Raw genomic sequence first — 228324 nt, forward strand, 5'->3', positions numbered from 1 at the left:
ACTCAGCAGTGAAACGATGCATCGCCGATGGTAGTGTGGGGTTTCCCCATGTGAGAGTAGGTCATCGTCAAGATTCATTTCGCAAAACCCCTATCTGCGCATGCAGGTAGGGGTTTTGTCTTTGTGGTGCAAAAATTCCCGGGCATACGCAGTTCCTGTGGGAGCGGCCTTGTGTCGCGAAAGGGCCGCAACGCGGCCCCAGGATTGATGCGCAACAGTTGAAATTGCTGGGGCTGCTTTGCAGCCCTTTCGCGACACAAGGCCGCTCCCACAGGGGATCGCGCCAACTTTTAGAATTTGAGCAAGGCAGTTGCTCCCACAGGGCCCCGCGTAGCTCTGAAAAGCAATCATGAAATGTGCGTCATTTATGCCTGACGAGTTACAGGTCAATGCTACGCTCGCGGAAATACTCAGCACGGATACCCATCATGGAAATGAACTGGCACCAGGCCCTGCAAGAGAGCCTGAGCTGGCTGGCAATCGCCTCGTTCATCACCCTTGTCTGCTTCACGGCAGCCGCCACACTGGCCGTACGTTGTACGCGCTGGGGCAGCCAGTTCTGGCAGCTTGCCGGGCCCTATTTCAGTTTCAGGCGCAGTTGGCGGCCGTTACTGGTGTTCGCCCTGCTGCTGGTATTGACGCTATTCTCGGTGCGCCTGAACGTGCTGTTCTCGTTCTGGTACAACGGCTTCTACAGCGCCTTGCAAGGCCTTGACCAAGCCGCCTTCTGGTACCTGCTCGGCGTCTTCGCGGTATTGGCCACCATCCATGTGCTGCGTTCGCTGTTCACCTTCTATGTAAGCCAGGCGTTCAGCATCCAGTGGCGGGTCTGGCTGACCGAGCGCCTGACCCACGACTGGATGCACGGCGATGCCTACTACCGTGGCCAGTTCCTTGCCGAGCCGGTGGACAACCCTGACCAGCGTATCGAACTGGACGTCAACGCCTTTGTCAGCAACTCGGTGACCCTCGCCCTGGGCGCGGTCAGCGCGCTGGTTTCACTGGTGGCGTTCACCGGCATCCTCTGGGGGCTGTCGGCGCCGCTGGCCGTCGCTGGTGTGGAGATTCCCCGGGCGATGGTGTTTGCCGTGTACCTGTACGTCATCGTCGCCACCTGGATCGCCTTCCGCCTCGGGCGGCCGCTGATCCGCCTGAACTTCCTCAACGAAAAGCTCACCGCCAACTTCCGTTACGCGCTGATGCGTCTGCGCGAGAACGCCGAGAACATCGCTTTCTACCAGGGTGCGCAGGTCGAGCGGGGCACCTTGCTGGGCCGCTTTGGTGCCTTGATCGTGAATGCCTGGGCGCTGGTGTTCCGGAACCTGAAATTCAGTGGTTTCAACCTGGGCGTGAGCCAGGTAGCAGTGGTGTTCCCGTTCATTCTGCAGGCACCGCGCTTCTTCAGCGGGGCGATCAAGCTGGGCGACGTCATGCAGACCTCCCAGGCCTTTGGCCAGGTGCAGGATTCGCTGTCGTTCTTCCGCGAGTCGTATGATGCGTTTGCCCAGTACCGGGCTACTCTCGATCGTCTGACCGGCTTCCTCGATGCCAACGAGCAGGCAAGCGCTTTGCCGCGCGTCATCACCGAGGACCAGGAGCATGCCTTGGCGATCAGCCGCCTGCAGGTGCTGCGCCCGGACGGGCATGCCCTTATCGCCGACCTGGACCTTGACCTGCACGCCGGCCAGGCGCTGTTGATCAAGGGGCCGTCGGGCAGCGGCAAAACCACGCTGCTGCGTGCGCTGGCAGGCCTCTGGCCGTATGCCGAGGGTGAGGTCAGGCGCCCGCTGGGCCACCAGGCGCTGTTCCTGTCGCAGCGGCCGTACCTGCCGCTGGGCGATCTGCGCGCCGTCATTGCCTACCCGGCGGCCAGCAGGCCTGAGGATGAAACGCGGATGCAGCAGGCCTTGCGCCAGGTCAACCTGGCCCACCTGGCCGAGCGACTGGACGTCAGCTGTGACTGGTCACACATTCTCTCGGTCGGTGAGCAGCAGCGCCTGGCATTTGCCCGGGTGCTGTTCAACCGGCCGCAGGTGGTGTTCCTTGACGAGTCCACTTCGGCCATGGACGAAGGGCTCGAGCATGCCCTGTATTCACTGTTGCGCACGGAAATGCCGGCGGCGTTGCTGGTCAGTGTCGGGCACCGCAGCACGCTGGCAGGTTTCCATACCCATCGGTTGGAGGTGGATGGGCATGGCGGCTGGTCGCTACTGGAGCAGCAGCCAGCGCTGGCCTAGTTCGGATTGTCGGTGATCGGGGCCGGCCTGAGCAATGCGACCCCGACCAGGGTGCTGCCGGCACACGCTGCGCCAAGCAAGAATGTCGCCTTGAAGCCGACCCCGTCCCACAGCAGCCCGGCCACCACGCTGGCCACCAACAGCGCCACGCCGGTCAGCAGGTTGAACAGGCCGAAGGCTGTACCGCGCAGTTCGGCGGGGGCGCTGTCGGCGATCATGGCGGCAAAGATGCCTTGGCTGAAACCCAGGTGCAGGCCCCAGGCAGCCACCCCCATGGCCAGCCCGGTCCAGCCCGGCAGCAGGGCCAGCAGCAGGTCGGCGGCGACCAGCAGCCCCAGCCCGGTCATCAGCACGCCGCGGCGGCCCACGCGGTCCGACAGCACCCCCGCGGGGTAGGCCGACAGCGAGTAGGCCAGGGCCATGAGCACCAGCACTGCCGGCGCCCACAGCGGCGCCAGGCCCATGTCCTGTGCGCGCAGCAGCAGAAACGCCTCGCTGAAGCGGGCGAGGGTGAACAGCGTGGCCAGGCCGATCAGCCGCCAGTAGGCCGGGCCCAGGCGGGCCAGCTCGTGCAGGGCCAGCGGTGAGCGCACCGGCCGGGTGGTGGCCGGCGTTTCAGGTTCGCGCACGAAGGCGATGAGGATGTACACGGCCACGAACGCCGGGAGCACCGCCACCCAGAACACCGTCTGGAAATGGCTCGCGGTCAGCCACATCAGCACGATCGCCAGCAACGGCCCAAGGAAGGCGCCCACGGTATCCAGCGCCTGGCGCAGGCCGAAGGCTGCACCACGCAGTTCTGCGGGCGTGACGTCGGCCACCAGCGCATCGCGCGGCGCCCCACGAATGCCTTTGCCTACCCGGTCGACGAAGCGTGCCGCGGTCAACCACTCCAGCCCGGAGGCCATGGGGAACACCGGCTTGGTCAACGCACCCAGGCCATAGCCCAGCACCGTGAGCAGCTTGCGCTTGCCCAGCCGGTCGCTGAGGGCACCGGAAAACACCTTGGTGATCGAGGCGGTCGCCTCGGCGATACCTTCGATAAAGCCCACCGCCACTACCGAGGTACCAAGCACGGTGACCATATACAGCGGCAGCAGTGCGTGAATCATTTCCGAGGAAATGTCCATGAACATCGACACGAACCCCAGCGCCCAGACACTGCGAGGGATCTTCGACAGGGACCTAGTGGCGTTCGTGGCGTGGCTTTCTTCGTGGCTGCGCATCAGGAGGCTCGGCAGAGGGCTACGTTCGAAACTGTAGGAGCCGTCACGCAGGATGCAAATCGGACAGGTGTATGCAAGCAAGAGCGCGAATAGCCGGGCTGCGCCGGCAACGCTGTCGTGTCAGCAAAGTTCCGTTACAAACATGTAAACTTCGTAAATAAGATTTAAACTCATTTGCGAATCTCTATATTTACCATCCCTGTTGGCCACCAAACTGTGTTTGCGAGGCCGGTGGGCGAGGGCTCCCGGTTTCCGACAGGGATGTGCCGTTTCGCTCATGAATCGCAGGAGATGTACCCATGCAGTGCAAGACTTCACCCAACAGCCTGGCCCTGGCGTTCGTCGCGCTGGCGTCACCGGCCATGGTGGCCACCGTGGCCCAGGCCGAAGAACAGCGCACGGGTGAGGTGCTGGAGATGCCGGTTGCCGACAGCGCCCTGGTTATCCAGGACACCCTGGTTACCGCCGAGCGCGAGGCACGCCAGGCCCTGGGTACGTCGATCATCACCGCCGAAGACATCAAGCGCCATCCGCCGGCCAATGACCTGTCCGACATCATCCGCCGCGAGCCCGGGGTCAACCTGACCGGCAACAGCGCCAGCGGCGCGCGTGGCAACAACCGGCAGATCGACCTGCGCGGCATGGGCCCGGAAAATACCCTGATCCTCATCGACGGCAAGCCATCCAGCGCACGCAATGCCGTGCGCTATGGCTGGAACGGCGACCGCGATACCCGCGGTGAAACCAACTGGGTACCGGCAGAAGCGGTCGAGCGCATCGAGATCCTGCGTGGCCCGGCGGCCGCACGTTACGGTTCCGGCGCCATGGGCGGGGTGGTCAACATCATCACCAAGCGGCCCACCAACGAACTCAAGGGCAGCGTCAGCCTGTACACCCAGCTGCCGGAAGACAGCGCCGAGGGCGCCAGCCGTAGGGCCAACTTCAACCTGGGCGGCGGCCTGACCGACAACCTCGGCTTCCGCCTGTACGGCGGCCTGGCCAAGACCGATGCCGACGACCTGGACATCAATGCCGGGCATGCCACCAGTGCGCTGGTGGCGGGCCGCGAAGGCGTACGCAACAAGGACATCAATGGCCTGCTGAGCTGGAAGCTGAACGACGAGCACCGCCTCGAGGCCAGTGCCGGCTACAGCCGCCAGGGTAATATCTTTGCCGGCGACACCATGAACAGCAACGGCGGTGGTGACGTCGAGTTCGTGTCCAGCCTGTACGGCCACGAAACCAATGTGATGCAGCGCAGTACCTACGACCTGACCCACCTGGGCGATTTCACCTGGGGTACCAGCAAGACCGTGCTGGCCTACGAGTACGTGCGCAACTGGCGCCTCAACGAGGGCCTGGCAGGCCGTACCGAAGGTGCCCCCAATGCCGAAGGCGCCGCCATGTCGCGCCTGCGCAACACGCGCCTGAGCAGCGAAGTGAACCTGCCATTCGCCATGAGCAGCACCGAACATGTGCTGACCCTGGGCGGCGAGTACCTGTACGAAGCGCTCAATGACCAGGGCTCGCTGCGCCCGCAAAGCTCGGACCCTACCGGTAACGACGGGTTGGTCGGTTTCGACCGCAGCAGCTCGAAGATGACCGCCCGCAGCTATGCGCTGTTCGTCGAGGACAACATCATTGTCGGCGACACCACCATTACCCCGGGCCTGCGTTTCGACCACCACGAAACCTTCGGCGACAACTTCAGCCCCAGCCTGAACCTGTCGCACAAACTGACCGAAGCACTGTCGGTCAAAGGCGGTATCGCGCGCGCCTACAAGACCCCGAACCTGTACCAGTCCAACCCCAACTACTTGCTGTACAGCCGCGGCAATGGTTGCAGCGTGCAGCAGACCAACAACGGTGGCTGCTACCTGCAGGGCAACGCCGACCTCAAGCCCGAGATCAGCGTCAACAAGGAAATCGGCCTGATGTACGACCGTGGTACCTGGCGCACCAGTGCCACGTACTTTCGCAACGACTACAAGAACAAGATCGTCGGTGATACCGATGTGTTGTACACCATCGGCACCGGCAGCCGCGTGACCCAGTGGGACAACGCCGGCAAGGCGCGGGTGGAAGGTATCGAAGGCAACCTGTTCATCGAGCTGACCCCGGCCCTGGACTGGAACACCAACCTGACCTGGATGCTCGACAACGACAACCGCGAGACCGGCGAGCCGCTGTCGGTGATCCCGGAATACACCGTCAACACCACCCTCGACTGGCGCGCCACCGAGAAGCTGTCGTTCCAGGTGGCGGGTACCTACTTCGGCAAGCAGAAGTCGCCGACCTTCAACGAACGCACCCAGCAAGGCTACGACAAGACCGCGCAACAGGACGTGGAAGCCTACGGCCTGGTGGACGTGAGCGCTGGTTACAAGTTCAACGCCAACTACGACGTGCGGGTGGGGGTGAACAACGTGTTCGACAAGCAGATCCTGCGTGGCGGCAACGCCAGTACTTCGGGCGCCAATACCTATAACCAGCCGGGCAGGGCGGTGTTCGCTGCGCTGAACATCAACTTCTGATCCAAGGGGCCGCTGCGCGGCCCATTCGCCGGCAAGCTAGTTCCCACAGGGATCGCGCCAACGTTTGGAATTTGAGCAAGACAGTTGCTCCCACAGGTACCACATAGTATTCAAACCCTGTGCAATCCCTGTGGGAGCTGGCTTGCCGGCGAATGGGCTGCAAAGCAGCCCCGGATGCCCCGATCAACGCCAAGGAGCCCCCGATGATCAAAGCCCCCGCCTGGCTGCAGATCCTCTCCCGCAGCTGTGCCGCACTGCTCGGCGGCTATGCCCTCAGCTACGCCGCCAGCGCCTGCCTGGCCCGTATCCTGCCGCTGGCTGCCGCCGATGCGGTCATCGTCGCGACCCTGCCGGCCTTCATCTTCTACACCGCCGCCATCCTCTGGGCCTTCGCCTGCAGCGATGCCCTGCGCGCCTGGGCCCCGCTGGCTGTGGCCGTACCGCTTGCCCTGATCGGCTTCTGGCCGCAGGCACTGGAGTGGCTGGCATGAAGAACACCTTCACCCAATCGATGGCCTGGCTGCACACCTGGGCCGGGCTGATTTTCGGCTGGCTGCTGTTCGCCATCTTCGTCACCGGCACCCTGGCGGTATTCGACAAGGAACTCGACCACTGGATGCAACCGGAAATCCCGGCCACCGAGGTACCCCAGGCCGACGCCGCGCGGCGCGCCATTGCCTACCTGCAGGCCCACGAGCCGCAGGCTGGGAACTGGGGCATCAGCCTGCCGAGCGAGCGCTCTCCCGGGTTGCGCGTGTCCACCGGCGAGCGTCGCCATGGCCCCACCGTGCAGCTCGACCCGCGTACTGGCGAGGCCATCGAGGTGCGGGACAGTGTTGGTGGCAACTTCTTCTTCCGCTTCCATTTCACCCTCGACCTGCCACGCAACTGGGGCATCTTCGTGGTCGGCGCGCTGGCGCTGGTGATGCTCGCGGCGCTGGTCACCGGTATCGTCATCCACAAGAAGATCTTCAAGGAGTTCTTTACCTTCCGGCCGAACAAGGGCCAGCGCTCGTGGCTGGATTTCCACAACGCCAGCGCGGTGCTGTTGCTGCCGTTCCACCTGATGATCACCTACACCGGCCTGGTGATCTTCATGCTCATCTACATCCCGGCCGGGGTCGATGCGCTGTTCGCCGGCGACAACCGTGCCTACTTCCAGGCCCAGGGCAATGCCCGCCTGGAGCAGCCTCGTGGCCTGGCCAGGCAACCGGCCGCGCTGGTCGATGTCGCGCCATTGCTGGCCCAGGCCGAGGCGCGCCTGGGGCCGATTGGTGGCCTGAATATCCGCAACCCCAACACGGCGGCGGCGCGTATCGAAATACGCCCCGGACTGGGCAACCGCATTGCCTTGGCCAAGGGCCAGGCCATGGTCTTCGATGGTGTCAGCGGGCAGTTGCTCGGCGACGTCGCCGAATGGCGCGCGGCGCCATTGACCCAGCGGGTCATGGCCGGCCTGCATTTCGCCCAGTTTGGCGGCTACCCGATGCGCTGGCTGTATTTTGTCTGCGGGCTGGTCAGTTGCCTGATGATCGCCAGCGGGCTGGTGCTGTTCTGCGTGAAGCGTGGGCGCAAGTACGCCAGCGCCGAGGCTTCGGTGCGGCGTTGGTACCGAGTGGCGGAGGTGTGCAACGTGGGCTTCGTCAGTGGCCTGTTGTTGGCGTGCGTGGCGTTGCTGTGGGCCAGCCGCGTGCTGCCGGTAGAACTGGCGCAGCGGGAGAGCTGGGAGGTTCGTGCGTTCTTTGGTGTATGGCTGCTGGCGCTGTTGCATGCCGGTATCAGGCCAGTACGCCGGGCCTGGGTCGAGCAACTGCTGCTGACCGCGTTGCTGTGCATTGGCCTGGGTGCGTTGGGTGGCTTGGGCGACGCCATGCGCCTGGGGGTGGTGGCCTGTGCCCTGGTGTTGGGTGTATTGCTCGGGCTGCTGGCCTGGCGCGTATGGCAGGCGCAGTGGGTGCCGCAGAAGGCCAGGGCAGGGCGGCGGATGGAGGCCGGGGCATGATGATGTGGATCATGGGCAGCGTGTTGTTCGCCTACGCTGGCATGCTGGGGCTGTGCCAGGGGCTGGAGCGGCATTACAAGCAGGTATGGAACCGCACCTGCCCGTCGGTGCTGCGTGTCGGCTTGCGCGCGGCCGGCTGGCTGGCGTTGCTGGCCAGTCTGGTGCTGTGTGCCCAGGCCTGGGGCTGGGCCATGGGGCCGGTGGCCTGGTTTGCCGTGATGTCGCTGGCGGGGATGGTGCTGGTATTGCTGCTGCCATACTGGCCGCGGCTGGCGGTGGGGTTGGTGGCAGCGGTGCCGGTTTGGGGACTGATGCTGCTGATGATCTGACCAGGCCCCCATCGTCGGCGCAGCCGGTGCCAGGTTGTTGCGGTAAAAAGTGCCAAGGCATGTTAAACCTTGCGCCCCAACCCGCTGCGAGAGAAACCCGGTGAAAGCCGTCCGCCTGACCCTGATCTGCCACGCCCTTACCCAGGCCCAGAAGACCGGGCGCCTGCACCGTGCCGACGACGGCATCCTGCCGTTGGGCCAGCAGCCTTTCGCCGACCTTTCTGGTGTGCCGGTGCTGACTGCACCAGAGCGGCGAGCCTGCGAGACGGCGGCGTGGTTTTTGGGACCGGTGCAGGTCGAGCCGGCCTTGGCCGATTGCGACTTGGGGCGTTGGCAAGGGCTGACGCTGAAGCAATTGCAGGCCGAGCAACCGCAGGCGATGGCCGAATGGCTGCAGGCCCCGGCCAGTGATGTGCACGGCGGCGAGTCGTTCGCCGTGCTTTGCCAGCGCATCGCCGCCTGGTTGGCGGCCTTCGACAGGCCGGGTGAATGGGTGGCGGTTACCCACCCGATGGTCATGCGCGCTGCGCTGGTGCACGTACTTGGCTGCCCGATGAGCGCCAGTCAGCGGGTCGATGTGTTGCCGCTGTCGCGCCTGGAGCTGAGCTTTACCGGGCAGTGGCGCCTGCGCCTGGGCTGAAGGTCAGAACGCCAGCTTGTAGCCGATCAGCAGCAGCATCGCCGCCAGGCACGGACGCAGCACGCGGTCGGAAATCCGCCCGGTGAGGTGGCTGCCCAGGTAGATGCCTGGCAGCGAGCCCAGCAGCAGGTAGCCCAGCAGCGACCAGTCCATGTTGCCCATGCCGGCATGGCCCAGGCCCGCCACCAGGGTAAGTGGCACGGCGTGGGCGATTTCGGTACCGACCAGGCGGCGGGTGACCAGGAACGGGTACAGCAGGAACAGCGCCACGGTACCCAGTGCGCCAGCACCGATGGAAGTGAGGGTAACCATCACCCCCAGCACCACGCCGGTGAGCACGGTAAGGATGTTCAGGCTGCGGTCGCTGAGGTGGTAATGGTCACCGGCATGGCGGCTGGCGAAGGCCTGCAGGCGCGATTTGAACAGGATGGCCAGCGCGGTCAGGATCAGCACCACCGCCAGGCCTTGCTTGATGACGGCGTTGAGCGCCGAGGTGTCGGTGTGCAGGGTGCTGAGGAACCACAGGGTCAGCGCCGCAGCGGGCACGCTGCCCAGGCTGAGCAGGCCGGTGATCTTCCAGTCGACGTTCTTGTTGCGCGCATGCACCCAGACGCCACTGGCCTTGGTGATGGCGGCGTAGAGCAGGTCGGTGCCGACGGCTGTTGCCGGGCTGATGCCAAACCACAACAGGATCGGGGTCATCAGCGAGCCGCCACCGACGCCGGTCATTCCGACGATGAAACCCACGACCAGGCCCGCAATGGTGAAACCGAAAGAACCTACATCCATACGCTACTCGACTGCCCAACTTGCCCGTTATCGGATGCAGCCCAGCATATAGATTTTTTTATAGCCAAATAGACTTGTTCGTTATTAGGTTATAACCGAGACGGCGACGTACGCGATCTTTGTAGGAGCGGCCTTGTGTCGCGAAAGGGCCGCAAGGCGGCCCCGACAATATGTGTTGTGCTGCTGATATCCCGGGGCTGCTGCGCAGCCCTGTCGCGACACAAGGCCGCTCCTACAAAAAGGCGCATCGTTCAACACAGTCAGCGATCAGTCATCACCACCATCACATGCGCATCTGCGCCATCGTCACTTTCCGACAGGTAGATATGCCCCACCTGGCTGTCGAAATACGCCGTCTCCTGCGGCCCGATGCTCACCGCTTCGCCGGTTTCGAACTCGATACGAACACGCCCGCTCAGCACCAACGCGAACTCTTGCCCGGGGTGGCGGATAAAATCGTCGAACTGGCCGCGTTCACGGGCAATGATGCGGGCATAGGCGGGTGTCATGCGCCGTTCGGGGAAGTCGCCGGCGATCGGGTGGTAGTCATAGGTGCCGGTCGAGTAGCCCGCCGCCGCCGGCAGTGAATCGACCACCACGGTCACCGGTGCCGGTGCCGTGACCGTGCCGCTGGCGCGCAACAGCTGGGCAATGTCGACATTCAGCGCCCGGGCGGCGGCGGCCAGTTTTTCGTAGCTGACCGAGACCTGCGCCAGTTCCATCTTCGACAAGGTGGACAGCGGTACGCCGCTGGCTTCGGACAATTGCTTGAGGGTCATCTGGCGCGCCTTGCGCACCTGGCGCAGGCGCTGGCCGACTACGGCACGGTCCAGCAGGGGTAGGGCAGCGGGCATTCGGGGTCTCGGCATGCGGCGTTGGTCGGGCATCTTACCTTGGACCCTTGCGTATTCGTAAATTCTCATATATTAGAATTCTCATAAATGATAATTAGCCTGGCAGGAGCGTGCATGACCCCGATCTACGACACCCTGATCATCGGCGCCGGCATTGCCGGTGCATCTCTGGGCTATCGCCTGGCCGGCCAGCAGAAGGTGCTGCTGCTCGAGCGCGAGGCACAGCCTGGCTACCATTCCACCGGGCGTTCGGCAGCCATGTTCATGGAGGCCTACGGCACCCCGCAGATCCAGGCGTTGACCCGCGCCAGCCGGGCCTTCTACGAAGCACCACCACAGGGTTTCTGCGAGCACCCGCTGCTGGAACCGCGTGGCTGCCTGTACGTCGCCAGCCTGGAACAGCGCACGCTGCTCGAGCAGACCCATGCGCAGAACCTGGCCAACGGCACCGAGGTCAGCCTGCTCGACCGCGACGCCGCCCTGGCCCTGGTGCCGAGCCTGCGTGGCGAGAACCTGGCCGGCGCGGTGCTCGAGGCGGGGGCCATGGACCTGGACGTACATGCCCTGCACCAGGGCTTCTTGCGTGGCTATCGCGCCGCTGGCGGCGAACTGCGCTGCAACGCCGAGCTTGTCCAGGCCTGGTACCTGGATGACCTGTGGCAGGTGCAGCTGGGCGATGGCAGCCGCGTGCAGGCGCGCCAGCTGGTCAATGCCGCTGGCGCCTGGGCCGACCGTGTGGCCGAGCAGTGCGGCGTGGCGCGTATCGGCCTGCAACCCTGCCGGCGCAGTGCCTTTACCTTCCCCGGCCCGGCAGACCAGGACTTCGCCCGCTGGCCGGCGGTAATCGGCGTAGACGAAAGCTTCTACTTCAAGCCCGACGCCGGCCAGCTGCTGGGTTCGCCGGCCAATGCCGACCCGGTCGAACCCCAGGACGCCGCGCCCGAGGAGCTCGACGTGGCTTTGGGCATCTACAACATCGAGGCCATGACCACCCTGGCGATCCGCCGGCCGAGCCACACCTGGGCCGGGCTGCGCTCGTTCGTCGCCGACGGCGACCTGGTGATCGGTTTCGATGTGCACGCGCCAGCGTTCTTCTGGCTGGCGGCACAAGGTGGCTATGGCATCCAGTCGGCTGCGGGCGCCTCGCGCCTGGCTGCCGACCTGCTGCTGGGCCAGCCCCTGTGTCCTGGCCTTGTCAGCCAGGGGGTGGCGCCCGAGCGCCTGTCCCCGGCCCGTTTCCAGCAATCCTGAAAGGAGCATCCCATGAGCAATGATATCCAGCGTTTCCCCAGCAGCCTGCCGTTCCCGTTCTCCCGTGCGGTGAAAGCCGGCGGCTTCCTGTTCCTCTCCGGCCAGGTGCCGATGAGTGCCGGCGGCGAAGTTGTGCGCGGTGACATCCAGACCCAGACCCGCGCCGCCTGCGAGCGCATCGGCGAAAGCCTGGCGGCCTGCGGCGCGCGTTTCGACCAGGTGGTCAAGGCCACGGTGTGGCTGTCGGACATGAGCCACTTCGCCGGTTTCAACGAGGTGTACAAGGAGTTCTTCGGCGCAGCGCTGCCGGTGCGCTCGACCGTGGCCTCGGCATTGGCGCTGGGGGTGGATGTGGAGATTGAAGTGCAGGCGTTTGTCGGAGATTTTTGACCGAACAAATCGCCCATGTGGGAGCGGCCTTGTGTCGCGAAAGGGGCGCGGAGCGGCCCCAGGATTTCTGCATTGCTGCACAGATCGCCGGGGGCCGCTCTGCGGCCCTTTCGCGACACAAGGCCGCTCCCACAAAAGCGATGTGGTGGCAGTGAGACAACAACAATAAATCCAGAGGTTCACATGCAAGAGCAGCTGAAGATTGCCGGCGCGTTTGTCGGCGTGATCGTGGGGGCGGGGTTCGCTTCGGGGCGGGAACTGTTGTTGTTCTTTGTCGATTTCGGTGTGTGGGGGCTGGTTGGTGCGCTGGTCAGCGCAGCCTTGTTCACCTTCCTCGGCATGGCCCTGGCGGGGCTGGGCAATCGCCAGCAGGCCACTTCGCACAAGGATGTGATCCAGGCCATCTGCGGCCGTCACCTGGGCCTGTTCGTCGACTGGCTGATCACCTTTTTCATGTTTGCCGTCACCGTGGTCATGCTGGCCGGTGGTGGTGCCTTGCTGGAGCAGCAGTTCGGCATCCCGGCGCTGGCCGGCAGCGTGATGGTGACGCTGGTGGTGGTGGGCATCGTGTGCCTGGATGTGCGCAAGGTGATCCTCGCCATTGGTGCCATCACGCCGTTGCTGATCCTGGTGGCCTCGGCGATTGCGTTGTACGCCGTGTTCAGCCGGGAGCAGAGCTTCGCCCAGCTCGACCAGCTGGCCAGCCAGCAACAGGCGGGCACCCGTCACTGGCTGCTGGGGGCGTTCCTGTACGTGTCGTACAACATCGTTGCCGGCGCGCCGATCCTGGCCATCCTGGGCGGCTCGGCCAAGGGCGAGAGAACGGCGGTATGGGGTGGGTTGCTCGGTGGTGCAGCACTGGGCGGACTGATGCTGGTGATGAGTGCCGGGCTGTTGTCGCGCCTGGACAGCGTGGCTGACCTGCCGATGCCGATGCTGTCGATCGCCAACGAAGTATCGCCACTGCTGGGGCTGGTGATGTGCCTGATCATCTTCGGCATGATCGTCAACACCGCGGTGGGTACGTTGTTCTCGTTTCTCTCGCGGCTGATGCCGGCGGGGACGGCGAAGTTTCGCTGGGGCTCGGTGGTGACCGGGGTGGTGGCATTCGGCTGCAGCCTGGTGGGGTTCATCAGCCTGGTGGGTGAGGTGTACCCGCTGTTCGGCTACCTGGGCTTCGTGTTGATGGCGGCGGTGCTGCTGGCCTGGGTCCGGCGGAGCAAAGTGGTTAAAGCGGCAGTGGCGTAGGGGGCTGCTGCGCAGCCCGATCGCGACACAAGGCCGCTCCCACAAGGATCGCATGGCACCTGTGGGAGCGGCCTTGCGTCGCGATTGGGGCGCAGAGCGCCCCCCTGGGCCATCAGATCCTGAAGCTGCCTACCAGCTGCTTCAGGCGCCCGGCCTGCTGGGCCAGTTGGTCGCAATGGCGCAGGGTCTCGTTGAGGTTCTCCACCCCTTGCTGGTTCAGGGCGTTGATCTGGGTGATGTCCAGGTTGAGGCTCTCGACCACGGCGGTCTGCTCTTCGGTAGCAGTAGCCACCGATTGGTTCATGCCATCGATCTCGCCAATGCGCTGGGTCACGCTGGCCAGGCGCTCGCCGGCCTGGTTGGCCACCTGCACGGTCTGCTCGCTGGAAACCTGGCTGGTGTTCATGGTGTGCACCGCTTCGCGCGAGCCTACCTGCAGGCTGGTGATCATGCGGTGGATTTCTTCCGCCGATTCCTGGGTGCGGTGCGCCAGGTTGCGTACCTCGTCGGCCACCACGGCAAAGCCACGGCCGGCCTCACCGGCACGGGCCGCTTCGATGGCGGCGTTCAGCGCCAGCAGGTTGGTCTGCTGCGAGATGCCCTTGATCACGTCGAGGATCTTGCCGATTTCGTCAGTGCTGGCGTTGAGCGTTTCGATTTGCGCGCAGGACTCGCTGATGCGCTGCGACAGGGCGGTCATGGCGCTGATCGCTTCTTCGACCACTTCACGGCCACCGTGGGCCTGTTCGCTGGCACCGCTGGCATGCTGCGAGGCATCGGCGGCGTTGCGGGCGATTTCCTGGGTGGCGGCACCCAGTTCGTTGATCGCTGCGGCCACGCTGTTGGTGCGCATGCTTTGCTCTTCGGAACCGGTGATCGACGCATTGGAGGCATTGACCACCTTTTCCGACAGGTCGTGCACCAGGCGGGTTGCCGAGGACACTTCGCTGATCGAGGCATGGATGCGCTCGACGAAGCGGTTGAACGAAGTGGCCAGTTCGCCGAACTCGTCCTTGTTCTGCACGGTCAGGCGGCGGGTAAGGTCACCTTCGCCCTCGGCGATGTCGCGCATGGCGCGGCCCATGGTGGTCAGCGGGCTCATCAGCACCGGGATCAGCAGGCCGAGCAGGCCGGCGATGGCCGCCACGGCGATCAGCATGGCGATGATCGCCGAGGTGCGGAACTGACTGAGCGCGGCGTAGGCCTTGTCCTTGTCGATCGACAGGCCGATGTACCACTGTGCCGACGGCAGGCCGGCCACCGGGGCGAAGGAGATGATGCGGTCCTGGCCATTGAGGGTGACATCCTGCATGCCGGCGGCGACCTGCAGGTTGCTGCCGGGGTAGATGTCCTTGAGGTTCTTCATCACCTGGTCTTTGTCGGGGCTGACGATCACCTGGCCATTGCTGTCGGCCAGGAAGGCGTGGCCGATGCCGCCGAAATCGACCGAGTTGATGATCTCGACCAGGGTGTCGAGGGTGACGTCACCGCCGACCACACCGATCAGCTCGCCATTGCCCTTGCTTTTCACCGGCGTGGCGATGGTGACCATCAGGCCGCCGACAGCACCCTGGTACGGAGCAGTCAGCACGGTCTGCCCGGCGCTGGCCGCGGCGCCGTACCAAGGGCGCTGACGTGGGTCGTAACCGGCCGGCATCTGTGTATCGGGGCGCTGGGTGAACACACCGTTGGCCTGGCCCAGGTAGGTGAACAGGAAATTGCGCGTGTAGGACGGCTGCTCGATCAGCCCGGCCAGGGTGTCGCCGGCACCTTGCTGGGCGATGTCCTGGGCCAGGTTTTCCAGGACCAGGATGCGCCCGCTCATCCAGTTCTGCACGCTGCTGGCGGTCAGTGCGCCGGACTGCTGCACCGAAGCTTCGATGTTCTGGCGAATGGTGTTGCGTTGCAGGTAGTCGTTGTAGAGCGTGAACAGGGCAAATGCCAGGACCACGACGCCGCAGGCGCTGAGCAGGATCTTGTGGCGAAATTTCAGGTTCATGTTTCGAGACCTTGGGCCAATGAGGGGAGGGCGCATCGCGCTCATGACGCATTGCGCAACCTATCGTTCGGGATATCGGCTCAAGGGGTAAAAGATTGAAGTGCTTACAGAAATTTCTTACGGTCATTTCGACGGACGGCATTCACTGGCTACACAACTGCTCGATCAACAGGCGTGCAGCCTGCTGCAACGGTTGTTGCTTGCGCCAGAAGATGTGTACCGGCAACTGCAGCTCGTTGCGGGTGTTGCGAAAATCCAGGCGCACCAGTCGCCCGCTGGCCAGCAGTGGCGCGACCCGCGACAGCGGCAGGTCGCCCCAGCCCAGGCCGGCCTCCACCATCTGCAGGGCGAGGTCGAAGCTGTCGGTTGACCAGTGCGTGGCGCCTATCAACGGGCGTGGGTCGGCCAGCGGCAGGTCACGGCTGCGCACCAGGATCTGGCGCACCCGGGTCAGGTCTTCGAGGTAGTGGATACGCCCCTCGCGCAGGGCCGGATGGGCGGGCGACAGGATGGCCACCAGCGACTCCATGCCGATGTGCTGGAAGCCGCGCCGGGCATCGACCTGCAGCCCGGCAAAGGCCACGCAGAGGTCGGCGCGGCCGCTGTCCAGCAGGTGCACGGCCTCTTCCTGCGGGGCGCTGAGCAAGGCGATGTCCAGCAGCGGGTGCCGCTCACCCAGGCGAGCGATGGCCGCCAGCAGCGGGCGGTGGTCGATGTCCGGCACCACCGCCAGGGTCAGGCTGCTCTCCAGCCCCTGGGACAGCTCCAGGGCATGCACCTGCAGCAGCCCCAACTGCTCGGCGATCAGCCGGGCATGGGGTTCCAGCGCCATGGCCTGTGCGGTCGGGCGGACTTCCCGCGGGCCGCGCTCGAACAGGGTGTAGCCCAGTTCGGCCTCGAGGTTGCCGATAGCCATGCTGACGGCCGAGGGCACCCGCTGCAGGGCGCGCGCGGCGGCGGAAAACGAACCGCGGTCGAGCACGGCGAGAAACAGCTGGATATTGTCGCTGGAAAAGTTCATGGCAGCCTCCTGTCAGTAGATCTGACAGCTGCTGACTTTTGCTGTCAAGCATGATGAAGCATGATCGCGCCCCATCGCTTTTGTCATTGGAGGTAACCCCGGGTGCAGGGACTCAAACGCAAACTGGTCTACGTGACTTTCTATGAACTGATCGGGCTGTGCATGTCGACCCTCGGGCTGGCCTACCTGTCGGACACCCAGGCATCGCATACCGGGCCTCTGGCGGTGATGATCACCACCATCGCCATGCTCTGGAACCTGATCTACAACACCCTGTTCGAGTGGTGGGAGAGTCGCCAGGCCACGCGCGGGCGCAGTGTGGCACGGCGGGTGGCGCATGCCATCGGCTTCCAGCTGACCCTGGTGGTGTACCTGATCCCGCTGATTGCCTGGTGGCTGGACATGACATTGCTGGAGGCGTTGCTGGTGGATATGGCGTTCATCGTGCTGGTGCCGTGCTACACCTTTGCCTACAACTGGGCGTTCGACCGGATCTTTGGCTTGCCCAGTTCTGCGTTGGTTACGGCCTGACACGTTACCTGTGGCGGCCTCTTCGCGGGTAAACCCGCTCCCACAGGGATATCACAGGCCTTGAAGGCAGTGGGCGACCCTGTGGGAGCGGGTTTACCCGCGAAGAGGCCGGAACAGTCAACCACTAAGGCGGCAGGCGTATGATCAAAGGCTCCTGTTGCTGCTTCACCTGCTGCTCGACCGGTTGTTCCGCCGGCCGCGGCGCACTGGCCAGCAAGCTGTCCTCGACCTGCCCCGACAGGTAGTACACCCCCGACATGGCCCCGCTCTGGCGGTTCTCCATCAGCTCCTGCCATTCCTGGTTCAGCGCCACGTTGAGGATCACCCGCAACTGCTCGACCATCTGCGGGTGTTCGCGGTCATGGGTCATCATCCCGTAACCGGCCGCCGCAATCGAAATCATCGCCCCCGCCACCTTGCCCACCGCCGACGCCACGGCACTGGCGATGCCGCGCGGGGCCAGGGTGGCGCCGAGCTTTTCGCTGGCCTGGTTGGCCACCGAGTTCAGCCCGACATCGGTCTTCCCGGGGCCTTTGCTGGCCTGCTGGTGCAGGTACTGGCGCATGGCTTGCCAGGCCGGTTGCTGGGCCAGCGACTTGGCCCGTAGCAGTTGGTACAGGCTGGCATTGCGCGCATCCGGCGGCCCCAGGGCGATGGCAGGAATGCGGTTGAGGCGCTGGCTGAACTGTTCGGGGGGCGCGTTGTAGCGGCTGATGATGGCCGGCAGCTGCTGGCCGAGCAGTTGCAGGTACAGCTCGCTGGCACGGTCGCGGATGCCTTCGGGGTTGATCTGCTCGGCCACCGGTTCGATCACCCGCTTGTGGTACTGCTCCTGCAGGTACAGCGCCAGGCGCTTTTCCGCCGGCTCCCGGCCTTCACCGCTGTCGATCTTGTACCAGGCCACCTTGAGGGTCAGCCACTGCTGGGTCCAGTAGCCGGTGAACCAGGGGATGAAGTCGCTTTCGGTGCGCTGCTGCACCTGTTCCTTCCACACTCGCATGGAGCGCCGGGCATAGTCGTTGGCCGAGCTGGCGGCGCCGACCGAGGCTTCGATCAGTTCCTGGTCGATGCGTTGCCAGGCGGCGGGGGTGAGCACCACCGGTGGTGGCGGGACAGGTGGGGGCTTGCCTGCGCAGCCGGCCAGGGCCAGCAGCAGGCACAGCAGCAGGAGGACTCGAGTGCTCACGCAACCGCCTCCCTGATAGAGGCTGGGGTGGTTCTCGGAGTATAGGGTGGGGAGTGAAGGGCTGCCGTGCAGCCCATCGGCCATCGCCCGGCCAACGCGATCCATGTAGGAGCGGCCTTGTGTCGCGAAAGGGCCGCAAAGCGGCCCCGGCAATTTCTGCAGCACAAATCCTGGGGCCGCTTCGCGCCCCATCGCGACACAAGGCCGCTCCTACAAGGGGGGCGTCAGCTTGAATCGGTCATTCCAGGTCGAGCTTTTCTTCCAGGCGGTCGAGATGCTTGTGCATCAGCCCCAGCGCCGCCTCGGCATCGCCGTGCTCCACGGCATCGATGATCGCCGCATGTTCCTGCCACGCGCAGTGGTCGCAGCATGGCGACTCGTAGCGGGCGATGATCAGCGAGGTCATCGGCACCAGGCCGTTGAGGAACCGTGCCAGTGGCGCATTGGCGGCCACCTGCGCCAGTTTCAGGTGAAACTCGCCGCCCAGGCGGATCGCCGCACAACGCTCGCCGTTCTCATGGTGCTGGCGCTCGCGCTCCACCAGTTGTCGTAACTGGCGAATCTGTACCGGCCGGGCGCGTTGCGCGGCCAGGGTGATCAGCGTGGTTTCGGCCAGGCGCCGGGCGCTGAGCACCTGGCGTGCCTGCTCCGGGTCGGGCGCGGCCAGATGCGCAGTGTGGCTGGGGCGCTGCACCACCACCTGCTGGTCGGACAGGCGCCCGAGCACGCGGCGGATCACTGTACGGCTGACGCCAAAGGCATGGCCCAGCGCCTGTTCGGGCAACAGGCTGCCAGGTGGCAGGCGCTGTTCGAGAATGGCATCGAACAGCCGCGGGTAGATCTGCTCGGCCGACAGGCGGGTTTCGCCGGCCGCGAGCAGGGCCGGCAAGTGAGGGGCGGCGTTCATGGTCGCTCTCCTGGGGTCATGGATGCGGGTGTTCGTCCGGGATGTTCAACGGGATGCCCATGCGCAACCCTTCGGCCAGGATGTGCTGGCGCATCTGGGCACTGGCCTGGGCGCTGCTGCGCTCACGTATGGCGCGCACCACCGCTTCGTTTTCCTTCAGCCGCGCGGCCAGGTGCTCTGGCGAATTGCGCAGCATGTCGGCGCTCTGCTTTAGGGCATTGCCGGTCTGTTGCACCACGCTCTGGAAGATCGGGTTGGTGGTCAGGGCGAACAGCGCTTCATGGAAGGCGATGTAGGCCCTGACGCCGGCTTCGCTGTCATCGGCCTCCAGCGCTTCACGCATGTCCATCAGGGTCAGGCGCAGCTGGCCGATGTCCTGGCTGTTGGCCGACTGCGCCACCAGGCCGACGATGAAGGGCTCGAGGGTGTAGCGCAGCTCCAGCACGTCGGCCAGGCTGGCTGCGGCGCTGGTGTCCACGCCCGGTTCCTGGGCGGCGGCATCGGCATCCAGCACCAGCACGCCCTTGCCCGGCAGCGAACGCACCAGGCCCAGGGTTTCCAGCACGGTTACCGCTTCGCGCAGGCTGGGGCGGCTGATACCCAGTTGTTCGGCCAGCTCGCGCTGGCCTGGCAGCATGTCGCCTGTACGCCATTGGCCTCGGGCGAGGGCCTGGCGCAGTTTTTCCACCACTGAGTTGACGACGGTAGATGAGCTGATCACGGTTCGCTCCTGGAAGGGCCGGCATCAGTGCCGGCCACGTTCGCTCAGAATTCCTGTTGATGGGGGTTGGGCTGCTTGCGTGGCGTGGGGGCGAAGCCGGGTTTGCCGTCGAGCACGTTGTGCGCGCGTTCCAGGTCGATGTCCTTCTCCCAGCGGGCGATGGCCACGGTGGCCACGCAGTTGCCGATCAGGTTGGTCAGCGCCCGGCCGATGCCCATGAACCAGTCCACCGCCAGTACCAGTACCAGGCCGACCACCGGGATCGCCGGCACGGCGGTCAGGGTAGCGGCAAGGATCACCAGCGCCGAGCCTGGGATGCCGTGAGCGCCCTTGGAAGTCACCAGCGATACCAGCAGGATGGTCAGCAGGTCGGTCATTGCCAGTGGCGTGCCGGTGGCGTTGGCAATGAACACGATGGCCAGGGTCAGGTAGATGGAGAAACCATCGAGGTTGAACGAATAGCCGGTGGGGATCACCAGGCCGACGGTGGAGCTGCCGATGCCCAGGTGCTCAAGCTTGCGCATGATCTGTGGCAGTACGGCATCGGACGAGGCGGTGCCCAGCACGATGGTCAGCTCTTCACGCAGGTACTTGATCAGTGGCAGCAGCTTCAGGCCCGACAGGCGCATGACCGTGCCCAGCACGATCAGTACGAAGCCGGCACAGGTCAGGTAGAACAGCGCCACCAGCCCGCCCAGGTGTTGCAGCGATTCCAGGCCGTACTTGCTGGTGGTGAAGGCGATGGCACCGAACACGCCGATCGGTGCCAGGCGCACGATCATGCCCATGATGCGGAAGATCACGTGGCTCAGTTCGTTGATCAGCCGCGAGATGCCGGCTGCCGAGTCACCTACCAGGTTCAGCGCGCTACCGAACAGTACCGAGAACAGCAGCACCTGGAGGATGTTGTTGTCGGCGAAGGCGCCGATCACCGAGGTGGGGATCAGGTCCATGAAGAACGCCGTGGCACCGTGGATGTGCTGGCCGCGCTCGGCCAGGCTGCTGGCGTCGGCGCTGGACAGTTGGTCCAGGTGGATGTTGGCGCCGCTGCCGATGCCGCTGGTGAAGGCGAACACCAGGCCGATCACCAGCGCCAGGGTGGTCAGCACTTCGAAGTAGATCACCGACTTCAGGCCGATGCGCCCGACCTTTTTCAGGTCGCCGGCGCCCGAGATACCGCTGACCACCACGCAGAACACGATCAGGCCGATGAGCATCTTGATCAGCTTGATGAAGCCGTCGCCAAGGGGTTTGAGTTGCAGGGAAAGGTCGGGGAAGCTGAGACCGCAGGCGATGCCGAGGGCAAGGCCGAGCACGACTTGAAGGAAGATCGAACGCGAGCACCATTTGAGCATGGGAGGGATCTCTGATCGGTGTCCTTGCTTCGGTAGCCGCACGGGGCGAAAGAGCGCAGGACTTAATTATTGTGGTCTTACCGGTTTGTTCAGCGCGAAGCCATGAAAGCGCGAAAAATCCGACTTTGCAAGGTTTTTTGGCCTTACCGGTCTGACCAGTTGTGGGGCAATCCAGCCTGCCTCGCTCTAATTCGGTGCGTCTGGTTGATCGGGCCGCAGTGCGGCCGTTCGCAGGTGAATCGCAGCGGCGAACCGCGTGCGCACATGAATCAGATCAGGCTTTGGCCAGTGCCTCGGGCACCGTAGCAATCAGCTTGCCAAGCGCCATGCCGACTTCAATATTTTCGATAACACCATGATTCATAAGGGTTAGCATTATGCGGATGACCTCGTAGAATCCGCGCCCGGCGTAATGGCGCGACTCTTGATAGCGCGTCAGCGAGCCATTGGCTTGACCTCGGCCAGTACCGGGTGCGCGACCAGCTTGTCGATGTGCAGGGTGTCGTCGTTCATCCAGCTTTCGCTGAGCAGCCGGTAGTGTTCCATGTCGCGGCAGCGCAGGCGCAGGCTGTAGTCGAAGTGGCCGCTGATCAGTTGGCACTCGTGCACTTCCGGGCAGTTGCGCAGGGTGGCTTCGAAGGCCTTCTGCGCGGCCCGCCCGCTTTGGTTGGACAGGGCGACCAGCACCAGCAGCGACACCCCGGGCGCCACCTTCTGCAGGTCGATGATCGCCCCGTAGCCGCGGATCACGCCACGGCGCTCCAGCTTGCGTACACGCTCCAGGCAGGGGCGCGGGGTGAGGTGGACGAGGCTGGAGAGCTTCTCGAAGGTGATGCGGCCGTCATGGCGCAGGATGTCGATGATCGCTTCGTCGATGCGGTCGAGGGGGTGGGCGTTGGCGTCCTTGGTGTCCATGCGCTTGGGCTTCGTTCGGAAGAGGGCATGGGACAGGTTAGGCGGTAAAGGGGGCCGCTGCGCGGCCCATCGCGACACAAGGCCGCTCCTACAAGGGATACGCGGTCCTTGTGTAGGAGCGGCCTTGTGTCGCGATGGGCTGCGCAGCAGCCCCAGGATCCATCAGGCGCAGACAGAACCAGCCTTGGCCACCGCCCGCAACTCCACCACCCGCGGCTGCAACAACCCATACAAATCCTTCGGATCTTCCAGCACCGGCACCAGCCCGATATCCGTGCCGATACCCAGCGCCTGCGCCGTATCCAGCACATAGCGCAAGGCCGAATAATCCTCCAAGGCAAACCCCACCGAGTCGAACAGCGTCACCTGTTCGGCGCGCTCACGCCCCTTGGCTTCCCCGGCAACCACGCGCCAGAATTCGGTCACTGGCGAGCCCGCCGGCATCTGCTGGATCTCGCCTTCCACCCGGCTCTGCGGCTCGTACTCGACGATCACCCGGGCCCGCTCGACAATCGCCCGGTGCAGCTCGGTCTTGCCTGGGCAGTCACCGCCCACGGCGTTCAGGTGCATGCCCGGCTCGATCATCTCCGGGGTGAGAATGGTGGCGCAGGCCTTGTCGGCGGTCACCGTGGTGACGATATCGGCCCCGCGTACCGCTTCGGCCACGGAGCTGGCGATGCTCAGCTTGAGGCCGGGTCGGTTGGCCAGGTTGGCGACCAATTTGGCCGAGGCGGCCGGGTCGATGTCGTACAGGCGGATTTCATCGATGCCCAGCAGGGCATTGAAGGCGATGGCCTGGAACTCGCTTTGCGAGCCATTGCCGATCAACGCCATGCTGCGGCTGTCTTCGCGCGCCAGGTAGCGGGCGGCCAGGGCCGAGGTGGCCGCAGTGCGGATGGCGGTGGTCAGGGTCATTTCGCTAAGCAGCAACGGTGCACCGGTATCGACGCTCGCCAGGGCGCCGAAGGCCATCACTGTGGGCAGGCCATGGCGAGTGTTCTTCGGATGGCCGTTGACGTACTTGAAGGCGTAGCGGCTGGCGTCCGAGATTGGCATCAGCTCGATCACGCCGTCCGCTGAATGGTTGGCCACCCGGGCGCATTTTTCGAAGGCGGGCCAGCGCAGGTAGTCCTGACGGATGTACTCGGCCATTTCCAGCAGGCACGTGGGCAGGCCTTTGCGGTTGACCAGGCGGGCCAAGTCTTGCACATCGATATAGCGGGTCATGAGGGGTCTCCCTGCGGTCGACGCTTCCAGAGTGGGCTCTGGTTTCATTGTGCGGCGGGTGGGGAGGTAAAGCTGGCTGTAATGGGCTGTGGCGGCAGCGGCTTTGGCTGATTTCGCTGCGCTGGCAGCCGAATCGGCTGTGGCTGCCTGGCCCGGCCCTATCGCCGGCAAGCCGGCTCCCACAGGGATATCACAGGCCTTGAGAGCGGCGCTGTAGGAGATAGCCCAGCCCTTTGGGCCGTGCTGTCGCACAGATAACTGAATTCGCGAGCGATCCTCGTACCCTGTGGGAGCGGCTTTAGCCGCGAAGAATCCAACGCGGTGCATGGCACCGGCTGCGCCGGTGTTCGCGGCTAAAGCCGCTCCCACAGGGTCCCTGCTAACTCAATGACTTATGTGCAGTTCTATGAGAGCTGGCTTGCCGGCGATGAGGCCCGCACAGGCAAAGGCAATCATCGCTCACGCAGCCGCTTGTACAGCGTGGTGCGGCTGATCCCAAGCCCGCGCGCCACCGCCGACAGGTTGCCGTTGGCTTGCTCCACCAGCGCGTGCAGGTCCGCTTCCTCAGTGGCAAGCAGCACGGGGGCCTGCAACTCGGCCAGAAATCCTGCAGGCAGGTGCTCGACGCCAACCGGCCCATTACCCGCCAAGGCCAGCGCCACCTGCAGCACACTCACCAGTTCACGCATATTCCCCGGCCAGGGGTGCTGATCGAGCAGTTCGATAATGGCCGCAGGCAGCCGCGCAGGCTGCCCGGGGTCGCGGTAGCGCGCATGCACCTGCTCGATCAGCTGCCGGCGATCACTGCGCTCGCGCAGCGGCGGCAACACCACCGCCAGCCCGGCGATGCGGTAATACAGGTCCTGGCGAAAGCGCCCGGCGCGCACTTCTTCGGCCAGGTCGCGGTTGCTCGCCGACACCACGCGGATATCCACCGCCACCGGTTCGCCGCTGCCCAATGGCTGGATGCTGCGCGTCTGCAGCACGCGCAGCAGTCGGGCCTGGGTGGGCAGCGGCATGTCGCCGATTTCGTCGAGGAACAGGATGCCGTGGTGGGCCTTGCGGATCAGGCCCGGGTTGCCCTTCTGGTGGGCGCCGGTGAACGCGCCCTTGTCGTAGCCGAACAGTTCCGACTCCACCAGCTCTGCCGGGATCGCCGCACAGTTGACGGCAATCAGCGGCTGGCTGGCGCGGCTGCTGGCCCGGTGCAGGGTATCGACGAATACCTCCTTGCCTACGCCGGTTTCCCCCTGCACCAGCACCGGGATGTCCTTTTCCAGCAGCAGGCCGGCCTGCGCCAGGGCCTTCTCCAGGCGTGGTTCGGCGCTACTGGCGGCGGGGCGGCCGGGGGCCTCACGCGGTGGCTGCCACTGGCAATGAAAGCGGTTGCGCCCGGTGGCTTGCAGGGCGAAGGGCTGTTGCCGGGGATGGCTGAGCAGCTGTTGCAGGGGCAACTGGAACAGTTGCGCGATGTTCTGCTGCAGCGGGTTGCCCCCGAGCAGGGTGTTGGCCCGGTGATTGGCGGCCAGCACCTGCCCGTGCTCATCGAACACCAGCAGCCCGGCCCAGGGGCTGTCGAGGTTGTCGGAGGCGCTGTTGAAGATCAGTTGCGCGTGCTGGTCGGCGTGCTTGGCGAGGATCAGGCGGTTCTCCAGGCTCTGGCCCATCATGCGTACCAGGCCCAGGGTCTGGCTGGCGGGCAGGTAGCCGTCGCTGGCCACATCGAGCACCCCGACCAGCTGCCGCTCGGCGTCGAACAGCGGCGCGGCGGCGCTGGACATGTAGCGGTTCTGGCGCAGGAAGTGTTCGTCCTGGCCAACGTGAATCGCCTCGGCGCAGACCAGTGCGGTGCCCAGCGCATTGGTGCCGACACCGCGCTCGTGCCAGTGGGCACCGGCGCTGAAACCATGCTGCTGGCGCGGCTCGATGAACCGTCGCGAGCCCCAGCTGTCGAGCAGGCAGCCGCTGGCATCGGCCAGCATCACCAGGTAGCTGGCATTGCCCAGCAGGTGCGCATATTGCGGCAGCACCGCTTCGCGGGTCAGGTGCAGCAAGGCCTGGCGCTGCTCCAGCAGGGCGTTCAGCTCGGCGCGGGTCAGGCAGTCGAAGTCCGGGGCGTGCTGGGGTTGCAGGCCGTGGTCGCGGCAGCGGGCCCAGGAGGCCTGGATCAGTTGGGCATGGGTCGAAGCGGATGCGGCCATGGGCCTGTCCTGTGTGATTGTTGTCATGGGGCCGACCGCTGTTCAGTGTCGTGCACGGTTGTTCAATGTCAAACCGGCAAGTGTTCAGTTGTTCAGTGCTTGTGTTCACTTGTGAACCTGCGATTGGCCGGTGTTGCCAGCAAGGCCCCGGGCCAGACGGTCGCGGCGCAACTGGCACGAAACTGGCTGTGCCCGGCAGACAAAAACCACAAGAAGGCCACGCCATGTCCCTGGTGCTGGAACAGGTCAGCCGCAGCGTCGACAACCAGGCCTGGATCGTCGATGCCTCACTGCGTTTCGAACCCGGCTCGTTCAACGTGCTGCTGGGCCGCACCCTGGCCGGCAAGACCAGCCTGATGCGCCTGATGGCCGGGCTCGATCGCCCGGACCGGGGGCGGGTGCTGATGGATGGCCAGGACGTGACTGGCGTGCCGGTGCGCCAGCGCAATGTGTCGATGGTGTATCAGCAGTTCATCAATTACCCGACCCTCAGCGTGTACGAGAACATTGCGTCACCGCTGCGCCAGGCACGCATGGCCGAGCCCCAGATTCGCCGACGGGTGCAGGAAACCGCCGAGATGCTGCGCATCGAAGCCTACCTGCAGCGCCTGCCGCTGGAGCTGTCCGGTGGCCAGCAGCAACGCACGGCAATGGCCCGGGCGCTGGTCAAGGATGCCTCGCTGATCCTGTTCGACGAGCCTCTGGTCAACCTCGACTACAAACTGCGCGAGGGCCTGCGCCAGGAACTGCGCGAACTGTTCGCGGCACGCCACTGCATTGCCGTGTATGCCACCACCGAGCCCAACGAGGCGCTGGCTCTGGGCGGCACCACCACCCTGGTGCATGAGGGCCGTATCGTCCAGAGCGGGCCTACCGCCGAGGTCTACCAGCGCCCGGGCAGCGTGCTGGCTGCCGAACTGTTTTCCGAGCCGCCGATCAACCTGGTGCCTGGCCGTATCAGCGGCAACGACGTGAGCCTGGCCCAGGCCGTGCACTTTGCCCGCAATGCCGACTTGCAGCCGCTTGCCGAGGGTGACTACCGCTTTGGCGTGCGGCCCAGCCACATCAGCCTGGTGCCGGCCCACGACGACGACCTGGAACTGTCGGTGCTGGTGGAACTGGCCGAGATCAGTGGTTCAGAGACCTTCCTGCATGTGCGCAACGAACACTGGCGCATGATCCTGCACCTGCCAGGGGTGCACGAATACCAGGTGGACACGCCGATCCGCGTGTTCATCCCCACCCACAAGCTGTTCGTGTTCGACAGCGCCGGGGCGCTGGTGCAGGCCCCTGGGCTGCGCCAGGCAAGGAGAGGGTGATGGCCGAGATCCGCCTGCGCCAACTGGCGCACAGCTACAGCCGCCAGCCCGCCAGCGAGGCAGACTATGCCCTGCACGCGCTGGAGCATGTGTGGGAGCAGGGCGGCGCCTACGCCTTGCTCGGGCCGTCGGGCTGCGGCAAGTCGACCTTGCTCAACATCATTTCCGGGCTGCTGACACCGTCCCACGGCGAGGTGCTGTTCGACGGCAAGCCGGTCAACCAGCTGTCACCACAGGCGCGCAACATCGCCCAGGTGTTTCAGTTCCCGGTGGTGTACGACACCATGACGGTGTTCGACAACCTGGCGTTTCCCTTGCGCAACCAGGGGCTGGACGAAGCCCGGGTGCAGGCCCGGGTGGAGGAGATTGCCGAGGTACTCGACCTCTCGGCCGTGCTGCGCAAGAAGGCGCGCAACCTCAGTGCCGACGAAAAGCAGAAGGTCTCCATGGGCCGTGGCCTGGTGCGCGATGACGTGTCGGCGATCCTGTTCGACGAGCCGCTGACGGTGATCGACCCGCACCTGAAGTGGAAGCTGCGGCGCAAGCTCAAGCAGATCCACGAGCAGTTCAACATCACCATGATCTACGTCACCCACGACCAGTTGGAAGCCTCGACGTTCGCCGACAAGATCGCGGTGATGCACGGCGGGCGCATCGTTCAGTTCGGCACCCCGCGCGAACTGTTCGAGCGGCCGCGGCATACCTTCGTCGGTTACTTCATCGGCAGCCCGGGAATGAACCTGATCGAGGTACGCGCCGAAGCGGGCGGGGTGGCGTTCGGCGATATTCACCTGGTGCTGCCCGGGCAACTGCGGGAGCACCTGCGAGAGCGCCTGGCGGCCACAGGCGGTGGACGCCTGCAGGTAGGCATCCGCCCGGAATTCGTGCAGCTGTGGGACAGCCCGTTCGATGACGCCTACCCGGCACGGGTGCTGGACGTCGAGGACCTGGGCACCTACCGCATCGTCACCCTCGAACTGGGCGGTGTCGCGCTCAAGGCGCGCCTGGGCGAGGACCGCCCACTGCCGGTGGCCCAGGCCTGGGTCAGCCTGCCGGCGCAGTGGCTGATGCTGTACGTCGACGATGTGCTGCTGGAGGCCGGGCCATGAACAAGGTGCCGAACAACAAGGCCTGGTGGCTGGTGCTGCCGGTGTTCCTGCTGGTGGCATTCAGTGCGGTGGTGCCGATGATGACGGTGGTCAACTACTCGGTGCAGGACATCTTCGACCAGTCCAACCGCTACTTCGTCGGCGCCGACTGGTACCGCCAGGTGCTGCGCGACCCGGCGCTGCACGATGCGCTGCTGCGCCAGTTCATCTATTCCGCCTGCGTGCTGCTGATCGAGATCCCGCTGGGCATCGCCATTGCCCTGACCATGCCGACCAAGGGGCGCATGGCCTCGGTGTGCCTGATCGTCATGGCCATCCCGTTGCTGATCCCGTGGAACGTGGTCGGCACCATCTGGCAGATTTTCGGCCGGGCCGACATCGGCCTGCTCGGCGCCACACTGGCCAAGCTCGGGGTCAGCTACAACTACGCTGGCGACCCGTTCGACGCTTGGCTGACCGTGCTGGTGATGGACGTGTGGCACTGGACATCGCTGGTGGCGTTGCTCTGTTATTCGGGGCTGCGCGCCATCCCCGACGTGTACTACCAGGCTGCGCGCATCGACCGCGCCTCGGGCTGGGCGGTGTTCCGCCATATCCAGTTACCCAAGCTGAAGAACGTGCTGCTGATCGCGGTGATGCTGCGCTTCATGGACAGCTTCATGATCTATACCGAGCCCTTCGTGCTGACCGGTGGCGGGCCCGGCAACGCCACCACCTTCCTCAGCCAGACCCTCACGCGCATGGCCGTGGGGCAGTTCGACCTGGGCCCGGCGGCGGCATTCTCGCTGGTGTACTTCCTGATCATCCTGCTGGTTTCGTGGCTGTTCTACACAGCCATGACCCATGCCGACAAGGACTAGGCCATGAGCACGCGCAAATCGCTGGCCCTGTTGCTGTACTTCTTCTTCCTGCTGGTGCCGATCTACTGGCTGCTGAACATGTCGTTCAAGAGCAACACCGAGATCCTCGGCGGCCTGACCCTGTGGCCACAGGCGTTCACCCTCGACAACTACCGGGTGATCTTCACCGATGCCAGTTGGTACAGCGGCTACATCAATTCGCTGTACTACGTGTGCCTGAACACGCTGATTTCGCTGCTGGTGGCGCTGCCAGCAGCATATGCCTTCTCGCGTTACCGCTTCCTCGGTGACCGGCACCTGTTCTTCTGGCTGCTGACCAACCGCATGGCGCCACCGGCGGTGTTCCTGCTGCCGTTCTTCCAGCTGTATTCGTCGATCGGCCTGTTCGATACCCATATCGCCGTGGCCCTGGCCCACTGCCTGTTCAACGTGCCGCTGGCGGTGTGGATCCTCGAGGGGTTCATGTCTGGTGTGCCGAAGGAAATCGACGAAACAGCCTACATCGACGGCTACAGCTTCCCGCGCTTCTTCGTGAAGATCTTCATCCCGCTGATTGGCTCCGGCATCGGCGTGACGGCGTTTTTCTGTTTCATGTTCTCCTGGGTCGAGCTGCTGCTGGCGCGCACCCTGACCTCGGTGAATGCCAAACCGATCGCCGCTGTGATGACCCGTACCGTGTCGGCCTCGGGCATCGATTGGGGCGTGTTGGCGGCGGCGGGGGTACTGACCATCTTGCCGGGCATGCTGGTGATCTGGTTCGTGCGCAACCATGTGGCCAAGGGCTTCGCCCTGGGCCGGGTGTGAGGAGGGCAAGGCATGGAGTGGATGGCCTGGACCTTGCCGACGGCGCTGTTCTTCGCCGCCGTTGGCGTGCTGCTGCTGGGCATGACCCTGCTCGAACTGCGTCGCCCCTGCGTGGAGCGACGCGGCTTCCTGCCGCTGGTCACCAGCCGTGGCGACCGCTTGTTCATCGGCCTGCTGGCCAGCGCCTACCTGCATTTGCTGGTGGTTGGCGTCAGCGAGTGGCCATTGTGGGTGGCCTCGCTGCTGTCGCTGGCGTGGCTGGTGGTGGTGCTGCGCTGGGGCTGAGCGAGCGGCCCTGTGGGATAACTGAAACGGGAGATCACAATGTTCGACAACAAGTACAACAGGCGACATTTGACCCTGGCCGCGTTGCTGGTACTGGCCAGCGTGCAGGGCACAGCCTGGGCCGACCAGTACGAGGATGCGGCAAGGAAGTGGCTCGGCAGTGAGTTCAAGCCTTCGACCCTTACCCCTGAGCAGCAGCTGGCCGAGTTGAAGTGGTTCATCAAGGCTGCCGAGCCGTTCCGCGGCATGAAGATCAACGTGGTGTCGGAAACCATCACCACCCATGAATACGAGTCCAAGGTGCTGGCCAAGGCCTTCAGCGAGATCACCGGTATACAGCTGACCCACGACCTGTTGCAGGAAGGCGACGTGGTGGAAAAGCTGCAGACACAGATGCAGTCGGACAAGAACATCTATGACGGCTGGGTCAACGACTCCGACCTGATCGGTACGCACTTTCGCTACGGCAAGGTGGAATCGATCACCGACCTGATGGCCAACGAAGGCAAGGACTACACTTCGCCGACCCTGGACCTGAAGGACTTCATCGGCATTTCCTTCACCACCGCGCCGGATGGCAAGGTCTACCAACTGCCCGACCAGCAGTTCGCCAACCTCTACTGGTTCCGTGCCGACTGGTTCGAGCGGCCCGAGCTGAAGGCCAGGTTCAAGGAAAAATACGGCTACGAGCTGGGCGTACCGGTGAACTGGTCGGCCTACGAGGACATTGCCAGGTTCTTCAGCGAAGACGTCAAGGAGATCGACGGCAAACGCGTCTATGGCCACATGGACTACGGCAAGAAAGACCCGTCGCTGGGCTGGCGCTTCACCGATGCCTGGTTCTCCATGGCGGGTGGCGGCGACAAAGGCCTGCCCAATGGTTTGCCGGTGGACGAATGGGGCATTCGCGTGGAGGACTGCCACCCGGTGGGGTCCAGCGTGACCCGTGGCGGCGACACCAACGGCCCGGCCGCCGTGTATGCCACGCAGAAGTACGTGGACTGGATGCGTGCCTATGCGCCCAAGGAAGCCCAGGGCATGACCTTCTCCGAAGCCGGCCCGGTGCCGGCACAGGGCAACATCGCCCAGCAGATCTTCTGGTACACCGCGTTTACCGCCGACATGACCAAGCCCGGTTTGCCGGTGGTGAACGCCGACGGCACGCCGAAGTGGCGTATGGCGCCTTCGCCGAAGGGGCCGTACTGGGAGGAGGGGATGAAGCTGGGCTACCAGGACACCGGTTCGTGGACCTTCTTCAAGTCCACCCCCGAGAAGCAACGCCTGGCTGCGTGGCTGTACGCCCAGTTCGTCACCTCCAAGACCGTGTCGCTGAAAAAGACCATCGTCGGCCTCACGCCGATTCGCGAGTCGGACATCAATTCCCAGGCCATGACCGAACTGGCGCCCAAGTTGGGCGGGCTGGTGGAGTTCTACCGCAGCCCGGCGCGGGTACAGTGGACACCGACCGGCACCAACGTGCCGGATTACCCGCGGTTGGCGCAGTTGTGGTGGAGCCACATCGCCGAAGTGGCCAGTGGCGAGAAGACCCCGCAGGAAGCGCTGGACGGCCTGGCCCGCGACCAGGACCGGATGATGGAGCGCTTGCAGCGGTCCAACGCCCAGGCCACCTGCGCACCGAAGCTGAACCCGGAGAAGGACGCCCAGTACTGGTTCGACCAGCCCGGGGCGCCGAAACCGAAACTGGCCAACGAAAAGCCCAAGGGCGAGACGGTCAGCTACAACGAACTGCTGAAGTCGTGGGAGGCGGCGAGGAAGTGACCGGCTGAATACCGCGCCGGCCTCTTCGCGGGTAAACCCGCTCCCACAGAGATATCGCCATCTTCTGGGACGGCGCGCAACCTGTGGGAGCGGGTTCACCCGCGAAGAGGCCGGTGAAGCCAATGCATTGATCACGGGCAAAAAAAACGGCACCTGCCAGAGGTGCCGTTTTCATATCACGCGGTATTACTTGTGCAGCTCTTCCGCCGCATACAGCGTGTTCTCCAGCAGGCATGCGCGGGTCATCGGCCCGACGCCGCCCGGCACCGGCGTGATCCAGCCGGCGCGCGGCAGGGCGGTCTCGTAGACCACGTCGCCGACCAGCTTGCCGTCTTCCTGGCGGTTGATGCCCACGTCGATAACGATGGCACCTTCCTTGATCCACTCACCCTTGACCAGGCCCGGCTTGCCTGCGGCCACTACCACCAGGTCGGCGCGGCCGACATGGCCGGGGAGGTCCTTGGTGAAGCGGTGGCAGACGGTCACGGTGCAGCCGGCCAGCAGCAGCTCCATGGCCATCGGGCGGCCAACGATGTTGGAGGCGCCGACGATGACCGCGTTCATGCCGTACAGGTCCTGGCCGGTGCTTTTCAGCAGGGTCATGATGCCCTTCGGCGTGCACGGGCGCAGCAGCGGGATGCGCTGGGCCAGGCGGCCGATGTTGTACGGGTGGAAGCCGTCCACGTCCTTGTCCGGGCGGATGCGCTCGAGCAGCAGCGAGGCGTCCAGGTGCGCCGGCAGCGGCAACTGCAGCAGGATACCGTCGACGGCCGGGTCGTCATTGAGGCGGTCGATCAGCTCGGTCAGGGCCTGCTGCGTGGTTTCGCTGGGCAGGTCGAACGCCTGCGAAATGAAGCCGACCTCTTCGCAGTCCTTGCGCTTGTGCGAGACATAGACTTGGGAGGCGGGGTCGGTGCCGACCAGGATCACCGCCAGGCCCGGCGTACGCAGGCCTTGCTGGCGACGCTCCACGACACGTTGAGCGATCTGCTGGCGCAGGCTGGCGGCGATCGCCTTGCCATCGATTAGGTGTGCAGTCATAGACGCGTGATTAACCATCGAGAAGGAAACAATTAAAGAGGGCGCATTCTCGCACGACATGGGCCAAGGGCAAAGGCGGGTGGTCGGGCAAATCCCCTAAGCCCTTAAATAATTTAAATTTTTTTGAGAAAGGTGTTGACGACTATCAGGCCCGCCTATAAGATTCGCCGCACTTGTCGGGCACAGCCTAGCACTGGTTGGCTAAGTCGGGCAGAATGAGTGGTTTAGCAGTTACCTGTTAAGGTCTCGTTCGGTTAGGCTTCAAGCTTAAGCGCCCGTAGCTCAGCTGGATAGAGCATCCGCCTTCTAAGCGGATGGTCGCAGGTTCGAGTCCTGCCGGGTGCGCCATTAGGCAGCTTTGGCAAGCAAGTAGGCTGTAATGCAATATGGTGGGCGTAGCTCAGTTGGTAGAGCGCTGGATTGTGATTCCAGTTGTCGTGGGTTCGATTCCCATCGTCCACCCCATATTCTTCAAAGGCGCCTCGATAGCATCTGGCGCCTTTGTTTTAAGCGTTACGCGGACGTGGTGAAATTGGTAGACACACTGGATTTAGGTTCCAGCGGCGCAAGCTGTAAGAGTTCGAGTCTCTTCGTCCGCACCATGCTTCTGTAAGGCTGTACCGCAAAATCGCAAGACTGCAATATGGTGGGCGTAGCTCAGTTGGTAGAGCGCTGGATTGTGATTCCAGTTGTCGTGGGTTCGATTCCCATCGTCCACCCCATATTCTTCGAAGGCGCCTTGATCGTGAGATCGGGCGCCTTTTTGTTTCTGCGCTCGGTGTATGGCTTGAGGGTTCTGGCACTTGTGAGATCGAGCGCCGCCCGCGCGGCGCTTCGCGGGACAAGTCGGATCGCCGCGCGGGCGGCGCTCGGTCTCCCGGGCGCTGAAAATGCCCTGGCGAACGCCCTCCCGGCCAAATCGCATCCCGGCCCTTGCAATCCTCTGGTGACACCCCAATAAAAGCTGTTAGATTTCAGCCGGTTGAAACACCGGCCCATTTGGCCGGCAGAGGAACAGCCCGATGATCGCAAAAGAAGCCCGTCAGGCCCTGGCGCTACAGCGCTTTGCCGAGGCCAACCCGCAGCTGCTCGAAGAGATCCGTGAGCTGGATGCGCGCGAGCAGGCCCAGCAGATCGAGTGGGCGTTCGAGGATGCGGCCGAGGAGCAGGGTATCCAGCCTTGGGAGCTGGCCCTGCAACTGATCGCCGAAACCCCCGAGCAACTGCAGGCCATGCGCCTGGAGACGCACCGCGAGGTAGCTGAGGCGCTGGGGATGGAGTGGGAGGAGTACTGCCAGTTCAACGAAATCGACCCTGAATAAAGGCAGCGAATTCGTTCCTGGTAGTTGTTTGACAAGGTATTTCGGCTGCAGGGCGCCCCGGGCGTCGTGCGGCCCCCATTGAAGCAGGCCCGGCGTTATGTCGTGCGGGCCTTGAAAGTTAATCGACCGGCGTGGTTTCCCGTCGTCCCGAGTGGGGTGACTTCTGCTGCGCGACTCACTAGAATGCTTGCCCTTGATTCTGGAGTCGGGCTAACGCCGGCTAACGTCTGTGCAACGAGGAATATCCATGCAAGTTTCTGTTGAAAACACTTCCGCTCTCGAGCGCCGCATGACCATCGCCGTTCCGGCCGAGCGCGTCGAGAACGAAGTCAACAAGCGTCTGCAACAGACTGCCAAGCGCGCCAAGGTTGCCGGCTTCCGCCCAGGCAAAGTGCCGATGAGCGTGATTCGTCAGCGTTTCGAAGCTGATGCCCGTCAAGAGGCTTTCGGTGACCTGGTCCAGGCTTCCTTCTACGAAGCCATCGTCGAGCAGAAGCTGAACCCGGCTGGCGCCCCTGCGGTAGAGCCGAAGTCCTTCGAAAAGGGCAAGGACCTGGAATTCGTCGCCATCTTCGAAGTGTTCCCGGAGTTCACCGTTGGCGGCCTCGAGTCGATCAACGTCGAGCGCCTGAGCGCCGAAGTGGCTGACGCCGACCTGGACAACATGCTGGAAGTGCTGCGCAAGCAGAACACCCGCTTCGAGGCCGTCGAGCGCGCCGCGCAGAACGACGACCAGGTCAACATCGACTTCGTCGGCAAGGTCGACGGTGAAGTGTTCGCTGGTGGTTCGGCCAAGGGCACCCAGCTGGTACTGGGCTCCGGCCGCATGATCCCAGGCTTCGAAGATGGCCTGGTTGGCGCCAAGGCTGGCGAAGAGCGCGTTGTCAACGTGACCTTCCCTGAGGACTACCAGAACCTGGACCTGGCTGGCAAAGCCGCCGAGTTCACCATCACCGTCAACAGCGTTGCCGCTCCTGTGCTGCCAGAGCTGAACGAAGAGTTCTTCGCCCAGTTCGGCATCAAGGAATCGACCCTGGAAGGCTTCCGCACCGAAGTTCGCAAGAACATGGAGCGTGAACTGCGCCAGGCCATCAAGGCCAAGGTGAAGAACCAGGTCATGGACGGTCTGCTGGCTGCCAACCCGATCGAAGTGCCGAAGGCCCTGCTGGAAAACGAAGTCAACCGTCTGCGCGTGCAGGCTGTTCAGCAGTTCGGTGGCAACATCAAGCCTGAGCAACTGCCGGCCGAGCTGTTCGAAGAACAAGCCAAGCGCCGTGTGGTCCTGGGCCTGATCGTGGCCGAAGTGGTCAAGCAGTTCGAGCTGAAGCCGGACGAAGGCAAGGTTCGCGAAATGATCGAAGAAATGGCTTCGGCTTACCAAGAGCCTGAGCAGGTCATCGCGTGGTACTACAAGAACGATCAGCAACTGAACGAAGTCCGTTCGGTTGTGCTGGAAGAACAAGTTGTAGATACTGTTCTGCAGAAAGCGACTGTGACCGACAAGTCGGTCTCGTACGAAGATGCCGTTAAACCAGCACAGGCTCCAGCCGCCGCTGAGTAACAGGCTTCTCTCGTAGGAAACCCCCACAAGCCAGCCTTCGAGCTGGCTTGTGCGTATTCAAGCCATGACTATTTGGGAGTGAGCGCAGGACATGTCCCGCAATTCTTATATTCAGCAGAGCTCTGACATCCAGGCCGCAGGCGGCCTGGTCCCGATGGTTATCGAGCAGTCCGCCCGTGGCGAACGCGCTTACGACATCTACTCGCGCCTGTTGAAGGAGCGTGTGATCTTCCTGGTTGGCCCGGTAGAGGACTACATGGCCAACCTCGTCGTCGCGCAACTGCTGTTCCTTGAAGCGGAAAACCCGGACAAGGATATCCATCTGTACATCAACTCGCCGGGCGGTTCCGTCACCGCCGGCATGTCGATTTACGACACCATGCAGTTCATCAAGCCGGACGTCTCGACCATCTGCATCGGCCAGGCCTGCAGCATGGGCGCCTTCCTGCTGGCTGCAGGTGCCAAGGGCAAGCGTCACTGCCTGCCGAACTCGCGTGTGATGATCCACCAGCCGCTGGGCGGCTTCCAGGGTCAGGCCACCGATATCGAGATCCACGCCCAGGAAATCCTCAATATCAAGGCCCGCCTGAACGAGCTGCTGGCCTACCATACCGGCCAGGATCTCGAGACCATCAAGCGCGACACCGAACGTGACAACTTCATGAGCGCCTCGCGCGCGGCCGAGTACGGCCTGATCGACTCGGTCTACGACAAGCGGCAACTGGCCTCCTGAACCGGGGTGCCAGAGCAGGTGGGCGCCGAAAGCGCCTACCTGCGGACTTGAAAAAGCCCGCAATTGCCTTCATCTTGTGTTGCAAGCCTACCGGATTGGATCGATCGAATGACTGACACCCGTAACGGCGAGGACAGCGGCAAATTGCTTTATTGCTCCTTCTGCGGCAAAAGCCAGCACGAAGTGCGCAAACTGATTGCCGGGCCCTCGGTATTTATCTGCGACGAGTGCGTCGACCTGTGCAACGACATCATCCGTGAGGAGGTGCAGGAAGCCCAGGCCGAGAGCAGCGCGCACAAATTGCCTTCGCCGAAAGAAATCAGCGGTATCCTGGACCAGTACGTCATTGGTCAGGAACGCGCGAAGAAGGTGCTTGCCGTAGCGGTGTACAACCACTACAAGCGCCTGAACCAGCGTGACAAGAAGGGTGACGAAGTCGAACTCGGCAAGAGCAACATCCTGCTCATCGGGCCAACCGGCTCGGGCAAGACCCTGCTCGCCGAAACCCTTGCGCGCCTGTTGAACGTACCGTTCACCATTGCTGACGCCACCACCCTGACCGAAGCCGGTTACGTGGGTGAGGACGTCGAGAACATCATCCAGAAGCTGTTGCAGAAGTGCGACTACGACGTGGAAAAGGCCCAGATGGGCATTGTCTACATCGACGAGATCGACAAGATTTCGCGCAAGTCGGACAACCCGTCCATCACCCGTGACGTCTCGGGCGAGGGCGTGCAGCAGGCACTGCTGAAGCTGATCGAAGGCACCGTGGCCTCGGTTCCGCCGCAAGGCGGCCGCAAGCACCCGCAACAGGAATTCCTGCAGGTCGATACCCGCAACATTCTGTTCATCTGCGGTGGCGCCTTCTCGGGCCTGGAAAAGGTCATCCAGAACCGCTCCACCAAGGGTGGCATCGGTTTTGGCGCCGAAGTACGCAGCAAGGAAGAGGGCAAGAAGGTTGGCGAGTCCCTGCGTGAGGTCGAGCCGGACGATCTGGTCAAGTTTGGCCTGATCCCGGAATTCGTCGGCCGCCTGCCGGTACTGGCAACCCTCGACGAGCTGGACGAGGCTGCGCTGATGCAGATCCTCACCGAGCCGAAGAACGCCCTGACCAAGCAGTATGCCAAGCTGTTCGAGATGGAAAGCGTCGACCTCGAGTTCCGCAGCGATGCGCTCAAGGCCGTGGCGCGCAAGGCCCTGGAGCGCAAGACCGGCGCCCGTGGCCTGCGTTCGATCCTCGAAGGCGTGCTGCTCGACACCATGTACGAGATTCCTTCGAAGAAGGATGTCAGCAAGGTGGTGATCGACGAGAGCGTCATCGATGGCACCTCGCAGCCGCTGATGATCTACGAGAACAGCGAGCCGCAAGCCAAGGCCGCACCGGACGCCTGATCCAGGCAATGGCCGGTTGACGGTTGCAAGCGAGAAGGGGCCTACGGGCCCCTTTCTGCTTTTCCTGCGCTAGCGCTTGTAATTTCCCAAGCGTGCCCCCACATTAGGTCCAAGCATCATTTCCACCGGTTTCCGGCCATAAGGCCGCTGTAGAGGCGAAATCATGAAGACCACCCTCGACTTGCCTCTTTTGCCATTGCGCGATGTCGTTGTTTACCCGCACATGGTCATCCCGCTGTTCGTGGGGCGCGAAAAGTCCATCGAAGCCCTTGAGGCGGCGATGACGGGCGAAAAGCAGATCCTCCTGCTGGCCCAGAAAAACCCGGCCGACGATGATCCGGGCGAAGACGCCCTGTACCGCGTCGGTACCGTTGCCACCGTGCTGCAATTGCTGAAACTGCCCGATGGCACCGTCAAGGTGCTGGTCGAGGGCGAGCAGCGCGGCGCCGTGGAGCGTTTCAGCGAAGTAGAAGGGCACATCCGTGCCGAAGTTTCCCTGATCGACGAAGTCGACGCCGCCGAGCGCGAGTCGGAAGTGTTCGTGCGCACGCTGCTGTCGCAGTTCGAGCAGTACGTGCAGCTGGGCAAGAAAGTCCCTGCCGAAGTGCTGTCGTCGCTGAACAGCATCGAAGAGCCAGGGCGCCTGGTCGATACCATGGCCGCACACATGGCCTTGAAGATCGAGCAGAAACAGGAAATTCTCGAAATCGTCGACCTGCCGACCCGTGTCGAGCACGTCCTGGCGCTGCTGGATGCCGAAATCGACCTGCTGCAGGTCGAAAAGCGCATTCGCGGTCGGGTCAAGAAGCAGATGGAGCGCAGCCAGCGCGAGTACTACCTGAATGAGCAGATGAAGGCCATTCAGAAAGAGCTCGGCGATGGCGACGAAGGCCACAACGAAGTCGAAGAGCTGAAAAAGCGCATCGAAGCCGCTGGCCTGCCCAAGGACGCACTGGCCAAGGCCCAGGCCGAGCTGAACAAGCTCAAGCAGATGTCGCCGATGTCGGCCGAGGCCACCGTGGTCCGGTCGTACCTCGACTGGCTGGTGCAGGTGCCGTGGAAGGCCCAGAGCAAGGTGCGCCTGGACCTGGCCAAGGCCGAGGAAATCCTCGATGCGGACCACTACGGCCTGGAAGAGGTCAAGGAACGCATCCTCGAGTACCTTGCCGTGCAAAAGCGCGTCAAGAAGATCCGCGGGCCGGTACTGTGCCTGGTCGGCCCACCCGGCGTCGGCAAGACCTCGCTGGCCGAGTCGATCGCCGCTGCGACCAACCGCAAGTTCGTGCGCATGGCCCTGGGTGGTGTGCGTGACGAGGCCGAGATCCGTGGTCACCGCCGTACCTACATCGGTTCCATGCCTGGCCGCCTGATCCAGAAGATGACCAAGGTGGGGGTGCGCAACCCGCTGTTCCTGCTGGACGAAATCGACAAGATGGGCAGCGACATGCGTGGCGACCCGGCCTCGGCACTGCTCGAAGTGCTCGACCCGGAGCAGAACCACAACTTCAACGACCACTACCTGGAGGTCGACTACGACCTCTCGGACGTGATGTTCCTGTGCACCTCGAACTCGATGAACATCCCGCCGGCGCTGCTCGACCGGATGGAAGTCATCCGACTACCGGGCTACACCGAGGACGAGAAGATCAACATCGCGGTCAAGTACCTGGTGCCCAAGCAGGTCAAGGCCAACGGCTTGAAGAAGGACGAGCTGGAAGTCGACGTCTCGGCGATCCGCGACATCATCCGCTTCTACACCCGCGAAGCCGGTGTGCGTGGCCTGGAGCGGCAAATCGCCAAGGTCTGCCGCAAGGTGGTCAAGGAACATACCGGGCAGAAGCAGGTCAAGGTCAAGGTGGCCAGCGAGCAGCTGGAGCACCTGCTGGGTGTGCGCAAGTTCCGCTACGGCCTGGCCGAGCAGCAGGACCAGATCGGTCAGGTTACCGGCCTGGCCTGGACCCAGGTGGGCGGCGAACTGCTGACCATCGAAGCCGTGGTCATCCCCGGCAAGGGCCAGCTGATCAAGACCGGCTCGCTGGGCGACGTCATGGTCGAGTCGATCACCGCCGCGCAGACCGTGGTGCGCAGCCGTGCCCGCAGCCTGGGTATCGCCGCCGACTTCCATGAGAAGCACGACGTGCATATCCACATGCCGGAAGGCGCCACGCCGAAGGATGGCCCGAGTGCCGGTATCGGCATGTGCACCGCGCTGGTGTCGGCGCTGACGCAGATTCCGGTACGTGCCGATGTGGCCATGACCGGCGAAATCACCCTGCGTGGCCAGGTGCTGGCCATTGGCGGGTTGAAGGAAAAACTGCTGGCGGCACACCGTGGCGGGATCAAGACGGTGATCATTCCCGAGGAGAATGTTCGCGATCTGAAGGAGATTCCGGAAAATATCAAACAGGATCTGCAGATCAAACCGGTCAAATGGATTGACGAAGTCCTGCAAATTGCGCTGCAATACGCCCCGGAGCCCTTGCCAGATGTGGCTCCGGAGATTGTCGCGAAAGATGAAAAGCGCGACGGCGATGCTAAGGAAAGAATTAGCACGCACTAGTAGTTTTTGGCTGGGGGGCTTTCCTTGACAGTTTTTTCGGGGCCTTGCTATAAAGCGGCACGCTATTGTCATCAGGCCACCCAGCGCACGTTTCATAAGCTTTTCATTACATACTTAGAAACAAACTCAATAGAGAAATAAGGGGACTTAGAGTGAACAAGTCGGAACTGATTGACGCTATCGCCGCATCTGCTGACATCCCGAAAGCTGTAGCCGGCCGTGCGCTGGACGCAGTCATCGAATCCGTCACCGGCGCCCTGAAGCAAGGTGACGATGTGGTACTGGTTGGTTTCGGTACCTTCTCGGTCAAGGAGCGTGCAGAGCGCACCGGCCGCAACCCGCAAACCGGTAACGCGATCAAGATCGCTGCCGCCAAGGTTCCAGGCTTCAAGGCTGGCAAAGGCCTGAAAGACGCCGTCAACTAAGTCGTCTCTTTCAGCCGGACCCGGCCTGGCCAGGTCCGAGCACGGTGATGGCGGGGCGCAAACGTTCCCGCCTGACACGTTTGCTAAGAAAAGGCGCATCCTCGGATGCGCCTTTCTTTTATCAGGTTTCTACCCACGCTCCGCGGTTGTCGACGCAGTGGTACAGCCGTTTCTGGGGGACGCATGCTGCAAAATATCAGGGACAATTCACAAGGTTGGATTGCCAAGACCATCATCGGCCTTATCGTCGTGTTGATGGCGTTGACCGGCTTTGAAGCCATTTTCCAGGCCGCCACACATAGCCAGGACGCCGCCAAGGTGAACGGCCAGACCATCAGCCAGAACGAGCTGAGCCAGGCGGCCGACATGCAGCGCCGTCAGCTGATGCAACAGTTGGGCAAGGATTTCGACCCGGCGCTGCTGGACGACAAATTGCTGCGCGAAGAGGCACTGAAAGGCCTGATCAGCCGCAAGCTGCTGCTGCAAGGCGCCGAAGATGCCAAATTCGCCTTCTCCGAGGCCGCGCTGGATCAAGTGATCCTGCAGACGCCGGAATTCCAGGTGGACGGCAAGTTCAGTGCCGACCGTTTTGACCAGGTCATTCGCCAGATGGGCTATGGCCGCATGCAGTTCCGCGACATGCTCGCCGAGGAAATGCTTATCGGCCAGCTGCGCACCGGCCTGGCCGGCAGCAGCTTCGTCACCGACCAGCAGGTCGATGCCTTTGCCCGCCTCGAGAAGCAGACCCGTGACTTCGCTTCCCTGACCTTCAAGGCCGACCCGGCCGCGGTCAAGGTCAGCGATGAAGAGATCAAGGCGCACTACGACCAGCACGCCAAGGAGTTCATGTCGCCGGACCAGGTGGTGATCGACTACATCGAGCTGAAGAAGTCGGTGTTCTTCGACCAGGTCAAGGTGACCGACGAAGAGCTCAAGGCCCAGTACGAGAAGGAAATCGCCAACCTCGCCGAGCAGCGCCATGCCGCGCACATCCTCATCGAGGTCAACGACAAGGTCACCGACGCCCAGGCCAAGGCCCGCGCCGACGAGATCGAGCAGCGTCTGGCCAAGGGTGAAGACTTTGCCGCGCTGGCCAAGGAGTTCTCCCAGGACCCGGGTTCGGCCAACAGCGGCGGTGACCTTGGCTTCGCCGGCCCGGGCGTTTACGACCCGGCGTTCGAAGATGCACTGTACAAGTTGCAGGATGGCCAGGTCTCGGCGCCGGTGCGCACAGAGTTCGGCTACCACCTGATCAAGCTGCTGGGCGTACAGGCACCGGAAGTGCCGAGCTTCGCCAGCCTGAAGGACAAGCTGACCCGTGACCTGAAGATCCCGCTGGTCGAGCAGCGTTACGTAGATGCCAGCAAGCAGCTGCAGGATGCCGCCTACGAGGCTTCCGACCTGGCCCAGCCGGCCCAGGACCTGAACCTGAAGGTGCAAACCTCCGCAGCCTTCGGCCGTGAGGGTGGTGAAGGCATCACTGCCAACCGTTCGGTCGTGCAGGCCGCATTCTCCGAAGAAGTGCTGGAGGAGGGTGCCAACAGCACCGCCATCGAGCTCGACCCGGAAACCACCGTGGTACTGCGCGTCAAGGAGCACCGCAAGCCTGAGCAGCTGCCGCTGGAAGCCGTGGCCAAGAACATCAGCGAACACCTGGCCAAGGAGAAGGCGACTGCCGAGCTCAAGGCCAAGGCGGACAAGCTGATTGCCGGCCTGCGTGACGGTTCCATCGCAGCGGGCAGTGTGCACGAAGGGCAGGGCTGGAAGGCCTATGAAGCAGTTACCCGCGGCGAGGACGGTATCGACCCGGCCGAGCTGCAGGCACTGTTCCGCCTGGGCAAGCCACAAGCCAAGGACAAGCCGGTTTATGGCAGCGTCGTGCTGCGTGACGGTAGCCTGGTGGTACTGCAGCTCAAGGGTGTCAACGAAGGCGCTACTGCCACCGACGAAGAGAAGCAGCAGATCCGCCGCTACCTCGCGTCGCGTGCTGGCCAGCAAGACTTCGCGGCGTACCGCAAGCAGCTGGAAGCCAAGGCGGACATCACCCGTTACTAAGGTGATGGATGCATGAACGAACAGGCCGCCCAGTGCGGCCTGTTTCGTTTCTGTTGTCTGTGCCGGCCTCTTCGCGGGTAAACCCGCTCCCACAGGTCCAACACAGGTTTCAAGTACTGTGGTGAACCTGTGGGAGCGGGTTTACCCGCGAAGAGGCCGGCACCAGCAGCGCAGGGTCTAGCGTTTCACCCCTTCATGGATATCCAGCGTATCCCGCGCAATCTCCCGCCCCAGGGCAATCAGCTCCGGCGCCTTGTAGAACTCGAAAAACCGGCATACCCGTTTGGGCACGTTGATCAGTACATCCGGCGGATAGCCGGCGATCTTGTACTGCGCCAACGACGTCTGCATGACCTCGAAGCTCTGGTTGATCAAGTCCAGCAGCGAAGCGGGCCCCACGTTGTCGATGATGAACGAGCCAGTCGCCGACTTCGGCGCGCCTTCGCGCTCCGGCGCCGCCGCCGGTTGCTGGCCTTCCGGGTTGGCGGCGTCGGCCAGCCACGGGTTTGGCGGCGCCAGCCCTTCGGCGACGATTTCCTGCTCGATGCGGATCAGCTCCTCCGCCGGCTTGCGCCGGAACGGCAAGCGCGAGCCCAGCGAACTGAGCAGGGCATCGAAACGCATCTTGAACGCTGCCGGGCGTTCGATCACCGGTAACTGGTACTGCTTCTGGTTGGTGGCGTTGAGGTTGACCGCGATGATCAGGTCGCAGTGGCTGGACACCACCGGCACGATCGGCAGCGGGTTGAGGATGCCGCCGTCGACCAGCATGCGGTTGCCTTGCATCACTGGGGTGAACAGGCTGGGGATGGCCGCCGAGGCGCGCATGGCCTGGTGCAGGCACCCCTCCTGGAACCAGATTTCCTGCTGGTTGGTGAGGTCGGCTGCAACCGCCGTGTAGGGGATGCGCAATTGCTCGATGTTGATCTCGCCGACGATCTTGCGGATTTGCCCGAACACCTTGTCGCCGCGAATTGCGCCGAGGCGAAAGCTGACATCGACCAGGCGCAACACATCCAGGTAGTCGAGGCTCTCGATCCAGTTGCGGTAGTCTTCCAGCTTGCCGGCGGCATAGATGCCGCCGATCACCGCGCCCATGGAGCAGCCGGCGATGCAGGCAATGTCGTAGCCACGGCGCTCGATTTCCTCGATCACCCCGATATGTGCATACCCCCGGGCTCCGCCGGATCCCAGTACCAGTGCCACGCGTTTGCTCATGAACATTCCCCGGCCAGTGCAACCATGGTCCTACAATGCACCCATCGCCACCTGTGCTTCAATGTGCATCGCGCTGAGCTACTGTAATAAAACTGGTTGGGCCAAGCTGGCTGGGCAGGGCACTTTTCAGCTGCCGAGGCGTCAAAAAGCCAACGTTTTTTCTTTTGAGGTATTACCGATGAAAGCCTGGATCTGCCTTCCCTTGATCGCCTTGGCCCTTGCTGGCTGCGCGGGCAAGACGGCCTACCGCGAGAGTTGCGCGACCCAACTGGATGCCGCCTGGAAGGAACTGGACCTGGCCAAGGCCGAAGGCTTTGCCGGTGCCGTGAGCTACTCCAAGGCCTTGTCGTTGCTGACCGGGGCCAAGACCCAGCAGCAGTTCGAAGGTTATGAAAGCTGTACCAGAAAAGCCGAAAAGGCCCGTTTCTATATTCGTGAGTCTCGCGCCGGGCGCTGACCAAGGAGCGTCTTTCGATGTCTGCCATGCTCGATCATGTGGTTGCCCAGATAGTGGCCTTGCAGGTGCGCCTGCTGGCCTGCCGCGAGCGCCTGGCTGCCGATACCGACAGTGAGGCCTTGCATGACCTGCGCACCACGCTGCGGCGCCTGCGCAGCCTGCTGCGGCCGCTGCGTGGGCTGCCGGGGGTGGAGCAACTGGAGGACGCCGCCAAGTCGCTGGGTACACTGACCACGCCGTTGCGTGATCGTGAGGTGCTGGCGGCCGAACTGATCGGTCGTGGTTTTGCCGAGGCCGGGCAGCGGCGCCTGGAAGGGCGTGGCAGGACCTTCGCCAGTGTTGCCGCCAGCCCGCAGCTGACTCGGGTGCTGGCGATTGTCGACGCGTTTCCGCTGTTCCTGCGTGCAGCTGGCCGCGAGGGCCTGGTCAAGGCGTTGGAAAAGCGTATCGACAAACGCCTGGTCAAACAGTGGCGCAAGTTGTACGAAGCGCTGCAGGACCCGGCCCACGATCGCCATCGCCTGCGTTTGCTGATCAAGCGTGCGCGCTACGGTGACGAGGCATACCCGCAGCTCGACCATGCGGGCAAGCCGTTGCGGCGCTTGCTGAAGCAGGCCCAGGGCGACCTGGGTGACTGGCATGATCGCCTGCAATGGCTGCTGCAGGCGCGCGACCATGCCGACCTGGCACCGTGCAAGGTCGCCTGGGAGCAGGAGTTGCACGAGGCCGAGCGCCATTCGGATGTGACGCTGGATGCACTGCTGCAGGCGCTGGCGCGGCGAAAGCCCGAAAAATGACCGATATGCGGGCTGATCGACAGGGGTTTGCTGGCTAGGATGGACAGACCTTTTTCGCTGCAGGCAGGAGCCGGCCAATGAATTTCAACCAACTGCTCGACGCCGTGCGGGCCAACCCCGAAGCGGTGAGCGTCCCGCCAAGCTGGGCCCAGGGTCGCGCCGCCTTTGGCGGGCTGATGGCGGCCATGGTGTATGAAGCCATGCGCCAGAAAATTTCCGATGACCGCCCCGTGCGTTCTCTGGCCATCAGCTTTGTGGCGCCGGCCGCGGCGGATGTGCCAATCCGCTTCGACGTGGAGGTGCTGCGTGAAGGCAAGGCAGTCAGCACCTTGCTGGGCCGTGCCGTTCAAGACGGCCAGGTGGTGACTCTGGTGCAGGGCAATTTCGGTGCAGGGCGGCCATCGGTGGTCGATGTGCCGGCGTTGCCGGCCACGGAGATGAAAGCGCTCGAAGACGCAGCCCCCGAGTTGCCCCATATCAAAGGCGTTACTCCGGAGTTCATGCAGCATGTTGCCTTGCGCTGGGCGGTGGGTGGGTTGCCGTTCAGTGGCAATCAGTCGCGCCAGATGGGCGGCTGGGTACGTTTGCGCGGGGTGGCCGAAGAACCGGTCAACGAGGCGCACCTGCTGGCGTTGGTCGATGCCTGGCCGCCGAGCCTGATGCCGTTTCTCAAGCAGCCGGCCGCAGGCAGTACGTTGACCTGGACCATCGAATTCATGCAGCCCACGGCGCAGCTGTCGACCTTGGACTGGTGCCGTTATTGCGTGGAAACCGAGCATGCGCGGGATGGTTATGGGCATGCCGCCGCCGCGTTGAGGACGGCGCAGGGCGAGTTGCTGGCCTTGAGCCGGCAGACGGTTACCGTGTTTGCCTGACCGAACCCGGGAGCGCGTTGCGCTCCTATCGCGACACAAGGCCGCTCCCACAGGATCGCGTAAAATTCAGGACATGCGCGGTTCTTGTGGGAGCGGCCTTGCGTCGCGATTGGGCTGCAGAGCAGCCCCACTGGCATCAGCGCCGATGCTTGTGTCGTTCCCGCCAGGCCTTCCACCAGGCCCCGCTCAGCAAGAAGCGCGGAAAGGTGATGAACTGCTCGGTCAGCAGGCGTTGCACGGCATCCTTGCGGTTGGCGAAGGGCTCGGGTTGCTCGGCTTCCAGGCGATGGCCCTGGCGCTGCAGGCCCAGGCCGGCGATCAAGGCAATGATGCCAACGGCAATCTGGCCCAGATCCAGGCCGAACAGGCCGGACAGAATCAGCAACGCGCCAAGGATGAACAGCGGCACGGCGATCAGGTGCAGCACCAGGTTGGTCGGGTGGCGGTGGTTGTGGTGGTAGCCGCGCCATTGCCAGGCGGGCAGGTTGGGCAGGCGTTTGCTCATGGGCATTTCCTCTCGGTCATGCCCAAAGCTTAGTGCGCCCCCCAGGCGGGGGCCAATCGAGGCTGGCTATGGTGACTATAGCTTGAGCTGGCCAATGGCCTTGTTCAGTTCACCGGCCAGGGTCGCCAGTTCGCTGCTGGTGGTCGCCGAGCCCACGGTCTGTTGCACGGTCTGTTCGGTGACATCGCGAATACTCACCACGGCGCGGTTCATTTCCTCGGCCACCTGGCTTTGCTGCTCGGCTGCCACGGCAATCTGGGTGTTGCTTTCGCGCATCTGCGCCACGGCACCGGTAATCTCGGCCAGTGCTTCGCCGGCCTCCTGGGCCTGCCTGACGCAGTCGTCGGCCTTGTACGAGCTTTCCTGCATGAAATCCACTGCATCGCGGGTGCCCGACTGCAGGGCCGAGACCATGGTGGTGATCTCGTCGGTGGAGTTTTGCACGCGCTTGGCCAGGTTGCGCACTTCATCGGCCACCACGGCAAAGCCGCGGCCCAGGTCGCCGGCGCGCGCTGCTTCGATGGCGGCATTGAGCGCCAGCAGGTTGGTCTGTTCGGCGATGCTGTGGATCACACTGACCACGCCATTGATCTTCTGGCTGTCTTCGGCCAGCTGGCGAATCATCTCGGCAGTTTGCTGAACGCCGCTGGACAGCCCGGAAATCGAGTCCTGCACCCGGCTGACCACCTCCTGGCCGCTACCGGCCAGGGTGTCGGCGGTTTGTGACAGGTCACGGGTGGCGCCGGCGTGCTGGGCGATGTGGTGCACCGTCGCCGACATTTCGTTGATGGCGGTAGCGGCCTGGTCGGTTTCGCTCTGCTGGCCGAGCATGCCGTGGCGCACGTCGCTCATGCTCGCAGCCAGGCGCGCGGCACCGGAGTCCAGTTGCGCTGCGGTGTGGGCGACGGTACTGACCACGCGGTGGTAGGTCGCCTGCATGGCATTGAAGGCCCCGGCCATCTGGCCGACCTCGTCGCCACAGGCCAGCGGTACGCGGGCCGACAGGTCGCCGGTTTTTTCCACGTGCAGCATCACGTCCTTGAGCGTGTTGAGCTGGCTGAGCAGGAAGCGGATCAGCAGCTGCGAGGCGCCGAGCATGGCCAGCATCAGGACCAGCACGCATACCGCGTAGTTGCTGAAGCGGTCGAGGAACACCTGGCGCAGGCTGGGCGACTGGGCCAGCACGGCCATTTGCTGATCGCCGTTGCGCAGCACCTGCGCGCCCTGTAGCGGGTTGTTGCCCAAGAGCCGGGCGGCGGGCAGTTCGACCCAGCCTTGGGCATTGCGCAGGGCCTCGAGGGGTTCACCCGCGAAGGTGGGCGTTTGCCCGGCTGACCAGCTGATGACGTTGGCCGGGCGGGGCAGCGGCTGGCCGGCCGGCCAGGCAGCCAGCAGTTGGGCCTGCGCGGCCGCCTGGGCCTGCGCGGCCTCGGCGCGGGCGCGTTGCTCCAGATGCACGGCATAGAGCACCAACAGCAAGGTCGTGACAAAGGCCACCGCGTTGACGGCCCAGAACTTGTACTTCAGGGAAACATTGCTAAGCCAGGCACCCATGGGCAGGTCTTCTCTGAGTTGAGCGGGAACAATATTGGCAAGGTGCCATCATTGTGCCTGCGCAAGCCAGGGCCTTTCTTGATGTGCATCAAGAAAATTCTGCCGCAAGTTCTGACGCGCTTTTGTAGGAGCGGCCTTGTGTCGCGATAGGGGTGCGAAGCGCCCCCAGGTTTTCAGCTTCGCTGCATAGATTGCCGGGGCCGCGTTGCGGCCCTTTCGCGACACAAGGCCGCTCCTACAGGAGAACGCGTCGGGTTCAGGGGAGTTGGAAAAACGCCTGCGCCGTTGCCGTGGTATGCGCCGCCGTCTGTTCGGTCGACTCGCCCCGGTGCAAGGCCACTTCACGCAACACCTCCGGCAGGAACGCTGGTTCGTTGCGCCCGTTCTTCGGCTTGGGCCGCAGGCTGCGCGGCAGCAGGTAAGGCGCATCGCTCTCCAGCATCAGCCGCCCCTCGGCAATGTTGCCCACCAGCGGGTGCAGGTGGGTGCCACGGCGTTCGTCGCAGATCCAGCCGGTAATACCGATGTGCAGGTCCATGTCCAGGTAGGCGAACAGCGCGTCGCGCTCGCCGGTAAAGCAGTGCACCACTGCGCCGGTCAGGTGGTCGCGGTAATCCTTGAGGATCGCCAGCAGGCGTTCGCTGGCGTCGCGTTCGTGCAGGAACACCGGCAGATGCAGCTCGGCAGCCAGTGCCAACTGTGCCTCCAGGGCTTTTTCCTGCAGCGGGCGAGGGGAGAAGTCGCGGTTGAAGTCCAGGCCGCATTCGCCCACGGCGCGCACGCGTGTTTCATTCAGCAACTGGCGCAACTGGCGCTCGCTGCCGGCATCCCAGGTTTTGGCATCATGAGGGTGTACGCCTGCCGTGGCGAACAGGTGCGCGCCGCTCGCATCCAGTTGCTGGCACAGCTCCAGCGCCTGTTCGCTGACCGCCAGGCTGGTGCCCGTCAGCACCATCTGCGTGACCCCGGCCTCAAGGGCGCGCTCGACGATTGCCGCCTGCTGGTCGTGGAAACTGCTGTTGGTCAGGTTGACGCCGATATCGATCAGTTGCATGGTGCTATCTCGTGCCGCGGGGCGGCCAGCATAGCAAAAACCGTGTTTTTCTGAAAAAACCAAGAACTTCATGCTGTTGCCGTGGTCTTTTACCGTCATTTCTCTCTTGGCGGTGCAACCCCATGGATGCCGCCCACCGACCACGGACACGTTTTCGCATGCAGCGATGCTGGCTCATTTTCCTGCTGACGCTTGGGCTGACCTTGACCGGGCCTGCCCACGCGCGCGTGCCGGGACCGCAGCAGAACATCGCGCCGGCCAAGGTCCGTGACCTGCAACAGATTCGCACCAGCCAGGTGCTGCGGGTGCTGGTCAACCAGAGCCGCAACAGCTCCGGTGAGGTCAAGGGCGAGCCGGTCGGCATCGAATACTATCGCCTCCGTGCCCTGGAACATTACCTCAATGCCCGCGCCGCCGACGGCCAGGAGATCCAGCTCAAGCTGATCCCGCGGGCCAAGGAGCAGTTGCTCGGCGCCCTGGCCCGGGGCGAGGGTGACCTGGCCGCGCCGGGTGAGCTGCTCGACCCCGCCGTGGTGCGTGGGGTCAGCAGCAGCGCGCCGGTGCTCGACCAGGTGCCGCTGCTGCTGGTGGGGCGCAAGGGCGAGCGCAGCTTCAGCCATGTCGAGCAGTTGTCCGGGCGTACCGTGGCCCTGACCAGCGCCAGTGCCGCCGGCCCGTTGATCCAGCAGGTCAACCAGCAACTGGCGCTGCGCAAGCGCGCGCCGATCAAGGTAGAGTGGGTCGACTCGACCCTGGCGGTGGAGGATGTGCTGGAAATGGTCCAGGCCGGCATCTATCACCTGACCGTGGTCGAGCAGCCGATCGCCCGGCGCTGGGCCCGGGTGATGCCGCGCCTGCGCCTGGACAGCCGCGTAAAGCTGGGGGCGCCGCAAGCCATGCGTTGGTATGTGAGGCCCGATGCGCCGCAGTTGCAGGCCACGGTCGATCGCTTTCTGCAGGGCTACCGCGCACCGGACAACCAGGACGCCGCGTTCGAGCGCATCTACCGCCGCCAGTACCGGGTGCACGACCCATTGGCCAGCAAGAATCGCCAGCGCCTGACCGCGCTGCGGGCGGTGCTGCAGAAACACGGTGAGGCGCAGCAGATCGACTGGCTCAACCTGGCCGCGCTGGCCTTCAAGGAGTCGACGCTCAACCCGGCAGCGCGCGGCACCGGAGGGGCCCATGGCCTGATGCAGATCACCCCTTCGGCGGCGCAGCGTGTGGGGGTGAGCAACACCGCCACGGTGGATGGCAATGTCCAGGCCAGCGCCCGTTACCTGGCGCTGATCCGGCGCAAGTTCTTTGCCAGCGCCAAGATCAACGAGCGCGAGCGCATGGCCTTCGTGCTGGCGGCCTACAACCTGGGCCCCGAGCGCGTCCAGGCCATGCGCGCCGAAGCGCGGCGGCGCGGGCTGAATGGCGACCAGTGGTTCTTCCAGACCGAACGTGTCGCCATGGAGCAGGTGGGCATGGGGCCAGTCAACTTCGTCAATAGCGTCAACAAGTACTTTGTAGCGTTCAACCGGGAGCGTGCCGCGCTGGAGCGTGTGGCTAAACGCTGACAAATCGATTTTGTCGATTGTTATGTTGGGTTTTTTGCGATTTTCATATCTATCGAATCGATTATGATGGCGACCATCCCAACACAACTTCCCCGCTTCAAGGAGTCTTCGACATGAACAACGCTACCCTCAACGCTCTGTTCTCCACCCGCGCCGGTGCTGGCCTGAGCGTCATCCGTATCCTGGTCGGCATCATCTTCATTGCGCATGGTGCGCAAAAACTGTTTGGCATGTTCGGTGGCTATGGCCTGGAAGGCACCGGCCAGTGGATGGAGAGCATCGGCCTGGCCCCGGGTTACCTGATGGCCCTGCTGTCCGGTAGTGCCGAATTCTTCGGCGGCCTGGCCCTGGTGATCGGCCTGCTGGCCCGCCCGGCGGCCCTGGTGCTGGCGGTGACCCTGGTGGTGGCGATCTTCTCGGTGCACATCGGCAACGGCCTGTTCATGTCCAACAACGGCTATGAGTTCGGCCTGGCCCTGCTGGCTGGCACCGTCGCGGTACTGATCGAAGGCGCTGGCCGCTTCTCGCTGGACCGCCTGATCGCCCGCTGATCCACCGCAAATGCCAAGATACAAGCCTCAGGCCGATCACTTTCGGCTTGAGGCTTGTATCTTGCCGCTTGTAGCTCTAGCATACCGTCTGCGCCGATTTAAACAGCTACTTGCGGGGCGCAGGAAAGCCCCTCTCCGGGTCATCCGAAATACCGCTAAAGCGCTGGTTCGGTGACGCCTCCCACCGCTGCCCAGCGGGATTCGCGAGGCGGAGAGAAGCTCCATGAGTTGCCCACGTACCAGTGTCTGTTTGAGCCCCTTGCCTGCCAGCCAGGCGTCCCGCACACCGCGCATCCTGCTCGGCGGCCAGCATCAACCCACTCTTTTACGTCACCTTGAAGGCCTGTCCCGGCGCAAGGGCCAGGCGCGTGCATTTCTGATCCAGTTCGCCGATACCGGTTGCCACCTCGCACAGTATGGCAATGACCGTTTCGACCTGGCCGTGATCCAGGCCCCGGCACCGGACGAGGCCGCCGAAATCATCGGCCACCTCACCCGTATCGCGCGCCAAGGCCTGATTACCCGCCGCTGAGGAGCGCGCTGTTGAGTACCAACATCATCACCACGGAAGGCCATGAGGCGCTGAAGAAAGAACTGGACCACCTGTGGCGGGTATACCGCCCGGAGATTACCCAGAAGGTTACCTGGGCGGCATCGCTGGGCGACCGCAGCGAGAATGCCGACTACCAGTACAACAAGAAGCTGCTGCGCGAGATCGACCGCCGGGTGCGTTACCTGCGCAAGCGTCTTGAAGATGTGAAGGTGGTGGCCTACTCGCCGCAGCAGGAGGGCAAGGTGTTTTTCGGTGCCTGGGTGGAGATCGAGAACGACGAGGGCGAGACCATGAAGTTTCGCATTGTCGGGTATGACGAGATCTATGGGCGCAATGACTACATCTCGATCGACTCGCCCATGGCTCGTGCCTTGCTGAAGAAGGAGGAGGGTGATGAGGTGGTGGTGCACACACCTACCGGTGAAGCGACCTGGTATGTGAACAGCATCACTTACGGCCAGTGAGTTGATATTGCCTGTGCCGGCCTCTTCGCGGGTAAACCCGCTCCCACAGGTCCGACACAGGTTTCAAGTACTGTGGTGAACCTGTGGGAGCGGGTTTACCCGCGAAGAGGCCAGCACGGGCTGTCATCAACTCTCGCGTAAAACCGCCAACGGGCTGGCATTCAACGCCCGCCGCGTCCCCAGCATCCCCGCACCACCTACCAGCAGCGCCCCTGCCAGCGGCAACAGCAGCAACCACACATGCGGGCTCCATTGCAGGTCGAAGGCATAGCGGTACAGCACCAGGGTAATCAGCTCGCACCCGACCGCCGCCAGCAAGCCGCTGGCCGCACCCAGCAAGCCGAACTCGATCCGCCGCGCCTTGACCAGCAATGGCCGCGCCGCGCCCAGCGCACGCAGCAAGGCGCCCTGGCGGATGCGCTCGTCCAGCGTTGCCTGCAAGCCTGCGAACAGCACCGCCAACCCGGCTGCCAGCACGAACAGCAACACATACTCCACCGCCAGGGTCACCTGGGCGAGGATGCTGCGCAGCTGTTCGAGCAAGGCGTCCACCTGCAGGATGGTCACCGCCGGGAATGCCCGTGACAGCGCCACCACATCCAGGTCATGGCCCGGTGCCAGATAGAAGCTGGTCAGGTAGGTGGTCGGCAGCCCCTGCAACGTGCCGGGCTGGAAGATCATGTAGAAGTTCGGCTGGAAGCTGTCCCAGTGCACGCTGCGCAGGCTGCTGACCCGGGCCTGGCGCTGCTGGCCGCCGATGTCGAAGGTCAGCAGGTCGCCCAGTTGCAGCTTCAGGCTGCTGGCCAGTTCCGCCTCCACCGACACACCGGGGATTTCATCTTCCGCGGGCAACGCCTGCCACCAGTTGCCGCCCGTCAGTGCATTACCTTCGGGGAGTTCGGCTGCCCAGGTCAGGCTGAGGTCGCGCTGCACGGCGCGCTCGCCTGCCGAATCCTTGCTGACCACCTGCTGCACCGATTGCTCGTTGATGCGCACCAGGCGGCCGGGTGTCACCGGGTACAGCGGTGCCGAGGTGGCATTGACCTGCTGCAGGTGTTGGGCGAAGGGCTCACGGTCATCCGGCAGGATGTTCAGGGCGAAATGGTTGGGTGCATCCTTGGGCAGCTGCGCTCGCCAGGTGTCGAGCAGTTCCGCGCGCAGCAGCGCGACCAGGGCCATGGCCAGCAGGATCAGGCCGAAGGCCAGGGCTTGGCCGGCAGCGGCCATGGGGTGGCGCAGCAGTTGGCCCAGCCCCAGTCGCCAGGTCAGCGGGGCCCCGGCCAGCAATTGGCGCAGGCTGCGCAAACCGAGCAGCAGCAGGCCACCGAGCAGCAGCGCGGCGACCAGGCCGCCACCGAGCAGGGCGAAGGTGAGCAGCAGGTCGAGGCTCAGGCGCCACATGATCAGGCCCAGTGCGAACAGGGCCGCGCCGTACACCAGCCAGCTGCTGGGCGGTATCGGCAGCAGGTCGCGGCGTAGCACGCGCAGCGGCGGCACCTGGCCCAGCGCGGCAATTGGCGGCAGGGCGAAGCCGGCCAGGGCCACCAGCCCGGTAGCGATGCCAGCCAGGGCCGGGACGATGCCGCCTGCAGGCACCACGCTTGGCAGCAGGCCATGCAGCAGGCGGAACAGGCCCAGCTGGGCCAGCCAGCCGAGCAGGGCGCCGGCCAGCGCGGCGACCAGGCCGAGCATGGCCAATTGCAGGCAGTACAGGCCCAGTGCCTGGCGGCGCGAAAGGCCCAGGCAGCGCAGCAGGGCGCTGGCGTCCAGGCGGCGTGCGGCGTAGCGGCTGGCCGACAGGGCCACGGCGACGCCTGCCAGCAGCACCGCCACCAGGCTGGCCATGTTCAGGTAGCGCTCGGCCTTGCCCAGGGCGCCGCCGACCTGCTGGTTGCCATCGCGGGTGTCGCGCAGGCGCTGGTTGGCGGCCAGGTCCTTTTTCAGTGCCCCGCGGTACTGGGCCAACGCTTCTGCATCGCCGCGCCACAGGTCGCGGTAGGTGACCCGGCTGCCCGGTTGGATCACGCCGGTGGCCTGCAGGTCGGCCAGGTTCATCATTACCCGTGGGGTAAGGCTGTAGAAGTTGTTGGCGCGGTCCGGTTCGTAGGTCAGTACGCGGCTCATGCGCAGCGTCTTCATGCCCACGTCGATGCTGTCGCCAACCTTCAGCCCCAGTGCCGCCAGCAAGCGTGGCTCGACCCATGCTTCGCCAGGTGCCGGGCCGCCGCCCGGGGTTTCTGCGGCATAGGGCTCCGCGGCACTGCGCACTTGCCCGCGCAACGGGTAGGTACCATCGGCAGCCTTGACGCTGGACAGCTGGATACCGTTGTCGCCGCCGACCACGCTGGTGAACTCGACCACCTGGGCGTGGCGCAAGCCAAGCGCCTTGCCGGCTTCTATCTGCTGGTCGCGGGCCGGGGCACTGCCCTGCAGCACCAGGTCGGCACCGAGGAACTCGCTGGCGCGCAGTTGCATGGCGCCGTTGAGGCGGGCACCGAAATAACCGATGGCAGTGCTGGCCGCGACCGCCACCAGCAGGGCGAAGAACAGCACGCGCACTTCGTTGGCGCGAATGTCGCGCAGCAACTGGCGCAGGGCCAGGCCGCACAGGCGGGACAGTGGCATGTGGTTCATCAAGCCTCCACCGGGGCCACCAGGCGGCCCGCATCCAGGCGGATCTGGCGGCGGCAGCGCCGGGCCAGGCGTTCGTCATGGGTAACCAGCACCAGGGTGGTGCCGCGTTCCTTGTTCAGTTCGAACAGCAGGTCGCTGATGCGCTCGCCGGTGTGGCTGTCGAGGTTGCCGGTGGGTTCGTCGGCGAACAGCACTGCAGGTTGCGCGGCGAAGGCACGGGCAATGGCCACCCGTTGCTGTTCGCCGCCCGAAAGCTGGCGCGGGGTGTGGCTCAGGCGCTTGCCCAGGCCGACCCGTTCGAGCAGGGTGCGCGCGTGTTCGCGGGCATCGCGGCGGCCGTCCAGCTCCAGCGGCAGCATGACGTTTTCCAGGGCGTTGAGGCTGTCGAGCAGCTGGAACGACTGGAACACGAAGCCCACATGTTCGGCGCGCACCCGCGCGCGCTGGTCTTCATCCAGCGGCCCCAGGTCGTGGCCTGCGAGGATGACCTTGCCGGCACTGGGCTGGTCGAGGCCGGCGAGGAGGCCGAGCAGGGTCGACTTGCCCGAGCCCGAGGCGCCGACGATGGCCAGGCTGTCGCCCTGGGCCAGGTCGAGGGACAGCGCGTGCAGGATGGTCAGGTCACCTTCCGCGCTGGGGACCACTTTGCTAAGGTTCTGCGCAACGAGAATGCTGGGGCCCATGGAGAATCCGATGCGAGTGTGGTGGTTGAGTGCCGGTCTGGCCCTGTATTGCCTGGCCCAGAGCGCGGCGGCGGGAACACTGCTGGTTGTCGGCGATAGTATCAGCGCCGGTTTTGGCCTGGATACCCGCCAGGGCTGGGTTTCCCTGTTGCAGACCCGCCTGCGGGACGAAGGTTTCGACGACAAAGTGGTCAATGCATCGATCAGCGGCGACACCAGTGCAGGTGGCCAGGCGCGGCTGCCGGCGCTGCTTGCAGCGCACAAGCCGAGCCTGGTGGTGCTGGAGCTGGGCGGCAACGATGGCCTGCGCGGGCAGTCGCCAGCGCAATTGCAACAAAATCTTGCCTCGATGATCGAAAGTTCGCGCAAGGCCGGTGCCAAGGTGGTGCTGCTGGGCATGCGCCTGCCACCCAATTATGGCGTGCGCTACACCACCGCCTTCGCCCAGGCGTATGAACAGCTGGCGGCAGAAAAACAGGTGCCGCTGGTGCCGTTTTTCCTCGAGGGGGTAGGGGGCGTGCCTGAGTTGATGCAGGCGGATGGCATTCACCCGGCCCAGGCCGCCCAGCAGCGCCTGCTGGAAAATGCCTGGCCGGCGATAAAACCCTTGCTGTGACGCTTTAAACGGCGCCGGCTTTCGGCTAATGTTGCGCCCCCCGTTTCGAGTGCCACCGATGCCGCGCCCTGCCTGGTCCCTGTATGCCTACCAACTGATCGAGCCTGATGAGCAGCTCGACCTGTTCGCCTGCCAGGAAATCCGCGTCCACCTCGTGGCCCGCCAGCTCGAGCTGGGCGTACCGGCCGACCGCACTCTGTGCGGTGGCCTGCTGCCGGCGCAACCGCGCTGGTCGGGGGTGGCGCGCTCGATCTACCGCGACGGCCGCCTGTGCGACCTGTGCCGCGCCATCCTCGATGCCCAGCGGCGCGGCATGCGCCCGGTGTGGCCGGAGCTGCAGGGCGCCTGAACACCGCGCCTTTCATCATCTGGAACGCTTGCATGGTGCCAATGCCTCCCGCTTGCATCGGCGCAGGTGTACAATCGATTCTCTTGACCCACCTTTCGAAGGATTTACCGGATGTTGCCGCGCTTTCCTGCCGTCACCCGTAGCCTGTCCCTGGCCGCCCTGCTGGTAGCAGGCCCCGCTGCTGCGCTGGAGCTGCCACTGCCACCACCCGGTGAAGACATCATCGGTCAGGTGCATGTGATCAAGGCAAAGTACGAGGACACGTTCGCCGATATCGGCACTGCCAACGACCTCGGCTACCTGGAAATGATCGCCGCCAACCCGGGCGTGGACCCATGGCTGCCAGGTGCCGGCACCGAGATCATCCTGCCGACCCGTTACATCCTGCCGCCGGGCCCGCGCGAGGGCATCGTCATCAACCTGGCCGAGTACCGCCTGTACTACTTCCCGAAAGGGCAGAACGTGGTGCATACCTTCCCGCTGGGCATTGGCCGTGAAGGCTGGGGCTCGCCGATCGCCAATACCAAGATCACCGCCAAGACGCCGAACCCGACCTGGACCCCGCCAGCGTCGATCCGTGCCGAGCACGCGGCTGACGGCGACATCCTGCCGAGCGTGGTGCCGGCTGGCCCGGACAACCCGCTGGGGCCGTTCAAGTTCACCCTCGGCGTGCCGGGCTACCTGATCCATGGTTCGAACAAGAAGTTCGGCATTGGCATGCGTACCAGCCACGGTTGCTTCCGCATGCTCAACAACAACGTGCTGGAACTGTCGAAGATGGTGCCGGTGGGTACGCCGGTGCGCATCATCAACGAGCCCTACAAGTTTGGTATCAGTGGCGGCAAGGTCTATCTGGAGGCGCACACGCCGCTGGACGACCAGGGTAATCCGTCGGTGGTCGATAAACACACTGCTGTTATCAACGCCTTGCTCAAGCGTGAAGACCTGGCCAATAACCTACGCATGAACTGGGACATGGTGCGTGACGTGGTGGCCGCGGAAGATGGCATGCCGGTGGAAATTGCCGTGCCGACCGAAAACCAGGGTGGCGCACCGATGGTTTCGAGCATTCCGCCCGAACTGCAGTAAGGTAATTGCGACACACCCGGGCCTGCCTTAGTGCAGGCCTTTTCGTTTCTGCGTGGCGCGTTTGCCTTGTGGCAGGCAATAAAAAAGCCGACCCACAAGTGGGTCGGCTCCATAACAATCCGTGAGGATTATTACTTGCGGCTGGCTTTGTCCAGCATACGCAGAGCGCGCTCGTTGGCTTCGTCAGCAGTCTGCTGAGCCTTCTGAGCGGCTGCCAGTGCGTCGTCAGCCTTACGGTAGGCTTCGTCTGCACGAGCTTGAGCGCGAGCTGCTGCGTCTTCAGTCGCAGTCAGACGAGCTTCGGTTTCTTTGGATACGCTGCTGCAACCGGTAGCCAGAACTGCGGCCAGAGCCAGAGCAGAGAATTTCAGAACGTTGTTCATCGTGTTCCCCTTCAAGGACTTTCTATTAAATAGCCATCTCTCGGAAAAGAGAAACTGGCCGGCGTACATAGTACCCATTACTTGTAGTAAGTAAACTGACTAAGCGCAAGAACTGCAAAAAAAATGTTGCTTGACGCCTTTCCGACAAGATTTGCGACACGCCTGTGAAAAAAACGTACAGGGTTCGCAAGCGACTGTAGTACAGGAACTTTTTTGTTGAACTAAGGGTGACTTTAACTGTCCTTCGGCGTCTTAAGCCCTAGTACATCCGGTGGCTGCCTGGCGCGTTGCCAAGAATGGCATCTGGCTGCATTTTCGCCATTTTTAACCGCCACCACCTTGAGCAATCCCGCCTGCGGCGCCTACTATCTTGTGAGTGCCAGAGGATCCGAACGATTGCAATCGTCCAGTGGTCGAAGGGGGCAACAGGTGGCGTAGAGGATTCTGTGCCGGATAAACCACTATCGGTTAAGGTATGGGTCTGCCGAGAAGACCTGCGAGGAGTAGTGATGAGCGAAGCGCTGACCATCCACCATGACCAGGCCGGTCATCAGTTCGAGACCAACGTGGACGGTCATCGTGCCTATCTGACGTACATGGACCTGGGCAAGCAGACGCTGGACATCTATCGCACCTTCGTACCCAACGCCCTGCGCGGCCGCGGGATTGCTGCCGCCCTGACCGAACGGGCCCTGGAGTACGCTGAACAGATGGGCTACACGGTGATTCCGTCCTGCTCATACGTGGAGCGCTACATGGAGCGCCAGCAGCGGCATTCGAGCAAGGTCTGATTCTGTAAATAAAAAGCGGGGCCGCTTCGCAGCCCATCGCGACACAAGGCCGCTCCTACAGGAAATCGCATAACCCTGTAGGAGCGGCCTTGTGTCGCGATGGGGCGCGAAGCGGCCCCGCTCTTTATCGCATCAGCCGCGCTTGCGCTGCGGCAGCACATCCTTCAGCTTGGTGCGCATGCTGCGCAGGGTCTTCTCGGTAGCCGACCAGTCGATGCAGGCATCGGTGATCGACACGCCGTACTGCAGCTCGTCCAGGTTCTTCGGAATAGACTGGCAGCCCCAGTTCAGGTGGCTCTCGACCATCAGGCCGATGATCGACTGGTTGCCTTCGAGGATCTGGTTGGCGACGTTCTCCATCACCAGCGGTTGCAGGGCCGGGTCCTTGTTGGAGTTGGCGTGGCTGCAGTCGACCATGATGTTGGCCTTGATCTTGGCCTTGGCCAGGTCCTGCTCGCAGAGGGCGACGCTGACCGAGTCGTAGTTCGGCTTGCCGTTGCCGCCGCGCAGTACCACGTGGCCGTACGGGTTGCCCTTGGTGGTGACGATCGACACGCCGCCTTCCTGGTTGATGCCGAGGAAGCGGTGCGGTTTGGACACCGACTGCAGGGCGTTGATGGCAACGGTCAGGCCGCCGTCAGTACCGTTCTTGAAGCCGACTGCCGAGGACAGGCCCGAAGCCATCTCGCGGTGGGTCTGCGATTCGGTGGTGCGGGCGCCGATGGCCGACCAGCTGATCAGGTCCTGCAGGTACTGCGGGGAAATCGGGTCGAGCGCTTCGGTGGCGGTCGGCAGGCCCATTTCGGCCAGGTCCAGCAGCAGCTTGCGGCCGATGTGCAGGCCATCCTGGATCTTGAACGAGTCATCCAGGTACGGGTCGTTGATCAGGCCTTTCCAGCCGACGGTGGTGCGCGGTTTTTCGAAATACACACGCATGACCAGGTACAGCGTGTCGGACACTTCCTCGGCCAGCACTTTCAGGCGCTCGGCGTACTCGTGGGCGGCCTTGATGTCGTGGATCGAGCAAGGGCCGACCACAACGAACAGGCGATGGTCCTTGCCGTCGAGAATATTGCGCACCACTTCACGGCCGGCAGTAACGGTCTGCAGGGCCTTGGCGCTGAGGGGGATTTCCTTCTTGAGCTGATCGGGGGTGATCAGGGTCTCGTTGGAGGCAACGTTCAAGTCATCGATCGGTAAATCAGCCATCGTGTTACTCGTCAGGTCACGGGTGCCGGCCGCCAACTATCCCCGTGCGGCCCAGCAGCAAGAATAATCGCAGCGGGGAGCCGAACCTTAGCGCGTTACAGGTGGCGCGACAATGGGCTGGGCCCAGTCCGTGTGGGGTTTTTCCGAGATGGCAGGTGTTTGCCGTGCATGGGCTGCCCAGCGCTGCGCAACCTGTGTAAAAAGAGGGCTGACATTTACCTGGAGATCGGCATGCATCCGCACACACCACGTATCGGCATCATCGGCAGTGGCGCCATCGGCGGCTTCTATGGGTTGATGCTGGCCCGGGCTGGCTTCGATGTGCATTTTCTGTTGCGCAGCGAGTACGAGGTTGTCCGCGAGCAGGGGTTGACCCTGGACAGTGCCGTGCATGGCAACTTGCAGATGAAGGTGCAGGCCTATGCCAGTGCCGCCGACATGCCACCCTGCGACTGGCTGCTGGTGGGGGCCAAGGCCACCAGCAATGACCAGTTGGCGCCGCTGATCGTGCAGGCGGCCGCACCGGGCGCCAAGGTGGTGCTGCTGCAGAACGGCCTGGGCGTGGAGGAGCAATTGCGCCCGGCCTTGCGCAGCGACATGCACCTGCTCGGCGGCCTGTGTTTCATCTGCGTCAACCGCCAGGCGCCCGGCGTGATCCGCCACCAGGCCCTGGGCGCGGTCAACCTCGGCTACCACAGCGGGCCGGCCAACGATGGCGGTGCCGCGCTGGTCAATGAAGGCGCGGAGCTGTTCCGGGCTGCGGGCATCGACTCGCAGGCCATGCCCGACCTAGCCCAGGCACGCTGGCAGAAGCTGGTGTGGAACGTGCCCTACAACGGCCTGTCGGTGCTGCTCGGCGCCAGCACCACGCCGCTGATGGCCGACAGCCATGGCCGCGCCCTGATCCAGGCCCTGATGGCCGAGGTGGTGCAGGGGGCGGCGGCGTGTGGCCATGTGTTGCCCGAGGGGTATGCCGAGCACCTGTTCCAGGTGACCGAGCGCATGCCCGACTACTGGCCCAGCATGTACCACGACCATGTCCACAAGCGCCCGCTGGAGCTGCAGGCCATCTATGCCGAGCCGTTGGCGCAGGCGCGTGCGGCAGGCTGCCACTTGCCACGCATGGAGATGCTGTACCAGGCGCTGGCTTTCATCGACCGGGGCGAACAGCCTCGCTGAGGGTGGCTCTGGCCCCGCCGGGGCCCTCCAGCCCGCATCAGCAGCGCGCCGGACGGCAAAGCGTGCGTCCGGCGCGCTGCTAAGCTGAAGCTTGCTCTGCCGCAGCGGCAGTCGAGGAGGTCGAATGATCCACTCCATGCTGTACGCCACCGACCTCGGTGTCTACGCCCCTTTTGTCATGCAACACGCGCTGGCGCTGGCGCGCACATTCGGCGCCGAGTTGTATGTGATCCATGCGGTAGAGCCCATGGGCCAGTTCGCTGAATCTCTTCTGCAAAGCTACCTCGATGAGCAGACGCTCGACCAGCTGCACAGCCAGGGGGTGAACACGGTGATGGCCAATATCGAGCAGCGTGTGCTGGAAAACTTTCGCGACGAACTGGGCGAGGAGGCCGACCTGGCGGTGATCAAGGCGGTGCGAGTACGCCAGGGCGACCCGGCGCAGGTGATCCTCGACCAGGCACAGCGGCTGAGCGTCGACCTGTTGATTTTCGGTAGCCACAGTGCTGGCGCCGGCGTGGATGTGCCATTGGGGCGCACGGCGGTACGGCTGCTGCAGCTGTCGCCGGTACCGGTGTACATGGTGCCGCTGGCGCAGCATTTGGGGCGTAGGAAAGCATGAAGATGGCCGTAGGCCATTTCCGGGGGTATGTAACAAAATAGTTCTAGATTTATTTCCAGAACCACTAATATAGTTATATATCGTCGCTGCCTGCTGCCGCGGACTCATCGCTGAACCGAGGGGAACCTATGAAGCTTCAACAACTGCGCTACATCTGGGAAGTGGCGCACCATGACCTCAACGTCTCCGCGACGGCGCAGAGCCTGTATACCTCCCAGCCAGGTATCAGCAAGCAGATCCGCCTGCTCGAGGATGAGCTGGGTGTTGAAGTCTTTGCCCGCAGCGGCAAGCACCTGACCCGCGTTACCCCGGCCGGTGAGCGCATCATCAATACCGCTGGCGAAATCCTGCGCAAGGTCGAAAGCATCAAGCAGATTGCCCAGGAGTTCTCCAACGAGAAGAAGGGCACGCTGTCCATCGCCACCACCCACACCCAGGCGCGTTATGCCTTGCCGCCGGTGATCAGCAACTTCATCAAGCAGTACCCGGAAGTGTCCTTGCACATGCACCAGGGTTCGCCCATGCAGATTGCCGAAATGGCCGCGGACGGTACGGTCGACTTCGCCATCGCCACCGAGGCGCTGGAGCTGTTCGGCGACCTGATCATGATGCCGTGCTACAAGTGGAACCGCTGCGTGGTGGTGCCGCAGGGCCATCCGTTGACCAAGCTGCCAAAGCTTACCCTGGAAGCGGTCGCCGAATACCCGATCGTTACCTACGTGTTCGGTTTCACCGGGCGTTCGAAGCTGGACGAAGCGTTCAACCACCGCGGCCTTACGCCGAAAGTGGTGTTTACCGCGGCTGACGCCGACGTGATCAAGACCTATGTGCGCCTGGGGCTGGGCGTGGGGATCGTCGCCAAGATGGCGGTGGACACCAAGCTCGACAGCGACCTGGTGGCCTTGGATGCCAGCGAACTGTTCGAAGCCAGCATCACCAAGATCGGCTTCCGCCGCGGCACCTTCCTGCGTGGCTTCATGTGCGACTTCATCGAGAAGTTCGCCCCGCACCTGACCCGTGAAGTGATGGCCAAGGCCATCCAGTGCCACAACAAGCAGGAGCTGGAAGACCTGTTCGAAGGCGTCGAGCTGCCGGTGCACTGATCCGGAATTGCAAGGGCCTCACGGCCCCTGTGGGAGCGGGTTTACCCGCGAAGAAGGCGACGCGCTGTATGGCACCGGCTTCGCCGGTGTTCGCGGGTGAACCCGCTCCCACAACGGCCCATTATGCCTTGCTGATCAGGTTGCCCGCGTGCAACCCGCATTCCTTCTGCGTCGACTCTTCCCACCACCAACGCCCTTCGCGCTCATGCTGGTTTGGCAGCACCGGGCGGGTGCAGGGCTCGCAGCCGATGCTGATGAAGCCGCGCTCGTGCAGGCTGTTGTACGGCAGTTCCAGCATGCGGATATAACCCCACACTTCCTCGCTGGTCATCTGTGCCAGTGGGTTGAACTTGTACAGGGTGCGCTCGGGGGTGGAGAAGGCGCTGTCGATTTCCACTGCCGCCACCTGGCTGCGGGTGCCCGGGCTCTGGTCGCGGCGCTGGCCGGTGGCCCAGGCGCTCACGGTGGCCAGCTTGCGACGCAGTGGCTCGATCTTGCGGATACCGCAGCACTCGCCGTGGCCGTCCTTGTAGAAGCTGAACAGGCCCTTTTCCTTGACGAACGGGTCGAGCTTGGCGCGGTCGGGGCTGAGGATCTCGATCGGCAGGTTGTACTGCTCGCGGACCTGGTCGATGAACCGGTAGGTCTCCGGGTGCAGGCGGCCGGTGTCGAGGCTGAACACCTTGACCTGCTTGTTCAGCTTCCAGGCCATGTCCACCAGCACCACATCCTCGGCGCCGCTGAAGGAGATCCACAGGTCATCACCGAAGTGCTCGAAGGCAAGCTTGAGGATGTCCTGCGGGGACTTGTTGGCATAGGTCGCGGCCAGTGCTGCGACGTCGAAGGGTTGGCTCATCAGGCGGTTTCCATCGTGGCTGTGGCGCTGTGCGCTCGTAGTGAGGTGATGGTAACAAAAAATGGCGGGGTAGGCGGGCTTGGAGTCGGTGGCGCCTGCTTCGCGGGCTCGCCCGCTCCCACAGGTACAGCGCACATCTGCCAGTTGTGGGAGCGGGCGAGCCCGCGAAGCAGGCGCCGCCGATCACAAGCCTTGCAAGGTCTCCATCAACACCCGCACCTTGGCAATCGACTCTTCATATTCGGCCTGCCACTCGGAGTCGGCCACCACCGCGCCGCCGCCCCAGCAGCTGACCTGTCCACCCTTGACCAGCAGGCTGCGAATGGCAATCGAGCTGTCCATTTCGCCGCGCACATCCACGTAGAGCAGTGAGCCGCAGTACAGCGCCCGGCGTGCCGGCTCCAGTTCGTCGATGATCTGCATGGCGCGGATCTTCGGCGCGCCGGTGATCGAGCCGCCCGGGAAGCTGTCGCCGATCAGGTCCAGGGCGTCTTTATCGCTGGCCAGCTGGCCGGTGATGCTGCTGACCAAGTGGTGTACGTTGGGGTAGCTCTCCAGGCTGAACAGTTCCGGCACCTTCACCGAGCCGATCTCGCAGGTGCGCCCCAGGTCGTTGCGCAGCAGGTCGACGATCATCAGGTTTTCCGAGCGATCCTTGGGGCTGTGCAGCAGCTCCTCGGCATTGCGCATGTCTTCAGCCGGGTTGCTGGCGCGCGGGCGGGTGCCCTTGATCGGCCGGGTTTCCACCTGGCGCTGGCTGACGCGGATGAAGCGCTCGGGCGAAAAGCTCAGCAGGGCGCTGCCGTCGGCCAGTTGCTGGTAGCCGGAGAAGGGGGTGGGACAGGCTTTGCGCAGGGCCTGGTAAGCGTGCCACGGGTCGCCCTGGCAGGGCGCGCGGAAGCGCTGGGTAAGGTTGATCTGGTAGCAGTCGCCGGCCTGGATGTAGTGCTGCACCTGGTCAAAGGCGGCCTTGTACTGCTCGGGCTGCAGGTCGCCGGCCATCGGCGCGAGTAGCTGGAAGCTGCTGCTTTCCGCGTTGTCGACACCTTCGAACAGGGCGATTAGCCGTTCCCGTTCGCTGCCGGGCAGGCTCGGGTGGAACACCAGTTGGCTGGTCGCGCACTGGTGGTCGGTCACCAGCGCCCAGGCATACAGCCCCAGTTGCGCGTCCGGCAGGCCAAGGTCGTCCACGGCCAGGCTGGGCAGGTGTTCCAGGCGGCGGCCGAAGTCATAGCTCAGGTAGCCGATCAGGCCGCCAGCGAACGGCAGCTCGCTGCCCGCGGGCAACTGCGCATGGCCCAGTCGTGCCAGACCGGCGCGCAGGCGCTGGAGGAAGGTGCGGCCATCTTCGTCGGGCTGCGCCTGCAGGTGTTGCAGCGGCCAGGCGCTGAGCAGGTCGAAGCGCCCGCGTTCGGCGCCGGGGCGGGCGCTGTCCAGCAGGATCGCACCGGGGGCCTGGCGCAGGCGGGCGAAATAGGCGGCAGGGTCGGGCTGGTAGGGCAGGGGGTGGAGCGTACAGGTCGGCATCAGTGTGGACGGCGATGTAAAAGCGAGGAGGGCGATTGTAGACCTGTGCAGGAAATGCGCCTAGCTTTGTGGCGACATTCAAGCACTGGGTTTCGCCCTTGCGGCACTGTCGCGACACAAGGCCGCTCCTACAGGATCACGCGATCTCCTGTAGGAGCGGCCTTGTGTCGCGATAGGGCTGCGCAGCAGCCCCGGCGATTTCAGCGCGGGTGCACGTGCCCGAACAAGCCTTGCGATACCCGCACGCGCTGTTCGGCATCTTCGCTGATGCCATCCTTGGCCAGCGCTTCCAGGTGCGCCTCGATGGCGTGGGTGCGCTGGGTCAGGCCGCAGTCGTTGGCGATCTGGATGTTCAGGCCGGGGCGGGCGTTGAGCTCGAGAATCAGCGGCCCCTTGTCCTGGTCCAGCACCATGTCGACACCGATGTAGCCCAGGCCACACAGCTCGTAGCAGCCGGCGGCCAGCTTCATGAAGCCGTCCCAGTTCGGCAGTTGCACGCCATCCACCGCGTTGGTGGTGTCCGGGTGCTTGCTGATGATGTTGTTCAACCAGGTGCCGCGCAGGGTCACGCCGGTGGCCAGGTCGACACCCACGCCGATGGCGCCCTGGTGCAGGTTGGCCTTGCCGCCGGACTGGCGGGTCGGCAGGCGCAGCATGGCCATCACCGGGTAGCCCATCAGCACGATGATGCGGATGTCCGGCACGCCTTCGTAGCTGATGCTCTTGAAGATCTGGTCGGGGGTGACCCGGTACTCGATAAGCGCACGGTCGCGGTGCCCGCCCAGCGAGTACAGGCCGGTGAGGATGCTCGAGATCTGGTGCTCGATTTCCTCGTGGCTGATGATCTTGCCGGACACCGTGCGGTAGCGGTCCTCGAAGCGGTCGGCGATCACCAGGATGCCGTCACCACCGGCGCCCTGCGCCGGCTTGATGACGAAATCGCTGCGCCCACCAATGATCTGGTGGAGCTTCTCGATCTCTTTCTCGGTCTCGATGATGCCGTACATTTCCGGCACATGGATGCCGGCCGCCAGGGCGCGCTCCTTGGTGATGATCTTGTCGTCGACGATCGGGTACAGATGGCGCTTGTTGTACTTCAACACGTAGTCCGCGTTGCGCCGGTTGATACCCATGATGCCCCGGGCCTCCAGGGCTTTCCACGTCTTGATCAGGCCAAACATCAGGCGTCAGCCTTCTTCAGGAATGCCTTGAAGCGCACGAGCTCGGTCAGGCGGTAGCCGCGGTAGCGACCCATCGCCAGCATGAAGCCCACCAGGATCAGCAGCACGGCCGGGAAGGTGAACACGAAGTACACCAGCTCCGGCACCATCATCAACAGGTGCGCCAGGGAAGCGGCGAACAGGGTGCCGATGGCCACTTTCATGGCATGGCCGCCGCCACGCTCTTCCCAGGTGATGGACAGGCGCTCGATGGTCATGGTCAGGATCACCATCGGGAACAGCGCTACCGACAGCCCGCGCTCCAGGCCCAGCTTGTGGCTGAACAGGCTGATGGCGGCAATCAGTACCACGACGAAGGTCAGTACCACCGACAGGCGTGGCAGCATCTGCAACTTCAGGTGTTCCAGGTACGAGCGCAGCGACAGGCCCAGGGCGGTGATTACCGTGAACAGCACGATACCGAAGCCAAGCTGGGTCTCGCGGAAGGCCAGGGCGATCAGTACCGGGGTGAAGGTACCCAGGGTCTGCAGGCCGACCAGGTTGCGCAGCACCAGGATCACCAGCACACCGATCGGGATCATCACCATGATCATGAAGGTTTGCTGGGTCTGCAGCGGCAGGCCGTACAGCGAATATTCGAGGAAGTCGGCGTCGGTATTCTCGTCGGTCAGCTTGGCCAGGCGGATGGCGTTCATCTCGCTGTTGTTCATGCTGAAAGTAACGTTGGCCTTCTTGCCGCCATCGACAGTGATCAGGTTGTCGTCACCGGTCCACCACAGCAGGCGATCGCTTGGCAGGCCCTGCTCGCCGGTGTCCGGGTTGAAGTACAGCCAGTCGGTGCCGTTGAAGCTGCGCAGCCACAGTTCCGGGGTTTGCGGGGTGTCGGCCACCAGGCGGATGGTGTGCACCTTCTCCATCGGTACGTGGGCGATCGACAGCAGCAGGTCGATGACCTGGGCCTTCTTCATGGCCGTGGTGTCGCCGGCCAGCAGCAGCTTGACGTTATCGTCGTTCAGGTTGTTGACCCGCTTGATGGTCTCGCTGACGAAGGTCTCGACGTCGGCCGAGTGCTGGCGGATCGGCGCCATCAGGGCCTCGGCGGCGATCTTCTCGGGGCCTTCCACTGCCAGGCTGTCACGGAAGGTCGGGCCTTTGACCGTGGTCTTCTCGTTGCTGTAGCGCTTGGTCAGCACCAGGCGGTAGTAGAGGGTCTGGTTGCCGCTGGCGCGGCGGGCCGACCAGGTGACCTTGCGGTTGCCGTCGGCACGGTTGACGCTCACCCCGTAGTTGTTGGAGATGAAGCTCTCGTTGAGGCTGACGTAGTCGCGGTTCAGCGGTGGCACGAACATCTGCACCTTGACCGGGTCCTTGGTGCTGGCCACGAACTCGACCTTGGCGTCGATGTTCCACAGGTCGTCGGTTTCATCCTCGGTTACCGGGATGCCGAGTACGAAGATCTGATAAGCCGTGACCGCCACGCCCAACAGCACCAGCACGGTGATCAGGACTTTCAGATGGAGGGTAAGAGAGCGCATCGGGATTACTCTGCTTTGGGAGCGTCGGTGGCACAGGCAGGTTTGCCGGCCGCGTATTTAAGGCTTGGGTCGACCAGCGCGTCGAAGTGCTTGAGCGCCTCGGAGCCGATCAGCAGCGGGAACTGGAAGGCGCTGCGGTCGGTGAGATTGACTTCGATGGTGCGCATGGCCTGGCCCATGCAGATTTCAAGTTCGATGACCGGGCGCGCGGTATAGGCCTTGCCCGATTCAGCATCATAGTCGCCGGCCCGGCGCTTGATCTTGCTTACGCGTGCCAGCGGGCGTTCGATGGGGTGCGAATGGGCGGCGTCGATGGCCAGGTAGAAGCGCACCCAGCTTTCGCCGTTGCGCTTGAAACGCTTGATGTCGCGGGCGCTGAGCGACGCGGTCTTGGCGCCGGTGTCGAGCTTGGCGGCCACTTCCAGGTCCAGGTCGCCCAGGCGTGCATATTCGTTGAGACCGTACACGGTCTTGCCTGCGGCCTGGCCAAGGGCCGGCAGCAGGGTGAGGCAGAGCAGCAATAATACGGGTGTAAGTCTCATATTCCTGGCGCGGTGCAGTGCAAGGTTCGGGGCTGTTTTCAAAGCCATGTTCAGAGCCGTGTTCAGGGCAAGGCGACTGGCAGCGACTGCGCAAGCTTCCTCGTTCATCTGTCAACAGCATGAATGGATGACAGACAGGCTATCCATACTCCATCGGAGGCGCGGCATTCTATCACGCCGGCGCCTTGACGCCAGCGGTGCGCGATCTGACAGCACCGCGCTGGCATTAGTTCGTTCTTAGACGATTGTCGACAATATTCATTTTGTCTTTGACTGCTGCGGTCGAATTAGCTAATTTCTGGCAAAGAGATTTGCAAGGTGTCGACAATATGCAGGACCTATCCACCCCCAGCCCGATGCTGGCAGACGAAACGGAAACCTTGTCCGAAAACGTCTTCCGGCGCATCCAGGCGGCCATCGTCAAGGGCGATATCGCCCCCGGCAGCAAGATTTCCGAGCCGGAGCTGGCGCGTACCTACGGCATCAGCCGCGGGCCGCTGCGCGAGGCCATCCACCGCCTCGAAGGCCAGCGCCTGCTGGTGCGCGTGCCGCATGTGGGGGCGCGGGTGGTGTCGCTCAACCACGCCGAACTGATCGAGCTGTACGAAATTCGCGAATCGCTGGAAGGCATGGCCTGCCGCCTTGCCGCCGAACGCATGAGCCAGGCCGACATCGACGAACTGCGCCGGGTGCTCGACACCCACGAGCGCGATGCCGCGTTCCAGGCCGGCCTGGGCTATTACCAGCAGGAAGGCGACTACGACTTCCATTACCGGATCATCCAGGGCAGCGGTAACCAGACCCTGGTCAAGATGCTCTGCGGCGAGCTGTACCAGTTGGTGCGCATGTACCGCATCCAGTTTTCCGCCACGCCCAACCGGCCACGCCAGGCCTTTGCCGAACACCACCGCATTCTCGATGCCATCGCCGACCGTGACGGCGAGCTGGCCGAACTCCTGATGCGCCGCCACATCGGCGCGTCCAAGCGCAATATCGAGCGTCACTACCTGGACGCCCACAACAACAGCCCACGAGGTGAGAAATGACTGTGAAGAGCACCCCCGGTCAGCGTTTCCGCGACGCCGTTGCCGCTGAACATCCGCTGCAGGTGGTTGGCGCCATCAACGCCAACCATGCCCTGCTGGCCAAGCGCGCCGGCTTCAAGGCCATCTACCTGTCCGGTGGCGGCGTCGCCGCCGGTTCGCTGGGCCTGCCGGACCTGGGCATCAGCGGCCTGGACGATGTACTCACCGACGTGCGCCGCATCACCGACGTGTGCGACCTGCCGCTGCTGGTGGATGTCGACACCGGCTTCGGCGCCTCTGCCTTCAACGTTGCCCGTACCGTGCGCTCGATGAGCAAGTTCGGCGCTGCCGCCATCCATATCGAGGACCAGGTCGGCGCCAAGCGCTGCGGCCACCGCCCGAACAAGGAAATCGTCAGCCAGCAGGAAATGGTCGACCGCATCAAGGCCGCAGTCGATGCCCGTACCGATGACAGCTTCGTGATCATGGCGCGTACCGATGCCCTGGCCGTCGAGGGCCTGAACGCCGCCCTGGACCGCGCCGCCGCCTGCGTCGAGGCCGGTGCCGACATGATCTTCCCGGAAGCCATCACCGAACTGCAGATGTACAAGACCTTCGCCGACCGGGTGAAGGCACCGATCCTGGCCAACATCACCGAATTCGGCGCCACGCCGCTGTACACCACCGAAGAGCTGGCCTCGGTCGACGTGTCGCTGGTGCTGTACCCGCTGTCGGCGTTCCGCGCCATGAACAAGGCGGCCGAAAACGTGTACACCGCGCTGCGCCGCGACGGCACGCAGAAGAACGTGATCGACACCATGCAGACCCGCATGGAGCTCTACGATGCCATTGGTTACCACGCCTTCGAGCAGAGCCTCGATGCGCTGTTTGCCCAGAAGAAGGGCTGAAGGTCAAAGATTTGCGTTGGAGCGGCTGGCCTCTTCGCGGGTGAACCCGCTCCCACAAGTACGGCGTGATGCTCGATGCCTGTGGAACCCTGTAGGAGCGGGTTTACCCGCGAAGGGGCCGGCCCAGGTTTCAACGATTAGCCAGATTTCCATAACAAGTTCAAGAAAGGAGAAACACCATGGCCGAAGCAAAAGTACTCAGTGGCGCAGGCCTGCGCGGCCAGGTGGCCGGCCAGACCGCGCTGTCGACCGTGGGCCAGGCCGGTGCCGGGCTGACCTACCGTGGTTACGACGTGCGTGACCTGGCCGCTGGTGCCGAGTTCGAAGAAGTCGCCTACCTGCTGCTGTACGGCGAGCTGCCGAGCAAAGCCGAACTGGCCGACTACAAGCGCAAGCTCAAGGGCCTGCGTGACCTGCCGCAAGCCCTGAAGGAAGTGCTCGAGCGCATCCCGCGTGATGCCCACCCGATGGACGTGATGCGCACAGGTTGCTCGGTGCTGGGTACCCTGGAGCCCGAGCTGACCTTCGAGGCCCAGCGTGACAAGACCGACCGCCTGCTGGCGCTGTTCCCGGCGGTGATGTGCTACTGGTACCGCTTCACCCACGACGGCGTGCGTATCGACTGCACCAGCGACGAAGACACCCTCGGTGGCCACTTCCTGCACCTGCTGCACGGCAAGAAGCCGAGCGAGCTGCACGTCAAGGTCATGAACGTGTCGCTGATCCTCTACGCCGAGCACGAGTTCAACGCCTCGACCTTCACCGCCCGCGTCTGTGCCTCGACCCTCTCCGACCTGTACTCCTGCGTAACCGCTGCTATCGGTTCGCTGCGCGGCCCGCTGCATGGCGGTGCCAACGAGGCGGCGATGGAGCTGATCGAGCGCTTCCAGAGCCCGCAGGAAGCCACTGCCGAGCTGCTGCGCATGCTCGAGCGCAAGGACAAGATCATGGGCTTTGGCCATGCCATCTACAAAGAGTCCGACCCGCGCAACGAGGTGATCAAGGGCTGGTCGAAACAGCTCGCCGACGAAGTGGGTGACAAGGTGCTGTACCCGGTTTCCGAAGCCATCGACAAGACCATGTGGGAGCAGAAGCGCCTGTTCCCCAACGCCGACTTCTACCATGCCTCGGCGTACCACTTCATGGGCATCCCGACCAAGCTGTTCACCCCGATCTTCGTCTGCTCGCGCCTGACCGGCTGGGCGGCGCACGTCTTCGAACAGCGCGCCAACAACCGCATCATCCGCCCGAGCGCCGAGTATGTCGGCGTCGAGCAGCGCCAGTTCGTGCCGATCGAGCAGCGCTGAGTCATAGATCGCTGGGGCTGCTGCGCAGCCCTTTCGCGACACAAGGCCGCTCCCACAGGGACGGCGCAGTACCTGTGGGAGCGGCCTTGTGTCGCGAAAGGGGCGCGTAGCGCCCCCAAGGCCTGAGCCGCACCTGCCCCCGAATACCGTGACCGAGCCTGATAACGATATGAACACTGCATTCCGCAAGCACCTGCCAGGCACCGACCTGGACTACTTCGATGCCCGCGCGGCGGTCGAGGCCATCAAGCCCGGCGCCTACGATGGCCTGCCTTACACCTCTCGCGTACTCGCCGAAAACCTGGTGCGCCGCTGCGACCCGGCTACCCTCGACGCCTCGCTGGGCCAGCTGATCGAGCGCAAGCGCGACCTCGACTTCCCGTGGTTCCCGGCCCGCGTGGTGTGCCACGACATTCTCGGCCAGACCGCACTGGTCGACCTCGCCGGCCTGCGTGACGCCATTGCCGACAAAGGCGGCGACCCGGCCCAGGTCAACCCTGTGGTGCCGGTGCAGCTGATCGTCGACCACTCGCTGGCCGTCGAGTGCGGCGGTTTCGACCCGCAGGCCTTCGAAAAGAACCGCGCCATCGAAGACCGCCGCAATGAAGACCGCTTCCACTTCATCAACTGGACCAAGAAGGCGTTCAAGAACGTCGACGTGATCCAGCCGGGCAACGGCATCATGCACCAGATCAACCTGGAGAAGATGTCGCCGGTGATCCACAACGACCGTGGCGTGGCCTACCCGGACACCTGCGTCGGCACCGACAGCCACACGCCGCATGTCGACGCCCTGGGCGTGATCGCCATCGGCGTGGGTGGCCTGGAAGCCGAGAACGTGATGCTGGGCCGTGCCTCGTGGATGCGCCTGCCGGAAATCGTCGGTGTCGAGCTGACCGGCAAGCTGGCGCCGAACATCACCGCCACCGACCTGGTGCTGGCCCTGACCGAATTCCTGCGCAAGCAGAAAGTCGTCGGCGCCTACTTGGAGTTCCACGGCGAGGGTGCCCGTGCCCTGACCCTGGGCGACCGCGCCACCATCTCCAACATGGCCCCGGAATATGGCGCCACTGCGGCGATGTTCGCCATCGACCAGCAGACCATCGACTACCTGCGCCTGACCGGCCGCGAAGAGCAGCAGGTCAAGCTGGTGGAAACCTATGCCAAGGCCACCGGCCTGTGGGCCGACAGCCTGGGCGGCGTCGTCTACGAGCGCACCCTGAGCTTCGACCTGTCGAGCGTGGTGCGCAACATGGCCGGCCCGTCCAACCCGCATGCCCGCGTCGCCACCAGCGACCTGGCGGCCAAAGGCATCGCCGGCAGCTGGGAAGAAGTGCCAGGGCAGATGCCAGATGGCGCGGTGATCATTGCCGCCATCACCAGCTGCACCAACACCAGCAACCCGCGCAACGTGATTGCCGCAGGCCTGCTGGCGCGCAATGCCAACAAGCTGGGCCTGGCCCGCAAGCCGTGGGTCAAGTCGTCGCTGGCGCCTGGCTCCAAGGCCGTGCAGCTGTACCTGGAAGAGGCCGGGCTGGAGAAGGAGCTGGAACAGCTCGGCTTTGGCATCGTCGCCTTCGCCTGCACCACCTGCAACGGTATGTCCGGCGCCCTGGACCCGGTGATCCAGCAAGAAATCATCGACCGTGACCTGTACGCCACCGCCGTGCTGTCGGGCAACCGCAACTTCGACGGGCGTATCCACCCGTATGCCAAGCAGGCCTTCCTCGCTTCGCCGCCACTGGTAGTGGCCTACGCCATCGCCGGTACCATCCGCTTCGACATCGAGAAGGATGTGCTGGGCGTGGTCGACGGCAAGGAAATCCGCCTCAAGGACATCTGGCCCAGCGACGAAGAGATCGACGCCGTGGTGCGTGCCGCGGTCAAGCCGGAGCAGTTCCGCAAGGTGTACATCCCGATGTTCGCCATCGAGGAAGACCGTGGGCCGAAGGTGGCGCCGCTGTACGACTGGCGCCCGATGAGCACCTACATCCGCCGCCCGCCGTACTGGGAAGGTGCCTTGGCCGGTGAACGTACCCTGCGCGGCATGCGCCCGCTGGCAGTGCTGCCGGACAACATCACCACCGACCACCTGTCGCCGTCCAACGCCATCATGCTCGACAGCGCTGCCGGCGAGTACCTGGCGAAGATGGGCCTGCCGGAGGAGGACTTCAACTCCTACGCTACCCACCGTGGCGACCACCTGACTGCCCAGCGCGCTACCTTTGCCAACCCCAAGCTGTTCAACGAAATGGTGCGCAAGGAAGACGGCAGCGTGAAGCAGGGCTCGCTGGCGCGTATCGAGCCGGAAGGCAAGGTCACCCGCATGTGGGAGGCGATCGAGACCTACATGGATCGCAAGCAGCCGCTGATCATCGTCGCCGGTGCCGACTACGGCCAGGGCTCGTCCCGTGACTGGGCGGCCAAGGGTGTGCGCCTGGCCGGTGTCGAGGCGATCGTCGCCGAAGGCTTCGAGCGTATTCACCGTACCAACCTGGTGGGCATGGGCGTACTGCCGCTGGAGTTCAAGCCGGGCACCGACCGCAAGACCCTCGGCCTGGATGGCAGCGAGACCTATGACGTACTGGGCGCGCGTACGCCGCGGGCGACGCTGACCCTGGTGGTTACCCGCGCCAACGGCGAGCGCCTGGAGGTACCGGTGACCTGCCGCCTGGACACCGCCGAGGAGGTGTCGATCTACGAGGCTGGCGGGGTGCTGCAACGCTTCGCCCAGGACTTCCTCGAAGCGACCGCCTAATTGCAGGGGGCCGCTTTGCGGCCCATCGCGACACAAGGCCGCTCCTACAAGCGTTACCAGATCCCTGTAGGAGCGGCCTTGTGTCGCGATGGGCTGCAAAGCAGCCCCAGAGGCCATATGCATCTCAGACAGGACAGCACATCCATGGCTCATGTACCGCAAGTAAAAATCCCCGCCACCTACATCCGTGGCGGCACCAGCAAAGGCGTGTTCTTCCGCCTGCAAGACCTGCCCGAGCAGGCGCAGATCCCCGGCCCTGCCCGTGATGCACTGCTGCTGCGGGTGATCGGCAGCCCCGACCCCTATGGCAAGCAGATCGACGGCATGGGCGGCGCCACTTCGAGCACCAGCAAGACCGTGATCCTGTCGCAAAGCATCAAGCCTGAACACGATGTCGACTACCTGTTCGGCCAGGTCAGCATCGACAAGGCCTTTGTCGACTGGAGCGGCAATTGCGGCAACCTTTCTGCCGCGGTCGGTTCGTTCGCCATCAGCAGCGGCCTGGTCGACCCGGCGCGCATTCCGCGCAACGGTATCGCCACCGTGCGCATCTGGCAGGCCAACATCGGCAAGACCATCATCGCCCATGTGCCGATCACCGAAGGTGAAGTGCAGGAAACCGGCGACTTCGAGCTGGACGGGGTGACCTTCCCGGCCGCCGAGGTGCAGCTTGAGTTCCTCGATCCGGCGGCCGACGAAGATGGCGACGGCGGGGCGATGTTCCCCACCGGCAACCTGGTCGATGACCTCGAGGTGCCGGGTGTCGGTACGTTCAAGGCGACCCTGATCAATGCCGGCATCCCGACCATCTTCGTCAATGCGGCGGATATCGGCTACACCGGCACCGAACTGCAGGACGCCATCAACGGCGATCCGCAGGCGCTACTGCGCTTCGAGACGATTCGCGCCCATGGCGCCGTGCGCATGGGCCTGATCGACAACGTCGACCAGGCTGCCGGGCGTCAGCACACGCCGAAAGTGGCTTTCGTCGCGCCGCCGAGCACCTACACTGCGTCCAGTGGCAAAGCGGTGCAGGCAGGTGATATCGACCTGCTGGTACGGGCCTTGTCGATGGGCAAGCTGCACCATGCAATGATGGGGACGGCCGCGGTGGCCATCGGTACCGCGGCGGCCATTCCGGGCACGTTGGTCAACCTCGCCGCAGGCGGGGGCGAGCGCAGCGCCGTGCGTTTCGGCCACCCCTCGGGCACCCTGCGGGTGGGGGCCGAGGCGCGCCAGGTGAATGGTGAATGGACAGTGACCAAGGCAATCATGAGCCGCAGTGCTCGCGTGCTGATGGAGGGCTGGGTTCGCGTGCCTGGCGATAGCTTCTAACGCACCACTGGCGCTCGGCTTTAGTTCGTTGGGGCCGCTTTGCGCCCCTTCGCGGGCAAGCCCGCTCCTACACGGTTTGCGCGGTACCTGTAGGAGCGGCCTTGTGTCGCGAAGGGCTGCAAAGCAGCCCCGGCAATTCTGAAGGGAGCTGGATATGAGCGCCAACGTAGACCTCAACGCCCGCCCGGACTACGACCGGGTGCTGCAAACCCTCGCCGATTACGCCCTCACGTACCGGGTCGAATCCGCCGAAGCACTGGACACCGCGCGCAACTGCCTGATGGATACCCTCGGCTGCGGCCTGCTGGCCCTGCGCTTCCCCGAATGCACCAAGTTGCTAGGCCCCCAGGTTGAAGGCACCGTGGTGCCCAACGGCGCCCGCGTGCCCGGCACCGCCTACCGCCTCGACCCGGTCAAGGCTGCCTGGGACATCGGCTGCACGGTGCGCTGGCTGGACTACAACGATACCTGGCTGGCCGCCGAATGGGCCCACCCCTCGGATAACCTTGGCGGAATCCTGGCCGTTGCCGATCACCTGTCGCAGAAGCACGTGGCCGCAGGTGAGGCACCGCTGCTGATGCGCGATGTGCTCGAAGCCATGGTCATGGCTCACGAGATTCAGGGCGTGATGGCGCTGGAAAACGCCTTCAACCGCGTTGGCCTCGACCATGTGATTCTGGTCAAGGTAGCCTCCACCGCCGTGTGCGCCAGGCTGATGGGGGCCAACCGTGAGCAGATGCTGAGCGCCTTGTCCCACGCATTCGTCGACGGCCAGGCGCTGCGTACCTACCGCCATGCGCCCAACGCCGGTTCGCGCAAATCGTGGGCCGCCGGTGATGCTTCCAGCCGTGGCGTGCGCCTGGCCGATATTGCCCTGCGTGGCGAGATGGGCGTGCCGGGCGTGCTCACTGCGCCGCAGTGGGGCTTCTATGATGTGCTGTTCAGTCACACCAACAAGGACCTCGCGCTCAAGCCGTCCGAGCAGCAAGAGCTGCGCGTGCCGCAAGCCTTGGGTAGCTACGTGATGGAAAACGTGCTGTTCAAGGTCAGTTTCCCTGCCGAGTTCCACGCCCAGACCGCCTGCGAGGCAGCGGTAACCCTGCATCCACTGGTGCGTAACCGCCTGCACGAAGTCGACCGTATCGTCATTACCACCCAGGAGTCGGCGATCCGCATCATTTCCAAGAGCGGCCCGCTGGCAAACGCCGCCGACCGCGACCACTGCCTGCAGTACATGGTGGCGGTGCCGCTGATTTTCGGTCATCTGGTGGCCGAGCATTACGAAGACACCTTCCATGCCAACCACCCAAGCATCGACCGCCTGCGCGAGAAGATGGAGGTGGTGGAAGACCCGCGCTTCAGCCGTGAGTACCTGGAGCCGGACAAGCGCTCGATCGCCAACGCGCTGCAGGTGTTCTTCAAGGATGGCAGCAGTACCGAGCAGGTGGTGGTGGAATACCCGATCGGGCATCGCCGGCGGCGAGGGGAGGGCATACCGTTGCTGGAGGCCAAGTTCAGGGACAACCTGGCCACGCGCTTTGCGCGGCAGCGGTGTGGGGAGATTCTTGAGGTGTGCAAGGACCAGCAGAAGCTGGAACAGATGGCGGTGCACAGGTTTGTCGACCTGCTCGTGATCTGAGGTTGCCTGTGCTGGCCTGTTCGCGGCTAAAGCCGCTCCCACAAGGTCCTGCGCAGCCGTCGACAACTGTGGGGTCCCTGTGGGAGCGGCTTTAGCCGCGAAGAGGCCGGTACAGGTTGAAACAAGAAAGCCCCGGCATTTCTGCCGGGGCTTTCTTTTACATCTTACAACTCAGCTTACGCCTGAACTACCGGGATCTTGGCGTTGGCTGCCGCTTCGCGGAACTCGGCGATCTGGTCGAAGCTCAGGTAGCGGTAAACGTCGGCAGCCATGCTGTCGATGTCCTTCGCGTACTGCATGTACTCTTCAACGGTCGGCAGCTTGCCGATGATCGAAGCGACAGCAGCCAGCTCCGCCGATGCCAGGTACACGTTGGTGGCGTCGCCCAGACGGTTCGGGAAGTTACGGGTCGAGGTGGAGACCACGGTCGAACCGGTCTGCACACGTGCCTGGTTACCCATGCACAGCGAGCAGCCTGGCATTTCCATGCGCGCGCCAGCCTTGCCGTAGATGCCGTAGTAGCCTTCTTCGGTCAGCTGGTGAGCGTCCATCTTGGTTGGCGGAGCCAGCCACAGACGGGTCGGGATACCGCCCTTGACCTTGTCCAGCAGCTTGCCGGCAGCGCGGAAGTGGCCGATGTTGGTCATGCACGAACCGATGAACACTTCGTCGATCTTCTCGCCCTGTACCGAAGACAGCAGGCGGGCATCGTCCGGGTCGTTCGGCGCGCAGAGCACAGGCTCTTTCACGTCGGCCAGGTCGATTTCGATGATTTCGGCGTATTCTGCATCGGCGTCGGCCGACAGCAGCTCAGGCTTGGCCAGCCAGGCTTCCATGGCCTGGGCGCGGCGCTCCAGGGTGCGGGCATCGCCGTAGCCTTCGCCGATCATCCAGCGCAGCAGGGTGATGTTGGACTGCAGGTACTCGGCGATGGCCTTTTCTGGCAGCTTGATGGTGCAACCGGCAGCGGAACGCTCGGCCGAGGCGTCGGACAGCTCGAAGGCTTGCTCGACGGTCAGATCGTTCAGGCCTTCGATCTCGAGGATGCGGCCGGAGAAGGCGTTTTTCTTGCCTTTCTTCTCGACGGTCAGCAGGCCCTTCTGGATGGCGTAGTAAGGGATGGCATGAACCAGGTCACGCAGGGTGATGCCTGGCTGCAGTTTGCCCTTGAAGCGCACCAAGATCGACTCTGGCATGTCCAGCGGCATGACGCCGGTGGCGGCGGCGAAGGCCACCAGGCCGGAACCTGCCGGGAACGAGATGCCGATCGGGAAGCGGGTGTGCGAGTCGCCACCGGTACCCACGGTGTCAGGCATCAGCATGCGGTTCAGCCAGCTGTGGATGATGCCGTCGCCCGGGCGCAGCGACACGCCGCCACGGGTGCGGATGAAGTCTGGCAGGGTGTGGTGGGTGGTGACGTCGATCGGCTTCGGATAGGCCGCGGTGTGGCAGAACGACTGCATCACCAGGTCAGCGGAGAAGCCCAGGCACGCCAGGTCTTTCAGCTCGTCGCGGGTCATCGGGCCAGTGGTGTCCTGGGAACCGACGGTGGTCATCTTCGGCTCGCAGTAGGCACCTGGGCGCACGCCCTGGCCTTCTGGCAGGCCGCAGGCACGGCCGACCATTTTCTGTGCCAGGGTGAAGCCCTTGCCCGAATCGGCAGGCTGCTCCGGCTTCTTGAACAGGTCGGAAGCACCCAGGCCCAGTTCGGCACGGGCTTTTTCGGTCAGGCCACGGCCGACGATCAGCGGGATACGGCCGCCAGCGCGGACTTCATCCAGCAGCACTTCGGTTTTCAGCTCGAATTTGGTGACCAGTTCGTCGCTGCCGTGACGGCGCACTTCGCCCTTGAACGGGTAAACGTCGATCACGTCGCCCATGCCCAGGTTGGTGCAGTCGAATTCGATCGGCAGGGCGCCGGCGTCTTCCATGGTGTTGTAGAAGATCGGGGCGATCTTGGTGCCGAAGCAGAAGCCACCGGCGCGCTTGTTCGGCACGTACGGGATGTCGTCGCCGAAGAACCACAGCACCGAGTTGGTGGCGGATTTACGCGAGGAACCGGTACCGACCACGTCACCGACGTAGGCAACCGGGTAACCCTTGGCCTTGACGGCTTCGATCTGGGCCAGCGGGCCGACCGAACCAGGCTGGGATGGCTCGATGCCGTCACGGGCCATTTTCAGCATGGCCAGGGCGTGCAGCGGGATGTCAGGGCGCGACCAGGCGTCCGGAGCAGGGGACAGGTCGTCGGTGTTGGTTTCGCCAGGCACCTTGAACACGGTCAGGGTGTACTTGTCGGCGATGGCCGGACGCGAGGTGAACCACTCGCCGGCAGCCCAGGATTCCAGCACGGCCTTGGCGTGAACGTTGCCGGCCTTGGCTTTTTCGGCCACATCGTGGAAGGCATCGAACATCAGCAGGGTGTGCTTGAGCTGTTCGGCCGCGACGGCGCCCAGTTCGGCGTCATCCAGCAGTGCGACCAGCGTTTCGATGTTGTAGCCGCCCTGCATGGTGCCCAGCAGTTCGGTGGCGTGCTTGCGGTCGATCAGAGGCGACTTGGCTTCGCCCTTGGCGACGGCGGAGAGGAAAGCGGCCTTGACGTAGGCAGCTTCGTCGACCCCTGGCGGTACGCGGTTGGTGATCAGGTCTACGAGGAAGGCTTCTTCGCCGGCCGGCGGGTTTTTCAGCAGCTCGACCAGGCCTGCAGTTTGTTCGGCGTTCAGCGGCTGGGGCACGATACCCAGGGCGGCACGCTCTTCGATGTGTTTGCGGTAGGCTTCAAGCACAGTTATTTCCCTCATCAGTGGTCCCTAAAGGGGGTCCGGGACGCTCATCCAGCATTCAATGCACCCATGCGCTGCCACGGCTTTGTGGGCCGCCCAGCCAGAGTCGCAAAGAATCCTTACAGAAGCTGCTTTCAAAGTTTTACGCCTGCAGAACGGGGAGCTGATGAGGGCTGGCACGGGCATGCGAGGGATGCATGGCCCGGGCCAACGCCGTTCTACCGGATGAACTGTGCTCGTGACGCTTTGAAAACAGCTTCCAACGGACATTGTTGCCTTTGAAAAGGCGGGATGATTCTACGGCAAAAAAAGCTCGAACGTAAGGCGGCGAAGATGACTTTAACGAGTGACCCTGGTTAGACAAAGGGCTAACATGAGCCCGTGTTCCACCGCCAAGCTGTTGTTTTTCATGTCCAACAAGTCCATCAAGACCCCTTGCGTCGGCCTGTGCTCCACGGTTTACGGAGACACGGTTTGCCGTGGCTGCAAGCGGTTCCACCACGAAGTGATCAACTGGAACGGCTACGACGATGCGCAGAAGCGCGCCGTGTGGCTGCGCCTGGAGCAACTGCTGGTGCAGGTGATGATGGCCAAGCTGGAGGTGTTCGACAAAGGCCTGCTGCGCCAGCAACTGGAGCAGCGTTCCATCCGCTTTGTCGAGCAGCAGTCGGAATATTGCTGGGCGTACCAGCTGATTGCCCGCGGGGCGCGGATGATCCGTGACCTGGAGGCCTATGGCATGGTGCTGCTGCCGGAATTCCGCGACTGGGAGCTGCCGCAGTTGCGCGACGCCATCGACCGCGAGTTCTTCCTGCTGTCCGAGGCGCATTACCAGCGCTACATCGCCCCGGCGTTCCTGCAACAGGCTTTGGAGTAGGCTGTTTCCCGCTGATATCAGGCGGCATCGCTCGCGTAGTGTCCGGCGTTTTCCATGTACAGGAAGCGCCCATGAGCGACTATGTCTACCACCCGGAATTTTCCTTTTTGGCTCGCTGCTGGTGGCAGCTGGGCGATGAGCTCCTGCATCCCGATCAGTGGGACGCTTCGACCGCCAGGCTTGCCCCCATGTGGCTGCATTATGGCGGGGCCGGGTTTCACAATGACCACTGGTACCGGTATCTGCGGGCCGAGCCCGAAGGCACCGGGCCATTGCGGCTGGAGCCATGGAGCTACACCTTGCCCAGTCATGTGTATGGCGAGCTGTTCTGGTTCGGAGCCTATGTCAGCGGTACGGACCGGACCGGGGCGACGCTGCGCTATGAAATGCGGCCTTATGACCGGAACTGGAAACCGCTGAAGCGGATTGTCTACAGTAAGCCGGGGGCGCTGTCAGGCTTTGCAGGCTACGTAGGCGTGAAGGACCAGACCGAGGCGGCGGCCGGGCGTCAGCATCTGGCCGACCCGCAGCACCTGTGGAATCTTTCGGGTATCAACCACAACGATATCAAGCGCGGGGCGCGGTTATGCAATGTCGTTCTGGTCGACGCCGCCGGGCAACGGGCCAGGCGCATCGCCAACCAGGAGGCGTGGCTGATAAACACGCTGTCCGGCGAGCCAGGCCTGATGGCCCTCGAAGTGCTGGACTACGCCCATGAAGCGCGTGATGTCGCCTGGGGCACGAGCCTGCAGCTGGCGGGCAGCAGTCAGGCGTTCAAGGCAGAGCACAGTTTTATCGCGAGTTTGTGCTGGCGGCCCGACGAGACGCCGGCCGGCCCTGCCGGCTCCACGGACGGCGTGCAGGGCTTGGTGGCAGCTCGCTTTGACGAAGGCTGGGAGTGGAACCCACGGGCAAGGTTGAGTGTGGAGCAGACCGATTCGTTGGGCACGCGCTGGCGCGACGATGAAACCCGACCGGCATGCGAGCGTTTCTGGTTTGCCGCCTACCTCGATAACGGGGTGTATGCGTATGAGATCTGGCCGCTTGACGAGCGCGGTCGGCGCCTGAACTTCACCCTGCGTAAACAGAAGGGCTGGACCATGAGCCTGGCGCAGCGCTGGCAATCGGTTCGTGCGCAGGCGGATTTTCTCTGGCATCTGGACGGGTTGGACCCGGCTGCCTTGCAGGTGGGGGCAACAGTGGCCAACGTGAAGCTCAGGCACAGCAGTGGCCGAGTCGTGAAGCTGGCAGATCGCAGCGAACGCAGGCTGGGTACGGAGGCGCTGGGTGAGGAAGGTTCCCTGACTGTGCAGGTGGTGGAAACCTCGGCCAGGTTCTAGGGGGGCGCAAGGGCGCTGCTACAGCGCCCTTGCCGGGGTTCAGTCGCCGCTGTACTCGCAGCCGCTGGTGCAGGTCTCGTGGATGCGGACCTTCGACAGTTCCGGCAGCAGCGGCTTGACCTGGTCCCAGATCCACTTGGCGATCACTTCGCTGGTGGGGTTTTCCAGGCCCGGGATGTCGTTCAGGTAGTTATGGTCCAGTTGCTCGTAGATCGGCTTGAAGATCGCCTTGATCTCGGCGAAATCGCGGATCCAGCCGGTGTGCGGGTCGAGCGGGCCGGTCAGGTGCAGGCCGACCTTGAACGAGTGGCCGTGCAGGCGGCCGCATTTGTGCCCGGCAGGTACGTGCGGCAGGCGGTGGGCCGATTCGAATGTGAATTCCTTGAAGATTTCCACGCTGTCATAACTCTATGTGAATCAAGAATGCGCGCAGTCTACCAGCATGGCCGCTACAAGGCTTGCAGGCGTTCATGCAACCGCCCGGTGGCAATCAGCTCCAGCAGCTCGTCGCCCAGCCGCTGGCTCTCGGCAATGGCCTTGTACCAGTAGCGCTTGCGGCCAGGCGCATCGCCCATGAAACGCTTGAAGTCGTTGCGGTCGGGCAGCTTGCCGTAGGGCAGCGCCGCCAGGTACTGCGGCGAGGGTGTCATCAGCAGCACGTTCTGCAGGCGGGTGGCATCGCCCTTGCGCCAGGGCAGGGCCTTGTCGAACCAGCCGGGTACGACCATGTCGGTGAAGTGCGGGTACAGCACCAGGTCGTCGCCGCGGTAGGGCAGGTCGAGGTGGTAGTCCAGCAGGCCGCCGTCGCGGTAGGTGCCTGCACCTGCGCCTGGGATGTCTTTCACACCTTCCATGACCATGGGGATGGACCCTGAGGCGAGCAAGGCATGGCGCAGATTGGCCAGGTCCAGCGGCAGGCAGCGCGAGGGGAAGTCGGTCAGTGCGTCGAGCGGCGGCGTGGCGCGGCCGTCGTGCAGGATGATGCGCTCGAAGTGCCGGGCCAGGCGCGAACGGCCGAGCAGGTTGCTGGCGATCACCGAACCCAGGCCGAGGCCCAGGCGGCCACGATGGTCGTGGGCGAGCTGGCCATGGCTCTTCACTACCAGGATGTTCAGGCGATAGTGCGGGTTGGCCAGCAGTTGGCCGTCGCGGCCTTGCAGCAGGTTGTCGAGCATGTGTTGGCAGCTGCGGCTGATTTCGGCCGGGGTGACGCCCTTGGCGAAATCCTGCTCGGTGTACAGTTCGCCCAGGCGACGGATGCCTGCGACCGGGTCGTCGAGGCAGGCACTGGCGAAGCGCCAGGCGCCGATCGAGGCGCCGATCAGCGCACGTTGGCGTGGTGCCGACGGCAGCCACTCACCGAACAGCGCCAGGTCCAGGCCCTGGATGCCCAGCGGCTTCGGCCCGCCAGCCGCACCCGGCAGCACACCGACATCGGCCGCCTGCAGGCCGCGCTCGCGGACCTGCCGCAGGGCACGTTGGCCTGCCTTGAAGGTGAGGGCGGGGTACTTGATGTGAATGGCGCTCATGGCGGGTCTCTTGGGCAGCAGGCGGTCATTATAAGGCTTCATGCGAATACCCTGTGGGAGCGGGTTCACCCGCGAAGCATGCAACGTGGTGTATGGCACCGGCTCCGCCGGTGTTCGCGGGCAAGCCCGCTCCCACAGGGACCGCGCGGGATTCGGTGATGGCGTGAAAGCAGCCTGACCTGCGCTATCATGGCGCCAGTTGTTTTCAGGTTGAATTAAGGACCGGTGGTTAATCTTAACCCCGTAGACAACTTGCACAGTTCTCAGGAGAGAAGAACGATGAAACACATGACTGCCCTGTTCACCGTAGCCGCCGCCCTTGCCCTGGGCGCCCATTCCGCCATCGCCAAGGATGTGCAGCCCGACGAAGTGGTCAAGCTGGTCAATGCCAAGACCGTCAAGTCGCTGGACGAACTCAAGGCCGCCGCCGTGGCCAAGCACCCGGGTGCCACCGTCACCGACTCGGAGCTTGAAGACGAGTACGGCCGCTACATCTACAAGGTCGAGTTGCGCGACACGCAGAACGTCGAATGGGACGTGGCGCTGGACGCCAAGACCGGTGAGGTGCTGAAGGACGAGCGGGACAACTGATGACCCACCTACTGCGGCCGGCGCGCTACCTCGCGCTGGCCCTGCTGGCCGTGTGTTCCCTGGCCGTTGCCCGCGACCTGGACCAGGACGAAGCCCTGGAACTGCGCCAGAAGGGCATCATCCTGCCGCTCGAGCATCTGCTGGAAACCGCCCTGGGGCGTCACCCCGGGGCGCGCCTGCTGGAGGCCGAGCTGGAAGAAGACGACAATCGCTACGAATACGAAGTCGAGTTGCTGACGGCTGAAGGCGTGGTGCGCGAGATCAAGCTCGACGCCAGCAGCGGTGCCCTGCTCAAAGACGAGGAAGACGACTGAATGCGCCTGTTGCTTGTCGAGGACAATGTACCGCTGGCCGATGAACTGACCGCCGGCCTGCAGCGCCAGGGCTACGCCGTGGACTGGCTGGCCGATGGCCGCGACGCGGTGTACCAGGGCCAGAGCGAACCCTACGATTTGATCATCCTGGACCTTGGCCTGCCGGGCTTGCCGGGCCTGGAGGTACTGGCCCAGTGGCGTGCCGCCGGCCTGGCCACGCCGGTGTTGATCCTTACTGCCCGTGGCTCGTGGGCCGAGCGTATCGAAGGGCTGAAGGCCGGGGCCGATGACTACCTGAGCAAACCCTTCCACCCCGAAGAACTGCAGCTGCGCATCCAGGCGTTGTTGCGCCGTGCCCGTGGCCTGGCCAACCAGCCGACGCTGGAAGCGGCCGGCCTGCACCTGGACGAAAGCCGGCAGTGCGTGAACCGTGACGGCGTGGATATCCAGCTGACCGCCGCCGAGTTCCGCCTGCTGCGCTACTTCATGCTGCATCCGCAGCAGATCCTGTCCAAGAGCCACCTGGCCGAGCACCTCTACGACGGTGAAACCGAGCGCGATTCCAACGTGCTGGAAGTGCACGTCAACCACTTGCGGCGCAAGCTGGGCCGCAGCGTCATCGAGACCCGCCGTGGGCAGGGCTACATCTACGCCGGGAGCGCCGCGTGAAGTCGATCCAGGCGCGCCTGAGCCTGGGCCTGGTGGCGGTGCTGGTGGTGGTCGGCCTGGTGCTGGCGCAGCTGACGTTGTGGCTGTTCGAAGTCGGCCTGCAGCGCTACCTGGAGAACGGCCTGCGCAAGGAAAGCGAAAACCTGCTGGTGGCCCTGGTGCGCGGGCCTTCGGGCCTGCAGCTGGATGAGCGGCGTATTTCGGCCGCCTACCAGCGGCCGTTTTCCGGCTATTACTTCCGCATCGATTTCGATAAAGGCACCTGGCGCTCCCGTTCGCTGTGGGATCTGGACATGCCCAAGCCCGCCGCGCCGGGCCTTTCCGACAGCCACGAACTCGGCCCGGAAGGCCAGCAACTGCTTGCCCTGCGTGCCGACTACCGGCGCCTGGGCCAGGACATTTCGATCAGCGTGGCACAGGATTATTCGCCGGTACGCGAAGGTTTTCGGCGCCTGCAACAGATCGGCCTGGGCATGGGCCTGGTGGCGCTGATCCTGGTGCTGGTGTTGCAGCGCATCACCGTGACCCGCTCGCTGCGGCCACTGGAGCGGGCTCGCCAGCAGATCGCCCAGTTGCAGCAGGGCCAGCGCTCGCAGCTGGATGCCGAAGTGCCCAGCGAACTGGCGCCGCTGGTGGGGCAGATCAACCACCTGCTGAGCCATACCGAAGACAGCCTGCGCCGCTCACGCAATGCCCTGGGCAACCTGGGCCATGCACTGAAGACGCCACTGGCGGTGCTGCTGAGCCTGGCCTCCAGCGAGCGCCTGAAGGACCTGCCGGATGTTCGCGCGCAGATGCGTGAGCAGCTGGAGCAGATTCAGCAGCGCCTGGCGCGTGAGCTGAACCGTGCGCGCCTGGCGGGGGATGCGCTGCCTGGCGCGCAGTTCGACTGCGACGTCGAGCTGCCGGGGTTGCTGGGGACGCTGGGCATGATCCATGGCGAGGGCCTGCTGCTGGCCAGGGATGTGCCGCCCGGGCTGCTGCTGCCTTGGGACCGCGAGGACTTCCTGGAGCTGCTCGGCAACCTGCTGGACAACGCCTGCAAGTGGGCCGACAGCGAGGTGCGGCTGGGTATCGCACCGAATGCCGAGGGCTACCAGGTGTGGGTCGATGATGATGGCCCCGGTATCCCCGAGGGCCAGCGGCAGCAGGTACTGGAGCGCGGTTCGCGGCTGGACGAGCAGGTAGACGGGCACGGGCTGGGGTTGGGCATCGTGCGCGATATCGTCGAGGCCTGGGGCGGGCGCCTGGCGCTGCTGGATAGCCCGTTGGGCGGCTTGCGGGTAAGCATCGACTTGCCGCGCAAGGCTCGGTAATGCCGGGTCCCTGTGGGAGCGGGTTTACCCGCGAACACCGGCGAAGCCGGTGCCATGCACCGTGTCGCATTCTTCGCGGGTGAACCCGCTCCCACAAGTTGCGCGGCGCGCTTGAGGAATTTGCTGGCCATATCACCACTGCAAAAAAATTGCAGTACAGCCGCATTTTTTTGAATTAGCCCAATCTCAACCCACCCGGCAAAATTCCCCCACGAAACCCTGCGGTTTCCATCTCTCCACGGACGGAGCCCCTTGTGCTATTGCAACCGCAATACGAGGCCCAGGCCACCTCGGCTGGGCTTTCTTTTAACCAGAAAAACTACAGATTCCGATTACCTACATGTCTGCCTCGCGTTCCGAAAGTCGTCTGCAGCGGCTGTTGCCAGCGCCCCTGAATATTCCCCCCAAAGAATGGTTGCGTGCCGGTATCGGCGCGTTGCTCGGCCTGTTCCTCGCCGGCTGGCTGACCAGCATGGCCTATGGCCCCAGCATCGCTTTGCACCTGCTCGGCCCGCTGGCGGCTTCGGCCGTGCTGGTGTTCGCCGTGCACTCGGGCCCGTTGGCCCAGCCCTGGCCGGTGCTGGGCAGCTACGCCCTGGCCGGCGCGGTCGGCCTGGCCATGCGCCAGGGCTTCGGCCCGGAGCTGTGGGTGGCCGCTGCCGCCCTGGGTATCTCGATCCTGGTGATGTGCCTGCTGCGCTGCCTGCACCCGCCAGGTGGCGGGGTGGCGGTGAGCGCGGTGCTGGCCGACCCGGGGCTGACCGCCATGGGCGACCATCTGCTGGAGCCGGTGCTGCTCAACGCGTTGATCCTGGTAGCGGTGGCGATCCTTTACAACCGCCTCACCGGCGTGCGCTACCCGAAAGGCGCGGTGCCGCGCAAGGACCTGCACCACACCCATGACCCGCTGCCCAGCGAGCGGGTCGGCATCCGTGGAGAAGACCTTGACCAGGCCCTGGAAGAACTGGGCGAGTTCGTCGACGTCACCCGTGACGAACTGGAACGCATCATCCTGGCCACCGAGCAACACGCCCTGCAGCGCAGCCTCGGCGGCATCACCGCAGCATCGGTGATGTCCCGCGACGTGCAGTTCGCCACGCCCGACACCACTCTGGAGCAGGCCTGGAAAATGCTGGCCAGCCACCACCTGAAAACCCTGCCGGTGCTGCAGCAGGGCAAGCTGGTGGGAATCGTCAGCCTCAGCGACCTGGTCGGCCCGGCCATGCAGCGTGGCCGCTTCAGTTGGCGCGGGTTGTTCGGCCGCAAGGCGGTGCGCATGGAGCAGGTGATGAGCCGCCGGGTAATCAGCGTCAGCAGCCAGCACCCGCTGGAGCGCTTGCTGCCATTGCTGTGCGAGCAGGGCCTGCATTGCCTGCCGGTGCTCGATGCCGACCAGTTGGTGGGGGTGATCACCCAGACCGACCTGATCGCCGGCCTCAAGCGCCAGCTGCTCAGCAAGGCCGAGGCTTCAGATAACCGGGTCCCAGCGTTGTGACCAGTCGCTGGCGCCGGCGGCCACCAGCCGGCGCAGGATGGCGAAGGCCTGTTGCAGGGCTTCGCTGTCGCGCTTGCGCGGGTACACCAGGAAGGTCGGGTAGGTGAATTCCGGCGCCTGCGGTACCCGCTCGAACACCCCGCTGTCCAGGTAGGCCTGTACCACCCGCGTGCGGAAGTAGCCACTGCCGCCCTGGTCGAGTATGAACTGCAAGGCCAGCGGGCCCAGGTTGAAGCTCAGCGCCGGGCGCGCGCAGTCGGGCAGGGCGGCATCGTGCTGGCGACGGAAGGCTTCGCCCCAGTCGATATAGATGTACGGGTCTGGCTGGGCGACCCGGCGCACACGGATCAGCTTTTCCTCCATCAACTGCTCCACCTGCAGGCCCGGGCCGTAGGTCGGCTGGTAGACCAACGCGGCATCCAGCAGGCCCATCTCGACCTTGCGCAGCAGCGATTCGCCGTCGCTCACCTCGCTGCGGATGGCATGGCTGGGCAGCTCGCGGTGCAGGGCACTGACCCAGTCGAGCAGCATCGGGTTGCCCAGGCTCACCTCAGCGCCCACGTGCAGCACTTGCTGGCAGCCTTCGGGCAGCGGCAGGTCGCGGCGCGCCGCTTCCCAGGTTTGCACCATCTGGTTGGCATAACTGACGAATGCCTCGCCGTCGCTGGTCAGGCTGGCGCCGTTGCGGCTGCGCACGAACAGCTGGCAGCCCAGTTGCTGCTCCAGGCGCTGCACCCGCGCGGTGATTGCGGTCTGTGACACGAACAGGCGTTCGGCGGCGGCGACCAGGCTGCCGCAACGCACGATTTCCAGAAAGGTACGGGCCTGATCGATGTCCATGAGCTGCTCGGTGGCTGAAGGGGTGGCCTATTCTAGAGGCTTTGCACCGTTATGGGGCGTTTTTGCGTTGTCTGCAAATTTGCAGGTCGGTTGTGACTTTAGTCCCATGGCGGCGCGGGTGTAGCGGTCCATACTCAAGTTTCGCCCTTCAATAACAACAAGTACCGGGTTTCTTTCGATATGAGCTACCAGCACAGCTACGCCCATTCCATTTCCGACCCTGCCGCTTTCTGGGCGGAACAGGCCGCGCACCTGGCCTGGCACCGCAAACCTGCCCTCACGCTGCAAGACAATGCCGACGGTACCCACCGCTGGTTTGCCGATGGCCGCCTGAACAGCTGCTACCTGGCCCTTGATCACCAGATCGAGCAGGGCCGTGGTGAGCAGCTTGCGCTGATCTACGACTCGCCGGTGACCGGCGTGCAGCAGGCCTACACCTACCACCAATTGCGCGACGAGGTGGCGCGCCTGGCCGGGTTGTTGCGCCAGCTGGGGGTGAACAAGGGCGATGGCGTGATCATCTACATGCCCATGGTGCCGCAGGCGGCCATGGCCATGCTGGCCTGCGCGCGGATTGGCGCAGTGCACTCGGTGGTGTTCGGTGGCTTTGCCGCCAACGAGCTGGCCTTGCGCATCGACGATGCCCGGCCGACGCTGCTGCTGACGGCCTCCTGCGGGCTGGAGTTCGACCGGGTAATCGAATACAAGCCGCTGGTCGATCGCGCCCTGCAACTGGCCCGCCACCAGCCGCGCAACGTGCTGGTGCTGCAGCGCCCGCAGGCGCGTGCCCAGCTGCAGCCAGGCCGCGACCTGGACTGGCAGGCGGCATTGGCCAACGCCGAGCCGGTGGCACCGGTGGAGCTGGATGCCGGCGACCCGCTTTACATCATGTATACCTCTGGCACCACCGGCAAACCCAAGGGCATCGTGCGGGAAAACGGCGGCAATGCCGTGGCGCTGTGCTACGCCATGCGCCATATCTACGGCATGCAGGCCGGCGATGTTTGGTGGGGCATATCCGATGTGGGCTGGGTGGTCGGCCATTCGCTGATCGTCTATGGGCCGCTGATGAGCGGCTGCACCACGGTGTTCTACGAAGGCAAGCCGATCCGTACCCCGGACGCCTCGGCCTACTGGCGGGTGGTGGAGCAATACAAGGTCAATGCATTGTTCTGCGCGCCCACGGCCATGCGCGCCATCCGCAAGGAAGACCCCGAGGGGGAGCTGATCCGCAAGCACGACCTGAGCTCGCTGCGCCAGTTGTTCCTGGCTGGCGAGAAACTGGATTCCAGCACCCACGAATGGCTGGAACGGGTCAGTGGCAAGCCGGTGCACGACCATTGGTGGCAGACCGAGACCGGCTGGCCGGTCACCGCGCCCTGCGTAGGGCTGGAAGGCAGCGCGGCGAAGCCGGGGTCCAGCAACCGAGCGGTGCCGGGTTACCACGTGCGCGTGCTGGATGACGAGGGCCACCTGCTCGGGCCGAACCACCAGGGCTCGATCGTCATCGCCCTGCCGTTGCCGCCCGGGTGCAGCCAGACGCTATGGGGCGATCATGAGCGTTACCTGCAGGCTTACCTGCGGACCTACCCGGGGTATTACCACACCGGCGATGGTGGCTACCTGGACGATGACGGTTTTGTCTACATCATGGGGCGCACCGATGACGTGATCAACGTGTCCGGGCACCGGCTGTCCACCGGCGAAATGGAGGACCTGGTGGCACGCCACCCGGCGGTGGCCGAGTGCGCGGTGATTGGCGTGCATGACGAGATCAAGGGGCAGGTGCCGTTGGCCCTGGTGGTGCTCAAGGACGGCGAGGGCATTGCCGAGGCGCAGTTGCTGGTGGACCTGGTGGGCAGCGTGCGCGAGGAGATTGGCGCGTTGGCGTGTTTCAACCGGGTGCGGTTGGTGAAGCGGCTGCCCAAGACCCGCTCCGGGAAGATTCTGCGGGCGGTGCTGCGCAAGATTGCCGACGGGCAGGACTATGTGCCGCCTTCGACCCTGGATGACCCGGCAGTGCTGGGGGAGATCGAGGCGGTGCTGGCGGATTTGCCCAGGGCGGGTTGATGTTTTGACTTTGCTGGCCTCTTCGCGGGCATGCCCGCTCCAACAGGTATTGCACAGTTCTCAAGGCCTGTGACATCCCTGTGGGAGCTGGTTTACCCGCGAAGAGGCCGGCCCAGGCAATGCAGTTCTAGGGCCCTACCTGATGCAGCTGCCCCAACCGGCTGCGCGTACGCATCAGGTCGGCAAGCGGCCCGCCCAGGCTTTCTTCCAGCGGCCGTTTGCCGATCACCAGCACCTGCCGGTCCTGGTCATACAGCACATCCACCAGGTTGACGAAACGTTGCTGCGCCGCCAGCGAACATTCAGACAGATCATCCAGCCCATCGATGATCCACTCATCGTACTGCCCAGCCAGCACCAGGTAGTCGATCACTGCCGTGGCCTTTTCGCACAGGTCGTCAAAGCCAAGCACCACCCGCCGGCCATCGACGGCCAGCGCGCGCAGCGGGCGCTTGTTCACTTCCAGCATCACCGGCTGCGGCTCGGGCACTTTCAGCGCCTGGCGCTGCGCTGCATTGCCCGGCCACATATAGTGGCCCCGGGTAAAGCGCTGATGCTCGCGGTTGGCCGGCAGGCTGCGGAAATCGGTATCGCCACCCACTTCCAGCACTTCCATCGCGCTGTTGATCAGGCGGATCACCGGCAGGAAACGTTCGTGGTACAGCGGGTTGGGCAGCAGCCCTTCGGGTGCATAGTTGGACGTCACCAGCAGGAACACGCCGCGGCTGAACAACGCATTGAACAGCCGGGTGAGCAGCATGGCATCGCCAATGTCGTGCACATGGAATTCGTCGAAGCACAGCACCTGGCAATCGCCTACCAGCTCGTCGAGGGTCGCGCCCAATGCATCGTCCAGCGCCCGGTGGCGGTGCATGCCCTGGTGCAGGCGGGCGAAGAAGTCATGGAAGTGCAGGCGCAGCTTGGCCTGCACCGGCACCGCCTGGAAAAAGCCATCGAGCAGCCAGCTCTTGCCCCGGCCTACCGAACCGTACAGGTACAGGCTGCGCGGCTGGCCTTGTTCGAGCTGCGCCAGTTGTTCGGCCATGCAGTGGATCACCCGGCGTTGGCCGTCGCTGAGCTGGTAACCGCGGCTGTGCGCCTTGTCCTCGAACCAGCCGAGCAGTTCGCTCTGGTTGGCGGCGGCGCCGCGCAGGCGTTGGCCAAGCTGGCGTAGCGGGGTAGGGATCCAGACAGGCAAAAGCAAAGCTCCTTGGGCGATGGCGGGGCAGCGTGCAGCTTGCCCGAGGGCGGCCATTTTGACCAATACAGAAAGTGCGCGGCAATCATCGCCTGATGAGATAGGTTTGCCATGGCAGGCGTACAGTAGAGGCTGGAGCCGATGCGAGGAGGGGCGAGCATGCACGCCGACCATGATCTGCAGCGTTTCGTCGAGGCGCAGAACCCTGTGTATGACCAGGTGATGCAGGAGCTGCAGGCCGGGCGCAAGCGCAGCCACTGGATGTGGTACGTGTTCCCGCAGCTCGATGGCCTGGGCCACAGCGCCATGGCCGAACGCTATGCGCTGGCCGGTATCGACGAGGCCCGTGCCTACCTGGCTCATCCGCTGCTTGGCCCACGCCTGGAGGCCTGCGTGACTGCGCTGTTGCAGCACAGCGACAAGAGCGCCCGCGAAATGCTCGGCAGCCCCGACCACCTCAAGCTGCGCTCGTGCCTGACCCTGTTCGCCCGGGCGGCGCGCGACAACCCGCTGTTCCAGCTGGCGCTGGTGCAATTTTACGGCGGTGATCAGGACGCCCTGACCCTGGCCATGTTGCAGGGTTAGCTCAGGCCTTGTGCTCCAGTTGGCGCTCGATCATGTACTTCACTGCCAGCCGACGTTCTTTCAGGCGGCGCAGGTCTTCATCCTCGAAGTTGCCCGCCGAGATCGACTCGGCGGCCAGCACCTGGTTGTCGATGTCCATGTACTCGTCCAGCAGCCGGTCCAGTGCCTTGTCCTGCTGACGGCGTTGCTGGACGATTTCGCGCGGGTAGTGCAAGTCCTGGTAAAGGTCGTGGGAGACAGGCATGGGGTCCTCCTTGGTCAATGCAGATGGCTCATCTGATTGGAAGGGAGGAAAGCGATTGTGTTGAAGCCAAGCGGGCGGAAAACGACGGATGGTCGCCGCGCCAACCCCGAAAATGACTAACTCGCTGTTTTTTGGTAATTTTTTTTCATCAGGGGGTTCACAGACCGAAAGTTTGTTGTTAAAGTGCCGCGCATTCCAAGACAACAACCCAGTTGTCACTCAGTTGGAATTGTCAGAGCAGCAAACGCTGCATCCGATACAGGGGCGTCGCCAAGCGGTAAGGCAGCAGGTTTTGATCCTGCCATGCGTTGGTTCGAATCCAGCCGCCCCTGCCATTTTCCTGCTTCAAACGTATCTCGGTCCGGTGCTTGGAAAGACAAGCGCCGGGCTTTGTCGTTTCCGCAGGTTTTGTCGCGGGCTGTTCGGTCACCTGGCAGTTCCAAGCATCTCGTTCAGCAAGCGGGCCAGTTCATCGGCCTGTACCGGCTTCTGGATCACCAGGCTGCCCGGCAACTCCAGCCCCTGCAATTCTGCATAACCGGTAAGCAGTACCACCGGCAGGTGCGGGTACCGCTCGCGTGCCGCCAGTGCCAGTTGCGCACCGTTGAACTCGGGCATGGCGAAATCGCTCAGTAGCAGGTCGATCTGCTCATCCAGCAAGGCCAAGGCCTGTTCGCCACTGTGCGCCTGGCGCACCTGGTAGCCGTACTGGCGCAACACATCGCCGAGCATGTCGCGTACCAGATGGTCGTCATCCACCAGCAGCACGGTGCGATTACGGCCGCTTTCGCTTATCGAGTGGCTGAACAGCGACGGCACCGGTTCGTTGACGGCTTCACCCTTGACTGCCGGCAGATACACGGCCACCTGCGTACCACGCCCAGGCGTGGTGTCGATGCGCACGCCACCCCCGGACTGTTTGGCGAAGCCGAATACCTGGGCCAGGCCCAGGCCCGAGCCCTTGCCGATATCCTTGGTGGTGAAGAACGGCTCGAATACCTTGGCCAGCACCTCTTCACTCATGCCGCAGCCGGTATCGCGGATGCTCAGCATCACGTACTCGCCAGGGTCCGGGTCTTCCGGGCGCTGCGGGCGGGCGTCGATCCGGGTATTGCGGGTCGACAGCGTCAGTTGGCCGCCGTCGGGCATGGCATCGCGGGCATTGATCGCCAGGTTGAGAATGATCATTTCGGTCTGGGTCGGGTCGGTCAGCGCCTGCCACAGGGTTGGTTCCAGGTCCAGGCGCACCGAGACATTGCCGCCCAAGGTGCGGCGCAGCAACTCCTCCAGGCCGGCCAGGGTGCGGTTGAGGTTCAGCGCCACCGGTTCCAGGCGCTGGCGACGGGAGAAAGCCAGCAACTGCGAGGTCAGCTTGGCGCCGCGCTCGCCGGCTTCGCGGATGTGCGTGAGCCGCGCACGGGCTTTTTCAACGTCGGCTTTGGCCAGGTCGCGCTCGAGGAAGCTGGCACCGGTGAGGATTACCGTCAGCAGGTTGTTGAAGTCGTGAGCCACACCGGCGGTCAGCTGGCCGACCGCTTCAAGCCGCTGCATCTGCTGCAGCGCGGCCTCGATACGTTCGCGCTCGGCGATCTGCTCGCGCAGGCGGGCGTTGGCTTCGGCCAGGCCCAGGGCGGCTTCGCGCTCGCTGGTGATGTCGCGCGCCACCACGTACAGCAGGGTGTCTTCCGGCACCACCACCCACGACAACCAGCGTTGCTGGCCACCGGCATCCAGGATACGCCCGACAAAGCGGGCGCTGGTGCGGCCATGGGCGAGGGCGGCCAGTTCGGTGAGCAGCAGTTCCTGGTCGGGCTCGGGCAGCAGGTGCAGCAAGGACGACTGGCTCAGGCGTTCGCGGGACAAGCCCAGGCTGGCTTCCCAGGCGGGGTTCAGCGCGACTGGGGTCAGGTCCTTGTTGAGCACGGCCAGCAAGTCCTGCGACAGCTCCCAGGCACGGTCGCGTTCGCGGGTGCGGCGCTCGACCCTTTCACCCAGCATCTCGTTGAGCTGGCGCAGTGCCTGGTTGGCCTGGCGCTGGGCATGGATGTCTTGCAGCACCCCGGAAAAACGCACGCACTTTCCGTCGACGAACTGGCTCTGGCCACTGCTGAGCAGCCAGCGCGGTTCCAGGCCAGCGGGGTGGGCGATGCGGAATTCGACCCGATACAGGCCGCCACTTTCCGGGCACATGGCGTGCTCCACCGCCTCGCGCACCTGCGGCAGGTCGTCGGGGTAGATGCCGGCGTAAAACACCTCGAGGCTCATTTCGGTATCGGCGGGCAGGCCGAACAGGGTCTTGCAGCGGTCATCCCACAACAACAGGCCTTCTTGCGGGCGCATGTCCCAGGTGCCCATGCCGGCAGCGTCGATGGCAATGCGTGCCCGTGCCTCGACGTCGGCCAGGGCTTCTTCGGCGCGGCGCCGGCGCTGGCGCTCCTGCACTTCGGTCAGGGCCCGGCGTACGGCCTTGGGCAGCAGCGGCAGGTTCTTCTTGAGTACATAGTCGGTGGCGCCCAGGCGGATCATTTCCACCGCATGTTCTTCGCCATAGATGCCAGACAGGAAGATGAACGGAATGTCCGGTGCCAGGCGCTGGGCGATGGCCAGCACATCGGTGCCGGACGAGCCCGGCAGCACGCAGTCGCACAAGATCAGGTCATAGTGGGGCTCGCTCAGGGCTTGCTCGACACCGGCATGGTCGAACACCAGCTGCGCCTGCACCTGCAACCCGCTGCGTTCCAGGCGCATCAGGGTCAGCTCGGCGTCCATCGAGTTGTCTTCGACCATCAGCAGTTTCAGCGGCGTTGGCTGCATCGTCGCGGCCACCTCAGATGCTGCCACGCCGGTTCAGGCGCAGCGAGCCGGGTGGCGGTTCGTTGAGTACCGCCCAGAACACCCCCAGGTCGGAAATGGCGGCGACGAATTCCTTGAACTCCACCGGCTTGACCACGTACGCGTTCACCCCCAGCTCGTAGGCGCGCAGCAGGTCGGGCTCCTCGCGCGAGGACGTCAGCATCACCGTCGGGATGCTGCGCAGCTCGGCGGTGGCGCGCACTTCCTTCAGCACCTCCAGGCCGTCGACCTTTGGCAGTTTCAGATCCAGCAGCAGCACGGCGGGGTTGCCATCGTCACGTTCGGCATAGGCATTGCGCCGAAGCAGGTAGTCGAGTGCCTCGGCACCGTCACGCAGCACGATGACCTCGTTGGCCAACTGGCTGCGCTCCAGCGCCAGGAGCGTCAGCTCCAGGTCCCGTGGGTTGTCTTCGACCAGCAGGATGGGTTTGAGCATGATGGTAGCGGTGCCTCAGGTAGTCGCGGGATGGCGCGGGAGGGTGAAGTGGAAGGTTGCACCCTGGCCAACCTTGCCATGGGCCCAGACCCGGCCGTCATGGCGTTCGATGATGCGACGCACGCTGGCCAGGCCGATCCCGGTGCCTTCGAAGTCTTCCATGCGGTGCAGGCGCTGGAACACGCCGAACAGTTTGTTGGCGTAGGCCATGTCGAAGCCCACGCCGTTGTCGCGAATGCAGATCTCGGTTTCGCCCGGGTGTTGCACGGCGCTGATGCCGATGCGCGCCGGGGTGCGCCCACGTGTGTATTTGATGGCGTTGGCCAGCAGGTTGTGCAAGGCCATGTTGATGAACGCCGGGTCACCGACCACCTTGGGCAACTGGGCGATGTCCCAGACAATTTCGCGGTTTTGGTAGTCGGGCGCCAGTTCGCTGCGAATGGCCTCGACCAGGGCGTTGAGGTCGACCTCGGACAGGCGCAGGGCAGAGCGGCCCATTTGCGAGAAGTTGAGCAGGTTGTCGACCAGGCTTCCGGCAAAATGCGCGGCTTCCTCGATGTGTTGCAGAAAGCGCCTGCCGCGCTCGCTTAGGCTCTGGCCCTCGATTTCGCCGAGCAGTTCGGAGTAGCCGGCAATATGGCGCAGGGGCGCGCGCAGGTCATGGGACACGCTGTAGGAAAACGCTTCGAGCTCCTTGTTCGAGCGGCGCAGCTCCCCAGCCAGCTGCGCCAGTTCCTCGGCCTTGCGCAGGACAATGCCGAGCACTGCCGTGCGCAGCTCCTGCACGCCTTCGATGACCAGCGGGTGCCAGGGTTCGCAGTAGCCGCGCAATTTTTCCTGCCAGCTTTCGAAACTGTGCCGCGGGTCGAGGTTGCCCTGCGGCCCGACCTGTTTGTTCGGCTGCCCGGCCCAGTTCACCGTGCGCACCTGCTCGGGGCGGAACCACAGCAGGTAGTGCGAGTGGATCTGCGAAATGGCCACTGCCAGCACACCGCCTGCATGGGCCGCGAGCTCGGGCAGTTCATCGATGTCGCGGCGCAGGTTGTCGCTGTGGAACACGCTCTCTTCGCCACGCTGGGAGAGCCAGTGCACCAGGGCGTTTACCTGCGCGGCCGGAGGGGTCTTGCCGATCAGGTCGCAACGTTCGGCGGATATGACCGCGGCACCTTGGGCGCCGGCGAAGGCCAGCAGTACTTCCGGCAAGTCGCGCAGGCCGTCGCCGACACTGTCATGGTCGGCCATGGACGAGATCATGCGCACGATGTGTTGGCGCAGCTCCAGCAACTGGCGAGTGTTGGCGTGGGACTCGCGCGACTCGATCTGCAGCGACAGCACACTGGCCAGCAGTTCGCAGGCGGTACGGGTGCGCAGGTCCACCGGGCGCGGCTGTTCGTGGTGACAGGACACCAGCCCCCAGAGTTGCCCGTCGACCACGATCGACAGCGACATCGATGCCAGGGTACCCATGTTGCGCATGTACTGCAGGTGCACTGGCGACACGCTGCGCAGCGCGGCAAAGCTCAGGTCCAGCGGCTTGCCGGTGCGCGGGTTGGCAGCTGGCAGCAACGGCGAGGCCTGGTAGTTGGCGTCCTCGATCACGCGGATGCGGTTGATTCGGTACAGCTCGCGCGCCTGGCGCGGTATGTCCGAAGCGGGGAAACACAGGCCCAGGTAGCTCGGGTACCCCGGGTCGGCCACCTCGGCCAGCACCTGGCCGTTGCCTTCGGCATCGAAGCGATAGGCCTTGACCCTGCCAAAGCCGGTGATGCGCTTGAGCTGCAGCACGGTTTGCTGCAGCAGTTCCTCGAGGCTGCCGGCCTGGTGCAGGCGGCCTACGAAGCTGCGCACCAGCGGGTAGTAGTCGCCTTGCCCGGCAAGGTCCGCCGGCAGACGAGGGGGTTCGAATTCGGCGATCAGCACCTGGTCGTGACGATGGACCAGCAGGTGCAGGTTGCCACGATATGGAGCGTCCTGGCGCAGGTGCACATCGCTGATGTGGAACGGAAAGACCTCGTCCTGCGGCAGGCGGGCCAGGTGCAGGCGCAGGTCGAAGGCACCGCTGACCAGTTCGGCGAAGTCGCGACCTATCAGTTCACTGGCCGGCATGCCCAGCCAGTGTTCGACATTTTCACTGGCCTGGAGTACCCGCATGTCGGTTTCGTCCAGCACCAGCAGGAAACCGTGGGGCTGGATGCTGCCAGGCAGCTGGATCGGCTCCTGGGCGCAGCGCTCGAGGGCTTGGGTGAGCGTGCTGTCTGCAATCATCTATGAAAACGCTCCTGTCGTGTCCTTCCATGCATGCCGCATGAGTCTAGGCAGGATGAAGGGGATACACCCTAACAGAATATCGGTCCGGATAACGGCCTTTGGCCATTTGAGGAGAATGTCGGCGATGCGTTCTGTGTCGTGCGGCTTTTTTTTCAGGTGGTAGCGCTTTTTGGCTAATACAAAAAAATGGCTCGATGCCAGCAGCGTGATGCCACTCCGCTGCTACGCTCAGGTCAGCAGACATCGACAAGGATAATTAGGTGACGGAGCGCTACCTGGCCGCCCTGTTGGGCCTTATGTTGAGCAGCAGTACCATGGCGGCGGACTTCCTGGTGGAGGTGCGGGTGCTGGTGCAGCGCGGCTGCATGCTGGTCAACCAGCCCCGCGATGCCGGGGCACAGGCGCTTGGGCGCATCGACCTGGGCGCTGCTGCACGGCTGGATGGCCCTGGGGCGCCGCTCACCGGCGCGCTGTTGAGCCAGCGCCCGCCACGCCTGGAATGCAATCCCCACACCCCCTATCAGGTCCGCGTCGATGGTGGGCAGCATGGCGGCGTCGGCGAGTTGCGCTTCCTGGCCAGTGACGATGCCACGGCCCGGCCCATCCCGTATCGCCTTTACCGCGACGCTGCCTGGCGCGAACCGCTGGCGGTGAACGTGGCGCATTCGGCGCGGGTGCCGAACAGCGGTTCGGTCGAGCTGCCGTTGTTTGCTCGGATCGACAAGCTGGCCTGGGTACCGCCTGCAGGCTTGTACGCCGACCTGCTCAAAGTCACCGTCAGCTGGTAGGGATGCCGCCATGCACAAGGACGCGACGCCATGAACCGTACCTCGATCCTGCTGCTTTCCCTGGGCCCGCTGCTGGTGCCCGGTGGTGCCGCGCATGGCACCAGCACCGGTTTCATCCAGGCGCGGCTGGTGATCAGCACCGCTTGCCAGATCAGCAGCAACGAGACGCAACCGGCAACGGTGGGTAACCCCGGCCTGATGGACTTCGGCGAGCGCGGACCGAACTGGGACCAGCCGCTGCGCAGCCGGGTTGATGATGTGAGCGGCGAAGGCAGCCTGCATATCAGCTGCACGCCCGAGGTGCGGGCGTTCAACGTGCGCATCAACGGCGGCCTGAATGGCAGCGACGGCATACGGCGCCTGAGCAACGGCCGCGAGCTGATCCCCTATCAACTGGCGATCGACCCAGACGGTAACAGCCGCTACGGCATCGGCCAGGCGCGTGCCTTCACCATCAGCAGTACCCGGCAGATACCGATCCCCATCTACGGTGTGGTAGTGGCGCAACCGCGCGCGCTGCCGGCCGGGCTGTACCGTGACACCCTGAGGGTGACCCTGGACTGGTAACGACACAAGGAGACTTCGATGAGAACGAACCTTTCACGCTGCATCCTCACCGGCCTGGGGCTGATGCTGGCTTCCCAGGCCCAGGCCGCCACGACCGGGACCATCGACTCGAAGCTGACCTTGACCGCAGCGTGCCAGGTCAATGGCAGTTCGGGCACTTCGGGGGTGAACTTCGGCGCCCTGGACTTCGGTACTCGCGATGCCCTGTTCACCAGCGCAGACGCCCAGGTGATCGGCGGCGGCGGAGGGGCGATCAGCATTCTCTGCTCGGCTGGCACGGTACCGGTGATCCGCGTGGGGGCAGGCGTCCACGATGGCCAGTCGACCGGGGGCAGCCGTGCGCTGGCGGATGGCGCCGGCAACTTCGTGCCGTACGACTTCTACACCGATTCCGGCCGCACGCAGGTGTTGGCCATCAACGGCACCATCACCTTGCCGATCAGCAGCGGTACGGCCCAGACCGTCAACCTGTATGGCCAGGCACGCGGCAAGGCCGGTCTGCCGGCGGGGGTGTACACCGACACAGTGTCCGTCGAGCTGTCGTTCTGAACCATGCGCAGCTGGCTGGCGGGCAGCCTGAGCGGCCTTGGCGTGCTGCTGGCCGCGCCTCTGGATGCGGCGACCACCAGCAGCTTCCAGGTGACGGCGCAGATCGTTGCCGGGTGCCTGGTGGTAGGCGGTGTGAGCAGCTTCGGGACGCTCGACTACGGTTCGCAATCGGCGCTGGCCAGCGGAGTCATCGGCACCTCGTTGGGCGGCAGCACGGTGACCTTCCAGTGCACCCCGGGGGTGGCCTTGAGCATGAGCGTGGATGGCGGGCAGAACAGTGCCAGTGGCACACGTAACCTCAAGCGTACGGGCGGCACGCAGGTGCTGGCCTACCAGTTGTACCGGGATGCGGCATACAGCCAGAGCCTGGGGATCGGCCAGAGCGTGGCCGTGAGCTACACCGACCCGACGGCGATCAAGCTGCCGGTGTACGGGCGGGTTCAGCTGACCGGCACGCAGCCGGCGGGGACCTACACCGATGTGGTGCAAGTGACGGTGACCTGGTGAATTCACCGGCACCAACGACCGGTATTCAAGGAGAGCTTCATGGGGGCAGGCGCGAAGTGGGCGCGTGGATTGATCGGAGCATTGTGGCTGGCGAGCCTGCCGGCCGGGGCGGCCACCTCGGTGCTGATCTGGCCGATCGACCCGGTGCTGGAGGCTGACCAGAAGGCTGGCGCACTGTGGCTGGAAAACCGCGGCACGGCGCCGGCCAACCTGCAGGTGCGCGTGTTCGCCTGGCGCCAGGGTGACTACCAGGAACAGTACCAGGCGCAGCGCGAGATCATTGGCAGCCCGCCTGTGGCCAATATCGCCCCCGGGCAGAAGCAACTGATCCGCCTGACCCGCACCGGCCCCTCGCCAGTCGGCCAGGAGCAGGCCTACCGCATCATCATCGACGAAATTCCGCCCGCCATCCCCGTCGACAAGGCCGAGCCCGGCACCACCGCGGCGATCCGCCTGCAGATGCGCTACTCGGTACCCCTGTTCGTCTACGGCGAAGGCCTGTGGGGCAAGGCCGATCCCGCGGGCAAGCGCAATGCCGAGGGCGTCGGCAAGCCGCAACTCAGCTGGCGTGCGGTGACCGTGCAGGGCAAGCCGTACGTGGAGCTGCGCAACACCGGCGCGGTGCATGCGCGGCTGACCGATGTGGTGGTGCAGCAGGGCAGCCAGAGCAAGCCACTGGCCGATGGCCTGCTGGGTTATGTGCTGCCGGGGGCCAGCATGCGCTGGCCGGCACCGCTGGCACCGAGTGCCGGCAGTGTGCTGAAGGGGAGGGTAAACGGCCAGAGCAGCGCGGACGCCATCCGCCAAAGCCAATGAGCCTGCGCCTGAATGCCGCGCAGGGGCCAGGGAGGACCCGGCAATGGTTGGAAACCGTGTGTGAGGGGGCTGACAGCGAGGACGCACCGCTGGTGCCTGGGGCTGGCCCTGGTCGGCCCTGGCCTGTTGCTGGCCGACGACCTGCCGCCGCCACCCACGGAACTGTCCGCGATCGCCGATGCCACGTTGTACCTCGAGCTGCTGGTGAACCAGATGCCCAGGGCTGAACTGGTGCCAGTGCAGCAGCGCGCCGGGCAGCTGTACCTGGACAGCGACGTGCTGCGGGCGGCCGGCGTCTCGCTGCCGGGCAACCCGCAGGGCGAGGTGGCGCTGGAGGCCATCGCCGGGCTGCACGCCGACTACGACAGCCAGAACCAGCGCCTGCTGCTGCAAGTGCCGCCGGCCTGGCTGCCCGACCAGCAGCTGGGCGACCGCAACCTGTACCCGGCCAGCGATGCGCGCAGCAGTTTCGGCGCCTTGTTCAACTACGACCTGTACCTGAACGACACCGATGACGGCGGCAGCTACCTGGCGGCCTGGAACGAACTGCGTCTGTTCGACAGCTGGGGTACGTTCTCCAGCACCGGGCAATGGCGCCAGTCGTTCAATGGTGCGCCGACCGACGACACGCGCCAGGGCTTCTTGCGTTACGACACCACCTGGCGCTTCACCGACGAACAGCGCCTGCTGACCTACGAAGCCGGTGACCTGATAACCGGGGCCTTGCCCTGGACCAGCTCGGTGCGGGTCGGTGGCCTGCAGTTGTCGCGCGATTTCGCTGCGCGCCCCGACCTGGTCACCTATCCGCTGCCGGCGTTCTCCGGTGAAGCGGCGGTACCGACCTCGCTGGACCTGTTCATCAATGGCTACAAGTCCAGCACCAGCGAATTGCAGCCGGGCCCCTACACGTTGACCAACGTGCCGTTCATCAACGGCGCCGGGGAGGCGGTGGTGGTTACCACCGATGCCCTTGGCCGGCAGGTGTCGACCACCTTGCCGTTCTACGTCACCAGCAGCCTGCTGCAGCAGGGCCTGACCGACTATTCGGTGGCAGCCGGCAGCCTGCGCCGTGACTACGGGGTGCGCGATTTTGCCTACGGTCCCGGGGTTGCTTCGGCCAGCCTGCGCTACGGGGTCAGCGACATCTTCACCCTGGAGACCCATGCCGAAAGCGCCGAATCGCTGATGCTGGGCGGCCTGGGCGGCAACATGCGGCTGGGCAACTTCGGCGTGCTCAACGCGGCCCTGGCGCAGAGCCGGTTCGACGGCGACAAGGGCCACCAGGTCGCCCTCGGTTACCAGTACAACAGCCAGCGCATCGGCTTCAGCTACCAGCGCCTGCAACGCCATGGCGACTATGCCGACCTGACCCGGGTCGACAGCCGGGACATACAGCTGAGCCAGCGCAGCGAACAGGTCACGTTGAGCCTGAACCTGAACGAATACGGCAACATCGGCGCCGGCTATTTCGATGTGCGCGCCGGCGACGGCACACGAACCCGGCTGATCAACCTGAGCTACAGCAGGCCGCTGTGGGGCAACAGCAGCGTGTATCTGTCGGCCAACCGTGAAGTGGGGGACAGCCAGTGGGCGGTGCAGGCGCAACTGGTGATCCCGTTCGACCTGCATGGCACCCTGGCCCTGGGCATGGAGCGCAGCCAGCAAGGCGAAAGCCTGCAGCGGGTCAACTACAGCCGCGCGACGCCGGTGGGTGGTGGTGTCGGTTACAACCTGGGCTACGCCGCCGGTAGCGAGCGCGATGCCTACCGCCAGGCCGATGTCACCTGGCGCCTGCAATCGGTGCAGTTGCAGGCCGGTGTGTATGGCAGCAGTGGCGAGATGACCCGCTGGGCCGACGCCAGTGGCTCGCTGGTGTGGATGGATGCCGGGCTGTTCGCTGCCAACCGCATCGACGATGCCTTCGTGGTGGTCAGCACCGGTGGTTACGCCGATGTGCCGGTGCGCTATGAAAACCAGGAGGTCGGCCGCACCGATGCCGACGGCCACCTGCTGGTGCCGTACAGCAGCGGTTACTACCGCGGCAAGTACGAGATCGACCCCATGGACTTGCCGCCGGACATCCTCGCGCCGGAAGTGGAACAGCGTGTGGCGGTGCGCCGGGGCAGTGGCTACTTGCTGGAGTTCCCGCTCAGGCGCGTGCTGGCGGCCAGTGTCGAACTGGTGGACGCCGACCGGCAGGTGCTCAAGCTGGGCAGCCGTGTCACCCATGCAGAAAGCGGCAGCCAGGCGGTGGTCGGTTGGGATGGCCTGGTGTATCTGGAGAACCTGGCGCCGCATAACCGCCTGCAGGTGGAGCTGGAGGGGGGCGGGCACTGCCAGGTGGCGTTCGACCTGCCTGAAGCACAAGGTTCGATCCCCTTGATCGGCCCGTTGGTGTGCAAATGAAGGCCTGCTGGCGTGGTTTGTGGGCATGCGCCTTGTTGTTGTGGGCGGGCTCGGTCTGGGCCAAGTGCACATCAGTGTCAACTGCGCCGGCGGCGTTTGGTTCGCTCAACTCGACCCAGGTACGTGGCGCGGTACAGACAGCGTCCAGTACCAACTCGGGCCTGCAATGCAACGGTTCGGTGATCAGCGTGCTCAGCAGCACCGACTCCTTCAAGATCAAGGTCACCTCTACCACCAGCGGGCTGGTAGGCCCTACCGGGGATGTGATCCCCTACACGCTGTATGCCGACGCCACGACCACCTATCCGATTACCCGTGGCACCGCCTTCGAATTCAGGACCACCGGCATCCTCGACTTGCTCGGGTTGCTCAACGGTACACCGAAGAACGTGCCCATCTACATGCGCACGCAGGTAGGCAGCAACGTATCGGCCGGGTTGTATCAGGAAACCCTCACTGTCGAGTGGACCTGGGACTATTGCGACGGGATTGGTGTTGGCGGGCTTTGCATAGGGCGAGACCAGGGCACTGGTACCAAGACCCTGCTGGTGAGCATGACGGTGACCAACGACTGCCAGATCACCACACCCAGCATCAATTTCGCCAGCGCGCCGGTGGTGGCGGGGTTCGGTACGGTTAGCCAGAGCCTGAGCGTGTCGTGCACCAAGGGCAGCAACTACACCGTGGGCCTGGATGACGGGCAGAACGTGGCCAATGGGCGGCGGCGGATGAAGTCGGCTGCCAACAACTACCTGGCCTATGACATTTTCAAGGGCGCCGGTGCGGTGCGCTGGGGTTCGACAGGGGCTGCGCGACGGGCCAGTGCCGATGCCGATGTGAACCCCGGCACGGGGACCGGCACCGGTAGCCAGGTGTTCAACTACAACGCCAAGGTCTACACCGACCAGGCTACACCCCCGGCTGCGACCTATACCGACAGCGTGCTTCTGGATGTGCAGTTCTGACATGGCTCCCGGCTGACGCGATCGTTGTAGGAGCGGCCTTGTGTCGCGAAAGGGGCGCGCAGCGGCCCCACATTTTCAGCTTCGCCGCAGATATCGCCGGGGCCGCTTTGCGGCCCTTTCGCGACACAAGGCCGCTCCTACAGGGGGCGCGTCGGCCAGGGGCCTCAGCGCAAATCGCCAACCATCTTCGCCAATGTCTCCAGCACCGCCCCGGCCAACGCCTTCGAGCGCGCCCCCGACCACCCGGTGACGGCATTCGGAGCGTCGTCATGGTCCTTGAAGGGCATTTCCAAGGTCAGTGACAGGCAGTCATGCGCCATCCCCACCGCATTGCAGGCCAGCGTCGTGTTGGCTTGCCCCGGTTCGTCGCGGGTGTAGCCATGCACGGTCTGGAAGTCGCGGGTCAGGCTGCACAGGGTGCTGCGGAACTGCTCTTCCAGCTTGGCCAGACGCGGCGTGTAGCCGGGGTTGCCCTCGCAGGCCGCGGTGAACACATGGGGAATCTCCTCGTCGCCATGCACGTCGATGAACGCATCCACGCCGTATTGCTTCATCTGCGCCTGGGCGAAGAACACCTCGGGGCTGAGCTCGACGCTGGCGTCCTGCCAGGCACGGTTGAGGTCCTTGCCCTTGAAGTTGGTGCGCAGGTGGCCGAGGAAGGCGCCGTCGGGGTTCATGTTGGGGATCAGGTACAGGTCGGCCTTGGCCAGCAACTGCCGGATCACCTCGTCGTTGGCCTGCAAGCGGTCGATCACGCCCTCCATGAACCATTCGGCCATGTGTTCGCCCGGGTGTTGCTGGGCAATCAGCCACAGCTTGCGTTTGCCTGCGGCACCATCACCGGCACGCAGCAGGGGAATGTCGCGGCCCTGTACGCTGCGGCCACTGGCGAGCAATTCGACCCCCGGCAGTTGCCGTGCACGCTCGATCAGCTGGTTGTGGCGCGCGCGCGGGTAGGGCTCGAAGTAGGCGAACCAGATGTGCGGCTGTTCGGCCTTTACCTCGAACGACAGCGCCGTGCCGTCGAACTGGCTGGGGACGCGAAACCAGGTTTGCTGGTCGTAGGAGGCCACGGCGTTGTAGCCGCTCCAGGCGTTCTTGTAGGAGGAACCGGAGGCGTTGTCGAGGCTGAAGCGATGGACCTGGCCCGGCGTAAGCCCGCTGACCTTGAAGTGGAACCACTGGTAGTGGCCGCTGTGGGTGTCCGGGCGGATGGCCAGGTGCACCCGGGCCGGGTTGCTGGCATCCAGCACCTGGATGTTGCCGGAGTCGAAATCGCAGTCGATCTGTAGGGGGGACAGCGTCACGGTCATGTGCCGGGCTCCTTCTGGGGGCTTTGTTGTGAGGGTACTGTACACGGCTTGACAGGGTTGCTGTGCGAGATCAGGCGACGCGGGGCGATCTCATATGTTTCCTACAGGCTATTTGAAGAACTGACTCGGCGTGATACCGAACTGGCGCTTGAACATGCTGGCGAAGGCACTTGGGCTGTCATACCCCAGCGTCCCCGCCACATCGATGATCCGCTCGCCCAGGGCGATCCGCTCCAGTGCCTGCATCAGCCGCGCCTGCTGGCGCCACTGGCCGAAGGTCATGCCGGTTTCCTTGCGGAACAGGCGCTGGATGGTCTTTTCGTCCACCCCCAGCTGCTGGCCCCAGTCGGCCACGGTGGCGTTATCGTCAGGCCGCTCGTGCAGCGCGGCGCAGATTGCCTGCAGGCGTTTGTCGCCGGGCTGCGACAGCTTCAGTGGCAAGGTCGGCAGCACGCAGATCTCGTCGAGGATCAGGCGCATCACCCGGGCTTCACGCGAGTCTTCGGCAAACGGCGCGGTAAAGCCTACGGAGGCCTTGATCAGTTCGCTGAGCAACGGCGAGATGCTGATAGCCTTGCTCTGCACGGGCAACTGCACTGCCGCGTCGGTGCGCACGAACACACTGCGCATCTTTACATCGCCCACGCAGCGGATCGCGTGCACCTGGCCGCAGGGCATCCATACGCCGCGGCTGGGTGGCACGGTCCAGCGTTCGTTACCGGACTCGACGATCATCAGGCCTTTGATGGCATAGATCAGTTGGTGCTTGGCATGGCTGTGGGGCTCGATGAACCAGTCGGTCGGGTAGTCCGTCGCACGGCTGCCCACCTCCCAGCTCCACTCATCCACCTCCACCAGCAATTCGTGCTGCGGCTTCAGCATTTCAACCTCTTGTACGGGCAGCCTGGCACGCCCACTTTAACAGCAGCGGCTTGGGCGGGCTTGCGAGCGGGTTGCCGGCAGCAGCGCGGTGGCCAACCCCAGCAGCGGCAGGAACGAGATGATCTGGTACACCCACTCGATGCCATGCCGGTCGGCCAGTTCGCCAAGCCCGGCGGCGCCGATGCCGCTGATACCGAACATCAACCCGAACATCACCCCCGACACCATGCCGACCCGGCCCGGCACGGCCTCCTGGGCATACACCACCAGGGCGGCGAAGGCCGAGGACATCACCAGGCCGATGGCCACCGCCAGTACCGCCGTCCAGGCCAGGTTGGCGTAGGGCAGGGCGAGGGCGAAGGGCGCCACGCCGAGGAACGAGACCCAGATCACCGCCTTGCGCCCGATACGGTCACCCACCGGGCCACCGGCGAAGGTGCCCAGGGCCACGGCCGCGAGGAACACGAACAGGTACAGCTGGCTGTGCTGCACGCTCAGGCCGAAATGCTCGATCAGGTAGAAGGTGAAGTAGTTGGTGAACGAAGCGATGTAGACGAACTTGGCGAACATCAGCACGGCGATAACCGCCACGGCGCGCCACATGGCGCCACGCGACAGGCCGGGGGCCTGCTGGCCGGCGAAGGACTTGAGCCGGGTCTGGCCGTGGCGTACGGTCCAGCCGGTCACCCGCAACAGCACGAATACCGCCAGCGCGGCCGCCAGCATGAACCAGGCAATGGCCGGTTGGCCGTGCGGAATGACGATGGCAGCGGTCAGCAGCGGGCCGAGGGCCGAGCCGGTGTTGCCACCGACCTGGAAGGTCGACTGCGCGGTGCCGAAGCGCCCACCGGAGGCCATCCTGGCCACTCGCGAGGCTTCGGGGTGGAAGGTCGCCGAGCCCACGCCGACCACCGCCGCGGCCACCAGCAGCATTTCATAGCTGCTGGCGAAGGCGAGCAGGGCGATGCCCACCAGCGTCACCAGCATGCCGGCCGGCAGCAGGTAGGGTTGCGGGTGCTTGTCGGTGTACAGGCCGACCCAGGGTTGCAGCAGGGACGCGGTCACCTGGTAAATCAGGGCGATCCAGCCGATCTGGGCAAAGCTCAGCGCGAAATCGCTCTTGAGCATCGGGTAGATGGATGGCAGCACGGCCTGGATCAGGTCGTTGAGCAGGTGGGCGAATGCGGCAGCGCCGACGATGCGGACCAGAAAGCCCTGGGGTTGGTCGGCAGGCGTGGTGGCGGCCATGGAGGCGGTGGAGGTCGTCATGGGCGATCTTCTTCTGGCGAAAGGGAACAAGGCATTTGCCGAAGAAGGGTAGCCAGTGCCCGGTTTGCCTGTCTCACGCCGAACAGGCAGCCACTGTCGCGTTTCGGACATTCCGGGCCTGACGCCCTGAATTCGCAAGCGGTCCGCGTACCCTGTGGGAGCGGGTTTACCCGCGAAGAATCCAACGCGGTGCATGGCACCGGCTGCGCCGGTGTTCGCGGCTAAAGCCGCTCCCACAGGGTCCCTGCTAATACCTGGCCGCCCTCGGATTCATCGTTCGTGCCGCGCCACCCAGCGCAGCAATGCTGCAATCGGTACGCTGCGATGAGCCTCGTGCCGGTAGGGCTTGCCTTCGGCGGTAAAGCGTTCGCGATAGCGGCTCAGCACCAGGCTCCGGCCATCGGCCGAAACACGGGCCTCCAGTTCATGCAGCAACAGCGGTTGCCGGGCAGCGCCTTCCAGGCGCCTGAACAGCAGCATGGCGGCTTGGGCATCATTCTTCACGGGCACCCCCTGCACAATCCACTGGCCACGCCCCCGGCTCGCCGGCCTTGCCTTCTGCCACCCGGTTGCTGCGCCGCTGCGCGGTGTAGTCACGCAGCGCAACGTAGTAGTCAGGCCAGGTGCGCAGCAGGTCGGTCAATGGCAGTGCTTCGGCCCGTGCATCGACGATGCCGCCGGCCGTGGCTACGTTGCCCATGGTTTCTACGGTATCGCTGTTGCCGCCAAACGGGTCCAGTGCCAGGCCCAGCAGCGTGCCGGTGGCATCGCGCAGGTTGTGGGTGCCCAGCAGCGGCAGCTCGACAATGGGGCCAGCGGCGATGTTCCACACCCCGAAGGTCTGGCCAAAGTCCGAGCGGTGCTGGCTCAGCCCCATCTTGCCAGACACGTCGACCAGCCCCGCCACACCCAGGGTGGTGTTGAAGATGAAGCGGGAGAGGCTGGTCATCGCCCGTTCGCCATTGCCCTGCAGCAGGTCGTTGACGAACACCTTGGGCTCACCGAAGTTGCTGGCAAAGTTGTGCATGCCCTGTTGGGCAAAACCGGGCAGCGCGGTGTAGCCCCGGGCGACGGGGGCCAGCAGATAGTCATCGACCGTGCGGTTGAAGGCGAAAACGGCGCGGTTGGCGGGCTCGGCCGGGTCACTGACCTGATAGGCGACATTGCCGCAGGCCGCCGTGGCCGGTGCACGTTGGCTGCAGCCTCCCGCTGCAAGCAACGACAAGGCCAGCGCGGCGGAGCGCGCTGAACGGGAGGCGGATGATGAACGGGACATAGATACATTCCTGGCAAGAACTGGCGGCGATGCTGCGCAGTTTTCTTTGCCTGGGGATGTCCGGATTGTCTCGGCGTCGACACTTTGTTTCCGGGTTGAAATATATGACGGCTGCGTGGGGATGGCCTTAAAGTACGGCTTGGTAACCTTGTTTTGCGGTGCTTTTTTGTGAGCCATTTGCTGATAGTCGACGATGATGTCGAGGTGCTCGACCTGCTGCAGAAGTTTCTCTGCCAGCATGGCTACGAGGTTGATGTGGCCAGGGATGGCAAGGCGCTGTGGCAGGCCGTCGAGCGGCGGGTGCCGGACCTGGTCATTCTGGATGTGATGCTGCCTGGTGACAGTGGCCTGGTGTTGTGCCAGCGCTTGCTGGCCGAGCACAAGGTGGCAGTGATCATGCTCACCGCCATGGGCGAGTTGAGTGACCGGGTGGTTGGCCTGGAGCTGGGGGCAGACGACTACCTGACCAAGCCGTTCGCCGCCCGTGAACTGCTGGCCCGGGTGAGGGCAGTGCTGCGCCGTGCCGGCGAAGCGGCCGGGGGCGCGGCGGGCCATGCCTGCGCGACCCTGGAGTTTGCCGGCTGGCGGCTGGATGTGGTGCGGCGCGAGCTGCGTTCGCCGGACAACGTCATGATCCCCTTGTCCAACGGTGAGTTCGAGCTGCTGCTGGTGTTCGCCGAGCATCCGCGGCGGGTGCTCAGCCGCCAGCAGTTGCTGGACATGGCTCGTGGCGATGCTTACGACGCCTATGACCGCAGCATCGACGTCCAGGTGAGCCGGCTGCGCCGCAAGCTTGAAACCGACAACGGCAACGAGCCCTTGATCCGTACCCTGCGCAATGCCGGTTATCTGTTCACGCCCACGGTCGCGAAGCGATGAAGCTGCTGGCCAGGGTTCGCCAGGCCCTGCCACGGCCCAGGATCACCATTGCCCGCTGGATCGCACTGACCACCCTGACGGCGATGCTGTTCCTGCTGCTGCTCAAGGGGCTGTTCAGCCTGTTGCTGAGCGTCTGGGCGCAGCCACCGCTGCTGGAGAGCGGGGTGATCGAGAAGGTTGCAGCGGTCACCCGCATCCTCGATGCCGCGCCCATGGCGCAGCGTGCCAACATCGCCAGTGCGGCGGGCGACGGCTCATATTCCGTGCGCTGGCTGCGCCGCCATGACGAAGCGGGCGTGCCAGTGCTGGTCGATGCCGAGTTCAGCGAGGGCACGCCTATCCTGCGCGCACTGCTAAAGCGCCCGGATGCCAGGGTGGAGGCTTTCGAACCGTCCGATATGCCGGAGTACGCACCTGAACGTGGTTATGCGCTGATGATCGAGCTGAGCGACAAGTCCTGGGTGCTGTTCCGTGCCACCAGCCGTAGCTGGGGCCTGGATGAACTGCCGCGCAACCTGATCATCCTCGGCCTGATGCTGGTTTCCAGCCTTGCCGTCGCGCTGCTGGCCACGCGCTACCTGGCCAAGCCGCTGGAACGCTTTGCCGAAGGTGCGCGGCGTTTTGGCAAGGACTTCAACGCCCCGCCCATTCCGGTGGTCGGCCCGCACGACCTGCGCCAGGCCATTCTCGCGTTCAATGCCACCCAGGCGCAGCTCAAGCATTTTCTCAACGACCGCACCCAGATGCTTGCGGCCATTTCCCATGACTTGCGTGCGCCGCTGACGCGCATGCGCTTGCGCGCCGAGTTCATCGACGATGCCCAGCTACAGGCCAAGTTGTTCAAGGACGTCGACGAGATGCAGGCGATGGTCGATGCGGCGTTGGAGTTCTTCCGTGATGACGCACGGCTGGAACAGACGACCGTATTCGACCTGGGCGAGCTGCTGCTGACCGTGGTGGACGACTTCAAGGACGCGGGGGTCGAGGTCGGCCTCAGCGGGCCGCGCCGCTGTGTGTACACGGGGCGGCCCGTGGGTATCAAGCGCGTGCTGGTCAACTTGATCGACAATGCAGCGAAATACGGCTGTGAGCCAACGGTGGTGCTGGCGGTAAGCGCCAGGCAGATCGAGATTACCGTGCTGGATCGCGGGCCGGGCATCGCGCCGGAGCTGCATGAGCAGGTATTCGCGCCGTTCTACCGTATCGAAGGTTCACGCAACCGCAATACCGGTGGCGTGGGGTTGGGCCTGCCCGCAGCACGGGCCATCGTGCTGGAGCAGGGGGGCAGCGTGACCCTGGGCAACCGCCCGGGTGGCGGGCTGGAAGTCAGGGTCATGCTGCCGCAGGGCTGATCAGAGCCCCAGTTCGCTGAGCCCGGGGTGATCATCCGGGCGCCGGCCCAACGGCCAGCGGAACTTGCGCTCGGCTTCGCTGATAGGGTGCTCGTTGATGCTCGAATGACGGTTCTGCATCAGCCCGTCCTCGGCAAACTCCCAGTTCTCGTTGCCATAGGCGCGGTACCACTGGCCGCTGTCGTCGTGGTACTCGTAGGCATAGCGCACGGCAATGCGGTTGCCGGTGAAGGCCCACAGCTCCTTGATCAGGCGGTACTCCAGTTCATGGTTCCATTTACGCGTCAGGAACGCCTCGACCTCGGCACGGCCGCGGGGGAACTCGGCGCGGTTACGCCAGACGGTGTCGATGGTATAGGCAAGCGCGACCTTGGCCGGGTCGCGGCCGTTCCAGCCATCCTCGGCCAGGCGGACCTTTTCGATGGCGCTTTCGCGGGTGAAGGGCGGCAGGGGTGGGCGGGACATCGGGGTACTCCTCAGTTCGATTGGCTGGTAGGAGAGTAGTAGCCGCTGGCCGAACAGAGAATGGGTGTGCCTGGCACATCATAATTGCAGTGCGTGGAACAATGCCGAGGTGCCATACCAGGCGCGGTCCACGTGTAGGAGCGGCCTTGTGTCGCGACAGGGCTGCGTAGCAGCCCCAATAGCTCCAGAGTTGACGCAAGCACCTTGGGGCCGCCTTGCGGCCCATCGCGACACAAGGCCGCTCCTACAGGGGGGGCTCTGTCAGGCTGCGTCGGCTGCGGTTTTCCCGGCAGCCTTGCTACGCCCGCCCAGCCACACCAGCAGCAGCCCGGCAGCCGCCAGCACGCCACCTGCCATCGGCACTGCCGCATAGCCCAGGTCCAGGCTGATCACCGCACCACCCAGCGCCGCGCCCACGGCATTGCCCAGGTTGAACGCGCCGACGTTGATCGACGAGGCCAGCCCCGGTGCTTCGATGGCGGCGATCATCACCCGCATCTGTAGCGGCGGTACCACGGCGAAGGTGAACATGCCCCACACCAGCAAGGCGATGGCGGCGCCGATGTGGCTGCCGAGCACCAGCGGCATCAGCAGCATGATCACTGCCAGTGCCGCGAGGAAGATCCGCGCCGCCCCATCCAGCGACCAGTCGGCCAGGCGGCCACCCAGGCTGTTGCCCAGGGTGAAGCCCACACCGATCAGCACCAGGCCGAGGGTGACGAAGCTGTCCGAGGCGCCGGTCAGTTCGGCCAGTACCGGTGCCACGTAGGTGTACAAGGTGAACATGGCGCCGGCACCGAGCACGGTGGTGGCCATTGCCAGCAGCACGCTGGGGCGGGCGATGACCGCCAGCTCCTTGCGCACGTGCGGCACGCTGCCGCGTTCACCCTTGGGCAGGGCATACCACAGCGCGGCCATGGCCAGCAGGCCCAGCACGGCGGTACCGGCAAAGGCCATGCGCCAGCCGACCTGCTGGCCAATCCAGGTGGCGGCCGGCACGCCGCCGATGTTGGCGATGGTCAGGCCCATGAACATGGTGGCCACGGCACTGGCCTGTTTCTCCTTGGGCACCACGCTGGCAGCCACTACCGCGCCAAGGCCGAAGAACGCGCCGTGGTTGAGGCTGGTGACCAGGCGCGAGGCGAGCAGGGTGTAGTAGTCCGGTGACAGCGACGACAGCAGGTTGCCGAGGGTGAAGATGGCCATCAGCGCCATCAGCGCGGCGCGCTTGCCGAAACGGCTGAACAGCAGGGTCATGATCGGCGCACCGACCATCACCCCGATGGCATAGGCGGTAATCAGCATGCCAGCGCTGGGGATGCTGACATCGACACCTTGGGCGATCACCGGCAGCAGGCCCATCGGGGTGAACTCGGTGGTGCCGATGCCGAAGGCGCCGATGGCCAGGGCAAACAGGACGCGCCCGGCTTTCATTGCGCGTGTTCCTGTCATGGTGTGGCCTCCGTCAGTTGGGTTTTTGTCTCATGGAATTGTGGCAATACGTATTCGGCGATTTCGCGCAGGGTTTCGTCCAGCGGCCGCACGTTGCGCCGCAGGTGCAGGCCGATATGGTCGACGCCCGCCGCACGCAGGGCGCCGAGCTCGGTCGCCAGCGCCTTGCGGCCGCCGCGGAAACCGAAGCGCCAGCGTTGCAGCGGTTCGTCGGGGTTGTCCGCCAGGTCCAGGTGGATGAAGCTGCTGTAAGGCTTGTTGCCCGCCACCGCGCGCCAGGCGGCGACCCGCTGCCGGTGGTCGTCCGCTGTGCCGGGGTAGGCAAGGCAGCCGTCCAGGTTGCTGCCGATCCATGCCGGGCTCTGCTGGGCCAGGCCGGCTACCAGCAACGGTAGCGGCGAAGCGGTGCTGGGTAGTACGGCCAGCCCTTCGGGCAGGTGGCCGTTGGCACCATCACGCAGCAGCGCGACCTGTTCGCGGAAGGTGTTGCCACGCCCCTCGAAATCCCGACCGAACAGTGGGTACTCCACTGGCCGGTCACCACTGGCCACGCCCAGCAGCAGGCGGTTGCCACTGAGGCGCTGCACGCTGTTGGCCGATTTCAGGGTCAGCAGCGGTTCGCGAATCGGCAGCACCACGGCAGCCGTGCCAAGCAGGATGTCGCGGGTTACCCCGGCCAGGTAGCCGAGGTAGGCAAACACCTCGAACACCTGGGCGGCGTCGCCGAACGACGGGTCGTACAGCGGCACATCGCGGACCCACAGGGCGCGGTAGCCCAGGCGGTCGGCCAGTTGTGCCAGTTCTGTGTGGCGGGCCAGGTCCGGCTCGCCGAACTGGCGGCCATCGCGGCGCCGCGCCTGGTCGCCGGCGGGCGTCCAGTCGTGGTCCAGCGGTGCTTCCAGGCCGATGCTGAAGCCGCCAGCGGTCAGGCGTTCGAGAGGCGTGGTCATGGTATCAATCCCAGATTGGCGCCAGGCCGTCAGGGCTGACTTCGCGGCCATTGCGCTCGAGCTTGGCGATGCGTGCCATGTCGTCGGCGTCCAGCTTCAGGTCACGGGCGAGCAGGTTGCTGGCCAGGTTTTCGCGCTTGGTCGACGACGGGATCACCGCGTAGCCCAGCTGCAGGGCCCAGGCCAGGGCAACCTGGGCGACGGTGGCCTTGTGCTTGGCGGCGATGTCGGCCAGAACCGAGTCCTTCAGGACTTTGCCGTAGGCCAGGGTCATGTACGAGGTGACGGTGATGCCTTGCTCCTTGAGGAACGCGGTCAGCTTGCTGTTCTGCAGGTACGGGCTGAGTTCGATCTGGTTGGTGGCGATTTCGCCTTTGCCGACCACTTCGATGGCCTGGCGGGTCAGTTCGATGTTGAAGTTGGACACACCGATCTGGCGGGTCAGGCCCAGCTTCTTGGCTTCGGCCAGGGCGCTCATGTACTCGCGCAGCTCAACGCCGTTGCCTGGGGCAGGCCAGTGGATCAGCAGCAGGTCGACGTAGTCGGTGCGCAGTTTCTGCAGGCTGTCGCGCAGGCTCGGGATCAGCTTGTCGGCGGCGTAGTTTTCGACCCAGATCTTGGTGGTGATGAACAGCTCGTCGCGCTTGACGCCGCTTTCGGCGATGGCCTGGCCGACGTCGGCTTCGTTCTGGTAGATCTGCGCGGTGTCGATGACCCGGTAGCCCAGTTCCAGGGCCGACTTGACCGAATCGATGACGGCCTGGCCGGTGAGGCGGAAGGTGCCGAGGCCGAAGGATGGAATGCTCATGGATCTGCTCCTGGTGAGTGAGGGGTGAGCCGAATCGAGCCTGGTCGCTCGGGTTCGATCGCTCTTCGTGTGGGGAGCAGTGTGCGGCTTTGAGGGGGATTGATTAAGGTGGGGCGGGGCCAAGGTCATTTGACCGGGAGGCAAGAATAGGTCGCTGTGCCTTGACTGTTGCTGAGGGAATGCAGGGTAAACCTGTACCGGCCTCTTCGCGGGTGAACCCGCTCCCACAGGGGCCGCGCCGCACTCAAGAAGGGTGCAGTACCTGTGGGAGCGGGTTCACCCGCGAAGAGGCCAGTACAGAAAAACGAAACGGCCCGCCATAGAGGCGGGCCGTCTGGCATTGCAAGGTGACGATCAGCGGCGGCGGAACAGCGGCAGCGGCTCGTCGGTGGCGGCCTGGTAGGTCACCGAGAAGTCCTTCAGGCTTTGCAACGCGTCTTCCGGGTCCTTGTCGGCACGGATGGCGAACGCGTCAAAACCGCAACGGGCCATGAAGAACAGCTGGTCGCGCAGCACGTCGCCAATGGCGCGCAGTTCGCCCTTGAACTTGTAGCGGTCACGCAGCAGGCGCGCATTGGAGTAGTTGCGCCCGTCGGTGAACGCCGGGAAGTTCAGTGCGATGACCTGGAAGTGCTGCACGTCCTCGCCGATTTCTTCCGCTTGCTCGTCGCTGTCCAGCCACACGCCCAGGCCGCCGTCGCGGGCCTTGAGTACGTGGGCATGGTCGCGCCACATCTGCAGCGGGACGATGTAGTCGTCGCAGTTGGTCAGCTCGTCAAAGGACGTTTCCTTGGGCAGCAGATGCCAGGTTTCGTCGACGATCTGGTTGTTCTTAATGATTCGCTGCATAGACGCGTTCCTTGAAGGGGTCGATGCCGATACGCTGGTAGGTGTCGATGAAACGCTCTTCCTCGGTACGTTGCTCGACGTACACGGCGATCAGCTTCTCGATCACATCGGCCATATCATCCTGTGCGAAGGACGGGCCGAGGATCTTGCCCAGGCTCGCGCCACGCGCGGCATTGCCGCCCAGCGACACCTGGTAGAACTCCTCGCCCTTCTTGTCCACGCCGAGGATGCCGATGTGGCCCACGTGGTGGTGGCCGCAGGCGTTCATGCAGCCGGAGATGTTCAGGTCGATCTCGCCGATGTCGAACAGGTAGTCCAGGTCGTCGAAGCGGCGCTGGATGGATTCGGCGATCGGGATCGACTTGGCGTTGGCCAGCGAGCAGTAGTCACCACCCGGGCAGCAGATGATGTCGGTCAGCAGGCCGATGTTCGGGGTGGCGAAGCCGCTTTCGCGCAGTTCCAGCCACAGGGCGTGCAGTTGGCGCTGCTCGACGTCGGCGAGGATGATGTTCTGCTCGTGCGAGGTGCGCAGGAAGCCGAAGCTGTAGCGCTCGGCCAGGTCGGCCACGGCGTCCAGCTGCTTGTCGGTCAGGTCGCCCGGGGCAACGCCGGTGGGCTTCAGCGAAAGGGTCACGGCCACGTAGCCAGGGCGCTTGTGGGCGCGGGTGTTGCGCGAGCGCCAGCGGGCGAAGCCTGGGTACTCGGCGTCCTGGGCGGCGTAGTCGAAGTTGTCCAGGGCCAGGTAGGCCGGGTCAACGAAGTGGCGCGATACACGCTGCACTTCGGCTTCGGTCAGCGTGGTGCTGCCGCCGCGCAGGTGGACCATTTCGGCCTCGACCTTCTCGGCGAACACTTCCGGGGTAAGGGCCTTGACCAGGATCTTGATCCGCGCCTTGTACTTGTTGTCACGACGACCGTAACGGTTGTACACGCGCAGGATGGCGTCGAGGTAGCTGATCAGGTCCTGCCACGGCAGGAACTCGTTGATGAACGAGCCCACCACCGGGGTACGGCCCAGGCCGCCACCGACCAGCACACGGAAGCCCAGCTCGCCAGCGGCATTGCGCACCGGCTCCAGGCCGATGTCGTGCACTTCGATGGCGGCGCGGTCTTCCTGCGAGCCGTTGATGGCAATCTTGAACTTGCGCGGCAGGTAGGCGAATTCCGGGTGGAAGGTGGTCCACTGGCGGACGATTTCGCACCACGGGCGCGGGTCGACGATTTCGTCTGCGGCTACACCGGCGAACTGGTCGGTGGTGGTGTTGCGCAGGCAGTTGCCGCTGGTCTGGATCGCGTGCATCTGCACGGTGGCCAGTTCGGCGAGGATGTCCGGGATGTCTTCCAGTGCCGGCCAGTTGTACTGCACGTTCTGGCGGGTGGAGATGTGGGCGTAGCCCTTGTCGTAGTCGCGGGCGATCCTGGCCAGGGTGCGGACCTGGGTGGCGTTCAGCTGGCCGTACGGCACGGCGACGCGCAGCATCGGTGCGAAACGTTGGATGTAAAGGCCGTTCTGCAGGCGCAGAGGGCGGAATTCTTCTTCGCTCAGCTCACCGGCCAGATAGCGGCGGGTCTGATCACGGAACTGCTTGACGCGGTCCTCGATGATCCGCTGATCGTACTCGTCGTATACGTACATAAAAGTCCTGTCTCAGGCATGCAGCTATTCGCGCGCACGGCCGCGCACTCCGCTTCGGAGCCGGGGAACGATAGCAGGTTGCGTTTATGCGCTAAAGTGATGTTTTTGCATATGAAAAGAACCAAATGGACTATGTGAGACTGACTGCCATTTGTGCGTTGGGCGTGGCCTGGCGTTTATAATCCGATGTTTGCTTCGCAGGGATGTCAGCCCATGCTCAAGGCATTGTGCCAAAGCTTGTGTCTTGCCTTGCCGCTGGCGGCGAGCGCGCAGCCGGCTTCGGTGGTTTTCCTCAATCCGGGGCTGTCTACCGAGACGTTCTGGACCAGTTATACGCGCTTCATGCAGGCCGCCGCAGACGAGCTGGGCATGACCCTGCGCGTGGAGTACAGCGAACGCCGCGCCGACCTGGCGCTGACCCAGGCCAGGGCGATCCTGGGCGGGGCGCAGCGCCCGGATTACCTGGTACTGGTCAACGAGCAGTACGTGGCGCCGGAGATCATCCGCCTGTCGCGCGGCAGCGGGGTCAAGCTGTTCCTGGTCAACAACGGCCTGACTGCCAGCCAGGCCCGCAGCATCGAGGCCCAGCCCGACAAGTATGCCGAGCTGCTGGGCACCTTGACGGCCAACGACGAGCAGGCGGGCTTCCAGATGTTGCACCAGATGGTCGCGCAATTGCCCCGTGACAGCGGGCCGGTGGACCTGCTGGCGTTTGCCGGGGTCAAGACCACCCCGGCCTCGCAACTGCGCGAGGAAGGCATGCGCCGGGCCCTGGCCGACTTCCCCCAGGTGCGCCTGCGCCAGGTGGTATATGGCGGCTGGAGCCGCCAGCGCGCTTACGAGCAGGCGCAGCAACTGCTGGAGCGCTACCCGGCCACCCGCCTGGTGTGGTCGGCCAACGACGAAATGGCCTTTGGTGCCATGCAGGCGTTCGAGGAGGCGGGGCGCAAGCCAGGGCGCGATGTGCTGTTCAGCGCCATCAACAGCTCGCCAGAGGCCCTGCACGCACGTATCGACGGGCGCCTGAGCGTGCTGATGGGCGGGCATTTCACCCTCGGCGGCTGGGCGATGGTGATGCTGCACGATGATGCCCAGGGGCTGGCAGTGAACCGTGACGGCCTGCGCGAGCATCGCGTGCCGGTGTTGCAGCCGATCGACCAGGCCAAGGCAACCCGTTGGCTGAAACTGCTGGAGCGGCCCGACTACGGCATCGATTTCCAGCATTACAGTGCCGAAGGGCGGCCGCCCGACTACCAGTACCCGTTTCTGACATCACCGATCAATTATTGAAAGACCCTGCTTGAGGGAAGGGCATTGCTCGTCTTAACTGCTGGTGGTGAAGTGCATTCCCATAACCACTACAAGAGGCAATGCAATGGGAAACTCAACCAAGGTCCGCAAAGCTGACAGCAGCGTCGATGCCTGGGCGATCCTCTGCCTGATCGTTCTGGTGGTGGTCACTGCCGTGTATTGGGTCAGCCACCAGTAGACTTGTATTCAAGACCGTGATGCAGCCAGAGCGCCTGCGGGAGGGAGTCCCGCAGGCGTTTTTGCTAGCGCGCAAGGTGCAGGGCCAACTGCACCAGGCCGATCAGCACGGCAATGAACACCAGGGTGAACAGCGTCCCCAGCGCAATGAAATGGCTGGCCTTGCCGTGTGTGAAGTCGCGGGCGCGGTTCTTGCCGCTTTGCACGCCGAAGGCGGCAGCGAGGATGCTGTGCAGCATCTGCCAGAAGGTAGGGGGCTTGCCCTGGCTGGAATCGTCCATGGTGGCTCCTGAGGAAATCAGAGGCAATCAGGGACAGTGTAGGTGGCTATTGGGGCTGCTGTGCAGCCCATCGCGACACAAGGCCGCTCCTACAAGGGATTGCATTCTCCTGTAGGAGCGGCCTTGTGTCGCGATGGGCCGCAAAGCGGCCCCAAGGGTCTTAGCTGTCGTAACCCAGGTTAGGCGCCAACCAGCGCTCGCTGACACTCACATCCTGGCCCTTGCGCGCGCTGTAGCGCTCGATCTGGTCCTTGTCGACCTTGCCCACGGCAAAGTACTGCGCCTGCGGGTGGGCAAAGTACCAGCCGCTGACCGCCGCCGCCGGGAACATCGCGAAGTGGTCGGTGAGGAACACGCCGCTCGGCCCGGTCTCGCCGATGGCAGTGCCGTCAAGCAGGCGGAACAGGGTTTCCTTCTCGGTGTGGTCCGGGCAGGCCGGGTAGCCGGGGGCCGGGCGAATGCCGCGGTACTGCTCCTTGATCAGCGCCTCGTTGTCCAGGTGTTCGTCGCGGGCATAACCCCAGTGCTCTTTACGCACCTGCTCGTGCAGCCATTCGGCACAGGCCTCGGCCAGGCGGTCGGCCAGGGCCTTGACCATGATCGAGCTGTAGTCGTCGCCCTTGTTCTGGTAGGCCTTGGCCACTTCCTCGGCACCGATGCCGGCGGTGGTGATGAAACCGCCCACGTAGTCGGTAACGCCACTGGCCTTCGGCGCGACGAAGTCGGCCAGCGACCAGTTGGGCTTGCCGTCCGGCTTGATGGTCTGCTGGCGCAGGTGGTGCAGGGTAGCCAGGGCCTGGCCGTCCTCGCCGTACACCTCGATATCGTCATCGGCCACCTGGTTGGCCGGCCAGAAGCCGAACACCGCGCGGGCGCTGATGAGCTTTTCGTCGATCAGCTTGTCGAGCATCTCGCGGGCATCCTTGTACAGCGCCGTGGCCGCCTCGCCGACCACTTCGTCGGTGAGGATGCGCGGGAACTTGCCGGCCAGGTCCCAGGAAATGAAGAACGGGGTCCAGTCGATGTACTCGGCCAGGGTGCGCAGGTCGATGTCTTCCAGCACCTTGACGCCGGTGAAGGAGGGCACCGCTGGCTGGTAGCCAGCCCAGTCGTACTGCGGCTTGGCGGCGATAGCCTGGGCATAGCTCAGGCGCTCGGTGCGGGCACTGCGGTTGGCGGTGCGCTCGCGTACTTCTTCGTATTCCTGGCGGGTCTTCTCGACGAAGCCGGCTTTCAGCTCCTTGGACAGCAACTGGGTGGCAACGCCCACCGCACGCGAGGCGTCGGTGACGTAGACCACGGCGTCGTTGCTGTACTTGGGCTCGATCTTGACCGCGGTGTGCGCCTTGGAGGTGGTGGCGCCGCCGATCATCAGCGGCAACTGGAAGCCCTGGCGCTGCATTTCGCGGGCAACGTGGACCATCTCGTCCAGCGACGGCGTGATCAGGCCGGACAGGCCGATGATGTCGCACTTCTCGTCGCGGGCGGTTTGCAGGATCTTCTCGGCCGGCACCATCACGCCGAGGTCGACGATGTCATAGCCGTTGCAGCCCAGCACCACGCCGACGATGTTCTTGCCGATGTCGTGCACGTCGCCTTTTACCGTGGCCATCAGGATCTTGCCCTTGGCTTCCGGCTTGTCGCCTTTCTCGGCTTCGATGAAGGGGATCAGGTGTGCTACCGCCTGTTTCATCACGCGGGCCGACTTGACTACTTGGGGCAGGAACATCTTGCCCGCGCCGAACAGGTCGCCGACCACGTTCATGCCATTCATCAGCGGGCCTTCGATCACTTCGATCGGGCGTGCGCACTGCTGGCGGCATTCCTCGGTGTCTTCGACGATGAACGCGGTGATGCCCTTGACCAGCGCGTGCTCCAGGCGTTTTTCCACCGGCAGCGAGCGCCACTCTTCGTTTTCCACTTCCTTGGTTGCGCCGCCGCCCTTGTAGTCGTCGGCGATGGCCAGCAGTGCGTCGGTGCCATGCGGGGTACGGTTGAGCACCACGTCCTCGACCTTTTCACGCAGGGCAGCCGGGATCTCGTCATAGATCTCCAGCTGGCCGGCGTTGACGATACCCATGGTCAGGCCGTTCTGGATCGCGTGGTACAGGAACACCGAGTGGATGGCTTCACGCACCGGGTTGTTGCCACGGAACGAGAACGACACGTTGGACACACCGCCCGAACTCAGGGCGTGCGGCAGGTGGTCGCGGATGTAGGCACAGGCCTCGATGAAATCGACGGCGTAGTTGTTGTGCTCTTCGATGCCGGTGGCGACGGCGAAGATGTTCGGGTCGAAGATGATGTCTTCCGGCGGGAAGCCCACTTCATTGACCAGGATGTCGTAGCTGCGCTGGCAGATTTCCTTCTTGCGCGCGGCAGTGTCGGCCTGGCCGACTTCGTCGAAGGCCATCACCACCACGGCAGCGCCATAGCGCTTGCACAGGCGGGCGTGGTGCTTGAACTGCTCGACGCCTTCCTTCATGGAAATGGAGTTGACGATGCCCTTGCCCTGGATGCACTTGAGGCCCGCTTCGATCACTTCCCACTTGGACGAGTCGATCATGATCGGCACGCGCGAGATGTCCGGCTCGCCGGCGATCAGGTTGAGGAAGCGGACCATGGCGGCCTGGGAGTCGAGCATCCCTTCGTCCATGTTGATGTCGATCACCTGGGCGCCGGCCTCGACCTGCTGCAGGGCGACTTCCAGGGCTTCGGTGTAGTTCTCTTCACGGATCAGCCGGGCGAACTTGGCGGAGCCGGTGATGTTGGTGCGCTCGCCGACGTTGACGAACAGCGACTGGCGGTCGATGGTGAACGGCTCCAGGCCCGACAGGCGGCAGGCCTTGGCAATTTCCGGAATCTCGCGCGGCTTGTACTTGGCCACGGCCTCGGCGATGGCCTGGATGTGGCCAGGGGTGGTGCCGCAGCAGCCGCCGATGATGTTGAGGAAGCCGCTGGCGGCGAACTCCTCGACCACCACGGCCATTTCCGCCGGGGTTTCGTCGTATTCACCGAAGGCGTTCGGCAGGCCGGCGTTGGGGTGGGCCGAGACATGGGTGTCGGCCTTGGTCGCCAGCTCTTCCAGGTACGGGCGCAGGTCCTTGGCGCCGAGGGCGCAGTTCAGGCCCACGGAAATCGGCTTGGCGTGGCGTACCGAGTTCCAGAACGCTTCGGTGGTCTGGCCCGACAGGGTACGGCCCGAGGCGTCGGTGATGGTGCCGGAGATCATGATCGGCAGTTCGATGCCGTCTTCCTCGAACACCTGCTGCACGGCGAAGATCGCCGCCTTGGCGTTGAGGGTGTCGAAGATGGTCTCGATCAGCAGCAGGTCGGCGCCGCCCTCGATCAGGCCGCGGGTGGCCTCGATGTAGTTCGTTACCAGCTCGTCGAAGGTGACGTTGCGGTAGCCGGGGTCGTTGACGTCCGGGGAAATCGAGCAGGTGCGGCTGGTAGGGCCGAGCACGCCGGCGACGAAGCGCGGCTTGTGCGGGGTTTCCAGGGTCTTGGCATCGGCCACCTGGCGGGCGATGCGCGCGCCCTCGACGTTCAGCTCGTAGACCAGCGACTCCATGCCGTAGTCGGCCTGGGAAATCTGCGTGGCGTTGAAGGTGTTGGTTTCGAGGATATCGGCGCCGGCATCCAGGTAGGCCTTTTCGATGGCGGCGATCACATCCGGGCGGCTGAGCAGCAACAGGTCGTTGTTACCCTTGACATCGCTTGGCCAATCGGCGAAACGCGTGCCACGATAGTCGTGTTCCTCGAGCCGGTAGCTTTGGATCATAGTACCCATGCCGCCGTCGAGGATCAGGATGCGCTCTTTGAGTGCGTTCTGGAGTGCTTGGAGACGAGCGCTGCGGTCGGACATAGGAACTACCTGGTCGGGCAAATTTCAGAAGGTGCAGAATCATAACAAAGCTGCGCGGTTTTTAGGCGCATCGCCCATTTGCATGAAAATGGCTCATGTTGGGCGGGCGTCGGCGAAGCAGGGCACCCAAGGACGACCAGGCAACAAATCGTGATGGCTTTCAATACCCAGGACTTTCCGCACATGGTGCATCGTATTCTTGCCGGCGTTTTCGCCCTGCTCATCAGCAGTGTGGCGTTCGGGCAAGCCCCCCAGTCGAGCCCGGCTATTTCCTACACCCGGGACATTCAACCGATCTTCACCGAGAAATGCGTGGCCTGCCACGCCTGCAACGACGCCGCCTGCCAGCTGAAGCTGGAAAGCCCCGAAGGTGCGGTGCGCGGCGCCACCAAGGTTCCGGTGTACCAGGGCGAGCGCAGCAAGGCAGTGCCCACCACGCGGCTGTTCTACGACGCCCACAGCGAGGGCGAGTGGCGCAAGAAGGGCTTCTACTCGGTGCTCGACAACCAGGGCAGCCAGGCTGCGCTGATGGCGCGCATGCTCGAGCTGGGGCACAAGACCCCGCTCACGCCCAACGCCAAGCTGCCCGAGGAAATCGTCCTGGGCCTGAACCGCAACAACATGTGCCCGTTGCCGCATGAGTTCGATGCCTATGCCGGCGCCCACCCCAAGGAAGGCATGCCACTGGCGGTGACCGGCCTGACCGACAAGGAATACGACACCATGCGCCGCTGGCTGGCCGCCGGTGCGCCGGTCGAGTACCAGCCGATCAAGCCAAGTGCGGCCGAAGCCAAGCAGATTGCCGACTGGGAAGAGCTGCTCAACCGCCCGGGCTCCACCGAGGCGCTGGTCGGCCGCTGGCTGTACGAGCACCTGTTCCTGGCGCACATCTATTTCGTTGGTGGCGAGCAGGGCCACTTCTTCCAGTGGGTACGTTCGCGTACACCGAGCGGCCAGCCGGTCGACCTGATCGCCACGCGCCGCCCCAACGACCCGCCGGGCACCGACTTCTACTACCGGTTGATCCCGGTGCAGGGCGTGATCGTGCACAAGACGCACATCACCTACCCGATGGGGCCGCAGAAGCTCAAGCGGGTCAAGCAACTGTTCTACGCCGGCGACTGGCATGCCACCGCGCTGCCAGGCTACGGCCCGCGCCACCGGGCCAACCCGTTCGAAACCTTCGAAGCGATCCCGGCCGTGGCGCGCTACCAGTTCATGCTGGATAACGCCGAGTACTTCGTGCGCACCTTCATCCGTGGCCCGGTATGCCGTGGGCAGATCGCCACCGACGTGATCCGCGACAACTTCTGGGCGTTGTTCCAGGAGCCGGCCCACGACCGCTACATCACCGATGCCAAGTACCGTGGCGAGGCCACGCCGCTGCTGGCCATGCCTGGGCAGATCGATGACGTGGGCAGCGTGCTGAGCCTGTGGCACGCCTACCGTGACAAGCGCAACGAGTACGAAAAACTGCGCCGCGAAGCCTATGCCGACATGCCGGCACCAGGCTGGGCGACGCTGTGGGCCGGTAACGACAACGCGTTGCTGAGCATTTTCCGCCACTTCGACAGCGCCTCGGTGACCAAAGGCCTGATCGGTGATGTGCCGCTGACCGTGTGGCTGTTCGACTACCCGTTGTTCGAGCGCACCTATTACCAGCTGGCGGTCAACTTCGATGTGTTCGGCAACGTCTCGCACCAGTTGCAGACGCGCCTGTACTTCGACCTGATCCGCAACGGCGCCGAGGTCAACTTCCTGCGCCTGATGCCGGCCGACCAGCGCAAGGCGATCCTCGGCGACTGGTACCAGAACAGCGGCAAGGTGAAGATGTGGATGGATTATGAAGACATCGACACCGACACCCCGAGCGGCATCCAGCTCGACCCGCGCAACCCCAAGCGCGACTTCGGCCTGAAGCTGTTGCAGCGTACCGGCAGCCTGAATGCCGCGCCTGACCCGATCAACCGCTGCCAGGGCGCATTCTGCTCGCGGCCGCAGGTGAGCGAAGAGTTCCGCAATGCCGAGCAGTCGCTCAGCCGCCTGGTGTCGCGCCCGGCTGCCGGGTTGAAGGTGATCAACCAGCTGCCCGAAGCGACCATGCTGCGCATCGAAGGGCAGGGCGGCCAGCGCCAGGTGTACAGCCTGCTGCGCAATCGCGCGCACAGCAACGTGGCGTTCCTGCTGGGCGAGGCTTACCGCTACCAGCCGGGGCTGGATACCCTGACGCTGTACCCGGGCGTGCTCAGCAGCTACCCCAACTTCATCTTCAACATCCCGACCAAGGATGTGCCGGAGTTCGTCGAGGACATGGAGTATGCGAAAGATGACCCGGCCAGGTTCGAGCGCATCGTCATGCGTTGGGGTGTGCGTCGCAGTCACCCAGAGTTCTGGCGCTATTTCCATGACCTGAACAGCTTCATCAAGGAGACCGAACCGGTCGAGGCGGGCGTGCTGGACATGAACCGCTACGAGAACCTCTGATCGGTTGGGCTGACCTTTCCGATTACCCTGCGGTCGGACTTGCTGGGTGGTCCGGATCGATTGCAAGGGGCTGCTTTGCAGCCCTTCGCGGGTAAACCCGCTCCCACAGGTATGGCACCGCTCTCGAGGTCAGCGCTAACCCTGTGGGAGCGGGTTTACCCGCGAACGAGCGCGTAGCGCTCGCCCCTGCATTCGAGCCTAGGCCTCAATGCACCGGCAATCGCAGGGTACTCCATGCTGTATTCGCTTCAAGCACTGCGGGCGTTCGCCGCCTGGGTGGTGGTCTGCCACCATTTCATGCAGATCTTCTTCGACTTCCAAGCCTCCGGCCCCATCGGCCAACTGCTCACCGACCGCGGCGCCGCAGGCGTCGACATCTTCTTCGTCATCAGCGGGCTGGTCATCTACCTGTCGACTTGCGACAAGGCCATCGAGCCTCGCCAGTTCCTGCTCAACCGGGCGCTGCGTATCGTCCCGGCCTACTGGTTCTACACGGCGCTGATGGCAACCCTGCTGCTGGCCTTCAGCCAATGGATGCCGCACCAGGCATTCAGCTGGCACCATCTGCTGCTGTCGCTGCTGTTCATTCCGGCGGAAAACCCCGGTGGCTACGGCTTGTACCCGACCCTGAACGTGGGCTGGACGCTGAACTTCGAGATGTTCTTCTACCTGCTGTTCGGCCTGGCCTTCCTGGTGCGCCAGCGTCATCACCAGTTGCTGGTCACCGCCGCGCTGCTGCTGGCCAGCGAGATACTGGGCCGACTGGGCGTGCTCAGCCGCTTCTACAGCAACGACATCATCTACGAATTCCTGCTCGGCATCGGCTTGGGCGTGCTGCACCGTCGCGGGCTGATCCACCAGGGCCGCTGGCTGCCGTTGGCATTGCTGGCGGTTGCAAGCCTTGCCATCTACCACCTGGACGCTTCCCGGCGCTTGCTGCACTGGGGCGTGCCGAGCGCAATGATCGTGCTGGCCTTCGTCGCCCTGGAGCCGGTGTTCCGCGGCAACCGGCTGCTCAAGGCGCTGGGTGACTGTTCGTATTCGGTGTACCTGGTCCATGTGCTGGTGCTGTACGCAGGCTGGTTCGCCAGCCAGCGCCTGCAGTTGAACCCGTACCTGGTGTTCGCCCTGTGCGTGCCGTCCATTGGACTAATGTCGTGGTTCAGCTACCAGTGGCTGGAGCGCGGCCTGTACCGGCGCATGCAGGCCTGGCTGGCGGCGCCACGGGGGCAGGCCCCTGAATATGCGCTTTCCCGAGTCAAATACTAGGACTTTGTTCGAAGGCCGGGTTGGCGTACACTTGGCCGCAAGTCTGTGAGGAACCTACATGAGCGCTATAACCATTACCGACGCCGCCCATGACTACCTGGCCGATCTGCTCTCCAAGCAGAACACGCCTGGCATCGGCATTCGCATTTTCATCACCCAGCCGGGCACCCAGTACGCCGAAACCTGCATCGCCTACTGCAAGCCGGGCGAAGAGAAGCCTGACGACACCGCCGTGGGCCTGAAGAGCTTCACCGCTTACCTGGACGCGGTCAGCGTGCCGTTCCTGGAAGACGCACTGGTCGACTATGCCACCGACCGCATGGGTGGCCAGCTGACCATCAAGGCGCCGAACGCCAAGGTGCCGATGGTCAACGAAGACAGCCCGATCAACGAGCGCATCAACTACTACCTGCAGACCGAGATCAACCCCGGCCTGGCCAGCCACGGCGGCCAGGTGAGCCTGGTGGATGTGGTCGACGACGGCATCGCCGTGCTGCAGTTCGGTGGTGGTTGCCAGGGTTGTGGCCAGGCCGACGTGACCCTGAAGGAAGGCATCGAGCGTACCCTGCTCGAGCGTATTCCCGAGCTGAAGGGCGTGCGTGACGTGACTGACCACAGCCAGAAAGAGAACGCCTACTACTGAGGCTGACGCGCTCTGTCGTGTGTAGGAGCGGCCTTGCGTCGCGAAAGGGCTGCGGAGCAGCCCCGGGATATTGGCGGCGAAGCTGGTATTGCCGGGGCCGCCTCGCGGCCCTTTCGCGACACAAGGCCGCTCCTGCAGGGATCGCGTTGAACCCACTTCCTTAGCAACAAAGTGTTACCGTTTCAACCCCTGCGACAACAGGCCGCAGCCCGTATTCAAAGGGCTGCAGCCGATCCTTGCCTTCGTCGGGTAGAACCCCTCGGGGTGTCGTGCCAGAATGCCCCGGTTTTTCGACCGGCCCGTCCCGAGGGCCGGCACCTTCCCTGTAAAGGATGGTTTCATGAATGATCTATATACCCGGCGCGCAGTTGTCGCCGGGATGGGCGTTCTCGGGCTTGGCCTGCTCGCAGGCTGCAGCCCGGCCCGGGGGCTCGAGTTCAAGTACGGCAAGAACATGAGCAACGAAATCCTTGGGCGCAAGTTCAGCCTCAAGGACACCCAAGGCAATGTGCGCACCCTGTCGAGCTTCTACGGCAGCATGCCGATGATCTTCTTCGGCTTCACCCAGTGCCCGGCCGTGTGCCCGACCACCCTGGCGCGCGCTGCGCAAATCCGCAAGCTGCTGCGCGGTCGCGATCGCGACCTGTTCCAGGTTGTGTTGATTACCCTGGACCCGGAGCGCGACACCCCCGAAGTGCTCGACGCCTACGTGAAGGCGTTCGACCCGTCGTTCACCGCGCTGACCGGCACCCCCGAGGAAATCGCCGCGGTGGCCAAAGAGTTCAAGGTGTTCTACGAGAAAGTCCCGGCGGGTGATACCTATACCGTCTCTCACTCGTCCACCAGCTACGTCTACGATACGCGTGGCACCCTGCGCCTGAGCCTGGGCCATTCCCTGACCGCCCAGGAATGCGCCGAAGACCTGGTCACCCTGATGGAGATCTGCTGAATGTCGATGCAACCGATCAAGCACGGCCTGGCTGCCCTGGTCCTGATGGGCCTGGCGCTGCCGGCCCTGGCCCAGACCACCGTGAGCGACGCCTGGGTGCGGGCGACCGTGCCGCACCAGCAGTCCACCGGTGCCTTCATGACCCTGACCGCCAGCAGCGACAGCAAGCTGGTGGGCGTGGCTTCGCCTGTGGCCAAGACCGTGCAGGTGCACGAGATGACCATGAACGGCGATGTGATGGGCATGCGTGAGGTCCAGGCGGTCGAGCTGCCGGCCGGCAAGGCCGTAACCCTCGACCCGAACAGCCTGCATGTGATGCTGATGGGCCTGAACAACCAGGTGAAGGAAGGCGAGAAAGTGCCGCTGACCCTGACCATCGAAGATGCCAAGGGGGCCAAGGAAACCCTGGACGTACAGGCCGAAGTGCGTGCGCTCAACGCCGAGGCGGGCGGTGGGCATGATCACATGCACATGAAGCACTGATCAGGCTGAACCCTTTGGGGGGCGCTTTGCGCCCCATCGCGACACAAGGCCGCTCCCACAGGAGAACGCGCATCCCCTGTGGGAGCGGCCTTGTGTCGCGATGGGCTGCCAGGCAGCCCCGGTTCAATCAGCTGCGAAACTTGGGCAGCGGCCTGTCGAGGGTCAGCGAGGTCAAGGTCTTGCGGACCTGGGCCTCATCGGCCTCCAGGGCCTTGAGACTTGCGCGGATCTTGCCGGCGGCGGGCACGTCGCCCTGCCGGTCGATCCAGTCGGCTATCTCCTTGCAGGCACTGCTCAGGCAGGCCTGGCGCTGGTTCATCAGCGACAGGAGGGTAGTGAGCTCTCTTTCGGACATGGCAGGATCCTCCATTCAGCCTTGTCAGTGTAGCAGTGGCTGGCCGGCCTGCCTGAGGCCGGCTGTCGCAGCTCAGCCTTGCAGGCAGGCGCTGCGATAAGCCCCTGGCGTTACCCCATAGGCCTGCTTGAACTGCCGGCTCAAATGGCTCTGGTCGGCAAAGCCCAGGTCGAACGCCACCTCCGAGGCAGCCCAGCCACGCTTTAGCATTTCCCGCGCACGGGCCAGGCGCCGCTGCTTCAACCAGGCATGTGGCGGCAGGCCGGTGGCCTGGCGGAACACCCGGGCGAAATGGAATGGTGACAAGTTGACCGCCGCCGCCAGGGCCTCGAGCGAGGGCGGGTCGGCCAGTTGGCTTTCCAGCAGCTCACGGGCGCGGGCCACTGCCAGCGGTTCGTGGCCAGGGGCGGCAGGTTCGGCGCATTGCCCGTGCCGTTGCACCAGGGCCAGCACCGCCTGGCGCCAGGCGGTCTGCTGCTGCAGGGCGCTGGCGCCGGCTTCGGACAGCTGGTGCAACTGGCTGAAGGCAAGCGCCAGGGCCGGGTCGTGGATCACGCTGTCCTTGAAGCTGGGCATGCCGTGGCGGCCCAGTTCCAGTTCGTCGAGCACCCCGGTTACCCGTTCATGTTCCGGGTAGAACCCTCGGTAGCGCCAGCCCGCTTCGTGGGCGGTGGCCCCGGTGTGCAGCTCGTCGGGATTGATCAGCACCATGCTGCCGACCGGCGCCAGGTGCTCGCTGCCGCGATGCCAGAAGCGCTGGGCGCCTGACTCGATCACGGTGAACACATAGCCTTCATGCACATGCGGTGCGAAGCGCTGCTGGAAATAGCGCGCGTGCAGCATCTCGACGTCGCCCAGTGCCGGCGCCTGCCAGAGGTGTGTCTGCTCGCGCAGGGGCGTGCTCATGCCAGCCAGCTGCGCAGGAGGAAGAAGATCAACATGCTCACCAGCATGCTCAGCAACACGCTGCGGGTCAACAGCACCAGGGCGATGGCCACCAGCGAACCCAGCAGGTAGGGGTTGAGCAGGCTCAGGTTCAACAGGTGCTCGGGCATGAAGATGATCGGGCCGCAGATTGCGGTGAGCATGCCCGGCACGGCAAAACCGAGGAACTGCCGGGCGTTGGAGCTCAGGCGCAAGGGCAGGCGCGGCTCCAGGAACGCATAGCGGTTGAGGAACACGATGGCGCCCATGGCAAGAATCAGGACCCAGGTCATGCGCGGGCTCCGGCGAATTTCTGGCAGACGAAACCGGCGCTCATGCCCAGCAGGCCTGCGGCCACCAGGGCGGTTTCCCAGTGCCAGTAGCTGAACAGCACCGAACAGAACAGCGACACCGCCACGCACACCAGCGTGGCCAGGTTGCGCACCAGCGGCGCGATCAGGGCGACGAAGGTGGCGACAATGGAAAAGTCCAGGCCGAGCTGGTCCAGGTGCGGAATGTTCTGCCCCAGCAGGATGCCGGCCAGGGTGAACAGGTTCCAGGCGACGTAGAAGGTCAGGCCCACGCCCAGGGCGTACCAGCGGTTGAACTGCTGCTGGTCGTACTGGCTGGTCAGGGCGAAGAACTCGTCGGTGAGCAGGAAGCCCAGGCCCAGCCGCCAGCGCAGCGGCTGGCTGGACAGCACCGGGCGCATCGTCAGGCCATACAGCAGGTGCTGCGAGGTCAGCAGCAGGGTGGTCAGCAGGATCGACGCCAGGTTGGCGCCGCCCTTGAGCATGCCGATCGCCACCAGTTGCGCGGCACCGGCGAAGACGATGGCCGACAGCCCTTGCCCCTCCCAGGCGCTGAGGTTGGCCTCGATGGCCATGGAGCCGGCCAGCAGGCCCCAGGGGGCGACGGCCAGGGACAACGGGAGAATGGCGATGGCGCCGTGGAGAAAGGCTTGGCGGGCGATGTGGGGCATGGTGGCTGCAGTGCGTGTACGTTGGCAGGCCAGCATGCCAGACGGGGCGGGGGATGGCTTGAACGATCTTGCTATGCCTGGCACGGTCCCTTGTAGGAGCGGCCTTGTGTCGCGATGGGGCGCGCAGCGGCCCCAGGATTTCAGCTTCGCCGCAGATATTGCCGGGGCCGCTGCGCGCCCCATCGCGACACAAGGCCGCTCCTACACGGGAGCCGTGTCCGTGTTAAGGACGGCTGGTCAGGTGCTGCTGCGCTGTCACGCAGCCGTTGGTGTCCACGGCCTTCTGCAGCAGGCTCTGGCGGTGCTGCGGGTCGAGGTCGCCGAGCAGGCGGTATACCTCGGCCTGGTAGTCACGCTGGCGCCCCCACTGCATTTCCAGGCCTTGTGGCCGGTTGCGGTTGCAGGCCAGGCGCGTGGCCGGTTGCGGGTAGTAGGGGGCATATACGGTGGCCATGTTGGGGATGGCCTCCAGCGCAGTACGGTACTCGCTGCTGACGTTATAGGGCGGGCACCAGGTGGCGATGGCCGGCGCCGGCGCGGCAAAGCCCTGTCTGAGGCTGGCTTCGAGCAGCGGGCAGGCGGCATCCGGGATTTGCGCGGCGGGCAGGTAGGTCATGTAGTACAGCGCCAGGCGGTACTGTGCGACCGGGTGGCCCAGCTCCACGGACTTTTTCAGCAAGGCGACGGCTGTCGGCAGGGTGTGGGCCATGGCCTGGCCCTGGCGGCTGAGCTCCGGGTCGCCGCCGATGGCCGTGCGCAGCGTGCTGGCGCCGTCGTCCTGGCTGTCGGCCTGCTCCAGCAGGGGCAAGGCCTGGCGGTAGAGCAGGTCGGCATGAGGGTCGATGCGCACTTCCAGCGCGTGCGCGGCCAGCGGCATCAGGGCGATCAACAGTGGGGGCAAGCGAAGCATGCGGCTCACAGGCAAGCCCCATGGGGTGCCAGGTACTGATGGATGGCTTCGATGTTCATGGCGGTCAAGCGTGCGCCTCGGGCAGATCGGAACGACGGCCTATTCTAGCCACCCAAGGGGCCTGGCCGGAAGACCACCTGGCAACTGTCAGACGAGCTTGATCGGCGTGACCTTGCGCTGGGCATGTTTTTCCTGGGCCAGGCCAAGCTTGGCGGTAATGACCTTGGCCAGGGCATTGTTGCCCAGGTCGTTCAGGTGCAGGCGGTCGATGAACAGGTCGGCGCCGAACACCGGCGAGCTGCTGAGCATGCAGTTCATGTCATAGCAGGGCACCGGGTCGGCCTGGCTCTTGATGCGACGGAAGAAGGCCGAGTGCAACTGGCTGTCGAACGCGCCGTCCAGCAGCCGGTCGAAATTCGCCGGTCGCCGCTGTAGCGCGTCCAGCATGGCCTGCTCGCCAGCGGGCAGGCTATCCCGGCACCAGGGCAGCAACGGCTGCAGGATGAAGGTGAGGGTGGAATGGCTGTCTGCCAGCAGCCGGTCCCATTGGCGCAAGGTCCGGCCAATGCTGTCGGCGGCACGGGCCAGGCGCTTTTCCGGGGGTGACAGCGGCCAGGTGGCAGGTGTTGCGACCGAGGGCGTGGCCAATGCCTGGCCGATGCGCCGCCACAGCGATTGCCGGCGGGGCGCCGCCGTGGGCTGCATGCCTTCGCTGAAACTGTTGAGAAAATCCTGGTAGGCCTTGGCGTGCCGCGGGTCGCTCAGGCTGGCGAGGACTTCGCAGAGGGCTTCGTGGGCCAGGGTGTTGAGGCCGCTGAGCACCACCACATGGCCGAGCTGGCCAAGGCGGTGCTGGTGGGTCAGGAACATCAGCAGCTCCTGGCTGGCATTGAGCCCGCAGCCAGCCAGGCTCAGCCAGACTTCGCCAGTCAGCATCGACAGGTGCGAGGCCACCGTGTGTTCGTCGGAGCTGGCACCGATGCCCAGGGCGGTGGAGCCCCCGACCAGCAGGTTGATGCGTGACGCACCACCGCGCTCGGCTGCCGAAAAGCGCTTGCCGGCGCAATGGCTGTAGCGCAGGCCCAGGGCATCGGTGTTGATGGTGCCGGAGCGGTAGCCGGTTTCGTGCACATGCACGGTGTGCGGGGCACGCCGGCTGCCCAGCAGCAGAAAGCGCTGGTAGTCCTGTTGCAACGGCGAAGGCGACGGGGTCGTGTCAGTCGCGGTCATGGGTTCTCCTTCTGTTGCAGCGGGCACCTTGCGTCACGTTCAGGCCGCCAGCTCCTTGACGTTGTACAGCAGGCCGCCGGCGGCGATCAGCAGCAGGGCGACCCCCGAGGCCAGGCTGATCATGCGGTTGCTGCGCTGCGAGGCGATCTTGCCGATGGCGAAGATGTACAGGCTGAGCACGGCAAAATCGATGGCCACCCACAGCATCGACAGCACCACCATGCTCTTGCCGAACGATTCGGTGATCTGGATGAACTGCGGGAAGAAGGCGATGAAGAAGATGATGTCCTTCGGGTTGGAAATACCCACCATGAAACCTTGCAGCAGCCCGCCGCGGCCAGGCTTGGCGAGCTCGCCCGGTGCCTCGGCTGCCGGCGCCTGCAGGGCGTCCCGCAGCGTGCCGACGGCAATGTAGCCGATGAACAGGCAACCCAGCAGGCTCATGGCGCTGAGCCAGGCCTTGTCGATGGCGGCGCTGGTGAGGATGATCCAGGCCGCCGCGCCGATCAGCACCAGTGATGCCCAGTTGGTACCCACAGCCGTGAACATGGCCTTGCGTGAGCCGGAGGCGGCCGCGGTGTTGACGATCAGTGCCACCACCGGGCCGGGGGTGGCGATCAGTAGCAGGACAGTAAGGGCGTAGGTAGCGGTGAGTGCGGTATTCACGGTCAGGTCTCGATCAGTATGTCGGGTGTTGCCGGCTGTACGGCATGGGCGTGGAACGGGCAGCGGGACGGGTTGAGCGACCCTGCCTCCTGCAGTTGGTACTGCTTCCACTCGTAGTTGTCGGCATCGCCGAAGAAACCAAGGGTGTCGGGCATGACGCCGTCGTTGTAGTGGTGCACGCGCTCGCGGATGCGTTCGCGGATACGATGGCCGCTTTCGGTGTTGACGTTGGCCACTTCGTCGAAGTTCGCCCGCGGGTTGATGACGAAGGTGATGTGTGGCCCCAGGTTGCGGCTTTTCATCTGCTGGTGGCCGGGGAAGTTCATGTTGATGAACAGCGGCATGCCGGCAAAGCAGAACGACCAGGCGTTGTCGTCGGGGTCGGTCGGGATGCCCTGCGGCCAGGGATGCGGGTCGCGCGCGTGCACGCCACGCAACACCTTCCAGGCCAGCGCCTGTTGCTCGGCCAGGGTGTAGTCGGCGGCAGTTTCGAGAAACACCACCAGTGGGCTGCCGATACGCTGCTTGGGTGGGATAGGTGTGACGGTGCGCACGTAGTCGGCCAGGCCCATGGCGATGTCATCGGCCAGCTGCCCGGCGCGGGCGAAGAGGATGTGGCAGGTTGCGCCGTTTACCGCCTTGCGGCCGAACAGGCAGGGAAACTCGGGGTTGGCGAGGACACTGCGAAAATGTTCTACGGCTTTGTAGGTCCAATGTCGCGCGTTGCGCACATGGTCAGCGGCCAGCTCTAGCGCATCCAGGCGATAGCAAGTTCCATAACCCGTCGACATGATTTCCCCAGGCGTAAATTTGATGAACGTTCAAGTCACATGCAGGCAGGATCTTGGTTATGTTTATTATTTACCCGCATTTTCCGAGACGTCCTTGGCGTTGTAAAACGCGTGGAACTATGACCTACTATTAGTCTTACTCATGCTCAGGGCGTCGCCATGTCGGAACGGATTCAGGCTTTGCACGCGCTGCGTGCCTTCGAGGTGGCCTCTCGCTATGGCTCATTTACCCGTGCCGCGGAAGAGCTGGCCCTGACCCAGGGCGCCGTCAGCCACCACATCAAGACCCTCGAAGCCATGTTCGGCTGCGACCTGTTCGAACGCCGCGGGCCGAAGCTGGCCCTGACCGAGCACGGCCGCCTGCTGGCGCAGGAACTCAAGGTTGGCTTCAAGATCATCGAAAATGCCTGCGCCCTGCTGCGTCAGGACCGCTACGGCCTGCGTCTGAAGGCGCCGTCCACGCTGACCGTGCGCTGGCTGCTGCGGGCGCTGGATGCGTTCAAGAAGGTCGAGGACAACTGCAGCGTGCAGCTGTCCAGCGTGTGGATGGACATCGACAGCGTGGACTTCTACTCCGAGCCCTACGACTGTGCGATCCTCCTGGCCAACGGGCGTTTTCCCGCCGATATCGAGAGTTTCAAGCTGTTCGATGAATGGCTGATCCCGGTGTGCCACCCGGATTACATGGCCCAGGCTCAACCGGTCCTTGCCGACCTGGCCCAGTGCGAATTCCTGCACCCGTCCCCTGACCGACGAGACTGGCGGCGCTGGCTGGCTCGCATGGATGCGCTGGACATCAGCATCGATCACGGGCAAGTGTTCGATACTCTCGACCAGGGCATCTCGGCCGCACAGCAAGGCCTGGGTATTTCGGTGGTCGACCTGGTGCTGGCCAGCGCCGACCTGTTGGCCGGGCGCCTGGTCACACCGTTCAAGCACGCGGTGGCCACCGGCGACGGCTATTACATGACCTGGCTCAAGGCCAGCCCCAAGGCGCGGCAGATGCACAAGCTGCGCGAGTTCCTGCTAGGCCAGGTGCCACCGCTGGCCTGCAAGGACATCAATTACCTGTACGGTTGAACACGCGTTCGAGCAAACGCCCGGCCGCCGGCAAGCGCCCGGCGCTGAAAATATTTCGGCAAACACCTGCGGGGCCCAACAAAATGCGCTGCGACGGTGCGTCAGCGGTAGAATCCCGCAATCAGCACAACAAACGATTCAGAGGTCGACGCGGTGGAGTTGCAGCAGGGCTTTGTCCTGACCCGACATTGGCATGACACGCCCGAAGGCACCTGCGTGGAATTCTGGCTGGCCACCGACCAGGGGCCACGGCAGCTGCGCCTGGCGCCACAGGTATCGGTGGCATTCATCCCCCAGGAGCAGGAAGCGCACGCGCGGGTGCTGCTGGCCAACGAAGCCGGTGTCGAGTTGCGGCCGCTGCAGCTGAAGGACTTTGACCAGCGCCCGGTGCTGGGCCTGTACTGCCGCCAGCACCGGCAACTGATGCAGTTGGAGCAACGCCTGCGCACGGCCGGTATCGAGGTGTTCGAAGCCGATATTCGCCCGCCCGAGCGCTACCTGATGGAGCGCTTCATCACCGCCCCGGTGCAGTTCACCGGCCAACCGGATGCCCAGGGTGTGCTCTGCGATGCCCAGCTCAAGCCCCTGCCGGGTTATCGCCCGCCGCTGCGCCTGGTGTCGCTGGACATCGAGACCAGCGAGCGGGGCGAGCTGTACAGCATTGCCCTGGAAGGCTGTGGCCAGCGCCAGGTGTACATGCTCGGGCCGGCCAACGGCACGGCTGATGACCTCGACTTCGACCTGCACTACTGCGCCGACCGCGCCGACATACTGGCCTGCCTCAACCAGTGGATGGCCGAGCACGACCCGGATGCAATCATCGGCTGGAACCTGATCCAGTTCGACCTGCGCCTGCTGCATGAGTACGCCAAGCTGCTGCAGGTACCGCTGGCACTGGGACGCAATGGCGCGCCGATGACCTTGCGCAGCCATGCCGGTGGTGGCCACGTGTTCGCCGATGCCCCGGGGCGGCTGCTGATCGACGGCATCGAGGCGCTGCGCTCGGCGACCTGGAGCTTCCCGTCGTTCAGCCTCGAAAGTGTCGCCCAGACCTTGCTCGGTGAAGGCAAGGCCATCGACACGCCGTACCAGCGCATGGATGAAATCAACCGCCGCTTCGCCGAGGACAAGCCGGCGTTGGCGCGCTACAACCTCAAGGATTGCGAGCTGGTGACGCGCATCTTCGCCCACACCCGCCTGCTCGAATTCCTGCTGGAGCGGGCCTCGGTCACCGGCCTTGCGGTGGACCGCAGCGGTGGTTCGGTGGCCGCGTTCTGCCACTTGTACATCCCGCAGATGCACCGCCTGGGCTTCGTCGCCCCCAACCTCGGCAGCCGCCCCGACGAAGCCAGCCCCGGTGGCTTCGTCATGGATTCGCGCCCGGGCCTGTACGACTCGGTGTTGGTGCTGGACTACAAGAGCCTGTACCCGTCGATCATTCGTACCTTCCTGATCGACCCGGTGGGGCTGGTCGAAGGCTTGCGCCTGCCCGACGATGAACACTCGGTGGAAGGCTTCCGCGGGGGGCGTTTTTCCCGTAGCGAGCATTGCCTGCCGGCCATCGTCGAGCGGGTATGGCAGGGCCGGGAAGCGGCCAAGCGCGAGGGCAACGCGCCGCTGTCGCAGGCGCTGAAGATCATCATGAATGCCTTCTACGGAGTGTTGGGTTCGAGCGGCTGCCGCTTCTTCGACCCGCGCCTGGCTTCGTCGATCACCATGCGCGGCCATCAGATCATGCGCCAGACCCGTGCGCTGATCGAAGCCAGGGGCTACGAGGTGATCTACGGCGATACCGACTCCACCTTCGTCTGGCTCAAGGGCGCCCACGGCGAGGAGGCTGCAGCACGCATCGGCCGTGAGCTGGTGGCCCAGGTCAACCAGTGGTGGCGCGAACACCTGTGCGAGCAGATGAACCTGGAAAGCGCGCTGGAGCTGCAGTTCGAGGTGCATTACCGGCGCTTCCTGATGCCCACCATCCGCGGCACGGACGAAGGCAGCAAGAAGCGCTACGCCGGGCTGGTGCAGCGGGCCGATGGCAGCGAGCAGATGGTCTACAAGGGCCTGGAGTCGGTGCGTACCGACTGGTCGCCGCTGGCCCGGGAGTTCCAGCAGGAGCTTTATGGCCGGATATTCCGCGGGGAGCCTTACCAGGCGTATGTGCGCGATTATGTACGGCGCACCCTGGCGGGCGAGCTGAATGAGCTGATGGTGTACCGCAAGCGTTTGCGCCGGCCGCTAGCCGATTACCAGCGCAATGTGCCACCGCACGTGCGTGCGGCCCGGCTGGCCGATGACTACAACCGCCGCCTTGGCCGCCCGTTGCAATACCAGCGCGGCGGCTGGATCAGCTATCTGATCACCCTGGCGGGCCCCGAACCCCTGGAAAACCTGCAAGTGCCGGTGGACTACGAGCATTACCTGACGCGGCAGCTGCAGCCGGTGGCCGATGCCATCCTGCCTTTCGTTGGCGACAGTTTCGAAGGGTTGACCGGCCAGCAGCTGGCGCTGTTCTGAAGAGGTGGTAGCTATCTAGCCAATCGCTTGGCAAGCCTGCGTCTAGTGTCGGGCCTTTTGATAAGCCCGAGGCGTAACAACGTGACTACACCCACCAAGCAGCAACCGCCAACCGCCGATACGCTGGCCATGGAGCAGGCCTATCAGGACAACCTCATCGTCAAGCGACTGCCCAGATGGATTCGCCGGCTGCGTATCGTCTCGCCGACCGAGCAGAACATCCCGGCCAACGGTTTGTATGAATCGCAGCATGCTGCATTGCGCGACGCATTGAAAGACAGCCTGGCCTGTCGACAGTGGCTGGAAAAGGAGCTTGCGCGAATCGAGGGCATCGACCGTTTCGTCAAGCCGCTGCTTCAAAACGCCATGCAGGAACAGTTCGGCACCAAGGAAAATGTCGATGGCCTGTATTTCAGGCGCTGGTACACCTACACCGCTCCCAGCCAGGGCACCGTGTGGGGGCGCTACCCGGTTTTGGAAAAGGACTATTTCGAGGTACCGCTGATCGAGGCGGCACTGGACAACTTCACGCCGGGCGAGGGGCGGAACGAGCAGCACAAGGACAACTGCATCGTCGACAGCCTGTCGCAACGGCTCGCCTCACCAACCGCGCCAGCTTTCGCACGCTTGTGCCGCCAGCTGGATCTGGGCAAGCGCTATCAACAGCACCTGGACAGCGTGCTCAAAGCGCCGAGCAGCCAGGCAAGCGGCTGGCGCAGCATGGCTTCGACGCTTGCCCAGCTGTACAGCTCGGTCATGCTGATCGATGCGTGCAAGGCTAAAGGCGATGGAGTACTGAGTACTGCCGAGCTGGACCTGGTGCTGGAGCTATGCAGGCAAGGGAGACCTGGCACGTTGTACGAGTCGAAAGTGGTGGCCCGGCAACTGAAGGCGTTCGGCTGCGATCTGCAACAGATCGTGATACTCGATGTATTTCATGACAAAGTCAGCCGCAAGATCATTGTCTATATTCCCGATGACCCCCACGGTCCCTGGAGCGCAAGCCCCGACCTGGAAAGCTTCACCCGCAAGGTCTTGGGCAAGCGTCTGCGAGACAAGCGCTATCAGGATTTCTTCAAACGCTTCGTACGCCGGCGCGACTGCCAGCAGTTCTTCTCCAGGGTTGCCAAGGACCTGGTGGGCGTCGCCGATTGGGCAACCCGGGAAATGGACCAGCACATGCGGGACTACCCGCTGCCGTTGTTCGCCCACCTTGCTGCCGCGCGCATTGCCCACATCAAGGACGATGCCGCGCTGATTGCCACGCCGGTGTCGGACCTTGACCGCAAGGCCCAGGAAGCCCATCAACAAAGGTTGGTTGCCGAGGGTTGGACCCTGGCCACGGTGGCGGGCGTGTTCATCCCCGCACTCAATGCGCTGCTGCTGGCGGTAATGGTCTGGGACCTGCTGGGCGAGCTGTTCCAGGCCGTGGAAGACTGGCGCGAGGGCGATACCAGCGCAGCAATGGAGCATGTGCTCAGCGTGACCAAAGACCTGGCCGTGATCGGTGTAACCGCTGTGGTATGGCGGGAAGCGAGCCGGGCCTGGGCCGCATTGGACCAATGGGTGCCAGCGCGCCTGGAAGACGGCAGCGAGAAACTCTGGAATGGAGACCTGGTGCCGTTTCGCAGCGCTGCACCTCCCGCTGGGGAAGTGGCCGATGCAATGGGCATCTACCGTGCCCAAAACAGAAGCTGGATGACCATGGACGGCCACAACTACGAAATCGTCCAGCGCGCAGATGAAGAGTGGCAACTGGCACCACGAGATGGTCATGGACCTTTGTTGCGTCACAATGACGCCGGTGCCTGGCGGCTATGGACCGAGCAACCGGCCAGCTGGACAGACAAGCACAGGATGTTCCGCCGTCTTGGTGAGCGTTTCGCTCGCCTGGATGATGAACAGATTGACCAGGCCATGGCCGTCCATGCCCTGGATGCAGACCATCTACGGGCGCTGCATGTGTACGGCCGGCCACCTGAGGCCGAGCTGGTCGATACCGTAGAGCGCCTGCTGATCGATCGCCGGCTGCAAACCCTGCTGGACGATTTGAAGCTCGGGCGGGTGCCGGAGGACGCGCCGTTGCTGGCGAAGGCTCGCGCCCTACCTGGTGTCACCGAGCAGGGCGGGCCAGCATTGGCGGCGCAGGTCTCGGCAAGGCGGCGCCAGCTGTTTCAACAGGTGTATGACGGGCAGCAGGAGCCAGACGATGCGGCGGTGGCAACCTTGCGCAAGGCATTCCCGAGCCTGCATCGCCGAGCGGCGCGCGAGCTTGTGGGTGAGCTGTCGGCAGAAGGTGCGGAATTTCAGGCACTGGTCAGCGGTACGGTGCCGTTTCGGCTGGTCGAAAGGGCCAGGCTGAGCGTACTGCGCATACGTGTTGCGCGTGCCTGCGAGGCGCTGTTCATTGATACGCCCCAGACCCTGGACCAGGCCAAGGTCGCGCTGACGCTGCTGGAGACTCTGGATGTCAGGGAGGCCAGGCCGCGCTGGCGGCTGTACGATGGCGATAGCCCGCAGCCGATAATGACTACTGCTGGCGACGGGCAGAACTACAGGCTTGTGCATGACAACGGGCGGTTCGAGCTTGAAGATGCGCTAGGCCTCGAAATGAGTGGCCCCGGCGAGCTGTTCGAGACCTTGGCGGATGCGTTTGCCCCGGCCGATCGTGCTGCACTCGGTATCACTGAACCCTACGCCCCGGGTTTGAGAGCAGTGTTGGCCCGGCAAATGCCCGGGCACAGCAGGGTACTCGCCCAGGTGTTGGGCAAAAACCCTCGACAGCCATGGATGCTGGCGCCAGTGCGCCTGGAGGATGGCAGGGTCGGATACCCGCTGGGCGGCTGCCAGGGATGCTTTGCCCGGTCTGCATCTCGACCCCGGGCGTTCGAGGCGCGTCTGCGCGACCTTTACCCAGCGTACAGTGACGAGCAGATCGAAGCCTGGCTGACCACCTTGCATGCTTCGGGGCGTGATACCGACACCGAACTCGGTGTGCTCGAAGAGCAGGCCCGCAGGTTGAACGACCACTTGAAAAGCTGGGAGTGGCGAGGGTTGCTGAATCGTGATCGACCCGAGCGCAAGCGGTTTCGCAAAGCAATCATGCAATGCTGGCGGGAACGGGTGCCCGCTCAAGTTACACCTGAGCATCAACGTCTGGCTTTAACTTGGCAGTACAGCGCGTATGACCTGTGCTCATTGCCTGAATTGGGCCCACTCTTCAGCTTCCCGCACGTTACCGAACTTTCCCTGCGCAGCCTGTTGCTGAAAGAGGTACCAGAGCAGTTCCTGCTCTCATTCCCCAATCTGACGTCCCTGGAACTGAGCTACAACCAGTTGCAACGTCTGCCAGCGAGCCTGTCGTTGCTCAATGACTTGCGCATACTCGACTTGTCCGGCAATCGCATCTCTCTGGACGAGCCCCAGGCTCAAGTGCTGGCGCAATGCAGCCGGTTACGTTACCTGAACCTTTCGGACAATCGCTTGAACATGACCTTTTCTGTGGCACAGATGAACCAGTTGGCCGAACTGCGTTTGCGCAATGCCGGGTTGGTATTGCTACCCGAGGGCATCACGGACTGTCAGACGTTGTACATGCTCGATGCTTCCAACAACTTCATCACGCTGTTGCCTCCCAACTTCATCCAGTCCCCGTTGTGGCGGGACGGCTACGTGGCGCTGTCAGGCAATCCTGTGCTGCTGCACCAGGCTGTAGATGTGCAGGAGGCCTGGAACATTCCGGAGGACAGTTCGGTCCCTCACAAATTTCGCTGGGTGGACCGCCTGGACGGTGATAGACGCGAAGATCTGGGTAACCTGTGGGCCACTGTTGAGCAAATGGATGGGGTGACGAACTTCATGCAACTGCTGAAACAGCTTACGCGCTCGCAAGACTTCACCCATCCTCGATATGGGGAAATGCTGGCTGCACGCGTTTTGACCATGATGGAAAAGGTGGACAGCTCAGCAGCACTGGCCAATGAAATTTTCGCCAATGCACTGGTCGAGAACTGCGCCGACAATGCCACAGTGGTCTTCCAGCAGCTTGAAATCCGATGCCTTGTGTGGGAAGCCGAGCAGGCCGCCCCTTCTGGCAGCCAGGAACGAGCCCTGGTGAAACTGGCGCGGCAGTTGTGGAGGCAGCAGGAGGTTGACTTCATCGCCTTGCGCGAGGCTGAGGCTGCAGGTGCGGGCAATGAGTCGATCGAATGGGTACTAGCTTACTCGATCCGCTTGCGTGAGGAGCTGGGCCTGCCTGGCAACGCGCGCAGCATGCTATACGAGGGCATCCCGCACCTGGATGACGCTTCGGTGATGCGCGCGGCTGATCAGGTCAGGCGTAACGAGACAGCCGAATCGGTGGCAGTGTGGATGGTCCAGCAACCTTTCTGGAGAAATCATCTCGAGAAACGCTACGTGCGTGAACTGGAAGTGCCGCCAAGGTTTCAGAACCAGTTGGCAGAGGATGCCAATGCCGAGGACGCCGCCAGGTTGATGGCGGAAATCAGGCTGTGGACCGAGAGGACCGAGCTTCAACTGACCATCGAGGCTCTGCAACGGCCGGCATGACCAGGGCGCATTGGACTATGCTCAAGCTACAAGTGATAGAGGTACTTTTCGGGCTCGGGACGTGGAGTGACCGCACTTGGTAACCGCCGGTTACTGTTCATTCAAACATGGAGGCCTTTTGCTGGTTTACGCTCGCTCGTCGGATCTTTCGCCCTGATCTGTAGTCTTCTGGTTTATCGAGAGAATAAGGAGATACGCATGCTCGTCCGGTCACTGACCCTCGCCACCTTGCTCGCGCTCGTCGGCCCTGTGTTTGCTGCCGACAGTGACGCGCCGCTGGCCAAGGAACTGGGCAAGGCCAGGCCCTTGGTCGTCATTGCGCCCAGCAGCGCCGACCCGACCTTGCGTGGGTTGAACGAGGCCCTCAAGGACCCGGCCACCCAGGCCGCCTTCAAAGAGCGCAGCCTGGTGGTGTACAGCGTTGCCAACATGATGGGCAAGCGTGAGGACAAGAACCTCGAGCAGCAGACCACCATGGCCCTGATACGCGAGTTGAAGCTGGGTGCCAGCAAAGGCACCAAGGTGATCCTGGTGGGCAAGGACGGTGAGCGGCACATGCTCAAGGACGACGAGGAGGGCGAGGCCATCGACCCGCAGGTGATCCTCAAGGCGGTCGATGATCTGCCTGCCAGCGAAAAAGCCGTGACGGCGCCGGAGCCTGTGGCAGCGGCGGCCCCGGAGCCCAAGTCCAAGGACAGCAAGCCTGCCAAACCCGCCAAGCCGGCCGCGCCACCCAAGCCGCTGGAAGACTGACCCTGCACGACGGCCCCGAGGCACCTTGGGGCCGTTGTGTATCCCACTGTATCTGCCCACGCCGCAGACCCATTCCCATACAAAACCGCACCCCGCGCGATACATCCACGACATACCGCAACGGCCTAATGGCTCCACATTCCAACCACAGTGGAGCGACACCATGACTCAAGTACGAAACACCCTCGGCCTGCTCGGCGCTGCCCTGATCGGCAGCATGGCATTGAGCAGCAGCGCCTTTGCCGTCGAGCCGTTGGCCCAGGGTTACCAGCTGGCTTCGGCCAAGGTGGCCGGCGAGGGCAAGTGTGGTGAAGGCAAATGTGGTGGCAGCGCCAAGGCCACCCAGGGCGAAGGCAAATGCGGTGAGGGCAAGTGCGGCGCCAGCGCCAAGGCCGGTGCCGAAGGCAAATGTGGCGAGGGCAAGTGTGGTGACGCCTCGTTCGCCAAGACCGACAGCAACCACGACGGCAAGGTCTCGCGCGACGAGTTCCTGGCGGTGGCCAAGGACCGTGCCGGCGACTTCGACAAGATCGACAGCAACCATGATGGCTTCATCTCCGAACAGGAGGCTGCGGATCACCTCAAGGCGATCTACCAGGCTAATGGCAAGGCCATGCCCGAAGGCTTGTTCAGCCACCTGACCGGCAAGTCCTGACCTTCTGCCCCACGAACCGCGCAACGCCCCTCCTGCTGGTCAGGCGGGGCGTTGTGCCTGTTGCGGAGACCTGTTCATGCACCCCACATCTTTGTCCCCTGTACCTTTACAGACCGGGCTAGGCCTGCGCCGCGGCCTGCTGCCGGAACTGCTGGCCATGGAGGCTGGCGCCGTGGACTTTCTCGAATGCGCACCGGAAAACTGGGTTGCCGTGGGCGGTGCCTACGGCAAGGGTCTGGCGCAGTTGGCCGAGCGTTTTGCCATTACCTGCCACGGGCTGTCGTTGTCGCTGGGTGGCAGCGAGCCGCTGGACCGCCATTTCCTTGGCCAGACCCGCCAGTTTCTCGATCGCCACCAGGTGCGCCTGTACAGCGAGCACCTGAGCTACTGCAGTGATGACGGGCACCTGTACGACCTGATGCCCATTCCATTCACCGACGAAGCGGTGCGCCATGTGGCCACGCGGATTCGCCAGGCCCAGGAATACCTGGAGCGGCGCATTGCCGTGGAAAACATCAGCTACTACGCCGCACCGTACCAGGCGATGAGTGAACTCGACTTCATCCGCGCGGTACTCGATGAGGCCGACTGCGACTTGCTGCTGGACGTCAACAACGTCTTCGTCAATGCCTGCAATCACGGCTACGACGCCCGCGAATTCCTGGCGGGCTTGCCCCAGGCGCGGGTCGCCGGCATGCACGTGGCTGGCCATTACGATGAAGCGCCGGACCTCAAGGTAGACACCCATGGGGCTGCGGTGAAGGAGGATGTGTGGGCGCTGTACGCGGTCGCCTGTGCGCGCTTCGGTGTGCAACCGACCGTGCTCGAGCGTGATTTCAACTATCCGCCGCTGGCCGAACTGCTCGCCGAGGCGGCGCGCATCCGCACTGTGCAGTGTGCTGCGGGAGGGCATGCAAATGAATGAGACCTTGCGTGAGCAGCAGTACACCTTGGCCCGGCACCTGCGTGACCCGCAGCGCCATGCGCCGCCGCCGGGCGTGGAGGCCCGGCGCCTGAAGGTTTACCGTGAGCTGTTCTATGGTGCTATCGAAGGTTTGCTGGCCGGCAGTTTTCCGGTGATGCGCCAGGCGTTGGGCGAGCCGCGCTGGCATGCCCGAGTGCGAGATTTCTATGCCAATTATCGCAGCCAGACACCGTTGTTCACCGAGATTGCCCAAGCGTTCGTCGATTACCTGCAAGGCATCGAGCTGGATGCGCCCTGGCAGCTGGAGCTGGCGCACTATGAGTGGGTCGAGGCGCAGTTGTATCTGAGCGATGCCGAGGACCCGGCCCATGACCCGGCAGGCGACCTGCTGGAAGGGGAGCCACTGTTGTCGTGTGTGGCACGAGTGTTGGCCTATCGCTGGCCGGTGGAGCGGATCGGGGCGGATTACCAGCCAGCGGTTGCGCCAGAGGCGCCGACCTTGTTGCTGGTTTATCGCGATGCGGGGTTGAAGGTGCGCTTCGCGCGCCTGGCGCCGCTGGCGTACCGGTTGCTGGCGCTGGAACAGGGCAGTGGGCGGGCTCGGTTGCAGGCGTTGGGCGGTGCTGTGGAGGAGGGGTTGGCGTTGCTGGAGGGATTGCGCGAGCAGGGGGTCATCATCGGTACAGGTTGAGTGCGGGTATGGGGGGCGCCTTGCGCCCCTATCGCGACACAAGGCCGCTCCTACAGAGGTACACGATCCCCTGTAGGAGCGGCCTTGTGTCGCGATGGGCTGCAACGCAGCCCCGGCGATATCACCTGCAGAACCGCCCTCTGAGCCAATGATCCAGGCTCAACCGCCCAGCCCCTTTCAGCAGCAGTGGCAGCAACGCCACCAGGTAGATCAACGGCAACTTGAAGTTGCCAAAGCCCTGGTCGGTAATCGCATACCCTTGGGCCAGCTCGGCCAGGTTCGACCAGTGCGCCGGCCAATGCACCGCAGCAATCGCCACCACGGTCACCACCATCAGCCCCAACGAGGCCAGCCGGGTACCTAGCCCCAGCAACAGCAGTAACGGCAGGATCAGCTCCGCCCACATCGACAGCTGCCAGTTCAGCTCTGCAGGCAGCAGGTTGAAGGGGAACGGGAAGTTCGCTTGCAGGTCGGCGAACCAGTTGCTGCCATTGAATTTCTCCCAGCCGGATTCGAAAAATTCCCAGGCCAGGAACAGCCGCAACGGCAGGTCGGCGCTCCAGGTACCGAAACGGTCGAAGGTGGTCAGGGTGCGGGTCAAGGTGGTCATGCTGGTTTCTCTCTTCAGGAAAGGGCACGGGCGTTACGGCGTTGCTGGCGGGCCAGCTTAGCGGTGAGCTTGACGGTGATTGCGCTGAACATCAGGGCGAATGCCAGCGGGTACCAGCCGCCCATGGGGATGCGTTTGTAGAACGACAGGCAGAACACTGCGGCCAGTACCCACATGCCGGTGCTGTGCAGGGCCTGCCAGGCACGGCCACCCAACAGGCGCATCGGGGCCTTGAACGAGGTGATGGTGAGCAGCAGCAGGAACAGGTAGCCGAGGGTGCCGGGCAGGCTGGAAGTGAGCGTGCGGCCGGCCCAGAACAGCTCGGGGAATTGCTGGGCATAGCGGTAGATCAGTACGCCGTGCACGGTGTGGGAAAAGGCGAATGCCAACCCCAGATAGCGCCGTTCCTGGAGGATGCGACGGCTGCTGGTGCCAGGCAGCAAGGTCACCAGCGACGAGGCCAGGAAGGCCAGCAGGAATAGCGCGAAGGAGCTGCGCGCAGTGGCACGGATCGCGCTGCGCAGGCCGTCCGGATCAGGTTGGCTGGCCAGTACCACGGCGGTCATCGCCAAGGTCAGGCCGGCGAGCGTGGCGAACAGCTTCCAGCCGGAGGGAAGGGTGAGGGGTTTCATCAGGAAGGCTCCCGGGGTGTGGTTGTGTGACCGGGAGTGTGTCGGGGTGGGGTATCTGCAGTGTGTCGACGGTGGTGGGGTTGTGTATCGGATTGTAGAAGTCGCTCAAGCGCCGCAGTCCCTGTAGGAGCGGCCTTGTGTCGCGATGGGCTGCGTAGCAGCCCCAGGTTTTCAGCTTCGCCGCATGAATTGCCTGGGCCGCTTTGCGGCCCGATCGCGACACAAGGCCGCCCCTACCTGAGATTGCCTTACTTCAGCTCGATCTGCGCGCACAGCCCGCCGCCTGCGCGGTTGCTCAGGGTCAGCCGGCCGCCCATGGCCTGGATCAGCTGATGGGCAATCGCCAACCCCAGCCCTGTGCCGCCGGTGCTGCGGTTGCGTGAACCTTCCACGCGATAGAACGGCTTGAGCACTTCATCCAGTTCGCCACCGGGTATGCCTGGCCCGTTGTCGAGCACGCGGATCAACGTCCAGTCGCCCTCGCGGCACACCTCCAGTTCGGCAGCGCCGGCAAACTTGAGGGCGTTGTCCACCAGGTTCACCAGCACCCGGCGCAGGGCATGCGGGCGGGTTTCCAGCAGGCTGCCGCTGCTGCCATGGCGCTCGACCTGGGCGCCACTGTCCTGGTAGTCGAACACCAGGCTGTCGAGAAAGGCATCGAGGTTGACCCGGCACGGGGCCTCGGTGCTGGTGTCCATGCTGCGGGCATAGGCCACGCCTTCGCGCACCAGGTGTTCCATTTCATCCAGGTCGCTCCATAGCTTGTCCTTTTCCACCCCTTCGTCCATCACTTCGACACGCAGCTTCATGCGCGTGATCGGTGTTTGCAGGTCGTGGGAAATGGCCGCCAGCAACTGCATGCGTTCCTTGAGGTAGGCAGCGATGCGCGCCTGCAGGGCGTTGAAGGCCACGGCGGCGTAGCGCACCTCGCGCGGGCCGCTTTCATCCAGCTGCACGCCAGGCTTGTCCGGGTCGAGGTTGTCCACCGCACGGGCCAGGCGGGTCAGCGGGCCGATCGCCAGGCGTACCGCCAGCCAGGTGCACAGCAACAGCACGGCCAGCTGGATCAGCAACACCACGGGCAGCCAACGTGCCACCGGGACCGGCGATGGGGTGACGTCGATGGTCAGCGGTGCGCCATCGGCCAGGGTCAGGTGTGCCTGGAAGTGCGCATTCGGGCCGGGGATTTCCTGGAAGGAAAGGCGATAGTCGGCGCCAATGGCCTTGACGATAGAGTCGGCGGCCATGGGTGGGTCACTGGTCGGCATGGCTTCGCCCGCCAGGCCCTGGTCCAGCCGGTAGCGGTAGGTACGCCGCTCCAGGCGCGGCAGCCAGGCGGCGCGCTCGGCCGCGGGCAGGCGGTCGAGGATGGCCACCGAGGTGGCCACGTCCTGCTCCAGGGTGCTGAGCATCATCGAGCGGCTGCTGATGTAGCGCTCGTAGGCCTGCAGGCCGAACGACAGGCCGTAGGCCAGTACCAGGCCGGTGAAGAAGATCAGTGCCAGGCGCGAGGCCAGGGTACGTGGCCACTTCATGATGGCGACTCGAGCAGTTGCACCGGCAGCGAGAACACGTAGCCCTCGCTGCGCACGGTCTTGATGCAGCTGGGTTCGCGGGCGTCGTCACCCAGGCGCTGGCGCAGGCGGCTGACCAGCAGGTCGATGGAGCGGTCGAAGATGTCGGCTTCGCGGCCCTGGGTCAGGTTGAGCAACTGCTCACGGCTGAGCACCCGCTGCGGGTGGTCGAGAAACACCCGCAGCAGGCGGTATTCGGCACCGCTCAGGGCTACCAGGGTGCCTTCGCTGTCGAGCAGGTGGCGCGCGGTGGTGTCCAGCCGCCACTGGCCGAAGCCGAGCAGGCGGCTGCTTTCGCTGATGGTCAGGTTGGGCGGTAGCATGCGCGTGCGGCGCAGCACGGCATTGATACGGGCCAGCAGTTCGCGGGCCGAGAACGGCTTGGTCAGGTAATCGTCGGCGCCCATTTCCAGGCCGATGATGCGGTCGGTTTCGTCGTTGCGGGCGGTCAGCATCAGCACCGGGGTGTTGCGGTGCTTGCCGGCGCGCAGCTCGCGGCACAGCAGCAGGCCGTCGTCGCCGGGCATCATGATGTCCAGGACGATCAGGTCGACGCTGTTGGCTTCGAGAAAGGCGCGCATCTGCCGGCCGTCGGCAACGATGCTGGTGCGCAGGCCGTTCTTTTTCAGGTAGTTGCCGACCAGTTCGCGGATTTCGCGGTCGTCGTCGACGATCAGGATGTGATCGACGTGTTCCATGCGCTGCGTTCCTGTGCAAGAGGGGATGGGCGCAGTGTACCGAGCGCATTCGCGCTTGCCTGCGGGGGTTTGTATTGCAGTGTATCTGCCATGCGTACAGACACAGGAGGAAGCACATCACAGCTTCGGGCGACACATACGGGATACCTGGCCGGCGTGAAATGGCTCTCGACCGGGGAGCACAACTCCCCACCCTCAAGCGTTACACAGGAGAGATGCCATGAACTTCAATACCTTCGCCCGTGCCAGCCTGTTCGCCGTGCTCAGCTTCGGCGCCATTGCCGCCCAGGCCTCCACCATGCCGATGGACGACAGCGGGGTCATGCAGTACCGCTACGGTGACCACCTGGATGTGAAGAAAGTGCTGTCGATACAGGATGACCAGAGCGACGCCTGCGGTTTGGTGAACACCCGCATGGACTACCTCGACTCCAAGGGCCAGCAGCAGAGCGTGCAGTACCGCACTTACGCCACCGGCGGTTGCCATGAGAATTGATCGCCGCTTGTTGTTGAAGGTTGGCGGCATTGCCCTGGCGCTGGCCGGCCTGGGCCTGGCCGGGCACCTGATGGCCCGCGACAGCTACGGTGCCATGCCGTCGCTGTCCGGCGCCAGCCAGTGGCTGAACTCGGCGCCGCTGGATGGCCCCGGGCTCAAGGGCAAGGTGGTGCTGGTGGACTTCTGGACCTGGGACTGCATCAACTGCCGGCGCAGCCTGCCGCATGTGAACGAATGGGCGCGGCGCTATGCCGACCAGGGTTTGGTGGTGGTCGGCGTGCACACCCCGGAGTACGACTACGAGCACGATGTAGGCACCTTGCGTGACAAGGTAGCCAGCCTGGGGATCGGTTACCCGGTGGCGGTGGATAACGACTACAAGGTGTGGAATGCCTGGGGCAACCAGTTCTGGCCGGCGCATTACTTTGTCGACCGCAAGGGGCAGGTGCGCCATGTGCACTTTGGCGAGGGGGATTATGGTGGGCAGGAGCAGGTGATACAGGCGTTGCTGGATGAAAAAGGGTGAGTTGTCTGTGCCGGCCTCTTCGCGGCGGTTCGACGACTCGATGAACCCGCTCCCACAGGTACTGCACCGCTTGCAGACTGTGCGATCCCTGTGGGAGCGGGTTTACCCGCGAAGAAGCCAACACCGATCCGTCAGGTGAAACTGGCAAAGTGCGCCTGCATCCGAGCCGCATCCGCCTGGCGCCCGCTGAACAGCTCGAACGCCTTCACCGCCTGGAACACGGCCATGTTGCTGCCATCCAGGGTGCGGCAGCCCAATGCCCGGGCGGCGCGCAGCAGTTCGGTCTCCAGCGGGAAGTAGATGATCTCCGCCACCCACAGGCGCGCACGCAGCAACTCCACCGGCAGCGGTGTGCCCGGCAGCTTGGCCATGCCCACCGGTGTGGTGTTGACCAGCCCGTCCGCCTCGGCCAGGGCCGTGGCCAGGTCGTTGCCGACCACGGCGCGCCCGGCACCGAAGTGGGCATTCAGGTTGTCCACCAGGGCCTGCGCACGGGCCGCGTCCACTTCGAACAGCACCAGCCGCTCGACCCCTTCACCCAGCAGGGCATGGGCCACGGCCGAACCGGCACCACCGGCACCCATCTGCACCACCTGGCGCCGTGCCACATCAGGCAGGCCACGGCGCAAGCCTTCGGCAAAGCCCAGGCAGTCGGTGTTGTGGCCGACCCGCTTGCCGTCCTTGAGCACCACGGTGTTCACCGCGCCGATGCCGCGGGCTTCGTCCGACAGTTCGTCGAGCAGCGGCAGGATCGCCTGCTTGAACGGGTAGGTGATGTTGAGCCCGGTGAAACCGGTTTGCTGGGCGGCGTCGAGCAGGCCGGGCAGGGCGCTGTCGTCCAGTTGCAGCTGGTCGGCATCGATCAGCCGGTACAGGTAGCGCAGCGCCTGGGCATCACCTTCGTGTTCGTGCAGGGCAGGAGTGCGGGACAGCTGGATGCCGCGGCCGATCAGGCCGGCGAGGATGGCTTGCTGGCTCATGCGCTGTGCTCCTGCAACATTTCGGCGAAGTGGCTGATGGCCGTGCGGTAGCCATGGCTGCCCAGGCCGCAGATGACCCCGACGGCGATGGACGATACGAACGACAGGTGACGGAACGGTTCGCGCTTGTGCACGTTGGACAGGTGCACTTCGATCACCGGTACTTCGCTGGCCACCAGGGCATCGCGGATGGCCACCGAGGTATGGGTCCAGGCACCGGGGTTGATCACGATGCCGGCGCAGCGGCCACGGGCGGCATGGATCCAGTCGATCAGTTCGCCTTCGTGGTTGGTTTGGCGGAATTCGATTTCCAGGCCGTGGGCATGGGCGGTATCGGCACAGCCCTGGGCCAGGTCGGCGAGGGTTTCGTGGCCATATTGGGCAGGCTCGCGGGTGCCCAGCATGTTCAGGTTGGGGCCGTTGAGCACGAGAATGAGGGGCTTCATGACGGGCATCGCTTTGTTGTTGTTGGATGCGTCTAGTTTTGTACCGACTGGTTAGTTTAGTCAATTGGACTAAACCGCTGTACCGGGAAAGTGGGCGATTATCGAACTTGATATTGCCTGTACCGGCCCTATCGCCGGCAAGCCAGCTCCCACAGGAAACCCATAGGGCTCCAGCTTTGTCGCCTGCAGCTTGATTACAAAATTGTAATTTTCCCGCCACCGCCCCGATAAGCGCGGCTTTCTACAGTCCCTCGCCAAAGCTCGCCGACGAGGACCTGTTTCGTGCCCATCCCCCGCAAGACCGCCTTGCTCTGCCTGTTGCTGGCTGTTGCCGCCAGCGCCCAGGCCAGCCAGAGCCTGAGCCTGCCCCAGGCGCTTGACGCCGCCTTTGCCCAGAACCCGGAGCTGGCCGCGGCCGGCCGGGAAATCGGTATTGCCGATGGCGAGCGGCGCCAGGCCGGGCTGATCCCCAACCCGGAGCTGTCCTGGGAGGTCGAGGACACCCGCCGTGACACCAGCACCACCACTGTCACCCTCAGCCAACCGCTGGAGCTGGGCGGCAAGCGCGGTGCACGCATCGCCGTGGCCGGTGCCGGTCAGGCCATTGCCCAGCTGGACCTGGAGCGCCAGCGCAACGGCTTGCGCGCCGATGTGGTGCAGGCGTTCCACGCGGCCCTGCGCGCCCAGACCGCGCTGGAGCTGGCGCAGCAATCGCAGGCGTTGACCGAGCGTGGGCTGCGAGTGGTGCAGGGGCGGGTGACCGCTGGCCAGTCATCGCCCGTGGAGGCCACCCGGGCCCAGGTGCAGTTGGCCCAGGCCCAGGCCGAAGTGCGCCGTGCGCAAACCCAGCGCAGTGTGGCTTACCAGGCCCTGGCACGGTTGACCGGCAGCCCGCTGGCAAGCTTCGATCAGTTGCAGGCCGCCAACCTGTCCCCCGGTGATGCACCCAGCGCCGACGCCCTGCTCGACCAGGTCGAGCAAACGGCTGAATGGCGCCTGGCCGCCGCCCAGGTCGAGCGCGGCGAAGCGTCCCTGGGTTCGGAAAAGGCCCTGCGCATTCCCAACCTCACCGTCAGCCTTGGCAGCCAGTACAGCCGCGAAGACCGCGAGCGGGTCAATGTGGTGGGCCTGTCGATGCCCTTGCCGCTGTTCGACCGCAACCAGGGCAACGTGCTGGCCGCGGCCCGCCGTGTCGACCAGGCGCGTGACCTGCGCAACGCCGTGGAGCTGCGTCTGCGCAGTGAAACCCGCAGCGCCGTCAGCCAGTGGGCCACGGCCATGCAGGAAGTGCAGGCCTATGACCGCACCATCCTGCCTTCTGCCCAGCAGGCCGTGGACACCGCCACACGCGGTTTCGAAATGGGCAAGTTTGCCTTCCTCGATGTGCTCGACGCCCAGCGCACGCTGATCGAGGCGCGCGGGCTGTACCTCGAGGCGCTGGCCTCGGCGACCGACGCGCGGGCGCAGGTCGAGCGGATCTATGGCGACCTCGATGGCCTGCGCAACAAATTGAACAGCAGGAGCAACAATGACTAATCCACGCAAGATAGCCCTTCTGGCTGCCGCCATTGCCGCGCTCGGCCTCGGTGGCCTGGCCTGGACCGGCAACCTCGGCAACGCGTCAGGCACTGAAGCCCGGCACGACGACCACGGCGAAGACAGCCACGGCCACGGCGAGGAACAGGCCGGCGAAGGCCACGAAGAAGATGAGGGCAAGCTGCACCTGTCCATCGCCCAGATCGAAGCTGCCGGTGTGCAACTGGCCAATGCCGGCCCTCGTGAACTGGGCACCGCCATCAGCTTCCCGGGTGAAATCCGCTTCGACGAGGACCGTACCGCCCACGTCGTGCCACGCGTGCCCGGTGTGGTCGAGTCGGTGCAAGCCGAGCTGGGCCAGGCGGTCAAGCGTGGTCAGGTGCTGGCGGTAATCGCCAGCCAGCAGATTTCCGACCTGCGCAGCGAACAACAGGCTGCCCAGCGCCGCCTGGAACTGGCGCGCCTGACTTTCCAGCGCGAACAGCAGCTGTGGCAGGAACGCATCAGTGCCGAGCAGGATTACCTGCAGGCCCGTCAGGCGTTGCAGGAAGCCGAGATTGCCTTGGCCAACGCCCGGCAGAAGGTCGCCGCCGTGGGCCCGGCCGGCGCCGGCAACCGCTATGAACTGCGCGCGCCGTTCGATGCAGTGGTGGTGGAAAAGCACCTGACCGTGGGCGAGGTGGTCGATGAGACCAGCAATGCCTTCACCCTGTCTGACCTCAGCCGGGTCTGGGCCACCTTCGCCGTCGCCCCGCGCGACCTGGACAAGGTGACCACCGGCCGCAATGTCACGGTCAGCGCGCCGGACCTGGGCGCCCAGGTCGAGGGCAAGGTCAACTACGTCGGCAGCCTGCTCGGCGAGCAGAACCGTGCCGCCACTGTCCGCGCCACGCTGGCCAACCCCAACGGCGCCTGGCGCCCAGGGCTGTTCGTCAATGTCGCGGTCAGCGTCGAACGCTTCAACGCCGCCGTGGTGGTACCGCAAAGCGCCTTGCAAACCTGGGAGGAGCAGATCGTGGTGTTTGCCCGTACCGAGGAAGGCTTCGAGGCCCGCCCGGTGAAGACCGGCCGCCGCGACGCCGGCCAGGTGGAAATCACCACCGGCCTTGCCGCCGGAACCCAGGTGGCCGCTGCCGGCAGCTTTGTCCTCAAGTCCGAGCTGGGCAAAGGCTCGGCCGAGCACAGCCATTGATCACGGGGACGCCTGCATGTTCGAACGCCTGATCCAATTCGCCATCGAGCAGCGCCTGGTGGTGATGCTGGCCGTGGTCCTGATGGCCGCGGTGGGTATCCACAGCTACCAGAAACTGCCGATCGACGCTGTACCGGACATCACCAACGTCCAGGTGCAGATCAATACCGCCGCCCCCGGCTATTCGCCGCTGGAGACCGAGCAGCGCATCACCTTCGCCATCGAGACCGCCATGGCCGGCCTGCCCGGGCTCAAGCAGACCCGCTCGCTCTCGCGCTCGGGCCTGTCGCAGGTCACGGTCATTTTCGACGACGGCACCGACCTGTTCTTCGCCCGCCAACTGGTCAACGAGCGCCTGCAAGTGGCGCGTGAGCAGTTGCCCGACGGCATCGAAGCGGGCATGGGGCCGATTTCCACCGGGCTGGGTGAAATCTTCCTGTGGACGGTGGAAGCCGAGCAGGGCGCGCTGAAGGAGGACGGCACACCCTACACCCCGACCGACCTGCGGGTGATCCAGGACTGGATCATCAAGCCGCAGCTGCGCAACGTGCCCGGGGTGGCCGAGGTCAACAGCATCGGCGGCCATGCCAAGCAGTACCTGATTGCGCCGGAGCCCAAGCGCCTGGCGGCCTACAAACTCACCCTCAACGACCTGATCGCGGCGCTGGAGCGCAACAACGCCAACGTCGGCGCCGGTTACATCGAGCGCAATGGCGAGCAGTTGCTGATTCGCGCGCCAGGCCAGGTGGCGTCGGCCGAGGACATCGCCAACATCGTCATCTCCAGTGTCGATGGCACGCCAATCCGCGTCAGCCATGTTGCCCAGGTCGGCCTGGGCGAAGAACTGCGCTCGGGCGCGGCCACCGAAAACGGCCGGGAAGTGGTGCTGGGCACGGTGTTCATGCTGATCGGCGAGAACAGCCGCACGGTGTCCCAGGCGGTCGCCGCCAAGCTGGTCGAGATCAACCGCAACCTGCCCAAGGGCGTGGTCGCGGTGACGGTGTACGACCGCACCAACCTGGTGGAAAAGGCCATCGCCACGGTGAAGAAGAACCTGGTCGAAGGTGCCATTCTGGTCATCGCCGTGTTGTTCCTGTTCCTGGGCAACATCCGCGCTGCGCTGATCACCGCCATGGTCATTCCGTTGTCGATGTTGTTCACCTTCACCGGCATGTTCAGCAACAAGGTCAGCGCCAACCTGATGAGCCTGGGCGCACTGGACTTCGGCATCATCGTCGACGGCGCGGTGGTGATCGTGGAGAACGCCATCCGCCGCCTGGCCCACGCCCAGCAACGCCATGGCCGCATGCTGACCCGCACCGAGCGCTTCCATGAAGTGTTCGCTGCCGCCCGTGAGGCGCGTCGGCCGCTGATCTATGGCCAGCTGATCATCATGGTGGTGTACCTGCCGATCTTTGCCTTGACCGGGGTGGAGGGCAAGATGTTCCACCCTATGGCCTTTACCGTGGTCATCGCCCTGCTTGGTGCCATGATCCTCTCGGTTACCTTCGTGCCGGCGGCCATTGCCCTGTTCGTCACCGGCAAGGTCAAGGAAGGGGAAGGCCTGGTAATGCGCACGGCGCGTCAGCGCTATGCCCCGGTGCTGGCCTGGGTGCTGGGCCGGCGCAAGCTGGCGTTCGCTGGCGCCGCTACCCTGGTGTTGTTGTCCGGGGTTATGGCCAGCCGCATGGGCAGCGAGTTCATCCCCAGCCTCAGCGAAGGCGACTTCGCCCTGCAGGCCCTGCGGGTGCCGGGTACCAGTCTGTCGCAGTCGGTCGACATGCAGCAGCGCCTGGAACAGGCGATCATCGCCCAGGTGCCGGAAGTGGAGCGGGTGTTCGCCCGCACCGGCACCGCCGAGATCGCCTCCGACCCGATGCCGCCGAACATTTCCGACGCCTATGTGATGCTGCGTCCGCGTGAGCAATGGGGCGACCCGGGCAAGCCGCGTGATGAGCTGATCGCCGAGGTACAACGTGCCGCCGCCAGCGTGCCGGGCAGCAACCACGAGCTGTCGCAGCCGATCCAGCTGCGCTTCAACGAGCTGATTTCCGGGGTGCGCAGCGATGTGGCGGTGAAGCTGTTCGGTGATGACATGGATGTGCTCAACCGCACCGCCGCGCAGATCGCCAGCAGCCTGCAAGGCGTGCCGGGCGCGTCCGAGGTAAAGGTCGAGCAGACTACCGGCCTGCCGGTGCTGACCATCGATATCGACCGCGACAAGGCCGCCCGCCATGGCCTTAACGTGGGCGATGTGCAGGACGCCATTGCCATTGCCGTGGGTGGCCGCACGGCCGGCACGTTGTACGAGGGTGACCGCCGTTTCGACATGGTGGTGCGCCTGTCGGAAACCCTGCGCACCGATGTCGACGGGCTGGGCAGCCTGCTGATTCCGGTGCCGGCCAGTGCTGCTGCGGGTGCCGGGCAAATAGGCTTCATCCCGCTGTCGCAGGTCGCCACGCTGAACCTGCAGCTGGGGCCGAACCAGGTCAGCCGCGAGGATGGCAAGCGGGTGGTGGTGGTAAGTGCCAACGTGCGTGGGCGCGACCTGGGTTCGTTCGTCGAGGAGGCCGAGCAGACGTTGATCGAGCAGGTGCAGATACCGCCGGGTTACTGGACCCGCTGGGGTGGCCAGTTCGAGCAGCTGCAGTCGGCGGCCGAGCGCCTGCAGGTGGTGGTGCCAGTGGCCTTGCTGCTGGTCATGGCGCTGTTGCTGATGATGTTCAACAACCTCAGGGATGGCCTGCTGGTATTCACCGGCATCCCGTTCGCCCTTACCGGCGGGGTGCTGGCGCTGTGGTTGCGGGACATTCCGTTGTCCATTTCCGCTGGCGTGGGGTTCATTGCCTTGTCGGGGGTGGCGGTGCTCAACGGGCTGGTGATGATCGCCTTTATCCGTGGCCTGCGGGAGGAAGGGCGCACGCTGCGGGCAGCGGTCGAGGAGGGCGCGCTGACGCGCTTGCGGCCGGTGCTGATGACGGCACTGGTGGCGTCGCTGGGGTTCATCCCGATGGCCTTGGCGACCGGGACCGGGGCCGAGGTGCAAAGGCCGCTGGCGACCGTGGTGATTGGCGGGATTCTGTCGTCCACCGCACTGACCTTGCTGGTGTTGCCGGCGTTGTATCAGTGGGCGTATCGGCGCGAAGAGGTGCAGGAGGGTTGAGCGTTTTGGGGCTGCTTTGCAGCCCATCGCGACACAAGGCCGCTCCTACAGGGGACCGCATCAGCCGCAAATTGACGCGATCCCTTGTAGGAGCGGCCTTGTGTCGCGATGGGCCGCAAAGCGGCCCCAAATTCTCAAACAGTACGACGAGCCCCAGTCCTTGCACCGTCGCCCCCAGCCTCATCATGCAACGAAATCCGCGAAGTCTCCGGCAACGCCAACCCACCCACCAACGCCACCAGTGCAATCACCACCAGGTAGAACGCCGGTGCCAGGCTGCTGCCGGTCTGCCCGATCAGCCAGGTCGCCACCAGCGGTGCGGTACCGCCAAACAGTGTATAGGCCACGTTGTAGGTAATTGCCGAAGCGGTATAGCGGGTGCGGGTAGGGAAGCTTTCCGACAGCAATGCCGCCGTGACCACACCACTGCACAACGCCCCCACCGCCAGCAGGATCACCCCCAGCAGCGCACCGGACATCGAGCCGGAACTGGCCAGCCAGTACGCCGGGAACACGCACAGCATCACCCACAGGCAGGTAAAGCCGATGGTCTTGCGCCGCCCGACGCGGTCCGAGAACGCCCCGGCCAGCGGGCAGCCGACCGCGGCGAACAGCAGGGCCACGGTGGTTACCAGCAGCGATTGCGCGCGGGTCAGGTTGCCGACCAGTTGCAGGTAGGTGGCGAAGTAGGTGGTGAACATGTAGAACGACAGCGCGGTCAGCGAGATGAAGGCCCCCAGGTTGCGGATCGCCCGGCCATGGTTGCGCAGGGTTTCCTTGAGCGGCGAATGTTCATGCTCCTTGCCCTGGGCGATGGCTTCGCGGAACGCCGGGGTTTCTTCCATGCGCCAGCGCAGGTACAGGCCGACCAGCCCCAGCGGCGCGGCGATCAAGAACGGGATGCGCCAGCCCCAGGCATTCATCGCCTCGGCCGACAGGCTGGCTTCCAGGCCATAGGCGATCACTGCCGCGCAGGCAAAGGCGGAAAAGGTCGACACCGGTACGAAGCTGCCATAGAAGGCGCGCTTGTCGTTGGGCGCATGCTCCATCAGGTAGGCGCAGGCCCCGGCATACTCGCCACCGGCGGAAAAGCCCTGCAGGCAGCGCGCCAGGGTCAGCAGCGCGGGGGCTGCCAGGCCGATGCTGGCGTAGGTCGGCAGCAGGCCGATGAGGGTCGTGGAGCCGGCCATCAGCAGGATGGTCAGCGAAAGGATGCGCTTGCGCCCCAGGCGGTCACCCAGCGCGCCGAACACGATGCCGCCCAGCGGGCGCAGGGCGAACGCCACGGCGAATACCGCAAAGGTCTTGAGCAAGGCCACGCTGGCGTCTTCGCTGGCGAAGAACTGGCTGGCGATCAGGGTAGCGAGAAAGCCGTAGACGGCGAAGTCGAACCATTCGACGAAATTGCCGATGGCCGAGGCGGCGATCACCCGGCGCAGGGTGGCGGGGGATACCTCGTGAGGTGCGGGCATGCGAGTGCTCTCCGGTTCCATTGGCAGGCATGATGAAAGTGGCGCGGTCGGGCCGCGCCATCATTGTTGTGCTTGCCAGTAGATAGCCGGGCGCTGGAACGCGCTTTGTCGAGGGCGACCTCGGGATACCTGAATCAACCGCGAGCTGTTCGCTTGACGCGGTCCACTGTAGGAGCGGCCTTGTGTCGCGAAAGGGCTGCGCAGCAGCCCCTCGATTGCAGCTTCGCCACTGACATCGCCGGGGCCGCTCTGCGACCCTTTCGCGACGCAAGGCCGCTCCCACAAGAGCCAATGCAGGCCCGGGATGTTCATGCAAGACAGGCCATGGGTTCAGAAGCGCATATCCAGCGCCAGCTCGAAGGTGCGCGGCGGCCCCATGTAGTACTGGCTGTTGTAGGCCTGCTTGGCATACACCTCGTCGGTCAGGTTGCGTACTCGCCCGGTGAGCGTGGTGTGTTCATCCAGCCGGTAGCGGGCGAACGCGCCGAACAGGGTGTACGCCGGGGCCTTGAGGCTGTTGGCGTTGTCGGCATACACCGAGCCCACGTAGCGCCCGTCTGCCCCCACCGACCACGCCGGGGTCAGGCTGTAGGTCAGCCACAGGTTGGCGACGTTGGCCGGTACGTTCACCGGTGCGTTGCCCTTGCGCGATACCGACACGCCGTTGACCGCCTCGTTGAACGCGTCGTACTGCGCATCGACATAGGCATAGTTGGCTTCGGCCAGCAGCTTCGGCGTCACCTGCAGGCGCCCGGACAACTCGACACCGCGTGAGGTCTGCTGCCCGGCCTGGACCGTGAGGTTGGCGTCGTTGGAGTCGCGCACGGCAAAGTCCTTGCGCACGATCTGGTACAGCGCCAGCGTGGCTGCGCCGCGCCCGTCGAGAAAGTCGAACTTGCTGCCCACCTCCCACTGCTCGCCCTTGGACAGGTCGAACAGCCCGACGTTGGAATAGGTCGCTGCCGCCAGCGAGCCGGCCGGCAAGTCGGCAGAGGTACTGTACTGCGCATAGACGCTGGCGGACGGGGTCAGCGCGTAGGTCAGGCCGATACGCCCGGAAAGCGGTTCCCAGCGCCGTTCGAAGAACGCCGGCGAGGTTGGCGTTACCGCGCCGTAGTTGGTCACCTGCATGTCCAGGTAGTCGTAGCGCAGGGCGGTCAGCAGGGCCAGGCGTTCGGTGAGTTGCAGGCGGTTTTCGGCAAACACCGCGCGGTTGGTCACCTCGTGGCGGCGTTGCTTGGTCAGGCCGGCATTCACCCCGGGGATGTCGTCGAAGCTGCCGGGGTCGAAGTGCTCGGCATCGACCACATCGCTCCAGCTGCTCGACGTGGGGTAGAGGGTCTGGTGCATGCGCGAGTACTCCAGCCCCAGCGACCACTGGCTGGCCAGGCCGAACAGCTGGTTGTCGTGGCGCAGCTCGATGCGGTCGCCCAGCAGGTTCTGGTCGTGGCGCTGCAGGTAAGGGCTGCTGCGCTGTACCTTGCCATCGCTGGTGTAGCTGTAGCGTTCGAGGTTGCGGTAATCGCGCTGGGCGTTGTAGTGGTACAGCGTGTTCTGCACGCTGGTGCTGTCGCTGAGCTGGTAGTCGAGGATCGAGCGTAGCCAGCGTACCCGCTGCTCGTAGCGCCCGTCGCCGACGTTGTAGTTTTCGAAGCGGCGGCTGTTGTCGATCTTCATCGTGCTGCGCCCGGGCAGGATCGGCGAGCCCCAGTAAGGGCTGTCTTCGCGGTCTTCCTGGTACTCCAGGGCCAGGGTGTGGGTGAGGTTGGGCGTGAGGTCGCTCAGCAACGAGAAGGCCAGGCTGTCGGTGTGCCGTTCGTTGCGGTCGATGTAGCCGTTGCCCTGCCCGCGGCTGAAGTCCAGGCGCACGAAATGGCGGGCATCGGCGGGGTTGCTGGCCAGTGCCTGGTTGATGCCGAACGCCACTTCGCTGTCGTCGAAGCTGCCATGGCGGATACGGCCGTCGATGGTCTGCTGATCGCGGCTGGCCAGCTTGGTGATGTAGTTGATCGAGCCGCCCACCGCGCCTGCACCATGCAGGAACGACGATGGCCCGCCGATCAGTTCGACGCGGTCGAGCACCCAGGCATCCACTGGCCGGGTGGCGCTGCTGTAGCCCAGGTTGATGCCGTTGTACAACTGGGTAACCTGGTTCTGGGTGAAGCCGCGGTAGGCGACGAAGCCGCCAAAGCCGGGGTTGGCCGAGGCATTGACGCCGGTCATGGCGTTGATCACGTCCTGGCTGTCCTTGGCGCCGCGCTCCTCGATCAGGCGGCGGTCCGAGACACTGACCGAGGCCGGCGTTTCCCGCGCGGTGAGGCCCAGGCGCGAACCGGTGCGGATCGGCTCGTCCAGTTGCACGCCGCTGGCGGCGTCGCGTTCACCGTCGATGGTGGTGGCGCTCAGTTCCACCGGGGCAGCATCCGCCCAGGCAAGGTTGCAGGTGCCCATGAGGAGCACCAGGGAGGTTTTGCGAAGCATGTTGGTGTGTCTTCCACGCAAAGGTCATGGCTGACCGCGAGCGCGCGCAGTCAGGCGCGCCCGGTTGAGGTCAGGCGAAATGAAGTACGGCTGCGGGGAAAGCGACGGGGGAGGCGCGGGGGTTGAGGGCGGGGCGTTGATAGCGCGGCGGCGGTTGCGCCCAGCTGCGCACCACGATGGGCGAGGTGGCCACGGCTTGCGCCGGGGTGAACGACCAGCCGCTGCTGCTGAGCGGCACGGCCAGGCCGAACGAGGAGCACACCGGGCAGTCGAGCTGGGCCATGTGCTGGTCGCCGCCAGCGCCATCCAGGTCGATGGCAACGCCGTGTTCGCTGTTGATCGAGCAGAAACCGCCTTCCAGGCCGGCCAGGCGCAGGCCACCCATCTGGCCATGGTGCAGGCCGCACAGAACCAGGCTGAACAGGACACTGGCGTAGAGCGTCCAGGCGGTCAGCGTGCGGGTATGCCGGGTGGTTTTCATGGCGGCGAATCTACCATCCGGATGAACGGTCGGGTAGTGCTTCGGGCTTGATATTTTGGGGCTGCAATTTGACGAGATCCCTTGTAGGAGCGGCCTTGCGTCGCGAAAGGGGCGCAAAGCGCCCCCAGGGTTCTGTCAGGCCGCACGCTCCAGTACATCCAGCAAATCAACAAACTCCAGCGCCAGTTTATGCCGCGGCGCCAGGTGCACCAGCGGCACCGAGGCCTGGTGCGATTCACGCATCTTGATCGAACTGCTCAGGTACACCGGCAGCACCGGCATGCCTTCACCGCGCAATTGCTCGATCAGGGTCTGGTGCAGCGCGGTGCGCCCGGCGAACTGGTTGACCACCACACCTTCCACCTGCAACGCCGGGTTGTGGTCCTGGCGCAGTTCTTCGACCTCGGCCATGACGCAGTGCAGGGCCTGGCGCGAAAAGCTGTCGCAGTCGAACGGGATCAACAGCCGCTCGGCCGCCACCAGCGCGCTGAAGGTATAGAAGTTGAGCGCCGGCGGGGTGTCGATGTAGATCCGCTCGTAGTCCTCGCCCAGTTCCACCAGCAGCTTGCGCAGCTTGTTGATCTTGAACTTGCTCTCCAGCTTGCCTTGCAGGTCGCTGAGGTCGGGGCTGGCGGTCACCAGGTGCAGGTTGCTGTAGCGGGTTTCGGTGATCGCCACCCGGTGCTTCTTGCCGGCAGCGGTGACTGGCGACAAGGTCTGGCGGAAGAAATCGGCGATGCCGGAAGGAATGGCGTCATTGACCAGGCCGGTCAGGTAGTAGGTGGCATTGGCCTGCGGGTCGAGGTCGACCAGCAAGGTCCGGTAGCCTTCGGCGGCACTGGCGGCGGCAAGGTTGCAGGCGATGCTGGACTTTCCGACGCCACCTTTCTGATTGAAAACCACACGACGCATTAGACGCTCATCCATGAAATGAAAATGTCAGGTTGGGGTCAATCCTATGACTGGAACAAGACAGTTTTATGACAAGGAATGTTACAACCTGCCAAGTTCATTTCTTCATGTGGCAATAGGTTTGCCTTGAGCTGTGTAGTGTCTGTTCCGGCCCTTTCGCGGGTGAACCCGCTCCCACAGGTTATGCACCGCCCTTGAGGGCAGCGGGGTACCTGTGGGAGCGGGTTTACCCGCGAAGAGGCCGGAACAGGCAAACAAGGGCGTTCAGGCAACAACCACCCGATTGCGCCCCTCCTGCTTGGCCCGGTAAAGCGCCCGGTCAGCCTCGCTCAACGCATCCCCCGGTTCGCTCTCGGCCTCGCCATCCCAACGCGCCACCCCAAGCGACACGGTCACCGCCCCCACCGGCTCCACCGGCGTATCCTGCACCGTCACCCGCAGCCGCTCGGCCACCACTGCCGCAACGTCCACGCCGGCCCCCGGCAGCAGCATCAGGAACTCCTCGCCGCCGGTGCGGCACAGCAGGTCACCCTCGCGGCAACAGCGGCGCATCAGTTCCGCCAGCCGGCGCAGTACCTGGTCACCCACCTCGTGCCCGTGGCGGTCGTTTACCCGCTTGAAATGGTCGACATCCAGAACGATGGCCGCAAATGCCCGGCCCTCGGCTTCCAGCAACGACAGGTTGAACTCCAGGCTGCGGCGGTTGCCCAGGCCGGTCAGCGGGTCGGTCTGGGCGTCGCGGTTGAGCCGGCCGATGCGTTCATGCAGCAGGTTCAGCCCAAACAGCAGCGCGCGCTTCAGCTCGGCCGCCTCGAAGTACCAGGCCGGTACCCGATGCAGGCGCTCGGCAGTGCCGGCCCGGTCCATCGAGCGGGCGCCGGCGGCCAGCTGCCACAGCGGCCGGGCGATGGTCATGGCCAGCCACCACAGCAGCACGCTGCCCACCAGCGCCAATGGTGCGGAGGTGCCGACCACGTTGAGGATCAGGTGGCTAAGCGGCGTCACTGTCTGGGTCAGCGGCTGCTGCGCCACCACGCCCCAACCAGCGCTGGGCACGGTGGCGTATCCGGCGAGCATTTCCACGCCGAGGCTGTTGGTCAGTTGCCGGGTACCATTGCCCAGGCTCGCCAGCTGATCGATCAATTCATTGCCTTCAACCACCGTCCCCACGCGCTGGCTGTCGGGGTGATACAGCAGACGGCGGTTGCGGTCGACCACGTACAGGTAGGAACCATCCTTGTAGAAATGCTCCCCCAGCAGGCTGTTGAGGATGTTGCGTTCACGCAGGTACAGGCTGCCGCCGACATACCCCAGGTAGCGGCCATTGCTGTCGAAAATGGGTTGCGACAGCGCCACCACCAGGTTGTTGGCCGCCGATATGTAGGGCGTCGACACCAATGGGCGGCGCGCCTGCAGCGCCTCCTGGACACCGGGCGAATGCATGTGGCTGCCGACCAGGTGCCGCAAGGGGGCGGGGGAAATCGCCAGCAGCACCCCGTTGGCATCGATCACGAAGGTGGAATTGAAGGCCATGCTCTGGCTCAGGACACGCTCGGTCTCCGACTGCAGGGCGACGGCGTCACCCAGCTGGCGGCCTTGCACGCCAGCACTGAACGACAGCTGCTGCAAGGCGTTGTCGATAAAGGTCTCGGTGATGCTTGCCAGCTTCATCGCATACACCCGGTTGGCTTCCAGGGCATGGTCGATCAGCAGTTGGCGTTGCACCCGGTAGCTGGCGAAGTAGCTGGCGCACAGCATGACCACGGCGGTAAGGGCGCAAAGCACCAGAATGAGTGTGCGTAGATCCGGGCGCAGTCCGTGCTTGGCGTGTGGCAATCCTGACCTCGGGTGATCGAAAAACAGCTACGAAATGGGAACAACCTTACGCCTTATGAGCGCAGTGGGGAACCGCGTTCAGGAGCCTGCCTTTTCCAGCGCGTCCAGTTCGTCTTCCACCTGTTGCATGCGCTGCTCGGCCAGGGCCTGCACTTTCGCGTCGCGGGCCGATTCGCGCATCAGGGCGGTGAGCTTCTCGCTCAGGCGCTTGCCGGCCTCGGTGTCTTCCAGGGCGCGGGCCTTGGCCGGGTCCTGAGTGGCCTCGACGATGGTGGCGAATTCGGCATCGCTGAAGTTCTTTTCGCTGTACAGGCGGAACAGGTCCTGGCGCTGGTCCTCGACGGTCAGGTGCTTGCGCAGCACGCCCTGGATGGTCGCCTGCGGCAGCTGCGGGTGCGTGCGGCCGAGCAGCGCGGCCATGCGCTCGATGTTGTGCGTGTAGGCATCCTGCAGCGGCAACTGGGCCAGGATCTGTTCTTCACGGGAGGGTTTCTGGTCGCAGGCGGTGAGGGCTGCAGTCAGCAGCAGGGGCAGCAGCAACTTCTGGAGGCGAGGCATGGCGTGGCCTGGTTGGGCAGTGAGTGTTGCCGATTATACGGCAGTTGTGGTTGCCTGATGGATTTTGGGGGCCGCTGAGCGGCCCATCGCGACACAAGGCCGCTCCTACAGGGAGCGCGCCTGGCCGGATCTTTGCGCGAATCCCCTGTAGGAGCGGCCTTGTGTCGCGATGGGCTGCAAAGCAGCCCCATTCAGGCAACGCGGAGCATCAGAACCCACCCCCCAACGGCCATTCCACCGCCAACCGTATCTGGTCCCCATCCAGCTCCGCCTGCGCCGTATTGCCCCGATGCACGTTATGCCGCAGCGAAAACGCGGTGCCCTTGGCCTTGCCGCTCTGCACCACATACCGTGCCTCCAGGTCGCGCTCCCAATGCTTGCCCCCCTTGCCATACCCCAGGTACGCATACCCGCCCGCAGGGTCGACATGGCTGCCGTCGATATCGAACCCGCGCACGTACAACGCGGTCAGGTTCAACCCCGGTGCGCCGTAGGCGCCCATGTTCAGGTCATAGCGCGCCTGCCACGATTTCTCGTTCGGCGCGTTGAAGTCCGACATCTGCACCGCGTTGGCAATGAAGATCGCCCCTCGCGTCACGTAGTCGAATGGCGTGTTGCCGTCCACCTGCTGCCAGCCCAGGCTGAAACCGTGCGGCCCGTGGTCGTAACGCGAGACCAGGCTCCAGGTGGTGTTGTCGATGTGCCCGGACAGCGCTTTGCCGGTATCGGTGGTGCGGTACAGGTTGAGCTCGAGGGTGAGACTGCGTCGCTCATCCAGGGCATGGCTGAGGGTGCTGCCCAGGTAATGCTGGTTCCAGCTGTCCTGGTAGCGTGAGGTGTACAGGCTGCCGCTGAAGGCGGCGCCGGGGTTCCACACCACGCCGGCCAAATCGAAGCTGTTGCCCTGGCGGCCATTGGAGTAGTTCACCACGAAGCCCTGGTCGTGGCTGGAAGCATTGCGGTCGGCGTTTTCGTTGAAGTGCCCGGCCACCAGCCTGAGGTGGTCGAACTCGGTGCTGTCAAGGAAGAACCCGGTCGCGGTCTCGGGTAGCAGGCGGCTGTCGGAGGAACTGAACACCGGGGTCTTGACCCGTTGCTCACCGTAGGACAGCACGGTATCGGACATGCGCAGTTTCAGTGCCGCGCCGGCACGGCTGTATTCGTTCTTCGGGTGCCCCTCGTTATCCACTCCGAGCAAGCGTGCCTTGCCCACGCGCCCGCCGCCGCTGTCGAGTTGCACGCCCAGGTAGGCGTGGGCGTCGACCCCGACACCGATCAGCCCCTGGGTAAAACCGGACCGGAAGGTGCCCATCAGGCCATAGGCCCATTCCTCGGCCTTGCCGCTACGTTCATCGCGCGGCTTGTAGGCGTTGCGCCCGGCACTGTTGCGCCCGCCATGCTTGTAGTCGCGCTGGTCGAATACGCTGCGGTTGAGCAGGTTCCAGCGGCCATCCTCGACAAAACCGTTGCTTTGCGACTGGGCGGAGTCGGCCAGCGCAGGGGGCGCGAGCAGGGCGCTGGCGAGCAGCAAAACGGCAGGGCGCGGCATGGGCAGAACTTCCTGTTCAGGGGGCGCGAAAACGCAGGATGTGCGCGCCGTCGAAGGGGTCGATGAGGTAATGGGCGTGCACGCCGAAGGTGTTCAGCAGGCGCTCGGGTGTAAGCACCTCGAGCGGTTTGCCGAGGGCGACCAGGCGGCCCTTGTCGAGCACCGCGACGCGGTCGCAGGTGAGCGCCTGGTTGAGGTCGTGCAAGGCCACCAGGGTGGTCACCGGCAGGGCCTGCACCTGTTGCAACAGGCTCAGCTGGTGCTGGATATCCAGGTGGTTGGTCGGCTCGTCCAGCAGCAGCACCTGTGGCCGCTGTGCCAGGGCACGGGCGATGTGCACGCGCTGGCGCTCGCCACCGGACAACGACCCCCACAGGCGTGTGCGCAGGTGCAGGGCGTCGAGGTCGGCCAGGGCCTGCTCGACGATCGTACGGTCCTCCCTGGAGAACGGCGCCAGCGCCGACAGCCAGGGGGTGCGGCCCAGGGCAACGGCATCGAACACGCTGATCGCATCGAGGGTGTCGGCCTGCTGTTCGACCAGCGCCAAGGCCTGGGCGACACGGCGTCGGGGCAACCGTGCCAGCGGTTCGCCCAGCAGTTGCACGCTGCCGCTGCCTGGCTTGCGCAGCCCGGCCAGCACCTTCAGCAGCGAGGATTTGCCGGAGCCGTTGGGGCCGACGATGCCCAGGGTTTCACCGGCGACAACACGTAGTTCGATATCACTGAGCACGGTATTGCCGGCCAGTTGCAGCCCCAGGTTCTGGCAACTCAAGGGGGCCAGCTGTACCGCCGTCATGACCGTCATGGGCGCCCCCGGCGGCTGACCAGGATCAGCGCGAAGACCGGTGCGCCGAGCAGCGCGGTGACCACGCCAACGGGGATCACCTGGCCCGGGATCAAGGTGCGCGACAGAATGTCGGCGGCAATCAGGAACAGTGCCCCGCCCAGTGCGCTGGCGGGCAGCAGGCGGCTGTGCCCGGGGCCGAGCAGCAGGCGCAGGGCATGGGGGATCACCAGCCCGACAAAACCGATGGCACCGACGATGGACACCATCACGGCGGTCACCAGCGCCGCGCAGCTGATCAGCAGCAACTGGGTACGCCGCACCGGGATGCCCAGCGATGCCGCCGAGTCGGCGCCGAAGGTGAAGGCATCCAAGGCACGGCGATGCCACAGGCACACCAACAGCCCGAACAGTACAACTGGCACGGCCAGCCACACCGAAGGCCAACGCACGCCACTGAGGTTGCCCAAAAGCCAGAACAGGATGCCGCGCGCCTGCTCGGCGGTGGCCGACATGGTGATGAGGAAGGCGGTAAGGGCGTTGAACAGTTGCGAGCCGGCGATCCCGGCAAGGATCACCTGGGCATTGTTGCTGCTGGGGCCGGCTGCCCTGGCCAGCACCAGTACCAGGGCGAACGCTGCCAGGGCGCCGATGAAGGCGCCGCCGGACATGCTCAGCGCCAGGCTGCCGAAGCCCAGCAGGCCCACCAGCACCGCACCGGTCGAGGCGCCGGCAGACAGCCCCAGCAGGTAAGGTTCGGCCAACGGGTTGCGCAACAGTGCCTGGAGGATCACGCCGCAGGTGGCCAGGCCTGCGCCGCAGGCTGCAGCGACCAGGGTGCGGGGCAGGCGGTAGTTCCAGACGATGCCGGCGTCGATCGGGTCGACCGGGTAGCCGGCCTGCCACAGGTGGTTGGCCAGCACCTGGCCGACCACGCTGGGCGACAGGTTGGTTTCGCCGATGGCGGTGCCGGCCAGCAGGGCCGCCAACAGGGCGGCCAGGGCAACGGCGATGCAGGGTAACAGGCGCATCATCACTGGGCTGCTTTGCCGCTGGCGAAGGCGGCGGCCAGCGTCTGCAGGCCGGTGAACAAGCGAATGCCGGCCTGCATGGCATCGGCGTCGAGGATGATGATGCGATCGTGCTTCACCGCGTCCATGTTGCGCGTTACCGGGTCGCTACGCAGGAATGCCAGCTTCTTCTGGTAGTCGTCGGCGGGGTAGCGGCGGCGGTCCATGCGGGCAATGATCAGCCAGGTGGGGTTGGCCTTGGCCAGGGTTTCCCAGCCTACGGTCGGCCATTCTTCGCTGGACTCGACCACGTTGCGCACGCCAAGGGTGCGCAGCATGAAGTCGGCGACCCCCTGGCGGCCTGCCACGTAGGGGTCGATGTGCAGGTCGGCGCTGGAGAACCAGAACAGCGCCGAGGTAGCGGCTAGGTCCTTGTCGGCCAGTTGCGCCTTGGCACTGTCCAATCGGCCTTTGAGTTCGGCATTCAGGGCCGTGCCACGGTCCTGCACGTCGAAGATTGCCGCCAGCTGGCTGACGCTCTTGTAGATGGAGTCGACCTGGAACGCCTGCAGGCGGGTGCCATCGGCGCCCACCAGGTTGTCCTTGCCTTCGCAGTCCGACGGCAGCAGGTAGGTGGGGATGCCCAGTTCATCGAACTGCTCGCGGGTGCCGACCACGCCCTGGGCACCGACCATCCATTCGAACTGCACCGTCACCAGTTGCGGGCGCTTGCCCACTACCGCCTCGAAGCTGGGCTCGTTGTCGGCCAGGCGCGGCACCTTGGCGTTCTGCACCTGGTACTCGGGCAGCACGTTGTTGAACCACAGCGAGGTGGCCGCCAGTTTGTCGCCCAGCCCCAGCGCGTAGAGCATCTCGGTACTGGCCTGGCCAATGGTGACCGTGCGTTGCGGCGCCTGGGCGAAGGTTTGCGGCTTGCCGCAGTTGTCGACCGTCAGCGGGTAATGGGTGGCAGCAGCCTGGGCCAGGCCGGTGAGGCCGAGGCTGGCGAGCAGGGTGGCAAAACGGGGCAGCATGCTGGGCGATCTCCTATCGGACAGTTCGGGTGAGGAACGCACGGACAGGCATCGCCGAGCCCCCGCTGGCGGCAGGGGCAACACTGATGGCCAATCCCGGACACCCCGCCGGTTGGTGAATGTAGGCCGGCAGGTCTCCTGACTGGTGCGTCATGGCCTGGCTCCGGCCTTCCCGGGTTCGTGGCCCAGTGGCATCGATGGAGCAGGCTCGGCACCTACAGTTGCGGGGGCAGTTCCGTTTGGCCCGAATTGGCGGGCCTGGGATTCCCTATTGATTCCGTGGTGGAAACCGGCGGCCGGCATGGTAGACCATCGTGCCGCCGGGTGAAAACGCTTTTCAGAAGTACTTCAGCCAGGTGATGTCGCGCCGTCGCGCCTTCAGGCGAGCGAACCAGCGCACCGGCAGGTACAGCGAAACCGCCAGCAGCACTGCCCCCAGCCACACCGCGGCGATGCCGTCGAAGCCGAAGTAGTCGCCGTGGTTGCGGCCGAACAGCGCCACGCTGGCCAGGTACAGCAGCTTCAGCACATACAGGTGCAGCAGGTAGAAGAACATCGGTGCTGCGCCGAACACCGCCAGGGCACTGATCCAGCGGGCCTGGCCGGCGCGTTCGAAGGCGCGCAGCAACAGCAGGCCACAGCCCAGGGTCAGGGCCAGGAACAGCAGCGACGGCGGGTACTTGGTGATGTTGAAGAAGCTCATCAGGGTTTGCGTGACGGTTGGGTAAGCGCTCCACGGCGCCTCGCCGTAGCCGTTGACCAGGCGCAACACGACAAAGCCCAGCAGCGCGATCAGCCCGGCCAGCAGCAGGCGATGCTGGCGTTGACCGGCCTCGCTGCCACGGGCGAACCACGGGCCCAGGCCGTAGCCCAGGGCAATGACACCGATCCACGGCAGCACCGGGTAGGAGGTGCGCAGGCGCAGGTTTTCGGAGAACTCCAGCCAACCCCGGTCATGCAGGATCGCCCATGGCACATGCAGGGCGGATTCGGCGCCAAAGTGCAGGCCATCGAGCAGGTTGTGGCCGGCGATGATGATTGCGCCCAGGGTGATCAGGGCGGCACGTGGCAGCCAGACCAGCAGCGACAGGGCGATCATGCTCACGCCGATGGCCCAGATCACCTGCAGGTAGATGACGCTGGGCGGCAGCTGGAAGGTCCAGGCGAAGTTGACCAGGGTGAATTCCAGCACCACCAGGAACAGCCCGCGCTTGAACAGGAACGCCGAGACATCGCCGCGGCCCTGGTGTTTCTCGCCGTACAGCCAGGCCGACAGGCCGGTCAGCATGACGAACACCGGCGCGCACAGGTGGGCCAGGGTACGGCTGAAGAACAGCGAAGGCTCGGTGGTATCGATAGCCATCGGGTCGCTGACCTGGCGGTGCAGGAAGAAGGTTTCGCGGACATGGTCCAGGAGCATGAACAGGATCACCAGGCCGCGCAGGGCATCGATGCTCTGCAGGCGCTGGGTGACCAGGGTGGGAGTGGCGCTGGCGCTTGTCATGGGAGGTCGCTGATAGGAATGGATGTCAACTGAAACGTTATCTTATAACTAAAGTGTGACGGGGCGGTAGATGTTTTTGTGCTACCTGTGCCGGCCTCTTCGCGGGTAAACCCGCTCCCACAGGTACCTCACCGTATTCGAATTCTGTGTTATCCCTGTGGGAGCGGGTTTACCCGCGAAGAGGCCGGTGCAGGCAGTTCAGATCAGAAGCTGTAATCCACCGTCGCAAAGTACGACCGTGGCATCCCCATCAGCCACTGCTGGCCACTGAACGCCGACTGCACATACTCACGGTCGAACAGGTTGTTCAACTGCAACCCCAGCCGCACATCCGGCAACACCTGCCAGCCGATGTCGGCATCGACCACGGTGTAGCCGGGGGCGCTCTGGGTGTTGGCGGTATTGGCATATCGTTCGTCCACATAGCGCGCGCCAATGCCGGCCTCCAGCCGCTGGCCGAAGCCTTTGCTCAGCCACAGGTTGGCGGTACGCCGCGGGACATTGGCCGGGCGATTGCCCGCACGGTCCTGCGCCACGCCGCCGACCATTTCGTCGAAGTCGTCATACCTGGCGCGCACGATCGCCGCGTTGGCCGACACCTGCCACTGATGCGCAAGCGCCAGTTCCAGGGTTGCCTCCAGGCCGTCGGACGTCTGCTGGCCAGCCTGCTGCTTCTCGTGGGTGAACGGGTCATCCACCAGCAGCTTCTTCTTGACGATGTGGTACGCCGCCAATGTCCATTCGCCACGCCCCTCCCAGAAGCGCTGCTTCAGGCCCACCTCGGTCTGCCTGGCCTCGGTCAGGTCGTAGTGCATCTGGTTGGCGCTGAGGCTGATGAGGTTGTCGACCCCGTCCTCGCTGGTGGAGTACTGGCCATACAGCGACAGGTCGTCGCTGACCGCAAACACCAGCCCGGCACGCCAGTTGCCCCCTTGCAGGCTGCGGTCGCTGCGGCTGTCGGTGGTCAGTTTCTCCTGGACGATGTGGTTCTGGTCGCGGCGCACGCCGGTGACCAGGGACAGGCGATCGCTCAACTGCAGGCGGTTTTCGGCGAACAGGGCAAAGGTGTGGGTGGTGGACAGGGTTTGCGGGCGCAGCGGCGAGGCGCTGTGGAACCAACCCGGTTGTGGCTGCCAAGGGTCGACGTAGTCACCGCCCACATCGTTGTAGGGCGCGTTGCTGTCGACGTTGAAGCGGACTTTGTTGTACTCGGCGCCGACCACGGTCTTGCTGGCCAGGCCGAACAGCGTGTGGTCGAGGGTGAAGGCCTGGCGATCGCCGAACTGTTCCTGGTTGTGCTTGATCTGCAGGTAGCTGCCGCGCAGCAGCTGCTGGCGCCCGGCATCCCAGCTGTACTCCTCGGCATTGCGCCAGTGACGGCGGCTCTTGATGTAGTACAGCTGGTTGCTGGCGCTGAGGTGGTCGTTCAACGTCCAGTCGGTGTTCAGGCGGGTCCATTCATCGACGTAGTGCTGCACATCGTCCTGCACGTTGTAGTTCTTCTTGCGCAGGCTGCTGCGGTAGTGGCCGTCGATCAGCGGGGTGCCGTAGTAGTTGGCAGGCTGCGCATCGCCGCGGTCGTGGGCGAGGGTGAAGCTGAGGTCGTCGCTGGCATCGAAGCGCAGCGCGGCGCTCAGCGCCAGGCTGCGTGACGGGGTGCGGTCGACCCAGCCGTTACCGGTTTGCTGGTTCAGGGCCAGGCGGTAGCTCAGGCGCTCGCCGAGGCTGCCGCCGCTGTCCAGGCCGAGCTGCTGGCGGTCCCACGAACCGTAGCCCAGGCGCAGGTGGTTGCGTATCTCGCCGGCAAACGGCTTTTTCGGGATCACGTTGACCACCGCACCGGTGGCCCCTTCGCCATACAGCACCGAGGCCGGGCCGCGAATCACATCGATGCACTCGACCATCCATGGGTCGACCGGGAACGTCTGGGTGCCGGCACCGGTGTACAGGCGTGCGCCGTCGAACAAGGTCATCACCGAGTTGTGCCCGGTAAAGCCGCGGGCGGACAGGCCCGTGCCGCCGTCGCCCGGGGAGCCGATGTAGCTGATGCCCGGTGAGCGGGTCACCGCGTCCTGTACGGTGAGGTTGCTGCGCTGCTGGATCTGCTCGGCGCTGATGCTGCTGGTGCTGGCCGGTGTCTCCAGGGCGCTGAGGCCCAGGCGCGAGCCCGCCTGGGTCGGGGTGGCCAGGTCGATGGCGTGGCTGCCTTGGGTGTCGGTGATGGCCGTGGAGGGCAGGGCCAGTGGCTGTCGGTCGAGGTCATCGGCCAGGGCCGGCAGGGATACGGCCAGGCAGGCCGCCAGGGGGTGAAGCTTGAAGATACGGGACATGTCGTTCCACTACTGCAGGAATGAATGGATCCCGGTGGAAAACACGCAAAGGCGCACCGTGCACGCAGGCGCGCGCGCGGATACCGGCCTGCGCCCGCCCACCGCGGGTTGCCAAGTGAAGCTCCAGGCCGGTCTCCGGGCTTGCGAGGGGCATGAAACCTTCACCTTCCCATGCATGTGCACAGTGGTATCTCGAAGGGTTCGCTCGCTTACCGTTGCGGGGGCAGCGCCGGACTTGTCGTGGGCAACACGACGCACCGGCTTCCCGTTTCACCCTGCGCGCGGCGGCGCAGGGCACCTGAAACTGGCGGGCATATGACCATTGAAACGCGGGAGGCGTCAAATCTGCCTGCTACCAATGAAACAACTCTCGTCGCGCCCCCTCGGTAATCGCCACGATCCCCGGGTGCTTGACCTTGCGCTCTACCGAAATGGCATAGAACGACTCGTGCACCGCCTCGGTCTGCCCGATCAGCTCCACGCCGTACTGGCGGCACACTTCCTCGGCGATCACGCTGGGCGCAACGAAGATGCCGCTGCCCGACTGCCCGAACGCCTGCATCAAGGCACTGTCATCGAACTCGCCCACGATCCGTGGCTGCACCTGCTGCTCACCCAGCCAGCGCAGCAGGCGGCTGCGTACCACGGTTTCCTGCCCGGGGATAAGCAATGGCGCATCCTGCAGGCAGGCGGGGAAGGGGCCTTCCAGGCGTTGTGCCAGCGCCGGGGTGGCGAAGAAGCTCAACCCACACTCGCCCAGTTTCTGGCTATAACCCTTGATGTCCAGGTGGCTGGGCATGGGGCTGTCGGAAATCACCAGGTCCAGGCGCTGGATCGCCAGGTCGGCCAGCAGCCGTTCGAGCTTGTCTTCGCGGCAGTTGATACGCAGCATGTCGTCCAGCTCCATGGTCGGTGCCAGCAGGCGGTAGACGATGGACTTGGGCACCACATCAGCCACACCCACGCGGAACAGGATCTGCTCCTGCGGGCCGGCCCGCAGCATGGCCTCCAGCTCGTTACCCAGCTGGAACATCTGCTCGGCATAGATCAGCGTCTGGCGCCCTGTTTCGGTCAGTTCCAGCTGGCGCCCCACGCGCTGGAACAGCTCCAGGCCATAGGTCTGCTCAAACAGGCTGATCTGACCGCTGATGGTTTGCGGGGTCAGGTTCAACTGTTCGCTGGCGCGGGCGATGCTGCCGGTCTTGGCAACGGCCCAGAAGTAGTGCAACTGCCGATAGTTGAGCATCGGTATCGTTCCGGATTCGTAAAAACCGAAGTATAACCGCTGAAAATACGAATTTTCCGGATGTGTTGCGCTCTTTAGAATGCGACTCCATCAGGCGCCGTGTGCGCCGCCGGAACATGAAAAGCGAGGAACCCATGCTGCAACTAAAATCCATCGGCACGCCGCTGGTGCTGGCCTTGGCCCTGTTCACCCTGGCCGGTTGCGAGCAGGCCGAGAAATCCGCCCAGCAGATGCTCGACCAGGCCGCACAGTCGGCCAAGCAGGCCATCGACGACACCAACAAGGCCGCCCAGCAGGCGTTGAGCGAGGCCATCGGCAGCGAAGGGCAAAAGCCCAAGGACGCCGACAAGAAAGAAGACACCCAGGAAATCTGACCCCCAACCGCTGCTGCAGGATTTGAACAATGGAATACTTGCTGGAACTCGTCGCTAGCCCTACCGCCTGGGTTGCCCTGGCTACGCTGGTAGCCATGGAAGTCGTGTTGGGCATCGACAACCTGATCTTCATCTCCATCCTGACCAACAAGCTGCCGGTGGAGTACCGCTCCAAGGCGCGCCGTATCGGTATCAGCATGGCCTTGGTCATGCGCCTGGCCTTGCTCAGCACGGTGGCCTGGATCGTCCAGCTGACCGACCCGGTGTTCGAAGTGTTCGGCAATGCCTTCTCCTGGAAGGACGTGATCCTGATTGCCGGTGGCCTGTTCCTGCTGTGGAAGGCGACCAAGGAAATCCATGAGAACGTCGACCCGCACGGGGCCAAGGAAGAAGCCAAGGTGTCGTCGACGGTTACCCTGGGCTTTGCCGCGGCGATCTTCCAGATCCTGTTGCTGGACATCGTCTTCTCGGTCGACAGCATCATCACCGCCGTGGGCATGACCGAGCACCTGCCGATCATGATCATTGCCGTTATCACTGCCGTGATCGTCATGATGGTGGCCGCCGACCCGTTGGCCAACTTCATCAACGACAACCCGACCGTGGTGATGCTGGCCCTGGGCTTCCTGATCATGATCGGCATGACGCTGATCGCCGAAGGTTTCGGCGCCCATGTACCGAAGGGTTATGTGTACGCGGCCATGGCCTTCTCGACGGCGATCGAGATCCTCAACATCCTGGCCCGTCGGGCGCGGTTGAAGCGCGAAGCGGCTGAAGTTTGATGCAAGAAAAGCGGGGCGCTTGCGCCCCATTCGCGGGTGAACCCGCTCCCACAGGTCCCCGCCACTTCTGAAGGCAGTGGAGGGCCTTGTGGGAGCGGGTTCACCCGCGAATGGGCCTCCGAAAGCTCTGAATCAGTGCACCCCGGCATGCCGCCGCGTCCGGCGCACAGGCTGTGGCTTGGCGGGGGCCTGCGGTGGCAGGTGGTGGTGGGAGTGACGCCGCACGATACGCAGTACACCCCATAGCATGGCGGCTGCAACGCTCAGCCACATGCCCACCAGCATGAGGATTGCCATGGTCAGGCTCATCTGTGCCTCCATCTCTACGGGCCGCGCTCGGTCGCCGACGCTGGCCTTCCAGACACTGCTTTAGTCTAGTCTCTCGCCTGTGACGTTCCATTGACCAAAGGTCTATTGCTTGGTCCGATTTGCTCCTAACCGGTGTCGGACTATACCCGCGCCGCTGTCCGACCTATGATCGGTGGCCAGAGCCGGGCGCTGCCTGCCCGGCGTTGGAGCAAGCGAGTGTCCATGCAGCAACCTTCCTTCAAGACCATCCCTCGTCGGCTGCTGGCGGCCTGCCTGGTAGCGGCCAGCCTGGCCGGTTGTGCCAGCGCACCCTCCGCCAACCTCAAGGGCCTGCCGCAGCGGGTCGAGATCAGCAGCGTGCCGTTCTACCGTGGCAACGCCAACCACAGCGGGGCCATGGCATTGGCGGCGGTGCTGTCGCAACAGGGGGCTCCGATCACGCCGGGGCTGCTGGACAAGCCGCTGAACCTGCCCCAGGGCGCCGAGGCGCTGGACACCAGCATCCCCCGGGTGGCGCGCGACTACGGCATGGTGGTGTATCCGCTGGACAAGCAGCTGGACGCGCTGTTGACCCAGGTGGCGGCGGGCAACCCGGTGCTGCTGCGTTACGAGGATGGTTCGGCCTGGTGGAGCGAGCCACGCTATGCCGTGCTGATCGGCTACGACCGCTACAAGCAGCGGGTGCTGTTGCGTTCAGGCATGCACCGGCGGCAGCTGATGGCGTTCGATGACTTTGCCTCGGCGTGGGCGAAGCTTGGGAGCTGGGCGGTGCTGGTGCAGCCACCGCGGCAACTGCCGGCCCAGGTGGACCGCCAGCGCTGGTTGCAGGCTGCGGATGAACTGGCGCGGGCGGGGCAGGAGATTGCGGCGAAGCAGGCTGTGAGTAGCCTGAACAAATAGCTTTGTCTGTACCGGCCCTTTCGCGGGTGAACCCGCTCCCACAGGAAACCCGCTGCCCTCAGGTCCAGTGATATCCCTGTGGGAGCGGGTTTAGCCGCGAAGAGGCCAGCCCTGCCTACATCAGAAGCCCAGGCGATCGCGCAGGCTGTAGTACCAGGCACCAATGGCGCTGAACGGCACGCGCAGCATCTGGCCACCCGGGAACGGATAGTGCGGCAGGCCGGCGAAGGCGTCGAAGCGCTCGGCCTGGCCGCGCATGGCCTCGGCCAGCACCTTGCCCGCCAGGTGGGTATAGGTCACGCCGTGACCCGAGCAGCCCTGGGAGTAGTAGATGTTGTCGCCGATACGGCCAACCTGCGGCAGGCGCGACAGGGTCAGCAGGAAGTTGCCGGTCCAGGCGTAGTCGATCTTCACGTTCTGCAGCTGCGGGAAGGCCTTGAGCATCTTCGGACGGATGATCGCCTCGATGTTGGCCGGGTCGCGCGCGCCGTACACCACGCCACCACCGAAGATCAGGCGCTTGTCGCTGGTCAGGCGGTAGTAGTCGAGCAGGTAGTTGCAGTCCTCGACGCAGTAGTCCTGCGGCAGCAGGGTGCGCGCCAGTTCGTCGCCCAGCGGCTCGGTGGTGATCACCTGGGTGCCGCATGGCATGGATTTGCTGGCCAGTTCCGGCACCAGGTTGCCCAGGTAGGCGTTGCCGGCGACGATGATGAACTTGGCGCGGACCTTGCCCTGCGGGGTATGCACCACCGGGTTGGCGCCACGCTCGATGCGTACGGCCGGGGTTTGTTCATAGATGATGCCGCCCAGCGACTCGACCGCGGCGGCTTCGCCCAGGGCCAGGTTCAGCGGGTGGATGTGGCCGCCGCTCATGTCCAGCATGCCGCCCACATAGTTGTCGCAGGCGACCACTTCGCGGATGCGCTTCTGGTCCATCAGCTCCAGCTGGTTGTGGCCGAAGCGTTCCCACAGGCGCTTTTGCGACTCCAGGTGGCCCATCTGCTTGCTGGTGAGGGCAGCGAACACGCCACCGTCCTTCAGGTCGCACTGGATGTTGTACTTGGCCACGCGCTCACGAATGATGCGCCCGCCTTCGAAGGCCATCTGGCCCAGCAGCTGGGCCTGCTTGGGGCCGACGGTGCGTTCGATGACGTCGATGTCGCGGCTGTAGCTGTTGACGATCTGGCCACCGTTGCGGCCCGATGCGCCGAAGCCGACCTTGGCCGCTTCGACGATGCTCACCTTGAAGCCGTTCTCCAGCAGGAACAGGGCGCTGGACAGGCCGGTGTAGCCGGCGCCGATGATGCACACATCGGTTTCCACCTCACCCTGCAGCGCCGGACGTGGCGGCACCGGGTTGGCCGAGGCGGCGTAGTAGGACTGGGGGTAGGGGGTGTTAGCCATGCTGCAGGAACCTCGTGTTTTATATTTTTAACGAATGTACCGATGCTATCAATAATAATAAACACCCGCTAGTCGTCCGTTGAAAATCCTTTACTCGGTCCTCGTCAGCGCGCCTTTCTATAAAGAGTTTAAGATTCAGTAGGTTAGCGCGAAAAAAAGTATTGACATGGTTTTTGGAATGGGTAGAATGCGCACCACACGACAGGCACATAGCTCAGTTGGTTAGAGCACCACCTTGACATGGTGGGGGTCGTTGGTTCGAGTCCAATTGTGCCTACCAAATCGAAGAAGGGGTGATCCGAAAGGGTCACCCCTTTTTTCATTGTGATTTTATGCGGCCAGGGGCTGGTGCGCAGCCCATCCGACCAATGCCGTGCTTCGGCAAGGCGGCCCCATGTGTAGAAAACTCGAAAGTTTTTGATTTTTCTCAAAAAAACGCTTTACAGGTACGCATTCGGTCACTAATATGCGCACCACACGACAGGCACATAGCTCAGTTGGTTAGAGCACCACCTTGACATGGTGGGGGTCGTTGGTTCGAGTCCAATTGTGCCTACCAAACGAAAGTCCCGGCTACCGGGCATCAAAAGGGCGACCCCAAGGGGTCGCCCTTTTGTTTTTGTCGTGCCCAACGGAGGGCGATTTCACGCGCTACAGTCTCGTCGGAAGGCCGCATAGCGAATTGCGACTATAGTGAGTCTCTAGCGATGGGGTCAGAGATGCGGCTATGCCTTCGATTGATGTGTCGCTTCCGTTGAGCCTGCGCAAACGGGCCATGTTGGCCAGTGCGTTGAACCTTCTCGCTGTCTTTGCTTCCCAGGTCATGCGACTGGGCGGCAATCTGGTGATCACCCGCTTGCTCGTGCCGGAAATGTTCGGCGTGATGGCCATTGCAACCACTGTTTCAGTGGTGCTGCAACTGCTTTCCGATGTTGGGCTGCGGCCGAACGTCATTCAGAGCTCGCGCGGCGACGAACCGCTGTTTCTCGATACCGTGTGGACGGTGCAAGTCATCCGTGGGTTTGTGCTGTTCCTTCTGACGTTGCTATTGGCCCTGGGGGCAAAATTCACGCAGTACATCGAACTGTGGCCGGCCCATTCCACCTACGCCGCTCCAGAGCTACCGATGGTGCTGGCTTTGTCTGGGTTCGCCGCGATCATCTATGGCTTCCAGTCGCCCAAGGTCGATGTGGCCATCCGTGTCTTCCAGCAGAAGAAGGTGGTGATCGCCGAACTGATTGCACAGTTTGTCGGTTTGATCGTGATGCTCGTGGCAGGCTATCTCACCCGCTCCATCTGGTCATTGGTGGCGGCGGGGCTGCTGAGCACACTGGTTTTCACCGTACTCAGTCACCTGGTCTTCCAGGGGCCGCGCAACCGCCTGCGATGGGACCCCGCCGCGCTGCGCGAGGTGTTCGATTACGGGCGCTGGATCTTGTTGTCGTCCTCCGTAGGGGTGCTGGCGATGCAGGGTGACCGGATCTGGTTCGGCGGAAGCATGTCGGTCGCGGAGCTAGGGGTCTATTCCATCGCTGTCGCCATCCTCGGGGCCATTCAGTCGGTCCTGCTGCGGCTGGCGGGGGCAGTCGCCTTGCCGGCCTTCAGTGAGGCAACGAGAAGTGGCGACAAAGAGCGGGTGCGCAGCCTTTACTACCGTTCCAGGGTGCTGTTCGACCTGACCTCGCTGTTCGCTTGCGGTTTTTTGCTGACTGCCAGCCCGCTGTTGATCAGTTGGCTGTACGACGACCGTTATGTCGGCGCCGGCAATACCATGGCCATTCTCTCGCTCTCTCTTTTCACCTTGCGCTTCACGCTGGCACACCAGCTCTGGTTGGCCCTGGGGCTGACCAAATACGTGGCGATGGACAACATCATCCGGGTCGTTTCGCTGTTTATCCTGCTGCCGGTCCTCATGGCCATCGGTGGCGTGAGCTATGCCATCTGGGGTGTGGCGCTGCATACCTTCTTCACGCTTTTCCTGATTTTTCCTGTCAACCGCAAACTGGGACTGCTGGACCTGAAGCGCGAGGTTGTAGTCCTTCCTGCCCTGCTGATCGGCGTCTTTTTCGGTGAAATGATAACCAGCCTGTTCACCTGATTGCGTCGTGAAGGCGCAGGCAGTTGGGCGTGTGGTCGGTAGACACAGGGGCCGCGAAAGGTTCCAGCGCCTGGGAGGGAAGGCTGCATCAGCCGGCCTCTGAGACCGCATGGTCAGGTATGCTGTTGTTATCTTTCGCCATATCCACAAGTAGAAAAAATGGCGCCATAAAACATACAGTTTTCACTGGCTAATCATTGAATAATCAATGATTAAGCGTGTCTTGACAGATCTTTTTCGCAGATCTTTAATCTTTTGGTATCTGGCAGCCTGAGGCGTTTAAGTGCCAAGGTTTATTGGCTGTTTATTTGACAGCGCTTATTACCTGTTAACTGGATGAGCTCCAAGGGCATGAAATGAGAAAGCACATACGAAAGCTCATAACGCCGTCGATGCGCTTCGAAATAAGAAAGTTCTTGACTTGGGCCCAGGATATAATGGGGCGCGCGTGTTTGTGGCGCTGGGAAATTACCAGGTTTCGGCTGCAGGCAAGTAACGACTACGAAGTCTTGTATGTGGGTCGAAAGAGCCGCAAGGAAATGGCCAAGCTGCTCATCGGCGGTAAACCCGAGGCCGACACCAAATCCGGTGATGGCACGCAACAGCCTGGCGCCGCGTCCCATAGGGTGTTGATCAGCGAGATGCCCAGTGCAGGTGCCCTGTACGTGCCCCATTACCTGAGTGCCATCATCCCCCTGGGGCGTCCGCTGGAAGAGATCATCGCCCGCTACGACGGTGAACTGCGCCGCAACATCCGCAAGTGTCGGCCACTGTACCGCATGCAGCAGGTGCTGACGGACGAGGAGATTGGCAAGGCCGACCGGGAAATGTTGCAGCCTTATGCCCAGGCGCGGCATGGCCTGTATGCCAAACAGTTCGATTCCCAGGATGTGTTGCGCATCGCCAAGACCGTTGGCCGGCTCGACCTCGTGATGAAAGGCGACGAGGTTGTAGCCTGTCATTTCGGTTGTGTAATAACCCGGGCCGGCAAGCGCTATTGGAGCACGCTTCGCTTTGGCTACCCGGAGGCCGTCTTCAACGACCCAAAACGACTGCGCGAGGTCAACTCGATCACTACCTTCATGGCCCTGGAATGGGCCATCGAGCAGGGTTTCGATTATTACGATATCGGCCAATGTCTGGCACGTCCTGACGATGGGCTTTTGAAATGGAAGCGCCGGCGCGGCGGTGATGTGGATACCTTGGGCAACCAGGCTTATATGTTCGTTCGGCTGCCGAAGACCGGCATCGCCAAGTTTCTCTGGGAATTCCCGTTATTTGCCGTCGAGAACAGCAGGCTCACACTGCATCTGGGTTTGCCGGATGGGCCAAGTGACGACGAAGTTGTCGACCGCTATCGTGAAATGGTCTTCGGTGGATTATTCAAGATATACATTTACTGTGCGAAAGCGCCTGGCGAACTGCTGCTGGAGAACTTGCGTGATCGATATGCTCACTTCCAGTCCCCTCCCATTCTGGAAAAAGTAGTGTGCAACTGAGCGTGAAAGAAAGCCTTTCAATGAGAGCGCTGCATGATGAACGACATTTCGGATGTAGACACGAAGGGATCCGACCATAAAAGCTGGAGCTTGGCCGCATACAAGTACCTCGCAAGAAAGCGGCTGGTACGAAAGCCGTCGGAGAACCTGAAGAACCTTGCGGTCAGGACCTGGGATATCGCCCCGGTCGAGGTCACCCCAGCGCCTCCCGCTTTCTTTCTGCCGAATCAGTTGGAGCGAGTGACCGGCTGGGAAGCGAAACGTTTCTTTCCTTTCGAGCATCCGCGGCGGACCATGGAGGGGCTGGGCAGCGTCGCACAGGCCCCTACCAGGGGCTATCTGATCAAGGACGTCGTTCTGATCGATGGCGCACTCTACAAAAACAATGCCAGCTTCTGGCTGTCTGACCGGCCCAACGGGTTGCCGCGAATCGTCGTGGAGCAAGAGGTCGAGCGTGGGGCCGCTTATTGTTCACGTTACGGCAACCGCTGGTTTGGAACGTGGCTGGCCGAGGATTGCGTCACATATGCTTTGGCCCGTAACGAAGGCGTGCCGGTCACCACGGCACCCTCGCGCAGGTTCCCCCTTTTTTCCCAGGCTGCGCAGTACGAAGAATGGCTTGGCATGCATCCGCTTCGGCTGCACACGGCCTTTTTTCGAGAGTTGGTGCTGTTCGATGACTTCAGCCACAACACAAACCAGTCCGAGCGATACCGCGCCATGGGCCAAAAGTTGTTGTCGCGGGTAAATTACCAGTCTCACCCGGGGGTTTTCATCTTGCGGGGCGGTGATGGGGATCCGCGCCTGCTGCACAACGAACTGGAGATCGCCGAACATCTGCAAAAACATCGCGGCTTTCGCATCCTTGCCCCTTTGAAGTGCGACCTGGCAACCATCGTGGAAACCTGTGCCGGGGCGAGGGTAGTGGTGGGCGTCGAAGGCAGCCAGCTCATCCACGGTATGAATGTGCTGTCGCCCGGCGCTTCGGTGCTGACGCTGCAGCCACCTGATCGCTTTGTCTGCTTCTACAAGTACCTGACTGATCGCGATCAACAGCATTTCGGCTTTGTGGTCGGAATACCCGATGGCAGTGGCTTCCGCATCGACCTCGATGAGCTCGAACGGACCTTGGATCTACTGCCGTCATGACGAGGCATGGCATGCCATGACTGCCTGAGGTGCATGGCCACTGGTTGCACGGTGTAACGTATGGTCGCGGTCCTTGCCCGGGGAGGGCGTGCTAGAATCCGCGCCTTCGAATCTGGAGGTACACGCGTGCGCAAACTGGCTGTGGTAATGGCAGTGCTCGCCCTGGCGGGCTGTGAGAACGAGGTCGAAGGCGTGCACAAACAGGTGGCCGAACACCTGCACAACCCCAAGACCGCCAAGTTCGGCAACGTGCGGATCGACACCCAGGGCACCATCTGCGGCCAGGTCCGCGGCAAGGATGATGCCGGGCAGTACGAAGCCTACCGCAGCTACGTGGCGATCAAGCGCGATGGCCAATACGAAATCATCGTCGACGACAGCGGCAACAACCTGCGCATCCGCGAGATGTGTGGCGGCGCCGAGCTGCAGCGTCGCGCCGAAGCTCTGGCAGGCCAGCCGGCCCCGCAAGGCTGGGATGTGGAAGTGATCCAGGGCGCCAACATGGGCGCGCTCAGCGACATGACCGCGCGCCTGATCGAAAAGGGCATCCCGTCCTCGGTGGAGTACCGCGACGGCAAGCCGGTGGTGCTGATGGGGCCGTTCCCCAGCCGTGAGGAAGCCGAAGCACGCAAGGCCGAGGTGATGGCCAAGCTGGGTACCGATTCGGTGGTGATCCAGCACGGCGCAGCGCGCTGAAAACCTTGTGTGCGTAGGGCCTGTAGGAGCGGCCTTGCGTCGCGACGGGCTGCGAAGCAGCCCCACAGAATCTGCTGTGATGCCGAAATCCCGGGGCTGCTTCGCAGCCCGTCGCGACGCAAGGCCGCTCCTACAGGGCGTGCGCCAGCTTCCGGATTTCGAGCAGTCAAACGCGCGCTAGACATTGTCCGCACAGTTTTGGCTATGCTTGGCAGGAAGAAGCCGAACGGGGAGGGCCTCATGTCTACACTGGAGCGGGCCATTGCCGTGGCCGCCAGGGCGCATGAAGGGCAATACGACAAGGGTGGGGCTGCTTATATCCTCCACCCGCTACGCGTGATGATGCGGGTTTCCACAACCGAACAACGGATTGTCGCGGTGCTTCACGATGTGATCGAAGACACCCCGCTGACCCTGTCCGACCTGGCGCGCGAGGGTTTCGCGCTGAAAATCCTTGCCGCCTTGCTGGCGCTCAGCCGCCGTGAGGGCGAGGCCTACCAGGACTTCGTGGTGCGCCTGGGCGGTGACCCGCTGGCGCGCACCGTCAAGCTGGCCGACCTGGCCGACAACAGCGACCTTTCGCGCATCCCCTGCCCAGGCCCCACCGACCTGGCGCGGCTGGCGCGTTACCGCGAAGCCAGCGCCTACCTGCAGGCGTTGGCCTGAGGTTGAATACGCGGTCAGTCTTCCTTCGGTACGGTCCAGAAAATCTGCACACCGCCATCGTCGCGGTGGGCGAGGGTGACGTTATCGTTTTCGGCGATTTCCTCGAGCAGGGTTTCCCAGTCTTCCGGGGCTTCCTGTTCCAGGCGAAAGATCAGCGCCGCGCGGCTGCGCTGGGCAGTGGGGCTGTTGATGATCTTCTGGATGCGTATACCCAGTTGTTCATAGCTGCTCGGGGTGGCGGAGGCGGTGCTGGACACAAGTGTTTCCTTGTTTTTGCTGTATGCACATACAGTATTTCACTGTAAGTAATTTCGCAACAGCTTGTCAGGCGAAAACTGTGCTCAAGCCTGGGCCGATCCGTGCGCAGCGTTATCCAGGGTATTCCACAGGCTTCTCATCGTAGGGTTCTGATGCGGGAGACCCTGTGGGAGCGGGCATGCCCGCGAACACCGGCGAAGCCGGTGCCATACACCGCGTCGCATGCTTCGCGGGCATGCCCGCTCCCACAGGTACCGCGCAACTGCAAGTGCTGATGATCGTTCATACATTTGTATGGCTGATGGCTCCGTCTATTGAAAATGGTCGATACCACCCCCCGCCAACCCCGCATAACCTCAGGCCAACACGCACTGGTCACTACTGACAAGACGAAGCCCTCCACACCAGTCGCAAACGCCAACGGGAAGCCACCAGCATGTCAGCGAAATCCGATTTGTCCCTGTTACCCAACAAACCGCTATGGTTTGCCCCGAGCGCGCCACGGGCCCGGCTGGACGGCGTGGCCGATGCCGATGTGGTGATCGTCGGTGCCGGGTACACGGGGTTGTGGACCGCCTACTACCTGCTCAAGAGCGACCCGTCGCTGCGCGTGGTGCTGCTGGAAAAGAACGCCGTCGGCTTCGGCGCCTCGGGCCGCAACGGCGGTTGGGCCTCGGCGATCTTCCCGATTTCCCTGCACCGGGTGGAGCAACTGTATTCCCACCATGCGGCCTTGCACCTGCAGGCTGCGATGAACGCAACGGTCGACGAGATCGGCCGGGTGCTGGCGCTGGAAGGGGTCGATGCCGACTATGCCAAACAGGGCTTCCTCTCCCTGGCCCGCAGCGCCCCGCAGATGGCGCGGGCGCGTGCGGCCGTGGAATCTTCGGCGCGCTTCGGGCTGCCTGACCAGTGGCGAGTGCTGGAGGCTGCCGAAGCCCATGCCCGGACCGGCGCCCAAGGCACCCTTGGCGGCCTCTACACCGAACACTGCGCGCTCATCCACCCCGGCAAGCTGGTGCGTGGCCTGGCCAAGCTGGTCGAAAGCCTGGGCGCGACAATTTACGAGCAGTCGGCGGTCACCCAGATGGCCCCGGGCGTAGTGCACACCGAACACGGTTCGGTACGTGCCGGCATGACCGTGCGGGCCACCGAGGCATTCACTTCGCAACAGCCGGGCAAGTCGCGTTTCGTCATCCCGCTGTATTCGCTGGTGCTGGCCACCGAGCCGTTGCCGCGTGAACTGCTGGCCCGGCTCAACCTCGACCACCGCCTGGCGTTCAACGACATGCGCCACCTGCGCGTATACGGCCAGGTCACCGCCGAAGGCCGGCTGGTGTTCGGTGGCCGGGGCGCGCCCTACAAATGGGGCTCGAGCATGCCCGAACAGGCTGACCTGGTGGACAGCATCCACGGCAAGATCCACGACACCCTGCTCGAATTCTTCCCGGCCCTGCGCGACGCCCGCATCACCCACCGCTGGGGTGGCGCGCTGGGTGTTTCCCGCGACTGGTGCCCGACCGTCAGCATCGACCGCAACCAGCGCATGGCCTGGGCCGGCAACTACGTCGGTGATGGCGTGGCCACCAGCAACCTGGCCGGGCGCATTCTGCGCAACCTGATTCTCGAGCGTGATGAAGACATCAACACGCTGCCCCTGGTCAACCACCGCTCGCCATCCTGGGAGCCAGAACCGCTGCGCTGGTTCGGCATCAACAGCGGCCTGGCTGCCGCGTCGCTCAGTGATCTGGAAGAGCGCTACACCCACAAACCTTCACGTACCGCGATGCTGCTGGAAAAGCTCACCGGCGCCCATTGAAAGGAGAAACCCCATGCCTTCGTTCACCATCATCAAGCACGCCGACATCAAGGCACTGCCACTGAACCCTGCCGGTCAGCGTGCCGGCGCCGACAAGGGGGACCCGCAGATCGCCATCAGCAAGCAGGCCCCGGATGCGGTCGGCAACCTCGGCGTATGGGAATGCCAGCCGGGTGGCTGGCCGGTGGTCGACCGCCCTGACACCGAGTTCACCTACATCATCTCCGGCAAGGCGCTGCTCACCGACGACAGCACCCGGGAGGTGGTGGAAGTGACCGGCGGCGACCTGATCATCCTGCCGCCAGGCTGGACCGGCCGCTGGGACGTGCTGGAAACCGTGCGCAAGGTCTACGCCATCTACTGATTTCCGCCAGAGCTGGAAGCCTGCCCCGATCCTTGTGGGAGCGGCTTCAGCCGCGAACACCGGCGCAGCCGGTGCCATGCACCGAGTTGCCTTCTTCGCGGGTGAACCCGCTCCCACATGGCCGCCGCATCCATCAACCATTTTCGGATAACCACAATGACCCAAACCATCATGAACTGGATCTCCGGCGCTCTGGCCGAGACCACCAGCGGCCAGCAATTGCCGGTCTACAACCCGGCCACCGGCGTGGTCACCGGCCAGGTGCAGCTGTCTGCGCAAAAGGACGTGGACGCCGCCGTCGCGTCGGCCAAGGCCGCTTTCCCGGCCTGGAGCAACCTCTCGCCACTGCGCCGTTCGCGGGTGCTGAACAAGTTCCTGGCGTTGCTCAACGAGCACCGCGACGACCTGGCCCGCATGATTACCGCCGAGCACGGCAAGGTGTTCACCGATGCCCAGGGCGAGGTGATGCGCGGCATCGAGATCGTCGAGTTCGCCTGCGGCGCGCCGCAGCTGCTGAAAACCGACTTCACCGACCAGGTCAGCACCAACATCGACAACTGGACCCTGCGCCAGCCGCTGGGCGTGGTCACCGGCATCACCCCGTTCAACTTCCCGGTGATGGTGCCGATGTGGATGTTCCCGGTCGCCCTGGCCACCGGCAACACCTTCGTGCTCAAGCCCAGCCCGCTGGACCCGAGCCCGAGCCTGTTCATCGCCGAGCTGCTGAAGCAGGCCGGCCTGCCGGACGGCGTGTTCAACGTCGTGCAGGGCGACAAGGACGCGGTCAACGCGCTGATCGAGCACCCGGATGTGCAGGCGGTGTCGTTCGTTGGCTCCACGCCGATCGCCAACCACATCTACGAAACCGGTGCCCGCCACGGCAAGCGCGTGCAGGCGCTGGGCGGGGCTAAGAACCACTTGGTGGTGATGCCCGACGCCGACATCGATCAGGTGGTCGATGCGCTGATCGGTGCCGCCTATGGCTCGGCTGGCGAGCGTTGCATGGCGATCAGCGTGGCGGTGTTTGTCGGTGACGATACTGCCGAGAAGGTCATGCCCAAGCTGATCGAGCGTACCCGCGAGCTGAAAGTGCTGAACGGTACCAACCTCGAAGCCGAGATGGGCCCGATCGTCACCCGCGCGGCGCTGGAGCGCATCACCGGCTACATCGAGCAAGGCGTGAAGGAGGGCGCGAAGCTGCTGGTCGATGGCCGCAACTTCAACGGCCAGGCGGCTGGCGAAGGTTGTGGTGACGGTTTCTGGCTGGGCGGCACGCTGTTCGACAACGTCACCCCGGGCATGCGCATCTACAAGGAAGAGATCTTCGGCCCGGTACTGGCCTGCCTGCGGGTGAAGGACTTTGCCGAAGCGGTCGACCTGATCAACGCCCACGAGTTTAGCAATGGCGTGAGCCTGTACACCCGCGACGGCCACATCGCCCGCGAGTTCGGCCGCCGTATCCAGGTGGGCATGGTCGGTATCAACGTGCCGATCCCGGTGCCGATGGCCTGGCATGGCTTTGGTGGCTGGAAGAAGAGCCTGTTCGGTGACATGCATGCCTACGGTGAGGAAGGGGTGCGCTTCTACACCAAACAGAAGAGCATCATGCAGCGCTGGCCGCAGGCGATTGCCAAGGGGGCGGAGTTCGCGATGCCGACCAGCCACTGAGGCATTCGGCTAGCTGACAGCAAACGGCCCCGCCCACGCAGCGGGGCTGTTTGCATTTCAGGGGTACTAGTGATCAGTACTCCCAGAAGATCCGCTGCAGCTCCTTGCTGTCCTGGGTCCTGGTCATCGCCACCATCGCCAGGATCCGCGCCTTTTGCGGGTTCAGGTCATGGGCCACGACCCAGTCGTTCTTGTCGTCCGGCTGTTCGGCGTTGCGCAGCACGAAACCACCTTGGTTGACGTGCGACGAGCGAATGATCTGCACGCCGTTCTTGCGCAGTTCCTGCAGCGCCGGCACTACCCGCGACGACACCGAACCGTTGCCGGTACCGGCATGGATCAGTGCCTTGGCCCCATTCTGCGCCAACGCCTTGTAGGCGGTGTCGGTGACGTTGCCATAGCCATAGGCGATGTCCACCTGCGGCAGGCTGCTGATCTGCTTGATGTCGAACTCGGAGTTGACCGTGTGGCGCTTGGCCGGCAGGCGGAACCAGTAGGACTTGCCTTCCACCACCATGCCCATCGGGCCCCAGGCGCTCTTGAAGGCCTCGGTCTTGATGTTGAGCGCCTTGCTCACATCGCGGCCGGACTGGATCTCGTCATTCATGGTCACCAGCACGCCCTTGCCGCGCGACTGTTTGTCGCTGGCCACGGCCACGGCGTTGTACAGGTTGAGCATGCCGTCGGCGGACATGGCGGTGCCCGGGCGCATCGAACCGACGACCACGATCGGCTTGTCGGTCTTTTCCACCAGGTTGAGGAAGTAGGCGGTTTCTTCCAGGGTGTCGGTGCCGTGGGTGATGACGATACCGTCCACGTCCTTGCTTTCGGCAAGTTCGGCAACGCGTTTGCCCAACTTGAGCAGGTCGTCGTTGGAGATGCTCTCAGAGGCGATCTGCATGACCTGCTCGCCGCGCACGTTGGCCACGTTGGCCAGTTCCGGTACGCCGGCGATCAGCTTGTCGACGCCCACCTTGGCGGCCTGGTAGGTGGCGCTGTTGGCGGCGCTGGCGCCAGCACCGGCAATTGTGCCGCCGGTGGCGAGAATGACCACGTTGGCCAGCTTCTGCTGGGTCTCGGCTTCTTTGGCCGAGGCGGTGGTTGGCAGCACCAGCAGCAGGGCGAGTGCGCTGGGGGCGAAGGTTTTCAGTGCGGCATTCATCGTTATTGTTCTCTCTCTTCCTAATGAGATGGTTGTTTTGTCGCACAGGGTGCAAGGCAGGTTTCGTACCAGGCATGTGCGCGCTGCCTGTAGGAGCGGCCTTGTGTCGCGATGGGGCGCGTAGCGGCCCCAGATTCACGGGCGAATACACAAATTGCCGGGGCTGCTGCGCAGCCCATCGCGACGCAAGGCCGCTCCTGCATGAAGGTGCGTGCCATTCGAGATTCCGAACAAACGCAGGAAAAGACGTTCGGCTTTTCGGAAAAAATCCGGATAAACTGCCCCAGGCTCGACTTGACCTCCCACAGCCAAACGGATTTGACAAACCCCGATCCTGTTTCCATAGTTAGGCAACGCAAACGTTTGCGATCCGACAAAAAACACAAGATCCGGAGTCATCGTCCATGAAACTGCCGTTCCCCGGTCGTCTGCTGGCCCTCGCGGTCATTTCCTCGCTGTCCCTGGCCCTGCCGTTTTCGGCCGCCCACGCCGAAGACAAGCCCAAGGTCGCCCTGGTCATGAAGTCGCTGGCCAACGAGTTCTTCCGCACCATGGAAGACGGTGCCAAGGACTACCAGAAAGCTCACGCCGATGAATTCGAGCTGATCGCCAACGGCATCAAGAACGAGACCGACACCGGCGAGCAGATCCGCATCGTCGAGCAGATGGTCAACGCGGGCGCCAAGGCCCTGGTCATTGCCCCGGCCGACTCCAAGGCGCTGGTATCGGCGGTGAAGAAGGCCATGGACCAGGGCGTGGTGGTGATCAACATCGACAACCGCCTGGACCCGGCGCTGCTCAAGAGCAAAGGCATCAGCGTACCCTTCGTGGGCCCCGACAACCGCAAGGGCGCGCGCCTGGTCGGCGACTACCTGGCCAACGAGAAGCTCAAGGCCGGCGACCAGGTCGGCATCATCGAAGGCGTGCCGACCACCACCAACGCCCAGCAGCGTACCGCCGGCTTCAAGGAGGCCATGGAGGCCGCGCAGATCAAGATCGTCTCGGTGCAGAGCGGCAATTGGGAAATCGACAAAGGCAACGCCGTCGCCGCCTCCATGCTCAACGAATACCCCGACCTGAAAGCCTTGCTGGCCGGTAACGACAGCATGGCCCTGGGCGCCGTGTCGGCCGTGCGTGCTGCTGGCAAAGCCGGCCAGGTGCAAGTGGTGGGCTACGACAACATCAACGCCATCAAGCCGATGCTCGCCGATGGCCGTGTGCTCGCCACCCTCGACCAGGCGGCCAGCCAGCAGGCGGTGTACGGTATCCAGGCGGCGCTGAAAATGGTCAAGGGCGAGAAACCCGACGTGGATGCCGACAACGTCATCCAGACCCCGGTCCAACTCATCACCAAGTCCTGATCGCTGGCAGGAGAAACGGCCATGCCTGCATCGGCCAACGAAGTAGTGCTCGCCGCCAGTGGCCTGGGCAAGACCTACGCCCAGCCCGTGCTCGGCGAGGTCAGCCTGAACCTGCGTGCCGGTGAAGTGCTGGCGCTGACCGGTGAGAACGGCGCCGGCAAGAGCACCCTGTCCAAGCTCATCAGTGGCCTGGAAACCCCCACCACCGGGCACATGCACTACCGCGGCCAGGCCTACGCCCCTGGCAGCCGCAGCGAGGCCGAGCGCCTCGGCGTGCGCATGGTCATGCAGGAGCTGAACCTGCTGCCCACGCTGACCGTGGCGGAAAACCTGTTCCTCGACAACCTGCCCGGCCGCTTTGGCTGGATCAGCCAGAAGCGCCTGCGCCAACTGGCCACGGCCGCCATGGCCCAGGTCGGCCTCGACGCCATCGACCCGGACACCCCGGTCGGCGAGCTGGGCATCGGCCACCAGCAGATGGTCGAGATCGCCCGCAACCTGATCGGCGACTGCCATGTGCTGATCTTCGATGAACCCACCGCCATGCTCACCGCGCGCGAGGTGGAGCTGCTGTTCACCCAGATAGAGCGCCTGCGCCAACGTGGCGTGGCCATCGTCTACATCTCCCATCGCCTGGAAGAACTGCAGCGCGTGGCCCAGCGCATCGTCGTGCTGCGCGACGGCAAGCTGGTGTGCGACGAGCCGATACAGCGCTACAGCAGCGCCGAACTGGTCAACCTGATGGTCGGCCGCGAGCTGGGCGAGCATATCGACCTGGGCAGGCGGCAGATCGGCGCGCCGCTGCTCAAGGTCGACAAGCTCAGCCGTGCCGACAAGGTGCGTGAAGTGTCGTTCGAGGTCAGGGCAGGGGAGATCTTCGGTATCTCCGGCCTGATCGGTGCCGGCCGTACCGAGCTGTTGCGCCTGATCTACGGCGCCGACCGTGCCGACAGCGGCAGCATCGCCCTCGGCCAGCCACCGCAGGTGGTCACCATCGACTCGCCCAAGGCTGCCGTGCAGGCCGGTATCGCGCTGATCACCGAAGACCGCAAAGGCGAGGGCCTGCTGCTGACGCAGTCGATCAGCGCCAATATCGCCCTGGGCAACCTCGGTGCGGTATCACGGGCCGGGGTGCTCGATGGCGAAGCCGAAGCGGCATTGGCCGAGCGCCAGATCCAGGCCATGCGCATTCGCAGTGCCGGCCCGCAGCAGGTGGTGGGCGAGCTGTCTGGCGGCAACCAGCAGAAGGTGGTGATCGGCCGTTGGCTGGAGCGCGACTGCCAGGTGCTGCTGTTCGACGAGCCCACCCGTGGCATCGACGTCGGCGCCAAGTTCGACATCTATGGCCTGCTGGCCGAGCTGGCGCGCCAGGGCAAGGCCCTGGTGGTGGTGTCCAGCGACCTGCGCGAGCTGATGCTGATCTGCGACCGCATCGCCGTGCTGTCGGCCGGTCGCCTGATCGACACCTTCGAGCGTGACCATTGGAGCCAGGACCAGCTGCTGGCCGCGGCCTTTGCCGGTTATCAGAAACGTGACGCACTGCTGCATGACGCAGCTCCCAGGATGGATGCATGAAAACCACCCCGCTCGACAGCCAAGGTGCCGCACCAGTGCGCCGCAGTGGCACCTATCTTGGCCTGGGTACCTACCTGGGCCTGGCCGGCGCCTTGCTGGCGATGATCGTGCTGTTCTCGTTCCTCAGCAGCCACTTCTGGTCGTACAACACCTTCAGTACCCTGGCCAACCAGATCCCCGACCTGATGGTGCTGGCGGTGGGCATGACCTTCGTACTGATCATTGGCGGCATCGACCTGTCGGTGGGCTCGGTGCTGGCGCTGGCAGCCTCGACGGTCAGCGTGGCGATCCTCGGCTGGGGTTGGGGCGTGCTGCCTTCGGCCCTGCTGGGCATGGCCGTGGCCGCGCTGGCCGGCAGCATCACCGGCGGCGTAACCGTGGCCTGGCGCATTCCGTCGTTCATCGTTTCGCTCGGGGTGCTGGAAATGGCCCGCGGCCTGGCCTACCAGTTCACCGACTCGCGCACCGCCTATATCGGCGATGCCTATGCCTGGTTCTCCAACCCCATTGCATTCGGCATCTCGCCGGCGTTCATCATCGCCTTGCTGGTGATCGTGCTGGCCCAGTTGGTGCTGACCCGCACGGTGTTCGGCCGCTACCTGATCGGCATCGGCACCAACGAAGAGGCCGTGCGCCTGGCCGGCATCGACCCGCGCCCTTACAAGGTGCTGGTGTTCGCCCTGATGGGCCTGCTTGCCGGCCTGGCTGCGCTGTTCCAGATCTCGCGCCTGGAAGCCGCCGACCCCAATGCCGGCTCCGGCCTGGAGCTGCAGGTGATCGCCGCCGTGGTGATTGGCGGCACCAGCCTGATGGGCGGGCGTGGGTCGGTCATCAGCACCTTCTTTGGCGTGCTGATCATTTCGGTGCTGGCCGCAGGGCTGGCGCAGATCGGTGCCAGCGAACCGACCAAACGCATCATCACCGGGGCGGTGATCGTCATCGCCGTGGTGCTCGACACTTACCGTAGCCGGCGTGCAGGCCGGCGGAACTGAGAACATGGCAACCATCAAAGACGTCGCGGCACTGGCGGGCATTTCCTACACCACCGTGTCCCATGTGCTGAACAAGACCCGGCCGGTCAGCGAGCAGGTGCGGCTGAAAGTCGAAGCCGCCATCGCTGAGCTCGACTACGTGCCCAGCGCCGTGGCCCGCTCGCTGAAGGCGCGCAGCACGGCCACCATCGGCTTGCTGGTGCCCAACAGCGTCAACCCGTACTTCGCCGAACTGGCGCGGGGCATCGAAGACGCCTGCGAGCGCAATGGCTACTGCGTGATCCTGTGCAACTCCGACGACAACCCGCAAAAGCAGCGCAGCTATCTGCGCGTACTGCTGGAAAAGCGTATCGACGGCCTGGTGGTGGCTTCGGTGGGCCAGGACAGCGACCTGCTGCAAAGCCTGACTGGCGTGCGCACGCCAATGGTGATCGTCGACCGCGAACTGGATGGCGTCGATGCCGACCTGGTGCGCATCGACCACGAGCAGGGCGCCTACCTGGCCACCCGTCACCTGCTGGAGCTTGGCCACCGCGACATCGCCTACATCGGCGGCCCCGCCGAGACCGGGGTCACCCAGCTGCGGCTGAGCGGCTTCCGTCGCGCCATGGCCGAGGCCGGCGCAGCGGTGCTGGGCGACCGCGTGCTGCACTGCGACTTCACCAGCCCGGGGGGCCATGCGGTGGCAACCCGGTTGCTGGAGGGCAAGCGGCCCACGGCGATCTTCGCCGGCAACGACATGATCGGCTTCGGCGTGCTGCGCGCCGCGGCCGAACGCAATATCAACGTACCCGGCGAGCTGTCGGTGATCGGCTTCGACGACATCGAGCTCAGCCGCTATGTGTACCCGCCGTTGACCACGGTGGGCCAGTCGATCCGCGAGTTGGGCGAGAGCGCCGCGTCGCTGTTGCTGGCGCGTATCGGCACACCCCGGCAGGGCGCGGCGGAGCAACGCATCGTCGCCCCGCGCATCGTGCTGCGCGAGTCCACCGGGCCGCGCCCGGACCTGTTCAACGATTACCGCTAACGCTAAGGAAATGTCATGAGTGCCAAGGTCGTGGTAGTCGGTAGCCTCAACATGGACCTGGTGGCCCGCGCCCAGCGCCTGCCCCGGGCCGGCGAAACACTCCCCGGCGAAAGCTTTTTCACCGTGCCGGGCGGCAAGGGGGCCAACCAGGCGGTGGCCGTGGCGCGCTTGGGCGGCAGCGTGGCGATGATCGGCAACGTCGGCGACGATGATTATGGCCGGCAACTGCACCGGGCCTTGTATGTGGAAGGCATCGACTGCCAGGGCGTCAGCACCTGCCAGGGCGTGTCCAGCGGTGTGGCGCTGATCACCGTGGATGCCGCCAGCCAGAACTGCATCGTCATCATCCCCGGTGGCAACGGCCTGCTGACGCCGCAGTCGGTGCAGCGGTTCGATGCGCTGCTGCAGGCGGCCGAGGTGATCATCTGCCAGCTGGAAGTACCGGCCGACACCGTGGCCTGGACCTTGGCCCGGGGGCGTGAACTGGGCAAGCGGGTGATCCTGAACCCGGCGCCGGCGACCGGCCCCTTGCCGGCGGGCTGGTTCGCCCACATCGACTACCTGACGCCCAACGAAAGCGAGGCCGAAGCCCTGACCGGCGTGGCGGTGGCTGATCTGGACAGTGCCCGGCGCGCCGGCGAGCGCTTGCTGCAACTGGGCGCGGGCAAAGTGATCATCACCCTGGGCGCGCAAGGGGCCTTGCTGGTCACTCGTCAGGGCCATCAGCACTTCCCCGCGCCGGTGGTGCAGCCGCTGGACACCACGGCAGCCGGCGATACTTTTATCGGCGGCTTTGCCGCTGGCCTGGTGCGCGGCATGGAGGAGGGCGAAGCCATCACCTTCGGCCAACGCGCCGCGGCTCTGTCGGTTACCCGCGCCGGTGCCCAGCCGTCGATTCCCTACCTGGCGGAGCTTGCGCCATGAAGAAGACCCCACTGCTGAACGTCGCCCTGTCGCGGACCATCGCCGGCATGGGGCATGGTGACATCCTGGTGATCGGCGATGCCGGGCTACCGGTGCCGCCGGGCGTCGAACTGATCGACCTGGCCGTCACGCCCGGCCTGCCGGATTTCGCCAGCGTGTTGCGGGTTGTGCTGAGCGAATTGCAGGTAGAGCGCCACGTGCTGGCCGAAGAGATGCAGAAAGTAGTGCCACCGGCGCTGGTCGAGATCGAGCGGCTGAAGGGCAAGCTGGGCAAGCGCGAATGGCTGAGCCATGAAGATTTCAAGGCATTGTCACGCAGTGCCCGTGCGGTAGTGCGCACCGGCGAGTGCCAGCCCTACAGCAACATCGCGCTGATTTCCGGCGTGACCTTCTAGCTCGTCGCCCCCTGTGGGAGCGGGTTCACCCGCGAACACCGGCGAAGCCGGTGCCATCCACCGCGCTGCCTTCTTCGCGGGTAAACCCGCTCCCACAGGGATTTGTGGTGTATCAGGAATACCAATCCAGGCAACAGGAGTGCCACCCATGCTCAAACCCTTGTTACAAGGAATCGCCCTCATGGCCGCAGCCACCACCCTCCAGGCCGCCCCCATCGACCTGATCATCGACACCGACCCCGGCGCCGACGACGTGGTCGCGCTGTTCCTGGCCATGGCCTCGCCCGACGAGCTCAACATCCGCGCCATCACCACCGTGGCCGGCAACGTGCGCCTGGAAAAGACCTCGCGCAACGCCCGCCTGGCCCGCGAATGGGCCGGCCGCGAAGACATCCCCGTGTACGCCGGCGCCGCTCGCCCGCTGGTGCGCAAGCCCATCTACGCCGCCGACGTGCACGGCGAAGAAGGCCTCACCGGCATCCAGGTCCACGAACCGAAAGCGCCGCTGGCTCAGGGCAATGCCGTGCAATACCTGGTCGACACCCTGGGCACCGCCAAGCCCCACAGCATCACCATCGCCATGCTCGGCCCACAAACCAACCTGGCCCTGGCGCTGATCCAGCGCCCGGACATCGCCAAAGGCATCAAGCAGGTGGTGGTCATGGGCGGTGCCCATTTCAACGGCGGCAACATCACCCCGGCGGCGGAATTCAACCTCTATGCCGACCCACATGCCGCCGAAGTGGTGCTGGCCAGCGGCGTGCAACTGACCTACCTGCCGCTGGACGTCACCCACAAGCTGCTGACCAGCGACGCCCGCCTCAAGCAACTGGCGGCGGTGAACAACCAGGCCAGCAAACGGGTGGTGGATATCCTCAACGCCTACATCACCCACGACATGGACCTGTACGGCATGCCCGGCGGCCCGGTGCACGACGCCAGCGTCATCGCCTACCTGCTCAAGCCCGAGCTGTTCAGCGGCCGGCGCATCCATATGAGCATCGACAGCCGCGAAGGCCCCAGCTTCGGCCAGACCCTTGCCGACTGGTACGGCGTGCTCAAGCAGCCTGCCAACGTGATGTGGGTGGAGGAGGGCGATGCCCAGGGCCTGTTCGACCTGCTCAGCGCCCGTTTGGCGCGATTGGAATAGCCGTGTGCGGCGCGTAGCGCTCGAACACCTGGTCGAAGAAGCTGCGTGCCGCCTCGGCGCCGCGATCGCGCACCAGCAGGTCGATGGCAATCAGCAGCAACTCCTCCGGCGTGCCAGGGCTGTACGCGCTCTGGCCTTCGGCCCATTTGACCTTGATATCGGCTTCGATGCTGTGGCTGCTCATGAAAGGCTCTCGCTTGGGGCCCGGGACGAAGGGGCGAACACCTGACCCTGGTGTTCGATGGAGGCGGGGTGCGCTCCACTTCTTGCACTAAATCATGACTTTGCGTCAGTGACCTTGCGGCTTAAGCATATGGCAAACGCAGCAGGTTGTGCAAAATCCGGTCACGATTGCGTTTTCGCCTCGGCTGGCAAGTTCAGGCAGACTTGACCGGTTTTGCAACAAAAGATGAGCGGAACTGTCGGATCAGACAGTTCCCGGACCGATTTAGGAGGCTTCATGTTCCGTACCCGTGCTTACCTGGCAACCCTGGCGGTGGCTGCTGTCCTGGCTGGTTGCAGCACTGGTGGCAATTCTGCTGGTGGCGCTGCACCAGCTACGCCGGCAGGCAATGATGGCCGCTGCGAAGCCAGCGGCGCCGATTTCGCCATTGGCAAGCCCGCCAGCGCCGAGCTGCTGGAGCAGGCGCGCAAGGCCAGTGGCTCGCAGATGGCCCGCATTCTCAAGCCGCATGATGTGGTTACCCTTGAGTACCGCTCCGAGCGCTTGAACCTGAATGTGGACGAGCAGGGCAAGGTAATTCGCGTCAACTGCGGTTGACACAGCCCGGAGGATCGACGCGGTCCCTGTAGGAGCGGCCTTGTGTCGCGATAGGGCCGCAAAGCGGCCCCGGCCATTGATGCTGCGAAGCTGAAACCCTGGGGCCGCTACGCGCCCCTTTCGCGACACAAGGCCGCTCCTACAAAAAAGCGAGCGCGTGCAGCCTGGCAAACGGCCATAAAAAAACCCGCCACGAGGGCGGGTTTTTTTACAGCTATCCGAATTACTCCGGACGAACCTGTGCAGCCTGCATGCCCTTCTGGCCGCGCTCGGCGACGAAGGAAACAGTCTGGCCTTCTTTCAGGCTCTTGAAGCCGTCAGATTCGATGGCCTTGAAGTGAACGAACAGGTCGTCGCCGCCGCCTGCTGGGGTGATGAAGCCGTAGCCTTTCTCATCATTGAACCATTTGACGGTGCCTTGTTGGCGATTGGACATGGGTGAATCTCCAGAACATTTAGTTTTTTCAGTGGTGCAATGCGGCCGAGGCTACGGAGCACGGAACACATCATAGTCTAATTCTGCGCATCTAGCGCCTTTTACCTTCGCAGGATGTTGATCCAGCTCAAAGAATGGCTGGTCTGCTCTGGCTTTAAGGTTTCAGCTCTTCGGTGCGCAGGCCTGTTTCACGACCGTCTGGGCCTTCTGCATCAGCTTGGCGTCCACGCCGTCCTTGCTGTCGAGGTCGGCAATCTCCGCGTCGGTGAAATTCTTTTTGATGGCTTGGGCGCCACAGTCGCAGTGTTTTTTCGCGGTTGCAGCATCAACGCCCTGGCCGCTGGCCACCTGCGTGCACTGGGCCATGTAGCCAGCCTCCTTTCCGGGCGGGAAGTTGCCGGCGTTCGCAGCCATGGGCAGCAGCAGGGCCCCAGCAGCCGCCAGGGCCAGAAGAGACGGAACTCGCATAACCAGTTACTCCTTGGGTTAAGGTCTCATCAAGAGTAGGTTGCTTCCCAAGGTCTGATAGGAATTTTTCCGCGTTAGTTCACCGCTGCGGCGTAATTTCCAAATATTTCTGCCTGGCATGCAACCCGCGTGCTAGCATGCCCGGCTTGCAGCTGACAACTTGCAGCCTGCAGCTATCTTTTTTCTTTCCAGTCACTCTGGTTCGTCCCTGGCAAGCCGAAAGGCTTCTGCCACTGTGAGGCAGGCTTCCCGTTGCGGGAAGGCAGGTCGGATCTTGTACTGGCTCATCCCAACCCACGTGACCTTTGGTAGGGGTCACCACTAGGAGAGGAGGCGCCATGCCCGTTATTACTCTTCCCGATGGCAGTCAACGTTCGTTCGATCATGCCGTATCCGTAGCCGAAGTCGCCGCTTCCATCGGCGCCGGCCTGGCCAAGGCCACCGTGGCCGGCAAGGTCGACGGCAAACTGGTCGATGCCTGCGACCTGATCAGCAACGACGCCACCCTGCAGATCATCACCCCTAAAGATGAAGAGGGACTGGAGATCATCCGTCACTCGTGCGCCCACCTGGTCGGCCACGCGGTGAAACAGCTGTACCCGACCGCCAAGATGGTGATCGGCCCGGTCATCGACGAAGGCTTCTACTACGACATCGCCTACGAGCGCCCCTTCACCCCTGAAGACATGGCCGCCATCGAAAAGCGCATGATGGAGCTGATCGACAAGGACTACGACGTCATCAAGAAGGTGACCCCGCGCGCCGAAGTCATCGACGTGTTCAAGGCCCGTGGCGAAGACTACAAGCTGCGCCTGGTCGAAGACATGCCGGACGAAAAGGCCATGGGCCTGTACTACCACGAAGAATACGTCGACATGTGCCGCGGCCCGCACGTGCCGAACACCCGCTTCCTCAAGGCATTCAAGCTGACCAAGCTGTCCGGCGCCTACTGGCGCGGTGATGCCAAGAACGAGCAGCTGCAACGCGTGTACGGCACCGCCTGGGCCGACAAGAAGCAGCTGGCTGCGTACATCCAGCGCATCGAAGAAGCCGAAAAACGCGACCACCGCAAGATCGGCAAGCAGCTCGACCTGTTCCACCTGCAGGAAGAAGCCCCGGGCATGGTGTTCTGGCACGCCAACGGCTGGACCGTGTACCAGGTACTCGAGCAGTACATGCGCCAGGTCCAGCGCGTCAACGGCTACCAGGAAATCAAGACCCCGCAGGTTGTCGACCGCATTCTCTGGGAGCGTTCCGGCCACTGGTCCAACTACGCCGAGAACATGTTCACCACTTCGTCGGAAAGCCGTGACTACGCGGTCAAGCCGATGAACTGCCCGTGCCACGTGCAGGTGTTCAACCAGGGACTGAAAAGCTACCGCGACCTGCCGCTGCGCCTGGCCGAGTTCGGTGCCTGCCACCGTAACGAGCCGTCCGGCGCCCTGCACGGCATCATGCGCGTGCGTGGCTTCGTGCAGGACGACGCGCACATCTTCTGCACCGAAGAACAGGTGAAGAAAGAAGCCGCCGACTTCATCAAGCTGACCCTGGACGTGTACAAGGACTTTGGCTTCACCGACATCGCCATGAAGCTGTCGACCCGCCCGGCCAAGCGCGTGGGTTCCGAAGAGCTGTGGGACCGTGCCGAAGGCGCACTGGCCGACGCCTTGAACGAATCGGGCCTGGAGTGGGAATACCAGCCGGGCGAGGGCGCCTTCTACGGCCCGAAGATCGAGTTCACCCTGCGCGACTGCCTCGGCCGTAACTGGCAGTGCGGTACCCTGCAGTACGACCCGAACCTGCCGGAACGCCTGGATGCCAGCTATATCGCCGAAGATAACAGCCGAGTTCGCCCGGTCATGCTGCACCGCGCCATCCTCGGTTCGTTCGAGCGCTTCATCGGCATGCTGATCGAGCACTACGCCGGCGTGTTCCCGGCCTGGCTGGCACCCACCCAGGCCGTGATCATGAACATCACCGACAAGCAGGCCGATTTCGCCCTCGAGGTGGAAAATACCCTGAACGGTAGCGGTTTCCGTGCCAAGTCGGACTTGAGAAATGAGAAGATCGGCTTTAAAATCCGCGAGCATACTTTGCTCAAGGTCCCGTACCTTTTGGTTATAGGGGATCGCGAAGTCGAAACGCAGACCGTCGCCGTACGCACCCGTGAAGGCAAAGACCTCGGCTCCATGCCGGTGGCTGAATTCACGCAGCTGCTCAACAGCGCTGTTGCCCAGCGCGGTCGCCTAGAATCGGAGTAATGACTATTAAGCGTGAAATGAGAAACGATAAACGAACTGCACCGAAAGCCCCGATCAACGAGAATATCTCGGCACGCGAGGTTCGGTTAATTGGCGCTGACGGCGAGCAGATTGGCATCGTCTCGATTGATGAAGCGCTTCGTATCGCTGATGAAGCGAAGCTGGATCTGGTGGAAATCTCTGCAGACGCGCAACCGCCCGTCTGCAAGGTGATGGACTACGGCAAGCACCTCTTCGAGAAGAAGAAGCAGGCCAACGAAGCCAAGAAAAACCAGAAGCAGATCCAGATCAAAGAAATCAAGTTTCGTCCAGGGACGGAAGAAGGGGATTACCAGGTAAAACTACGCAACCTGGTACGTTTCCTTACCGATGGGGACAAGGCCAAGATCTCTCTGAGATTCCGCGGCCGTGAGATGGCCCACCAGGAGCTGGGCATGGAGCTGTTGAAGCGGGTCGAAGCCGACCTCGCCGAATACGGCTCCGTTGAGCAGCATCCGAAGATGGAAGGACGCCAGCTTATGATGGTCATCGCCCCCAAAAAGAAGAAGTAATCTCCCGGGCACGGCAGGCCTGATGATTATTGTGTAATTTTATCGAATGCGGAGTTCCAACATGCCAAAAATGAAAACCAAGAGCGGTGCTGCGAAGCGCTTCCTGAAGACCGCTTCCGGCTTCAAGCACAAGCACGCTTTCAAGAGCCACATCCTGACCAAAATGTCGACCAAGCGTAAGCGTCAACTGCGCGGTGCCAGCCTGCTGCACCCGTCTGACGTGGCAAAAGTCGAGCGCATGCTGCGCGTACGTTAATTCTGGTTTAGATAGAGGAAGTTACTCATGGCTCGTGTTAAGCGTGGCGTCATCGCTCGTAAGCGTCACAAGAAAATTCTGAAACTGGCTAAAGGCTACTACGGTGCACGCTCGCGCGTATTCCGCGTTGCCAAGCAGGCTGTCATCAAGGCAGGTCAATATGCCTACCGTGACCGTCGTCAGAAGAAGCGTCAGTTCCGCGCACTGTGGATCGCTCGTATCAACGCCGGTGCCCGCACCAACGGTCTGTCCTACAGCCGTCTGATTGCTGGCCTGAAAAAGGCTTCGATCGAAATCGACCGTAAGGTTCTGGCCGATCTGGCAGTGAACGAAAAAGCGGCGTTTGCTGCGATTGTCGAGAAAGCTAAAGCCGTTCTGGCTTAAGTACCCGCGACAATCACCCGGCGGCGCTAGCGCCGTCGGGCATTGAACGTCATCGATAGGGGAAGAGCCTTCAAAGCTCTTCCCCTATTTTCGTATCTGGAGTCTGTACATGGAAAACCTGGATGCGTTGGTCTCCCAAGCCCTAGAGGCCGTGGAGCGCGCTGAAGACATCAATACCCTGGAACAGATCCGGGTGAATTATCTCGGCAAGAAAGGCGAGCTGACCCAGGTGATGAAGACCCTGGGCAACCTGCCAGCCGAAGAGCGGCCGAAAGTCGGCGCGCTGATCAACGACGCCAAAGAGCGCGTTACTGTTGTGCTCAATGCCCGCAAGGCCGCCTTCGAAGAAGCCGAGCTCAGCGCTCGCCTGGCTGCCGAGTGCATTGACGTCACCCTGCCAGGCCGCGGCCAGGCCACCGGTGGCCTGCACCCGATCACCCGTACACTCGAGCGCATCGAGCAGTTCTTCACCCACATCGGCTACGGCATTGCCGAAGGCCCAGAGGTGGAAGACGACTACCACAACTTCGAAGCGCTCAACATCCCCGGCCACCACCCGGCCCGGGCGATGCACGACACCTTCTACTTCAATGCCAACATGCTGCTGCGCACCCACACCTCGCCGGTGCAGGTGCGGACCATGGAGTCCACCCAGCCGCCAATCCGCATTGTCTGCCCGGGCCGCGTATACCGTTGCGACTCGGATATCACCCACTCGCCGATGTTCCACCAGGTCGAAGGCCTGCTGATCGATCGCGATATCAACTTCGCCGACCTCAAGGGCACCATCGAAGAATTCCTGCGCGTGTTCTTCGAAAAAGAACTGGCGGTACGTTTCCGCCCATCGTTCTTCCCCTTCACCGAGCCGTCCGCCGAAGTCGACATCCAGTGCGTGATGTGTTCCGGCAAAGGCTGCCGCGTGTGCAAGCAGACCGGCTGGCTGGAAGTGATGGGCTGCGGCATGGTGCACCCGAACGTGCTGCGCATGTCCGGCATCGACCCTGAAGAGTTCCAGGGCTTCGCCTTCGGCATGGGCGCCGAGCGCCTGGCCATGCTGCGCTACGGCGTCAACGATTTGCGTCTGTTCTTCGATAACGACCTGCGGTTCCTTGCCCAATTCCGCTAGGCCCAATCGACGCACATTCTAGGAGAACAGCATGAAATTCAGTGAACAGTGGCTGCGCGGTTGGGTAAACCCGCAAGTCTCCCGTGACGAACTGGTCGCCCGCCTGTCCATGGCTGGCCTCGAAGTCGACAGCGTTACCCCCGCTGCCGGCCAGTTCAGCGGCATCGTCGTGGGCGAAATCCTCGCCACCGAACAACACCCGGACGCCGACAAGCTGCGCGTGTGCCAGGTAAGCAACGGCCAGGAAACCTTCCAGGTCGTGTGCGGCGCCCCTAATGCCCGCCCAGGCATCAAGATCCCGTTCGCCATGATCGGCGCCGAACTGCCAGGCGACTTCAAGATCAAGAAGGCCAAGCTGCGCGGCGTCGAGTCCTTCGGCATGCTGTGCTCGGCTGCCGAGCTGCAAATCAGCGAAGAGAACGACGGCCTGCTGGAACTGGCTGCCGACGCCCCGGTTGGCGAAGACATTCGCCAGTACCTGAGCCTGGACGACGCCAGCATCGAAATCGGCCTCACCCCCAACCGCGGCGACTGCCTGTCCATCGCCGGCCTGGCCCGCGACGTCAGCGCCCTGTACGACACCCCGGTCACCCGCCCGGTAGTGCCAGCCGTACCGGCTGCCCACGACGAAGTGCGCCCGGTCGAAGTCAGCGCCCCGGCTGCCTGCCCACGCTACCTGGGCCGCGTCATCCGCAACGTCGACCTGAGCAAGCCGACCCCGCTGTGGATGGTCGAACGCCTGCGCCGCAGCGACGTGCGCAGCATCGACGCCGCCGTCGACATCACCAACTACGTGATGCTCGAACTCGGCCAGCCGATGCACGCCTTCGACCTGGCAGAAATCAACGGCGGCATCCGCGTACGCATGGCTGAAGAGGGCGAGAAGCTCGTCCTGCTCGACGGCCAGGAAGTTGCCCTGCGCGCCGACACCCTGGTAATCGCCGACCACACCCGCGCCCTGGCCATCGCCGGCGTCATGGGTGGCGAGCACAGCGGTGTGAACACCGAAAAAACCCGCGACCTGTTCCTCGAAAGCGCCTTCTTCGAGCCGATCTCCGTCGCCGGTAAAGCCCGTTCCTATGGCCTGCACACCGACGCCTCGCACCGCTACGAGCGCGGCGTAGACTCGCAGCTGGCCCGCGAAGCCATGGAGCGCGCCACCCAGCTGCTGCTGGACATCGTCGGCGGCGAAGCCGGCCCGGTTGTCGAAGCCGTCAGCGAACAGCACCTGCCGCAAGTGGCCCCGGTCACCCTGCGCGCCGAACGCATCACCCAGATGCTCGGCATGGAAATGGACCCAGCCCAGGTCGAGCAGCTGCTCAACGCCCTGGAACTGACCACGACTCGCGATGGGGAAGGGCAGTGGACCGTCAACGTTCCAAGCCACCGCTTCGACATCAGCCTGGAAGTGGACCTGATCGAAGAGCTGGCCCGCCTGTACGGCTACAACAACCTGCCGGTTCGCTACCCGCAAGCCCGCCTGGCCCCCCAGGGCAAGCCGGAAACCCGCGGTGAACTGCCGACCCTGCGCCGCCTGCTGGTTGCCCGCGGCTACCAGGAAGCCATCACCTACAGCTTCATCGACCCGAAACTGTTCGAACTGTTCAGCCCGGGCGTAGAGCCGCTGCTGCTGGCCAACCCCATCTCCAGCGACATGGCCGCCATGCGCGCGTCCCTGTGGCCGGGCCTGGTCAAGGCGCTGCAGCACAACCTGAACCGCCAGCAAGACCGCGTGCGCCTGTTCGAAAGCGGCCTGCGCTTCGTCGGCCAGCTCGGCGACCTGAAGCAGCAGCCGATGATCGCCGGCGTTGTCACCGGCAGCCGCCTGCCAGAAGGCTGGGCCAACGGCCGCGACGGCGTCGACTTCTTCGACGTCAAGGCCGACGTGGAAGCCCTGCTGGGCTACTCCGGCGCCCTGAGCGACTTCACCTTCAGCGCCGGCAAGCACCCAGCCCTGCACCCAGGCCAGACCGCCGCCATCGAACGTGACGGCAAGCTGGTCGGCTACCTCGGCGCCATCCACCCAGAGCTGGCAAAAGCCCTGGACCTGGACCGCCCGGTGTTCCTGTTCGAGCTGGTGCTGGGCGACGTGGTCGAAGGTCGCCTGCCGAAATTCAGCGAGCTGTCCAAGTTCCCGGAAACCCGCCGCGACCTGGCTTTGATCGCAGGACGTGATGTAGCTTCTAGCTCGGTGCTTGAAGTAATTCGTGACAATGCAGGCGAATGGCTCACAGACCTCAGGCTGTTTGATGTCTACCAAGGTAAAGGCATTGATCCTGATAGAAAAAGCCTTGCCGTCGGCTTGACCTGGCAGCATCCATCGCGCACTCTTAACGACGATGAGGTGAACGCCGCACTGCAAAACATCCTCACCTCGCTCGAACAAAGGTTGAACACCACGTTAAGGAAATAACGGCATGGGTGCTCTGACGAAAGCTGAGATGGCCGAAAGGCTGTACGAGGAGCTGGGGCTTAACAAGCGTGAGGCCAAGGAGCTGGTCGAGCTGTTTTTTGAAGAAATTCGGCACGCACTTGAAGAGAACGAGCAGGTCAAGCTGTCCGGTTTCGGCAACTTCGACCTTCGCGACAAACGCCAGCGGCCGGGCCGCAACCCCAAGACAGGGGAAGAAATCCCGATCACCGCACGGCGCGTCGTCACCTTTCGTCCAGGGCAGAAGTTGAAGGCCCGGGTTGAGGCCTATGCTGGAACCAAGCCATAACGACGAACTGCCCCCCATACCGGGCAAAAGGTACTTCACCATTGGTGAAGTGAGTGAGCTTTGTGCGGTAAAACCGCACGTGCTGCGGTATTGGGAGCAGGAGTTCGATCAGCTCAATCCCGTGAAGCGGCGGGGGAACCGGCGGTATTATCAGCGGCAGGATGTGCTGATGATTCGCCAGATTCGCGCGCTGCTTTATGACCAGGGGTTCACCATTGGTGGGGCTCGGTTGAGGCTCTCCAGTGATGAGGCCAAGGATGAGTCTAGCCAGTACAAGCAGCTGATTCGGCAGATGATTGTCGAGTTGGAGGATGTGTTGGTGGTGTTGAAGAAGTGACCTGGGTTGCTGGCGAATGGAAATTTTTTGAGAAAAAGCTTTCATTTATCAGGAAGTTAGGGTAGATTCTTCATCGTTCTCAGAGGTTATGAGAATGTAGTCGGGGCGTAGCGCAGCCCGGTAGCGCACTTGCATGGGGTGCAAGGGGTCGAGTGTTCGAATCACTCCGTCCCGACCAAAAATCCCTAAAAAATCCAGTCACTTAGCGGTGACTGGATTTTTTTATGTATGCGAGTTTTGAGTTAAAGTCATAAACCTATTTCTGGTGCCCGTTTGTGCTTAACACGGCAACAGGTTCACTTTATCGCAGTCTTTATTGGCTCGCTAAGTGAAGGTGTCTCTCCAGGGTTGTCCTGTCGAACTGCTGAGTATTGGTAGGTTGCGCCAAGCTGGCTCGGCCCAGGCGAAGTGGGTAATGTTGGCAGGCTAATCGCAGGCAAAAATAATCTTTCATGCAAATAGTTACGCGGCAACAACCCACGCAGAGGCTAAGCGCCGAGGCCGTTAAAGGGTGTGCCTGTGCATTCGTTTTCTAGACCAGCAAGGATTATTCGTGGCTATCAAGAAATCCGACCTTTACTCTTCCCTCTGGGCTTCGTGCGACGAGTTGCGCGGTGGGATGGATGCCAGCCAGTACAAGGACTATGTCCTGTTCATGCTGTTCATCAAGTACATCACCGACAAGTACGGCAACTCGGATGACTTCGCGCCACCGGTGACCATCCCGTTTGGTGCCAGCTTCAAGGACATGGTCGTCCTCAAGGGCAAGCCCAATATCGGCGACAAGATCAATACGCAGATCATCCAGCCGCTGATCGATGCCAACGCCCGGCTGGCCCGCAGTGACTTCCCCGACTTCAACGACCCGAGCAAGCTCGGCGAAGGGAAGGACATGGTGGAGCGGCTTAGTAACTTGATCGCTATTTTCGAAAAGCCCGAGCTGGATTTCTCGAAGAATCGCGCCGACAACGACGACATCCTCGGCGACGCCTACGAATACCTGATGCGCCATTTCGCCAGTGAAAGCGGCAAGAGCAAAGGGCAGTTCTACACCCCGTCCGAGGTCAGCCGCGTTATCGCCAAGATCATTGGTATCACCCCGGCCAATTCAGTCGGCGCCACCACGGTATATGACCCGACCTGCGGCTCCGGTTCGTTGCTGTTGAAGGTGGCCGACCAGGCTGGCAAGCCGATTACCCTGGAAGGCCAGGAAATGGACGTGACCACGGCCGGTCTCGCCCGTATGAACATGATTCTGCACGGGTTCCCGACCGCCAACATCCTGCAGGGCAACACGCTTTCCTCGCCCAAGTTCAAGGACGGCGAACAGCTACGCACCTATGACTACGTGGTGGCCAACCCGCCGTTCTCAGTCAAGACCTGGAGCGTTGGCTTGACGCCCGCCAACGATCCCTACCAGCGCTTTGCCTGGGGCGAGCCGCCGGCAAAGCAAGGCGACTATGCCTTCTTGCTGCACATCATCCGCTCCATGAAAAACACCGGCAAAGCTGCCTGCATCCTGCCTCACGGCGTACTGTTCCGTGGCAATGCCGAAGCGGTGATTCGCGAGAAGCTGGTGCGCTCCGGCTACCTCAAGGCCATCATCGGCCTGCCGGCCAACCTGTTTTATGGCACTGGCATTCCCGCCTGCATCCTGGTGCTGGATAAAGAGAACGCCGCCGCGCGCAAAGGAATTTTCATGATCGATGCCGCCAGAGGCTTTACCAAAGACGGCCCGAAAAACCGCCTGCGCGATCAGGACGTACACAAGATCGTCGACACCTATACGCGCATGCTCGATGTGCCACGTTACGCACGCATGGTCGGCCTCGACGAGATCAGCGACTCGAAGAACGACTTCAACCTCAACCTGCCGCGCTATATCGACAGCACCGAGCCGGAGGATATTCAGGACATCCTCGGCCACTTGCGCGGCGGCATCCCCCAGCGGGATATCGATGCCCTGGGGCGCTACTGGCAGGTGATGCCTGAGCTGCGTGCAGCGCTGTTCAAACCCGCCGGCCACCCCGGTTACTTCGAACTGGTCAATCGCGACGTCAAGCCGGTGATCTTCGGCCACCCGCAGTTCTCGGTGTTCAAGGCCGGCGTTGATGAGTTGTTCAAGCAATGGCTGGCCAACAGCACACCGCTGCTCAAAGGCTTTGCGGCCGATGCAGCCAGCAGCCACCCCAAGGAGCTGATCTTCAAACTCTCCGAAGACCTGCTCAGCGCCTTTGCCAAGGCGCCCTTGCTCGACCATTACGACATCTACCAGCACCTGATGGACTACTGGGCCGAGGCCATGCAGGACGACTGCTACCTGATCAGCGCCGACGGCTGGAAGGCGGGCGCGGCGGTGCGTGAGCTGCACAAGGTGAAGGACAAGAATGGCAAGCTGGTCTGGGCTGAGAAACACGACTACAGCCAAGGCAAGCGCCGCTTCAAGTCCGACCTAATTCCGGTCGAGCTACTAGTTGCCCGCTACTTCAGCGCAGAGCGTGAGGCCATTGCAGTGCTGGAAACGCAACTGGCCAGCATCGAGCAAAGCCTGAGCGAGCTGCTAGAGGAGCACAGCGGCGAAGATGGCTCGCTCAGCGAAGTGGTCGAAGGCGAAGGCGACAAGCAGAAGGTCACCGCCAAAGCCATCAAGGCTCGCCAGCGCGAGATCGATAACGACCCGGACTATGAGGATGAACTTAAGGTGTTGGCCGACTATGCCAAGCTGCTCGACCGGCAAAGTACCCTCAAGGCCAAGCTGAAAAAGGCCGAGGAAGACCTCGATAACAAGACCCACGCCAAATATCCGCAGTTGAGCGAAGCCGAGATCAAAACCCTGGTGGTGGACGATAAGTGGCTGGCCGCCTTGGCTGTTGCCGTGCAGGGCGAATTGGATCGTGTGTCGCAGACCCTGACCGGGCGTATTCGTGAGTTGAGCGAGCGCTATGCCACGCCGTTGCGACAGCTTGTTGATGAAGTTGCCATGCTGGCCAGTCGCGCGGACGAACATCTGCAAAAGATGGGCGCGGTATGGAAGTGAAGCCGGGCTACAAGCAGACGGAGGTTGGGGTTATTCCCGAGGAGTGGTGCGTTCGTCCGCTTCTCACTACCGTACGTATCGCAAGCGGCCAAGTCAGTCCGAAGGTTGAACCCTACAAGTCGATGGTCTTGGTAGCGCCGGATCACATTGAAAGCTCGACGGGGAGATTGCTTGCCAAGCAAACCGCAGAAGAGCAACGAGCAATTAGCGGCAAATATGTTTTTGAGAGCGGCGACATCGTTTACAGCAAGATTCGTCCGTATCTGCGCAAAGCCGTTCTCGCCAGCTTTGCGGGCCTCTGCAGTGCGGACATGTATCCACTTAAGCCTGCAGCTGATGTCTCATCAGGGTTCATATTTGCGACCGTACTGAGCTATCGCTTCTCAAAGTACGCTGAGTCCGTTTCCGTTCGCAGCGGAATGCCCAAGATTAACCGCGCAGAGTTGGCAGAGTTTACTTTAGGACTTCCACCCCTCCCCGAACAACGTGCCATCGCGACGGCGTTGAGTGATGTGGATGCGCTGCTGGTTGCGCTGGAGCGGCTTATCGCCAAGAAGCGCGACCTCAAGCAGGCCACCATGCAACAGCTTCTTACCGGCCAATCCCGCCTGCCCGGATTCTACGGTGATTGGCAGGTGAGGTTGCTTGGAGACTTAATTAACAGCTGCTCTAGTGGAGCAACCCCTCGGAGAGACCAGCCGGATTTCTATAAAGGAGATATTCGATGGATAACAAGCGGTGAGCTGAACTACAACGTCATCACTGATACTGTTGAGAAAATTACGAGCGAAGCGGTCGCCCAAACAAATCTCAAAGTGATTCCTAAAGGAACTTTCCTGATGGCAATCACGGGCCTTGAGGCAGCCGGTACACGAGGAAGTTGCGCAATTGTTGGGGAGCCGTCAACGACCAACCAGTCCTGCATGGCGATTTTTCCAACGAGTGAGCTACTAACTGACTATCTTTTTCACTATTACGTCTTTCGTGGCGATGCGCTTGCCCTTCAGTACTGCCAAGGCTCCAAACAGCAGAGCTATACAGCGAAGCTCGTTAGAAAATTGCCAATATCTGTCCCGCCTACGACCGAAGAGCAAACCGCCATCGCCACCGTGCTGTCCGATATGGACGACGAGCTGGCCGCGTTGGAAAAACGTCTGGCCAAAACCCGCGCTCTCAAGCAAGGCATGATGCAGGAGCTGCTCACCGGAAGGACTCGCCTGGTATGACCAACCTGAGCATGGACGCCAATCAACGACCGCAGACGACCAAACTCCCCAGCACCATCATCAGCGTTTATGACCTGCTAGCGGACACGGCGCTGGTGATTCCCCAATATCAGCGCCCGTACAAATGGACGGGCAAACATATCAATCAACTGTTTTCCGATATCGTCATCCATAAGGACAAGTCCGCTTACCGCCTGGGCACCATCGTGCTTCACCGCGAGGGCGAAAAGAAGAACATCGTCGATGGCCAGCAGCGCACCATCAGCCTGTTGCTGGCGGCCCGTGCGCTGATTCAGCGGTGCAAGGCGCAAGCGCTGGAGAGCGATGACCTTCACGAGCGCTTGATCGCGCTTGAGCCGTTAATGATCGACCCCCTTTTTAGCAGCGAGATTTCGCAGAAGAACATCCACAGCAATTACCTTGAGGTGGCGCGCATCGTCAGTCGTGCGGATTTTACCGAGGCGCATATCGACTTCTTTTTGCACAAGTGCCAGGTGGTGGCCGTGGAGCTGGCGGATGTATCGGAGGCCTTCCAGTTCTTCGATTCGCAGAACGCGCGGGGCCGCGATCTGGAGCCGCATGATCTGCTCAAGGCTTACCACCTGCGCGAGTTCAGCCCGCGTGACGAGCATTTGAAGGTTGCCACTGTGGCGCGCTGGGAAAACACCAAGACCCAGGAGCTGGCCAAGCTGTTTGCGCAGTACCTGTACCGCATCCGCAATTGGTCAAAAGGGGAGTCGGCGCGTTATTTCAGCAAGGACGACAGCGACCTGTTCAAGGGCGTGAATCTCGATACGGTGGCCAGCTACCCCTATGTGGAGCAGTTGCGCATCGCTCACCATTTTGTCGACCACTACAACGGCCAATACGAGCGCAAGATCGACGCGCGGGAGATGGCTTTTCCCTTCCATCTGGATCAAATCATCATCAACGGTCGGCGCTTCTTCGAGCTGATCAGCCACTACCAGAACGAGGTGGCGCGGATCAGCAGCAAGACCTGGAATGGGCATGAGCGGGGCGGGGATTCAGTGCTCGATGGCTTTGCACCAAGGATCATGGAGGTGCTCGACAGCTACCCGGCGAGAACCCGCACGGGTGATCGCTACGTGCGGGCGATGTTCGATTGCTTGTTGATCTACTACATCGACAAGTTCGGCCACGCGGAGCTGTCGCGGGCCATCGAGAAAATCTTTATCTGGGCTTACAGCCTGCGTTTGCAGATGCAGGTGGTGCAGCTTGCGAGCATGGATAACTATGTGCTGGCTAACAATCTGTTCAGGCTGATCAAGGACGCCACTCGCCCGGCGGACGTTATCAATCAACCGCTGAAATCACTCACCAGCAGCAGTTCGACCAAGACCGAGGCAATCGAGGCGCTATTCAGAGAGATGAAATACCGTGAGTGAGGCCATCACCCAGCTTTCAATCCAGCAGCTACTAGGCGGCCGTGATGATTACGTTATCCCGATGTATCAGCGCAATTACGCCTGGGAGGAGGGTGAGATTACCCAATTGATTCAGGATGTAATCGACTACCTGCCTGAGCCAAATAAGCCCGCGCGCAATTACTACATCGGCAGTCTGGTGGTGTATGAGCGCGCAGACGGCAAAGCGCCCGTGTTCGAGACCATCGATGGTCAGCAGCGGCTGACAACGCTGTCGTTGCTGACCTCCTACCTGAAGAACAGCAAGGCTGTTGACCTCGATTGGTATGCAAACCTGAGCATCCACTTCGATAGCCGCGAGCATTCGCGGGCGACCTTTGCGGCCATCTTCGAGGGGCGTTTCAAGGATGACCCTGCCGAGGTGCTGGCTGAAAAGCAGATCAATACCGGCATCCTCAATGGCTATCGGCTGATCCATAAGGTGTTGCCGCACAAGCTCAAAGAAAACGACGTTTCACCCCAGCAATTCGCGGATTTCCTGTTTCGTTACGTGCAGATCATGCGCGTGAAGGTGCCAGCGGATACGGATCTGAACCATTACTTCGAGATCATGAACAACCGTGGTGAGCAGTTAGAGAAGCACGAGGTGCTCAAGGCACGGATGATGGAGACGTTGCAGGACTGCCCGCACAGCCAGAACTGCCTGCATACCGTCTGGGAAGCCTGCGCGAACATGGAGCGCTACGTGCAAATGGGCTTAACGCCTGGCCAGCGCAGCAGCGTTTTTGGTGAGAGGGATTGGGGCCGGTTGGTGCCCGCGAACTTCGATGAGCTGACGGCTGCGCTGCAGAGTACGCACGAGGTGGCCTACAAGGTGGGGGCTGAGTTGTCCCTCACGGACATCATCGGCAGGCCGCCGGTCACGGCGGAAAAAACCGATAACGGTGAAGAAGCGCCCGAGCGCTTCAATACGGTGATCAACTTCTCCAACTTTTTGCTGCATGTGCTGCGTGTCGATACGCAGGCGGATATTCCTCTGGATGACAAACGCCTGCTCGACCTCTTTGAAACCCATGTGCTGAAGCAGCCAAACCCGGCTGCGGCCGTGAAGCGCTTTACCTTCAGCCTGCTGCGTTGCAAGTACCTGTATGACCAGTACGTGATCAAGCGCGAGTTCATCCAGGGCGAGGATGGTTGGAGCCTTAAACGCTTCAAGTGGAACGACGGTGGCAAAGCGGGTGGCGCGGGGCGTGGCAGTTATGTGAATACCTTCGGCGAGGAGGAGGGCAGCGAGGGCATCAATCGGCGTATCTTGATGCTGCTGTCGGCGTTGCATGTGTCCACGCCCACGCTGGTTTACAAGCATTGGCTCAATGCCGCGCTGCATTACCTGTTTCACGCCGAGCAGATCGAGGCTCAGGCCTATCTGCAGCAGATGGAGTCAGTCGCCAAGGCCTTTGTGTTTGACCGCTTTCTGGCTGCCGAGGCGGGCTTGGAATACTTCTCGATGATTTACGGGAACCAGGGTGTTTGTCAGACCCGTCGCGAAGACGTTACGGCGGAAGCGCTGAAGCCGCGCCTGCGCTTCGGCAATATCGAAAACAACCTGGTGTTCAACTTCCTGGATTACCTGCTGTGGCTTGAGCACGGTAAGAGTGAGCCGGTGAAGTCTTACGAATTTACTTTTCGCAGTTCGGTGGAGCATTACTATCCGCAGAAACCGCTGCCAGGCATCGAGCCACTGGCTAAGGACGACCTCCACTCGTTCGGTAATCTTTGCCTGATCAGCCACGAGAAGAACTCACGCTTGAGCAATTTCACGCCTGAGCAAAAAAAGGCGTTCTACCTGAAGAACACCCTCGACAGCGTGAAACAGCACTTGATGATGCAGCCCGAGACTTGGGATGTTCCGGCAATACGCGAGCATCACCAGCAAATGATCGACGTGTTGCTCAATAGCCTCGCTAGCCAACACGAGACCGAGTGAATACCGCAGGATGCCCCAGATGACTCAACAACCTCGCTCCGAACGCCATACCCAGAATCGAGTGGTGGCGCTGTTTACCGACAAAACGCGACCTGACTGCCTCGGTTATGACTACTTGGGCGAGTGGAGCAAGCGCGGGCACAACCGCAACATTGAAGCTGAACTGTTGCAAGCCAACCTGACGCAGCGTGGTTACAGCGATGTGCAGATATCGGCGGCTCTGCAAAAATTGACGGCTGCGGCGGATGCTACGGGCATCACGCTGTATCAGGCCAACCTGCGCACCTATCAGTTGCTGCGCTACGGGGTGCCGGTGCAGGTGGCTGTTGGTCAGGCCCATGAGACGGTGCATCTGATCGATTGGGAAAATTCTGACGCTAACCACTTCGCCATCGCCGAAGAAGTGACCTTGCGCGGCGGCCAAGAGCGACGCCCGGATCTGGTGATTTACCTCAATGGCATCGCCATCGGTGTGATTGAGTTGAAGCGCAGCTCGGTGGATGTGACCGATGGCATCCATCAACTGATCAGCAACCAGGAGGCAATCTTCAACCTGGGGTTCTTCAGCACGGTACAGATAGTGTTTGCCGGCAGCGATTCCCAGGGCTTGCGCTATGGCACTGCAACCACGCGCGCCGAATTCTTTGTCGAGTGGAAGGCGGAAGCGGTAAAAACCGAGCCGGTTGAGTTGAATCGGCTGCGTGAGATCCCAGCGCACTATCACGCTTTGCCCGGGGCAGAGCTAGGACAATCGGGTTATTTGCTGGATAACCCGTTGGCGCAGATGTGCGAGAGGTCGCGCCTGCTGGATTTGATCCGCAATTTCACCATCTTCGATGCGGGCATCAAGAAGGTGCCGCGTGCTCATCAATATGCCGCCGTAAAGGCTGCGCAGGAGCGGGTACGGCGTAAAGAAGGTGGGGTGATTTGGCACACCCAGGGCAGCGGCAAGAGCATCCTGATGGTGTTGATCGCCAAGTGGCTGCTGGAGCATGACCCGGACGCACGCATTTTGGTGATTACGGATCGCGACGAGCTGGACAAACAAATATCCGGGGTGATGCGCAATGCCGGGGTTATCGGCCCTGATTCACCTTCGCCGCGTATCACCTCTCGCGCTGATTTCGTGCAAAAGCTGTCTGCCACTACGCCGCGTTTGCTGTGCGCGTTGCTGCACAAGTTCGAGCCGGATTTGAGCGTGCCGCCGCCTGCCATGCATGGGCGGTTTTATGTGTTTGTAGACGAGTGCCACCGGACTCAGGGTGGCGACATGAACAGGCAGATGAAGCAGTGGTTGGCAGGGGCGTTATTCATTGGCTTTACCGGCACGCCGCTGCTGCGCAAGGACAAAAAGACAACGCGCGATGTGTTCGGCACCTATATCCACACCTACAAATTTCACGAGGCGGTCGCTGACAAGGTGGTGCTGGATCTGAAGTATGAGGCGCGTGATGTGCCGCAGCGTTTGACCTCGCGCAAGGCCATTGATGCCTGGTTCGAGCAGCGAACCAAGGGGCTGAACAACTATCAGAAGTCGATCCTGCGTAAGCGCTGGGCCACGATGGAGGCATTGATGAGTGCTGGTGAGCGCAAGCAGCGCATCATCGCCAGCATCATCGAGGACTTCAGTTTGAAGCCCCGGCTGAACAATGATCGGGGGACGGCAATTCTGGTAGCGGCGAGCATCTACGATGCCTGTCATTACTTTCGCTTGTTTCAAACCACGTTGTTTGGCCCTTACTGCGGCATCGTCACGTCGTATGAGCCGAACCATAACGCCATCTCCCGTGAACCAGCGCAGAGTGACGAGCGCTACAAGTTCGATACCTACACGCAGTATGTGTTCAAGCAAGGCCAGAGCACGACGGCTTACGAGGAAGAGACCAAGCGGCGCTTTATCGAGGAGCCTGCCAATCTCAAACTGCTTATCGTTGTCAGCAAACTGCTAACCGGTTTCGACGCGCCCAGTTGCTCGTATATCTACCTGGATAACGAGCTGCATGACCACAACCTGTTCCAGGCGATTTGCCGCACCAACCGACTCGACGGTGATGACAAGGACTTTGGCTATATCGTCGATTTCAAGGAGCTATTTGGTGATGTGCAGGATGCCATTTCGGTCTACACCTCCGACGAATTGGATATCGATACGGGCAACGGTGGCAGCAATAACGTCGAGTTGAAGAACTGGCTGGTTGAGGGCAAGAAGCAACTGGATGCAGCCCGTGAGGCATTGAGTTATCTGTGTGCCCCGGTGGCGCCACCGCGTGAGGTCGAGCAGTTCATCCATTACTTCTGCGGCATGGCTGCCGATGCCAATGGCCTTGATGAGAGCGAACCGCTGCGGATCGCCTTCTACAAGGCCGTGGCCTCATTCGTGCGGGCGTTTGCCGACGTTGCACAGCATCTGACCGAGGCTGGGTACTCGGAGGCTGAAGCGGGTAGGCTGCAGGCTGAAGTGCAGTTTTATGCCGACGTGCGTGAGGCAATCAAAAGGCATGCGGGTGAGGAACTGGATATCAAGCCATTCGAGGCGGATATGCGGCACCTGCTCAACACCTATATCCAGGCAGATCCGGCTGATCCTTTAAGCACCGTCGATAACTTCTCGTTGGTTGAGTTGATCGTCCAGACGGGCGTTCACGATGCCATCGCCAGGAAGCTCAATGCCAAGGGCAAGCTCTCCAAGGATGCGGTTGCCGAAGGCATCATCAATAACGTGCGCAAGACCATCATCCGTGAACAATTGACCGACCCAAGGTTCTACGAGGGGATGTCGCGTTTGCTGGAGGATCTGATCAAGCAGAGTCGTGATGATGCGGCCGCTTACGAGGAGTTTCTGCGTAAGGCCGAAGCGTTGGTGCGGCAGATGGCACAGAAGGGATCGGGTGGTTCTCCTCCGGGCCTTAACGGTCGTCGCGAGGCGACTGTGCTGTTCAATAACCTCGATAGCATTGCCGCGACGACTTTTCAGTCCCCGCACGATGAGGCAGAAAAAGTGCAGTTGGCTTTGGCCATTGATACTGCCATGCGCGGCTCAGCTCCGGCCGCCTGGCGTGGTGATCCCGCGCGTGAGGCGCAGGTGTTGAATGCGCTGTTCCCGCTGATGGGGCGCGACCGTGAGGCAACCTTGGCCATTTTTGAAATCATCAAGAGCCAAGCGGGATATTGATGAGCGAGATCATTGAGCTAGGTGACATTTCCATTTCGGTGACCCGCAAGGACATCAAGAATGTTCACCTGACCGTGCACCCGCCACAGGGCCGGGTCACATTAGTTGCCCCGACTAGCACGCGGCTTGAGGTGGCACGGGCTTACGCGATTTCAAAACTGGGCTGGATTCGTGATCAGCAGAGTAAATTGGATGCACAGGCCCGCGAGGAGCCGCGCCAGTTCGTGGAAAGAGAGAGCCATTACATCTGGGGGCGGCGCTACCTGATGGTGGTGAACTACCAAGATGCCAAGCCAGCGGTGAAGCTCGACCACAAACGCATCACCTTAACGGTGCGCCCTGGTAGCGACACGCTTAAACGTGCAGCGGTGATGCATGAATGGCATAAGCAGCAGTTGCATGCAGTGGTGCCTGCGCTGATCAGGAAATGGGAGCGCAAGCTGCAGGTCAAGGTGGTGGGGTATTACCTGCAGCGAATGAAGACCAAGTGGGGGAGCTGTAACCATCGCGCCGGCAATATTCGCTTGAACACTGAGCTGATCAAGAAGCCCAAAGATCTTCTTGAATACGTGATCATTCATGAGATGGTGCACCTGCTGGAGCCTACCCATAACGAGCGCTTTGTCTCCATTCTAGGCGAGCATTTCCCAACTTGGCGTGAAGCGCGAGCTGAGCTAAATGAGCTGCCGCTTGCTGCGGAGGTTTGGAGATAAGCCATTTGCGATATCTCCAGTAGCCTGCAGCATAGGACAGTGAAGAGTTTTACATGTTTTGAACGTATGACGTATCGCTAAGTAGTAAGAGGCGCTGCTACTGAAGACGTGGCTTTTCATGACATTTGTTATCTACTTTGCGGTGTAAGGAATTCTGTGAGTTGCGAAAATTTCTACCGACAACTTGAAGAAGAAATTCATCGATTAGATGATCTCTTTAATGGGCTTCCTGCTCGTCATAGGGCGCGGATTGAAGACCCACTACTGGAGACTCCAGGGCTCGCGATTATAGCGTCTCGTACGACAGCTCTAAGGCGAGAGTATCTTGCTGGTATAGCGATTAGCACTGCTAAGCCGACTCTCGGCTTAAAGACGCGACGGCTCAGAGCGGAAGACTGGCGGAGCGTGTCAAGGGTGGCAAGATTGATTTCTAGTTTGGCGTCTGAATGGGAACACAATGCCGCTCGTCCACGACCAACCGCCCGGCTTCCAGGTCAAACGGCAACACCCACAACCGCAAGCCTCTCCCGTAATCGAAAGCAGGTAACCCCACCTGCAGACCCGACCAACTCGGGTAAACTAAAAAGAGGTTAGGTACGCCCTCATCTGTCCGGTATTGATGGCCATAGGCAAAAAGCTGATAAAAATCCGCTTGGCTCAGATGATAGTTTTTCTCGTGTTTCCCCGCGTCGATTCGCTTCCACTTCGTATCCAAAATCCACCGCTGTGCAGGCAGATCTATCAAAATATCCGGTCGCAGGCAAAACATCTGCCGATCATCATGCTCGCACAGATATTTGCTCCGCGATTGGGCGGTCATCTTGGCTTCAGGTATGAGGTTACGTTGTAGCCAATCCTGCACATAGCGCTCGAATAGCCGTTCCATTGGGAACAGCAAGCTCATGCCGGCGGTTCGACCAACCAGTGCTAGGGGAACGTGCTGACTAAGGATCAGTTCGCACCAGGGTTTAACCGGTCTGTAGTGACTCATCAACCGATCATCGCTCCAGGCCCGTAGGTCTTGAGCGATATTGCGGCTACCTCGAGTGCTTGCCGTTAATGCCTGTAGTTCAGTTGCAAGTCGCCAGTTTCGGGGGCTAGTCGTGAGTTTCGCAACCTGGTCCAGCGCAAGCTTAAGCAGGCGGTTCTCAGCGCGGTCCGGTAAGAATATGTCATGGCGAATCTGAAAGTGGTGCTGTCGCCCCGGTGGCTGGCGCATTTGCGCTACCACATTCAACTGACCTCTGAGGTAACGCTGCTCTTCCTCGACCCGTTCGTAATCAAAGCGTATGCCGCGCTTGAGCAACAAATCGAGCTCGTTTAGGAACTGCTCCATCACCCACTCGCTGAGTGGTGCATCAAACGCTTCGACGTTTGCAGCTCCTGCTTTTCGCGGTTTCAGTTGAAGCGCGTTTTGAATCAGCTTACGTAGCAACTGGCGACTTTTTGCTACGCAGCCATCCTCCTCGTGATGCTTAGGGAGGATTTCCAAACGGGTGCCACAGGGGGTTTCCAGCACCCCGACATACGAGTCCCACTTCAAAGTGCGCCGATTTGTAAGCTTTAGGACGCTTGCGCCACTGGCTTCCAAGCACCCGCTGAAGTCACACAGCCAATCGAACGCGCTTTGTGAGACCTGGGCTAAATCGAGCGAAGGCTGCACTTCTTGTGTCGTGAGGCGTGCGTATTCGCGGATCGTGACGGTTGTTTTCACGATTCTTGATTCTGCAGGTGGCTAAGTAGCTGACGCCCCAAGCGTCGGGTGTTTAATCTATTGCCGGTCTCTCCCTGCATGCTCAACCCAATCGTGTTCGCCAATTCCCGTAGCGCTGGGTATGTGGGTTGTTGTCGCTGTCCTTGGCGTAGTACTTCGATGGAGCCACTGGCGAGTTCTCGCAAGACCAAATCGCCCGATGAGGCTTCGCGCTTTACGGCTTGTACGCTGCTCGGCAGCTGGGTGTCGAGAATGCTGAGGTAGGCTTCCAAGCGTTGAAAAGCTTCGTCGTTTAATTCCCAAGACGCTTTCTCAAGGCCGAGAGCGATTTCGCTGCCAAACAAAGCCTCCGCTTGGCTCGGGCGCTGTTGGACGAATTGATCGCAGGTTGGCTTGCGATGGTCATTGAGGACCCAGGCTATGCGTTGCCAGTCCTCGAAGAAGTACTCCTGCAGCAATGGAAGAATCTGATTGTGAAAAATCTCTTCCAGCCGCGTGATCGAATTGTCGTTTTGCAACGGCATGAAATAGGCATGACCCAAGCGGTGATCCCTATCCAGCAGCGCTTCTATCCGCTGGTTCATCGCGCGCAGCAGTTGTCCGATGTTGAGTTGATCATTAATCACCACATCGTCTAGCAGCTCGGGTTTGGGTGGCATTTCCCGGAAAGCAAAGCGGCGTCGTAGAGCAATATCCAAACCTGCCAGCGAGCGATCGACAGTGTTCATTGTGCCGATCAGAAACAGGTTGCTGGGGACGCTGAACGGTTTTTTCGAATACGGCAGCATCACGGATAGTGCTTCATCGGCATCGGTTCGCTTGCTCGGCTCGATCAGGGTGATGAGCTCGCCGAATATTCGAGACATATTGCCGCGGTTGATTTCATCGATAATGAGCACTCGCGCATCGTTGAGCCTTGGCGCCTCGGTCGGCTCAAGCAGGCGCTCCACTAGAGCTGCGAAAAGGTTCTGATAGCCGTTGACGAGGTACTTCTCTAGGTCGGACTCGGCTACCCGTTCGAATACCCGTTTCTGTCGAATGTCCTCAACCGTTATACGGCCGTGCTGAACGTAGGTGAGGAGTTGGCGGATGATGCTCAACGGCAATGGCAGACTGCCCCCGCTAGGCTTATCGAATTCGATTTGTTCGCTGCCAACTTTACGCACTACATAGCTGCCGAAACGTTGATCGACTTGCAGAGCGAGCTCTCCGCTACTGGCTACGTTACCGAGAAGCCCGGCCAGCTTGTCCCGGTCCAAGGTGGTGCTGCTCATCTCATACAAGGTCATTTGGCTGAACTGGCCGTTGAGCAACTCGGTGTGCGGCAGGGAAGGGGCGTACTCACGTAGCCACTTCACTGAGCGCATCTGCGAGTAGCCGGCATCGAACTCTGGGTGAGGCTTGTACTGGTAATCGCCGGTCACCTCTGCGATCGCGCGGAATTTAAAGTTGCCATCGGATACGACGATCAAATCACCAATCTTCATTCGCGTAACGAAGGCTGTGACGCTGGTGATGCCATAGTCATTGGCCGGGTTGGCGGGTATTACGCCAGCTGAAGCGAAGCGTTGTTGCACTACCAGGCGGCTGGTACACCCGGAAAAATCAATAGCATCGCCATACCCGAGCAGCACGTAGCCGCCCTGTAGGCACTCCTGATAAACGTGGGAGTCATCCCCTAGTGTATTACCGAGGGACATCTTCCAGACACGTCGCCCCCTAAGGTCACTTGGGGCCTGAGCTTGGTGCGTCACCTTGGCTGCTGCGGCTTCACAGATTGATTTGAAAACACCATCCACGACTTCATAGCGCAATTGTTGGGTGCTTTCATCGGTCGTGGCGCGCAAGCCCTCTACGAAGTCTTCGTAGCTGAAGCTTTGGTGGAATGTGACGAAGCGAATCCGTTCTTGCTGGACGAGTTCATCGAACCGACGCTTGAGGACGGCGCGGTTTTTTGAGTGCTCCCGCAGCGTCTCAGGGTCCAGAATCTCCAGAGCTAAGTCGATAGTCGCATAGGTTTTCCCGGTACCGGGTGGACCAAAGAGGATCTGGTTAAGTGCCACGCCGCGTTGCTTCAATGCAAATACTCCATGCCAGTGGATCCGCTCGAGAGCGCGCCGAACGCTGGCGTTCTCCGAGACCTTCGACCCAGATGCGATGGTGAGCGCCGTGGTTTGCTGCTCTGTAGCGCGGGGTGAAGGCGTAAGGTGTGCCAATCCTACACCGGGATCGGCCCTTTCCTACAGACGTAGGTTCGCATTGGATGGGGGGACGCGCCGAAGATGAACAGCCTGACCTTAATCCAATCCTCCATGAGCCTGCTGCTAATGCATTCCTGATCATCACTGAAAATTTGATGGAGGCGTAAAGGCAGGGCGAGTCTTGTGCGAACCGCTTATGTTTTGAGGTCTAACTAGGTAAGCTTGGCGGTTGGGTTGAAAAACATAGGAAAGGAGTGCAAGGGATGTCTGAGCAGAATAAGGAGTTGCTGGATAAGATTCACCGCCAGCTAAGCGGGAGTGAATCGGATCTGTCGTCAAACGGGAGGAAATCGTTAAATTATCATATGTCTAACATTGCTGCTGATCTTAGGAAATGGTCGCGGGAGCGTAGGGATGATCGTGATAGTCGGACAGAAACCACTACGTGGGCGCTGGGTATTCTGGCAATATTCGCGTTTGCTCTGATTCAGCTTGGCGGGCAGGAAACTTCTGACTTCGAGTGGGTGCAGCAGAACCGAATCGCAATTAAGATTTGGGGTGTAGTACTGGCCGCGGTTTACATTGGTGTGTCGGTCGAGCGTTCAGAGTTGGTGAAGTCGATCTGTATGTTCTCATTTACCAAACTCGTTGCCTCCCTTGCGGCTTCAGGGTTGATCGTATATTCGACGGGTAAGGCTGCAAGCGCTATCAATGATGTGTTTGGCGTTGATGCCTCGGTGTTCCCTGTCACGCTAGTTTTTACGACTGCAATTATCCTATTTAATTTGGTGGCGCCTTTTTTTGCTTGGCATTTCAGTGGCAGCGCTTCTTCATCTTTTCAACTTTATCGGGTGGGTCAAAGCACAATTTGATGGCCCGAATTATCGGTTGCCTCCTTTTCACTCAGCCATGTTTCTGTTGGTTGCTGTTATTCTTATGTTTCAGGGGTGGGCGTGGTCGAAGAATGAACTGAGCATGGAGCGACTTCCCGAAAAGATCTATCTAATTGCCTACAAGCTAGATTTTAACGAGAGGCATCAGTGTGGTAACTTGAAAAAAGATGTGTCTGTCGTCTATTTAGGGGCAGGTCAGCAAAGCGTGCTTGCGAACCCTACAAAACTGAGGGATTTTGATTTTTCTGACTTTTTCTCAGCGACGGTTAACGTGCCAGCACATTTCTTTAAGATGAAGTGTGAATATCCTAGCTATGATCAAGCTGAGAAGACCTAAAGCCATGGACCCTCTACCGACGCTCTTCACCGACCGCCTCACCTTCTGAAGATGAGTAGCTGGAGCGCCTTCAAAACGGGGGATGGACTTAGGCTTTGAAGGCATCCAGTGAGGGAAGGGCAATTCAGCGCATCATGCCCAGCTCGGCATCATCCATCAGCGCCTTAGCCAATGCGCAGAGGTAATGCGAAGCCCAGATCAGCTGGGGTTTGTCTTCCATCAAGCCGTCCAGGGTCATATCCCGTGCGTAGCCCATAAGCTCCGAGGCTTGTTCGCGGGCGCTCTGGCAGGGGATGCCTGCTTCGATGCGGAACAGCGGATGGGTCTGGTTTTCACCCTGGTAGAAGGTGGTTTTGCCGACGGTGAATTTGGTTTCTTCTGTGGTCATTGTTCTATCTCCCCGAAATCTCTAGTGCCTGGTCTGGCCTCATCGCCGGCAAGCCAGCTCCCACAAATACTGCATAGGCCTCGAGATCTGTGGCGCAGCTTAGATCCATGTGGGAGCCTTGCTTGCTGGCGATAGGGGCAGCCCAGGCGACACATAAATGAAGCCTTAGTGCAAAGTCCTAGGCTCAGTGGGCATCTGCACCTGGACCAGTGCGGACTCAAGCAAAGCTCGCAGCGTCTCCAGCTCATGCATCGAGGCCATCATCAGAATCGACGCGGGCGATTTGGGCTGTAGCAACATAGCCTGATGCACAACGGTCGCCGCGCATAGCGCGTAATCCGTGGCCTGGATCAGGGTGTCTTCAAGGGATAGAACATTGTGGGGTGGATCAGGGACTATCTTCAGCATAAACCCTCTCAGTGCCTTAAAGGGCTGCCGCAGATCCGCTGTCAAACGGAAGGGTGGCAGCTGTTTGTGGGTTGACAGACCGGGGGCACTGAGAATCCCGGCGCACACAGAGGTGCCCCACGCACAGCTGCCATAACTGGCATTGCACATGCTCTCAGTGAACCACGGCCTGTCAAAACCGTGCCGCCAATTGGTAGCGGCAGGTCGAGACTATGGTTCACGATTTCCATGTGCAACGAAAAACAGGCGCAGGGAGTATCTTTGGGAAATGGCCTACAAGGAAGGGGTTAATTCTGACTTTTTTTGCCCATTCACCTTCACAGCATGCAACGCCGGCTGCTCTGTTAACGGTTTGTGGCTCTCAAAAAGCTTTCCACTCACGAATCCCTGTATCCAGTTATGTCGCGATGCCAACAAACAGTCCAGCATGGACTTTCACCACTCAAGCCTTGAAACTGACCCGCTCGCATCTGGACCAAGGCAGGTCACGGGCCAGCCCCCTGCAACGGACGCCAAGTAACAGCCCATGGAATGCACCAAAGATGACTATCGAAGCTTTTGCCCCTTTCCAGCGCTTTGCCGCGGACCTGCTGAAGTATCTACCGGCTGACCAGCCAGATGGCTCCCACGACCTGTCCCACATCCATCGCGTATGGGTCAATGCACAACGGATACAGCGCGTAGAAGGCGGCGACCTGGAAGTGCTGCTTGCAGCGACTGTGCTGCATGATTGTGTCGCAGTAGAAAAGAACTCGCCCTTGCGTGGGCAGGCGTCAACGCTGTCCGCACAAAGGGCGGCGTCAATCCTGGCTGAAATGGGCTGGCCCTTGCAGCGCATCGAGCAGGTGGCGCATGCAGTCAAAACCCACAGCTACTCGGCTGGCTTCGAACCGCTCACCCTTGAGGCCAGGATTCTTCAGGATAGTGATCGCTTGGACGCCATAGGTGCAGTGGGTATCGCCCGGTGTTTTTACGTTTCCGGGCGAATAGGGTCGGCGCTGTACGATTTCGAGAACCCCACTGCGTGGGGGAGGGAGTATCAGGACAAGGCGTATACGGTCGAGCACTTTCATACCAAGCTGCTCAAGCTTGCGTCAGGTTTTAAAACTGCTGAAGGGGCTCGGCTGGCTGCTGAACGTCATGTTCGGCTTGAAGTGTTTCTTGCGGATTTCATGGATGAGATCGGGGCTGGCGGGGCAGGGGCAAGTGGGTAGGTTCCGAGATTTTCGGCAGTTTGTATGCGCTAAATCGGTCTCGTGGAATAGCATATGACTGATTGATGTAGCAGGGTCTCTGTGGGAGCGGGCGTGCCCGCGAACACCGGCGCAGCCGGTGCCAGCCACCGCGTTGAGTTCTTCGCGGGCATGCCCGCTCCCACAGGCGCGGCGTTGCGCTTGCGAGTTGAGCTCTCTGCGCGATAGCGCAACCCTAAGGGCCGGGCGATCTCTTACAGATCGTGTACTTGCCTCGAAAACGAAGCTGGCCAGGTGGTCGGTATCTCGGGCGCAACCAGTCGATTTACTAGAGGGATGCGGCGGGGCGCAAAATTGTCACGCGCTTTAAGTGCGATGCCTAGGGATAGATAATGGCTCGGCTGCTTGTCGTGTATGTGGCCATGTACTTGTCCAGACTTTCTCTCGTTTTTCTTCCACTAGCATCCAGCAGCAGGCCTGAATGATTTGGTGGCGCGTTAGAGTAGGCACACTGCGGGTGGTTCAGAAACTGGCGCTAATGCAATATTCTCTAACAAAGTGAGGCGCGGGTTTCGGAACGGTCCTACATACTGGACGAGATTTTTTTTATAGCCTCCAAGCCTTTCCCCTACAAGGAGTTGGCGAAATGGCTTGCCACGGTTATATGTCAATAAAAGGCCGTAGTCGCGGGCTGATTTCCGCAGGTTGTTCTACCGTTGACTCGATTGGCAATCGTTGCCAGTCTGCTCATGTCGACGAAATTATGGTGCTTTCGTTTAGCCATAACCTGTCCAATATGGGTAATGTCGAGCGAGCTACGCATCGTCCAGTTTTGATAACAAAATATATTGATAAGGCGACTCCGTTACTGGCTGAAGCATTGACCAGTCGGGAGATTCTTGAGTGTCGAATAAACCTGTATCGCATCAACGCTGGTAAGCATGAGTGTTTCCTCCGAATAGACTTGCAAGATGCTATTTTAGTGGATCAGCGTATGGAAGTGCCTCACTCGGTTTTGCTGAATGCGCAAGACCCTCAAGAGTACCTCGCCATTCGCTATGGTTTTATCGGCTGGCATCATTTGATTGCTAATACCAGTGGTTACGCAAGCTGGAGTGACATTCCATGAGCCGAAGCGATGCAGGCGGCGGTATGGATGACGATTTCTGGGAGGTAAGTAGCCAGGCGGCTCGGCTGACTCAATATGCATGCGAGGTAGGTGCGCACTATTTAGGGGATGATATCCTTAGAGCCCGGTTTGTCCAAGAGATTGCCTACGTAGGCAAAGCAATTGTTGATGATGTAAGCGCGGGTAGGGTCTCTGCCAAAGAAGGACAAGAGGCACTTGAGCAAGAATACCTTGAACTGCTCACCCAGGTATGGGAGTACTCAAAGTTGGTGGCGGGTGT

Annotated in this window: 203 protein-coding genes, 8 tRNA genes, 1 pseudogene and 2 riboswitches (1 of these 214 only partly in view); of the genes and pseudogenes, 125 read left to right on the forward strand and 87 right to left on the reverse strand. The window is 63.3% G+C overall.

Features of this window, described 5'->3' with window-relative positions; all coding sequences use genetic code 11:
- Positions 1-428: 428 nt before the first annotated feature.
- Entirely contained in the window at positions 429-2237 is a 1809-nt protein-coding gene (locus tag CAG00_RS00005) for an ABC transporter ATP-binding protein/permease (RefSeq protein ID WP_085663130.1), read from the forward strand.
- On the opposite strand, the gene CAG00_RS00010 is transcribed toward CAG00_RS00005, so the two are convergent.
- Positions 2234-3463, reverse strand: a complete 1230-nt coding sequence (locus CAG00_RS00010; protein WP_085663131.1) for an MFS transporter — start codon at positions 3461-3463, stop codon at positions 2234-2236. The two genes, CAG00_RS00005 and CAG00_RS00010, sit on opposite strands and share 4 nt — an antisense overlap.
- Before the next feature lie 299 nt (positions 3464-3762).
- On the opposite strand from CAG00_RS00010, the gene CAG00_RS00015 reads away from it, so the two are divergent.
- From CAG00_RS00015 to CAG00_RS00035, 5 genes are all read left to right on the forward strand, one after another.
- Positions 3763-5997: a TonB-dependent siderophore receptor gene (locus CAG00_RS00015; protein ID WP_085663132.1), complete on the forward strand. Its 2235-nt coding sequence runs from the start codon at positions 3763-3765 to the stop codon at positions 5995-5997.
- Between the two features lie 203 nt (positions 5998-6200).
- A complete protein-coding gene (locus CAG00_RS00020) occupies positions 6201-6488 on the forward strand; it encodes an iron transporter (RefSeq protein WP_075044517.1) in 288 nt (95 codons plus the stop codon).
- Positions 6485-7999, forward strand: a complete 1515-nt coding sequence (locus tag CAG00_RS00025) for a PepSY domain-containing protein (protein ID WP_085663133.1) — start codon at positions 6485-6487, stop codon at positions 7997-7999. The genes CAG00_RS00020 and CAG00_RS00025 overlap by 4 nt, the downstream gene beginning before the upstream one ends.
- On the forward strand, positions 7996-8328 hold the full coding sequence (locus tag CAG00_RS00030; RefSeq protein WP_085663134.1) for a DUF3325 domain-containing protein: 333 nt from the start codon (positions 7996-7998) through the stop codon (positions 8326-8328). The genes CAG00_RS00025 and CAG00_RS00030 overlap by 4 nt, the downstream gene beginning before the upstream one ends.
- 100 nt (positions 8329-8428) lie before the next feature.
- Complete coding sequence (locus CAG00_RS00035; protein ID WP_085617478.1) at positions 8429-8968, forward strand: histidine phosphatase family protein; 540 nt, start codon at positions 8429-8431, stop codon at positions 8966-8968.
- A gap of 3 nt (positions 8969-8971) precedes the next feature.
- Here the strand turns inward: CAG00_RS00035 and CAG00_RS00040 are convergent, their stop codons facing one another.
- Together CAG00_RS00040 and CAG00_RS00045 are read right to left on the reverse strand one after the other, a co-directional pair.
- Positions 8972-9757 carry a sulfite exporter TauE/SafE family protein gene (locus tag CAG00_RS00040; RefSeq protein ID WP_046616814.1) on the reverse strand — a complete coding sequence of 262 codons (786 nt, stop codon included), beginning with the start codon at positions 9755-9757 and terminating at the stop codon, positions 8972-8974.
- Between the two features lie 260 nt (positions 9758-10017).
- Positions 10018-10611, reverse strand: coding sequence for a helix-turn-helix domain-containing protein (locus CAG00_RS00045; RefSeq protein WP_075044520.1), 594 nt, complete (start codon positions 10609-10611; stop codon positions 10018-10020).
- Between the two features lie 114 nt (positions 10612-10725).
- On the opposite strand from CAG00_RS00045, the gene CAG00_RS00050 reads away from it, so the two are divergent.
- The 3 genes from CAG00_RS00050 (at position 10726) to CAG00_RS00060 (ending at position 13500) form a co-directional block, all read left to right on the forward strand.
- Complete coding sequence (locus CAG00_RS00050) at positions 10726-11862, forward strand: FAD-binding oxidoreductase (protein WP_025338400.1); 1137 nt, start codon at positions 10726-10728, stop codon at positions 11860-11862.
- Between the two features lie 12 nt (positions 11863-11874).
- Positions 11875-12252 carry a RidA family protein gene (locus CAG00_RS00055; protein WP_085663135.1) on the forward strand — a complete coding sequence of 126 codons (378 nt, stop codon included), beginning with the start codon at positions 11875-11877 and terminating at the stop codon, positions 12250-12252.
- Positions 12253-12435: 183 nt separating this feature from the next.
- Positions 12436-13500 (forward strand): hypothetical protein, encoded by a 1065-nt coding sequence (locus tag CAG00_RS00060; protein ID WP_075044523.1) that lies wholly within the window; start codon positions 12436-12438, stop codon positions 13498-13500.
- Positions 13501-13612: 112 nt separating this feature from the next.
- On the opposite strand, the gene CAG00_RS29220 is transcribed toward CAG00_RS00060, so the two are convergent.
- The 3 genes and pseudogenes from CAG00_RS29220 to CAG00_RS00075 all read right to left on the reverse strand — a co-directional run bounded on the left by CAG00_RS29220 (position 13613) and on the right by CAG00_RS00075 (position 16520).
- A complete protein-coding gene (locus CAG00_RS29220) occupies positions 13613-14353 on the reverse strand; it encodes a methyl-accepting chemotaxis protein (RefSeq protein ID WP_370290711.1) in 741 nt (246 codons plus the stop codon).
- A 114-nt stretch (positions 14354-14467) separates the two neighbouring features.
- Positions 14468-15544, reverse strand: a pseudogene (gene mcpA, locus CAG00_RS29225) (methyl-accepting chemotaxis protein McpA); the annotation flags it as partial.
- A 97-nt stretch (positions 15545-15641) separates the two neighbouring features.
- The gene (locus tag CAG00_RS00075) at positions 15642-16520 is read right to left on the reverse strand and encodes a LysR family transcriptional regulator (RefSeq protein WP_085663136.1); all 879 of its coding nucleotides are present in this window, start codon (positions 16518-16520) and stop codon (positions 15642-15644) included.
- Between the two features lie 102 nt (positions 16521-16622).
- Between CAG00_RS00075 and CAG00_RS00080 the strand changes: the two genes are divergently transcribed.
- On the forward strand, positions 16623-17051 hold the full coding sequence (locus tag CAG00_RS00080) for a PACE efflux transporter (RefSeq protein ID WP_085663137.1): 429 nt from the start codon (positions 16623-16625) through the stop codon (positions 17049-17051).
- Between the two features lie 124 nt (positions 17052-17175).
- Here CAG00_RS00080 and CAG00_RS00090 read toward each other — a convergent pair whose 3' ends face one another.
- From CAG00_RS00090 to CAG00_RS00120, 7 genes are all read right to left on the reverse strand, one after another.
- Positions 17176-18237, reverse strand: a complete 1062-nt coding sequence (locus tag CAG00_RS00090; RefSeq protein WP_085663139.1) for a hypothetical protein — start codon at positions 18235-18237, stop codon at positions 17176-17178.
- 238 nt (positions 18238-18475) lie between these two features.
- Positions 18476-19144: a GntR family transcriptional regulator gene (locus tag CAG00_RS00095; RefSeq protein WP_025338407.1), complete on the reverse strand. Its 669-nt coding sequence runs from the start codon at positions 19142-19144 to the stop codon at positions 18476-18478.
- A 16-nt stretch (positions 19145-19160) separates the two neighbouring features.
- Positions 19161-19865 (reverse strand): FadR/GntR family transcriptional regulator, encoded by a 705-nt coding sequence (locus tag CAG00_RS00100; RefSeq protein WP_025338408.1) that lies wholly within the window; start codon positions 19863-19865, stop codon positions 19161-19163.
- Positions 19866-19909: 44 nt separating this feature from the next.
- A complete protein-coding gene (locus CAG00_RS00105; RefSeq protein WP_003260726.1) occupies positions 19910-21220 on the reverse strand; it encodes a C4-dicarboxylate transporter DctA in 1311 nt (436 codons plus the stop codon).
- A 435-nt stretch (positions 21221-21655) separates the two neighbouring features.
- Positions 21656-22135, reverse strand: coding sequence for an Lrp/AsnC family transcriptional regulator (locus CAG00_RS00110; RefSeq protein ID WP_025338409.1), 480 nt, complete (start codon positions 22133-22135; stop codon positions 21656-21658).
- 162 nt (positions 22136-22297) lie between these two features.
- Positions 22298-23362 (reverse strand): ornithine cyclodeaminase, encoded by a 1065-nt coding sequence (locus CAG00_RS00115; protein ID WP_085663140.1) that lies wholly within the window; start codon positions 23360-23362, stop codon positions 22298-22300.
- Positions 23363-23814: 452 nt separating this feature from the next.
- Entirely contained in the window at positions 23815-25563 is a 1749-nt protein-coding gene (locus CAG00_RS00120) for a sigma-54-dependent Fis family transcriptional regulator (RefSeq protein WP_085663141.1), read from the reverse strand.
- A gap of 224 nt (positions 25564-25787) precedes the next feature.
- On the opposite strand from CAG00_RS00120, the gene CAG00_RS00125 reads away from it, so the two are divergent.
- Genes CAG00_RS00125 through CAG00_RS00150 form a run of 6 tightly spaced genes read left to right on the forward strand, consistent with a single transcriptional unit; the run spans position 25788 to position 31719 of the window.
- Positions 25788-26882, forward strand: coding sequence for an ABC transporter ATP-binding protein (locus CAG00_RS00125; RefSeq protein ID WP_075044530.1), 1095 nt, complete (start codon positions 25788-25790; stop codon positions 26880-26882).
- Positions 26882-27991: an ABC transporter ATP-binding protein gene (locus CAG00_RS00130; protein ID WP_085663142.1), complete on the forward strand. Its 1110-nt coding sequence runs from the start codon at positions 26882-26884 to the stop codon at positions 27989-27991. The genes CAG00_RS00125 and CAG00_RS00130 overlap by 1 nt, the downstream gene beginning before the upstream one ends.
- On the forward strand, positions 27988-28851 hold the full coding sequence (locus CAG00_RS00135) for a carbohydrate ABC transporter permease (RefSeq protein ID WP_013971875.1): 864 nt from the start codon (positions 27988-27990) through the stop codon (positions 28849-28851). The genes CAG00_RS00130 and CAG00_RS00135 overlap by 4 nt, the downstream gene beginning before the upstream one ends.
- Positions 28852-28854: 3 nt before the next feature.
- Positions 28855-29655 carry a carbohydrate ABC transporter permease gene (locus CAG00_RS00140; protein ID WP_013971876.1) on the forward strand — a complete coding sequence of 267 codons (801 nt, stop codon included), beginning with the start codon at positions 28855-28857 and terminating at the stop codon, positions 29653-29655.
- A gap of 12 nt (positions 29656-29667) precedes the next feature.
- Positions 29668-29940, forward strand: a complete 273-nt coding sequence (locus CAG00_RS00145; protein WP_013971877.1) for a DUF2160 domain-containing protein — start codon at positions 29668-29670, stop codon at positions 29938-29940.
- 39 nt (positions 29941-29979) lie between these two features.
- Positions 29980-31719, forward strand: coding sequence for an ABC transporter substrate-binding protein (locus CAG00_RS00150; RefSeq protein WP_085663143.1), 1740 nt, complete (start codon positions 29980-29982; stop codon positions 31717-31719).
- A gap of 186 nt (positions 31720-31905) precedes the next feature.
- Here the strand turns inward: CAG00_RS00150 and folD are convergent, their stop codons facing one another.
- Positions 31906-32760: a bifunctional methylenetetrahydrofolate dehydrogenase/methenyltetrahydrofolate cyclohydrolase FolD gene (gene folD, locus CAG00_RS00155; protein WP_085663144.1), complete on the reverse strand. Its 855-nt coding sequence runs from the start codon at positions 32758-32760 to the stop codon at positions 31906-31908.
- 271 nt (positions 32761-33031) lie between these two features.
- Between folD and CAG00_RS00160 the strand changes: the two genes are divergently transcribed.
- From CAG00_RS00160 to CAG00_RS00210, 11 genes are all read left to right on the forward strand, one after another.
- Positions 33032-33108, forward strand: a tRNA-Arg gene (locus CAG00_RS00160).
- A gap of 41 nt (positions 33109-33149) precedes the next feature.
- Positions 33150-33225 (forward strand) — tRNA-His (locus CAG00_RS00165).
- A 52-nt stretch (positions 33226-33277) separates the two neighbouring features.
- A tRNA-Leu gene (locus CAG00_RS00170) sits at positions 33278-33362 on the forward strand.
- A gap of 44 nt (positions 33363-33406) precedes the next feature.
- Positions 33407-33482, forward strand: a tRNA-His gene (locus tag CAG00_RS00175).
- 300 nt (positions 33483-33782) lie between these two features.
- Positions 33783-34082: a DUF6388 family protein gene (locus CAG00_RS00180; protein ID WP_025338418.1), complete on the forward strand. Its 300-nt coding sequence runs from the start codon at positions 33783-33785 to the stop codon at positions 34080-34082.
- A 247-nt stretch (positions 34083-34329) separates the two neighbouring features.
- Positions 34330-35643, forward strand: a complete 1314-nt coding sequence (gene tig / locus CAG00_RS00185; RefSeq protein WP_024086620.1) for a trigger factor — start codon at positions 34330-34332, stop codon at positions 35641-35643.
- A gap of 91 nt (positions 35644-35734) precedes the next feature.
- Positions 35735-36376 (forward strand): ATP-dependent Clp endopeptidase proteolytic subunit ClpP, encoded by a 642-nt coding sequence (gene clpP, locus CAG00_RS00190; protein WP_003259400.1) that lies wholly within the window; start codon positions 35735-35737, stop codon positions 36374-36376.
- A 108-nt stretch (positions 36377-36484) separates the two neighbouring features.
- Positions 36485-37768 carry an ATP-dependent Clp protease ATP-binding subunit ClpX gene (clpX, locus tag CAG00_RS00195; RefSeq protein WP_025338419.1) on the forward strand — a complete coding sequence of 428 codons (1284 nt, stop codon included), beginning with the start codon at positions 36485-36487 and terminating at the stop codon, positions 37766-37768.
- A gap of 163 nt (positions 37769-37931) precedes the next feature.
- On the forward strand, positions 37932-40328 hold the full coding sequence (gene lon / locus CAG00_RS00200; RefSeq protein WP_015269697.1) for an endopeptidase La: 2397 nt from the start codon (positions 37932-37934) through the stop codon (positions 40326-40328).
- A 152-nt stretch (positions 40329-40480) separates the two neighbouring features.
- Positions 40481-40753: an HU family DNA-binding protein gene (locus tag CAG00_RS00205; RefSeq protein ID WP_003259401.1), complete on the forward strand. Its 273-nt coding sequence runs from the start codon at positions 40481-40483 to the stop codon at positions 40751-40753.
- A 183-nt stretch (positions 40754-40936) separates the two neighbouring features.
- Positions 40937-42808 carry a SurA N-terminal domain-containing protein gene (locus CAG00_RS00210; RefSeq protein WP_025338420.1) on the forward strand — a complete coding sequence of 624 codons (1872 nt, stop codon included), beginning with the start codon at positions 40937-40939 and terminating at the stop codon, positions 42806-42808.
- 177 nt (positions 42809-42985) lie between these two features.
- On the opposite strand, the gene CAG00_RS00215 is transcribed toward CAG00_RS00210, so the two are convergent.
- Positions 42986-44026 carry a patatin-like phospholipase family protein gene (locus CAG00_RS00215; RefSeq protein WP_024086621.1) on the reverse strand — a complete coding sequence of 347 codons (1041 nt, stop codon included), beginning with the start codon at positions 44024-44026 and terminating at the stop codon, positions 42986-42988.
- Positions 44027-44204: 178 nt separating this feature from the next.
- Here CAG00_RS00215 and CAG00_RS00220 point away from each other — a divergent pair, with 178 nt between their 5' ends.
- The 3 genes from CAG00_RS00220 (at position 44205) to CAG00_RS00230 (ending at position 46155) form a co-directional block, all read left to right on the forward strand.
- Positions 44205-44483 carry a hypothetical protein gene (locus CAG00_RS00220; RefSeq protein WP_003259403.1) on the forward strand — a complete coding sequence of 93 codons (279 nt, stop codon included), beginning with the start codon at positions 44205-44207 and terminating at the stop codon, positions 44481-44483.
- Between the two features lie 17 nt (positions 44484-44500).
- The gene (locus CAG00_RS00225) at positions 44501-45280 is read left to right on the forward strand and encodes a CHAD domain-containing protein (protein ID WP_085663145.1); all 780 of its coding nucleotides are present in this window, start codon (positions 44501-44503) and stop codon (positions 45278-45280) included.
- A gap of 77 nt (positions 45281-45357) precedes the next feature.
- Positions 45358-46155 carry an acyl-CoA thioesterase II gene (locus CAG00_RS00230; RefSeq protein WP_085592892.1) on the forward strand — a complete coding sequence of 266 codons (798 nt, stop codon included), beginning with the start codon at positions 45358-45360 and terminating at the stop codon, positions 46153-46155.
- A 136-nt stretch (positions 46156-46291) separates the two neighbouring features.
- On the opposite strand, the gene CAG00_RS00235 is transcribed toward CAG00_RS00230, so the two are convergent.
- From CAG00_RS00235 to CAG00_RS00250, 3 genes are all read right to left on the reverse strand, one after another.
- On the reverse strand, positions 46292-46660 hold the full coding sequence (locus tag CAG00_RS00235) for an Mpo1-like protein (RefSeq protein WP_038409214.1): 369 nt from the start codon (positions 46658-46660) through the stop codon (positions 46292-46294).
- Between the two features lie 75 nt (positions 46661-46735).
- Positions 46736-48214, reverse strand: coding sequence for a methyl-accepting chemotaxis protein (locus tag CAG00_RS00240; protein WP_025338425.1), 1479 nt, complete (start codon positions 48212-48214; stop codon positions 46736-46738).
- A 256-nt stretch (positions 48215-48470) separates the two neighbouring features.
- Positions 48471-49268, reverse strand: coding sequence for a TatD family hydrolase (locus CAG00_RS00250; protein WP_085663147.1), 798 nt, complete (start codon positions 49266-49268; stop codon positions 48471-48473).
- A 158-nt stretch (positions 49269-49426) separates the two neighbouring features.
- Between CAG00_RS00250 and CAG00_RS00255 the strand changes: the two genes are divergently transcribed.
- The 4 genes from CAG00_RS00255 (at position 49427) to greB (ending at position 52401) form a co-directional block, all read left to right on the forward strand.
- Complete coding sequence (locus tag CAG00_RS00255) at positions 49427-50833, forward strand: transglycosylase SLT domain-containing protein (RefSeq protein WP_085663148.1); 1407 nt, start codon at positions 49427-49429, stop codon at positions 50831-50833.
- A 113-nt stretch (positions 50834-50946) separates the two neighbouring features.
- Entirely contained in the window at positions 50947-51384 is a 438-nt protein-coding gene (locus CAG00_RS00260; protein ID WP_085663149.1) for a DoxX family protein, read from the forward strand.
- A gap of 223 nt (positions 51385-51607) precedes the next feature.
- Positions 51608-51916 carry a hypothetical protein gene (locus CAG00_RS00265; RefSeq protein ID WP_025338428.1) on the forward strand — a complete coding sequence of 103 codons (309 nt, stop codon included), beginning with the start codon at positions 51608-51610 and terminating at the stop codon, positions 51914-51916.
- A gap of 11 nt (positions 51917-51927) precedes the next feature.
- Positions 51928-52401 (forward strand): transcription elongation factor GreB, encoded by a 474-nt coding sequence (gene greB, locus CAG00_RS00270; RefSeq protein WP_063914016.1) that lies wholly within the window; start codon positions 51928-51930, stop codon positions 52399-52401.
- A 126-nt stretch (positions 52402-52527) separates the two neighbouring features.
- On the opposite strand, the gene CAG00_RS00275 is transcribed toward greB, so the two are convergent.
- Positions 52528-55035: an ABC transporter permease gene (locus CAG00_RS00275; protein ID WP_085663150.1), complete on the reverse strand. Its 2508-nt coding sequence runs from the start codon at positions 55033-55035 to the stop codon at positions 52528-52530.
- The gene (locus CAG00_RS00280) at positions 55035-55718 is read right to left on the reverse strand and encodes an ABC transporter ATP-binding protein (RefSeq protein WP_016714756.1); all 684 of its coding nucleotides are present in this window, start codon (positions 55716-55718) and stop codon (positions 55035-55037) included. The genes CAG00_RS00275 and CAG00_RS00280 overlap by 1 nt, the downstream gene beginning before the upstream one ends.
- 10 nt (positions 55719-55728) lie before the next feature.
- Between CAG00_RS00280 and CAG00_RS00285 the strand changes: the two genes are divergently transcribed.
- The 3 genes from CAG00_RS00285 to CAG00_RS00295 all read left to right on the forward strand — a co-directional run bounded on the left by CAG00_RS00285 (position 55729) and on the right by CAG00_RS00295 (position 57772).
- Positions 55729-56334 carry an arylesterase gene (locus CAG00_RS00285; RefSeq protein WP_075044541.1) on the forward strand — a complete coding sequence of 202 codons (606 nt, stop codon included), beginning with the start codon at positions 55729-55731 and terminating at the stop codon, positions 56332-56334.
- Between the two features lie 58 nt (positions 56335-56392).
- The gene (locus tag CAG00_RS00290; RefSeq protein ID WP_025338431.1) at positions 56393-56683 is read left to right on the forward strand and encodes a hypothetical protein; all 291 of its coding nucleotides are present in this window, start codon (positions 56393-56395) and stop codon (positions 56681-56683) included.
- 111 nt (positions 56684-56794) lie between these two features.
- On the forward strand, positions 56795-57772 hold the full coding sequence (locus tag CAG00_RS00295) for a L,D-transpeptidase family protein (protein ID WP_085592905.1): 978 nt from the start codon (positions 56795-56797) through the stop codon (positions 57770-57772).
- Positions 57773-57903: 131 nt separating this feature from the next.
- On the opposite strand, the gene oprI is transcribed toward CAG00_RS00295, so the two are convergent.
- Positions 57904-58155, reverse strand: coding sequence for an outer membrane lipoprotei OprI (oprI, locus tag CAG00_RS00300; RefSeq protein WP_003259780.1), 252 nt, complete (start codon positions 58153-58155; stop codon positions 57904-57906).
- Between the two features lie 509 nt (positions 58156-58664).
- On the opposite strand from oprI, the gene CAG00_RS00305 reads away from it, so the two are divergent.
- The gene (locus CAG00_RS00305) at positions 58665-58946 is read left to right on the forward strand and encodes a GNAT family N-acetyltransferase (RefSeq protein ID WP_025338432.1); all 282 of its coding nucleotides are present in this window, start codon (positions 58665-58667) and stop codon (positions 58944-58946) included.
- Positions 58947-59078: 132 nt separating this feature from the next.
- Here the strand turns inward: CAG00_RS00305 and CAG00_RS00310 are convergent, their stop codons facing one another.
- Positions 59079-60155, reverse strand: coding sequence for a 3-deoxy-7-phosphoheptulonate synthase (locus tag CAG00_RS00310; RefSeq protein WP_025338433.1), 1077 nt, complete (start codon positions 60153-60155; stop codon positions 59079-59081).
- 231 nt (positions 60156-60386) lie between these two features.
- Between CAG00_RS00310 and CAG00_RS00315 the strand changes: the two genes are divergently transcribed.
- The 3 genes from CAG00_RS00315 (at position 60387) to cysB (ending at position 63059) form a co-directional block, all read left to right on the forward strand.
- Positions 60387-61334, forward strand: coding sequence for a putative 2-dehydropantoate 2-reductase (locus CAG00_RS00315; RefSeq protein ID WP_085663442.1), 948 nt, complete (start codon positions 60387-60389; stop codon positions 61332-61334).
- 124 nt (positions 61335-61458) lie between these two features.
- Entirely contained in the window at positions 61459-61956 is a 498-nt protein-coding gene (locus CAG00_RS00320) for a universal stress protein (RefSeq protein WP_015269711.1), read from the forward strand.
- A gap of 128 nt (positions 61957-62084) precedes the next feature.
- Positions 62085-63059, forward strand: coding sequence for an HTH-type transcriptional regulator CysB (gene cysB, locus CAG00_RS00325; protein ID WP_013971904.1), 975 nt, complete (start codon positions 62085-62087; stop codon positions 63057-63059).
- 121 nt (positions 63060-63180) lie between these two features.
- On the opposite strand, the gene CAG00_RS00335 is transcribed toward cysB, so the two are convergent.
- The 5 genes from CAG00_RS00335 to CAG00_RS00355 form a co-directional block, all read right to left on the reverse strand.
- Positions 63181-63915 (reverse strand): phosphoadenylyl-sulfate reductase, encoded by a 735-nt coding sequence (locus CAG00_RS00335; protein WP_015269712.1) that lies wholly within the window; start codon positions 63913-63915, stop codon positions 63181-63183.
- 183 nt (positions 63916-64098) lie between these two features.
- Entirely contained in the window at positions 64099-65442 is a 1344-nt protein-coding gene (pabB, locus tag CAG00_RS00340; RefSeq protein WP_085663151.1) for an aminodeoxychorismate synthase component I, read from the reverse strand.
- A gap of 200 nt (positions 65443-65642) precedes the next feature.
- Positions 65643-66623, reverse strand: coding sequence for an alpha-L-glutamate ligase-like protein (locus CAG00_RS00345; protein ID WP_025338436.1), 981 nt, complete (start codon positions 66621-66623; stop codon positions 65643-65645).
- Complete coding sequence (locus CAG00_RS00350; protein ID WP_025338437.1) at positions 66623-68158, reverse strand: inactive transglutaminase family protein; 1536 nt, start codon at positions 68156-68158, stop codon at positions 66623-66625. The genes CAG00_RS00345 and CAG00_RS00350 overlap by 1 nt, the downstream gene beginning before the upstream one ends.
- A 5-nt stretch (positions 68159-68163) precedes the next feature.
- Entirely contained in the window at positions 68164-68700 is a 537-nt protein-coding gene (locus CAG00_RS00355; RefSeq protein WP_016485910.1) for an ATP-dependent zinc protease, read from the reverse strand.
- Between the two features lie 329 nt (positions 68701-69029).
- Here CAG00_RS00355 and CAG00_RS00360 point away from each other — a divergent pair, with 329 nt between their 5' ends.
- The 6 genes from CAG00_RS00360 to prpD all read left to right on the forward strand — a co-directional run bounded on the left by CAG00_RS00360 (position 69030) and on the right by prpD (position 77672).
- Positions 69030-69746 (forward strand): GntR family transcriptional regulator, encoded by a 717-nt coding sequence (locus CAG00_RS00360; RefSeq protein WP_085592915.1) that lies wholly within the window; start codon positions 69030-69032, stop codon positions 69744-69746.
- On the forward strand, positions 69743-70633 hold the full coding sequence (prpB, locus tag CAG00_RS00365) for a methylisocitrate lyase (protein WP_003259689.1): 891 nt from the start codon (positions 69743-69745) through the stop codon (positions 70631-70633). The genes CAG00_RS00360 and prpB overlap by 4 nt, the downstream gene beginning before the upstream one ends.
- Before the next feature lie 179 nt (positions 70634-70812).
- On the forward strand, positions 70813-71940 hold the full coding sequence (prpC, locus tag CAG00_RS00370; RefSeq protein ID WP_013971911.1) for a 2-methylcitrate synthase: 1128 nt from the start codon (positions 70813-70815) through the stop codon (positions 71938-71940).
- Positions 71941-72109: 169 nt separating this feature from the next.
- Positions 72110-74698: a Fe/S-dependent 2-methylisocitrate dehydratase AcnD gene (acnD, locus tag CAG00_RS00375; protein ID WP_085663152.1), complete on the forward strand. Its 2589-nt coding sequence runs from the start codon at positions 72110-72112 to the stop codon at positions 74696-74698.
- 144 nt (positions 74699-74842) lie between these two features.
- Entirely contained in the window at positions 74843-76033 is a 1191-nt protein-coding gene (gene prpF, locus CAG00_RS00380; RefSeq protein ID WP_054572632.1) for a 2-methylaconitate cis-trans isomerase PrpF, read from the forward strand.
- A 154-nt stretch (positions 76034-76187) separates the two neighbouring features.
- On the forward strand, positions 76188-77672 hold the full coding sequence (prpD, locus tag CAG00_RS00385) for a 2-methylcitrate dehydratase (protein WP_085663153.1): 1485 nt from the start codon (positions 76188-76190) through the stop codon (positions 77670-77672).
- Positions 77673-77848: 176 nt separating this feature from the next.
- Here prpD and acnB read toward each other — a convergent pair whose 3' ends face one another.
- Positions 77849-80458 (reverse strand): bifunctional aconitate hydratase 2/2-methylisocitrate dehydratase, encoded by a 2610-nt coding sequence (gene acnB / locus CAG00_RS00390; protein WP_085663154.1) that lies wholly within the window; start codon positions 80456-80458, stop codon positions 77849-77851.
- A 406-nt stretch (positions 80459-80864) separates the two neighbouring features.
- On the opposite strand from acnB, the gene CAG00_RS00395 reads away from it, so the two are divergent.
- The gene (locus CAG00_RS00395) at positions 80865-81332 is read left to right on the forward strand and encodes a DUF1289 domain-containing protein (protein ID WP_161795747.1); all 468 of its coding nucleotides are present in this window, start codon (positions 80865-80867) and stop codon (positions 81330-81332) included.
- Between the two features lie 71 nt (positions 81333-81403).
- A complete protein-coding gene (locus CAG00_RS00400) occupies positions 81404-82672 on the forward strand; it encodes a hypothetical protein (RefSeq protein WP_085663155.1) in 1269 nt (422 codons plus the stop codon).
- Positions 82673-82711: 39 nt separating this feature from the next.
- On the opposite strand, the gene queD is transcribed toward CAG00_RS00400, so the two are convergent.
- Positions 82712-83068, reverse strand: coding sequence for a 6-carboxytetrahydropterin synthase QueD (queD, locus tag CAG00_RS00405; RefSeq protein WP_025338446.1), 357 nt, complete (start codon positions 83066-83068; stop codon positions 82712-82714).
- 53 nt (positions 83069-83121) lie between these two features.
- Positions 83122-84201 carry a patatin-like phospholipase family protein gene (locus CAG00_RS00410; RefSeq protein WP_085663156.1) on the reverse strand — a complete coding sequence of 360 codons (1080 nt, stop codon included), beginning with the start codon at positions 84199-84201 and terminating at the stop codon, positions 83122-83124.
- A 279-nt stretch (positions 84202-84480) separates the two neighbouring features.
- Between CAG00_RS00410 and CAG00_RS00415 the strand changes: the two genes are divergently transcribed.
- The 5 genes from CAG00_RS00415 (at position 84481) to CAG00_RS00440 (ending at position 88586) form a co-directional block, all read left to right on the forward strand.
- Positions 84481-84792: a PepSY domain-containing protein gene (locus tag CAG00_RS00415; protein ID WP_025338449.1), complete on the forward strand. Its 312-nt coding sequence runs from the start codon at positions 84481-84483 to the stop codon at positions 84790-84792.
- Positions 84792-85106: a PepSY domain-containing protein gene (locus tag CAG00_RS00420; protein WP_025338450.1), complete on the forward strand. Its 315-nt coding sequence runs from the start codon at positions 84792-84794 to the stop codon at positions 85104-85106. The genes CAG00_RS00415 and CAG00_RS00420 overlap by 1 nt, the downstream gene beginning before the upstream one ends.
- Positions 85107-85775, forward strand: a complete 669-nt coding sequence (locus CAG00_RS00425) for a response regulator transcription factor (RefSeq protein WP_013971919.1) — start codon at positions 85107-85109, stop codon at positions 85773-85775.
- On the forward strand, positions 85772-87091 hold the full coding sequence (locus tag CAG00_RS00430; RefSeq protein WP_025338451.1) for a sensor histidine kinase: 1320 nt from the start codon (positions 85772-85774) through the stop codon (positions 87089-87091). Before CAG00_RS00425 ends, CAG00_RS00430 begins: the two co-directional genes overlap by 4 nt.
- 340 nt (positions 87092-87431) lie before the next feature.
- On the forward strand, positions 87432-88586 hold the full coding sequence (locus tag CAG00_RS00440; protein WP_085663157.1) for an HPP family protein: 1155 nt from the start codon (positions 87432-87434) through the stop codon (positions 88584-88586).
- Here CAG00_RS00440 and CAG00_RS00445 read toward each other — a convergent pair.
- Positions 88560-89426: a LysR family transcriptional regulator gene (locus CAG00_RS00445; protein ID WP_085592929.1), complete on the reverse strand. Its 867-nt coding sequence runs from the start codon at positions 89424-89426 to the stop codon at positions 88560-88562. The two genes, CAG00_RS00440 and CAG00_RS00445, sit on opposite strands and share 27 nt — an antisense overlap.
- 180 nt (positions 89427-89606) lie before the next feature.
- Here CAG00_RS00445 and CAG00_RS00450 point away from each other — a divergent pair, with 180 nt between their 5' ends.
- Positions 89607-91496, forward strand: coding sequence for a propionyl-CoA synthetase (locus CAG00_RS00450; RefSeq protein ID WP_085663158.1), 1890 nt, complete (start codon positions 89607-89609; stop codon positions 91494-91496).
- A gap of 127 nt (positions 91497-91623) precedes the next feature.
- Here the strand turns inward: CAG00_RS00450 and zapE are convergent, their stop codons facing one another.
- Positions 91624-92694, reverse strand: a complete 1071-nt coding sequence (gene zapE, locus CAG00_RS00455) for a cell division protein ZapE (RefSeq protein ID WP_085663159.1) — start codon at positions 92692-92694, stop codon at positions 91624-91626.
- A gap of 159 nt (positions 92695-92853) precedes the next feature.
- On the opposite strand from zapE, the gene CAG00_RS00460 reads away from it, so the two are divergent.
- Positions 92854-93279, forward strand: a complete 426-nt coding sequence (locus CAG00_RS00460) for a DUF1810 domain-containing protein (RefSeq protein ID WP_085663160.1) — start codon at positions 92854-92856, stop codon at positions 93277-93279.
- Between the two features lies 1 nt (position 93280).
- Here CAG00_RS00460 and CAG00_RS00465 read toward each other — a convergent pair whose 3' ends face one another.
- Complete coding sequence (locus tag CAG00_RS00465; protein ID WP_025338457.1) at positions 93281-93523, reverse strand: DUF465 domain-containing protein; 243 nt, start codon at positions 93521-93523, stop codon at positions 93281-93283.
- 260 nt (positions 93524-93783) lie between these two features.
- Between CAG00_RS00465 and CAG00_RS00470 the strand changes: the two genes are divergently transcribed.
- A tRNA-Gln gene (locus tag CAG00_RS00470) sits at positions 93784-93858 on the forward strand.
- Between the two features lie 91 nt (positions 93859-93949).
- On the opposite strand, the gene CAG00_RS00475 is transcribed toward CAG00_RS00470, so the two are convergent.
- Genes CAG00_RS00475 through CAG00_RS00485 form a run of 3 tightly spaced genes read right to left on the reverse strand, consistent with a single transcriptional unit; the run spans position 93950 to position 99077 of the window.
- The gene (locus tag CAG00_RS00475; RefSeq protein ID WP_085663161.1) at positions 93950-96337 is read right to left on the reverse strand and encodes a response regulator; all 2388 of its coding nucleotides are present in this window, start codon (positions 96335-96337) and stop codon (positions 93950-93952) included.
- A gap of 13 nt (positions 96338-96350) precedes the next feature.
- Entirely contained in the window at positions 96351-96812 is a 462-nt protein-coding gene (locus CAG00_RS00480; RefSeq protein WP_015269730.1) for a response regulator, read from the reverse strand.
- Between the two features lie 15 nt (positions 96813-96827).
- A complete protein-coding gene (locus tag CAG00_RS00485; protein ID WP_085663162.1) occupies positions 96828-99077 on the reverse strand; it encodes an ATP-binding protein in 2250 nt (749 codons plus the stop codon).
- A gap of 263 nt (positions 99078-99340) precedes the next feature.
- Here CAG00_RS00485 and CAG00_RS00490 point away from each other — a divergent pair, with 263 nt between their 5' ends.
- Genes CAG00_RS00490 through CAG00_RS00520 form a run of 7 tightly spaced genes read left to right on the forward strand, consistent with a single transcriptional unit; the run spans position 99341 to position 105678 of the window.
- Entirely contained in the window at positions 99341-99868 is a 528-nt protein-coding gene (locus tag CAG00_RS00490; RefSeq protein WP_085663163.1) for a spore coat U domain-containing protein, read from the forward strand.
- Positions 99869-99898: 30 nt separating this feature from the next.
- Complete coding sequence (locus CAG00_RS00495) at positions 99899-100435, forward strand: spore coat U domain-containing protein (RefSeq protein ID WP_085663164.1); 537 nt, start codon at positions 99899-99901, stop codon at positions 100433-100435.
- 18 nt (positions 100436-100453) lie between these two features.
- Entirely contained in the window at positions 100454-100984 is a 531-nt protein-coding gene (locus CAG00_RS00500; protein WP_085663165.1) for a spore coat U domain-containing protein, read from the forward strand.
- A 3-nt stretch (positions 100985-100987) separates the two neighbouring features.
- Positions 100988-101491: a spore coat U domain-containing protein gene (locus CAG00_RS00505; protein WP_085592943.1), complete on the forward strand. Its 504-nt coding sequence runs from the start codon at positions 100988-100990 to the stop codon at positions 101489-101491.
- Between the two features lie 39 nt (positions 101492-101530).
- On the forward strand, positions 101531-102307 hold the full coding sequence (locus CAG00_RS00510; protein ID WP_075044624.1) for a molecular chaperone: 777 nt from the start codon (positions 101531-101533) through the stop codon (positions 102305-102307).
- A gap of 12 nt (positions 102308-102319) precedes the next feature.
- Positions 102320-104713: a fimbria/pilus outer membrane usher protein gene (locus tag CAG00_RS00515; protein WP_371915759.1), complete on the forward strand. Its 2394-nt coding sequence runs from the start codon at positions 102320-102322 to the stop codon at positions 104711-104713.
- The gene (locus tag CAG00_RS00520; RefSeq protein WP_085663166.1) at positions 104710-105678 is read left to right on the forward strand and encodes a spore coat U domain-containing protein; all 969 of its coding nucleotides are present in this window, start codon (positions 104710-104712) and stop codon (positions 105676-105678) included. Before CAG00_RS00515 ends, CAG00_RS00520 begins: the two co-directional genes overlap by 4 nt.
- A gap of 164 nt (positions 105679-105842) precedes the next feature.
- Here the strand turns inward: CAG00_RS00520 and CAG00_RS00530 are convergent, their stop codons facing one another.
- The 5 genes from CAG00_RS00530 to CAG00_RS00555 form a co-directional block, all read right to left on the reverse strand.
- On the reverse strand, positions 105843-106991 hold the full coding sequence (locus CAG00_RS00530; RefSeq protein WP_085663168.1) for a M14-type cytosolic carboxypeptidase: 1149 nt from the start codon (positions 106989-106991) through the stop codon (positions 105843-105845).
- Between the two features lie 108 nt (positions 106992-107099).
- Complete coding sequence (locus CAG00_RS00535; RefSeq protein ID WP_025338469.1) at positions 107100-107873, reverse strand: helix-turn-helix domain-containing protein; 774 nt, start codon at positions 107871-107873, stop codon at positions 107100-107102.
- A gap of 36 nt (positions 107874-107909) precedes the next feature.
- The gene (locus CAG00_RS00540) at positions 107910-109142 is read right to left on the reverse strand and encodes an MFS transporter (RefSeq protein WP_085663169.1); all 1233 of its coding nucleotides are present in this window, start codon (positions 109140-109142) and stop codon (positions 107910-107912) included.
- A gap of 270 nt (positions 109143-109412) precedes the next feature.
- Positions 109413-109622, reverse strand: coding sequence for a hypothetical protein (locus CAG00_RS00550; RefSeq protein WP_075044630.1), 210 nt, complete (start codon positions 109620-109622; stop codon positions 109413-109415).
- Positions 109623-109635: 13 nt separating this feature from the next.
- Complete coding sequence (locus tag CAG00_RS00555) at positions 109636-110418, reverse strand: VacJ family lipoprotein (protein WP_025338472.1); 783 nt, start codon at positions 110416-110418, stop codon at positions 109636-109638.
- A 168-nt stretch (positions 110419-110586) separates the two neighbouring features.
- Here CAG00_RS00555 and CAG00_RS00560 point away from each other — a divergent pair, with 168 nt between their 5' ends.
- Both CAG00_RS00560 and CAG00_RS00565 read left to right on the forward strand, forming a co-directional pair.
- Positions 110587-111297, forward strand: a complete 711-nt coding sequence (locus CAG00_RS00560) for a response regulator (protein WP_085663171.1) — start codon at positions 110587-110589, stop codon at positions 111295-111297.
- Positions 111294-112649: an ATP-binding protein gene (locus tag CAG00_RS00565; protein ID WP_085592955.1), complete on the forward strand. Its 1356-nt coding sequence runs from the start codon at positions 111294-111296 to the stop codon at positions 112647-112649. The genes CAG00_RS00560 and CAG00_RS00565 overlap by 4 nt, the downstream gene beginning before the upstream one ends.
- Here the strand turns inward: CAG00_RS00565 and CAG00_RS00570 are convergent, their stop codons facing one another.
- From CAG00_RS00570 to CAG00_RS00595, 6 genes are all read right to left on the reverse strand, one after another.
- Entirely contained in the window at positions 112650-113114 is a 465-nt protein-coding gene (locus tag CAG00_RS00570) for a nuclear transport factor 2 family protein (RefSeq protein ID WP_025338475.1), read from the reverse strand.
- Positions 113115-113375: 261 nt separating this feature from the next.
- Positions 113376-114548 carry an MFS transporter gene (locus CAG00_RS00575; RefSeq protein ID WP_025338476.1) on the reverse strand — a complete coding sequence of 391 codons (1173 nt, stop codon included), beginning with the start codon at positions 114546-114548 and terminating at the stop codon, positions 113376-113378.
- A gap of 14 nt (positions 114549-114562) precedes the next feature.
- Positions 114563-115516, reverse strand: a complete 954-nt coding sequence (locus CAG00_RS00580) for a TIGR03571 family LLM class oxidoreductase (RefSeq protein WP_085663172.1) — start codon at positions 115514-115516, stop codon at positions 114563-114565.
- Positions 115517-115520: 4 nt separating this feature from the next.
- Positions 115521-116324: a 2,5-didehydrogluconate reductase DkgB gene (gene dkgB, locus CAG00_RS00585; protein ID WP_075044636.1), complete on the reverse strand. Its 804-nt coding sequence runs from the start codon at positions 116322-116324 to the stop codon at positions 115521-115523.
- Between the two features lie 354 nt (positions 116325-116678).
- The gene (locus CAG00_RS00590) at positions 116679-117173 is read right to left on the reverse strand and encodes a DUF934 domain-containing protein (RefSeq protein ID WP_075044637.1); all 495 of its coding nucleotides are present in this window, start codon (positions 117171-117173) and stop codon (positions 116679-116681) included.
- Positions 117157-118809 (reverse strand): nitrite/sulfite reductase, encoded by a 1653-nt coding sequence (locus CAG00_RS00595; RefSeq protein WP_085663173.1) that lies wholly within the window; start codon positions 118807-118809, stop codon positions 117157-117159. Before CAG00_RS00595 ends, CAG00_RS00590 begins: the two co-directional genes overlap by 17 nt.
- A gap of 213 nt (positions 118810-119022) precedes the next feature.
- Here CAG00_RS00595 and CAG00_RS00600 point away from each other — a divergent pair, with 213 nt between their 5' ends.
- Positions 119023-120099 carry an ABC transporter substrate-binding protein gene (locus CAG00_RS00600; protein ID WP_085663174.1) on the forward strand — a complete coding sequence of 359 codons (1077 nt, stop codon included), beginning with the start codon at positions 119023-119025 and terminating at the stop codon, positions 120097-120099.
- A 263-nt stretch (positions 120100-120362) separates the two neighbouring features.
- Here CAG00_RS00600 and CAG00_RS00605 read toward each other — a convergent pair whose 3' ends face one another.
- On the reverse strand, positions 120363-120578 hold the full coding sequence (locus CAG00_RS00605) for a DUF2970 domain-containing protein (RefSeq protein ID WP_003256398.1): 216 nt from the start codon (positions 120576-120578) through the stop codon (positions 120363-120365).
- Positions 120579-120738: 160 nt separating this feature from the next.
- Positions 120739-124446: a methionine synthase gene (metH, locus tag CAG00_RS00610; protein ID WP_085663175.1), complete on the reverse strand. Its 3708-nt coding sequence runs from the start codon at positions 124444-124446 to the stop codon at positions 120739-120741.
- 183 nt (positions 124447-124629) lie between these two features.
- Here metH and CAG00_RS00620 point away from each other — a divergent pair, with 183 nt between their 5' ends.
- The 5 genes from CAG00_RS00620 (at position 124630) to CAG00_RS00640 (ending at position 130274) form a co-directional block, all read left to right on the forward strand.
- A complete protein-coding gene (locus CAG00_RS00620) occupies positions 124630-126930 on the forward strand; it encodes a fatty acid cis/trans isomerase (protein WP_025338484.1) in 2301 nt (766 codons plus the stop codon).
- 234 nt (positions 126931-127164) lie between these two features.
- A complete protein-coding gene (locus tag CAG00_RS00625) occupies positions 127165-128199 on the forward strand; it encodes an acyltransferase (RefSeq protein ID WP_085663176.1) in 1035 nt (344 codons plus the stop codon).
- A 58-nt stretch (positions 128200-128257) separates the two neighbouring features.
- Positions 128258-128842 carry a Fe-S biogenesis protein NfuA gene (nfuA, locus tag CAG00_RS00630; protein WP_003250416.1) on the forward strand — a complete coding sequence of 195 codons (585 nt, stop codon included), beginning with the start codon at positions 128258-128260 and terminating at the stop codon, positions 128840-128842.
- 340 nt (positions 128843-129182) lie between these two features.
- A complete protein-coding gene (locus CAG00_RS00635) occupies positions 129183-129791 on the forward strand; it encodes an SCO family protein (protein WP_024086651.1) in 609 nt (202 codons plus the stop codon).
- Positions 129792-130274, forward strand: a complete 483-nt coding sequence (locus CAG00_RS00640) for a copper chaperone PCu(A)C (protein ID WP_085663177.1) — start codon at positions 129792-129794, stop codon at positions 130272-130274.
- Positions 130275-130401: 127 nt separating this feature from the next.
- Here the strand turns inward: CAG00_RS00640 and CAG00_RS00645 are convergent, their stop codons facing one another.
- The 8 genes from CAG00_RS00645 to CAG00_RS00680 form a co-directional block, all read right to left on the reverse strand.
- On the reverse strand, positions 130402-130629 hold the full coding sequence (locus CAG00_RS00645; RefSeq protein ID WP_003260451.1) for a hypothetical protein: 228 nt from the start codon (positions 130627-130629) through the stop codon (positions 130402-130404).
- Between the two features lie 72 nt (positions 130630-130701).
- Positions 130702-131535: an AraC family transcriptional regulator gene (locus tag CAG00_RS00650; RefSeq protein ID WP_025338486.1), complete on the reverse strand. Its 834-nt coding sequence runs from the start codon at positions 131533-131535 to the stop codon at positions 130702-130704.
- Complete coding sequence (locus CAG00_RS00655; protein ID WP_085663178.1) at positions 131532-131846, reverse strand: AzlD domain-containing protein; 315 nt, start codon at positions 131844-131846, stop codon at positions 131532-131534. The genes CAG00_RS00650 and CAG00_RS00655 overlap by 4 nt, the downstream gene beginning before the upstream one ends.
- Positions 131843-132535: an AzlC family ABC transporter permease gene (locus CAG00_RS00660; RefSeq protein ID WP_013971958.1), complete on the reverse strand. Its 693-nt coding sequence runs from the start codon at positions 132533-132535 to the stop codon at positions 131843-131845. Before CAG00_RS00660 ends, CAG00_RS00655 begins: the two co-directional genes overlap by 4 nt.
- A gap of 223 nt (positions 132536-132758) precedes the next feature.
- Positions 132759-133454 (reverse strand): sel1 repeat family protein, encoded by a 696-nt coding sequence (locus CAG00_RS00665; protein WP_075044645.1) that lies wholly within the window; start codon positions 133452-133454, stop codon positions 132759-132761.
- Positions 133455-133592: 138 nt separating this feature from the next.
- Positions 133593-134675: a hypothetical protein gene (locus CAG00_RS00670; protein WP_085663179.1), complete on the reverse strand. Its 1083-nt coding sequence runs from the start codon at positions 134673-134675 to the stop codon at positions 133593-133595.
- Positions 134676-134714: 39 nt separating this feature from the next.
- Positions 134715-135341, reverse strand: a complete 627-nt coding sequence (locus CAG00_RS00675) for a LysE family translocator (protein ID WP_025338491.1) — start codon at positions 135339-135341, stop codon at positions 134715-134717.
- A gap of 2 nt (positions 135342-135343) precedes the next feature.
- Positions 135344-136132: a YqcI/YcgG family protein gene (locus tag CAG00_RS00680; RefSeq protein ID WP_025338492.1), complete on the reverse strand. Its 789-nt coding sequence runs from the start codon at positions 136130-136132 to the stop codon at positions 135344-135346.
- A gap of 159 nt (positions 136133-136291) precedes the next feature.
- On the opposite strand from CAG00_RS00680, the gene CAG00_RS00685 reads away from it, so the two are divergent.
- The 7 genes from CAG00_RS00685 (at position 136292) to CAG00_RS00715 (ending at position 147319) form a co-directional block, all read left to right on the forward strand.
- Complete coding sequence (locus CAG00_RS00685) at positions 136292-137212, forward strand: LysR substrate-binding domain-containing protein (protein ID WP_085592215.1); 921 nt, start codon at positions 136292-136294, stop codon at positions 137210-137212.
- Positions 137213-137365: 153 nt separating this feature from the next.
- Entirely contained in the window at positions 137366-139726 is a 2361-nt protein-coding gene (locus CAG00_RS00690; RefSeq protein ID WP_085663180.1) for a DNA polymerase II, read from the forward strand.
- 81 nt (positions 139727-139807) lie between these two features.
- A complete protein-coding gene (locus CAG00_RS00695; RefSeq protein ID WP_085663181.1) occupies positions 139808-144295 on the forward strand; it encodes an NEL-type E3 ubiquitin ligase domain-containing protein in 4488 nt (1495 codons plus the stop codon).
- 198 nt (positions 144296-144493) lie between these two features.
- A complete protein-coding gene (locus CAG00_RS00700) occupies positions 144494-145048 on the forward strand; it encodes a DUF4174 domain-containing protein (RefSeq protein WP_085663182.1) in 555 nt (184 codons plus the stop codon).
- 163 nt (positions 145049-145211) lie between these two features.
- Entirely contained in the window at positions 145212-145703 is a 492-nt protein-coding gene (locus CAG00_RS00705; protein ID WP_013971966.1) for a hypothetical protein, read from the forward strand.
- A 76-nt stretch (positions 145704-145779) separates the two neighbouring features.
- On the forward strand, positions 145780-146628 hold the full coding sequence (locus CAG00_RS00710) for a DUF692 domain-containing protein (protein ID WP_085663183.1): 849 nt from the start codon (positions 145780-145782) through the stop codon (positions 146626-146628).
- Entirely contained in the window at positions 146621-147319 is a 699-nt protein-coding gene (locus CAG00_RS00715; protein WP_085617604.1) for a DUF2063 domain-containing protein, read from the forward strand. The genes CAG00_RS00710 and CAG00_RS00715 overlap by 8 nt, the downstream gene beginning before the upstream one ends.
- A 121-nt stretch (positions 147320-147440) precedes the next feature.
- On the opposite strand, the gene CAG00_RS00720 is transcribed toward CAG00_RS00715, so the two are convergent.
- The 4 genes from CAG00_RS00720 to CAG00_RS00735 form a co-directional block, all read right to left on the reverse strand.
- Entirely contained in the window at positions 147441-147929 is a 489-nt protein-coding gene (locus tag CAG00_RS00720) for a DoxX family protein (RefSeq protein WP_075044651.1), read from the reverse strand.
- Positions 147930-147943: 14 nt separating this feature from the next.
- The gene (locus CAG00_RS00725) at positions 147944-148561 is read right to left on the reverse strand and encodes a ferric reductase-like transmembrane domain-containing protein (RefSeq protein ID WP_085663184.1); all 618 of its coding nucleotides are present in this window, start codon (positions 148559-148561) and stop codon (positions 147944-147946) included.
- 248 nt (positions 148562-148809) lie between these two features.
- Positions 148810-150096, reverse strand: a complete 1287-nt coding sequence (locus CAG00_RS00730; RefSeq protein ID WP_085663185.1) for a HAMP domain-containing sensor histidine kinase — start codon at positions 150094-150096, stop codon at positions 148810-148812.
- Positions 150093-150833, reverse strand: a complete 741-nt coding sequence (locus CAG00_RS00735) for a response regulator (protein WP_003250463.1) — start codon at positions 150831-150833, stop codon at positions 150093-150095. Before CAG00_RS00735 ends, CAG00_RS00730 begins: the two co-directional genes overlap by 4 nt.
- Before the next feature lie 220 nt (positions 150834-151053).
- Here CAG00_RS00735 and CAG00_RS00740 point away from each other — a divergent pair, with 220 nt between their 5' ends.
- Positions 151054-151329 (forward strand): DUF2790 domain-containing protein, encoded by a 276-nt coding sequence (locus CAG00_RS00740; protein WP_023662927.1) that lies wholly within the window; start codon positions 151054-151056, stop codon positions 151327-151329.
- Positions 151319-151855 (forward strand): thioredoxin family protein, encoded by a 537-nt coding sequence (locus CAG00_RS00745; RefSeq protein WP_075044653.1) that lies wholly within the window; start codon positions 151319-151321, stop codon positions 151853-151855. The genes CAG00_RS00740 and CAG00_RS00745 overlap by 11 nt, the downstream gene beginning before the upstream one ends.
- Positions 151856-151986: 131 nt before the next feature.
- On the opposite strand, the gene CAG00_RS00750 is transcribed toward CAG00_RS00745, so the two are convergent.
- Complete coding sequence (locus CAG00_RS00750) at positions 151987-152835, reverse strand: shikimate dehydrogenase (protein WP_085663186.1); 849 nt, start codon at positions 152833-152835, stop codon at positions 151987-151989.
- On the reverse strand, positions 152832-153281 hold the full coding sequence (aroQ, locus tag CAG00_RS00755; protein ID WP_085663187.1) for a type II 3-dehydroquinate dehydratase: 450 nt from the start codon (positions 153279-153281) through the stop codon (positions 152832-152834). Before aroQ ends, CAG00_RS00750 begins: the two co-directional genes overlap by 4 nt.
- 282 nt (positions 153282-153563) lie before the next feature.
- On the opposite strand from aroQ, the gene CAG00_RS00760 reads away from it, so the two are divergent.
- From CAG00_RS00760 to CAG00_RS00770, 3 genes are read left to right on the forward strand one after another with little or no spacing between them, the layout of a single operon-like run.
- Positions 153564-154817 (forward strand): TolC family protein, encoded by a 1254-nt coding sequence (locus tag CAG00_RS00760; RefSeq protein WP_085663188.1) that lies wholly within the window; start codon positions 153564-153566, stop codon positions 154815-154817.
- Positions 154810-156009 (forward strand): efflux RND transporter periplasmic adaptor subunit, encoded by a 1200-nt coding sequence (locus tag CAG00_RS00765; protein ID WP_085663189.1) that lies wholly within the window; start codon positions 154810-154812, stop codon positions 156007-156009. Before CAG00_RS00760 ends, CAG00_RS00765 begins: the two co-directional genes overlap by 8 nt.
- 16 nt (positions 156010-156025) lie before the next feature.
- Positions 156026-159172, forward strand: coding sequence for an efflux RND transporter permease subunit (locus CAG00_RS00770; protein WP_085663190.1), 3147 nt, complete (start codon positions 156026-156028; stop codon positions 159170-159172).
- Positions 159173-159306: 134 nt separating this feature from the next.
- Here CAG00_RS00770 and CAG00_RS00775 read toward each other — a convergent pair whose 3' ends face one another.
- The 13 genes from CAG00_RS00775 to nhaR form a co-directional block, all read right to left on the reverse strand.
- Positions 159307-160644 (reverse strand): MFS transporter, encoded by a 1338-nt coding sequence (locus CAG00_RS00775; RefSeq protein WP_085663191.1) that lies wholly within the window; start codon positions 160642-160644, stop codon positions 159307-159309.
- A gap of 330 nt (positions 160645-160974) precedes the next feature.
- A complete protein-coding gene (locus tag CAG00_RS00780; RefSeq protein WP_085663192.1) occupies positions 160975-163125 on the reverse strand; it encodes a TonB-dependent siderophore receptor in 2151 nt (716 codons plus the stop codon).
- A 70-nt stretch (positions 163126-163195) separates the two neighbouring features.
- The gene (locus tag CAG00_RS00785) at positions 163196-163606 is read right to left on the reverse strand and encodes a DUF2946 family protein (protein ID WP_085592246.1); all 411 of its coding nucleotides are present in this window, start codon (positions 163604-163606) and stop codon (positions 163196-163198) included.
- 135 nt (positions 163607-163741) lie between these two features.
- Positions 163742-164518 carry a ParA family protein gene (locus CAG00_RS00790; protein WP_085663193.1) on the reverse strand — a complete coding sequence of 259 codons (777 nt, stop codon included), beginning with the start codon at positions 164516-164518 and terminating at the stop codon, positions 163742-163744.
- 264 nt (positions 164519-164782) lie between these two features.
- Positions 164783-166354, reverse strand: a complete 1572-nt coding sequence (locus CAG00_RS00795) for a sensor domain-containing diguanylate cyclase (RefSeq protein WP_085663194.1) — start codon at positions 166352-166354, stop codon at positions 164783-164785.
- A gap of 78 nt (positions 166355-166432) precedes the next feature.
- Positions 166433-166912 (reverse strand): hypothetical protein, encoded by a 480-nt coding sequence (locus tag CAG00_RS00800; RefSeq protein WP_085663195.1) that lies wholly within the window; start codon positions 166910-166912, stop codon positions 166433-166435.
- Positions 166913-167120: 208 nt separating this feature from the next.
- Positions 167121-168461, reverse strand: a complete 1341-nt coding sequence (locus CAG00_RS00805; RefSeq protein ID WP_085663196.1) for an OprD family porin — start codon at positions 168459-168461, stop codon at positions 167121-167123.
- 16 nt (positions 168462-168477) lie between these two features.
- On the reverse strand, positions 168478-169266 hold the full coding sequence (locus CAG00_RS00810) for an ABC transporter ATP-binding protein (RefSeq protein WP_085663197.1): 789 nt from the start codon (positions 169264-169266) through the stop codon (positions 168478-168480).
- Positions 169263-170279: an iron ABC transporter permease gene (locus CAG00_RS00815; protein ID WP_085663198.1), complete on the reverse strand. Its 1017-nt coding sequence runs from the start codon at positions 170277-170279 to the stop codon at positions 169263-169265. Before CAG00_RS00815 ends, CAG00_RS00810 begins: the two co-directional genes overlap by 4 nt.
- On the reverse strand, positions 170279-171289 hold the full coding sequence (locus tag CAG00_RS00820) for an ABC transporter substrate-binding protein (protein ID WP_085663199.1): 1011 nt from the start codon (positions 171287-171289) through the stop codon (positions 170279-170281). Before CAG00_RS00820 ends, CAG00_RS00815 begins: the two co-directional genes overlap by 1 nt.
- A 110-nt stretch (positions 171290-171399) precedes the next feature.
- Positions 171400-171598, reverse strand: a riboswitch (cobalamin riboswitch).
- Between the two features lie 28 nt (positions 171599-171626).
- Positions 171627-172793 (reverse strand): DUF1624 domain-containing protein, encoded by a 1167-nt coding sequence (locus tag CAG00_RS00825; protein WP_085663200.1) that lies wholly within the window; start codon positions 172791-172793, stop codon positions 171627-171629.
- A gap of 203 nt (positions 172794-172996) precedes the next feature.
- Positions 172997-175123 carry a TonB-dependent siderophore receptor gene (locus CAG00_RS00830; RefSeq protein WP_085663201.1) on the reverse strand — a complete coding sequence of 709 codons (2127 nt, stop codon included), beginning with the start codon at positions 175121-175123 and terminating at the stop codon, positions 172997-172999.
- A gap of 108 nt (positions 175124-175231) precedes the next feature.
- Positions 175232-175440: riboswitch (cobalamin riboswitch) on the reverse strand.
- Positions 175441-175475: 35 nt separating this feature from the next.
- Positions 175476-176369: a transcriptional activator NhaR gene (gene nhaR, locus CAG00_RS00835; RefSeq protein WP_085663202.1), complete on the reverse strand. Its 894-nt coding sequence runs from the start codon at positions 176367-176369 to the stop codon at positions 175476-175478.
- Positions 176370-176503: 134 nt separating this feature from the next.
- Between nhaR and CAG00_RS00840 the strand changes: the two genes are divergently transcribed.
- Entirely contained in the window at positions 176504-176743 is a 240-nt protein-coding gene (locus CAG00_RS00840) for a hypothetical protein (RefSeq protein WP_085663444.1), read from the forward strand.
- Positions 176744-176772: 29 nt separating this feature from the next.
- Positions 176773-177525: a TerC family protein gene (locus CAG00_RS00845; protein WP_085663203.1), complete on the forward strand. Its 753-nt coding sequence runs from the start codon at positions 176773-176775 to the stop codon at positions 177523-177525.
- Between the two features lie 132 nt (positions 177526-177657).
- Here the strand turns inward: CAG00_RS00845 and CAG00_RS28740 are convergent, their stop codons facing one another.
- Positions 177658-177834, reverse strand: coding sequence for a hypothetical protein (locus CAG00_RS28740; RefSeq protein ID WP_176240841.1), 177 nt, complete (start codon positions 177832-177834; stop codon positions 177658-177660).
- A 165-nt stretch (positions 177835-177999) separates the two neighbouring features.
- Between CAG00_RS28740 and CAG00_RS00850 the strand changes: the two genes are divergently transcribed.
- Positions 178000-178734, forward strand: a complete 735-nt coding sequence (locus CAG00_RS00850) for a peptidase C39 family protein (protein ID WP_085619087.1) — start codon at positions 178000-178002, stop codon at positions 178732-178734.
- A gap of 120 nt (positions 178735-178854) precedes the next feature.
- Here CAG00_RS00850 and CAG00_RS00855 read toward each other — a convergent pair whose 3' ends face one another.
- Positions 178855-180138: an FAD-binding oxidoreductase gene (locus CAG00_RS00855; RefSeq protein ID WP_025338521.1), complete on the reverse strand. Its 1284-nt coding sequence runs from the start codon at positions 180136-180138 to the stop codon at positions 178855-178857.
- Between the two features lie 203 nt (positions 180139-180341).
- On the opposite strand from CAG00_RS00855, the gene CAG00_RS00860 reads away from it, so the two are divergent.
- From CAG00_RS00860 to CAG00_RS00890, 7 genes are all read left to right on the forward strand, one after another.
- Positions 180342-180418: transfer RNA gene (locus CAG00_RS00860), tRNA-Val, on the forward strand.
- 202 nt (positions 180419-180620) lie between these two features.
- Positions 180621-180697: transfer RNA gene (locus tag CAG00_RS00865), tRNA-Val, on the forward strand.
- Positions 180698-180865: 168 nt separating this feature from the next.
- Positions 180866-182236, forward strand: coding sequence for an oligosaccharide flippase family protein (locus CAG00_RS00870; RefSeq protein ID WP_085663204.1), 1371 nt, complete (start codon positions 180866-180868; stop codon positions 182234-182236).
- Positions 182237-182592: 356 nt separating this feature from the next.
- Positions 182593-183735: a hypothetical protein gene (locus CAG00_RS00875; RefSeq protein ID WP_085663205.1), complete on the forward strand. Its 1143-nt coding sequence runs from the start codon at positions 182593-182595 to the stop codon at positions 183733-183735.
- A 33-nt stretch (positions 183736-183768) separates the two neighbouring features.
- Positions 183769-184884, forward strand: coding sequence for a glycosyltransferase 61 family protein (locus tag CAG00_RS00880; RefSeq protein WP_085663206.1), 1116 nt, complete (start codon positions 183769-183771; stop codon positions 184882-184884).
- 126 nt (positions 184885-185010) lie between these two features.
- A complete protein-coding gene (locus CAG00_RS00885) occupies positions 185011-185580 on the forward strand; it encodes an SPOR domain-containing protein (RefSeq protein WP_025338525.1) in 570 nt (189 codons plus the stop codon).
- A 240-nt stretch (positions 185581-185820) separates the two neighbouring features.
- Positions 185821-186246 (forward strand): HD domain-containing protein, encoded by a 426-nt coding sequence (locus CAG00_RS00890; RefSeq protein ID WP_003260953.1) that lies wholly within the window; start codon positions 185821-185823, stop codon positions 186244-186246.
- Between the two features lie 14 nt (positions 186247-186260).
- Here CAG00_RS00890 and CAG00_RS00895 read toward each other — a convergent pair whose 3' ends face one another.
- Complete coding sequence (locus CAG00_RS00895) at positions 186261-186503, reverse strand: DUF1654 domain-containing protein (protein WP_025338527.1); 243 nt, start codon at positions 186501-186503, stop codon at positions 186261-186263.
- Between the two features lie 437 nt (positions 186504-186940).
- On the opposite strand from CAG00_RS00895, the gene CAG00_RS00905 reads away from it, so the two are divergent.
- The 3 genes from CAG00_RS00905 (at position 186941) to CAG00_RS00915 (ending at position 190355) form a co-directional block, all read left to right on the forward strand.
- Positions 186941-188323 carry an FAD-binding oxidoreductase gene (locus CAG00_RS00905; protein WP_085663208.1) on the forward strand — a complete coding sequence of 461 codons (1383 nt, stop codon included), beginning with the start codon at positions 186941-186943 and terminating at the stop codon, positions 188321-188323.
- A 13-nt stretch (positions 188324-188336) separates the two neighbouring features.
- A complete protein-coding gene (locus tag CAG00_RS00910) occupies positions 188337-188687 on the forward strand; it encodes a cupin domain-containing protein (protein ID WP_085663209.1) in 351 nt (116 codons plus the stop codon).
- A 156-nt stretch (positions 188688-188843) separates the two neighbouring features.
- Entirely contained in the window at positions 188844-190355 is a 1512-nt protein-coding gene (locus tag CAG00_RS00915) for a CoA-acylating methylmalonate-semialdehyde dehydrogenase (protein ID WP_085663210.1), read from the forward strand.
- Positions 190356-190428: 73 nt separating this feature from the next.
- On the opposite strand, the gene CAG00_RS00920 is transcribed toward CAG00_RS00915, so the two are convergent.
- Positions 190429-191517 (reverse strand): asparaginase, encoded by a 1089-nt coding sequence (locus CAG00_RS00920; protein WP_085592285.1) that lies wholly within the window; start codon positions 191515-191517, stop codon positions 190429-190431.
- A gap of 404 nt (positions 191518-191921) precedes the next feature.
- Between CAG00_RS00920 and CAG00_RS00925 the strand changes: the two genes are divergently transcribed.
- The 7 genes from CAG00_RS00925 (at position 191922) to CAG00_RS00960 (ending at position 198941) form a co-directional block, all read left to right on the forward strand.
- Positions 191922-192878 carry a sugar ABC transporter substrate-binding protein gene (locus CAG00_RS00925; protein ID WP_085663211.1) on the forward strand — a complete coding sequence of 319 codons (957 nt, stop codon included), beginning with the start codon at positions 191922-191924 and terminating at the stop codon, positions 192876-192878.
- A gap of 21 nt (positions 192879-192899) precedes the next feature.
- On the forward strand, positions 192900-194453 hold the full coding sequence (locus tag CAG00_RS00930; RefSeq protein ID WP_025338535.1) for a sugar ABC transporter ATP-binding protein: 1554 nt from the start codon (positions 192900-192902) through the stop codon (positions 194451-194453).
- The gene (locus CAG00_RS00935) at positions 194450-195445 is read left to right on the forward strand and encodes an ABC transporter permease (protein WP_015269786.1); all 996 of its coding nucleotides are present in this window, start codon (positions 194450-194452) and stop codon (positions 195443-195445) included. Before CAG00_RS00930 ends, CAG00_RS00935 begins: the two co-directional genes overlap by 4 nt.
- A gap of 4 nt (positions 195446-195449) precedes the next feature.
- Positions 195450-196472, forward strand: a complete 1023-nt coding sequence (locus tag CAG00_RS00940; protein WP_075044736.1) for a LacI family DNA-binding transcriptional regulator — start codon at positions 195450-195452, stop codon at positions 196470-196472.
- Positions 196473-196487: 15 nt separating this feature from the next.
- A complete protein-coding gene (gene rbsK, locus CAG00_RS00945; protein WP_085663212.1) occupies positions 196488-197396 on the forward strand; it encodes a ribokinase in 909 nt (302 codons plus the stop codon).
- The gene (gene rbsD / locus CAG00_RS00950; protein ID WP_015269789.1) at positions 197393-197791 is read left to right on the forward strand and encodes a D-ribose pyranase; all 399 of its coding nucleotides are present in this window, start codon (positions 197393-197395) and stop codon (positions 197789-197791) included. The genes rbsK and rbsD overlap by 4 nt, the downstream gene beginning before the upstream one ends.
- 148 nt (positions 197792-197939) lie before the next feature.
- Positions 197940-198941 (forward strand): nucleoside hydrolase, encoded by a 1002-nt coding sequence (locus CAG00_RS00960; protein ID WP_025338539.1) that lies wholly within the window; start codon positions 197940-197942, stop codon positions 198939-198941.
- Here CAG00_RS00960 and CAG00_RS00965 read toward each other — a convergent pair.
- A complete protein-coding gene (locus CAG00_RS00965; RefSeq protein WP_003260960.1) occupies positions 198913-199125 on the reverse strand; it encodes a hypothetical protein in 213 nt (70 codons plus the stop codon). The two genes, CAG00_RS00960 and CAG00_RS00965, sit on opposite strands and share 29 nt — an antisense overlap.
- A gap of 276 nt (positions 199126-199401) precedes the next feature.
- Here CAG00_RS00965 and CAG00_RS00970 point away from each other — a divergent pair, with 276 nt between their 5' ends.
- A complete protein-coding gene (locus CAG00_RS00970) occupies positions 199402-199722 on the forward strand; it encodes an I78 family peptidase inhibitor (RefSeq protein ID WP_085619066.1) in 321 nt (106 codons plus the stop codon).
- Positions 199723-199945: 223 nt separating this feature from the next.
- Here the strand turns inward: CAG00_RS00970 and CAG00_RS00975 are convergent, their stop codons facing one another.
- The gene (locus tag CAG00_RS00975; RefSeq protein ID WP_003250656.1) at positions 199946-200158 is read right to left on the reverse strand and encodes a cold-shock protein; all 213 of its coding nucleotides are present in this window, start codon (positions 200156-200158) and stop codon (positions 199946-199948) included.
- Positions 200159-200320: 162 nt separating this feature from the next.
- On the reverse strand, positions 200321-200626 hold the full coding sequence (locus CAG00_RS00980; RefSeq protein ID WP_085619064.1) for a hypothetical protein: 306 nt from the start codon (positions 200624-200626) through the stop codon (positions 200321-200323).
- 338 nt (positions 200627-200964) lie between these two features.
- Here CAG00_RS00980 and thrS point away from each other — a divergent pair, with 338 nt between their 5' ends.
- The 15 genes from thrS (at position 200965) to CAG00_RS01060 (ending at position 219781) form a co-directional block, all read left to right on the forward strand.
- On the forward strand, positions 200965-202887 hold the full coding sequence (gene thrS, locus CAG00_RS00990) for a threonine--tRNA ligase (protein WP_085663213.1): 1923 nt from the start codon (positions 200965-200967) through the stop codon (positions 202885-202887).
- On the forward strand, positions 202887-203438 hold the full coding sequence (infC, locus tag CAG00_RS00995; protein ID WP_013972005.1) for a translation initiation factor IF-3: 552 nt from the start codon (positions 202887-202889) through the stop codon (positions 203436-203438). Before thrS ends, infC begins: the two co-directional genes overlap by 1 nt.
- Before the next feature lie 61 nt (positions 203439-203499).
- Complete coding sequence (rpmI, locus tag CAG00_RS01000; protein WP_003250667.1) at positions 203500-203694, forward strand: 50S ribosomal protein L35; 195 nt, start codon at positions 203500-203502, stop codon at positions 203692-203694.
- 27 nt (positions 203695-203721) lie between these two features.
- Positions 203722-204078, forward strand: a complete 357-nt coding sequence (rplT, locus tag CAG00_RS01005) for a 50S ribosomal protein L20 (protein ID WP_003250671.1) — start codon at positions 203722-203724, stop codon at positions 204076-204078.
- Positions 204079-204187: 109 nt separating this feature from the next.
- Complete coding sequence (pheS, locus tag CAG00_RS01010) at positions 204188-205204, forward strand: phenylalanine--tRNA ligase subunit alpha (protein WP_013972006.1); 1017 nt, start codon at positions 204188-204190, stop codon at positions 205202-205204.
- Between the two features lie 31 nt (positions 205205-205235).
- On the forward strand, positions 205236-207617 hold the full coding sequence (pheT, locus tag CAG00_RS01015) for a phenylalanine--tRNA ligase subunit beta (RefSeq protein ID WP_085663214.1): 2382 nt from the start codon (positions 205236-205238) through the stop codon (positions 207615-207617).
- 4 nt (positions 207618-207621) lie between these two features.
- Positions 207622-207924 carry an integration host factor subunit alpha gene (gene ihfA, locus CAG00_RS01020; protein WP_003250679.1) on the forward strand — a complete coding sequence of 101 codons (303 nt, stop codon included), beginning with the start codon at positions 207622-207624 and terminating at the stop codon, positions 207922-207924.
- Positions 207905-208261 carry a MerR family transcriptional regulator gene (locus CAG00_RS01025; RefSeq protein ID WP_003250681.1) on the forward strand — a complete coding sequence of 119 codons (357 nt, stop codon included), beginning with the start codon at positions 207905-207907 and terminating at the stop codon, positions 208259-208261. The genes ihfA and CAG00_RS01025 overlap by 20 nt, the downstream gene beginning before the upstream one ends.
- A gap of 101 nt (positions 208262-208362) precedes the next feature.
- Positions 208363-208439 (forward strand) — tRNA-Pro (locus tag CAG00_RS01030).
- Positions 208440-208814: 375 nt separating this feature from the next.
- A complete protein-coding gene (locus CAG00_RS01035; protein ID WP_085663215.1) occupies positions 208815-211298 on the forward strand; it encodes a class I SAM-dependent DNA methyltransferase in 2484 nt (827 codons plus the stop codon).
- Complete coding sequence (locus CAG00_RS01040; RefSeq protein WP_085663216.1) at positions 211289-212524, forward strand: restriction endonuclease subunit S; 1236 nt, start codon at positions 211289-211291, stop codon at positions 212522-212524. The genes CAG00_RS01035 and CAG00_RS01040 overlap by 10 nt, the downstream gene beginning before the upstream one ends.
- The gene (locus CAG00_RS01045; RefSeq protein ID WP_085663217.1) at positions 212521-213930 is read left to right on the forward strand and encodes a DUF262 domain-containing protein; all 1410 of its coding nucleotides are present in this window, start codon (positions 212521-212523) and stop codon (positions 213928-213930) included. Before CAG00_RS01040 ends, CAG00_RS01045 begins: the two co-directional genes overlap by 4 nt.
- Positions 213923-215896 (forward strand): DUF262 domain-containing protein, encoded by a 1974-nt coding sequence (locus tag CAG00_RS01050; RefSeq protein ID WP_085663218.1) that lies wholly within the window; start codon positions 213923-213925, stop codon positions 215894-215896. The genes CAG00_RS01045 and CAG00_RS01050 overlap by 8 nt, the downstream gene beginning before the upstream one ends.
- Before the next feature lie 19 nt (positions 215897-215915).
- Positions 215916-219068, forward strand: a complete 3153-nt coding sequence (locus tag CAG00_RS01055) for a type I restriction endonuclease subunit R (RefSeq protein ID WP_085663219.1) — start codon at positions 215916-215918, stop codon at positions 219066-219068.
- On the forward strand, positions 219068-219781 hold the full coding sequence (locus CAG00_RS01060) for a M48 family metallopeptidase (protein ID WP_085663220.1): 714 nt from the start codon (positions 219068-219070) through the stop codon (positions 219779-219781). Before CAG00_RS01055 ends, CAG00_RS01060 begins: the two co-directional genes overlap by 1 nt.
- Positions 219782-220211: 430 nt before the next feature.
- Here the strand turns inward: CAG00_RS01060 and CAG00_RS01065 are convergent, their stop codons facing one another.
- Positions 220212-221495 carry an McrC family protein gene (locus CAG00_RS01065; RefSeq protein WP_085663221.1) on the reverse strand — a complete coding sequence of 428 codons (1284 nt, stop codon included), beginning with the start codon at positions 221493-221495 and terminating at the stop codon, positions 220212-220214.
- A complete protein-coding gene (locus CAG00_RS01070) occupies positions 221492-223573 on the reverse strand; it encodes an AAA family ATPase (protein ID WP_256578923.1) in 2082 nt (693 codons plus the stop codon). Before CAG00_RS01070 ends, CAG00_RS01065 begins: the two co-directional genes overlap by 4 nt.
- Positions 223574-223959: 386 nt before the next feature.
- On the opposite strand from CAG00_RS01070, the gene CAG00_RS01075 reads away from it, so the two are divergent.
- Entirely contained in the window at positions 223960-224568 is a 609-nt protein-coding gene (locus CAG00_RS01075) for a hypothetical protein (RefSeq protein WP_085663222.1), read from the forward strand.
- A gap of 103 nt (positions 224569-224671) precedes the next feature.
- A complete protein-coding gene (locus CAG00_RS01080) occupies positions 224672-224926 on the forward strand; it encodes a hypothetical protein (protein ID WP_139832693.1) in 255 nt (84 codons plus the stop codon).
- 124 nt (positions 224927-225050) lie between these two features.
- On the opposite strand, the gene CAG00_RS01085 is transcribed toward CAG00_RS01080, so the two are convergent.
- Together CAG00_RS01085 and CAG00_RS28970 are read right to left on the reverse strand one after the other, a co-directional pair.
- Positions 225051-225314, reverse strand: a complete 264-nt coding sequence (locus CAG00_RS01085) for a DUF3077 domain-containing protein (RefSeq protein ID WP_003256566.1) — start codon at positions 225312-225314, stop codon at positions 225051-225053.
- Positions 225315-225479: 165 nt separating this feature from the next.
- Positions 225480-225722 carry a hypothetical protein gene (locus CAG00_RS28970; RefSeq protein WP_085663224.1) on the reverse strand — a complete coding sequence of 81 codons (243 nt, stop codon included), beginning with the start codon at positions 225720-225722 and terminating at the stop codon, positions 225480-225482.
- Between the two features lie 542 nt (positions 225723-226264).
- On the opposite strand from CAG00_RS28970, the gene CAG00_RS01095 reads away from it, so the two are divergent.
- The 3 genes from CAG00_RS01095 to CAG00_RS01110 form a co-directional block, all read left to right on the forward strand.
- Positions 226265-226936: an HD domain-containing protein gene (locus CAG00_RS01095; protein ID WP_085663225.1), complete on the forward strand. Its 672-nt coding sequence runs from the start codon at positions 226265-226267 to the stop codon at positions 226934-226936.
- 625 nt (positions 226937-227561) lie between these two features.
- The gene (locus CAG00_RS01105) at positions 227562-228044 is read left to right on the forward strand and encodes an Hcp family type VI secretion system effector (RefSeq protein WP_085663227.1); all 483 of its coding nucleotides are present in this window, start codon (positions 227562-227564) and stop codon (positions 228042-228044) included.
- A protein-coding gene (locus CAG00_RS01110; RefSeq protein WP_085663228.1) for a DUF4225 domain-containing protein crosses the window boundary here: on the forward strand, positions 228041-228324 show its start. Its footprint extends 430 nt past the window's final position; the window shows 284 of its 714 coding nt (coding positions 1-284); its start codon is at positions 228041-228043; the stop codon falls past the right edge of the window. The genes CAG00_RS01105 and CAG00_RS01110 overlap by 4 nt, the downstream gene beginning before the upstream one ends.

Origin of the sequence: Pseudomonas sp. B5(2017) (genome assembly GCF_002112825.1) — a bacterium.
Lineage (GTDB): Bacteria > Pseudomonadota > Gammaproteobacteria > Pseudomonadales > Pseudomonadaceae > Aquipseudomonas > Aquipseudomonas putida_Z.

Coding starts and splice junctions, on each gene's coding strand:
- CAG00_RS00005 (WP_085663130.1), top strand. CDS start 429: ATGGAAATGAACTGGCACCAGGCCCTGCAAGAGAGCCTGAGCTGGCTG.
- CAG00_RS00010 (WP_085663131.1), bottom strand. CDS start 3,463: ATGCGCAGCCACGAAGAAAGCCACGCCACGAACGCCACTAGGTCCCTG.
- CAG00_RS00015 (WP_085663132.1), top strand. CDS start 3,763: ATGCAGTGCAAGACTTCACCCAACAGCCTGGCCCTGGCGTTCGTCGCG.
- CAG00_RS00020 (WP_075044517.1), top strand. CDS start 6,201: ATGATCAAAGCCCCCGCCTGGCTGCAGATCCTCTCCCGCAGCTGTGCC.
- CAG00_RS00025 (WP_085663133.1), top strand. CDS start 6,485: ATGAAGAACACCTTCACCCAATCGATGGCCTGGCTGCACACCTGGGCC.
- CAG00_RS00030 (WP_085663134.1), top strand. CDS start 7,996: ATGATGATGTGGATCATGGGCAGCGTGTTGTTCGCCTACGCTGGCATG.
- CAG00_RS00040 (WP_046616814.1), bottom strand. CDS start 9,757: ATGGATGTAGGTTCTTTCGGTTTCACCATTGCGGGCCTGGTCGTGGGT.
- CAG00_RS00045 (WP_075044520.1), bottom strand. CDS start 10,611: ATGCCCGCTGCCCTACCCCTGCTGGACCGTGCCGTAGTCGGCCAGCGC.
- CAG00_RS00050 (WP_025338400.1), top strand. CDS start 10,726: ATGACCCCGATCTACGACACCCTGATCATCGGCGCCGGCATTGCCGGT.
- CAG00_RS00055 (WP_085663135.1), top strand. CDS start 11,875: ATGAGCAATGATATCCAGCGTTTCCCCAGCAGCCTGCCGTTCCCGTTC.
- CAG00_RS00060 (WP_075044523.1), top strand. CDS start 12,436: ATGCAAGAGCAGCTGAAGATTGCCGGCGCGTTTGTCGGCGTGATCGTG.
- CAG00_RS29220 (WP_370290711.1), bottom strand. CDS start 14,353: ATGCGCACCAACAGCGTGGCCGCAGCGATCAACGAACTGGGTGCCGCC.
- CAG00_RS00075 (WP_085663136.1), bottom strand. CDS start 16,520: ATGAACTTTTCCAGCGACAATATCCAGCTGTTTCTCGCCGTGCTCGAC.
- CAG00_RS00095 (WP_025338407.1), bottom strand. CDS start 19,144: ATGAACGCCGCCCCTCACTTGCCGGCCCTGCTCGCGGCCGGCGAAACC.
- CAG00_RS00105 (WP_003260726.1), bottom strand. CDS start 21,220: ATGCTCAAATGGTGCTCGCGTTCGATCTTCCTTCAAGTCGTGCTCGGC.
- CAG00_RS00110 (WP_025338409.1), bottom strand. CDS start 22,135: ATGGACACCAAGGACGCCAACGCCCACCCCCTCGACCGCATCGACGAA.
- CAG00_RS00115 (WP_085663140.1), bottom strand. CDS start 23,362: ATGACCCGCTATATCGATGTGCAAGACTTGGCCCGCCTGGTCAACCGC.
- CAG00_RS00120 (WP_085663141.1), bottom strand. CDS start 25,563: ATGGCCGCATCCGCTTCGACCCATGCCCAACTGATCCAGGCCTCCTGG.
- CAG00_RS00125 (WP_075044530.1), top strand. CDS start 25,788: ATGTCCCTGGTGCTGGAACAGGTCAGCCGCAGCGTCGACAACCAGGCC.
- CAG00_RS00130 (WP_085663142.1), top strand. CDS start 26,882: ATGGCCGAGATCCGCCTGCGCCAACTGGCGCACAGCTACAGCCGCCAG.
- CAG00_RS00135 (WP_013971875.1), top strand. CDS start 27,988: ATGAACAAGGTGCCGAACAACAAGGCCTGGTGGCTGGTGCTGCCGGTG.
- CAG00_RS00140 (WP_013971876.1), top strand. CDS start 28,855: ATGAGCACGCGCAAATCGCTGGCCCTGTTGCTGTACTTCTTCTTCCTG.
- CAG00_RS00145 (WP_013971877.1), top strand. CDS start 29,668: ATGGAGTGGATGGCCTGGACCTTGCCGACGGCGCTGTTCTTCGCCGCC.
- CAG00_RS00150 (WP_085663143.1), top strand. CDS start 29,980: ATGTTCGACAACAAGTACAACAGGCGACATTTGACCCTGGCCGCGTTG.
- folD (WP_085663144.1), bottom strand. CDS start 32,760: ATGACTGCACACCTAATCGATGGCAAGGCGATCGCCGCCAGCCTGCGC.
- CAG00_RS00180 (WP_025338418.1), top strand. CDS start 33,783: ATGATCGCAAAAGAAGCCCGTCAGGCCCTGGCGCTACAGCGCTTTGCC.
- tig (WP_024086620.1), top strand. CDS start 34,330: ATGCAAGTTTCTGTTGAAAACACTTCCGCTCTCGAGCGCCGCATGACC.
- clpP (WP_003259400.1), top strand. CDS start 35,735: ATGTCCCGCAATTCTTATATTCAGCAGAGCTCTGACATCCAGGCCGCA.
- clpX (WP_025338419.1), top strand. CDS start 36,485: ATGACTGACACCCGTAACGGCGAGGACAGCGGCAAATTGCTTTATTGC.
- lon (WP_015269697.1), top strand. CDS start 37,932: ATGAAGACCACCCTCGACTTGCCTCTTTTGCCATTGCGCGATGTCGTT.
- CAG00_RS00210 (WP_025338420.1), top strand. CDS start 40,937: ATGCTGCAAAATATCAGGGACAATTCACAAGGTTGGATTGCCAAGACC.
- CAG00_RS00215 (WP_024086621.1), bottom strand. CDS start 44,026: ATGAGCAAACGCGTGGCACTGGTACTGGGATCCGGCGGAGCCCGGGGG.
- CAG00_RS00220 (WP_003259403.1), top strand. CDS start 44,205: ATGAAAGCCTGGATCTGCCTTCCCTTGATCGCCTTGGCCCTTGCTGGC.
- CAG00_RS00225 (WP_085663145.1), top strand. CDS start 44,501: ATGTCTGCCATGCTCGATCATGTGGTTGCCCAGATAGTGGCCTTGCAG.
- CAG00_RS00230 (WP_085592892.1), top strand. CDS start 45,358: ATGAATTTCAACCAACTGCTCGACGCCGTGCGGGCCAACCCCGAAGCG.
- CAG00_RS00235 (WP_038409214.1), bottom strand. CDS start 46,660: ATGAGCAAACGCCTGCCCAACCTGCCCGCCTGGCAATGGCGCGGCTAC.
- CAG00_RS00240 (WP_025338425.1), bottom strand. CDS start 48,214: ATGGGTGCCTGGCTTAGCAATGTTTCCCTGAAGTACAAGTTCTGGGCC.
- CAG00_RS00250 (WP_085663147.1), bottom strand. CDS start 49,268: ATGCAACTGATCGATATCGGCGTCAACCTGACCAACAGCAGTTTCCAC.
- CAG00_RS00255 (WP_085663148.1), top strand. CDS start 49,427: ATGCAGCGATGCTGGCTCATTTTCCTGCTGACGCTTGGGCTGACCTTG.
- CAG00_RS00260 (WP_085663149.1), top strand. CDS start 50,947: ATGAACAACGCTACCCTCAACGCTCTGTTCTCCACCCGCGCCGGTGCT.
- CAG00_RS00265 (WP_025338428.1), top strand. CDS start 51,608: ATGAGTTGCCCACGTACCAGTGTCTGTTTGAGCCCCTTGCCTGCCAGC.
- CAG00_RS00275 (WP_085663150.1), bottom strand. CDS start 55,035: ATGAACCACATGCCACTGTCCCGCCTGTGCGGCCTGGCCCTGCGCCAG.
- CAG00_RS00280 (WP_016714756.1), bottom strand. CDS start 55,718: ATGGGCCCCAGCATTCTCGTTGCGCAGAACCTTAGCAAAGTGGTCCCC.
- CAG00_RS00285 (WP_075044541.1), top strand. CDS start 55,729: ATGCGAGTGTGGTGGTTGAGTGCCGGTCTGGCCCTGTATTGCCTGGCC.
- CAG00_RS00290 (WP_025338431.1), top strand. CDS start 56,393: ATGCCGCGCCCTGCCTGGTCCCTGTATGCCTACCAACTGATCGAGCCT.
- CAG00_RS00295 (WP_085592905.1), top strand. CDS start 56,795: ATGTTGCCGCGCTTTCCTGCCGTCACCCGTAGCCTGTCCCTGGCCGCC.
- oprI (WP_003259780.1), bottom strand. CDS start 58,155: ATGAACAACGTTCTGAAATTCTCTGCTCTGGCTCTGGCCGCAGTTCTG.
- CAG00_RS00305 (WP_025338432.1), top strand. CDS start 58,665: ATGAGCGAAGCGCTGACCATCCACCATGACCAGGCCGGTCATCAGTTC.
- CAG00_RS00310 (WP_025338433.1), bottom strand. CDS start 60,155: ATGGCTGATTTACCGATCGATGACTTGAACGTTGCCTCCAACGAGACC.
- CAG00_RS00315 (WP_085663442.1), top strand. CDS start 60,387: ATGCATCCGCACACACCACGTATCGGCATCATCGGCAGTGGCGCCATC.
- CAG00_RS00320 (WP_015269711.1), top strand. CDS start 61,459: ATGATCCACTCCATGCTGTACGCCACCGACCTCGGTGTCTACGCCCCT.
- cysB (WP_013971904.1), top strand. CDS start 62,085: ATGAAGCTTCAACAACTGCGCTACATCTGGGAAGTGGCGCACCATGAC.
- CAG00_RS00335 (WP_015269712.1), bottom strand. CDS start 63,915: ATGAGCCAACCCTTCGACGTCGCAGCACTGGCCGCGACCTATGCCAAC.
- pabB (WP_085663151.1), bottom strand. CDS start 65,442: ATGCCGACCTGTACGCTCCACCCCCTGCCCTACCAGCCCGACCCTGCC.
- CAG00_RS00345 (WP_025338436.1), bottom strand. CDS start 66,623: ATGTTTGGCCTGATCAAGACGTGGAAAGCCCTGGAGGCCCGGGGCATC.
- CAG00_RS00350 (WP_025338437.1), bottom strand. CDS start 68,158: ATGCGCTCTCTTACCCTCCATCTGAAAGTCCTGATCACCGTGCTGGTG.
- CAG00_RS00355 (WP_016485910.1), bottom strand. CDS start 68,700: ATGAGACTTACACCCGTATTATTGCTGCTCTGCCTCACCCTGCTGCCG.
- CAG00_RS00360 (WP_085592915.1), top strand. CDS start 69,030: ATGCAGGACCTATCCACCCCCAGCCCGATGCTGGCAGACGAAACGGAA.
- prpB (WP_003259689.1), top strand. CDS start 69,743: ATGACTGTGAAGAGCACCCCCGGTCAGCGTTTCCGCGACGCCGTTGCC.
- prpC (WP_013971911.1), top strand. CDS start 70,813: ATGGCCGAAGCAAAAGTACTCAGTGGCGCAGGCCTGCGCGGCCAGGTG.
- acnD (WP_085663152.1), top strand. CDS start 72,110: ATGAACACTGCATTCCGCAAGCACCTGCCAGGCACCGACCTGGACTAC.
- prpF (WP_054572632.1), top strand. CDS start 74,843: ATGGCTCATGTACCGCAAGTAAAAATCCCCGCCACCTACATCCGTGGC.
- prpD (WP_085663153.1), top strand. CDS start 76,188: ATGAGCGCCAACGTAGACCTCAACGCCCGCCCGGACTACGACCGGGTG.
- CAG00_RS00395 (WP_161795747.1), top strand. CDS start 80,865: ATGTCCAACAAGTCCATCAAGACCCCTTGCGTCGGCCTGTGCTCCACG.
- CAG00_RS00400 (WP_085663155.1), top strand. CDS start 81,404: ATGAGCGACTATGTCTACCACCCGGAATTTTCCTTTTTGGCTCGCTGC.
- CAG00_RS00410 (WP_085663156.1), bottom strand. CDS start 84,201: ATGAGCGCCATTCACATCAAGTACCCCGCCCTCACCTTCAAGGCAGGC.
- CAG00_RS00415 (WP_025338449.1), top strand. CDS start 84,481: ATGAAACACATGACTGCCCTGTTCACCGTAGCCGCCGCCCTTGCCCTG.
- CAG00_RS00420 (WP_025338450.1), top strand. CDS start 84,792: ATGACCCACCTACTGCGGCCGGCGCGCTACCTCGCGCTGGCCCTGCTG.
- CAG00_RS00425 (WP_013971919.1), top strand. CDS start 85,107: ATGCGCCTGTTGCTTGTCGAGGACAATGTACCGCTGGCCGATGAACTG.
- CAG00_RS00440 (WP_085663157.1), top strand. CDS start 87,432: ATGTCTGCCTCGCGTTCCGAAAGTCGTCTGCAGCGGCTGTTGCCAGCG.
- CAG00_RS00445 (WP_085592929.1), bottom strand. CDS start 89,426: ATGGACATCGATCAGGCCCGTACCTTTCTGGAAATCGTGCGTTGCGGC.
- CAG00_RS00450 (WP_085663158.1), top strand. CDS start 89,607: ATGAGCTACCAGCACAGCTACGCCCATTCCATTTCCGACCCTGCCGCT.
- CAG00_RS00460 (WP_085663160.1), top strand. CDS start 92,854: ATGCACGCCGACCATGATCTGCAGCGTTTCGTCGAGGCGCAGAACCCT.
- CAG00_RS00465 (WP_025338457.1), bottom strand. CDS start 93,523: ATGCCTGTCTCCCACGACCTTTACCAGGACTTGCACTACCCGCGCGAA.
- CAG00_RS00475 (WP_085663161.1), bottom strand. CDS start 96,337: ATGCAGCCAACGCCGCTGAAACTGCTGATGGTCGAAGACAACTCGATG.
- CAG00_RS00480 (WP_015269730.1), bottom strand. CDS start 96,812: ATGCTCAAACCCATCCTGCTGGTCGAAGACAACCCACGGGACCTGGAG.
- CAG00_RS00485 (WP_085663162.1), bottom strand. CDS start 99,077: ATGATTGCAGACAGCACGCTCACCCAAGCCCTCGAGCGCTGCGCCCAG.
- CAG00_RS00495 (WP_085663164.1), top strand. CDS start 99,899: ATGAACCGTACCTCGATCCTGCTGCTTTCCCTGGGCCCGCTGCTGGTG.
- CAG00_RS00500 (WP_085663165.1), top strand. CDS start 100,454: ATGAGAACGAACCTTTCACGCTGCATCCTCACCGGCCTGGGGCTGATG.
- CAG00_RS00505 (WP_085592943.1), top strand. CDS start 100,988: ATGCGCAGCTGGCTGGCGGGCAGCCTGAGCGGCCTTGGCGTGCTGCTG.
- CAG00_RS00510 (WP_075044624.1), top strand. CDS start 101,531: ATGGGGGCAGGCGCGAAGTGGGCGCGTGGATTGATCGGAGCATTGTGG.
- CAG00_RS00515 (WP_371915759.1), top strand. CDS start 102,320: ATGCCGCGCAGGGGCCAGGGAGGACCCGGCAATGGTTGGAAACCGTGT.
- CAG00_RS00520 (WP_085663166.1), top strand. CDS start 104,710: ATGAAGGCCTGCTGGCGTGGTTTGTGGGCATGCGCCTTGTTGTTGTGG.
- CAG00_RS00530 (WP_085663168.1), bottom strand. CDS start 106,991: ATGACCGTGACGCTGTCCCCCCTACAGATCGACTGCGATTTCGACTCC.
- CAG00_RS00535 (WP_025338469.1), bottom strand. CDS start 107,873: ATGCTGAAGCCGCAGCACGAATTGCTGGTGGAGGTGGATGAGTGGAGC.
- CAG00_RS00540 (WP_085663169.1), bottom strand. CDS start 109,142: ATGACGACCTCCACCGCCTCCATGGCCGCCACCACGCCTGCCGACCAA.
- CAG00_RS00550 (WP_075044630.1), bottom strand. CDS start 109,622: ATGCTGCTGTTCAGGCGCCTGGAAGGCGCTGCCCGGCAACCGCTGTTG.
- CAG00_RS00555 (WP_025338472.1), bottom strand. CDS start 110,418: ATGTCCCGTTCATCATCCGCCTCCCGTTCAGCGCGCTCCGCCGCGCTG.
- CAG00_RS00565 (WP_085592955.1), top strand. CDS start 111,294: ATGAAGCTGCTGGCCAGGGTTCGCCAGGCCCTGCCACGGCCCAGGATC.
- CAG00_RS00570 (WP_025338475.1), bottom strand. CDS start 113,114: ATGTCCCGCCCACCCCTGCCGCCCTTCACCCGCGAAAGCGCCATCGAA.
- CAG00_RS00575 (WP_025338476.1), bottom strand. CDS start 114,548: ATGAAAGCCGGGCGCGTCCTGTTTGCCCTGGCCATCGGCGCCTTCGGC.
- CAG00_RS00580 (WP_085663172.1), bottom strand. CDS start 115,516: ATGACCACGCCTCTCGAACGCCTGACCGCTGGCGGCTTCAGCATCGGC.
- dkgB (WP_075044636.1), bottom strand. CDS start 116,324: ATGAGCATTCCATCCTTCGGCCTCGGCACCTTCCGCCTCACCGGCCAG.
- CAG00_RS00590 (WP_075044637.1), bottom strand. CDS start 117,173: ATGCAGCGAATCATTAAGAACAACCAGATCGTCGACGAAACCTGGCAT.
- CAG00_RS00595 (WP_085663173.1), bottom strand. CDS start 118,809: ATGTACGTATACGACGAGTACGATCAGCGGATCATCGAGGACCGCGTC.
- CAG00_RS00600 (WP_085663174.1), top strand. CDS start 119,023: ATGCTCAAGGCATTGTGCCAAAGCTTGTGTCTTGCCTTGCCGCTGGCG.
- CAG00_RS00605 (WP_003256398.1), bottom strand. CDS start 120,578: ATGGACGATTCCAGCCAGGGCAAGCCCCCTACCTTCTGGCAGATGCTG.
- metH (WP_085663175.1), bottom strand. CDS start 124,446: ATGTCCGACCGCAGCGCTCGTCTCCAAGCACTCCAGAACGCACTCAAA.
- CAG00_RS00620 (WP_025338484.1), top strand. CDS start 124,630: ATGGTGCATCGTATTCTTGCCGGCGTTTTCGCCCTGCTCATCAGCAGT.
- CAG00_RS00625 (WP_085663176.1), top strand. CDS start 127,165: ATGCTGTATTCGCTTCAAGCACTGCGGGCGTTCGCCGCCTGGGTGGTG.
- nfuA (WP_003250416.1), top strand. CDS start 128,258: ATGAGCGCTATAACCATTACCGACGCCGCCCATGACTACCTGGCCGAT.
- CAG00_RS00635 (WP_024086651.1), top strand. CDS start 129,183: ATGAATGATCTATATACCCGGCGCGCAGTTGTCGCCGGGATGGGCGTT.
- CAG00_RS00640 (WP_085663177.1), top strand. CDS start 129,792: ATGTCGATGCAACCGATCAAGCACGGCCTGGCTGCCCTGGTCCTGATG.
- CAG00_RS00645 (WP_003260451.1), bottom strand. CDS start 130,629: ATGTCCGAAAGAGAGCTCACTACCCTCCTGTCGCTGATGAACCAGCGC.
- CAG00_RS00650 (WP_025338486.1), bottom strand. CDS start 131,535: ATGAGCACGCCCCTGCGCGAGCAGACACACCTCTGGCAGGCGCCGGCA.
- CAG00_RS00655 (WP_085663178.1), bottom strand. CDS start 131,846: ATGACCTGGGTCCTGATTCTTGCCATGGGCGCCATCGTGTTCCTCAAC.
- CAG00_RS00660 (WP_013971958.1), bottom strand. CDS start 132,535: ATGCCCCACATCGCCCGCCAAGCCTTTCTCCACGGCGCCATCGCCATT.
- CAG00_RS00670 (WP_085663179.1), bottom strand. CDS start 134,675: ATGACCGCGACTGACACGACCCCGTCGCCTTCGCCGTTGCAACAGGAC.
- CAG00_RS00680 (WP_025338492.1), bottom strand. CDS start 136,132: ATGTCGACGGGTTATGGAACTTGCTATCGCCTGGATGCGCTAGAGCTG.
- CAG00_RS00685 (WP_085592215.1), top strand. CDS start 136,292: ATGTCGGAACGGATTCAGGCTTTGCACGCGCTGCGTGCCTTCGAGGTG.
- CAG00_RS00700 (WP_085663182.1), top strand. CDS start 144,494: ATGCTCGTCCGGTCACTGACCCTCGCCACCTTGCTCGCGCTCGTCGGC.
- CAG00_RS00705 (WP_013971966.1), top strand. CDS start 145,212: ATGACTCAAGTACGAAACACCCTCGGCCTGCTCGGCGCTGCCCTGATC.
- CAG00_RS00710 (WP_085663183.1), top strand. CDS start 145,780: ATGCACCCCACATCTTTGTCCCCTGTACCTTTACAGACCGGGCTAGGC.
- CAG00_RS00715 (WP_085617604.1), top strand. CDS start 146,621: ATGAATGAGACCTTGCGTGAGCAGCAGTACACCTTGGCCCGGCACCTG.
- CAG00_RS00720 (WP_075044651.1), bottom strand. CDS start 147,929: ATGACCACCTTGACCCGCACCCTGACCACCTTCGACCGTTTCGGTACC.
- CAG00_RS00725 (WP_085663184.1), bottom strand. CDS start 148,561: ATGAAACCCCTCACCCTTCCCTCCGGCTGGAAGCTGTTCGCCACGCTC.
- CAG00_RS00730 (WP_085663185.1), bottom strand. CDS start 150,096: ATGAAGTGGCCACGTACCCTGGCCTCGCGCCTGGCACTGATCTTCTTC.
- CAG00_RS00735 (WP_003250463.1), bottom strand. CDS start 150,833: ATGGAACACGTCGATCACATCCTGATCGTCGACGACGACCGCGAAATC.
- CAG00_RS00740 (WP_023662927.1), top strand. CDS start 151,054: ATGAACTTCAATACCTTCGCCCGTGCCAGCCTGTTCGCCGTGCTCAGC.
- CAG00_RS00745 (WP_075044653.1), top strand. CDS start 151,319: ATGAGAATTGATCGCCGCTTGTTGTTGAAGGTTGGCGGCATTGCCCTG.
- CAG00_RS00750 (WP_085663186.1), bottom strand. CDS start 152,835: ATGAGCCAGCAAGCCATCCTCGCCGGCCTGATCGGCCGCGGCATCCAG.
- aroQ (WP_085663187.1), bottom strand. CDS start 153,281: ATGAAGCCCCTCATTCTCGTGCTCAACGGCCCCAACCTGAACATGCTG.
- CAG00_RS00765 (WP_085663189.1), top strand. CDS start 154,810: ATGACTAATCCACGCAAGATAGCCCTTCTGGCTGCCGCCATTGCCGCG.
- CAG00_RS00770 (WP_085663190.1), top strand. CDS start 156,026: ATGTTCGAACGCCTGATCCAATTCGCCATCGAGCAGCGCCTGGTGGTG.
- CAG00_RS00775 (WP_085663191.1), bottom strand. CDS start 160,644: ATGCCCGCACCTCACGAGGTATCCCCCGCCACCCTGCGCCGGGTGATC.
- CAG00_RS00780 (WP_085663192.1), bottom strand. CDS start 163,125: ATGCTTCGCAAAACCTCCCTGGTGCTCCTCATGGGCACCTGCAACCTT.
- CAG00_RS00785 (WP_085592246.1), bottom strand. CDS start 163,606: ATGAAAACCACCCGGCATACCCGCACGCTGACCGCCTGGACGCTCTAC.
- CAG00_RS00790 (WP_085663193.1), bottom strand. CDS start 164,518: ATGCGTCGTGTGGTTTTCAATCAGAAAGGTGGCGTCGGAAAGTCCAGC.
- CAG00_RS00800 (WP_085663195.1), bottom strand. CDS start 166,912: ATGCCTCGCCTCCAGAAGTTGCTGCTGCCCCTGCTGCTGACTGCAGCC.
- CAG00_RS00805 (WP_085663196.1), bottom strand. CDS start 168,461: ATGCCGCGCCCTGCCGTTTTGCTGCTCGCCAGCGCCCTGCTCGCGCCC.
- CAG00_RS00810 (WP_085663197.1), bottom strand. CDS start 169,266: ATGACGGTCATGACGGCGGTACAGCTGGCCCCCTTGAGTTGCCAGAAC.
- CAG00_RS00815 (WP_085663198.1), bottom strand. CDS start 170,279: ATGATGCGCCTGTTACCCTGCATCGCCGTTGCCCTGGCCGCCCTGTTG.
- CAG00_RS00820 (WP_085663199.1), bottom strand. CDS start 171,289: ATGCTGCCCCGTTTTGCCACCCTGCTCGCCAGCCTCGGCCTCACCGGC.
- CAG00_RS00825 (WP_085663200.1), bottom strand. CDS start 172,793: ATGACAAGCGCCAGCGCCACTCCCACCCTGGTCACCCAGCGCCTGCAG.
- CAG00_RS00830 (WP_085663201.1), bottom strand. CDS start 175,123: ATGTCCCGTATCTTCAAGCTTCACCCCCTGGCGGCCTGCCTGGCCGTA.
- nhaR (WP_085663202.1), bottom strand. CDS start 176,369: ATGCTCAACTATCGGCAGTTGCACTACTTCTGGGCCGTTGCCAAGACC.
- CAG00_RS00840 (WP_085663444.1), top strand. CDS start 176,504: ATGCTGCAACTAAAATCCATCGGCACGCCGCTGGTGCTGGCCTTGGCC.
- CAG00_RS00845 (WP_085663203.1), top strand. CDS start 176,773: ATGGAATACTTGCTGGAACTCGTCGCTAGCCCTACCGCCTGGGTTGCC.
- CAG00_RS28740 (WP_176240841.1), bottom strand. CDS start 177,834: ATGAGCCTGACCATGGCAATCCTCATGCTGGTGGGCATGTGGCTGAGC.
- CAG00_RS00850 (WP_085619087.1), top strand. CDS start 178,000: ATGATCGGTGGCCAGAGCCGGGCGCTGCCTGCCCGGCGTTGGAGCAAG.
- CAG00_RS00855 (WP_025338521.1), bottom strand. CDS start 180,138: ATGGCTAACACCCCCTACCCCCAGTCCTACTACGCCGCCTCGGCCAAC.
- CAG00_RS00870 (WP_085663204.1), top strand. CDS start 180,866: ATGCCTTCGATTGATGTGTCGCTTCCGTTGAGCCTGCGCAAACGGGCC.
- CAG00_RS00875 (WP_085663205.1), top strand. CDS start 182,593: ATGAGAAAGCACATACGAAAGCTCATAACGCCGTCGATGCGCTTCGAA.
- CAG00_RS00880 (WP_085663206.1), top strand. CDS start 183,769: ATGATGAACGACATTTCGGATGTAGACACGAAGGGATCCGACCATAAA.
- CAG00_RS00890 (WP_003260953.1), top strand. CDS start 185,821: ATGTCTACACTGGAGCGGGCCATTGCCGTGGCCGCCAGGGCGCATGAA.
- CAG00_RS00905 (WP_085663208.1), top strand. CDS start 186,941: ATGTCAGCGAAATCCGATTTGTCCCTGTTACCCAACAAACCGCTATGG.
- CAG00_RS00910 (WP_085663209.1), top strand. CDS start 188,337: ATGCCTTCGTTCACCATCATCAAGCACGCCGACATCAAGGCACTGCCA.
- CAG00_RS00915 (WP_085663210.1), top strand. CDS start 188,844: ATGACCCAAACCATCATGAACTGGATCTCCGGCGCTCTGGCCGAGACC.
- CAG00_RS00920 (WP_085592285.1), bottom strand. CDS start 191,517: ATGAATGCCGCACTGAAAACCTTCGCCCCCAGCGCACTCGCCCTGCTG.
- CAG00_RS00925 (WP_085663211.1), top strand. CDS start 191,922: ATGAAACTGCCGTTCCCCGGTCGTCTGCTGGCCCTCGCGGTCATTTCC.
- CAG00_RS00930 (WP_025338535.1), top strand. CDS start 192,900: ATGCCTGCATCGGCCAACGAAGTAGTGCTCGCCGCCAGTGGCCTGGGC.
- CAG00_RS00935 (WP_015269786.1), top strand. CDS start 194,450: ATGAAAACCACCCCGCTCGACAGCCAAGGTGCCGCACCAGTGCGCCGC.
- CAG00_RS00940 (WP_075044736.1), top strand. CDS start 195,450: ATGGCAACCATCAAAGACGTCGCGGCACTGGCGGGCATTTCCTACACC.
- rbsK (WP_085663212.1), top strand. CDS start 196,488: ATGAGTGCCAAGGTCGTGGTAGTCGGTAGCCTCAACATGGACCTGGTG.
- rbsD (WP_015269789.1), top strand. CDS start 197,393: ATGAAGAAGACCCCACTGCTGAACGTCGCCCTGTCGCGGACCATCGCC.
- CAG00_RS00960 (WP_025338539.1), top strand. CDS start 197,940: ATGCTCAAACCCTTGTTACAAGGAATCGCCCTCATGGCCGCAGCCACC.
- CAG00_RS00965 (WP_003260960.1), bottom strand. CDS start 199,125: ATGAGCAGCCACAGCATCGAAGCCGATATCAAGGTCAAATGGGCCGAA.
- CAG00_RS00970 (WP_085619066.1), top strand. CDS start 199,402: ATGTTCCGTACCCGTGCTTACCTGGCAACCCTGGCGGTGGCTGCTGTC.
- CAG00_RS00975 (WP_003250656.1), bottom strand. CDS start 200,158: ATGTCCAATCGCCAACAAGGCACCGTCAAATGGTTCAATGATGAGAAA.
- CAG00_RS00980 (WP_085619064.1), bottom strand. CDS start 200,626: ATGCGAGTTCCGTCTCTTCTGGCCCTGGCGGCTGCTGGGGCCCTGCTG.
- thrS (WP_085663213.1), top strand. CDS start 200,965: ATGCCCGTTATTACTCTTCCCGATGGCAGTCAACGTTCGTTCGATCAT.
- infC (WP_013972005.1), top strand. CDS start 202,887: ATGACTATTAAGCGTGAAATGAGAAACGATAAACGAACTGCACCGAAA.
- rpmI (WP_003250667.1), top strand. CDS start 203,500: ATGCCAAAAATGAAAACCAAGAGCGGTGCTGCGAAGCGCTTCCTGAAG.
- rplT (WP_003250671.1), top strand. CDS start 203,722: ATGGCTCGTGTTAAGCGTGGCGTCATCGCTCGTAAGCGTCACAAGAAA.
- pheS (WP_013972006.1), top strand. CDS start 204,188: ATGGAAAACCTGGATGCGTTGGTCTCCCAAGCCCTAGAGGCCGTGGAG.
- pheT (WP_085663214.1), top strand. CDS start 205,236: ATGAAATTCAGTGAACAGTGGCTGCGCGGTTGGGTAAACCCGCAAGTC.
- ihfA (WP_003250679.1), top strand. CDS start 207,622: ATGGGTGCTCTGACGAAAGCTGAGATGGCCGAAAGGCTGTACGAGGAG.
- CAG00_RS01025 (WP_003250681.1), top strand. CDS start 207,905: ATGCTGGAACCAAGCCATAACGACGAACTGCCCCCCATACCGGGCAAA.
- CAG00_RS01040 (WP_085663216.1), top strand. CDS start 211,289: ATGGAAGTGAAGCCGGGCTACAAGCAGACGGAGGTTGGGGTTATTCCC.
- CAG00_RS01045 (WP_085663217.1), top strand. CDS start 212,521: ATGACCAACCTGAGCATGGACGCCAATCAACGACCGCAGACGACCAAA.
- CAG00_RS01055 (WP_085663219.1), top strand. CDS start 215,916: ATGACTCAACAACCTCGCTCCGAACGCCATACCCAGAATCGAGTGGTG.
- CAG00_RS01060 (WP_085663220.1), top strand. CDS start 219,068: ATGAGCGAGATCATTGAGCTAGGTGACATTTCCATTTCGGTGACCCGC.
- CAG00_RS01075 (WP_085663222.1), top strand. CDS start 223,960: ATGTCTGAGCAGAATAAGGAGTTGCTGGATAAGATTCACCGCCAGCTA.
- CAG00_RS01080 (WP_139832693.1), top strand. CDS start 224,672: ATGGAGCGACTTCCCGAAAAGATCTATCTAATTGCCTACAAGCTAGAT.
- CAG00_RS01085 (WP_003256566.1), bottom strand. CDS start 225,314: ATGACCACAGAAGAAACCAAATTCACCGTCGGCAAAACCACCTTCTAC.
- CAG00_RS28970 (WP_085663224.1), bottom strand. CDS start 225,722: ATGCTGAAGATAGTCCCTGATCCACCCCACAATGTTCTATCCCTTGAA.
- CAG00_RS01095 (WP_085663225.1), top strand. CDS start 226,265: ATGACTATCGAAGCTTTTGCCCCTTTCCAGCGCTTTGCCGCGGACCTG.
- CAG00_RS01105 (WP_085663227.1), top strand. CDS start 227,562: ATGGCTTGCCACGGTTATATGTCAATAAAAGGCCGTAGTCGCGGGCTG.